Here is a 229307-nt window from a genome sequence, read left to right as displayed (position 1 = left end):
ACCTGGTCAACGGCCGCCCGGCGCACCTCAGCCCGCTGATCAACAGCGTGCTGCGGGAGTGGGCGCCGGACGAGCTGCTGGTGGTCAGCGACGCGTACGCGCCGGGCAACCTCACCTCGCTGCAGGCCTACCACAACACGCTGCCGGAGGCGTACGCACACGCGGTCAAGGCAGGGTTGGACAGCTTCACCCAGGACGACGACCGCAGCCAGGCCACGCTCGGACATCTCCGGCAGGCACTAGAGACTGGCCTGCTGGCCGAGGAGGACGTCGACGCGGCCGTGCGGCACGTGTTGTCGATCCGGGTAAGGCTCGGCGAGTTCGACCCGGCGACTCCGTACGACGACGTCACCGACAGCGTGGTCAACTGCTCCGAGCACCAGGCGTTGGCCAGGGAGGCGGCGCGGCGCTCGTTCGTGTTGCTGAAGAACGACGGCCTGCTGCCCCTGGCGGACGTGACCAGGATCGCGGTGATCGGGCAGCTCGGCGACACGCTCATGGAGGACTGGTACAGCGGCACCCTGCCCTACGCCGTGACCGCCCGCGCCGGGCTGGCCGAGCGGTGCGAGACGATCTTCTGCGAGGCCGTGGACCGGGTGACGCTGACCGCCGAGGCCGGCCCGGTCATCGCCGACCCCGCCGGCGGGCCGCTGCAGATCAAGACGGCGGAGTCCGGCGCGTTCGACCTGTTCGACTGGGGCGGCGGCGCGTACGCGCTGCGCTCCGTGACGACCGGCCGGTTCGTGTCTGTGGACGGCGGCACGCTGGTGAACGACCAGCCGGGGCCGAACGGGTGGGAGGTGCGCGAGACCTTCCGCATGGAGGAGCGGCCCCGCGGCACGCTCGCCCTTCGCCACATCTCGACCGGCTGCTACGTCGGCGCGGGCGAGGACGGAGTGCTGCGCCTGGTCGACGACGCCGACCAGTCCGTGTGGCTGGCCATGGAGGTGCTCAGGAGCGGCACCGACCAGGCCGCCCGCCTGGCCGCGGACGCCGACGTGGCGATCGTGGTGGTCGGCGACCACCCGCTGGTCAACGGCCGTGAGACCGAGGACCGTATGACGCTGGCCCTCGCCTCCGCCCAGGATGCCGTGGTCGCCGCCGTGCGCAAGGCCAACCCCCGTACCGTCATGGTCATCACCAGCGGCTACCCGCTCACGTGGACCGACGACGAGGTGCCTGCCGTGTTGTGGTCGGCCCACGGAGGCCAGGAGTACGGCCACGCCCTGGCCGAGGTGCTGTTCGGCGACGCGGACCCGGAGGGCCGGCTCACCCAGACGTGGTACCGCTCCGAGCAGGAGCTCCCCGACCTGCTCGACTACGACATCATCGCCTCGGACGCCACGTACCTGTACTTCCGCGGCACCCCGCTTCACCCCTTCGGCCACGGCCTCAGCTACACCACGTTCGAGTACGCCGACCTGCGCGTGCGGATCGTGGACGGCGTGCTCATCGCCGAGGTCACGGTGACGAACACGGGGGACCGGCCCGGCGTCGAGGTCGTCCAGTTCTACACCCACCAGCAACGCTCCCGCGTCAAGCAGCCGCTGCGCCGCCTGCGCGGCTTCCAGAAGGCGCGACTCGCGCCCGGCGAGAGCCGTTCCGTCACCCTGACCCTGCCGCTCTCGGAGCTGGCCTTCTGGGACGTGACCAGGGACAGGTTCGTGGTGGAGAGCGCGCCGCACCAGCTCATGGTCGGCCGTAGCGCCACGGACCTGCGCCTGAGCACCCGCTTCGAGGTCGACGGGGAGATCATCCCGCCCCAGTCCGGGCTGCTGCGCGCGGCGGGCCACGACGAGTACGACGCGATCACGTTCGTGGACGAGACCAAAGCGGACGGCGACGCGGTGCGCTCGGACGCGGAAGGCGCCTGGATCCTCTTCAGACAGGTGGACCTGACCGGCGCTACGGCCTGCGTGGCCACGGCCGGCAGCGCCGAAGGCGGCATGATCACGATCCGCCGCGGCGACCCCCTCTACGGCCAGGCCCTGGCGACCTTCCCCGTGCCCAGGACAGACCGGTACGACTATCACGCCATCACGGCACCCCTTGCGGTCGCCGACGGGGTGCACGATCTTTATGTGGTGTTCGAGAACGACGGCGTGACGCTGGTCCAGCTCGACTTCGGAGCCGAGGCTTGAGCCGGCGCACGGTCACGATCTCCGAGGTCGCCAAGCACGCGGGCGTGGCCGTCAGCACGGTCTCGTACGTGCTCAGCGGCAAGCGGACGATCTCGGCCGACACCAGGCGGCGGGTGCTCGACAGCATCAGCGCGCTCGGCTACCACCCCAACGCCGGCGCCCGGGCCCTGGCCAGCAAGCGCTCCAACGTGATCGCTCTGGTGCTGCCGCTGCGGGCAGGCATGCACGTGCCCGTGCTGATGCGCTTCGCCAGCGCCGTGGTCACGGCCGCCCGCCGCTTCGACCACGACGTGCTGCTGCTGACCGCCGACGAGGGCACCGCGGGCATCCGCCGGGTGGCCGCGAGCGCGCTGGTGGACGCGCTGGTCCTCATGGACGTCGAGCTGGACGACCGCCGGGTCCCGCTGCTGCGCGAGCTGGCCGAGCCCAGCGTGCTCATCGGCTTCCCCGCCGAGCCGGCCGGGCTGACCTGCGTCGACCTCGACTTCGCGGCCGCCGGGACCCGCTGCGTGGAGCACCTCGCCGAGCGCGGTCACGAGGAGATCGTGCTGCTCGGCGCCCCTTCCGTGGTGTACGACCGGGGCACCGGATTCGCCACCCGCACCCGCGAGGGCTTCGAGGCCGCCCTGGCCGACCACGGCCTCAAGGGCGTGGCGCTGCCCTGCGAGGAGACGTTCGACGAGGTGTACGAGACCGTACGCGACCTGCTCCTCGACCATCCGAGCCTGTCCGGTTTGGTCGTGCACAATGAGGCCGCGGTCGGGCATGTGCTCGCGGCGCTGCGCCAGCTGGATCGGCGGGTGCCGCACGATGTGGCCGTGGTGGCGATCTGCCCCGACGACGTGGCCGAGCGCGCCAGCCCGCCCCTGACCTCGGTGCTGATCCCGGCCGAAGAGGTCGGCAGGGAAGCGGTCCGCCTGGTCATGGACAAGCTGGAGGGTCGCGCGGTGCCGGACTCCACTCTCCTCACCCCACTTCTGGCCGTCCGCAACAGCACCTGAGGGCCCTACAAGGCCCGCACGGCGATGCCGGGATAGTCCAGGACGAAACCCGCCTTGTCGTAGACCAGGCGGCAGGAGAACCCGTCGGCCGGCGAGACGTAGTCATAGCTCTCGCCGTCGACCCGGGCATAGTGCTGTTCGAGGCGCTCGACGGCGAGGTTCAGGGAACGGACGTAGGCGGCGGGGGCTTCGGACGCGGCGCCCACGGCCAGCCGCATGCGGTGCACGGGGAACGCGTTGGTCATCGCCGACGACTCCAGGTCGACGTCGAAACAGCCGTCCAGGTGCGGGGCGGGCGAGCCGTCGACCAGCCAGTGGCCGTCCCCGTCGCTCTCCAGCGTGGTACGCCGGGACCCGGTGACCCACCGTCCCGTGACCTCGGCGCGTCTCGTGATCCACTGCGAGTCGACGTCGATGGCGTAGCCGACGATCCAGGTCCGGCCCTCTTCGACGCCGGTCGTACAACCCTCGATGCGGTACCAGTCGCCCAGCGGACGGAAGTAGACCACCTCGAAGCCCGTTTGCACGTCGGCGTGCCGCCAGGCGGCGGTCTTCGGCGGAGGTGTGAAGGTCACGAACAGATCCTGCCAGGCTGGTGAGACAACGCAAGAGCGCTCGGCCGCGGCCCACGTGGGCCGCCTCGAGCTCGGGCGGCGGGTGTCTCACGCTCTCCGTCTGGCCCGGTAGGCGCTGGCTTTGGCGCGGTTCTGGCAGGACAGATCGCAGAAGCGGCGGGAAGCATTGCGCGTGGTGTCGAAGAAGACCAGGGAACACTTGCCGGCCTGGCAGGCGCCGAGGCGAATGGACTGGCCGACACCGATGACCATGGCCAGCGCCGTGCCCATGTCCGCGGCCCAGGCGTCCACCAGGCCGGCATCGGCCGGGTGGAAGGCCAGTGTCGGGGGCCGGTCAGGATGGCCGTGCAGGTTGGCGACGGCCTTGTGGCGGATCAGGAGGTCGTTGAGCTGCTCCACGACGGCGAGGATGCGATCGCCCGCACCGAAGACCGGGCGTAGCTGCCCGGCGACCTCCGCAAGCTGGTCGGCGTCGGCGACGGTGAGCGCGCTGGGCGGGCGACCGGCCGCGGCCAGCTGGGCGTTGATCGCGGCGCGCCGTTCCTCCCCGGATTGTGGCGGCGTGACGGGTCTGCCATGTGCCGTGGTGACAGCCAGGCAGTTGACCAGGAGGACCGCCAGCTCGGCCCTTCCCCCAACATAACTGTCTATTTCGGGTTGACCAGTGATGCGCCACGGATCTATCGTCACTGGCATAGTTTATATAGACAGTGAGGTATGTGATGAGTTTCGGATCGCTCGCGCGGCAGATGTGGCATCAGATCGAGCCGGTGCACGCGACGCTCTACTTCAGCCCTGAGGCCTTCGAGGAGGCGGCGGGACTCGGCTACGACGTCATCTCGCGCTGGCCGAGCTACTTCGCCTGGCGCACGGCGCCGCTCGGCGCCGTGCGCTCAAGGCTGGCCGCCGCCACCTACTACAGTTTCAGCCCTGCGATGATCGCCGACCACGTGCCCGGCATCTGGGCCACCGCGACGCCAGGGCAGGTGCTCGATGCCCGCCTGCGAGCGGTGGACCGCACCCTCCAGATGCTGCTCGGCGACTCGACGGGTGATCTGAAGGAGGCGGCCGAGTTGGCCGTCAGGGCCGCGGAGAGCATCCAAATCGCCCACCGGCCGCTGGCCGCGGCCAACCTAGACCTGTCCTGGCCGGACGAGCCGCACCTGGCGCTGTGGCAGGCGTACACGGTGCTGCGTGAGCATCGCGGCGACGGTCACCTGACCGCCTTGCAGGCCGCTGGCCTCGACGCCTGCGAGGCGCTGGTCTCGTTCGCCTCCGTCGGGGCCGCCCCGGTCGCCAACTTCGCCGGACGGGGCTGGAGCTCCGAGGAATGGGCGGCCGCGCGGGAACGGCTGGCGAGCCGCGGCCTCATCGACTCCGAAGGATCGGCCACCGCGGCCGGGCAGGCCCTGCGCGACCAGGTCGAGCGGCACACCGACGACCTGGCCGCCGGGCCGTGGCGAGCCCTCGGTGAGGCGGCGGCCGAACGCCTGGCCCATCTCAACCGGCCACTGCTGGGCGCGGTCTTCGAGTCGGGCATGCTGCCGGCGACGAGCACTCTGGGCATCGGCAAGATACGGGTGCCCGCGTGAACCTCGAACGACTCACCGGTCCGAAGGCACTCGCCCGCACTGCCCAACTCACAGAGGTCTACCGCACCGCGTTCAGCGGTCCGCCCTGGTATGAGGATGGGTACGGTACCGCCGACTTCGCCGAGCGTCTGACCACGGACGTACACCGTCCCGGATTCGCGGGAGTACTGGCCTGGCATGACAGCATACCTGCGGGATTCGGCACGGCATGGCCGACCCAGAGCCCCTTTCCGGCGGGCCGGGCCTACGATCGTGTACGGGCGGAACTCGGCGACCAGGTAGAAACCCGCCTGGTCGGGGCACTGGAGGTCGACGAGTTGGCAGTGAGCCCGCACGCGCGGGGCCAGGGCCTCGCGGGACGCATCCTCGATCTGCTGTGCGACGGTGCCGACGCCTGCTGGCTCCTCACCGCCCCGAAGGCATTCGACGCGATCAGACTCTACGAGAGGCTCGGCTGGCAGCGCCTGACCAGACCGGAGGCCAATATCGTGGTCTTCACCTGCTGACGCCGGGTCGACACCAGTCGGCGCCCCGTCCTACCGCCAGAACTGGATCTTGAAGAGATGGGCCTCATAGATGTCACGGGGAAACATATCGATCACTCCTCGTCCGCTGTGTGTGCCTCAGCGATGCATCGCTGCATGGCCCGCACAGTCTTACGTCGGCACGCCCTCGTTGTCGGCTTACCCGTTCAGACCATTTCCGCGGTGATGGCCCAGCGCTCGTGGTCTCGCCACGCGCCGTCGATGAACTGGAAGTTGGCCGAGTAACCCTCGCGCTGGAACCCTACGCGCTTGATCAGGTTGAGTGAGGCGGTGTTCGACGGCTGGATGTTCGCCTCCAGGCGGTGCAGCGCGAGCTCGCCGAAGGCGTACTGGACGAGCAGTCGCAGGCCCTCGGTCATGTAACCGCGGCCGGTCGTGGCGGCGTAGGCGTTGTAGCCGAGGGTCCCGGCTTGATGGGTGCCCCGGATGATGTTGTTGATGTTGGCCCGCCCAGCGATCGCGCCGGTGTCGAGCCGGCAGATCACGAACCCGTCGTGCGCGGGGCCGATGAAGCGCTCGATGTACGCGTCGAAGGCCTCAGGCGTGGTGATGGGCGCGCCGGGCATCCACGGGGCGAGAAACTCCGCGCTCTCCTTGTTCAGGGCCAGGAGCTCGGAGCGGTCCCGCCGTGAGACGTGGCGGATGCCGACGTGGCTGCCGTGGGCCAGGTAGATCATTCACGTGATCTTACGCCTGCGCGAGTTGCATGGGTGATGGCCGGATTTCGCCTGGATTGCGATACTCGCCTCATGGATGAGGTGCTCCCCGCGACACTGCGACCCGTGCTCAGTGACCTCTACGCGAACTGCCCGGTACGCCCCACCGTCCGATTCGCCGACGTCCAGAGCTGGGAGGAACCGTTCCTGTGGCTGCACACCCCGGACGGAAGCGGCTGGGGAATCCAACTGCACGGTGATGGCGGCGCTGTCCAGCAGATAGCCGATTTCGCCGATCAGGTCCAGGAGTGGGCGGTCGAAGCCCTCTGGCAGGAGGGCTTGCCGGCGGTCTGGCCGCACTGTCCGATGCATCCGGACACTCACCCACTGGGCGCCACGGTCGTCCACGACAGGGCCGTGTGGCGGTGCCCGCACACCAAGAAGGTCGTCGCCTCCATCGGCCGGCTGCTGGAGCAGGACGGCTGAGCAGCAAGAAGCGCTCCCCGCGGGACCGGTCGTCCCGGGAGAGCGCTTCTAGGAAGGCCGGCTTACCAGTCTCCGCCGAAGTCTCCGCCGCCGAAGTCTCCGCCGCCGCCGCCGAAGTCGCCCCAACCGCCGCCGTCGCCACCGCCGAAGTCTCCGGCTCCAGCGTCCGCGGCACCCTCGGCGTAACCGGCGCCGTAGCCGCCGTAGCCAAAGCCGCCGCTCAGCATGCTGCCCATCATGGTGCCGATGAACATGCCGGTCATGATGTCGCCGAAGCCGCCGTAGTAACCGTACGCGTACGGCTGGTAGGCCGGGCCCGCGTCGTAGTAGGGCCGGCGCTGGCCGTCGACCATGACCTCGCGCATCTGCGGGTCGAAGCCGCGCTCCACGGCCTCGGCGTCCGCGCGGCAGGCGGGCACGTCGCGGACCGCGCCGCCGGGCGGGGCCCAGCGCACGTCACGGGCCGACGGGCCGTGCTGCGGGTTGAAGAAGCAGGGGGCGCGCCGCTCGGGGACTGGGTCGTTGTTGACCTTGGCCTTGACCACGGCCAGCGCGTAGCGGCCGTCCTCGAGGGTCTGGGTGACCTCGCGGACCTGGTCGACACGCTCGATGGTGGCCAGCTGGGTCTTGGCCTTCTCATACGAGTCCAGCGCCGTCTGCCACTCGTCGATATGCTTGCCGCCCTCGCCGGAGAGGGTGACGTCGGCGTCGACAGCGGTGATCTCCTCACCGAGCTTGGTGACGTCCTCGTCCACGGTCTGCTTGACCGCGGCCAGGTCCTTGGCCTCCTGGATGGCGCGCTTCTTCTTCCTGTTGCTGGAGTAGAGGAAGTAGCCGCCACCACCGGCCAGGGCCAGCACGCCCAGACCGATCAGCGCGGCGGTGCCGCCGGCGCCCGGGTTGGCCTGGCTACCGGTGTCGAGCGCCGTGCGCCGCTTGCCTGCGACGGCGGCGTCGACACGGTTGGTGAAGTCCTTCATCCCGTCCACGACGTCAGAGTTGGCGCTGACGGCGCGGTTGGCCAGCTCGCCCGCGAGGCCGCTCTGGCTAATGGCGCTCGAGGCCGCGAACAACGTCTGGCCGTCGAGCACCGCGATGGTGGCGCGGGGCCGGCCCGCGTCGGTCAGCGCGGTGTTGAGCGAGGTCATGAACGGCTCAATGCTGGAGTTGTCCACTGTGCCGTCGGGGAGTGCCACAGCGTAGATCTTGCTGTCGGCCCCCTTCAGCGCGTCACTGATCTCACTCTGCTGGTCCGATGTCAATGGCGAGCCGGACACCACGTAGAGCGGATTGCTCTTCCAGTTGGACACCACTGACTGAGCGTCAGGGGGAGCCGCCGCCGCGTGGGCGGCAGGGGACAGCGCAAGAACGACGAATAGACCGGTGATCAGAGCCGCGATCGCGGCCCCTGCTCGGCGCAGCGAATGGGTCATTGGCAGCAAGCCTCCTTCGCCCTTGAGGACGAATGGGCGGTCGGCAAAGTTCCTCACTGCGCACGTTACCCGCCGGAAAGCGTGTAGGCGCACACCCTCGACGAAGATCCTGGGGCTGCGAATTCTCTTACTGGCCCCATTGACATCAAGTAAACGTCACAAGCGATCCGTTACGAGTCCTTGATCTCGCAGATCACGGCGCCTGACGTCACCGTCTGGCCCACGGCGGCCGTGAGGCCCGTGATCGTGCCGGACTTGTGCGCGGCCAGCGGCTGCTCCATTTTCATGGCCTCAAGCACCACGACCGTGTCGCCCTCGCGCACCGTGTCCCCATCGGCGGCCACGACCTTGACGATCGTGCCCTGCATCGGGCTCACCAGCGAGTCCCCACCCGCCGCCGACTTCTTCGCGGCGCCGCCGCCACGCCGGTGCGGCGCCTTGTTCGCGGCAGGCCCAGTGGAGAGCGCGGCGGCGGACGTACCGAGGCCTGCGGGCAGGACCACCTCCAGGCGCTTGCCGCCGACCTCGACCGTCACGGTCTCCCGCGCCGGGGCCTCGGCTGCGGCCACGTCCTCCGCGTACGGCGGGATCGTGTTGTCCCACTCGGTCTCGATCCACCGCGTGTGCACGGAGAACGGCGCCGAGGTGAAAGCCTGGTCGGTGACGACCGCCCGGTGGAACGGCAGCACCGTCGGCATCCCGGAGATCTCGAACTCGGCCAGTGCCCGCCGCGACCGCTCCAGCGCCTCCTGCCGGGTGCGCCCGGTCACGATGAGCTTGGCCACCAGCGAGTCGAAGGCGCCCGGCACCGTCTCGCCCTGCTCATAGCCGGTGTCCAGGCGCACGCCCGGACCGGAGGGGGCTCGCCAGCCGGCAATGGTGCCGGGGGCGGGCAGGAAGCCCCGCCCCGCGTCCTCGGCGTTGATCCGGAACTCGATGGAGTGTCCGCGCAGGGCCGGGTCGTCGTAGCCCAGCGGCTCGCCGTCAGCGATGCGGAGCATCTCCCGTACGAGGTCGATGCCGGAGACCTCCTCGGTCACCGGGTGCTCGACCTGCAGGCGGGTGTTGACCTCCAGGAAGGAGACCGTGCTGTCCTGGCCGACGAGGAACTCGCACGTTCCGGCCCCGACATATCCGGCCTCCCGCAGGATCGCCTTGGAGCTGTCGCGCAGCAGCCGCTCCTGCTCGGCGGACAGGAACGGCGCGGGCGCCTCCTCGACCAGCTTCTGGTGGCGGCGCTGTAGCGAGCAGTCGCGGGTGGAGACCACGACCACGGTGCCGTGCACGTCGGCCAGGCACTGGGTCTCGACGTGCCGGGGCCGGTCCAGGTAACGCTCCACGAAGCACTCGCCCCGCCCGAAGGCCGACACCGCCTCGCGCACCGCGCTGTCGTACAGGTCCGGGATCTCCTCCAGCGTCCTGGCGACCTTCAGTCCGCGCCCGCCACCGCCGTACGCGGCCTTGATGGCGATCGGCAGTCCGTGCTCCTCGGCGAACGCCACCACCTCGTCGACCCCGGACACCGGGTCCTTGGTGCCCGCGACCAGCGGCGCGCCGACCTTCTGCGCGATGTGCCTGGCCCGCACCTTGTCACCGAGCGCGGCGATCGCGGCCGGCGGCGGCCCGATCCAGATCAGGCCCGCGTCGATGACGGCCTGGGCGAAGGCGGCGTTCTCGGCCAGGAAGCCGTACCCGGGATGTACGGCGTCGGCCCCGGAGCGGGTCGCCACGTCCAGCAGTTTGGCAATGTCGAGGTAGGTCTCGGCGGGGGACTGCCCGCCCAGCGCGTACGCCTCGTCGGCCACCCGGACGTGCAGCGCGTCGAGGTCCTGGTCGGCGTAGACAGCCACGCTCGCGATGCCGGCGTCCTTGCACGCGCGGCCCACCCGTACGGCGATCTCGCCGCGATTGGCGATCAGAACCTTCCGCACCGATGTCCGTCCTTCCTTTGAGTGTCTCAGCGGCCCAGGTATGCGCCGCCGTTGACATGGAGCACCTGCCCGGTGACGTGCCCGGCTCCCGCGGAGGCCAGGTACAGAACGGTATCTGCCACGTCAGACGGGGTGCCGGGGCGGCCGTTACGCGTGTTCTCCACACGGGCCCTGATGCCGTCTTCGGTGAGGCGGCCGCGGAAGAACTCGGTGTCCAGCACCAGGCCGGGGGAGACGACGTTCGCGGTGATGCCCCTGGGGCCGAGCTCGGCGGCCAGGTCGGCGGTCCAGGACTCGATGGCGGCCTTGGCGGCGCCGTACGAGCCCGAGCCGGTGCCGCGGGCGGCGATCGAGCCGAGCGACACGATCCTGCCGCCCTCGTTCATGCGCGGCGCCAGCGCGGCCGTGACGAGCACGGCGGACATCAGGTTGGCGTTGAGATTGGCCCACCAGGCCTCGGCCACGTCCATTAGGTCGTCCGACGGCCTGCGGTCCAGGTTGGTGTTGCCGCCGGCATTGTTGACCAGCACGTCCACCCGTGACGGCAGGCTGTCGAGCGCCTCTTTGACGGCGACCGGGCTGGCGGCGTTGAAGGCCGCGTACGCGGCCCCGAGGCGCTCGGCGGCCTCCTTCAGCACGTGCTCGCGGCGGCCGGTGATCGTGACGTGGTCGCCCAGCGAGGCGAATGCCGCGGCGATCGCGTATCCGATCCCGGTGCCTCCGCCGGTCACCACAACCTCGCGCATGCCCGGACAGCTCCCGTCAAATCCGAATCTTCCTCTGGAAGACCATAGCCGCTCGGCATAACCACGACGACGGCCAGTGTGCCCCCTTTAGTGTGAGTGCGCTTTCACACGGTCAGGAGGTATGCATGAGCCAGAGTATGCTCGGCGGCGACCCCGCGGAAATGCAGCAGATGGCCAGCCAGTTCACGCAGCAGTCGGAGGCGGTCCGCACCACGATGACCGCGCTCGACCGTGAGGCCGCCAAGGTCGGCACGGCGTGGACGGGCCCCGGAGCCCAGCGTTTCCAGCAGGCCTGGCAGAACTACCGCACGGCCTTCCAGCGCATGACCGAGGAGCTTCAGGAAGCTTCTCGCGTCATCGGCACCTACCGGCAGAACATCGAGTCCGCCACGAAATGAGCAACGGAACGGGGCCCTGGCGTCGCGCCGCTGGGGCTTCTTTCCGTTGATCCGGGCGCGCTCGGGGCCTTGCCGCAGCTCGGATGCCAATTGACGGTGAACAGTCAAAGTGTGGGACCGAAACCCCTGATGCGTATGGGGCTTATTTGGTTAAATATCCTCCGATCATGACGTAATCCCGAAAGGACGGTCATGGCGGAGATGGACGCCTCCCAGCCCGAGCGGATCGGTGGCCACGAGATCGCAGGCCGCCTTGGCGAGGGGCCACGTGGCGTCGTCTACCTGGGCCGGGAGTCCGAAGAGGCGCCCCAGGTGGCCGTCAAGACGCTGAGCGTCGACCCTGCCGCCGACCCGGACTTCGTGGCCAGGCTCAAGAGCGTCACGCGGGTGTCCAGCTCGTACGTGGCCCGGACGCTCGACGCGGGCGCCGACAACGGGCTGGTGTACGTGATCAGGGAGTACGTCGAGGGCCGGTCGCTGGCCGAGACCGTCGCGGCGGACGGGCCGCTGACCGGGGATGCGCTTGAGCGGCTCGCGGTGGGCACGATGACCGCGCTGACCGCCGTTCACCTGGCCGGGCTCGCGCATCGTGGTCTCACACCGTCAAACGTGATCTTCGCCGACGAGGGGCCATGCGTCACCGACATCGAGCTGGGGGATCCGGCCGGTGAGATCGGCTACCGGGCGCCGGAGCAGCTCAGCGGGCTGCAGTACGGCCCATACGCCGACGTCTTCTCCTGGGCCGCGACCGTGGTGTTCGCCGCTACCGGGTCTGCGCCGTTCGGGCATGACCCGGAGAGCGTGCTGAACGGGGAGCCTGAGATCGGAGAGCTGCCCGAGCCGCTGAGGCAGGTGGTGCTGGCCGCGCTCGCCAAGAAGACGGATGGGCGGCCCACGGCGTACTCGGCGCTGCTGCGGCTGCTGGGCGGCGGCAACGCGCCCATGCTCGCGCCGCCGGCCGAGGACGTTCCAGTGCCGCCGCCTGCGATCCTGCCCATCCAGCTGTCCGTCCAGGGCGCCCAGACGCCGCTGATGCCGCCGTCCCCAGCCCCCATGGATCAACCCCCTGTACAACCCGCACCGGCCCAGCTCGGTCCCATGGATCAGGGGCCGATCGGAGCGGTCCCGATGGGCCCGGTGGCGCACGGCCCAATGGGCCCGGTGGACCCGATGGGGCACGGCCCGGTGGACCCGGTGGCGCAGGGCCCGGTTGGGCAAGGTCCGACGGAGCCGGCGTATGGGTCTCAGATCTGGGGACCTCCGCCCGGCCCTGGTCAGCAGGGTACGCCCCCGCCTCCGGCGCCCCCCGTCGTGCCCAGGCAGGGCGACGGACGGGAGCGCAGGCCATTCCCCGTGGCGCTCGTGGCGGGCTTGACCGCCGTCGTGCTCCTGTCGGGCCTCGGTGTGTGGGGCGCGAGCCAGTACTCCGGCAAGGTCAGGTTCTCCCCGATCGCCGCGGCCACCAGCGAGACCACCGGGGGAGACGCCTTCTCCGCCCTGAGCCAGGGGGCCGTGACGAGCGCGCCCACGCTGCCGCAGCCCGAGGTGACCGCGCCGTGGGGGACCACGGCCAGCCCGGGTGACAGCGGCGTCGGCCCGATGCTGCTTCCCACCGAGGATCCGGCCGGATCGCCGACGGTCCCGAAGCTCACGACGGTGCCGACCCCTGGACCGATCTCGACGCAGCCGGTCCCCACCGCCCAGCCCACCGGGACCCAGCCGCCGCAGCCGACGACGACGCCCACCAAGAATGCCAAACCCAAGGCCACGGTCACCAAGACGGTCCCGCCCCCCAGAACGCCGACGCCGACCGCGACCCGGACCACCGAGGAGCCCGAGCCCACCCCCACTAGGACGACGCGGGAGCCGAAGCCCACCGCCACCAAGACGACGCAGGCGCCGAAGCCGACCCCGACCAGAACGACGGCGAGGCCGACCCCGACGAGGACGACGGCGAGGCCGACTCCGACGAGGACGACGGCGAAGCCGACTCCGACCAGGACGACCCCGCCGCCCGTGAAGAAGAACCCCTACACCGCGACCCAGGTGTGCGGTGGCGGTTTCGTCATCCAGCGGTCGAGCTCGTTCGCCGGCGGCACCACGTACCAGCTGTGGAACAACAGCACGAGCCAGAACTGCGTGGTCACCCTCAAGTCGGGCCCGGACGTCGGCAAGTCCACACCGGTGAGCGCGACGCTGGAGGTGCAGGGCGGTGGCAGCCAGACCGACTCCGGGAACTTCGAGTACTACGCGGGGCCGGTCAAACTGCCCGCCAAGGGCAAGTGCGTCCGCTACTCCGGCAGCGCGGGTTCGGGGAGGACGAGTGCGGCGTGGGCCAACTGCGGCTGAGTTCCGTCTACGCTATCCCGTCATGATTGGTCGCGCCCTTATCGCGAGCCTGATCGCTCTGCACATCCTCGGGGCCCCCGCGGCTGCCGCGCCCGAAGACTGCAACCCGAAGAAGGGCACGCTGAAGTTGCCCGCCAGCGAGCCGTGGGCGCAGAAACGGCTCGACATCAAGAACGCCTGGCGGCTGAGCACGGGCGCGGGCGTGACGGTCGCGGTCGTCGACAGCGGCGCCGATTACCACCCGCAGGTCCAGATCTCCAAGATCATCGACGAGACGCACACCGGCCACCGCGACTGCGTGGGCCACGGGACCGCCGTCTCGGGCATCATCGGCGCCCGCCACCTGGCTGGTGTTCCCTTCCATGGTGTCGCGCCCAACGCCCGAATCGTGATGGTCAAGCAGAGCAACAAGACCGAGGGCGACATCAACAAGCTGATCGGTGCCATCAACGACGCGGTCGCGGCAAAGGCCAAGGTGATCAACGTCTCCGTGCGTGCCTCCGACCACTCCGGTCTGAGAGCCGCCGTCCAGCGGGCGCTCGATCAGGACATCGTCGTGGTCGCAGCAGCCGGCAACGTCACTGGCCCCGACGACCAGGACGTGCCCGCCTATCCCGCGGCGTACGAGGGCGTGCTGGCCGTGGGGGCGGCCACCCCCGACGGCCGCCGCGCCGACTCGTCCAACGCCACGACCCCTGTCGGCGTGCTCGGTCCCGGCACGGACATCACCGCTCCCTGGCCGGGCCGCGCCTACATGCGTGGCCTGCAGGGCACCAGCTTCGCCGCGCCGTACGTGGCGGGCACCGCCGCGCTCGTGCGAGCCCGCTTCCCCAAGCTCACCCAGGAGCAGGTACGCCGCCGCATCATCGCCACCGCCGACGGCACCGCCGGTGCGGGCACCGGAGCGGGAATGGTGAACCCGGTGCTCGCGGTCACGGCCGTGCTGCCCTACGAAGGCGCCAACGCGCCCGTGGTGGCCGAGCCACCGCCCGCCGCGCTGCCGGCCGATGCCATCGCCAAGGTCCCGCCCCGCGACGAGACCGCCATCGGTATCTCCATGGCGGTCGGAGCCGGCGCGATGATGACGATCGCGGTGGCGGGCGCGCTCGCGCTGCTCATTCCCCTGGGCCGGCGCAGAGGCTGGCGGGCAGGCCGGCCGTCCTGAGGGTTGCAGTTCGGTGAATTGTTGACTCGACCGTCAAACTACTGATGCAAATGTGGCGGATTTGGTTGAATGTCCTTTGAGATCATGGATTGACTGAAGGGACAGAGATGCACCCCCTGCGGCCGGGTGATCCCGAGAAGCTGGGCGCGTACGTCATCTCGGGACGACTGACGGATGGGCCACGTGGTACGGCCTATCTCGGCAAGGAGTCCGAGGACGCGCCCCTGAGAGTGATCAAGTTATTGCCCGCCGCCTCGGAACAGGGCGGCGACGACATCGCTCGGCTCACCGGGGTGCAGCGCGTCTCCAGTTCGTACGTCGCCAGGACCCTGGAAGCCGGCAAGCACGGCGACCGGCCCTACGTCGTGCGCGAGCACGTTGAGGGGCGGAGTCTCGCCGAGCTCGTGGCCGAGGACGGCCCGCTCGACGCCGACGCGCTCGAGCGGGTGGCGGTGGGCGTGCTGACCGCGCTGACCGCGGTGCACTTGGCCGGCATCACGCACCGCGGGCTCACCCCGCACAACGTGATCATCGGTGCCGACGGCCCTCGGGTGACGGACGTCGACCTCGGTGACCCCGCCGGCGAGGCGGGGTACCGCGCTCCCGAGCAGCTCAAGGGGCTGGGATACGGGCCGTACGCCGACATCTTCGCCTGGGCTGCGACGGTGGTGTTCGCCGCGACCGGGAAGCCGCCGTTCGGCCAGGACGCCGAGGCGGTGCTGAACGGGCAGCCCGAGGTGGGGAACCTGGGCGAGCCGCTGCGCCAAGTGGTGCTGTCCGCGCTGGCCAAGGACGTCACGCCGCGCCCGACTACGTATATGGCGTTGCTGCGGCTCCTCGGGGACAAGCGGGGCGGCGCCGGCGCCTTGGCGCAGAAGCAGCCGCACCAGCCGGGCGCGCCGATCGAGGGCGTGCCCATGCAGGGTGTGCCCGTCCCTGGAGTGCCCCTTGAGGGCGTCCCCGTGCAGGGCATGCCTGTCCAAGGCGTTCCCATGCAGGGTGCGCCCGTGTCCGGGATGCCGCCGCACGCCGGACCGCCTACGCTGCCGCAGCAGCAGACGTGGGGACCACCGCCCGTACCGCAGGATGTCGTCCATGGCGGTCCCCCGCCGATGGAGGGCGTGCCGGTGCCGCCGCCCGGCCCCATGTGGGAGCCGCCGCAGTCGGAGCGGCAGGCGACGGTTCCCGGGGAGACGGTGCATTCCCGGCCCCCTCGCAGGTTCCCTCTGGGGCTCGTCGCCGCGGTGAGTGCGCTGGTACTGCTGTCCGTCATGGGACTGTGGGGCGCCAACCGGTACGCCTCGACACAGCGCTTCGAGCCCGTGGCCGCGGCCGTGGGCACGCCGGCGGCGGAGGCCGACCCCGAGAAGGTGTCCGCGCAGCAGGGCCAGCCGCAGCAGCCGGGGCAGGACCAGTCCGGACAGGACCAGTCCGGACAGGGCCAGCCCGGGCAGGGCCAGCCCGAGGTGACCGTGCCGTGGGCGGACCCGTCGCACGCCGACCCGGACGACGTGGGCCCGATGGTGCTGCCAACGGATTGGACGTCTCAGACGCCCACGCCGCCCGAGCTGAGCACCGTACCGACCCCGACGCCGCTCAACACCCAGCCGGTCACGCGGCCTACGGCGTCGGCGGCGCCCACGTCGGCCGTGCCTACGGTTACCGTGACGCAGACCCCGACACCCTCGGTGACGGGCACCCCGACCCCGAGCCCGACGCAGGATGACGCCCTCGTCGTCTTCGGTCCGACTCCGACGCCCACGCCCACCTCGACGCCGTCTTCGGTTCCGACTCCCGCGCCGACCGTCACGGTCACCGTGGCGCCTCCGCCGACGGTAACGGTCACTGCGAAGCCGACGGCCTCCGCGAAGCCCACGGCCTCCGCGAAGCCGACGGCCTCGGCAACCAGGCCGACGCCCGCGCCGACGAAGGTCACGATCGGGCCCAAGCCCACCACGAGCAGCCCACCGCCGGTGATGCGCAACCCGTACTCACCGGTCCAGGTCTGCGGGGCGGGCTTCTCCGTACAGCGCAGCAAGGGCTTCCCCGGCGGTGAGATCTTCCAGCTCTACAACGCCGGCACCGGCGAGAACTGCGTGGTCACCATGAAGACCACGGACGTGGGCAAGCGGACCAAGGTGAGCGCCACGCTCGAAGTTCAGGGTGGTCCCAGCGACACGGATGCCGGCGACTACGAGTTCTACGCCGGGCCCGTCAAGCTGCCCGCCAAGGGCAAGTGCGTGCGCTTCTCGGGCGGCGTCGGGTACGCCGGCACCGGCTCGAACTGGGCCGACTGCGGCTGACCCGCACCGCGTAAACCCCCTCCGGGCGCTCCCGGAGGGGGTTTCTTTTCACGGTCTCGCGGTCAAGGACGCAAGTCGTTCATCAACCCGTCTTTGGCTGCCGCCGCGGCCTCCTCCGCCTTGACGACGGCGGCCGTGATCTCGTCGGCGAGCCGGCGGGCGTCGAGCCGCTTCCTGCTCAGCGGGTGGATCTCCAGCTCGACCAGGACGCCGAGCGCGTTCGTCGTGGCCACGATGCGGCCCTCGTCGGCGCGGCCGATGAACTGGCGCGCGCTCCACTCGGCCGCCGCCTCCTCGGCCCGCCTGGCGGACGCCATGATCGCCTCCAGGCGCGCCATCGCCTCTTCCATCTCGCGCATGGCTCATCCCTCCCGCAGCACGCGCGCGATGTGGGGCGCCAGCGGGTCGCCCCCGGCCTGCGCGGATGCGTCCGCGCCTGGCAGGTCGGCCATCAGCTCCGTCAACCGGTCGCCCATGGCGGTGTGGGCCACGCCGATCGCCTCCTTGACGGCCTCGGCGAGCTGGACGTTGTCGAGGCCGCGCAGGCCGCGCGAGTCGATGGTCAACCCGAGCAGGCGGCCGGCGCCGGAGACCCGGGCGCGTACGACGCCGGCGGCGTCCATGCCCTCCATCCGCTCCTGGGCCAGGTCGTTCATCCTGCCGGCCAGCGTGCCGGTCCATTCGTTGATCTCACGCAGTAGGCCGGCAAGATCGCCTTCCCTGCCTTCGGCGAAAGCTTCGATCTCTTTCATCAGTTTTCCCCCATCGGAACCCAGAGATCCTTCGTCAGGTCGGGGTCCGAGATGTTGGGCGAGAGGTTGAAATTACGAACTCCCTCATTCGGGCCGCCGTCCTCGTAGAAGGTGGCTCTCATGTTGTTGAGCTTCCCCTTCACGTCGTAGAGAGCGCTGTCGTTGGCGACGAGAAGGTCGGCGAACTGCGTGATGAGGTTGGCGAGCAGGCCTACGTAGATACCGCCCTGGGTGAGCAGCATGACCAATCCGACGGGATGCGACCTCATCGCCCATAGTTTTTGGAAGACCGGCCCAGAGGCGAGCACGATGGACAGGACCGAAAAGTCGTACTCGAGCACCTCCTTGGCCTGCTTGTTCATGGCGCTGCTCATCTCCCAGCCGACATCGCCGAGTGCTCCGAACAGGCCGTTGGCCTTGAACCTGATGTACGTCTCGAGGATGGAGGCGGCGTCGCCCGACCAGTTCGGTGCGATGTTGTCGGTCCAGCTATTCCAAAGTTCGCTCCTGCTAGTCTCCACCGAGTCCTTCGTAGCCACCCAGGCGTTTCGCTTTTCGTAGAACAGCTCCGGGTCACCCAGGTTGGCAATGGCCGCCACATCCACGGCTACCACGCTGGCCATGAGCACGGTCCCTACGAACGACGATTCGATTTGCACTCGCCCCCCGCTTAGGGCGGCGATCAAACGCTGGAAGAAGCCGGAATTGGCAGGGGTGGCAGGGGTGGCAGGGGTGGCAGGAGGCAGCGGGGTGCCGTTGGGCACGAGGAGGCCATTAGGCCCGGCCACGAAAGCCGGCTGAGTGCTCAGCGGGGCCGGACCCGAACCGGGCAGGATCAGGCTCGGCGGCAGGTTTGATGGGGTCGACATGCGGATCCTTCTCAGTTATTTCCGCTGGCGATTTCCGCGTCCCGGTAGTTCTGCGCAGCTTTGGTGATCTTGCCGCTGTTGGTTTCAAGGGCGTCATGCAGGATGCCCGCGGCTTCGCCCCAACTATCGGAGGCGTCGTTGTAACGGGCAACGAACATTTGGGCGATAAGGGGGACGCCGGTAAGTGGGGCGCTCCAGTTCTCGAGGCGGGGGACTTGGTCTCTGAGGAGACCTATGTTCGTGGCCGAGTTGATCATGGCCTCGGCAAACAAGTCGATGGAGCCAGCGTTGGACTCGTATCCCGGGAGGTCTGACGATCCCCCGGAGTTGTCGCTCTCCCTGGATGTGTCCGCAGGATCGCTAGGGCTGCTGCTCGTCGCGCTTGGGCGCAGCGACTCCGGGAGGCACACGGGCGGCGGACATTGCGGGGAGTGCGGGCACGGGCTGACCACCGACGAGCTGGACGTCGGAGTCCCCGACGGACTCGGCGTGGTGCTGTCGGACGGGCTCGGCGTGGGGGTGTCCGATGGGGACGGCGTGGGGGTGTCCGAGGGGGACGGGGACGGTGACGTCGACGGAGTCGGCTCGGGTGACGGCGTCTCGCTGGACACGCTGGGATCGGGCGTCGGGGAGCTCGGCGGAGATGGGGTCGACACCCGATCTTTGTATCACCGGGAGAAGTCCCCAAAATGGGCATTTAGCCAGCCAAGCGGTAACATGCGAATACAATTCACATTTGCGTAACCTGAAATTTCCCGAAATCAGTAGGGCCGGTAGCCGCCTCCGCTCTCGAGAGAGGAGATGCCGGGGTGACCGGCGAGGTTGCCGTAGCGGCTGTACGTGTACAGGACGCCGGCGATGATGTTGTCCACCGGCTCCCGGATCCCGCCGTAACCGGGCAGGGCGTGCGCGTTGAAGGTGGGCGGGATGGTCTGCATCAGTCCCTGGGACGGCACGCCGTTCTTGGCGTTGATATCCCAGTTGTTGATCGCGTTGGGGTTGCCGCCGGACTCGTGGTAGATGACCGTCCAGATGCGCTGGATGGCCTTGGGGTCGTTCGGGTCCAGGTCGCTCACGTCCAGGCCGCGCTGCCGCATGATCGCGGCCATCTCGGGTGACTTGATGATCGTGAGAGCCTGCTTGATCCAGTCGACGACCTGCCCCTTGGGCGCCGGGGCGTTGCCGTACGACGACGGCGCGCCGACGCCCCCGCCGCCTCCGCCCGCCCCGCCGTCCGCCGAGGCCAGCGTGGTGGTGGGGGTGTAGCCGGCGATCCGCTGCCAGTCGACCGGGTTGTCCCCGGGCTGGAAGTCGGCGCCTCCAGGCTGGCGAATGTCCTTGAAGAAGGTGAACCCGTCCTCGCCGAGCTGCCCGTCGAGCGCGTTCTTGGCGGTGGTCAGGGCGGTCTCGGCTGCGGCGACGGCGTCGTTGGCGTCGCCGACCGGGTCACCGAGCGTCTCCGTCACGTAGCGGTCGATGTCGTCCTGTGTGGCGTCGTCGTGGTTGCGCTGGTAGTCGCTCGCCAGGCTGCTCGCGGAGGCATGCAGCCCGCTGACCGTGCTGTAGGCGGTCTCCAGCTTGGTGGCGGCGGTGTCGAGGGCGGAGGCGCAGGAGGTGAGCGCCCCGTCCAGGTCCTCGCCGGCCTTGGGGTAGGCGGCCATGTATGAGGTGAACGCGTCGGCCGAGTCGCCCCCCCACGCGTTGCCGACCTCGCTGACGCTCTTGGTGAGCTGGTTCGCCGAGGAGGAGACGTGGCCGCCCATCGTGCGCAGGCTGGAGGCGATCCCCCTGATCGCCGCGGGGTCGCCGTCGACCTTGTCCTTCAGCCCTGCCAGTGTCGAGACGATGCTCATGCGCCCGAGCCCGTCTCCGCGTCACGGAAGTTCAAGGCGACCTCGCCGAGCGCGCGCTCGATGTTCTCCATGCGGTTGCGTCCCTCGCCGAGGTCGTCCCTGACCGCGTTCCAGACCTCGTCGATCTTGACAGCCAGTTCCTCAGCGCCGCCGATGGTCCCGAAGATGCCGGATCCGGTCTCGCCCTGCGGCGCCTTGCTGCCGGAGTCGACGAACGCGTCGTCGAAGTCGAGCATGTTCTTCACCTTGAGCGCTTGTCTCCCGCATTCCTCGAGCGCTTGAACGTGCACGTCCACGTACCCCATGAAACTCCCCGACAATCTGCGAAGAACGGACGGCCGACCATAGTGGAGGAGCTACGCCTCCCCCAGGTGGGCGGTCTGGATCAGGCGCGAGCCGAACCTCCGGTCGACGTGGAAGCCGCGGCCGACGGGCAGCGGCTGCGGGCGGATGTTGCCGAAGAGCTGGCCTTCCTCCCGGTTGCCCGACATGATCAACGCCGGACTGGCCATCTCCTTCATACGCTGCACGGCCTGGTCGTACATGGCGCGGCTGGCGCCTCCGCTCTGCCGGGCCAGCACGACGTGCAGCCCGATGTCGCGGGCCTGCGGCAGCAGCTCGGCCAGCGGCGCCAACGGGTTGTTGGACGTGGCCACGAGGTCGTAGTCGTCCACCACGATGTACAGGTCTGAGCCCTGCCACCAGCTCCGGCTGCGTAGCTGCTCCGGCGTGAGGTCGGCCGGGGGCAGCCGCTTGAGCAGGGCCGATCGGGCGTCCTTGATGAGCTCGGTGGCGGCGGTGCTGGAGGCGGCGTACCCGATGCGGTGCTCGGTCACGGCAGTGTCCAGCAGCGAGCGCCGGTAGTCGATCACGATCATCATGGCCTCGCTCGGGGTCTTCCGCGCGACCACGCCCTCCATGATGAGCTTGAGCACGTTGGACTTGCCGCACTCGTTGTCGCCGAACACGATGAAGTGCGGGTCGTTGTCGAAGTCGAGTACGACCGGCGAGAGCGAGTCCTCGTCGATGCCGATCGCGATCCGGTTCGCCCCCGTACGGTCCGGCCCCGGCAGGGAGGCCGCGGGCAGCACCGACGGCAGCAGGCGCACCGGCGGCGCCGCCGGACCCTGCCAGGACTGCCGCACGCTCTCCACCAGCGCCCGCACGCCCTCCGAGGCGTCCTCGGCGTTCTGCTGACCGTCGATCCGCGGCAGGGCGGCGAGGAAGTGCATGCCATCCCTGGTCAGACCGCGCCCCGGCACCCCTTCGGGCACCGCCATCGACGCCTTCCTGCTGATCTCGGACTCGTACGCGTCGCCCAGCTTGAACTCGATCCTGGTGCCGAACAGGTCCCTGATGCCCGCCCGGAACTCCGACCACTTGTTGGTCGCGGCGACTACGTGGATGCCGTACCCGAGCCCGCGCGCCGCCAGGTCCGTGATCACGGCCTCGAGGCTCTCGAACTCCTGCCTGATCGTCAGCCACCCGTCGATGACCAGGAACACGTCGCCCCACCCGTCGCTCTGCGCGGAGCCGTCGGCGATCATCCTCCGGTAGGCGGCGATCGACTCGATGCCGCGCTCGGCGAAGCTCTGCTCCCGCTGCCGCAGCAGCGACGACACCTCGGCGACGGTCCTACGTACCCGCTCGGCGTCGAGCCTGGTGGCCACGCCGCCCACGTGCGGCAGCCCGTCGAGCGCCGCCAGGCCGCCGCCGCCGAAGTCCAGGCAGTAGAACTGCACCGCGCGTGGCGTGTGGGTGAGCGCCATGCCGGTGATCAACGTGCGCAGCACGTTGGTCTTGCCGCTCTGCGGCCCGCCGGCCACGCCGATGTGCCCGGCCGCTCCGGACAGATCCAGCCAGTACGGGTCCCGCCGCTGCTCGAACGGCCTGTCGATGATCCCGATGACGGCGTGCAGCTTGCCCCTGCCCTGCCAGCCGGGCGTGGACAGGCCGAGCTCCGGCGTCACCGAGAGCGGGGGCAGCAGGTGCGAGAGTGTGGGCGGCTCGCCGAGCGGTGGCAGCCAGATGCGGTGGGCCGAGGGGCCGTGCCCGGCCAGACGCTGTACGACGGTGTCGAACAGGCTGTTCTGGGAGGAGGCGCGCTCTTCCACCTCCGCGGCCGGCGTCTCCTTGGGCTCCTGCTTCACGGCCGGGAGCGGCATGTACGCCGGGCCGTACTCCACCACCTGACGCAGCACGGTGTGGCCGTCGGCAGCGTCGGCGCCGCGGGAGGCGGGCTGGTAGGGACCCGACACGTACGCGGCCTTGAACCTGGTCATGCCGCTCGTGTCGAACTTGAGGTAGCCGTTGCCCGGCGCGGAGGGCAGCTCATAGGCGTCGGCCACGCCCAGCACGACCCGGCTCTCCATCGCCGAGAAGGTTCGCAGGCCGATCCGGTACGACAGGTGCGTGTCCAGCCCTCGCAGCCGGCCCTCCTCCAGGCGCTGCGAGGCCAGCAGCAGATGCACGCCCAGCGAGCGGCCGAGACGTCCGATCATCACGAACAGGTCGATGAACTCCGGCTTGGCCGAAAGCAGCTCGCTGAACTCGTCCAGCACCACGAACAACGTGGGCAGCGGCGCCAGCTCCGCCCCCTGCTCCCTGGCCCGCTCGTAGTCGCGCAGCGAGGCGTAGTTGCCCGCCGAGCGCAGCAGTTCCTGCCGTCGCACCATCTCGCCGTGCAGCGCGTCGTGCATGCGGTCCACCAGCGGGAGCTCGTCCACCAGGTTGGTGATGACCGCCGAGACGTGGGAGAGCGAATCCAGTCCCAGGAACGTCGCGCCGCCCTTGAAGTCGACCAGGACGAAGTTGAGTATCTCCGAGGAGTGCGTGACCGCCAGGCCCAGCACCAGCGTGCGCAGCAGCTCGCTCTTTCCGGAGCCGGTGGCTCCGATCACCAGCCCGTGCGGCCCCATGCCGCCCTGTGCGGACTCCTTGATGTCCAGCTCCACGACCCGCCCGTCGGCCCCGAGCCCGATCGGCACCCGCAGCCGGTTACGTCCCGCGCGCGGCCGCCAGGCGATCCTCGGGTCCAGATTGGACGGGTCGCCGACGCCCAGCAGATCGGTGAGCGTGGTGTTGACCGACAGGACGTCCTCGGCCTCGCCGCCGGAGCCCGCCGAGGCCCGCAGCGGCGCGAGCTGCCTGGCCAGGCCCTCCGCCCGCAGGTAGTCGAGCTGGTCGGGATCGCCGAACCGCGTCCGGTGCTCCTTGCCCGCGTGGTCGAGCTTCACCATGTAGAACCCGTCCGGCCGTACGTCCAGCCGTAACGTGTTGTTCTCCTCCACGTCGGGCGTCGCGTCGGACAGGTCGATCACGGTCACGCCCTGGATGGCGTCGCTGCCGAGCTGAGAGTCGTGCGGCACGTGCCCGCCGTCCACGATCACCACGTGGTACGGCAGCGAGTCGGCCGCGGCGCCGGGCCGGAAGCGAGCGCGTTCCCTGAGCTCGTCCCCGACCAGGCGGTCCAGTTCGCCCATGTTGTCCGACATCAGCCGCACCTGTCCCGCTGCATCCGTCTCCTCGGGGTGCAGCGCGTGCGGCAGCCACTTGACCCACTCCCAGTGCGACATCCAGTCCGCTCCGGCACACACCATGATCCGCATGTCGTCCGGCGAGTGGAACACGGTCAGCTGGGCGATCATGGACCGGATCAGGTCACGTACGGCGACGGGGTCGCCCGCCACCCTGATCCGGGCGAACGAGCCGAGCGCCACGGCGACGGGCAGCTCGGCGACCGTGGAATGCGCCCTGACGAACCTGCGCAGCGCGCCCGCCGACAACGCGTCCAGGTCCTCGACGGGCTTGGAGTCCGGCGGGATGAGCTGGACAGCGAGCTTCTGGACGCCGGTGCCGAGCCGTACGGTGGCGAAGTCCTCGTCGCGCGGGCGCCGCTCCCACAGCCGCGGTCCCATGGCGATCCACCACAGGGCGTCGGGCTCGGGCCCGCCCCACTCCAGGGCCTCCCGCTGCTGCCTGGCCGCGCGCCTGGTCCGCTTGCGCACCTGGCTCAGGTAGCGGAAGTAATCCCGGCGGGCGCCGTTGAGCCGGTATTTGCGCTCGCCCGACTGGCGACCCATTTGGCCGAGCGACATGCCCACCATGGACACCGCGAACAGACCGCTGGACACATACATGATCGGGTTGGAGTGGCCGAAGGAGGTGAACATGAGGGCCATCGCCGCCGCTCCCGCCAGCATGGGGAGGAAGGTGAGGACCGCCGAGAAGCCCTGGCTCTGGACCTCGGGGATCTCGGGAGGCGACTCCAGCAGAATCTCGCCGCGCGGTGGCTTGGGCCCGGGGCGGCGTTCGGGGCGACGCACGACGACGATGCTCATCGAGACGTTCTTACCAGAAGAGACCAGATATGTTCTTGTTGTCCGTGGCCATTGGTGGGGACGGAGAGTTGAGTTGGGAAATATTGTTCACGGACCTCCGCCCGGTCCGCCACCCCCGGTCCAGGGACCACCCCCTGGTCCGCCCCCGATGTACGGCCCGCCGCCCGGCTTCCCCGGGCACGCCGGCCGCCCCTCCCCTCAGGGGCCCTTCCAGCAGGGCGCGCTGACGCAGGTGCCGGTGCCGCTGCCGACCCAGTGCCATGTGACGATCGTCGGCCCGCGGCGCAAGGCCGACCTGGCGCTGCCCGCTGACATCCCGCTGCCGAACGTGCTGCCCGGCATCCTCCGCGCGCTGGGCGAGGTGGGCGGCGACCACGCCGCCGCCCCGGGATGGACGTTGCAGCGGCTCGGCGGGGCGCCACTCGATCTGGGGCAGAGCCTGGGCACGGTGGGCGTGCTCGACGGCGAGGTCCTCTACCTCAGGCCGCGCGAGGCCATCCTGCCGCCCGCTCTCTACGACGACGTGGCGGACGTGGTCGCCACCGGAGTGAGCGGGGGCCGGGGCTCCTGGTCGGCCAAGCACACCAGGGTCATGGGCGCGAGCGGCGCCATGGGGCTGCTCATGCTGGGCGCGCTCGGCCTGGCCCTGTCCGGCATGCCGGGGCTGACGATCACGATCGTGGCCGCGCTGCTGGCGGTGTTGCTGGTCGTCACCGGCACGCTGCTGTCACGGGCGGTCGGCGACTCGCTGGCCGGTGCGCTGATCGGGCACGCCGCGCTGCCGTACGGGTTCGTCGCGGGCCTGTTCGCGCCGGGCACCGCGGCGGGGTTCGGCGCGCCGCACCTGCTGGCGGCGCTGGCCTGCACGGCGCTGGTGGCCGGGCTCAGCGGCGCGCTGATCTCCGACGGTGTCTCCGGTTTCCTCGGCACGGTCGTCGCCGCCACGGTCATCGGCATCGGCGCGGCGGCGGTGATGGTGTGGTCGGCGCCGCCGGCCGGGGTGGCGGCGCTGATCATCGCCCTGCTGCTGGCGTTCAGCCCGGTGGTGCCCACGCTGTCGTTCAAGCTCGCGAAGGTGCCGCTCCCGGCCATGCCGACCACCGCCGAAGAGCTCCGCAGTGACAACCAGCGCCTCGACGCGTCGGCCATCCAGGAGCGCACCAAGATCGCGCAGCGCTACGCCACCGGTATGATCGCGGCGATCGGTCTCTCGGCGGTGGTCACGCAGGTGCTGCTCGTGCTCGACGGCGACTGGGTGTCGGCCGTCATGACGGTGTCGCTGTCGCTCACGCTGATCATGCGTGCCCGGGTCTTCCGCGGGCTCGGGCAGCGGATCTGGCTCATCGGCACGGGCCTGGCGGGATTCGCCATGCTCGCGCTGTCCCTGGTCGGCCAGGGAGGGATCGTCGGGTCGCTGGCTGTGGCCATCGGCGTGCTCTGGCTGGCGCTGACGACCGTGGGCATCGGGGTCTGGCTGGCGACGGGGAAACCCTCGCCGTTCTGGGGACGCGCTGCCGACATCTTGGACTGGGCGCTGATCGTCCAGCTTTTCCCGCTCGCGCTGGGTGTGCTCGAGGTCTACACGTGGGTGCGCGGGCTGTCCGGCTGATCTGTGCAGGGAGGTAGTGGGATGCAGGAGTTCGGAGACTTCGCGAACATCGACATCGACAAGTTGCTGAAGGGTGCTGACGAGCAGGTCGCGCTCCTGGAGAAGTTCCAGCGGGACATAGGCACGTACGTCGGCCGCGCCCAGGACGAGAACGGCATGGTCACCGTGGAGTACGACCATCAGGGCGTGCGCGAGCTGGAGCTGCACCCCAAGGCGATGCGCATGGCCTCGGGCGAGCTGGCCGACTTGATCAAGACGGCGATCGCGGACGCCACAGCGGACTTCCAGAAGCAGCTCAGCGCCGCCATGGGCGAGCTGTTCGGCGATGACGCCGATCCGATGGAATTCGTCAACAAGCCCGACGCCGCGCTCAGCAAGATCAAAGAGGCAGGGGCGCTCCACGAGCAGGCGTTCACGGACGTGATGGGTCAGCTCGATCGAATCCGCCGCCGGCTGAACCTTTGACGGGGTCCGCCCACCGTCGAGGGTCCCGCTTGTCAGCGCATCGTAGGTCGTCCACCAGGGCGTTCATCCAAAAGTTGCCAGAGCGCGACTGATCCGTTATGTGTGGTTTCTGGGAATTATGGGGCCAAAGGTGACTACCATGCCATTGATGTTGTTCACGGGGGGTAGCACGTCTCCTTTGCTGGGTGACCGCCCGTCGTGACAGACAAAGCCATGTCGACTTGGAGGTCCAGTGGCACTGTACGGGGCAAGCCCGACTCAGTTGACGAACGCGGCAGGTTACTGCCAGGACACCGCTCAGTACATCGAGGGCATGCGGCAGCGGGTCGAGCAGATCAAGACCGGACTCACCACCGAGGGCTGGAAGGGTGGCGCCTCGGAGAAGTTCGCCGCAGCCCTCACGGTGTGGGACACCGAGTTCAAGGGGGTCATTCAGGTCCTCGAGGACGTCTACGACCGGCTCAACATGGGCGCTGGCGTCTACCGGAACGCCGCCGACCAGAACATGGACATTGCCGGCGGCTTCGCCGGAGCCGGTGAAGTCGGCGGTCGCATCGACTCCCTCATCAACGCCAACCACCGCTGAGCAGGACGGAGAACACCATGTCCATGGCTGACGACTACACATATGTCAAGTTCGGCTCGATGGAGCAGGCCTACGAGGAGCTCAAGAAGATCGTCACCGAGATCGACCGGGCCACCGACGACTGCTGGGCGGACTGCAAGAAGGAGCTCGGACCCAGCTGGGAAGGCGAGGCCGAGACGTTCTTCGAGGAAAAGCGCCGCAAGGTGAACGAGCACGAGAAGGCGATGGGCCAGCAGCTGTTCCAGGCCGCGACGGCGGTCAACGTCGCCAAGGGCAACTATGAGAACGCCGAGCGCCGCAACATCAGCATCTGGACGGACTAGCCCCGGCTCGTCCTCTTCTCGGTCATCGCTGCGGCGCGGTGGCCGAGAGTTCTGTTCGTAGGGGGAAGCATGGCTGAGCAGGAAGACAACGGGAGCGGAAGCGGCGGCTCGCCACCGGCGGATGCAGGTCTGTTCGATGAGCGGTACAACTCGCCGAAGGCCATACGGACCATCGCCGAGGAGATGAGGGCCAACCTCGACGCCCTGCTCGTCGAGAGCGAGCGCGAGCGGCTGGACCTGAGTCTCAACCAGGTCTCGTCGGGCAGCGACCTCACCACCGAACATCTCGGCACGTGGTCTGACGCCCAGACCTTCGCGCGAACCGTGGGCTCGGAGAACGCGGGCGCGAAGTTCGGCGAGGTGTACCGGAAGTTCATCTCCGCGTACCAGAAAGTGGTCGAGGCCGTCGAGATCAGTGCCGACAACCATGACAGAGCGCGTCGGGAGAACGAGGGTAATGCCTGATGGCTGAAGAGGACGTCATCAAGATCCGGCTCGAGCAGCCTAAGGGCGAGTTTCCCGGCTACGACAAGAAGAAGGAGCACATCAAGGGGCTGCTCCTGAGCACCAACCCCCTCTACGTCGGCGGTGCCGGGCAAACGTACAAGATGGCATCGGACAAGATCAAGGAGGCGGTCGACCTCATCTGGGAGCACTCTCCCAAGCTCATCGAGATCTGGAAGGGGCCGGACGCCGAGCTGGCCAGGGTGGCGCTGGAGAAGCTGTATAACACCGGCGTCGAACTGAAGACCAAGCTCTCCACGATGAGCGGGGTGCTGGAGACGTACGCCGGCAAGGTCGAGCAGGCCCTGGTCAAGGTCGACGAGGAGGTGAACGTCCCGGCCGGAGTGTCCGCCGACGGGACGGATCCCGACTGGGTCAAGGCGCAACTCGAGGACGCGCACGCCCGGCAAACGTTGTATGACCTGAACCAGCAGATCGTCACCATCTACGACGATGTCCCGGACGAGATCGCCTACGACCTCCCGACGGTCAACCTCCCCAGCGAGCCTCTTGACACCGAGGATCCGAACTACCCCACGGATACCACGCCGTACGACCCGGCTTCCAACACTGACGATTCCGGCGGTTCCTATTACACCGGCGGATCGGGCGCGGGCTCGACCGATACCGGTGACACCGCCGGCGGGTCCAACCCAGGTGGCTCCAACCCAGGTGGCTCCGACCCTGACGACTCCACCACCCCTGACCCGAACACTCCGGACGATCCGGCTCCCACCCCGGACCCGCCCACGACCCCGGAGCCCGATCAGCCGCAGGACCCCGGCACGACGGATCCGAGCGACAATCCTGTGCCACCGGTCATCGGTAACAATGACGGGACGACTACCGACGGCACGAACGCCACGGATCCGCGCCAGACGGACATGGCGAGCTACCAGCCGCCGACCTCCCTCATCACCCCTTCAGCCACGACCCCCGCCCCCACGATCGCCCCGGCCAGCTACACCGTTCCCGGGATCACGGGCGGTTCGCCGGGCATCCCCTCGGTGATCGGCTCGCCGGGCGTCGGCGGCGGTCAATCCTCACTGGCCGTCGCCGGCGGCCGCATCGCCGGCGGGACGCCGGGCGGCATGCCCTTCATGCCGTTCATGGGAGGAGCCGGCGGCGACGGGCACGGCGACCTGGAGCGGAACACGTACATGCCGGAAGACGCGAGCGCCTGGACGTCCGGCCACGAGACGACAGACCCTGTGATCGGATGAGCTGATGGGCACTCCTTACCCTTATCCCGAGGGACTCCAGCCGTCCTCGGGCATCTCCTTCACCAAAGGCGAGCTCGACAACGCAGGCAACAAGATCTCGAGTCAGACGGAGCTTCTGGCCAACCTGCAGGGGGCGACCGGCAGCCTGGGCGTGCCCTGGCCGCACTTCGGCGTGGTGGGCTGGGGCCTCCAGAGCGTCCATGAACAGGCGATCCAGAGCCAGCATGATGCGCTGAGCCGGGCCAAGAAGGCACTGGAGACCTGGGATCCGGCGCTCAGAGAGGCCGATCGCAACTACCGGGATGCCGACGACGAAAGCGGGGGCGACGACGAAAGCGGGGCCGACGACCTCGGCGGTTTGGGGGATCTCGGCGGCGCAGGCGATCTTGGCGGTCTGAACCCGGACCTGCCCACCGGCGCGGGCGACCTGCCCGGCATGCCGGACACCGGCCTGCCCGAGACCCCCGACGCCACGCTGCCGGATGGCACGCTGCCCGACGGCGAGCTGCCGGGAGGCGGAGACGTGCCTGGAAGCGACCTGCCCCAGCCGAACCTGCCGACCACCGACCCGGCGGACATGAAAGTCCCCGACCTCGACTCGGCGCTCAACAACCCGGCCAAGACCGACCTGTCGTCCTACCAGCCCACGACGCCGCAGATTCCCAGCAACCTGCCCGCCACGGACCCCTCCGGCCTCGGCACCCGTACGGGCCCCGGCTCCTTCGGCGGTCCCGGGTCCGGCTTGGGAGCGGGCGTCGGCCCGAACGGTGGCATCCCGGGCGTCGGGGCCGGGTTGCGCGGCGCGGGCGGGCCGGGCATGCCGATGATGCCGATGATGCCGATGGGCGGCGCGGGCGCAGGCGGCAACCAGGAACGCGACCGGGAGAACACCGTCGGGCTCGCTGAGGACGAAGGCGTCTGGGGCGGCGATGAGGACATCGCACCCCAGGTGATCGGACAGGAAGACGCGTGAGCATCTACAAGGAGATGTACCTGGGCGCCGCGGCGACAGCGATAGGCGCGGCCCTGCTCATCAGAAGCAGCTGGGCGTCCTATGTCGCCGCCGCCATCGGCACCATGGTCTCCGACCCCGAGGGCATGACGGACGCGGCCATGAGCTGGCGCACGACGGACCAGTCCGGATCCACCGCGGAGCTCGACCAGCTGGAGACTCAGCTGGACTCTCTGAAGACGCAGCTCCAAGAGGAAGGCACGTGGGAGGGGGAGGCCTTCAACTCGTTCGCGACCATCCACACCAGCTTCAAGGAATCGGTGCAGCAGCTCAAAGAGACCCGTAACTCCACCGGCGAGGCCGTCGACTCGTCGGCCGATTTCTTCAGGTGGGGCGCCATAGCCTGCACCGCCATCGCCGGGTTCATGTTGATCGTGGCGATCTCGAAATGGGCTTCCAACTTGGGCGGGCCGATCGGGCGCGCGGCCGGTTGGCTCTGGGAGAAAGCCGCGGGCCAGGCCACACTGACCATCACCAAAGCGATGCTCAAGAGGCACGGCATAGCGATCGCCGCCCTCGGCGGCCTGTTGTACATGCTCAAGGCGCAGACCGAGAGCACCGGCAAGATCTTCCCCACGCTCGAGGCAATGCCGACCCAGATGACCGCCTTGGAGTCCGGTGACACGATCCCGTTCACGTACGACGGCATGATCTACGAAGAGGGCGCGGGCCTCGTGCCGACGGGGGACTACTCCACGACCGACCCGACGGGAGGCGGAGGCGGAGGCGGCGGCGGCGGCGCTGCCGACTTCAAGTGACGGGCTTCACCGCACCGGCTGGATCGCCTGCGCCTCCTGCACCGGCGTCCTGGCCGCCGCCGGGTCCAGGGCGGGGCCGTCGGGGATCAGCCGCAGCAGGTGGGCGGGCACCGGTGCGACGTCCGCCGCCTCGTACCCCAGCTTGCCCATCACGTCCGCCGCGGTCAGCCGGAACCTCCTGCCTTGGTCCGTGATGAGCGAGAACTGCTGCACCGCCGACAGTTGCCCGTCGCCCGGCAGGGTGCCGGCCAGCACCGCGCTGCCGGGCGGGAGCAGCACCTGGTCGACCTTTTCCGAGCCGGCGCTCACCGTCGGCGCCGGAATGCGGATCTTGCTGCCGGTGGTCAGCACAGCTCTGGTCGAGCCCTTCGCGGTGTTCGCGTACACGGCGCAGAGCGGGGCCGACACGCCGGGCGCGCGGAAGCGCGGCATGGTGGCGGGCAGGCCGCTGTTCAGCATGCTGCGCGCGGAGGCCTTGGTCGCGTTGGCGCTCGCCGCGTCGATCGGCGTCTCGCGGACCGGGCCGTTGCCGTAGGCGGCCTTGCTGGCCGGGTCCTGGAGCAGGAGCATCGCCTGGGTGTTACTGATGGGCGCGAGGCCGTCGGCCAGCAGGACGTACCAGCGTTCGCTCCCGCCCGCCACGGCCGCCGCCTTGTACACGTGCCCGACCCTCGCCGCCTTTCCGCCGGGACCGACCGCCTTCTTGCCGTGCTGGGCGATCTTGGGAGCCGCGAAGTCGACGCCCGCGGGGATGGCGTTGATCCACGAGGCGGGCACTCGACGCGGCGTCTGGTCGGTGAGCCGGTCCACGTTCGCCGCCCGCAGGCGCTGGTTGGCCCAGAGCACCCAGCTCTGCTGTCCGTCGTTGACGAGCAGCGCCTCGCCGGCCACGGGCGTCCCGCCGATGTCGGTCCCGGCGACGAGGGTCACGAACGGCTTCGGTACGCCGGAGGCATCGGCCCCCTCGACCACGCACGCCGACCATGGGGCCTTGACCAGCCGTTCCCGCTTGGGCAACGAGTCGGGCGCGCCCTGGATGCCCACCTTCTGCCCGCGGGCGAAGCCGGCCAGCGACTCCGCGGACACCGTTCTGACCTTGACGTCCTCGTTGTCGAGCATCAACCGGGCGGAGACGTAATTGGCCACCGGCTGCAGCTTGCCGCTCTGCTGGTTGTAGACGTACGAGGCCCCGGTCTCCTCTTCGATCAGCAGTTGACCGGCCTCGGTCAGCTTGGTGGCGTTCCCCGGGCTGAGCAGCCCCCAGATCCCGAACCCGGCGACGATCAGGACCGCGATCAGCAGGCCCGCGAACGTCGCCACGTTCTGCCTCCGCATGGGGGACTCCGGCACATCCGGCTCCCCTTGCAGCAGAGCCATCCCCAGGCGCTGCGTCATCAGCCGATGCGCCTGATAAAGATCCTTCTGGGTCTGCATGTTGACTAATGTTACGCATGTTGACTATGAGTTTTCTGTACGCCAAAGGAACTCCCGAGTAAGCTGCTTGATCGACTGCCGAGGGGGAAGCTCGTGGGAGAAACGCAACCGCCCAGCGACTGGCCTGGACTCGAACCCGAGCGGGACGGCGTGACGTACGACGCCCAGAAGATCTTGAACATCGCTGGTGAGCTGGGTGAGGTGATGAAGCTCATCAGCGGTGAGAGCTATCGCCAGGGCTCGATCAGCGATCTCGAGGCAAACAACCAGCTCTTCGCTGAAGTGCGCCAGCACTTGCTGAGCATTGACAACTCTGACGGCACCGAGTCCTTCGCGGCCACCTGGAAACAGAGCCACGAGGTGTGCCAGACCGTCTACCGGGACGTCCTGGAGAACTTCGCCACCGCGATTGCCCTGGTGGAAGCCGGAGCGGGCACCTACCAGTTGACGAACGACGCCAACGAGGGCGGAGTCTGATCGGCGTGGGAGAGAACATAGCGACGACCCACTGGATAAAGGATTCGTGCGGATCCTGGGACGTCCAGACGAGCGGTCGGAACGTCGAAATGATCGTCAACTTTATCAAGCAGTTCCCTGATGCCACACGCATCGACACGGCGGCTCTCGCCTACAGCGACGCCGATACGGCGGTCGACGACGTCAGGGCCGCCATAAAAACGCAGGCCCACAAACTCGCCGACGTCTGGGAGGGCCCCGCCTCGGTCGAGGCCCAGCAGGCCCTCGGGATCCTCTGGGTGACGATGGGCGAGCTGGCCGACAAGCTGAAGAAGATGTCCGAGTCCGTCTCGGCCCTCGCCACGGTGGTGCGCAAACATCAGGCGTTCATCGATGACGACGCGAAGGGCATCCTGTCGACTTGGCAGAACCAAGGAGGGCTGGGCGGCAGCTATGACGACAGCATCTGGTTCTCCTACGCCACCTACACCGGCGTCTACGGGGGGGACAACGCCGTTACTGGCTGGGGCTCCGCGAACGAGCTGGCGGGGAGGCACCTGGCGACGTTCAGCTCGGACCTCTCGCACATCCATGTCATGATCCCGGACACGGTGGAAAAGGTGCTCCGGGACATCCACCCTCCGCAGGAGCCGCAGGAAGACCCGGTTCCGATCGACTACACCCCGTTCGGCGATGGGGGGAACGAGGGTGGTCTCACGCCCACCTCGTACGGCGGAGCCGACCTGTCCACAGGGCCGACCGGAGGACTGGACACTACTGCGCCCTCCTTCGGGGGCACAGACCCGTCGACCGACTCCCCGAACACCCCCGGCTATCCCGGGACGGACCCATCCGGTGACTCGTCGACCGACTCTCCGACCACGCCGGACCCGACCAACCCGAACGGTCAGGACCCCAACAGCCAGAACCCGGGCGGTCAGAACCCCGGCGCGGGGACCAACACCCCCACGAGCCTGCAGGACTACCGGCCCACCACGCCCACCACCGCGACCGTCCCCACCACGAACCCCTACGGCGGCCCCGGCTCGTCGTACGGGCCGGGCACCACAGGTGGCCCTGGCGGCGTGTACGGCGGAGGCAGCGGCCTGGTGCCGACCGGAGGCGCGCCGGGCACCGGCGGCCGGTACGGCAACGGCACGGGCATGCCCTTCATGCCGATGGGCGGAATGGGCGGCGGGGCCGGAGGCCAGGAGTCCCAGGACCGGGAAGCGTCCACCTGGCTCCATGAGGACGACGACGTTTGGGGCGGCGACTCGGACTCGGCGGTGAACGACAGGATCGGCTGACCCGTCGGCCCTCTACGGCCAGGAGCCGCTCGCGCTCCTGGCCGTATCCACACTCAGCCGCCGACGATGGGCGCGCCGACCCCCGTCTTCCGCGCTCCCCGCGGTCACCGGCCGGTGCGCTGCCCAACGGCGAACGCCCGTGCGTCGTGGCCCTCAGCCGTTGTCGGGAAGCGCGGTCTGGATCGGGATGACATTGCCGGTCGTCACTAGGAACCCGCGTCCAGGCGGCCCGCCCACCGTGCCCCGTGGGAGGCGGATGGTGAAGAGATCGCCGTCGGACTGGCTCTGCACCGACAGGAGCAGGCCCGTACGCGCCTTGCGGGTCTCCGCCACGAACCCGCGGTAGGCGACGGCCATATCGCCGGTCGTGCCGGCGATGAGCAGGCCGTGATCACCGTCCCTGCCCGAACGGAGCACCTCTTCCAAGGCAGTGCCCAGGGGGAAATCGGGGTTGATCAGCTCGGCGTCGTCCACCAGCACGACGTAGTTGTGCAGGTCCGCGACCAGCTCCGGCAGATTCGTGGCGTTGCCGTCCAGCACCGCCAGCACCCCGTCCAGGTCCCTGAGCGGGCTGCGCCTCGGGGTGACGGCGATGACCGAGGTGCCGCGCTCGATCAGCGAATGCGCGGCCGTCAGCAGGGCCGACGAGCGGCCGGTGCGTGGCGGGCCCGCGAGCACGGCGCCGGGGCCGTGCGCCAGCAGGTCGAGTCCCAGCGGGGCGAGGGCGTCGCCGCCCGCGCCGACAAGCGCCCACAGCGGTGACGGCGGGACGAAGGATGGATCCAGATCAAGGGCCTGGGCTGCGGTGATGCGCATAGGGAGCGCGTCTACGCGCAGCGGCGGCGCACCATCCCAAAGCCAGCCGCCTCGGCCCGCCGTCAGCGGTTGCGTGTGCGCTGCGGCGGCGCGGGCCAGGGCCTGGAGAGCCGCCACCTGGGCCGGGCCCGCCGGGTCCGGAGAGAGCAGCGCGATGTGGTGCTCGACGATGCCGTGGTCGCCGATGGACAGGGCACGGCCCGGGGGCACCGACGAGGGCAGGCCCTTGAGCGGGAAGCCGGCCAGGCCGTAGTCGGACGGATCGGAGAGACGGAGGAGCAACCGGTCGTCGAAGACGGTAGAAACCTGGCCGAGCAGGCCCGACCGATCGCTGGTGATCACGGCTCTGAACCCCACTGCCGCGCCTTCCCGGAGCAACTGGAGCAGCGCCTCGATCAGGCGGCCGTAGTCGTAGCTCTCGAACGCGGCCACGAAGCCCTCCCAACGATCCAGCATGAACACCAGCCAGGGGAGCCGGTGGCCCGCCTGACGGTATTCGGCCAGGGAGGCATGCCCGGCCTCGGCCAGAAGCTGCTGTCGGCGGCCCACCTCGCCCCGGAGGCGCGAGAGCAGGCGTTCGACGCGGTCGAGCTGGTCGCGGGTCACCACGGCGCCGCAGTGCGGCATCGCCACCAACGGCAGCAGCGCGCCCGAGCCGCAGTCGACCGCGTGGACGTGCACGTCTCCCGGGGAGGCGTGGGCCGCGATGGACCCGGCGATCGTCCGCAATGCCGTAGACCTGCCGCTGCGCGCGGCCCCCGCGATGAGCAGGTGACCCCCGTGGGCCAGGTCAAGCGCCAACGGCTGCCGGTCCTGCGCCCATGGACGGTCCGTTATACCGAACGGCAGCGGCGCTACCTCGACGAATGTGCCGGATGGCGACTGCGGTGGATACGTGCTCGGCGACGGCGACGCATGAGGCGCGCCCACCCCCGCACCCCGCCGCGCGCCCGGCCCCGCCGGTGGGTAGGCGTCCGATTCCGTTGAGTGGGATGCGTTCGGCCCTGCCGGTGAGCACGCGTCCGGCCCTGCGGGCGGGGGAGCGCCGAATCCGGGAGGTGGCGTTGCGCTGGATCCCGGAGGTGGAGTGGTGCCGAGTCCGTCGGGCGGGATAGGGTCGGCGCTCGCGTTTCCCCGATGTGCGGAGTTGCTCAATGACGGCTGTCCCGAGCCCTTGACCCGGGCCTGGATGGGGTTGCCGCGGTAGGGGACGCCTGATGCGTTGGGCGGAACGGCTCCCGCTGTGCCTGGAGTGGCGGGCCCCGCGTCGCCGGACGTCCCGGAATCGGAAGCTGGCGCTGGGACGGGGCCTGGCGTGCTCGCACGGGTGTCGAAGTCCCCGGACGCGGGTCCGGACGTGTCCGAAGTGGCGTGGCGGGCGCTGGATTGGGAGGTGACTGTGAGATGGGCAGGTGCGGTGAGGTCGGGAAGGTCCAGGACGAAATGAGTGGGGAGGGAGTCGAGCCACGGGCTGGGCTGGGCGGGGACGCCGGCCAAGTGGGCGGCCTCGATGAGCGCGTCAGCGAGCAACGTGAGGTCCGTAACCGTCGAATCCTCCTCCGGCTCCGGCGGGGGTGGGAGGGGTTTGCCCAGGGAGAGCCAGTTCACATCCAACACCCGTATGTTGCCGGTCGCCGCGTCGTACGGGCCCTGCGGCGTACGGGGCGTACGGGTGGAGTCGAGCGGGCCCTGGGGCGTCCGGGTGGTGTCGAGCGGTCCCTGGGACGCCCGGGTGGGGTCGTGGGGCCCTCGTGACGACTCCGGTCCGCTGAGAGTGCCCCGTGACGACCCAGACCGGACCGGGCTGCGGCCCCCGACTCTGGCCGTCTGCACGGCGGTTGCCGCGCCCACACCCGAACGGACGTAACAGCGGCCCGGTGTGGACTTGGAGATGTGGGCCGCGTCAGGCAGGTCGATGACGTCCGACGACTCGGCCGGCTCCGTCACGCGAAGCGCGATCCGCAGGGACGTGTTGGCCTGGATGTCGGCGGTCACCACGCCCGCCGGGCGCTGGGTGGCCAGGATCAGGTGGATGCCCAGCGAACGGCCTCTGCGGGCGATGTCCACGAGGCCGGTGACGAAATCGGGCAACTCTGCCACCAAAGCGGCGAACTCGTCGATGATCAGCACCAGGCGCGGCAGCGGGACGGCGCCCGCATAGTCGTCGATGTCCTTGGCTCCTGCCTTCAGCAGCAGGCGCTCCCTGCGCCGGATCTCCGCCGCCAGCGAATCGAGCGCCCGTTGCGTCAGATGGCCGTCGAGGTCGCTGACCATGCCGACCGTGTGCGGCAGGCGTACGCACTCCTTGAACGCGGCCCCGCCCTTGTAGTCGATCAGCACGAACGTGAGCTGGTCGGGCCGGTTGGCCACCGCCAGCGCGCAGATCAGCGTCTGCAGCAGCTCCGACTTGCCCGCGCCCGTGGTGCCGGCGATCAGGCCGTGGGGGCCGTCGAGCCTGAGGTCCACCGAGAACGGTCCCTCTGGCCCGACGCCGATCAGCGCGCTGGTGGTGCCGCGGTCGCGCCATCGGGCGGCCAGCTCCTTGCCCGAGGGGTCGGGCATGCCCATCAGGTCGAGCAGCCGGACCGCTCCGGGCAGGTTGCCCGTCGGGTCGTCCCTGCTCACGTCGCGGATCGGAGCCAGGGACCTGGACAGGCGGTCGGACCAGGCGGGCGACACGAAGTCACCCAGCACCGGGCCGATGGCGTCGAGTCCGCCGCCAAGCAGATGGACGATGCCGTCGCCACCGCACGCGGCCACCGTCTGGCACTCCTCCGGAAGCAGGCGCTGATCGTCGTCGATGGCGAGCGTGTACACGCCCGAACGCGGCCCCTGGCGCAGCACCTGCGGCATGTTGGGCAGGCCGCGCAGCACCTGGGCTCCGTCGAGGATCACCAGCACGTCGTACGGCCGTACGTCGTAGGAGGAGAACGTGGGCTTTTCCGGCCCGCCAAGATCGTCCCAGCCGCTGGGGATCTTGCCGACCTCCGGGATCGTGGTGTTCTGGCGCTCGTCGATGAGGGCGGCGAGTTCGGAGACGCGGCGCGCGGCCGACTCGGGGTCGGTGCCGACCAGCGCCACGCACTCCTCGCCGGCACGTGGCGCGCAATGCGGCAGCCAGCGCATCCAGCCCCAGCGGTGCTCAGCGTCGGCATGCGCCGACACCACCACGATGGCCAGGTCGCGTGGGCTGTGGAGGGTCGCGGCCTGGGCGATCAGCCAGCTCGCCAGGCTGCCCGCGACGGCGCGCGGCCCGGTGACGCCTGCCACGCCCAGCCGCCGCATCGGCAGCGCCACGGGCACGGAACGGCAGATCGGCGGATCGATGGGCCCGCCCTGCTCCTCCGACAGCTCCAGGTTGGCGGGCAGGTCGGCGAGCCCGACGCGCAGCCTGAGCGCGTCGGAGTCGTGGATCCTGCGCTCCCACAGCCGCCTGCGCGGCCCCGTGGCCGTGAGCAGCACCTGGGCCGGGTCCGGAGCATCCGCCCTGCGGGCGGCCTCGTCGGCCACCCGTGCCCGCTCGACCGCCTCGTCGTAGGCCTGGAGCCGCTCTTTCCACTCCTTGATCGCCTTCTTGTGCTGCTTCTTGCCATGGCGGCGGTCGCTCCACCACTGGCCGATCATGAGGATCGGCGTCATCAGCGCGACGAGCAGGTAGTAAGGCTGCTTGAGCGCGATCGCCAGCGTCACCCCCAGCACGGCAGGCAGGAGGGCGGCCAGCAGCTGCAGGCGCAGACCCTCGTTCCTGCTCGGCTCCTTCGGCCGGACGAACTTGCGCTCGGGCTCAGGACGCCGGAGCCTGGGCGGGCGGTTGTACGACACGCCGCCCTCGCTCCTGGGCGCCAGGTGCGCGTCCTTGGGCTCGATCGACGTCAGCACGAAGACCGAGGAACCGCAGGTCAGCACCGCCTGATCGGACCATGCGACGCGCTCGGTGAGCGGCCGGCCGTCGAGCTGGGGCACCTCTTCGTAGCCGGCCGCGAACTCGGCCGCCTCCCGCTCGGCGACCCTTGCATTCAACTCGGCGACCTCGTCGGCCCAGCGGCCCTTGAGTTTGAGCTTGGGCGCCGCGCCCGGCTGCTGCCACGTGCGCTCCGCGGTGATCGCGTCCGGCGTCACCCGGACGGTCACCGCCTCCGGCGCGAGCGCCGGGTCGGCCGCGGCGATCGCGCACATCGGATCGGAGCCGATGATGTAGGTGCCCAGCCCCAGCCGGTGCACCGCCCCGGCCGCAGGCCCGCCCACGACCCGCACCTCGGCCACCCCACCCGGCTCCTCGATGACCGTGGCACGGGCCAGGCGGGGATCCAGCGTGACCTTGTCGCCGTCCCGCAGCACGGAGGTGGCCTGGGCGCGGGGGTCGAGCGGGCGGCCGTCACGCCACATGACCGGCTCTTGCCCGGCCAGCATGGCCGGCTCTCGCCTGCCTGGCGTGCCGGCGCGTTCGGGTTTGCGCGGGCGGGGCACGTGGAGGCCGGCGTCGTCGGGTGTAAGCCCGCGGCCGGCGGACATGCCGTAGGGCGCTCGGGCTCTGGGCAGCCGCACGACCGTCGCCAGCGGCCCGGCGTCGGTGAGCGCTTCACTCACCCTGGCCACTGTGGTGCTGTCGTCGCCGTCGATCACGACGTCACGGTCGCCCTGCCCGCCGAGCACGGTGAGCATGATCCGCATGGTCCCGTCTCCTCGCTCGACTTCGGCCGCCAAGGTAGCGCTCGAAGCGAGGCTAGGCCGGTTGGTTGACATCAATGGCATGGCCGGCTGTTTCTGTGGATGGAGGGGACGGGGCTCCAGCCGCCTGTGGACAAGCCGCCCGCCGCGCCCGTCTCCGTGCCCGCCCCGCCGGCTGAGCAGGGGACGGGGGCGCGGGCCGAACCCGGGCATGGCCATTGGTGGGTATAAATCCGCTGAAAGCCGTTAATCATGTGCCACATGTGACTCAGGTGGCGAATGCGCACAAGTAGCCGGAAAAATCCCCACCCGTCAACTCGCTAGAAACAATAAGTATTGATTATTTCCCATTGACATCCCGCCACCTGCGAAACAAGCATTGGTCCTCGCATTCGGGCCCCGCCGCCCCAACAAGCCCCACATAATGGCGTGGATTCCGCAATTCACCTTTGGGAGCCCCCCACCCATGAGGACCAGTGAAAAGCCTGCCGTCAACGCGGCGGCGGGGTTGTCCGGCCCGGCCTCGCGCAAGCTCCCCGTGCCACCCCGGGAACGCAAGCCGGCCCTGGCCGCGCTCGCCGTCCTGCTCATACTCGGCGGCGCGCTGGCCACGACCCTGCTCGTGCTCAACAGCGGCGACCGCGTCTCCGCCATCAGGGTCACCCAGCAGATCGGCGCAGGTCAGAAGTTCCCGCCTGAGGCGCTGGAAGAGGTGAAGATCGCCGATACGGGCGTCGACTTCGTCAGCTGGTCGCAGCGCCAGCAGGTCGTCAACAGCTTCGCGGCCGTCACGATCCTCCCCGGCACCCTGCTGACCAACCAGATGGGCGTCCGCGCCAGCACCGAGCTCGGCGAGGGAAAGGCCACGGTCGGATTGGCGCTCAAGCCCGGGCAAATGCCCGCCGGCATCCAGCAGGGGGACCGCGTACAGGTGATATTCGTGCCGAGCCGCTCGAGCCAGGGACAAACACGCGTCCTGGCGTCCAGCGCGCTCGTCTTCGCCGCCGGCGACAAGTCCAGATCTGGAAATTCCGGCCAGATCACGGTGGTCGTGGATTCGGCGGCCGCGGCGGAAATAGCGGCGTTCGCCTCCACCGGTGAGATCGCAGTGGCCGAGTTGCCGGGGGCACGCTGACGTGGGACTGATCGTGCTGGCCGCCGACAAGGGCGCGCCGGGGGTGACGACGGCCGCGACGGCCCTGGCCGCGGTGTGGCCGCGGCCGGTGCTGCTGGCCGAGTGCGACCCGGCGGGCGGCGACCTCGCCTACCGGCTGCCCGCCGCCGACGGCGGCGTGCTCAACCCGGGCAAGGGCCTGCTCACGCTGGGCGCGACGGCCCGGCGCGGCCTGGAGCCCGCCCAGATACACCAGCACACGCAGAAGATCGTCGGCGGTCTTGACGTGCTGGCCGGGCTCACCCACGGCGAGCAGGCCGCCGGCCTCACCTGGCTGTGGGGCCCGCTCGGCAGGTCGCTCGCCGCGATCCCGAACGCCGACGTGATCGCCGACTGCGGCCGCCTCGGCGCGCACCCGCAGCTCGGTGACCTCCTGGCCGAGGCCGAGCAGGTCGTGCTGCTGACCAGGGCGACCCTCGACCACGTCGCCCACCTGCGCGAACGCCTCCAGGTCAGCAAGGCCCACGGCGTGGTGGTGATCGCCGACCCGCGTGCCTACCGTGCCTCCATCGAGGACGTCCGCAGGATCGTCGGACCCAGCGTGCAGTTCGTCTACGGCCTCGCGTACGACCCCAAGGGCGCCGAGCTCCTGCGCGGCCAGTGGGGCGGCCGGCTGGACCGCTCGCTCCTCATCCGTACGGCCCGCGACCTCGCGGCGAGGCTGGTGAGCCACAGATGATCGATCACTCGCTGGTCAAGCGGTTCCGCCAGGAGGTCGGCGACCGCCTGGCCCACCAGCGCAGGCTCGACCAGGCCAATGGCCTGCCCGCGATGACCGGAGAGGACGAGCGCCAGTTCGCCAGGGCGCTGATCTCCCAGGTACTCGAGGAGCACGCGCGCAACGAGATCGGCCTCGGCCGTACGCCGCCCACGGTGGAAGAGGAGGAGGCGCTCGCGGCCGGCATCCACGCCGCGCTGTTCGGCGTGGGCCGCCTGCAGCCGCTGCTCGACGACCCCCAGGTCGAGAACATCGACATCAACGGCTGCGACAGGGTCTTCGTCAGCTACGCCGACGGCCAGGAGCTCACGCAAGACCCGGTCGCCGAATCCGACGACGAGCTGATCGAGCTGATCCAGATCCTGGCGGCGTACTCGGGCCTGTCGAGCAGGCCGTTCGACACCGCGAACCCGCAGCTCGACCTGCGCCTTCCCGACGGCTCCCGGCTGAGCGCGGTCATGGACGTCACCGTACGGCCGGCGGTCTCGATCCGCCGCGCCCGCCTGGGCAAGGTCTTCATGTCCGATCTAGTCGGCAACGGCACGATAAGTCAGGACGTGGGGAGGTTCTTGAGCGCAGCCGTCGCCGCCCGCAAGAACCTCATGATCGCCGGCTCGACCAACGCCGGCAAGACCACCCTGCTGCGGGCCCTGGCCAACGAGATCCCGCCCAGCGAGCGCCTCATCACCGTCGAACGCGCCCTCGAGCTCGGCCTCGATCAGTTCCCCGAGCTCCATCCCAACGTCGTCGCCTTCGAGCAGCGCCTGCCCAACTCCGAGGGCCAGGGCGAGATCTCCATGGCCGAGCTGGTCAGGAGGTCGCTCCGGATGAACCCCAGCCGCGTCATCGTCGGCGAGGTCCTCGGCGACGAGATCGTCACCATGCTCAACGCGATGACCCAGGGCAACGACGGCTCCCTGTCGACCATCCACGCCAACTCCAGCATGGAGGTCTTCAACCGCATCGCCACCTACGCCCTGCAGGCCAGCGAACGCCTCCCCATCGACGCCACCCACATGCTCATCGCGGGCGCCATCGACTTCGTCGTCTTCATCGAGAAGCGCAACGACTACCACCGCGGCGGCACCCTGCGCCGCTACGTCTCCAGCATTCGCGAGGTCAACGGCTGCGACGGCCGCGTTCTGTCGAGCGAGGTGTTCGTCCCGGGCCCCGACGGCGGCGCCCTCCCGCACGCGCCGGTCTCCTGCCTGGACGAGCTCATGGCGCACGGCTACACGCCGGGGGGATGGTGACGGATGGCGCTCACCTTCGACCCGCTCGCCCTGCTGGCCGGCGCATTGGCCGGCGGCGGCCTGTTCCTGTTCTTCCTTTCCCTGTACGGCCTGCGCCCCCGCCCGCCGCAGCCCAAGCGGCACCTGATCAAGATGCTGACCACTCGCGCCGCGATCGCCGCCGTGGCCGCCGCCATCGTCTTGGTGATCACCCGCTGGCCGGTCATGGCGGCGGGCACGGTGCTGCTCGTGTTCGCCTGGCGCGGCCTGTCGGGCGGCGCGGCCGAGGAACGCACCGCGATGCGCCGCCTCGAAGGGTTGGCCGCCTGGACCGAGTCGCTGCGTGACACGATCGCCGGCGCGGCCGGGCTCGAGCAGGCCATCCCCTCGTCCATCAGGGCCGCCGCGCCCACACTCAGGCCCCACTTGCGCGCCATGATCGACCGGCTGCACACCAGGATGGCGCTGCCGGAGGCGCTCGCCCTCTTCGCCGACGAGCTCGACGACCCCTCGGCCGACCTGGTGGTGGCCGCGCTCATCCTCAACTCCAAGCTCCGCGGCCCCGGCCTGCGCGACGTGCTCGGCGCGCTGGCCGTCTCGGCCCGCGAGGAGCTCGACATGCGCCGCCGCGTCGAGGCCGAACGCCGCGCGACCAGGCGCAGCGTTCAGATCGTCGTGATCACCGCGCTGGGCTTCGCCGGGATCCTCGTGGTGTTCAACCCCACCTACGTCGCCGAATACGAGGGCCTGCTCGGCCAGGCCGTGCTGGTGATCGTGGCCGGGCTGTTCGGGGCCGGGTTCGCCTGGATGAGGCGGCTGGCCAGGTTCGACAAGCCGACGCGGCTGCTGATGGGAGGGGACGGCAATGGTTGAGGGCGCGCTGGCGGGTGCCGTACTCGGACTGGGCTTGTTCGTGTTCTTGCGGGCGCTGTTCCCGGCCCGCCCCGGGCTGGTGGCGCGGCTGCTCGCGCTCGACGCCGTACGCGAGGACACGGGCGCCCCCCGCATCCAGCTCTTGCTGCCGGAGGAGGAGGTCAGCGCGTTCCGCCGCGGGCTCGGCGTGCGGCTGGCCCGCCTGTACGGCGCCCGCGGCTGGGAGGCGAGATCGGTCAAATCAGACCTGGCGCTGGTGGGGCGGTCGTTCGAGGCGTTCCTCGCGACCAAGGCGCTGCTGGCCGCCAGCGGCCTGCTGGCGTTCCCGCTGCTGCTCGGCTGGCTGGTGCTCATGGGATGGGGCACCTCGCTCGCCATCCCGTTCTGGGCCTCCGTGCTCGTGGCGATCGTGTTCTTCTTCCTGCCCGACTTGCAGATCAAGAAGGAGGCGGCGGCCAGGAGACGCGACTTCCGCCACGCCGTGGGAGCGTTCCTCGACCTCGTCTCCATGAACCTGGCCGGCGGTCGCGGCGTGCCCGAGGCGCTCATGATGGCCGTCTCGGTCAGCGGCGAGCGCCCCAACTGGGCGATGGGCCGCATCCGCGACGCGCTGAGCGGCGCCAGGATCGTCGGCATCACCCCATGGCAGGCGCTCGGCCAGCTCGGCGAGGAGATCAACGTCGACGAGCTGCGCGACCTCTCGGCCGCGCTCGGCCTGGTGGCCGACGACGGCGCCAAAGTACGCGCCTCGCTCACGGCCAGGGCCGCCACCCTGCGCCGCCGCGAGCTGGCGGAGATCGAGGGCCGGGCCGGTGAGCGCTCGCAGTCCATGCTCGTGGCCCAGCTCCTGCTCTGCGCCGGATTCGTGATCTTTCTCAGTTTTCCCGCCGCAATGAAGATGTTGGGGGTCTCATGAACCATCCCTGGATCATTTACCTGACCGCGTGGCTGAGCTCGCGGATTCACCGTGCCCGCACGGCGCCCACCCGCGGCGCCTCCGCCGTCGAATGGGTGATCATCACCGCCATCATCGCCGGTGTGGCGCTCGGCCTGGCCACCTTGATCAGGACCCTGGTCGAGCAGCAACAGGAGCAGATCCGGTCGAATTTCGGCGGCGACGGCGGTGGCGGCGATGGTGGCGGCGACGGCGGCTAGGCCCCGCGACGGCGAGCGCGGAGTGACCGCGATCGAGCTGGCCATCCTCATGCCGGTCGTCCTCGCGGTGGTGCTGCTCATCGTGCAGGTGGCCCTCTGGTTCCACGGGCGGCAGGTGGCCGAGGCGGCCGCCAGGGAAGGCGCCCGTGTGGCCAGGGCGGCGCCGATCGACTCAGGCGACTGGCCGGGCGCGGCCACGGCCAAGGCCACCGACATCGTGCGGGCCATCGGGCCGCGGCTGCTCAGCAACGCCACCGCCACGACGTCCGAGAAGGAGCCGGACGAGCGCTTCGTCACGGTGACCGGCAGCGCCGTGCAGGTCGTCCCGCTGCTGCCGCCGCTCACGTTCACGATCACCGCGACCGCGGGCGGGCCCGTCGAGTGCTTCCGCCCTGACGACGGCGGCGAGGACTGCGGATGACCAGCGATCCCGAGCGCGGCTCCATGGCCGTGGAGACGGTCATGCTGGCCCCGCTCTTCCTGCTGTTCCTCATGTTCCTCGCCGGTGCCGGCGTGCTGGTGGAGTCGCAGGGGCGGGTCAACGGGGTGGCGAGGGACGCCGCCAGGGCCGCGTCGGTGCAGCGTACGTTCGACGAGGCCGAGGCGGCCGCCGAGGCGATCGCCCAGAGCGCGCTCACCGGCCCCTGCGGGTCGCCGTCGGTGTCGCTGGACGGTTCGGCGTGGGAGCAGGGCGGCCAGGTTCAGGCCGAGGTGACCTGCGAGCTGGACCTCGGCTTCCTCGGGTTCGGCGGCGCCAAGCAGATGACCGGCACGGCCGTGGTGCCTTTGGAGCAGTTCAGGAGGATCGATGAGTGAACGCGGCTCGATGTCGGTGTTCACCGTGCTGTTCTCCGTGGTCGTGTTCCTGCTGGCCGGGCTGCTGGTGGACGGGGGGGCGGCGATCAACGCCCGGCTGCGTGCTGCGGACGTGGCCGAGCAGGCCGCGCGGGCCGGCGCCGACCAGATCGACGTCGACCACCTCCGCGCCACCGGCCAGACCCGGCTGCTCGGCGACGACCAGGTGTGCGCGCGGGCCGACGAGATCGTCGCGGCCCAGGGCGACGACGACGTGACCAGCGGCGAGTGCTCGGTGGGCCAGGGGCAGGCGCTGGTGACGGTCACCGTGTCGGTGCGGTGGGAGGCGTTCTTCCTCGGCGCGATCGGTTTCCCCGGCGCCGAGGTGACCGGCGAGGCCACGGCCGCGCCCGAAGCGAGATAGACCGAATCTCTTCACTCGATGGATTGCGGAACGCACGTGGCAACACGCTGGACGTGAGATCCGACGGAAGCGGAGCTCCCGAGGTGGAAGAAAACGCCGGGAGCGGAGCTCCCGAGGTAGAGGAAACGGAGAGGCGATGCCGACGCGAGAGCCCGGGCGTCCCCAGGGGCGGCACACGTCCGCGCGCATGCCTGCCAGGCGCAGCGCCGGCGACGTGCTCGCCGGGCTCGCGGCGCTGGTCGTGCTGGTCGCGCTCGTGGGTGGGGTGCCGTACGCGCTGCTCACGTTCGTCGGGCCGCCGCTCAGACCCGAGCTGCTCGACCTGGAGACGCTCACCAGCCGGGTCGGCCCCAGCACGATCGTGGCGGTGCTGGTGCTGCTGGTGTGGCTGGCCTGGTTCCAGCTGTTCGCGTGTGTGCTCGTCGAGGTGTACGCCGGGGTCCGCCGAGTGGGCATGCCCGCCCGCGTACCGTTCTCCGGCGGCACCCAGGCCCTGGCCAACAAGCTCGTCGGCGCCGTGCTGCTGCTGTTCACGACGGGGGCGATGCTCGCGCCGATCGCCAAGCTGACGCCCACGCCCGCCGCTCCGCCCGTGACGGCGGTGGCGTACTCCGCGCCGATCGTCGAGAAGACCCTGGAAACGAACAAGACCAAGAAGGTGTACGTGGTGCAGCCGCCGCACGGCCGTCACCACGAGAGCCTGTGGGAGATTGCGGAGAAGTGCCTGGGCGACGGCCGTCGCTACCCCGAGATCTACCGGCTCAACCAGGCGAAAGTCCAGCCGGACGGCACCCGACTGAAGATGGCCGACCTGATCAGGCCCGGCTGGGTGCTCGACATGCCGGATGACGCCAGAAACGTCCACATCGTCCCCACCGACCAGCCACGCGATCAGACGTTGCGCGAGCACCCGGGCCGTGCGCAGGTGCCCGACGACGGCAGGGCCCACGCGGAGGTCAAGAAGGAGAAGCGGGGCGAGGCCAAGCACCGCCTGCCCGAGCAGCAGGACCAGCGGCGTCAGGAGCCCGAGCAGCAGCCGATCGTCGGCGAGAGTCAGGGCAACGAGCTCGTCGAATACCTGGCCGGCGCCTCGCTGGCCGCGGCCGGGCTACTGCTCGTGCTGGCCAGGCGGCGCCGCGAGCAGCTCTGGGGCCGGATGTTCGGCCGCAGGATCGCCCGCCCCCGCGGCGACGCCGCCGACGCCGAGGTTGCGCTCCGGCTGGGCGGAGACGCGCCGGGCGCCCGCATCCTGGACGTCGGCCTGCGGGTGCTCGGCGCCGAGTTGGCGAGGCAGAACCGGACCCCGCCCATCGTGTACGCGGCCCACCTGTCGCCGCGCACGCTCGACCTGTGGGTACATCCGCCCGACTCCGACCCGCCCGCGCCCTGGACGGCCGAGGACGGCGGCCAGGTCTGGCGGCTGCCCGCGCACGAGGGCCGGCTGCTGCCGGACCGGACCAGCTCATGGGGGCCACGAGCCAACGAGCCACGAAGCGGCCGCGGCCATGAGCCCGTCCAGCCGGGTGGAGCGCCGTATCCCGGGCTGGTCTCGATCGGCACGAACGTGCACGGGCGCGTGCTCATCGACCTCGAAGCCGCACAGGGCCTGATCAACGTGCGCGGCACGCAGACCACAGCCGCGCTGGCCGCCCTCGCCGTCGAGCTGGCCACCAACCGCTGGTCCGACGGCATGCGGGTCACGCTCGTCGGCTTCGGCGAAGAGCTGACCGCGATCGCACCCGACCGCATCAAGGCCGTGGGCGGCCTGGCCGAAGTGCTCCCCGAACTGGAGGCCGCCGCGGCCCCGCGCAGGGAGGTGCTGACCGGCCGCATCAGCGGCAGCCCGCGCGACGCCCACTACCTGCTGTCCGCGGTCGCGCCCACGCACGAGGAGGCGCGCCGGCTGGCGCTGCTGGCCCGCAGGGACACCGCCGGGTACGTGGTCGCGGGCGACGTCCCGCACGCCACCTGGACGCTGGAGATCACCGACGACGGCAAGGCCAAGATCGCCGAGCTGGGGTTCGAGGTGGACGCCCAGCTCCTGCCCCGCCGCCACTATCGGGCGCTCGTCGAGCTGTTCCGCACCGCCGGGCGGCTCGACGGCGAGTCCATCCCCGAGGCCGAGCCGCTGCCGGGGCTGCACCCGCCGGCCGTCGAGATCAGGATGCTCGGGCCGATCGAGGTGCTCGGCCTGGGCCCGCTGGAGGAAGGCCGGCTGGCGCTGGCCACAGAGCTGCTGATCTACCTGGCCACGCACCCGGGCGGCGTGCATCCCGTGGTGCTCGGCGGGGTGTTGTGGCCGCGCGGCGTGCAGGACATGGTCAGGGACGCCACGATCGCCAGGGTCGCCGAATGGCTGGGCCCCCGGCACCTGCTCACCGACGAGGTCGGCCGGCTGCGGCTGGGGCCCGAGGTGCGTACGGACTGGGCGCTGTTCCGCGAGCTCCTCCGCCGCTCGCACGGCGACCCGTCGGCTCGGGCCGTGCTGCTGGAGAAGGCGCTCGGCCTGGTCAGGGGCCCGCTGCTGACCAGCAGGCCGCCCGGCAGATACGCGTGGCTGGCTGCCGAGGACCTGGAGTACGACGTGGCCGCCGAGGTCGCCGACGCGGCACACCAGCTCTGCGAGATCAGGCTCGCGCAGGACCAGCCGGACGCCGCGGTGGCCGCCGTACGCGCCGCATTGCTCCTGGCGGCCGACGACGAAGGCCTGTGGCGGGACCTGCTGCGGGCGACGCACGCGACCGAGGACGTCGTACGCCTGCGTGCCGTCGTCGAGGGCCTGACCAGAAGGGCGGCCTCGCACCCGTACGGCGGCGGGATGGCCCCGGAGACCGAGGCCTTGATCGAGGAACTGCTGCCCACGTGGCGCATCCACGTCGTGAAGGAGTCGTCTGCATGAGACGAACCGCGTTATCGCTGGTCCTGCTCGCCACCGCGGGCTGCGGCCAGGCCGAACGTCCGTACGCGCCGCTGGACGCGGCCAAGCCCGCTGCGCCGCAAGAGGCGGCCACGCCCGCCACGCCACAGGAGACGGCCACGCCCGGACAGAGCAGCCCGGCGGAGGCCGAGCGGCCCGCGGACGAGGAGCTGCCGTCCGGCACCCAGACCATCGACGTCGGCGAGGGCCTGCGTCTGCGGGTGGAGTGGCCGCCAGACCCCGACCCGGCACTGAAGCCCATGGTCGACCAATACGTCGGCACCCGGAAGGCCATCGTCGAGGGGCAGACCATCTACAAGGAGGGCCTCGAGATCGACGCGGCTGTTCAGGCAAGCGAATGGGTGGAGTCGTTCGTCGAGAAAGGGTGGACGATGCGCGGGATCGGGCGGATCTACAACCTGCGGGTCGCCGCACGGATGGGCAAGGGCGTTCAGGTCAACGCGTGCGTCGACGAGTCGGGGATCCGGGTGGTCTCCTCCCGCACCGGCAAGGCCATCAGCCCCCAACTCAAATGGCTGCGCACCCCCTACCCCCAGACCGTGGGCGTTCGCCGCGGCGACGACGGGGTGTGGCGCGTCAGGATGTACGGCACTGCCAGAGAGAGGTGCACCCGATGAAAGTCCTTATCGCGGCGTTGCTCATGGCATCGCTGCTCCCCGGTGATCCCCCTGAAGGGGCCGGCAATGTCAAGGTCGATGCCGGGCAGGGTACTAGGACCGCGTTCGTGAACTTGGCAGGCAGCAACATCAGGATCCGCGGCGACGTCAAAGGCGGGACGGGCGACGGTTTCCGCGTCCCGCGCCCGTGCTGGTACGAACCGGGCCCATCACCCGAGGAGATGCGCGACCGGTTCACCAAGGGCAAAGAAGCGGCCAACCGGGCGCGGATCGACGAACCCTCCCGCCTGGGATTCAACAAGCGGTTCGAGGACAAGGTGGGCAAGCCTGGGCGGTGGTGGACACCGGCGTACAACGAAGCCGATCCCAACCATGTGGCCTGCATGACCGACCTCGATCCCATCGGCGTGTTCGTGCCGCCCGGCCAGACGCCGCAGTCCGGGATCACGATCGAGCAGCTTGCGCAGATCGCCAGGGCCGCGCTGACCGTGCCCGAGCACACCGTCAAGCTGAATCCCGACGCCAAGAGCTTCGTCAACCTGCCCACCTGGGTCTGGCTGGAGGGCGTCGGTCAACCCCGCCGCACGGTCACGGCGGAGCTTCCCGGCATCATGAGCGTGACCCTGGTCGCCAATCTCCAGGATGTCAAGATCGACGCTGGTACGACGGCGGACCGGGCCGAGGTCAACGAGAGCGGCTGCGGCACCGTCGGCAAGCCGTACACCAAGGGAGGCACGTTCTCCTGCGGCGTGCGTTACCTGCGGTCGTCGATCGACCAGCCGCGCGAGAAGTACACGCTCACGGTGTCCACGGTGTGGCCGATCGAGGTGCAGGAGGGCGTGGTGCCGTTCCAGTTCGCGCCCGTGGAGCTGGACGTCACGAGGGACGTGCCGGTCGGCGAGATCCAGAGCAACGTCGAGCCACCTAGCTGAGCACCGCGGCGAGCGGGGCGAGCTCCGGCTCCTCCGCCGCCTCGGCCAGCACCTCCTTGAGTACGGCGTCGTGCGTCGGGCGGGCCTGGGCGAGTAGGTCCCGCCCGGCCTCGGTGACCTCCGAGTAGATGCCGCGCCTGTCGTCCTCGCACAGGTAGCGCCTGAGCAGCCCGCGCTTCTCCAGCCTGGTGACCAGCCGGGTGGTGGCGCTCTGGCTGAGCACGACCGCGCGGGCCAGCTGCTGCATGCGCATGTGCCAGCCGTCCTGACGCCCCAGCACGTCCAGCACTGTGTATTCGCTCACACTCAGGCCGTGCTCCTTCTGGAGGGCTTTCTCCAGCTTGTCCTCGATTTTCGCGTGCAGTGCCGCGAGGGTGCGCCAGCCCTGGGCGCGCGCTTCGACGGCGTCATCGGCTAGGGGCACGTGGCAGCCTCCTCAGCATCGTTGTATGGTCAGTTAGGCGGCGTATGCAAATAATGTCCACGCTCACTAACGTCGTCTGAGGAGTATTCTATGCCTCTCGCCCTGTTCGCCCTCGCGATCAGCGCCTTCGGCATCGGGACCACGGAGTTCATCATCAACGGGCTGCTGCCCGAGCTGGCGTCCGACTTCAGCGTGACCATCCCGGCCGCGGGGCTGCTGGTTTCCGGGTACGCCCTCGGTGTGGCGGTCGGCGGGCCGCCGCTGACCATCCTCGGCGGGCGTTTGCCGCGCAAGACCATGTTGTGGGCGTTGATGGTGCTGTTCATCGCGGGGAACCTGTTGTCGGCGCTGGCGCCCTCGTACGGGGTGCTGATGGTCGGCCGGTTCCTGGCCGCCTTCGCGCACGGCGCGTACTTCGGGGTCGGGTCGGTGGTGGCCGCCGACCTGGTGGTGCCGCAGCGGCGGGCCAGCGCGATCGCGCTGATGTTCACCGGCCTGACGCTCGCCAATGTCCTCGGGGTGCCGCTGGGGACGTGGATCGGGCAGTCGTTCGGCTGGCGGGCGACGTTCTGGGTCGTGGTGGTGATCGGGATCGTCGGCTTGGCCGGCGTGCTCGCGCTCGTCCCCCGCCAGCCGCGGCCCGCGGGTGGTCTGATGCGGGAGCTGGCCACCTTCCGCTCGGGCGGCGTCTGGCTGGCGCTCGCGATGACCGTCTTCGGGTTCGCCCCGGTGTTCGCGGTCATCACGTTTATCGCGCCCATCATGACCGGCGTCGGCGGCTTCTCGCCGGGGGCCGTGCCTGTGGTGATGGCCCTGTTCGGGGTCGGGCTCGTGGTGGGCAACCTGATCGGTGGCCGGTTGGCCGACCGGGCGGTCATGCCCAGCGTCTACGGCTCGGTGGGCCTGCTCACACTGCTGGCGGTGGTGGTCGCCCTGGTGTCGGGCAACCAGTCGGCCTTCATCGTCGCGATCACGTTGTTCGGCGTGGCCGCCTTCGCCACGGTCCCGCCCCTGCAGACTCGCGTCCTGGACGCCGCCGCCGGAGCCCCGACCCTGGCCTCGGCCGCCAACATCGGCGCCTTCAACGTGGGCAACGCCATCGGGTCGTTCGCGGCGGGGCTCACGATCGATGCGGGCCTCGGTTACACGGCTCCCGCCTGGACCGCTGCCGTGTTGGGCGCGGTGGGGCTGATGGTGGCCGGAGTGGCAGGGATCCAATCCCGCCGCCTCGCACCAGCCTGAACACGGACGAGGGCTGGCACGGAGCCGTGCCAGCCCTCGTCGGCTCAGTCCGACTGCTCTCTGGCGGTGTTGGGTGCGAGGGCGTTGGTGCAGGGGTGGAACAGGTCCTCAACGCGGTCGGCTGTAGCGGCCTCATAGATCCAGTGCTGGAGAAGCTCAAGGTCGTCGCAGCGGGTGAGGCGTTCTCGTGTGTGGTTGGGCACGTCAACGTTGCGCGCCGCCAGAATTGTTTTGAGGGCCCTGGCCAGGCCCAAGCCGAACCACTCGCGGAATGGCTCGCTCCTGGGCTGGGTCCATCCATCAACTATGGAGTCTCTCGACAACCAGGGGGCTATCGAGTCTCTACACGAACAGGTCATCGGCGTTCGTGGCGGTGGCGGCCTTGCGGACCCAGGACCTGAGGACGTCCAGGTCGGTGCACTCGGTGATGCGCTTTCGTGTCTCGTCGGGTACGGGAATGCCACGCGCCTCCAGGAACAGGAGGATGGACTCGGCCTCGCCTTCGGCCTTCCCCTTGGCCTTCCCCTTGGCCATCCCCTCGGCCAACCCCTTGGCCTCTCCTTCGGCGACCCACTCGAGAAAGAACTCGATTCTGGACTCGGCTGCCATGGTCATCACGACCTCCCTAACCTTGGTGATCATGGACTGGGGGAGACACGCGAACGCAAGCTCAGCATAGCCTTTCAGCTCCTTGGGCCCGCGTGTGACTGCGTAGAGGAGTGTGAGGACCACCTTCAGGCCGGACTCGGTGCGGCCGTGCAGGATGGCCGAAATGGTGGCGAGCTCGGGTTGTTCGATGGCCTGGCCGATGTCGGTGATCATCGGGATCCCGTCCGGGCCGATGACGATCGGGTACAGCACCCACCCGGGATGCCCCATGTCGATGGCCTTCGCGCAGTCCTGGGCTGTTTTCGCGTCCTCGCAGAAGACCAGGAGTAGAACTGGGCACTTAATGTGAGACCGGAGGGTGGCCATGTATACCGGCCAGCTCCACTGTTTGTCTGGGTCGGTCTGTCGCTGAACCTCCAGCACGATCGCCGACACCGGCTTGTTCTCGTTCCTCAGCACGACGACCGAATCCGCTCGGAATTCAGTGGGTGCCCATTGGTTGAAGTCGCAGGTGCCCAAGTGGGCCTCTTCGAAGGGGGATACGGAGACGCCCGCCTGTGCCAGCAGGGTGGCGGCCAGAGATGGGCGTCTCCGAACGAGCTCCAGAAGGAACTCGTGTCGCAGAGTTGGCATGGCGAACACATTACCGAATGCTGTCGCTCCATTACTATAGGTTAGCGATTCCTCCGGATTCGTGGGCAAGTAGCCACTCTTTGACTGGTACGCCGTAGTAATACCCGCCATATCCCCCACCGGTGGGCAGCACCCGGTGGCATGGGACGAACGGCGCGATCAGGTTCTGCGCGCACGCCGACCCGGCCGCCCGCGCCGCCGTCTTCGACAGGCCGGCCCGTTCGGCCAGTTCCGCGTACGAGACAGTGGTCCCCGCCTTGACCTCCCGCAACGCCTCGTGCAGCCGCTTGCGGGTCGGGCTGCCGGGCTGGGAGACCGGGATGGCGTCCAGGGCGTCCAGGTCGCCCGCCAGGTACGCGCGGACGGCCTCCGACGCCGCCCCCAGGTCATCCACCACCTCCAGGCCCTCAACCTGGAGGACGGGCGTGAGGCGGGCGTACATCTCCTTCGGGTCGGCGGTGAAGCCGGCCGCGACCAGCACTCCCTCGCGGGACAGCACGGACAGAGGGCCCACGGGGGTCGGAATGAGCTGTGCAGCGATCATGATGAGCTCCAGAGGTGCAGCGCGGCGTAGGCCCGCCAGGGCCGCCACCGCTCGATGTGGTCGTCGGGAATGCCCAGGGCGGCCATGCGCTTCTTGAGCACGAGGTCGCCCGTGGGCCAGGCGTCGGGGTCGCGGAGCGCCCGCAACGCGATGTAGCTGGCCGTCCACGGGCCGATGCCGGGCACTTCGAGCAGCGCCGCCACCGCTTCCGCGGGATCCTGGCCGCCGTCCAGGTCAAGCCGGCCGTCGACCAGGTGCGCCGCCAGGTCCTTGAGTGTCGCGATCCGGCGGTTGGTCAGGCCCAGGCCGGTGAGGTCGGTTTCCAGAAGACGGGCAGGCGTGGGGAAGAGGCCCCCGGGCGCGGCGGCCCTGGCGACGATGCGGCCGAGCAAGGTGCGGGCGCCGGCCACCGAGATCTGCTGCCCGACGACTGCCCGTACGGCCAGCTCGAAGCCGTCGAACGTGCCCGGCACCCGCAAACCGGGGCGGGCCGCCACCAAAGGCCCGAGCGAGGTCTCGCCGAGGATCTCGGCGATGGCGTCCGGGTCGGCGTCCAGGTCGAGGAGTCGGCGGCAGCGGGCCACGACGCGGGCGAGCTGCCGCGTGTCTTCCACCGCAACGTCCAGGGCGATGTGGTCCTGCCGAGGGGTGAGCGTGATCATCCCACCCGGCACGGCCCGCGAGTACGACGTCCCGTCCGCCACCTCCAGCCCGGGAATCGCCCGGGAGGCCAGGAACGCGAAGACCCCCGCCACGTCGTACGGTTCCCGCCGGTGCAGCCGCAGCCTGAGCGACGCGTCGGAGACCCGGGGCCCGGCCGTGGCCCGTAGCTCGCTGGGCGTGAAGCCGTACGTCTCCCGCATCGTCGCGTTGAACTGCCGCACACTCCCGAACCCCGCCGCGAACGCCACCTCCGTCACCGGCAGCCCCGTCTCGGTCAGGAGCTGCTTGGCCAGCAGCAGCCGCTTGGTCCGCGCCACCGCCAGTGGCCCGACGCCCAGCTCGGCCACGAACAGCCGGTGCAGGTGCCGCTCGGTGATGTGCAGCCGCCTGGCCAGCCCCGCGACGCCCTGCTCGTCGGCCCCGCCGTCGTCGATCAGCCGCAAGGCCCGGCCGACGAGGTCGCCGCGCACGTCCCAGCCTGGGTCGCCAGGGGAGAGCTCGGGACGGCAGCGCTTGCACGGGCGGAACCCGGCGGCCTCGGCCGACGCCGCGTGCCGGTAGAAGCGCACGTTGCGCGAGGCCGGCGTACGGGCCGGGCAGATCGGACGGCAGTAAATCCGCGTCGACGTCACCGCCGTGTAGAAGCGCCCGTCGAACCGGGCGTCCCTGGCCGAGACGGCCCGGTAGCAGGAGTCGAAGTCGAGCTCAAGTGGTGACATGTCTTCGACGGTATGCGCTTCTCAGGCAGCTGACTGGCGGAAATCGGACGCGACCGTGAAATGCCAGGTCAGCAGGTCAAAGCCCACGACCCGCGGGAATCGGACACCTCTCCGAGCCTGCTCGCCGGCGGGCCGCTGCCTACTTGGACGAGACCCCCACCCCCAGGTCGAACTCGCGGTAGACCCGCGCCCAGAACCCGTCACGCAACCACACCCGCGCTTCAGGGAACGGCCGCAGGGAGTGGCCGAGCTCCTTCTCCGCCTCGATCAGCAGCTCGGTGTCGATCACGGTCGGCAGGATCGGCCCCGGCAGCAGGTCGCGGATGTTGTCGCGGCCACGGGTGAGAATCCACTTCTGCGCCACGTGCTCGCCCACGTCCTCCACGCGCGGCCGGCTTGGCCCGAGCTTGGCCACCTGCCCCGGCTTGGCGTGCGGCTTGGCGGGCGCGCGCCCGGCGAAGACCTGGGCGGGCGAGGGAGCGGCGGGCGGGGCGACAGGGACGGGCTGGGGAGCACGGCTGAAAAACGGCCTCAGGAAATCAGCAGAGATCACTTCCACGGTGTCGGACTCCCACACCAGGCGCTCGGCCTGGTTGGTGCCGTACGGCGGCTCGACACCCCACAGGTGGATGCGCACGCCGTACGCCTGGGCGGCCTCCACCGCCGGGACCATGTCCTCGTCACCGGCCAGCAGGATCGTGTCGGTGACCGCATGATGTCTCGCCAGGGCCTCCAGATCGCTCCTGATCTGCGCGTCCACGCCTTTCTGCTGGCCACGGGCGTTCAGGTTGCCAAGTCGCACCTTGACCCAAGGGAGCTGGGCGATGACCCGCTGATCGACGGTGGGCACGCGGTCACGGGCGGCGTCATACCAATAGATCCGCAGAAGTTCGCCAGAAATACGTGCCTCTGCATGTTTCTGTAGACTCTGGATGAGCTCATCAGCGGCCACCCGATATTCCTTGCGTTCCTTGGCGCCGAGCAGCACTTCACCTGCCGCCGCGTACAGATAACCGACATCCACTAGGACGGCGTACTTGGCTGCCACAGGATGCGGCATGAGGTCTGGGATGGCCATGTCGTCCTCCAGGCCGCGGTGTTAGTTGATCGGCCGACTATATACGCCTACTTTCTCTAGATAGTCCCAACTCCCGGCGAGCTTGACACCCGTTTCCCAGGATCTATCTAAGGTAGAGCGCTCATCCGCCATGCCGACTTCCCGGGAAGGGCAGGCTTACGCATCCCTCTGGCGGGGTTTCGCCATGTTTGACGACGCGGTTGGGGAGGTGTTGACGGTGGGGAGTGTCGTACGGCGAGAGCGGTCACCAAAGCGGCGATCTCCTCGGGCGTGGCGTCGCCCCGGACAATACGCAGATGCGGCGTCATAGCGGGATGTTCCCATGCTTCTTCGGGGGGAGCGTGGCCCGCTTGTTCCGCAGCGCGCGTAGCGCTCTGACGACCTGGGGCCGGGTTTCGGACGGCCGGATCACCGCGTCCACGTAGCCACGCTCCGCCGCGATGTACGGGTTGGCCAGCGTGTCCTCGTACTCGGTGACGAGCCTGGCGCGCTCGGCGTCCGGATCGTCGGCGGCGGCCAGCTCACGCCGGTAAAGAATGTTGACCGCGCCCTGTGCGCCCATGACCGCAATCTGCGCGGTGGGCCAGGCCAGGTTCACGTCCGCGCCGAGGTGCTTGGACCCCATGACGTCGTACGCGCCGCCGTACGCCTTCCTGGTGATCACCGTGATCAGCGGCACGGTGGCCTCGGCGTAGGCGTAGAGGAGCTTGGCGCCGCGGCGGATGATTCCGTTCCATTCCTGATCGGTGCCGGGCAGGAAACCCGGTACATCAACGAAAGTCAGGATAGGAATATTAAAAGCATCACATGTTCGAATAAATCTCGCGGCCTTCTCGGATGCGTTGATATCCAGACATCCGGCGAAATGCATGGGCTGGTTCGCGACCACCCCGACCGGCTGGCCGTCCACCCGGCCGTACCCCACCACGATGTTCGGCGCGAACAACGCGTGCACTTCCAGGAACTCTCCGTCGTCGAGCACGTGCTCGATCACCCGATGCATGTCGTACGGCTGGTTCGGCGAGTCCGGGATCAACTCGTCCAGCTCGGGATCCGGGTCCAGGTCCGCGGCGGTCCCGAAGACCGGCGCCTCGTCGAGGTTGTTCGACGGCAGGTACGACAGCAGCGCCTTGACGTAGTCGAGGGCGTCCTCCTCGTCGGCGGCCTGGTAGTGGGCGACGCCCGACTTCGTGTTGTGCGTGTGGGCCCCGCCGAGCTCCTCGAACGTGACCTCCTCGCCCGTCACCGTCTTGATCACGTCCGGGCCGGTGATGAACATCTGCGACGTCTGGTCCACCATCACGATGAAGTCGGTCAGCGCGGGGGAGTAGACGTGCCCGCCGGCCGCGGCGCCCATGATGAGCGAGATCTGCGGGATCACGCCGGAGGCGTGCACGTTGCGCTTGAAGATCTCCGCGTAGAGGCCGAGCGCGACCACGCCCTCCTGGATCCGCGCGCCGCCGCCCTCGTTGATCCCGATGATCGGGCAGCCGGTCTTGAGCGCCAGGTCCAGCACTTTGACGATCTTCTCGCCGTACACCTCGCCGAGCGAGCCGCCGAACACGGTCACGTCCTGCGAGAACACGCAGACCTGCCGTCCGTCGACGGTGCCGTGCCCGGTGATCACCCCGTCGCCGTACGGCCGCCGCTTCTCCAGCCCGAACATCGTGGACCGGTGCCTGGCGAACTCGTCGAACTCCACGAACGAGCCCTCGTCCAGCAGCGCGAGCACCCGCTCCCTGGCCGTCATCTTGCCCTTGGCGTGCTGCTTCTCCACCGCTGTCGCGGACCCGGCGTGCGCGGCCTCATCGAGGCGCCGGTCCAGATCGGCGATCTTCCCGACAGTCGTATGGATGTCCGGCTCGTCCGGCATACGTTCCGCAGCTGCACTCATGCGCGCAAGGCTAGTCGCTCCCCATAGATTGGTTCTATGACGGATGCCGTTCGCACCCATGGCTTGTTCAAGCGGTACGGACAGCAGGTCGCGGTGGCGGGAGTCGATCTCGTCGTTCCTGCCGGCAGCTTCGCGGGCCTGGTCGGGCCCAACGGCGCAGGCAAGACGACCACGCTCAGCATGATCACCGGGTTGCTCCGGCCGGACGGCGGGTCGGCCGAGGTGGACGGCTTCCACGTGTGGCGCGATCCCGTCGAGGTCAAGGCCCGCATCGGGGTGTTGCCGGAGGGGCTGCGGCTGTTCGAGCGGCTGTCGGGCCGCGAGCTGCTCCTCTACGCGGGGCGATTGCGTGGCATCCCCAAAGGGGAAGTGGAGCAGCGGACCGGCGAGCTGCTGAACGTGATGGACCTGGCCGGCGCCGCCGACAAGCTGGTCGTCGACTACTCCACGGGCATGCGCAAGAAGATCGGGCTTGCGGCGGCGTTATTGCACAACCCGTCCGTGCTGTTCCTGGACGAGCCGTTCGAGGGCGTCGATCCGGTCAGCGCCAACACCCTCACCGAGGTGCTCCAGCGCTTCACCGAGTCCGGCTCGACCGTCATCTTCTCCAGCCACGTGATGGACCTGGTCGAGCGGCTGTGCGACTGGGTGTCGGTGATGAGCGCGGGCCACATCGTGGCGCAGGGGCCGCTGGAGCAGGTACGCGGCGGCCGCAGCCTCAACCAGGCGTTCCTCGACCTGGTCGGCGGCTCGGCCCAGGGCCGCGAGACGGGACTGACCTGGCTGGGCGCCAAGAAGGACACCCCGTGAGCGCCGCCGAACGGAGTGAGGCCATGAGCGCGGTGAGGGAGTGCCGTCGCCTGGAGGAGCGGCGGGAGCGTAGCGACCAGAGCGGGGGAAGGCGGCGGCATATGGCGACCGAGCCGCCGAACGGAGTGAGGCCATGAGCGCAGTAGCCTTGTTTGCGCGGCTGAAGTTGCGGCTGCTGGCCGGCAACCTGCGCGGGGACCTCCAGCGCAAGCTCGGCTTCATCTTCACCCTGATCATGGCCACCGGCCTGGCCGCGCTCGGCTTCTTCCTGATGAGCCTGCTCCGGCTGGCGCCCGCCGACATCAAGACCTCGCTCGTGATCGTGGCGTTCGCGTTCTTCCTGTTCGCCTGGATGATCGTGCCGCTGCTGGCGTTCGGTCTGGACGACACGCTCGACCCGGCCAAGTTGTCGTTGTTCCCGCTGCGTACGCGCACGCTGGCGGTCGGCATGTTCACCGCGTCCGCGACCGGCGTCTGGCCCGCCGCGATGCTCATCGTGACGTTCGGCGCGCTGATCGCGCTGCCTGCCAACGCCGGCGGCGTGCTGCTCGGCGTGCCGGCCGTGCTGCTGCAGTTCGCGCTCTGCTTGGTGACGTCTCGGCTGATCACCACGTCGCTGTCGAGCGCGCTGCGGACGCGGCGCGGCCGTGACGTGCTGGCCGTGGCCGCCGTGCTCGTGGTGGTGCTCGCGCAGCTGCCCAACCTGTTGATGAACCGCAACTTCGGCGGCCCCGAGGCGATGTTGCACCAGATGGCCGCCGTGCTCCGGTGGACCCCGCCCGGCATGGCCGCGCACGCGATCGCCGACGGCGGCCTGGCCGGGCTGGCCGAGCTCGCGTTCCTCGCGCTGCTCGTCGTGGCGCTCGGCTGGCTGTGGATCAAGGCGTTGAGCCGTGCGCTGGTCACGCCGGACGTCTCCACCCAGGCGGCCTCCGTACGCAGGGAGACCGGTCTGGTGGACCGGATCCTGCCGGATGGGCCGCTGGCCGCGATCGTGACCAAGGAGCTGAAGTACATCAGGCGCGAGCCGAGGTTCCGCGTGGGCTGGTTCAGCGCCGTCGTGGTCACGCTCGTGTTGTCGTTCTCGTTGGGCGGCACGTCGGAAGGCCCGCCGGGACAGGGCCAGCCGATCGTGATCGCCACCGCGGGCGCCCTGATGATCGCGCTGCAGTCCGGCAACGCATTCGGCATCGACGGACGCTCCCTGTGGATGAACGCCGTGACGTTCGGCTCCGAGCGCAGCCTGGCCGCCGACCTGGCCGGGCGCCACCTGGCCAACGCGCTGGTCGCGGCGCCGCTGCTCGCCGTGATCGCGGTCGGCGCCGGCCTGTTCGCCGGCCACCCGGCGGCGATCCTGCCGGCGATGCTGGCCGCCTGGGGCGCGCTCGGGATCGGCCTCGGCGTCGGCTCCGTGACCAGCGTCGTGCTGCCCTACTCCGTGCCCGAGCGGATGAACGCCTTCAGCGGCGCCGCTCCCGGGCAGGGCGGGCAGGCGTTCGCCTCCTCCATCGGCGCGATGCTCGGCATCGCGTTGTTGTCGCTGCCTTTCGTGGTGCCCCTCGTGTTCGGGCTCCTCTGGGTCTGCGTGGTCGCGCCGTTCTACGGGCTGCTGGCCGAAGTGCTCGGCAGGCGGCTGGCCGCCAGGATCGGCTTCGCCCGCCTACCCGAGCTGCTAGGGGCAGTATCAAGGGCCTCCTGAGCAGTGTCTATGGCCTCACTCCGTGAGGCGGGCTCGGTCGCCAGACGCCGCCGCCTTCCCCCGCTCTGGTCGCTTCGCTCCCGCCGCTCCTCCAGGCGACGGCACTCCCACCCTGCTCATTTGGCCTCACTCCGTGAGGCCGGCTCGGTCGCCAGACGCCGCCGCCTTCCCCCGCTCTGGTCGCCTCGCTCCCGCCGCTCCTCCAGGCGACGGCACTCCCTCGCAGTGGTCTAGTCCAATTGGTGAGACCGGTCTACGGGCACTTCGGGTGAGTAGATACCCTTCGAGACATGATTGACCAGGGGCTCGAACATCGCAGCGCCGCAGTGACGGAGATGCCGGACGAGCTGCGCCACGATGTGCGGATGCTCGGCAAGCTGCTCGGCCAGGTGCTCGCCGAGCAGGGCGGCGAGGACCTGCTGGCCGACGTCGAACGGCTGCGCAAGGCCGTCATCGCGGCCCGCAGAGGCGAGATCTCGGCCGACGTGATCACCGAGATGGTCGCGGCGTGGGACATCGAGCGGGCGGTCCAGGTAGCCCGCGCGTTCACGTGTTACTTCCACCTGGCCAACCTGGCCGAGGAGCACTATCGCATCCGCACGCTACGCGAGCGGGACGCCGAGGGCAGGGTCCAGCGGGAGTCGCTGGCGCAGGCTGTACACGAGCTGGGCCACGACCGGGTCGCCGAGCTGCTGGAAGGCCTGGAGCTGCACCCGGTGCTGACCGCGCACCCCACCGAGGCGCGCAGGCGCGCGGTCGTCACCGCCATCCAGCGGATCAGCGGCCAGCTCACCGAGTACAACTCCCCAGGTCGCGGGGCCTCCGAACGGGCCGAGAGCAAGCGGCGCCTGCTGGAGGAGATCGACCTGCTGTGGCGCACGGCCCAGCTGCGCTCGACCAAGCTCGACCCGCTCGACGAAGTACGCACCGCCATGGCCGCCTTCGACGAGACGTTGTTCCGCATGGTGCCGCAGGTCTACCGCGCGCTGGACGCGGCACTCGACCCGGGCACCGGCACCCGCCCGCCGCAGGCGAGGCCCTTCGTCAGGTACGGCAGCTGGATCGGCGGCGACCGCGACGGCAACCCCAACGTCACGGCCAGGGTCACCCGCGAGACCATCCAGATCCAGTCCGAGCACGTGCTGGCCGCGCTGGAGACCGCCTGCTCGCGCATCGCCCGCACGCTCACCGCCGCCGCCACGCTCGCCCCCTGCTCGCGCGAGCTGAAGACGGCGCTGGCCGCGACCGTGGCCGCCTACCCCGAGGTCGTCTCCGAGCTGGCCACCCGGTCGCCGCGGGAGCCGCACCGGCAGTGGTTGTTGTTCGTGGCCGCGCGCATCGCCGCCACCCAGCGCCGCGATCTCGACCTGGCCTACCGCTCACCCGCCGAGCTGCTGGCCGACCTGCGGCTGGTACAGGAGTCGCTGGCCGCCACCGCGCCGCGGCAGGCGTACGGGGAGTTGCAGCACCTCATCTGGCAAGTGGAGACGTTCGGCTTCCACCTGGCCGAGCTGGAGGTGCGCCAGCACTCCCAGGTCCACGCGGCGGCGCTGGAAGAGCTGCGGGCCGGCGGCGAGCTGTCGGAGCGCACCGAGGAGGTCCTGGCCACGATCCGGGTGATCGGCTGGATCCAGGAGCGGTTCGGCGTCACCGCCTGCTCCCGGTACGTGGTCTCCTTCACCCGCTCCGCCGAGGACGTCGCGGCCGTCTACGAGCTGGCCCGGCACGCGCTCGGCGACCGCGCGCCCGTGCTGGACGTGGTCCCGCTGTTCGAGTCTGGCCAGGACCTGGCCAACTCCCCGCGCGTGCTGTCGGGCATGCTGGAGATCCCGCAGATCCAGGAGCGCCTGGCGGCCACCGGCCGGCGCCTGGAGATCATGCTCGGCTACTCCGACTCGGCCAAGGAGCTCGGCCCTGCTGCGGCCACGCTGCGCCTGTACGAGGCGCAGGAGGAGCTGACCGCCTGGGCCGCCAAGCACGACGTGAAGCTGCGCATGTTCCACGGCCGCGGCGGCGCGCTCGGCCGCGGCGGCGGCCCGGCCAACCGTGCGGTGCTGGCGCAGGCTCCCGGCTCGGTCGCGGGCCGCTTCAAGGTCACCGAGCAGGGCGAGGTCATCTTCGCCCGGTACGGCCACATCGCGATCGCCCGCCGCCACCTGGAACAGGTCACGAACGCCGTCCTGCTGGCCTCCTCGCCCACGGTCGGCGCCCGCACCGCTGCGGCGGCCGAGCGTTTCCGCGGCCTCGCCGAGCAGGTGGCGGTCGCGTCGGAGCAGGCGTACCGGGGGTTGACCGAGGCGCCGGGCTTCCCCGAGTGGTTCGGCCTGGTCAGCCCGCTGGAGGAGATCGGCACGCTGCGCCTCGGCTCCCGGCCGGCCCGCCGTGGCCTGGGCGCGCCGCGCTCGCTCGACGACCTGCGGGCGATCCCGTGGGTGTTCGCCTGGGCGCAGACCCGGGTCAATCTGCCCGGCTGGTACGGCCTCGGCACCGGCCTGGCGTCGGTGGGCTCGCTGGAGGAGCTGCGGGCGGCGTACGCGGAGTGGCCGCTGTTCAACGCGATGCTGGACAACGCGGAGATGTCGCTGGCCAAGACCGACCGCTCGATCGCCAAGCGCTACCTGGCCCTGGGCGACCGTGAGGACTTCACCCGGCAGGTGCTGGAGGAGTACGACCGGACCCGCGACCTGGTGCTGCGGGTGACAGGACACACGCGGCTGCTGGAGAACCGCAAGGTGCTCTCACGCGCCGTCCAGCTCCGCGACCCGTACGTGGACGCGCTGTCGCACCTCCAGCTGCGGGCCCTGCGCGCCCTGCGCACCGGCCAGCCGTCGGAGCAGGAACGCGATCGGCTGTCCACGCTCCTGCTCCTGTCGGTCAACGGGGTGGCGGCGGGTCTGCAGAACACCGGCTGATGACCGTCAGCCCACGCCCACCCTGCCCGGCACCCCTTCACCACCCTCCGCACTCCGGCGAAGGTCCTTTGGTGGAAGGGCGGGGGCCGGGGGAGCAGGGCGGCTGACGTGCGACGACGGGGCATGGGCGGACAACGGGGCTAGCGGAGGCCCGTGAAGAAGGCGATGACGTCGGAGGTGAGCGCCTCGGTCGCGGTGTGGGCGGTGTAGTGGCCGTGCGCCGGGGCCGAGAGCGTCTTCCAGCTGACGATGTTGGCGTGGTCGCGGTCGGCGAAGCGGCGCATGGACTTGAAGTCGCCCTCGCCCATCGCCAGGGCCGTCGGCACGGTCGTGGGCTCCTTGGCCTGCTCGGCGCGGGCGTTCTCCCAGTACAGGCGGATCGCGGAGCCGGCGGTCCCGGTGAACCAGTAGATTGACGCGTTGGCCAGCACGAAGTCGTCGTCCAGGTCGTCGTCGAGTAGCTGGGCCAGCCAGCCGAGCAGGCCGGCGGGGGAGTCGGCGATGGCGTGGGCGAGAGTCTGCGGCTGCTGCGACTGCAGCACGTTGAAGGCGCCCTTCTCCTTCCAGAACCACTCCAGCACGGCCAGCCCCGCGCGCTCCTCCTCGGTCAGCTCCGCGAACTCGGCGGGGTCGCCTGAGGGGAACGAGAACAGCTGCGTGACATGCACGCCCACGACGTGCTCAGGGTCGACGCGGCCGACCTCGGGCGAGATCATCGAGCCGGCGTCGTTGCCGAGCGCGCCGTAGCGCTCGTAGCCCAGCCTGGCCATCAGCTCGGCCCACGCGCGGGCGATGCGCAGATTGTTCCAGCCCAGCTCCTTGGTGGGGCCGGAGAAGCCGTATCCGGGCAGCGACGGGATGACCAGGTGGAAGTGGCGCTTCAGCGGCTCGATGGCATTGAGGTATTCGACGATCGAGCCGGGCCAGCCGTGGGTGAGGATCAGCGCCAGGGCGTCCGGGTTGTCGCTGCGGATGTGGATGAAGTGGATGTTCTGCCCGTCGATCTCCGTCGTGAACTGCGGGTACGCGTTGATCCTGGCCTCCTGGGACCGCCAGTCGAAGCCGTCACGCCAGTAGCCGACCAGGCGCTTGACCCGCTCGACTGCCACGCCCTGGTCGGAGCCGGGGATCTCGTCGGTGAAGCGGGTCATGGCGAGGCGGGCCTGGAGGTCGTCGAGGTCGGCCTGGGAGATCTCGACGCGGAAGGGGCAGATGGCGGTCATGGCAGATCCTCTCGGAACGGTTGATTCTGTTCCAAGAATAGCAGAACGGAATGCTTTATTCCATAGTGGAAATCCGCTCCTGGCCCGCGTACACATTGCAGCGCTCCCCGCGCAGGAAGCCCACCAGCGTCATGCCGAACTCCCTGGCTAGCTCCACGGCAAGCGACGACGGCGCCGACACCGCGCACACCGCCGGGATCCCGGCGGCGAGGGCCTTCTGCATGATCTCGTAGCTGGCCCGGCCGCTGACCATGAGCACATGCTCGGCCAGCGGCAGCCGCTCCGCCAGCCCGGCCCAGCCGACCAGCTTGTCCACCGCGTTGTGCCGCCCCACGTCCTCACGGAGCGCCACCAGCGTGCCGGTGGCCGAGAACAGGCCCGCCGCGTGCAGCCCGCCGGTCTTGCCGAACACGCCCTGGGCGCGGCGGAGCTCGTCCGGCAGCCCGTACAGGATCTCGGGGGTGAGCCGCAGCGTTCCCTCCGGGATGGGCACGCAGCGGTCGCGGAGCGCGTCGAGGCTGGCCGAGCCGCACACGCCGCACGCGCTGGAGGTGAGGAAGTGCCGGTCCAGCGCGGGCAGGTCGGGGATGGGGCCGTGCAGGCGTACGGTGACCGTGTTGTAGCGGGCCTCAGGCGGGAGGTCCTCATCGGTGCAGTACGCGATCGCCGCGACCCCGCCGGGCCGCACGAGCCCCTCGCCGTGCAGGAATCCGGCAGCCAGCTCGAAGTCGTGGCCCGGCGTGCGCATGGTGATGGCCACGGTCTTGCGGGCGCCGTCCGGCGCGGTGAGCCGGATCTCCAGCGGCTCCTCCGTGGCCAGGTCGTCACGGCGGTCCCTGGCGACGGAGCCGGTGATCTCCCGGATCCTGGCGCGGGTGGTGGGGCCCGGTCGCGCCTTCACCGCGACCGCACGGTGACGAGGGCGTTGTAGTCGGGGATCCGGGCCTGAGGCGAGCGGCGCCTCTCGTCCAGCAGCAGCCCGATGCCGAACGGCCGCCAGGAGGCCCAGTTGCACGGATCCAGACGCTTGCTGCTCATGTCTCCATCTTCCCTCCTGCGAAGATATGAGAATGCGCTACTCCGACCTCGACCGGCCGCCCCTCTCCGCAGCGGCGCTCAACCGGGCCCTGGTCCGCCCGGGCAGCCTGTGGACGGGCGTCACGGTCGTCGAGAGCACCGGCTCCACCAACGCCGACCTGGCCAAGGCCGCCCACGAGGGAGCCGCCGAGGGTGCGGTGCTGGTGGCGGAGGAGCAGGTCGCCGGGCGTGGCAGGCTGGGCCGCACCTGGTCGGCGCCGCCCCGCTCCGGGTTGACGTTCTCGATCCTGCTGCGACCTCAGGTCCCGGTGGCGACGCAGGGCTGGCTGTCACTTCTGTACGGCGTCGCCGCCGCCTCGGCCGTGCGCCGGCTGGCCGAGGTGGACGTCCGCCTGAAGTGGCCCAACGACCTGCTGATCGGCGAGCGCAAGCTGGCCGGGGTGCTGGCCGAGCGGGCCGACGACGCCATCGTCATCGGCATGGGGCTCAACGTGTCGCTCAAGCCCGCGGAGCTGCCTGTCGAGACGGCCACGTCGCTGGCCATCGAGCAGGCGGCGTGCCTGGACCGGGATCCGCTGCTCAGGGCGGTGCTCAGGGAGGTCGAGACCCACTACAGGGAGTGGACGGCGGCCGGCGGCGACCCCGAGGCCTGCGGGCTGCACTCGGCCTACCTGGCGACCAGCGCCACGATCGGCCGCCTGGTGCGGGTGGAGCTACCCGGCGGGCAGGTGCTGATTGGGCAGGCGACGGGCGTCGACACCTTCGGCCACCTGCAGGTGGCGAGCGAGGGCGAACGTCACACGCTGAGCGCGGGCGACGTCGTGCACGTACGGATCGCGGGATGAGCCGGTCGCATCGTACGGATCGCGGGATGAGCCGGTCGCATCGTACGGATCGCGGGATGAGCCGGTTTGCGTCGTCCGCATAGCCGCCGGGGCGGCGATGGTGGCACGATGTGCGCCATGACCCTTCCCGACCATCATCTGACGCAGGGTGAGCGGCGCGTCCGATCCTTCCATCCGCACTGGAAGCGGCTCATCGGCCCGTTCCTCGCGCTCATCCTCATCGCCGTGGCCTCGGGCGCGGCGCTGTGGTTCATACCTGAGTGGGAGTTCGCTCTCTACGCCAGGATCGCCGTCGTCGTCATCGCGCTCGTCCTGCTGACGATCTGGTCGTTCGTGCCCTACCTGCGGTGGAAGAACACCGGCTACGTGCTCACCACCCATCGCTTCACGATCAGCACGGGTGTGCTCAACAAGTCCACCGACGAGATCCCGATCGCCAAGGTCAACACGGTCAGTTCCGACCAGACGTTCGCCGAGCGCCTGCTCGGCTGCGGCACGCTGACCGTCGAGTCCGCCGGCGAGCGGGGCGAGATCGTGCTCCGGGACATCCCGAAGATCCAGGACGTCCGCACTGACATCTTCAGGCTCGTCGAGGACGCCTCGGACGGCGAAGTCGACGGCCGTTGAGCTCGGGTCCGCGGGGGCGGCCGACCGCCGAGGAGATCGAGCGCCGGCTGCTCGGCCTGCCTCCGCGCTACACGCGCGCCCAGGTCGCGGCCCTGGCCGGCGTGTCGCAGGAGCTGGCGGGGCGCATCTGGCGGGCGCTCGGCTTCGCCCAGCGCGCCGATGACGACGCGGCGTTCACCGACGCCGACGTCGATGCCCTGCGCCGGGTACGCAGCATGCTGGACAGCGGCCTGCTCGACGAGGAGACGGTCGTCCGCATGGCCCGCGCGCTCGGCCAGACCACGGCCAGGCTGGCCCAGTGGCAGGCCGAGATCATGACGGGCTCGATGTTGCCGCAGGACCCCGACGAGGGCGACCTGGCCGGCGTGCTCGACACCGCGCAGGAGCTGCTGCCGGACTTCGAGCACGTGCTGATCCACGTCTGGCGGGCCCAGCTCGCCGCGGCCGGCACCCGGCTGCTGGCCCTCGCGGACGGCCACGACGAGCTGATGCCGACTCGGGTGTCGATGGCGGTGGGCTTCGCGGATCTGGTGTCGTTCACCCGGCGCGCCCGCGAGCTGGACGAGCGGAAGCTGGCGGAGCTGGTGGAGGGGTTCGAGTCGCGCGCCTCCGACGTGGTGGCCGTGCACGGTGCCAGGCTGGTCAAGACCCTGGGCGACGAGGTGCTGTTCACGGCGCCGACCCCGACGCAGGCGGCCGCCATCGCGCTCGACCTGGTCGACGCGGACGAGCTACGCATCGGCATGGCCTACGGCCCGGTGCTGCCCGTGATGGGCGACGTCTTCGGCACCACCGTCAACCTGGCCGCCAGGCTCACCGCGATCGCCCGCCCTGGCACGGTGCTGGTGGACCCTGAGCTGGCCGGCGGGCTGGACGGCTACGAGGTACACAAGATCAGACGCCGCCCTGCCAGAGGTCTCGGCGTGGTGCAGCCCTATGTCTTGCGGAGATCATCCTCCTGACACAAGATGGCTGCCATGCCGTACGAAGTGCAGGGCGTCATCGCCCGAGGTAAGGGCCAGGAAGTTTCCCTCGAGACGGTCGTGGTGCCGGACCCCGGGCCGGGTGAGGCCGTCGTGAACGTGCAGGCCTGCGGGGTCTGCCACACCGACCTGCACTATCGGGAGGGCGGCATCAGCGACGACTTCCCGTTCCTGCTCGGTCACGAGGCCGCGGGCGTCGTCGAGGCGGTCGGCCCCGGAGTCACCGAGGTGACGCCGGGCGACTTCGTGATACTCAACTGGCGCGCGGTGTGCGGCCAGTGCCGGGCCTGCCTGCGCGGGCGGCCTTGGTACTGCTTCAGCACGCACAACGCGGCGCAGAAGATGACGCTCAAGGACGGCACCGAGCTGTCGCCGGCGCTGGGGATCGGCGCGTTCCTGGAGAAGACGCTGGTCGCGGCCGGGCAGTGCACCAGGGTCTCGGCCGAGGCTCCGGCGCAGGTCGCGGGCCTGCTGGGGTGCGGGGTGATGGCCGGGATCGGCGCGGCGATCAACACCGGAGGGGTGACGCGGGGCGACAGTGTGGCCGTGATCGGCTGCGGCGGGGTCGGCGACGCGGCGATCCTGGGCTCGTCCCTCGCCGGCGCCGCCACGATCATCGCGGTGGACGTCGACGACCGCAAGCTGGAGTGGGCCCGCGATTTCGGCGCCACGCACACGGTCAACTCGCGTGAGAACGACCCGGTCGAGGCGATCCGTGACCTGACCGGCGGGTTCGGCGCCGACGTGGTCATCGAGGCGGTGGGCCGACCGGAGACCTATCTCCAGGCTTTCTACGCCCGTGACCTGGCCGGCACCGTGGTCCTGGTCGGCGTGCCGACGCCGGAGATGAAGCTGGAGCTGCCGCTGCTGGACGTCTTCGGCCGCGGTGGGTCGCTGAAGTCGTCCTGGTACGGCGACTGCCTGCCGAGCCGTGACTTCCCGATGTTGATCGATCTGTTCCTGCAGAACCGGCTGCCGCTCGACAAGTTCGTGTCGGAGACGATCGGGGTCGGTCAGGTCGAGGAGGCGTTCGCGAAGATGCACCGGGGCGAGGTGCTGCGTTCGGTGGTGACGTTCTAGATGATCGACCGAGTCATCACCTCAGGCACGTTCTCGCTGGACGGCGGCACGTGGGAGGTCGACAACAACGTCTGGCTGGTCGGCGACGCGCGCGAGGTGGTGATCGTCGACGCGGCCCACGACGCCGCCACGATCGCCGAGCGGGTCGGCGGGCGCACGGTCAAGGCCATCATCTGCACGCACGCGCACAACGACCACATCAACGCCGCCCGGCCGCTGGCCGAGCTCACCGGTGCGCCGATTCGGCTGCATCCCGCCGACCAGGTGCTGTGGGAGATGGAGTACGGCGATGCGGTGCCGTACGAGCCGCTGACCGACGGCGAGCGCATCGAGGTCGGCGGCTGCGCGCTGGAGATCGTGCACACTCCCGGCCACGCCCCCGGCGCGGTCTGCGTGCACGCGCGGGAGCCGGGCGCGCTGTTCAGCGGTGACACCCTGTTCAAGGGCGGGCCAGGCGCGACCGGCCGCTCGTACTCCTCCTTCGACACGATCATCGAGTCGATCAGAAAGCGGCTGCTGACCCTGCCACCCGAAACGGTCGTGCACACTGGTCACGGCGACTCCACCACGATCGGCGCCGAGGCCCCGCACCTGGAGGAGTGGATCGCCCGAGGACACTGATCGGGACAGGCCGTGATCTCCCGCTCGCACAGGGATACACGAGTGTGGCCCATCTAACGTAGGCAAGCCTTACCAAAGTGAGCTATCTTAGGTGTGCCTAACCTTGGCATTCCAACTTTGGCGAGAGGCCGTCCCTGGATGTACGTGTGCATTTGTCGTGCTGTGACCGAAAACGAGGTCCACGACTGTATTGCCTCAGGGGCGAAGAGCGCGAAGCAGATTCGCGACACCACCGGGGCTGGTGGGGACTGTGCCCGATGTGTACGGAAGATCTGTGCGATCCTGAAACGGTCGGAAGAACTGACGACCGCATAGCCGGATAGCAGCAAGGGGCCCGTCACATGCAGGGCGACAAGCAGATCATCGAGTTGCTCAACGAACAGTTGACCGCCGAGCTCACCGCGATCAACCAGTACTTCCTGCACGCCAAGATGCAGGAGAACTGGGGTTACACAAAGCTCGCCGAGCACACCCGGGAAGAGTCGATCGACGAGATGCGCCACGCCGAGCGCCTCACCGATCGCATCCTCTTCCTGGAGGGCCTGCCCAACTACCAGAGGCTCGGCACCCTGCACATCGGGCAGACCGTCGAGGAGCAGCTCAGGGCCGACCTGGAGGTGGAGCTGTCGGTGGTGCAGCGGCTGCGCCCGGGGATCGCCCTCATGCGCGAGAAGGGTGACATCACCTCGGCCAACATCTTTGAGGACATCCTGCGGGACGAGGAAGAGCACATCGACTACCTGGAGACCGAGCTCGGCCTCATCAACAGCCTGGGCATCCAGCTCTACCTGGCCCGCTACGCCGAGCCGCCGTCCGTCGACGACTGACCGCGCCGATGGGCGGGCGGGCCCGCTCACCCGCCCATCGTGTACGACTCTCCGGCCTGCGCCTCCCAGCTCCACATGTCCCCAGAGCGGCTCGCGCCGTCCCATACCCGGCCCTCGACGGCCGCCCGCACCGTGATCTCGCCGGCGCGTCCTGCGTGCAGCGTCACCTTCTCGGCGACCCCGTCGCGCCACGAGAGGTCAACCGTCAGGTCGCCCCGGGCCCGCAGGCCGCGTACCGACCCCGTACGCCAGGCCGACGGCAGCGCGGGCAACACATGGATCACTCCGTGGTGGCTCTGCACCAGCATCTCCGCGATCCCCGCGACGGCCCCGAAGTTGCCGTCGATCTGGAACGGCGGATGCGTGTCCCACAGGTTGTCCAGCGTCGAGTGCGTGAGCAGCTCGCCCAGCATCCGATGCGCGTGATCGCCGTCGAGCAGCCGCGCCCAAAAGTTGATCTTCCAGGCTTTGCTCCACCCGGTGCCGCCGTCGCCCCTGGCCGCCAGCGTGACCTTGGCGGCCTCGCCCTCAGGGCTTTCCGCGACGATCTGCCGCCCGGGATGCAGCCCGAACAGGTGCGAAACATGCCGATGGGTGTTGTCCTGCTCGTCCCAGTCGGTCTTCCATTCCTGCAGCTGACCCCATGACCCGATCCGCAGCCCGGGATCCAGCCGCTCGAGCGCGTCCAGCACCCGCGCGCGGAACTCGGCGTCCACGTTCAGGATGTCCGCCGCCTCCGCGACGTTCGTGAACAGGTCCCAGACGATCTGCTGCGACATCGACGCCCCCGCCGAGAAATCCCCGTGCTCGGGCGAGTAGCTGGGGGACACGACGAGCGTCCCGTCGTTCGGGTCGGTGCGAAGCGTGTCCAGCCAGAGCTCGGCCGCCCCCTTCATCGCCGGATAGGCGCTCTCCCGCAGGTAGCCGGTGTCTCCGCTGAACCGGTAGCGGTCGTACAGGTGCTGCGTCACCCAGGCCGCCGCCTCGGGGAACCAGAACGCGGTGGCCCAGTCGTGCACGCCGGTGAACCCGAATGGGTTCGTCTCGTTGTGCACCACCCACCCGTCCGCGTCGAACATCTCCCGCGCGGTCCGCCGGCCAGGCGCCATCAGCGCCTGCACGTAGTCGTCGTACGGACGGGCCGTCTCGGCCAGGTTCACCACGTCCGCGGGCCAGTAGTTCATCTGCAGGTTGATGTTGACGTGATAGTCGCCTGCCCAGGCCGGGCTGGTGGAGTCGTTCCACACGCCCTGCAGGTTCGCCGGCAGCGACCCCGCCCGCGAGGACGCGATCAGCAGGTAGCGCCCGTAGGCGAAGTACAGCGCCTCCAGCGCCCGGTCGGCGGCCGAGTCGCCGCCGGTGTACGCCGCCCGCAGCCGGTCCGTCGGCACCTGCGGCGTCTCCTGCCCGAGGTCCAGCTCCACCCGGTCGAACAGCCGCCCATAGTCGTCCTGGTGCGCCTGCCTGAGCGCGTCGTACCCCTGCGCCACCGCCTTGTCCACGGTCGCGGTGACGGCCTCGTGCGGGTCCTCGCCCCGGTACGCCGGATAGACGGGGGCGTAGTCGGTGCCGGCGGAGAGGATGAACACCGCGCTGTCGGCCCCGGCGACCGTGATGCGGTCGGCCTCCTCCGTACGGGTGCCGCCCTCCACCACCAACTGCACCTGGGCCTCGAACACCATCCCGTTGTCCGCCAGCGCCCCGCGCATCGTCAATCGCCCGTCCGCGACGCTGATCCGCTTGTCGCCGTGCGGCGAGGACGCGCGCAACGTGAACTCCACCGCTCCCGGCCGGTCGGCCGAGATCCGCCCGACGATCACGTTGCCCGGGTGACCGGCGAAGTACTCGCGCGTGTGCCGTACCCCGCCGGCCGTGTACGTCACCCCGGCCACGGCCTCGCGCAGGCTCAGCTCCCTGCGGTAATCGGTGGTGGGGAGGTCCGTGGGCAGGTCCAGCCACAGGTCGCCGAAGGTCTGGTAAGCCCCGAAGCCCGACTTCGGCTGACCCAACCTGGCTGCGACCTCCTCCGGGGCCATCCGCCCTTCGCGGTCCAGCCGCTCGCGGACCTCGGAGAGCGCGCCGGGGCGCGGGGCGGTCCAGTTGCCGAAGTCGTAGCCCTGCCGCGACCCAGGCCCTCCCGTCCACAGGGTCTTCTCGTTGAACTGGATCTGCTCGAGTGTCGTCCCGCCGAAGATCATCGCGCCGAGCGCCCCGTTGCCGATCGGCAGTGCCTCGGTCTCCCAGTCGATGGCGGGCCGGTCATACCAGAGGGTTAAGCCTGTCATGAGGGACAACGGTAACTAAGTGGTCCACGGGAATGCGGGTCAAGTGGACTATTTCCCCGGACCGGCGACGCCCTAGCGTGGGGTGGCATGACCATGCATGTGTTCCTGGCCGGCGGCACCGGGGTGGTGGGCCGCCGGCTCGTCCCGCTGCTGGTCGCTCAGGGCTGCACGGTGGCCGCGACGACACGTGACGAGGCGAGGGCCGCGCTGCTGCGGGGCCTGGGCGCCGTTCCCGTGCGTGTGGACATGTACGACGCCGCCGCGCTGCGGGCCGCGGTGCGCGAGTCGGGCGCCGACGTCGTGATGCATCAGCTGACGGATCTGAGCGGGGGTGACTTCGCCGCCAACAGCCGGCTCCGCGAGATCGGCACCCGCAACCTGGTCGATGCGGCCCTGGCCGCTGGAGTGCGGCGCATCGTGGCGCAGAGCATCTCGTGGGTGTACGAGCCGGGCGACGAGCCTGCCGTTGAGGAGACCCCGCTCGATGTGCACGCGCCGGGGTCGCGCCGGCCCATGGTCGAGGCGGTGGCGGCCCTGGAGTCAGCGGTGCGGGAGCTGCCGGAGTGGGTGGTGTTGCGATATGGGATGTTCTACGGCCCGGATACCTGGTTCGAGCCGCGCGGGTTGCGGGCGGACCAGGCCCGGTCGGGCGCGCTCGTGGCCAATGCGGACGTGACGAGCTTCGTGCATGTCGACGATGCCGCGGCCGCGGCCGTATCGGCCCTCGACTGGCCGACCGGCCCCGTGAACGTGTGTGACGACGAGCCCGCGCCCGCTCGTGACTGGCTGCCCGCGTTCTGCAGGGCCGTCGGGGCGCCGGCGCCGCCGGCGGACGACGCGCCGCGGAACGGGTTCGCGCGGGGCGCGGACAACCATCATGCCCGTAAGCAGCTCGACTGGGCGCCCGCGTACGCGTCCTGGCGGGACGGCTTCGCCGCGTTCGGCAGCGGCACGCCAGCGCGCTGACCGCCACCTGCGGCAAGCCGGGACTCGGTTCACGGGACCAGCCGGTAGAAGCGCCAGAAACCGAAGTCCTCGATCGGCAGGACCTCGATGTCGCCGAAACCGGCCTCCCGCGCGTATCGGCGCAACGTGTCCGGCCGCATCACGGTGCCGGTCCCGGCCGACGGCTGGTCGCTCATCCCGTCCGGCAGGCAGATGAGCAGGCTGAAGCCGTACATGAGCCGCTCGGTGTCGTCGGCCGGGGCGGCGAAGGACTCGCCCACGGCCTCGTCCATGATCACGACAGCCCCACCCGGTACGACCGCGCGTCGCGCCGCCGCCAGCGTGTCCACCGGCCGCGGCATGTCGTGCACGCACTCGAAGGCGAAGACGGCGTCGTACCGGCCTTCGCCGAGCAGCGCGGCGTCGCCACGGCGGAACGAGGCCCGCTCGCCGAGACCGAAGGTGGCCGCGTTGCGCTCCGCCAGCTCGATGGACGGCGCGTCGATGTCGATGCCCTCCACGGTCGCCTCCGGGTACGCCCTGGCCAGCGCGATGGACGACCAGCCACCGCCGCAGCCGACGTCGGCGATGCGGGCGCCGGGGCGGCGCAACACGGCGTCGAGATCCGGCACGCCGGCCAGGGCGCCGGGCAGCGCGTGCTCCAACCAGGGCCGGTTCATGTCGGCCTGCGATTCACGCACATCCGCCCCGAACTCCGCCCAGCCGACGCCACCGCCGTTCCGGTACGCCTCCAGGAGAGCGGGCATCTGCACGGCGGCGCCCGCCAGCATCCGCGCCAGCGGCGCGAGGTAGGCCAGGCCGGCCTCGTTCGTCAGCACCTCGGCCGCGCCCTTCGGCAGCACGAAGCGGCCGTCAGGGGCGACCTCCAGGATCCCGTAGGCGCCCTGTTGCTCCAGCCACTCCTTGGCGTAGCGCTCGTGGCCGCCTGCTCGCGCGACCAGCTCGCCCGGGCCGGCCGGGCCGTGCGCGGCCAGCGCGCGGTACCAGCCCATGCGGTCGCCGATGTGCACGGATAGCACCTCGATGGTGCCGAGCGACGCCTGGAACAGGCGCTCGGCGAACTCGTCGGTAGTCGTAGACATGATCGTTCTTCCTTTCCTCACGGAATGTCCCTGGAGGAGGATCGGTGCAGTTCCCCGCGGCGAGTAGGTCATACGACACAGAGCGCAATATTGCCGTCGATGAGACCTTCGTGGAAGGACGTGACCGCTCCCCGGGCGGCCTCATCGGCCACGGCGAGCGATACCTCGGCTGTGCGGGGCCCGAACGAGGACGCCCGCATGATCGCCCTCGATGGTTCGTACCATTTGCCGGACGCGGCACACCCCCGACCACATCGGCGATTCGATTATCGGTTTCCTCTTGGACGGTTGAGAATTCCGGCTCCGGGAATGATCGGCCAATGATCTCCCTCGGAAAGCCGCGGTAAATTAATCACGACCAACCGTATTTTAGTCGTGTTTGCCCAGGTCAATAGATAGGTCAATGACGAGTCAAACTGCGCGCTGTGCCCGGGAAACGATCGCCTAAGGTCCTACGATCGCTTCATGACCTGCGTACTTCTAGCCGAGGATGACACCTCGATCTCTGAGCCTCTTGCGCGTGCGTTGCGCCGTGAGGGCTATCAGGTCGAGGTTAGCCCGGACGGCCCACAGGCCCTGGAGAGGGCCCTGTCGGGCGGCATCGACCTCATAGTTCTTGACCTTGGCCTTCCTGAGATGGACGGCCTGGAAGTGGCTCGCCGGATCCGGGCCGAGGGCCACGGCACTCCAGTACTCATACTCACCGCCCGCGTCGACGAGGTCGACACCGTCGTCGGGCTCGACGCCGGCGCGGACGACTACGTCACCAAACCGTTCCGGCTGGCCGAGCTGCTGGCCCGAGTACGCGCGCTGCTACGCCGCGGCACCTCCGAGACCCCGGTCGTCCAGGGGGTGCGGATCGACGCCGACTCGCGGCGCGCCTGGATGGGGGAGAAGGAGCTGCACCTGACGACCAAGGAATTCGACCTGCTACGCGTGCTCGTACGAGACGCCGGCAAGGTGGTCACCCGCGAGCAGATCATGCGCGAGGTGTGGGACACCAACTGGTGGGGTTCCACCAAGACACTCGACATGCACATCTCGTGGCTGCGCCGCAAGCTCGGCGACGACGCCGCCAAGCCTCGCTACATCACGACCGTCCGGGGAGTCGGCTTCCGGTTCGAACGCGAGTAGGCGGATGCGCCGTCGACTGCTCACCTCCACCCTGGTCGTCGCGGTGATCGCGGTCCTGTTGCTGGGGGTCCCCCTGGGCGTCGTGGTGAGCCGCCTGATCGTCGACGAGGCGGCTCAAGAGCTCGGGGCTGAGGCCAAGCGCCTCGTGGGAGAGGTCGAGTATGCCCGCGTTCAGGAGACACCGCTCGATCCTCAGCAACTGGAGCAGAAATACCCAGGCAGGTACATACAGGTCTGGGAGCGCGGAACCCCCCTTCGGGTGACCGTCGTCGGCACGCCGCCGCCGTCCGGTCACCTGATGACGGAGGACGCGCAGACCAACACGGGCGTCTACGTCCGGATAAGTCGTGACCGCGATCAGGTCGAGCGGGATGTCCGAGCCCGCCTGCTCCTCATCGTCGCCCTGGCGGTGGCCGCCCTGGCGGTGGCCGTGAGCCTGGCCGTCGTACAGTCCCGGCGGCTGACGCTGCCCCTGCAGGACCTCGCGAAGATCGCCGACCGGCTGGGCTCCGGCGACGCGCGGCCGAGCAAACACCGCTACGGCATACCAGAGCTCGACCGAGTGGCCCAGGTGCTCGACCGCAGCGCTACCCGCATCTCCGACCTGCTTACCAGGGAACGCGAGTTCGCCACCGACGCCTCGCACCAGCTCCGCACCCCGCTGACCGGCCTCACCATGCGCCTGGAGGAGATCGTAGCCGCCTCCGACCATCCCGAGGTGGTCCGAGAAGAGGGCGAGGCGGCGATCGTCCAGGCCGAGCGGCTGACCGCCGTGATCGACGAACTGCTGGCCGCGGCCCGCCGCCAGCGCCACGCCCAAGCCGAGCCGGTCGTCGTCGACGTTGTGCTCGGCCAGCAGATCACCGAGTGGGAGCCGGTGTTCAGGGATGCGGGACGCATGCTGCGGCTGGCGGGCGCGCGCGAGCTGAGGGCGATGGCCACGACCGGCGGGTTCGGCCAGGTGATCGCGTCCCTGCTGGAGAATTCCCTGCGCCACGGCGGCGGTGCTGTCACCATCACCACCAGCTACGGCGACAATTACGTGGTGATCGAGGTCGCGGACGAGGGCCCCGGCATCGCTGACGAGATCGCTCCCAAGATCTTCGACCGCAATGTCAGTGGCGGCGGGGGAACCGGCCTTGGTCTGACGCTTGCCCGCGCGCTGGCCGCTGCCGACGGCGGCCGGCTGGAGCTCGTGCGCCGCCGGCCCGCGACGTTCGCCATCTTCCTGCGCCCGGCGGAGGAAGACAGCAGGAACCGGGTTGTCAGCGGTCCTGCCTGACCCCGGTGGCGGGCAGCTCGACCGGGATCGGCTCGGTGGCCTCCAGGAACACCCACTTCTTGTACGACCAGTAGCGGAACAGCGTGCCGAGCCCGACGCCCAGGATGTTGGCGATGTTGAGGCTGAGGCCGTCGTCAAGGTTGAGTGTGTATGTGGTGAAACCGATCACCAGCAGCCCGAACAGCAGTGCGATGCCGTTGAGCAGGAAGAACAGGAAGTATTCGCGCCCCAGCCCGCTCTGCTCGCGGTGCCGGAACGTCCAGAAGCGGTTGCCCGCGTAGGCGAACGTCGCCGAGATCGTGGTCGCCAGGACCTTGGACGTCAGCGGCCCCCACCCTAGTCCCAGCAGGAAGAGGTTGTAGACCGCGGTGTCCAGGACGAAGGCGACGGCGCCGATGCTGCCGAACTTGGCCAGCTCATGCACCAGGGCCGCGAACCGCTCGTAGAGGCGTTTAACGAAGTCCACGTCTCTGCTCGGTCCCTTCCCTAGTCGTGCCTGACCACCTCAGAGTACCGGCCACGATGTAGGGCCGGCGTCAGACGCATGAACTTACCGCGTCAAGAGCAGGTTTAGAAATATCGTCCTATGGGCGGCGATTCCAAGAGGCGGGCATTACGCTGCGGTGCAGGTCGCTGGGCGGCCGTGCCTGCGAGGCGACCCGGAACGACCGCCCAGCCCTCTCAGCTTCGCGGGCTCGGCACGATGACGTGGACGGTCAAGCCGCCGCCAAGGTTGGGCGTCGCGGTGACGTCGAGGTCGTGGGCGCGGGCGATGGCGGCGACGATGGACAGGCCGAGACCGGCGCCGTCCGCCGATCCGGTTCGGTCGGGGTGGAGGCGGCGGAACGGCTGGAACAGCTCGGCCGCCCGGCCCGGGTCGATGGCCGGCCCGGTGTTGGAGATGAGCAGGCCCGCGTCAGGGGCCAACCGTATCTCCACCCGGCCGCCGGGATGGTTGTGGCGCACCGCGTTCTCCACCAGGTTGTCCACGAGGCGGCCGAGCAGCGCCTCGTCCCCGGGGACCGTGACCGGGCGCAGGTCGAGGTCGAGCTGGATATCCGGGGTCACGTACAGCTCGGCGGAGTGGCGTACCGCGGCGGCGAGGTCGACGGGCGTGCGCGTCTCCGGGCCGCGCTCGCCTTGCGCGAGAGCGAGCAACCCGTCGATGAGCCGCTGGGAGCGTTCGGTGATGCGGAGCAGTTCGGCACGCATCGTCGCGACCCGGTCGGGCGAGGCGTCGGCCAGGCCGATCTCGATCGCCGCCCGTTGCACGGCGAGGGGCGTGCGCAGCTCGTGGGAGGCGTTGGCGACGAAGCGGCGCTGGTCGTCGGCGGCGTGGGCGAGCCGCTCCAGCATGGCGTCGAAGGTGTCGGCGAGCTCCTTGAGCTCGTCGCGGGGGCCCTTCATGTTGATGCGCTGGTCAAGGTTGGACAACGACAGCCGCCGTGCCGTGTCGGTGATCTGGTGGACCGGCCGCAGCGCCCGGCCCGACAACCACCAGCACAACGCGAACGCCACCGCGCCCATGACCACGATCGACGCCAACCTGATCTGCGCCTGCGAGCCGAGCACGTCCTCGCGCACGGCTTTCACCATGGTCTCGGGGTTGGGCGCGTCGTGCTGCTCGGGACCGGACAGGTCGGCCGGGAGCGGCGGTGCGCTCCCGGTGTCCTGCGGGCGAGCGGGCACGTCAGCCTTGACCGACCGCAGCTCGACGCTTCCGTCGAAGGCCCGCTCGACCATGTAGTCCGCGCCGATCAGCACGATGGCGGAGGTGAGCAGGAAGAGCCCGCCGAACACCAGCGTCAGCCGGGTCCGGATCGTCGCGCGCATCACAGCGCGTATCCGCCCGGCGCGGTCCTGATCAGAGGCGGATCGCCGAGCTTGGTCCGCAGTTTGCGCACCGTCACCTTCACTACAGTGCTGAACGGTCGATGTGCTCGTCCCACACCCGTTCCAGCAGTTCCTCGGTGGTGACGACCGCGCCGCGGGCCCGCATGAGCACCTCCAGGACCGCGTACTCCTTGCGGGAGAGCGGCAGGTAGACGCCGTCGCGGAACGCCTGCCGGTGCGGGCCGTCCAGCACGATGCCGTGGCGCTCGAGCACGGGCGGCAGCCGCGGCGCGGGGCGCCGTCCGAGTGCCAGGATCCGCGCGACCAGCTCGGCGCTGGCGAACGGCTTGGTGAGGTAGTCGTCGGCGCCGAGGCCCAGGCCGTCGACCCGGTCGCCGACCGTGACCGCTGCGGTCAGCATGAGGATGCGTACCGGCGCCTCCCGCTTCGCCAGCTCCCTGCAGACGTCGTCCCCATGGACCACCGGCAGGTCGCGGTCGAGGACGAGCACCTCGTAGTCGTTGACCGCCAGCTGTTCCAGGGCGGCGGCGCCGTCATAGACCACGTCGACCGCCATCGACTCGCGCCGAAGGCCCTCGCCGATGAGGTCCGCGAGGAACCGCTCGTCCTCGGCCACCAGTACCCGCATCCCTCCTTCTTAGCGCGGCCGAGGTGAAGGCGCGGTTAACGTTCACGCTCACCGGCCGGAAACCGCGTGGGGCCCATTCTCGCCGTGGGCATGGTCGGCCGCATCCCCGGTGTCATGTCCGTCTCCGCGGTCGGCCGGCTGCCTGGCTTGACCGTACGGCGGACCGACAAGGTCACCCCGGCCGAGACGAACGGCATCGGCGTGGCGGCGGCCCGTACCGACCTGCTGGACACGCTCAGCGCCACGGTCAGGTCCGGCGCGTTCCTCAACCCGGCGACCGGCCGCTATCCGGTGGTGGTGCTGGGCGCGGTCGCCGCCGACCGGCTCGGCGTCGCGCGTGCGGGCGGGGACGAGCAGGTCTACATCGCGGGCCGCTGGTTCACCGTCATCGGCGTACTCGACGTCACCGGCCTGGCGCCGGAGATCGACCGGTCGGCGCTGGTCGGCTGGACGTACGCGACCCAGGCCGGCTTCGACGGGCACCCGACCACGATCTACGAGAGGTCCACCGACGAGTCCGTCACGTCCGTGGCAGGCGTTCTGGCGGCGACGGTCTATCCCGAGCACCCGAGCGAAGTCGACGTGAGCCGGCCCTCCGATGCGCTGACGATCCAACTGGCCGCGGCGTCCGCCTTCAACTTTCTGTTCCTCGGGCTCGGCGCGGTCGCCTTGCTGGTCGGGGCCGTCGGCATCGCCAACATCGTGATCATCTCGGTGTTGGCGGCCCGCCGCGCCGCCCGCCTCGCCCCGACCGAGGCCCTCTCCACCGTGTGAAGGATCATGAGGCTCGCGTCACTTCTCGCCGGTCCATGATGCCGGCACGCTAACCGGCGTCTCGCCCATGCCCGTCTCGCCGATCGCCGCGTGCAGTGTGATCCAGATTTCCGCCGCCCGCTCGTTCCGCGTGCTCAGGAAGGGCCTGGCCGGTCGAAGGAGACGAGTTCGACCTCGAACCCGTCCTCGTCCTCCAGGTACGCGGCGTAGTGCTGCTCGCCGCCGGCGTAGGGATGGCGATCGGGGAACATCAGCGTCCAGCCGTACGCGGGGGCCCGCTCCACCAGGGCATCCAGCCGGGTACGGCTCTCCACGTGGAAGGCCAGGTGGTTCAGGCCGGGCCGGCGGCGGTCGTGGCGGTCGGCGGTGAGGGCGGGCGACTGCTCCATCACCAGGTACGTCGGCCCCAGCCGCCAGCTCCGGCCGCCCTCCCAGTCCTGGAAAACGGTGTAGCCGAGCGCTTCCAGCAGCCATTGCCAGCTGCCGACCGCCCGTCGCAGCTCCGGGACCCAGATCTCAACGTGGTGCAGCGTTCCCGTGGTGGGTGTGTCGTTCACGCCTAGACCCCTATGGAACCGAGAGGTGGGTTAGTCATCGTTGCGTCCCGGTAAGCTCACCTGGCGTGAGTTCATACCGCCCCATCGGCCCGGTCGTCGGCATCGTCGGCGCGGGCCAGCTGGCCAGGATGTCGCAGCCGCCCGCCATCGCGCTAGGCGTCGAGCTGCGGGTGCTGGCCGGCGCCCTTGACGAGAGCGCCGCACGAGTGATCGTCGACACGCGTATCGGAGACTACCGCGATCTGGGCGACCTCCGCGAGTTCGCCCAGGGGTGCGACGCGATCACGTTCGATCACGAGCACGTCCCGACCGAGCACATCAGGGCTCTGGCGGAAAGCGGCCACGCCGTTCACCCAGGGGCCGACGCCCTCGTGCACGCGCAGGACAAGGCGGTCATGCGCGAGCGGCTGACCGCGATCGGCGTGCCGTGCCCGGCTTGGGCGCGGGTGTCGTCGGCGAAGGACGTCTCGGGCTTCGCCGACGAGCACGGCTGGCCCGTGGTGCTCAAGGCGGTGCGCGGCGGTTACGACGGCCGCGGCGTGTGGGTGTGCGCTGATGCCGCCGAGGCGGAGGAGGCGTTCGCGTCCGGGGTCGAGCTGATGGCCGAGGCGTTCGTGCCGTTCGAGCGGGAGCTGGCGGTGCTGGTGGCCCGCTCGCCGCACGGCCAGGGCGTCAGCTATCCGGTCGTGGAGACCGTGCAGCAGGACGGCATCTGTGTCGAGGTGCTCGCGCCCGCCCCCGGCCTCGACCAGGAGGACGCCGCGCAGGCCCAGCGCATCGGCCTGAAGATCGCCCATGAGCTCGGGGTCACCGGGCTGCTGGCGGTCGAGATGTTCCAGACGGCCCGCGGACTGGTGGTCAACGAGCTGGCCATGCGGCCGCACAACAGCGGCCACTGGACGATCGAAGGCGCGCGTACGTCGCAGTTCGAGCAGCATCTGAGAGCCGTGCTGGACCTGCCGCTCGGCTCGCCCACGATGACCGCCCAGGCCGTCGTCATGGTCAACCTGCTGGGCGGCGACGACCCCGACCTGTTCAAGCGGTACGAGCACGTGCTGGCCCACGATCCGAGCATCAAGGTGCACTTCTACGGCAAGCAGGTGCGTCCTGGCCGCAAGATCGGCCACGTGACCGCCCTCGGCTCCAACCTGGACGAAGTACGCGCCCGCGCCCGCCACGCCGCCGTCTACCTGACCACCGGAGAATACGCGTGAGAGAGCGAAGCGAACGAGCCAATGGACGCAGCATCGGCATCGTCATGGGCAGCGACTCCGACTGGCCGGTGATGAAGGCCGCGGCGGAGGCGGTGGCGGAGTTCGGCGTGCCGTTCGAGGCGGACGTCGTGTCCGCGCACCGCATGCCGGCCGAGATGATCGAATACGGTCGCCAGGCCGCCTCGCGCGGCCTTCAGGTGATCATCGCGGGCGCCGGCGGGGCCGCGCACCTGCCCGGCATGCTGGCCTCGGTGACGCCGCTGCCGGTGATCGGGGTGCCAGTGCCGCTGAAATACCTCGACGGCATGGACTCCCTGCTGTCGATCGTGCAGATGCCGGCCGGGGTCCCGGTCGCCACGGTGGCCGTGGGCGGGGCACGTAACGCGGGTCTGCTGGCGGTCCGCATCCTCGCCGCCTCTGACGCCGATCTTCGCCGGCGCATGGAGGAGTTCCAGGAGCGGCTCAAGGAGCAGGCGTACGCCAAGGGTGAGCGTCTGCGTGCCGAGGCCGCCGAGCTCTGACCGGGCAGGAGGCCTCGCAGCCGGACCGGCACATGGGGGGAGCCCTGTTCGACGGCGGTGCGGACCGCTAGTGTGCCGCGATGGATGCCGTGATCAGGGCGCACGCCGCCCGTGTCTGGGCCGCCGATCCGCTGGTCGGCGGCCAGGGCGAGCTGCCCGGACCTGGAGCAGGTGACCTGCCGCTCGAGGCACGCGACGCCGTCGGCCGTACCTCCGTGGAGCGGATCGACCCCGGCAGCATGCGGGCCTCCTGGTCCCCGCTGGTCCTGCACCGGCTCCAGGCTCGCGTCGCCGGCCGCGATCCGGCGGGCGCGCTCGGCGCGCTGCTGGACCGGTGGCTGGCGGGCCTGCACCTCGACGAGCCAGGTCAAGCGCTGACCGTGTCCTGGCCGAGCCGCGACACCGCACCGGTGCGGGCCCTGGCCGCCCGCAACTTCGCCCCGGTCGTCGCCCAGGCCGTCCGCCCTCTCACCGCCGGCTCGGCGGCCGTCCCGGGCGTCCGCCGGGCCACCGCCGGCGACCTCGAAACCATCGCCAGGCTGTACGAACGGCTGGTGGCGTACGACGCCCAATTCGGCTGGGTGGCCTTACGCCCGTCGACGCCGTCGCGCATCCGCGAGTTCCTGGCCACGGAGGTGCTCCCTACGGAGTGGTGCTGGCTGGCCGAGCCGGACGGCGAGGCGGTGGGCTGCGTCATCGTGCAGCCGCCTGCCCATTCCGCATGGATCGCCCGATCCGCGAACGTGGCGCCGCTGGCGTACCTGAGCGTCCTGTACGTGGAGCCGTCCGCCCGAGGCCGCGGCGTGGGCGCGCTGCTCACCCAGGTGGCCCACGGGCATGCGGCAGCTCAGGGCGTGACGGCGATGATGCTCCACCACGCTCTTCCGAACCCGCTCTCGACCCCATTCTGGGTTCGCCGCGGCTACCGCCCGCTGTTCACCCAGTGGGTTCGCCACTTGGGGGTATGAGGCCCTACGGCCGGCCCAGGGCCCGGTAGTGCCAGCCGGCCGAGCGCCACGTCTCAGCGTCCAGCGCGTTGCGCCCGTCCACGATGCGCCGGGTGGCGACCACCGCCCCCAGCTGCTCCGGATCGAGCTCCACGAATTCCTGCCATTCCGTGAGGACCAACACCACATGCGCCCCGCGAGCCGCCTCGACAGCCGATTCGCCATAGTGCAGCTCGGGATGAGCTTTGCGAGCGTTGTCGAGCGCGATCGGGTCGTACACGGTGACCTGTCCGCCCTGGTGGCCGATGGTGACGGCGACGTCGAGAGCCGGCGAGTCGCGAATGTCGTCCGAGTTCGGCTTGAACGCCGCTCCCAGGACGCCCACGGTGCATCCGTGGAAGGAGCCGCCGGCCAGCTCCCTGGCCAGGTCAACCATGCGGGCGCGCCGGCGCATGTTGATGGCGTCCACCTCGCGCAGGAACGTCAGCGCCTGGTCCGCCCCGAGTTCGCCGGCCCGCGCCATGAAAGCCCGGATGTCCTTGGGCAGACAACCGCCGCCGAACCCGAGCCCGGCGTTCAGGTATCGCCCGCCGATCCGGTTGTCGTACGAGAGCGCCTCCGACAGCTGCTGGACATCGGCATGCGCCGCTTCGCAGACCTCGGCCATGGCGTTGATGAAAGAGATCTTCGTGGCCAGGAAGGCGTTGGCGGCCGTCTTGACCAGTTCGGACGTGGCAAAATCCGTCACCACGATCGGAACGTCGCCGAGCGGCTCGTACACCTCACGCAGCACCTTCTCCGCACGTTCCGTACGGACGCCGAGCACGATGCGGTCCGGGTGCAAGGTGTCCTGCACGGCGAACCCCTCCCGGAGGAACTCGGGGTTCCAAGCCAGCTCGGCCTCGACTCCGGCCGGGGCCAGCCGCGCCATCTTGTCGGCGAGCCGCTCTGCGGTGCCCACAGGCACGGTCGACTTGCCGACGACCAGGCACTCCCGGTCGAGCAGTGGGGCAAGGGATTCGACGGCGGCGTCAATGTAGGAGACGTCGGCCGCGTACTCGCCGCGCTTCTGCGGCGTGCCGACGCAGATGAAGTGCACGTCGCCGAATTCGGCGACCTCCTCGTAGGAGGTGGTGAAGCGAAGCCGGCCGGATTCGACCCCGCGGCGGAGCACGGGTTCCAGCCCCGGTTCGTGGATCGGAAGCTCACCTGCGTTCAGCCGGCGGACCTTGTCGGCGTCGATGTCGAGGCCTAGGACGTCAAATCCAAGATCCGCCATGCATGACGCATGCGTGATGCCCAGGTATCCAGTCCCGATCACCGTGAGGCGATATGGCACGAGTGAGCTCCTTTCGATCGCGCAGGCATGCTACCGGCCTTTCGCTACCTGCTACGTGCCACGGGTGCATCTCCGCAAACCGTACCGGCTGGTAACAAGATGCTCGGACGTCCTAGTATCTGACGCATGAGCTTCCCTCTTTACGCGCCCGCCGAAGAACACGACATGCTCAGGGAGACGGTCCGGGCCCTGGCCGACGAGAAGATCGCCCCGCACGCAGCAGAGGCCGACGAGACCGAGGAGTTCTCCTGGGACGTCTACAAGGCGCTGGTGGCGGCGGACATGCACGCCGTCCACGTTCCTGAGCAGTACGGCGGCGCGGGAGCGGACGCGCTGGCAACGGTGATCGTCATCGAGGAGGTGGCCCGCGCCTGCGCGTCGACCTCCCTGATCCCCGCCGTCAACAAGCTCGGCACCGTTCCGCTGCTCCTGTCGGCCTCGGAGGAGGTGAAGTCCCGCTACCTGGCGCCGGTGGCCAGAGGGGAGGCCATGTTCTCGTACGCGCTGTCGGAGCCGGAGGCCGGCTCGGACGCCGCCGCGATGAAGACGAGGGCGGTGGCGGACGGCGACTCGTACATCCTCAACGGCACCAAGATGTGGATCACGAACGCCGGCGTCTCGGAGTACTACACGGTGATGGCGGTCACGGACCCCTCTGCCGGCGCCCGCGGCATCTCCGCCTTCGTCGTCGAGAAGTCGGACGAGGGCGTCTCCTTTGGCCCCAAGGAACGGAAGCTCGGCATCAAGGGCTCCCCGACCCGTCAAGTCATCTTGGACAACGTCAGAATCCCCGCCACCCGCCTGATCGGCGCCCCCGGCACCGGCTTCAAGACGGCTCTGGCGACGTTGGACCACACCCGCATCACCATCGCCGCCCAGGCGCTGGGCATCGCCCAGGGCGCTCTGGACTACGCGATCGGCTACGTGAAGGAACGCAAGCAGTTCGGCCGCCCGATCGGCGACTTCCAGGGCCTGCAGTTCATGGTGGCCGACATGGCCATGAAACTGGAGGCGGCGCGGCAGCTCACGTACCACGCGGCCGCGAAGTCGGAACGCGCGATGCACGGCGAGCCCCAGAAGGACCTGACGTTCCTGTCGAGCGCCGCCAAGTGCGCCGCCTCGGACGCCGCCATGGAAATCACCACGGACGCGGTGCAATTGCTGGGCGGTTACGGGTACACGAAGGACTTCCCGGTGGAGCGCATGATGCGCGACGCCAAGATCACCCAGATCTACGAGGGCACCAACCAGATCCAGCGCATGGTCATGGCCAGGCAACTCCTCAAGTAGGAGCCCTGGGGGTCCTAGGTGGAAACGCATGGTCTTCGCAAGGGCGGCGCTGCGCCGCCTCGTTGGCCGAATACCCACCAAAATGGCGAGACCGCCTAGCAGCCCCACTCGATCGGCCGGCTCCCGCAGCCCCCCTCAGGCCAGCCACACTCCTGAGCACCCCATCCAGGTGGAGGGTCGTCTCCTGTTACCGGAGGCGGCCTTTTGCTGTGTGCCGCTACAAGTGCAAAGCCACTCGTGACGGATATCTTCTGCACCATGAGTGCCCAGTACGCATGGTCTGAACGTTTCCCTGCAAGGCGTCCGGTGACCGAAAGTTCTGATCACCCGGCGTTGAATCCAGACGGCGATCTGTATCCCCCGGCTACTGAGGCAGAGGTTCGCCGGCTTGAAGAGCGGTTGGGCATGGAGCTGCCGCCGAGTTACCGGCAGTTTCTCCTGTTCTCCGACGGGTGGGGCAACGCCGATGACTGCTGCCTGCTAGGTGTCCAGGAAATCGGCTGGCTTCGTGATGTCGACCCCTCGGTCGCCGAGAGCTGGTCAGAACCCAAGCCGGCGCCAGGCGTTACACGTGTTTCTGGGACCTCATAGCGTACGAGCTGAGGACCGGCGTCTACTGGGTGCGCTAAGGGCCTGCAGAGAAACAACTCGTAGCATTTCGGGTTCGCGGTCGATGGTCTGGTATGAGCGTGTCGGCAGAGACCGTGGAGATGCTGCCGGCGAAGCTTGAGGCGATCTTGTCGCATCTGGATGAGCGGCAACGCCGGCTGTTGATCGGCGCCGAGGCTCGCGCGTTGGGACACGGCGGGATCCGGGCGGTGGCCAAGGCCGCGAGCGCGGGGATCCGACCTCGCCGCTGCGCTGGACGACCAAGTCCACCCGCAAGCTCGGGATCGGGAGTTTGGTCGCGATCGGCAGCCCGTCGGCAGTGCGAGCTTCTTCGCGTACCCGCTCAAATCGGTCAACGGCGCACCCGATAGCGCAGGTGCAGCACCCGGTTGCCCTGAATCACCACGTCAGGACCCTCCAACAGGTGCTGTGCGTCGACCGACCCGAAGTAGCGCTTGCCGGACCCGAACACGACGGGTACGACGTCCATGCGCACCTCGTCGATCAGGCCCGCGGCAAGCACCTGGCCACCGACGTCGCCGGCGGCGACCTCGACCATGCGGTCACCCGCAAGCTCCTGCGCCTTGGCCATGGCGGCCTCGACGCCGTCGACGAAGTGAAACGGCGCCTCGGGGTCCCAGCCCTCGGGCATCGGCCGGTGCGACACGACGACCACGTGGTCGATGCCGCCCGGCGGCTTGCCGCCCCAGCCGTCCGTCAGGTCGAAGACGTGGCGGCCGACGATCGTGACTCCGATCTGGTCCCAGTACGGCCGGGTGTAGTCGTAGGACGTCTGCGACACCTTCACCTCTCCCGTCTCGTCCAACGGGACGTCACCGTTGGACAACCAGTCGAACAGCGGTCCGGGCTGGTCATTCTCGTCCGCGACGAAGCCGTCCACCGACACCGAGCTGTACATGACCACCTTGCCCACGGGGCTCTCCTCTGCTATGGGGTGCCCCCAAATTAGCGTGTCGTGAGCTGTCGCTCTTGTAAGAAATCAATCGGCCGGCAGCGGCCAGCCGTCCAGCGCGTGGCCGGGATGTTCGCGCAGGAACCGCCGCCGGACTTCGACGTACCGGGTCGGCGTGAGCCCGGTGAACGCCCGGAACTCGTGGCCGAAGTGGGCCTGGTCGAAGTAGCCTGCGCCACCGGCGAGGTCGCCCCAGTCGATCGGTCCGGCGGGGTTGATCGCGAACACGGTGGCGGCGAAGCGGTAGGTGCGGGCCAGCCGCTTCGGCGTGACGCCGATGAGCTCCTTGAACCGCTGTGCCAGATGAGTGCTGCTGACACCGGCTGCCACGCTCAGGTCGCCGATCGCCACCGCCCCGCTGGTCGCCGCGATGACGCTGCTCGTATGGCGGACCAGCCCCAAGCCGGCGGTCTCGCACAGCCGTCGCATCAGCTCCTCCTCGAGCAGCGTCAGCATCTCGTGCGGCCCGACAGCCGTGGCCAGCCGGTCTCGCAGCTCAGCGGTGGTGGGGCGGCCCCAGACCTGCTCCACCGTCACCGGCCGGTCGCACAGCTCGGCCGCGGGCATCGGCAGGAACGGCGCCAGCCCCCACGGCTTGAAGTGCACGCCCACCGACCGGGTCCCCGGTGGGTAGCCGAACTCGAAGGCGCGGGTCGGTGTGGTGACCACGCAGCCGTCGGCGTACTCGGCCGTCTCGATGTCGGTGCCGGCGCGGATGCGGAACGGCGCCCCGAGGTTGACGATGAGCAGCGCCGCTGGCATCGGCGGCAGCGTCAGCCGGGCGTACGGCGGCGCACCCTCCAGGTAGTAAAGGTCGTCGATCAGCCCGTCCAGCGGCGGTCGCGGCACTCTGGACACGTACTCCACGCGTCACAGCATCGCCGATGCACGGGTGGGCTCGCGACGTTTCCCTGGACTCACGCTCCTACAGGCAGACCTCAGAACGCGGCACGATCCCGATCTCGGACGTGGTGGGCGTCGTGGACGGCGTCGGATCCAGCTGAGCTGCGCGATCCCACCTGGCAGAGGCGGCTCACCCTGCTGGCCGGCGCGGCTTTTCGGAGGCCGACCAGTCGACTTCAAGGTGCTGCCCCGCCGAAGTGACCTGAAGTCCGTCGGCCCGGCGCGCTCATTCGGAGGGCACGTCGGCCAGAGCGCGAGCCGCCTGGACGATGGCCGCGGCGTCGCTGGTCAGGGACTTGTCGGCGATGACCAAGGGGTTGCCGAAGTAGCTCTTGGAGCGCCGCATCTGCTTGGCCAACCGGGGCGGGGCCGTGCGCAGGGTGTGCTTCTCGTCAGCCAGCACGAAGCCCACGATGCGGTGGGAGCCGCTGCGGCCGGTCCCCCGCGGGAGGGGCATCAGGCGGATGGCCGAGATCTGCGGCCAGGGCACGGTGAAGCCGTGGCGGGGCAGCGAGACGCCCGATTCGGCCAGCACGAGCACGGGCTTGTCGAGTCGTACCGACAGCAGGACGATGCCGCCGATCACGGCCAGCGCCAGCAGCGGGATGGAGACGGCCGGCGGACCGACCACCAGCGCGACGACGACCAGAGCCCCTGGGAAGAGGCCGGCCAGCGCCCAGTCGCGGCGCACCTGCTTCATGTCGTAGCGAACCACCAACGGGGCGGCGGGGCCGGAGGCCGGCGGAGTGACGGACACGGCCGGGCTGTTGGCGTACTCCATGCGCATCAGCGCCTTCAGCCGCCGCAAATCACGCTGGACGAACCAGATGACCCCCGCCACCCACAGCACGAGGGCGACCAACTGGAAACGGGAGTCCTCGACGGAGGCCGCGAACGTGGCGATCACAGATGCGGTGAGCGCCACCAGGAGCAGCAATACGAGCAGCAGAGCCGGCAGCACCAGGCGGCGGAAGTAGCCGCTCAAGCCGAGCATCGACCGCGCGTAGGCCGCCGCAACGGCCGCCACCTGGGGATCGGGGTGCCGCTGCGTGGCGCGCAACAGCTCTCGGCGCACTTGCTTGTCGAGTCGCCGCCATGCGGCCCGCGGGGAGTCGATGGTCATAGTCCGACATGATCTCGTGACTGCTGCCACGACCAAACCTCTCCTGGTTCGGTCTCCACGCCGCAGTTGTATGCCTCATCTCGTGAAGTGCCTCCCAGAGGTCCACAAGAGCGAGGTCGACGTGGTGGCGCCAGCCCTCAGGAGCCTGGGCGGCCACGGCGGATCCTGTCGCGCGGAAGGCCAAATGGGCTGTATTGACGGTGACGGTCCTAGAAGAGGGCAGTTCGGCCGTATTTCACTGTCGGTTTACGGATTTGTCAGACATTGTCATGACGGAGGGCTAACGTCTCGTCACGGTAAGATCCACAACCGAAGACGGGTACCGCACCATGCGTAAAGTCCTGACGCTCACCCTCGCCGCCACCGCCACCTTCGGCCTCTTCTCAGCCCCGGCCACAGCCACCCCCATCGACCTGCCGAAAGAGATCTACGGAGGCGCCTGGGCCGCCGGGCACGTGCAGGGCATGGCCATCGACCAGCGCAAGGGGTTCATGTACTTCTCCTTCACCAACCTCCTCGTCAAGACCGACCTCAAGGGCAACCCGGTCGGCTCCGTGACGGGCTTCACCGGACACCTCGGCGACCTGGACTTCAACGCCCAGGACGGGCGCGTGTACGGCTCGCTGGAGTACAAGGCGCAGGAGTCGTTCTATATCGCGATCTTCGACGTCGACCGCATCACCAGCATGAACATGGACGCCCAGACCACCGACGTCGTCAAGACGGTCTACCTCAAGGAGGTCGTGGCCGACTATGTAGCGGACATGAACGGCGACGGCAAGTTCGACGGCAACATCGCCAACACCCCCGACCACCGGTACGGCTGCAGCGGCATCGACGGCGTGTCCTTCGGCCCCGAGTTCGGCAAGAAGCACGGCAAGCAGAAGCTGACGGTGGCGTACGGCATCTACTCGAACGTGGACCGGCAGGACAACGACCACCAGGTCCTGCTCCAGTACGACATCCAGCAGTGGAGGAAGTACGAGCAGCCGCTCACCGAGAGCGCCCCGCACACCAGCGGACCGGAGCGCGTCGACGGCAAGTACTTCGCCTACACCGGCAACACCACGTACGGCGTGCAGAACCTCGAGTACGACGAGCACACCGGCAACTGGATGATGGCCGTGTACAAGGGCAAGAAGCCGCAGTTCCCCAACTACTCGTTCTTCATGGTCGACGGCGGCGAGCGGCCCAGGAAGGGGGACATCGTCGGGCAGCCCCGGCCGGAGCAGGGCGACCTGCTCACCCTGGCGCCGGGCGGCCTGCAGCATGACGCGTCCGGCGTGCGAGGGTGGGAGTTCACCGGCGAGTACGGCCTGATCTCGCTGGGCGGCGGCCGGTACTACGTCTCCAAGGCCGGGACCGTCACGGAGGGCGGCGTCACCAAGCAGACCGGCACCGCCCAGCTGTACCGCTGGACGGGCCGGACGCCGACGCCCTTCGAGCGGGTCGGCTGATCAGACTTTGGCGCCGGGGCACTCGTCGTGCGCCTGCGGTGCCTCATTCGAGAGCGGCCGCCGGGGATGCCGGGCGGCGCCGGGGTCACCTGGCCAGGATGCGGACGTTTCCCGAGGTGCTGCGGGCGACGATCTTGCTAGTGGCCTTGGAGTCGTTCTTGATCTCGGAGCGCTCGCTGCCGTCCGTGCTGTTCGCCGTCACCGCATAGGAGCCCTTCGGCACGGTCGCCGTCACCTTGCCATCGCTGGACTGGAGGTCCAGGTTGGCCGGTGCGCTCGTGAAGGAGAGGTCGATCGCGCCGTCCAGGGTCCGGCATCGGACGGTCGCAGACTTCAGCCCGTCACCCGTGATCGGGCCCTCGCTGCGCAGCCGCAATTTTCCCGAGGTGCCGGACACCTGGATGCGATCCCGGCTGGTCACGTCCACGTCCTGCGGGAGGTCCTTCAGGATGACGCCGTCCGCCGCGTCGATCGACAGCCGTACGCCCGGCGGGACCTTGACGTGGTAGCGGGCGCCGCAGTCGCCGAAGACCATGGTGCAGTTCGCGCTGAGCCGGAGGGTGCCGTCCCGCAGGGACCAGGCGGCGCCGCCGTCGTCGGCGGCCTTGCCGCGTACCCACCGTTCCACCTCGACGGTGCTGCCGGTGCCGGCGAGTACGCGGACGCCGCCCAGAGAGGAGATGATCCTCAGAGAGGTCCCGTTCACGGGGAACGACTGTGCTGAGCGCACCTCTTCGGCATCCAGATCCAGGCCGCCGCAACCGCTCGTGGCCAGTGCCACCGTCGCCGCGCATGCCGTTAATGCTGCGATTCGCCTCATGGGTCGATCGTGGCCGGGCGCCGCTCACGGCTCATCGGCCATACGACCGAGCACCATCGGCCATTTGGTCCTTCCCTCGTTGGAGGCGCGGCCCTGGGGGCGGTCTGGAGCGGCGCGCCGTACGGCCCCGGCGACGGACGGCGCAGGGCCGTACGGCGTCGGCCGCTACAAGGCCGACAGCAGCGCCGTGACGTGGCGCAGCGGGTCGGAGCCGAGCGGCCGCACCGCCACCGTGTCCGCCCCCGCCGCCCACAAACTCTTGACCTGCGCCGCCGCCAGCTCCGGCGACCCGTCAGCCATCACCACATCCTCCGGAGCCACCCCCAGGAACGACGCCTGCCCCTCCACCACGGGTTGGGCGACCTGCGAACCGTCCGCCTCGGTGTGCAGGAACGTGAAGACCACCAGCTCGTGGTCCGCGCCATCCGCGGCCCCGATCTGCTCCAGAATCCCCGGCACCTGGGCGGGACCGATGCCCTCGGGCACGATCGTCCCCTGCGCCACGCGCCCCGACAACGCCAGCGAGCGCGGGCTCTTCACCCCGGTCAGCACGGGTGGCACCACAGCGGGCGGATGCACCAGCGAAACCCCGTCCAGGTGCACGGACTTGCCGTGCAGGGTGACGGTCTCGCCGCGCAGCAACGCGCGGACCGCCGTGACCGTCTCCTCCAGGAGGGCGAGCGGCGAGGGCGGGGCTGCGCCCACCTGGCGCATCCAGTCCTGTACGCCGTGCCCGATCCCCGCCGCCAGCCGGCCGGGATGCACGCGGGCCAGATTGGCCAGCTCCATCGCCAGCAGCATCGGGTTACGCAGAGGAGCGGGGGCGATGCCGATGCCGACGCGCAGTCGGGAGGTGACGGCGAGGGCGGTGGCGGCCGAGGAGATGCCGCCGGTCCAGCCCAGGTCCTCCACCACCCACAGGTCGTCGACAGTCGTCTCGTCCAGCGCCTTGGCGAACGGGATGAGCTGCTCGGGTGGCAGGTCCCGGTCGAACATCACGCCAAGTCTCATGATCGCCTCCAGCAGTAGCGGAACACCCGGCCGATCTCCGAGTATCCAGCACGCAGGAAGGCCCATGGCAGTGGGGACATCGGCGAATGGTCGTCGGGGGCGACCAGGGACCTGGGTGAGGCCCGGCCTGAGCGAGACGTCGGGGGATGATCTTTCTCGGGCCCATCGTGCCTAGGCTGCGGAGCAGTCGTCAGGCGGCGCTGCCGAGTGCCGTGCGGGCGTCGGCGATCGATTCGCTGGTCTCGAAATGCCGGTCGAGGTTCGTGATCATCAGCAGGTGCCGGATCATACCGGGGCCCAGCACAAGGATCATGCGGCCGCGGATGTGATGGATGCGGTTGAGCGTGGCCACCAGCACGCCCAGGCCCACGGAGTCACAGAACGGCACCTCAGTCAGGTCGACGACCAGATTGGGCGGGTCCGCCTCGGCGATCGCCTGCTCCAATTCGGCCCGCAACCGGGGAGCACCTGCCACATCGAGATCACCGACGACGTGCAGAACCATACAGGGGTCCTCCCGCCAACACCTGACCACCATGGGCCTCACCTGCCCAATATGCGAAAAGTTATGATTACTTCTTACATATGTTCTGCATTGCCGTTTCTGTCGTAGTTGTAACGCGCGGCTGAGCAGTTGGGGCAGTAGTGGACTTCTGTTTCCGAATGGACGGCCGATCACTCCCGACGATGACCTCGATGCCCTCGACATCGGCCTTCTTCAACTCCGCCCCCGGAATGGCGGCGGCCACCACGCGAGCGGCGGTCTCCTGGCCGGCGGCGTACCGGATGACGGTCTTCTTGTAGTCCTTCTTCGTGGTGTTGCCCGGCTCCTTCGGGACCTTGAAGCCGTACGCGACCAGCTCCGATTTCGTACGAGCCCCGAGGCCCGTGATGAGCGTGCCGTTCTTGACCTTGAGCGAGATGTTCCCCGGCGCGATGGGCGAGGGCTTGGCGGAAGCCGAAGGAGAGACCGTAGGCGTTGGCTTGGAGGGGTCCTGGTCAGCGTTGATCTTGGCGAACATGTCGCGGGCCGCCTGCTTGTCCCACAACACCGCCGACTCGCCCGTGGGGGCCTTGAAGTCGACGTTGGTCAGCGGCACCTCGGCGAACTTCACGTCCTCCAGCGACACGTCCCTGAGCTGCGTGGCCAGTCCCAGCAGCCCGTCGTCCGGGTCCACCTTCACCGTGCTGAGCGTCGAGTTGACGAACGAGGCCAGCTTGCCCGGATTGGCCAGCGTGCCGGCGCTCAGCGCCCTGTTGAGCAGGGCCGAGATGACCTGCTGCTGCCGGTCGATGCGGTCGAGGTCGGAGCGGGCGGTGGCCCGTGTGCGGGCGTAGCCGAGCGACTGCACGCCGTTCAGCTGGTGAGTGCCCGCAGCCAGGTTGAGCCCGGTCTTCGGATCGTTGATCGGCACCGGCGTGCACACCGTGACGCCGCCGAGCGAGTCCACGACGTCGATGAAGCCGAGGATGTTGACCTCGATGTAGCGGTTGATCTCCAGCCCGGTGGCGGACTCCACGGTCTGCTTGGTGAGCTTGGGCCCGCCGAACTGGTACGCGGAGTTGATCTTGTGCTCGCCCTTGCCGGGGACCGTCGTCCAGGTGTCGCGGGGCAGGCTCACCACGGTGACCCGGCGGTGGTCCTCGGACAAGTGGATCACCATCATGGTGTCGGTGCGCTGGCCGGCCTCGCGGCCCAGCTTGAGCCGGTTCTGTTGCTGGCGGGTGAGGTCGTCGCGCTTGTCCACGCCGACCAGCAGGATGTTCTCGGCGCCGCGGGAGGGGGCGGTCACGCCCGCGTCCACGGTGCCGATCTGGCGCGGAGTCGCCCACACCACGCCCGTGGTGACGAGCACGCACGTGGACAGGAACCCGGCCGCGATCACGTTGCGCCGGCGTGCCTTGGCGCTCCTCTTGAAGGGCCTGCGCGTCCGGCCGGGTGGGAGCCTGACGCCACCGTAGGCGTCGCCGCCCACGAGTACTCCGGCGTCCTCCTCGCCCACGTCGCGCATGCCGTCCCCCTCAGGTCACCCGCGGAGGATCGGGCTTTCGATTGCCCTCCTCCCCTGCCGGTACAGTAGCGTGAGCCCCGCCATGAAGCAGTTCCCCGACTCGCCGCAGGCGCCTGCGGAAACGCGCGCCTGGCCCCCCATATCCGTCGTCATGCCGGTCCTCAACGAGGAGCGGCACCTTCGCGAGGCCGTCGACCAGGTCCTCGCCCAGAGCTACCCCGGCGACATCCAGGTCGTGCTCGCCGTGGGTCCGTCCCAAGACCGCACCCAGGAGGTCGCCGACGCCATCGCGGCGGCCGACCCCAGGGTGACCGTGGTGCCCAACCCGACGGGCCGCACCCCCAACGCGCTCAACGCCGCGATCGCCGCCTCCCGTAACGGCATCATCGCCAGGGTGGACGGGCATGCCATGTTGCCCCCCGACTACCTGCGCATCGCGGTCGAGACGCTGGCGGAGACCGGCGCCGACAACGTGGGCGGCATCATGGCCGCCGAGGGCATCACACCCTTCGAGCAGGCCGTGGCCTGCGCCATGACGTCCAAGATCGGCGTGGGCGCGGCCGCGTTCCACGTGGGCGGCACGGCCGGCCCAGCCGACACCGTCTACCTCGGCGTCTTCCGCCGCTCGGCGCTCGACCGGGTGGGCGGCTACGACGAGCACTTCCAGCGGGCCCAGGACTGGGAGATGAACCACCGCATCCGCCAGAGCGGCGGGCTGGTCTGGTTCCAGCCGGCCATGCGGGTCTCCTACCGGCCGCGGCCCAACGTCAAGGCGCTGGCCAAGCAGTATTTCCACTACGGCCGCTGGCGGCGCGTGGTCGCGCGCACCCATGAGGGCACGATCAACCTACGTTATCTGGCGCCGCCCGTCGCGGTGCTGGCCATGCTGCTGGGGCTGGTCGTCGCGCCGTTCTTCCCGCTCGCGCTGGTCATCCCCGGCGGCTACGCGCTCGCCATCGTGGCGGGCTCGGCGGCGACCGGCGGCGGGCTGTCCCCTGCGGCGCGGCTGCGGTTGCCGATCGTGTACGCCACCATGCACTGCTCCTGGGGGTGGGGCTTCCTCACGAGCCCGAAGAAGCTGGCCCGCCCGCCGAAGTCATGACCCGCTCGACCGCCGCGTTGAAGCGGGTCAGCGCGTCGGGATACTCCGGCCCGAACAGATAACTCCTGAGCTTGATCCTGGCCCGGGCAAGCGTGTCCTCCTCGTCGAGGAACTCCGCGAGCCCGGCCAGGTCCTCACCCAGCAGCACGCCTGCCTCGGTGCTCGGATAACGCTCGTGGAAGGCGCGCTCGGGCAGGCCCGCGACGTTCGTCACGGCGTACGGCTTCTCGCTGGCCAGGAAGTCGGCCACGACGCTGGAGATGTCGCTGATCAGCAGGTCGCACTCGTTGAAGCAGTCGTACAGGTGCGGCTCGGGGCCGGTGACGACCATGTGCGTGATCCGCGGCGTCGACCCGGCCGCCCGGGACGGGTGCCTGGCCTGCGACTTGGCCAGTTCGACCGCCTCGATCATGGTGACGATCTTCCGGTGCGCGCGCAGGGCGCTCTTGTCGCGGTATCCGGTGAGCGGGTGCGGCTTGTAGATCACGCGGAGTGGCGGGTCGTGTTCGAGCAGCGCCCGGACGATGCGCGGCCCCATGGTGATCAGTGACGTGTGGAACAGGTCGTCGTTCCAACCTTCCCAGGTGGGGGCGTACAGGACGGTCCGGTACGGCAGCCCGGGCCCCTCCGTCGAAATGCCCTCCAGTTGCGGCCGGCCGATCTCGTGAATGGTCTCGTCCCGGACGCCCACCTTGGCCCGCCGGTAGCGGTCGCGTCCCGCGGGCCCGGCCACCCATACCTCGTCGTAGACCCGGGAGAACGGGTTGAACGACGCCTCCTTGTCGCTGTCCCCGTGGTTGAGGAACGCGCTGCGCAGGGTGGGGATTCGCAACATGTGGACGTTCCTGCCGACGTTGGAGACGTACAGGCACAACTTGGCGCTGAAGAGCTCGTGGAAGCTCATCAGGTCGGCCGAGGACGGGATGCACACCATCGGCAGCGTCGTGGGCTCCAGGTGGGCGGCCATGCCGCGCTCGCGCAGCACGACGATGGCCCGCCGGTCCATGCGCTCCAGTGTCGGCAGCCACATCCTGGCCTGGTAGGCGGCCGCGGTGGCGCCGGAGAAGTACAGGATGACCTCCGGGCGGTAGGCCCTGACCTGCTCGCTCACGACCTGGATGGCCCGGGCCTTGTCGGTGAGCGGCATGGCCCGGCGCACGTACGGGATCAGCGTCAGCGCGCCGGCGGTGCCGGCCACGAGGGCCAGGGCCGCACCGCAGGCCGCCACGAGGGCGCCGGCCGCGGCCCCGAGCACCGGCAGGACGTCCAGGTAGAGGAAACGCACGCTGCGGGCGTCACCCAGCCAGCCCGGCGGCATCTTCGGGATGTGCAGCGCCGACACGTCCAGGTTGCGGGTGGTGACCGGCATCCTGCTGAGGATCAGCCTGAGCCGCAGAGCCAGCCCGGTGTGCACAGCACGCACCCCGTGAATCCCGAACATCCCCGCCGCCAGCGCCACGAACCACGGCGAATCCGGACCCGCCGTCCGCGCCACCAGAAGCAGTGCCGCCGTCTGCCTGGCCACGAACCGCAGCGTCATCCCCAGGTGCACCTTGCCGAGCACGTCGATCAGCCGTCTGGCGACGCGCGGCGTGGCGTACTCGGCGGCGTAGGAGAGCGCGGCCACCACCCCGAACAGCAGCGGCGCCGGCCAGAGCGCCGACACCAGCAGCACGGGGTAGCAGACGATCAGAGCCGCGATCACGATGAGTTTCCTCATGTGATCGCACGGTAACAAGCTTCAGGTCAAGTGGCATCTACCCACACGCCTGCAACGCGGCGTTATTCACACACTTGACCCTTATGCCATTGGCCGCTCGGCGGCCAGCCGGAAGAGCAGCTCGGCGATCCGCAGGTCGGCGGGGTGTGTGACCTTGATGTTGTGCTCGCTGCCCGGCACCAGGTGGATCGGCACCTCCGGCAGGTAACGCAGCACCACGCCGCAGTCGTCGGTGGCCGGGCGGCTGCCGAAATCAGGATCGGCGAACGCCCGCTCGTACGCCTGCCTGATCACCGACAGCTTGAAGCACTGCGGCGTCTGGCTGCGCCGTAGCCGCGACCTGTCCAGCACCTCGCCGATGACCTCGCCGTCCGGCCCGGGCACGGCCACCAGGACGGTGTCGGAGCTCGGGATGGCCACGTTGACGGCCCGATGCGTACGCAAGGCCTTGACGCACTCGGTGATGATCCGAGGCTCCACGAGCGGCCGCACGGCGTCGTGCAGCAGCACGTTGCACTCCTGTGTGCCCAGCGCCTGCAGGGCCCGCCACGTGCTCTCGGTACGGCTCGCGCCGCCCTCCACGATCTTGGTGACCTTGCCGTAGCCGCCTTTTTCCACGATCTCGCGGACCCGGTCGGTGTAGCCCGGCGTCATCAGCACCACGATCTCGTCGATCTCCGGCGCGTTCTCGAACACGGCGATCGAGTGCTCGATGATCGTCTTTCCGGCGATCTCGGCGAGTTGCTTGGGAGTGGCCAACCCCACCCGCTGCCCTACACCGCCCGCCAAAAGCACGCCAACCGACCTTGAATCCATAGTTGCAGGGTAACGGCGCTGTTCCGTGATATTGCCTTGACCTGTCGCTACGCTGGGGCTACGCACCCGAAGCCCACGTGCTCCATCCCCCGGCCGGGAGGAGACCCGCGCTTTGCCTGACTCGTTCACGACTCGCGAGAGCACGACCACGTCGGTCGTGCTGCTCGCCACGACCCCGGCAGCCCGGCTCTCCTGCGGGGACGGCACGCTGCTCGACCGGATCACCGGCCAGCTCGCCATGCTGCCCGTGAACGAGGTCCAGGTGGTCACCCCGGACGGCGGGCTCGGAGCCGACCTCAGGGGCGTCGCCAAGATCGCCCGGATCTCGGCGGGCGCCGTCGCCGTGCTCCCCGCCGATCTCGTGGCCCACGCCGAGGCACTGGCGCTGCTGCTGGAGCATCCGGCGCACGACACCGGTGCGCTGATCTTCCCCAACGCGATCACGGGGCCCATGCGGCCGCCCGTACGCGTCGAGGGCGGCAAGATCGTCGCCGCGGGCAGCTCCTTCCACGTCGTCCCAGAGGCGAACGCCACCTTCCGCGGCTTGCTGCAGGCCGGCGAGTCCGACCTCGGCACGCTGGCCGACATCGCCGAGGAACTGGCCGAGCTCGCCGACGCCGGCAAGCTCGGCCCCGTCACCCCGGTCGAGGCAGTGGACCTGCTGCTGGTCGGGCTGGTCAGGTCGGGCGTGCCGGTACGCGCCGCCTCGATCGGGCTGCTGCACGCCGACCGGGTGGCCGGCCAGCACGCCGCCGACACCGCCGTCGCCGCGCTGGCCGACGTGGACGAGGCCAGGGTCAGGCTCGACACCGCGGTCAAGCAGAACGACGGCTTCTTCGCCACCTTCTGCGTGTCCACCTGGTCGCGCTACTTGATCAAGCCGGCCGTCAAGCTCAAGCTCACCCCCAACACCGTCACCGGCGTCTCGGTCGCCCTGGCCCTGCTGGCGGCCGTGTGGTTCTCCGCGGGCACCCAGGGTGGGCGGCTGCTCGGGGCGCTGCTGTTCTACCTGTCGTTCGTGCTCGACTGCCTCGACGGCCAGCTGGCCCGCTACACTCGCACGTTCTCGCCGCTCGGTGCATGGGCGGACGGCATGGCGGACCGGTTCAAGGAGTACGCCGTCTACATCGGCCTGGCCGTCGGCTCCACCGACCCCGGGATCTGGCGCCTGGCCGTGGCCGCGACGATCCTGCAGATCGTCCGGCACTACATCGACTTCTCCTACGCCGGGGCCGTCGCCGACGCGGCCCGGGTCGGGGCGAGCTGGTGCCGGCCGGCGCGCTCCCTGCTGGAGTCGACCGATGCCCGGCGGGAGATCACCCTTCTCAGCCTGGGCCAGGCCCTGGGCCGCCGGGTGGTCGGCCACTGGATCAAAAAGATCATCGTGCTGCCCATCGGCGAGCGGACCGCGCTGATCGCCGTCACCGCCGCCTTCTGGAACGCCAGAGTTACGTTCCTCTCCCTGCTCTGCTGGGGCGGCGTGGCGGCCCTCTACCAGCTTGCCGGACGGATGATGAGGTCGGCGCGATGAGTCCGGTGCACATGGCCCCCGTACCCAACAGCACGGTCGTGGCCTACCGCGACGACGGGCCGCTCTCGCGGGCCATGGGACTGCTCGTGGCCGGCCAGCTGCCGCCGCTGCCGCCGGTGCTCGCGGGCACGTTCGTCACCGGCGTGCTGCTGCTGCTCGGCGTGGCGGGCACGGACGGGCTCGCGGTGTTCGCGCCGGCCGTGACGTTGCTGCTGGCCGGTCCGGGCAGCACGCATCCGCACGACGGCAGGCTCGACTGGCTCGTCCCGCCGATTCTGCGGGTCATCGAGTACACGTTCGTGGTGGCGGTCGGGTTCGCCCACGAGCTGAACCCAGTGCTGATCTTCCTGCTGCTCGGCGCGCTGGCGTTTCACCACTACGATCTGGTCTATCGGCTGCGGCAGCGCGTTTACGCGCCGTCGTGGCTGGCCACGCTGGGGCTCGGCTGGGACGGCCGGATGATGGCGGTCTCGTTGGTCGCCCTCATGGGGTCGTTGACCTTCGGTTATGTCGTGCTAGCGCTCTACCTGTGGGCGTTGTTCGGCTGGGAGAGCCTGACCTGCTGGCTGGCCGCACCCCGATCTGGGGTAGAAGCGACCGATATGGGAACGCAAGACTAACGCCGGATTACCCTCGGAGGGCCCAAAGGGAACTAACCTTTGGGCCTACGTACGTCATGCTCGACATGCTCGACTGAGGAGTGCACGTTGCTGGGAATGGTGCTGGCCGCTGGGGCCGGACGACGCCTGCGGCCGTACACCGACACGCTGCCCAAGGCGCTCGTGCCGGTCGACGGTGAAACGACGATCATGGACATCTCGCTGCGCAACCTGGCCGAGGTGGACCTGCGCGAGATCGTGATCATCGTCGGGTACGCCGCTCAGGCCGTGCACGAGCGCAAGGACGCCTTCGAGAAGAAGTACGGCGTCAAGCTCACCCTGGTGCACAACGACAAGGCCGAGGAGTGGAACAACGCCTACTCCCTGTGGTGCGCCCGCGACTACTTCTCCCAGGGCGCGCTGCTGGTCAACGGCGACACCGTGCACCCGGTCTCGGTCGAGAAGACACTCCTGTCCGCCCCCGAGACCAGCGACATCCTGCTCGCCGTCGACGACGTCAAGAAGCTCGCCGACGAGGAGATGAAGGTCACGCTCTCGCCCGACGGCTCGCTGCGGCGCATCACCAAGCTGATGGACCCGGCCGAGGCCTACGGCGAGTACATCGGCGCCACCCTGATCAGGCCGAGTGCCGGAGAGCGGCTGGCCGACGCGCTGAAGGCCACGTTCGAGCGCGACCCGCAGCTCTACTACGAGGACGGCTACCAGGAGATGGTCGAGCGCGGTGAGACGATTCACGCCGCGCCCATCGGCGAGGTCGACTGGGTCGAGGTGGACAACCACGACGACCTGGCCAAGGCCCGCACCATAGCCGTTCGCTACTGAGGGGGCGGGCATGCCGCTTCTCGCGAGGATGTTGCCGGCGCCGTTGACCATGCAGGTCAGGCGCGGCGCCGTGGCAGAGCTCGGCGCTCTGCTGGCCGACAGCCGGGTGGCGACCTCCGGCAGGGTCGCCGTGGCCGTCGGCCCAGGCCAAGGCGACCACATCGAGAGCCTGATCGCGCCGCAACTGCACGAGGCCGAGGTGTTCAGGGTGGCCGACGGGTCGGTCGACGCGGCCGTCTCGCTCGGCGCGGACCTGCGCAAAGCCGCCTACGAGGTCGTGGTGGGCGTCGGCGGCGGCAAGACGATCGACGCCACCAAATACGCCGCCTCGCTGGCCGGCATCCCCATGGTGGCGGTGGCCACCAACCTCTCCCACGACGGCATCTGCTCCCCGACGGCGTCCTTGGTGTACGAAGGCGGCAAGGGCTCGTTCGGGGTGCCGATGCCGCTGGCGATCCTGGTGGACCTGGACTTCGTGCACAGCGCCCCGAAGTCGCTGGTCAGAGCCGGAGCGGGCGATGTGGTGAGCAACCTGTCGGCCATCGAGGACTGGCAGCTCGGCAACATCGAGCGGGGCGAGCCGATCGACGGCCTGGCCTGCTCGATGGCCCGCACGTCCGCCGAGGCGCTCATCGGCCGCACCGACTCCATCGAGTCCGACGCGTTCCTGACCGTGCTGGCCGAATCCCTGATCCTGTCCGGCATGTCGATGGTGATCGCGGGCTCCTCACGGCCCGCGAGTGGTGGAGACCATGAGATCCTTCATGCCGTGGATCAGCTCTTCCCCGGCACCTCCAACCACGGCGAGCTCGCCGGCATCGGTGCCGCCTTCTGCTTCTTCCTGAGGGAGGACAAGGCACGGGTCACGCAGGTCGTCGACTGCCTGCGGCGGCACGAGCTGCCGGTCGTCCCCGCCGACATCGGGCTGAGCGAGGCGCAGTTCGCCGAGGCCGTCGCGCTGGCGCCGGCCACTCGCCCCGGCCGTTACACGATCCTGGAGCACCTGCGCATGCAGGACAACGAGATCCGCGATCGAGTGGGGGACTATGTCCGGGCCTTCGGTCGCTGAGCTGCGGCGGGTCGCCCAGCCCGCCGGTCACCTGGACCGCAGGAACGGCGAGCACTGGGCAGGCGTGCTCTACATGCGCAGGTTGTCCATCTACGTCACCTGGCTGATGGCCAAGACTCCCGTCACGCCCAACCAGCTCACCTGGCTTATGACGCTGGCCGGGATCGTGGCCGGTGTCGTGCTGGCCTTGCCTGGGCTGTGGGCCGTCGTGGTCGCCGCCCTGCTGGTGCAGGTCTACCTGCTGCTGGACTGCTCCGACGGTGAGCTGGCCCGCTGGACGGGGAAGACCTCGCTGGTCGGCGTCTACCTGGACCGCGTCGGGGCCTACTTCACCGAGGCCGCGCTGCTGGTCGGACTGGGCTGGCGGGCGTCGGCCGTCATGCCCGATTGGTATACCGTCCTCGGCGTCGCCGCCGCGCTCGGTGCCATCCTCATCAAGGCCGAGACCGACCTCGTGGAGGTGGCGCGGGCCAAGGGCGGTCTGGCGGCCGCCACCGAGGCGTCTGCGGTGCAGTTCCGCTCCGGGCTGCTGGCGCTGGGCAGGCGGGTGCTTGCGGCGACACAGTTCCATCGGATCATGCAGCCGATCGAGTTGTCGCTGCTCGCTCTGGCGGCCGCGGTCGTCGATCAGTTCACCGGCGGCCTGCCGGCCACACGGGTCCTGCTCGTCGCGTGTTTCGTAGCGGCTTGCCTACAGGTTGTTCTGCATTTGGTAAGCATCGTCGCCTCGAGGCGCCTGGCGTGATGCCATGTCGGAACCGAAAAGGGTGTGATGACCGTCGTATTGATCGGACGTCCGCCGTTCGGTGGGGGTTCATCCCCAGTTCCGATACGCTTAGCTTCACCCGTACCCAGAACAGACTCGGTGATCATGAAAGCATGCCACGACCGCCTGGTGATCTCTTGAAGATCTCGTGTGTCATTCTCACCATGGGCAACCGGGTCGCGGAGCTGAACCGGGCGGTCGAGTCTGCGCTCAACCAGATCGACGGCGACGTCGAAGTGGTGATCGTGGGCAACGGCGCCGACGTGCCCGAGGTGTCGGCCACGCCACCCGAGGGGTCCGCCGCGGTCGTGAAGTCGATCCGGCTCGACCACAACGCGGGCATCCCCGCCGGCCGTAACCGCGGCGTGGAGGAGTGCTCGGGAGACGTCGTGTTGTTCCTGGACGACGACGGCTGGTACGCCGGACAGAAGGTCGTCGCGCACGTTCGGGATCGCTTCGCCACCGAGCCGGACCTGGCGGTGATCTCCTTCCGGGTGATGGACCCCGACGGCGGCATCGGCCAGCGGCGGCACGTGCCCCGGCTGCGCGCGGGCGATCCGCAGCGCTCCTCGCCGGTCACGACCTTCCTCGGCGGCGCCTCGGCCGTCAGACGCTCGGCGTTCCTGCAGGTGGGCGGCCTGCCCGAGCGGTTCTTCTACGCTCACGAGGAGACCGACCTGGCCTGGCGGCTGCTCGGCGAGGGCTACCGGATCGAATACGACGCCGAGACGGTGATGTACCACCCGCAGGTCCCCCCGACCCGGCACGCCAACTTCTACCGGCTCAACGCCCGCAACCGCGTCTGGCTGGCCCGCCGCAACCTGCCGTGGCCGCTTGCGGTGCTCTACCTCACCAACTGGGTGGTGCTCACCCTCGTCCGCGAGCGCGGGTCGACGACGGCGCTCAAGGCGTGGTTCGCCGGGTTCGTCGAGGGGCTGCGCAGCCCGGCGGGCGAGCGGCGGCCGATGGCCTGGCGGACGGCCTGGCGCATGGTGAAGCTCGGCCGCCCCCCGATCGTCTAGCTCAGATCTCCACCGCCGCGCCGAACGTCATCGCCGCGCGCGAGACGGTCGTGGTGAACATGGCCCGCTTGGGCAGCCCCAGCTCGCTCAGCTCCTTGGCGATGGGATGGTTGCCGAGACGGATCAGCGCCCCGCCGGGCCGCATCCTCGCGCCACGGGCGCGCACGGACCAGGGGACGCGCCGCGTGACCCCGTCCTGGTGCGTGTAGGCGTCCATCGGCGCCATCGCCGCGGCGCCCGGCACAGGCATTCCCGGCTTGATCAGCATGTCGAGCACGAGCCTGTCGTCCTTACGCAGGATGCACCGTTTGTACGGCGAGCCGAGCCGCAACTCGATGTCCGCGAGCTCTTTCGGGAACCCCCAGATCGTGCGCCCCGCGTCCAGCGTGAACCGCTGGTCCACGGGCAACCAGTGCACGAAGATCCCCGCCTGACGCAGGTCGGCGAGCCCCTTGGCTCCCGTGCCGCCCGGAGGGCGGATCAGGAAGGCCATCCCGAACTCGTGATAGGTGTCGAGGTCCCCGTCGCGATAGTCGACGAACAGCAGTATGCAGACGGCCTTGCCGGGCAGCGCCTCGGCCACGTCGAGCCCTGAGTACGCGATGACCGCCCGGGCGGCGTCGGCACGCACGGGGTAGAAGGCGCTGCAGATCTCCGCGTCTCTCACCCGGACAGGCATGTCCACCGTCCGGTCCTGGATCAGATGCGATGCCATGGTCCCAGTACATCAACCCCGGGCGCGGCTTGCCATGGCTACACGGCCAGAGCGTGCGTGGCGGGCTTGCCCGCCCACGACTCGGCCTGGCGCACGAAGGCGGCCGCGTGGTCCGGCCAGTGGTGGCGAAGGCGTGCCTCGGCGTGGCCCTGGATGCCCAGCCTGACCCGCCGCGCCGAGTCCTCCTTCAGGTCCAGTACGGCGTTCAGCACGGCATCCACGTCCAGCGGCACGACCAGCCCGCAGCCGGCGCCCTCCACCAGCGTGGCCCCCTGCGGCGTGGTGATCACCGGCAGCCCGCGGCCCATGTAGTCCATGATCTTCGTCGGCACCTCGCGTACCGTGTCGTCGGCCAGTGACAGGCCGGCCAGCGCGCCCTCGGCCATGCGTAGCGCGTGCCGGTTGGGCACGTACCCGAACCAGTCGAGCAGGCCGACCCGCTGCGCGTCCCGCAGCAGCGGGCGCACGTCGCGCTCGGCCGCCCCCATGAGGTCCAGCCGGATGCCGTGGGGCACCAGGCGCTCGGCGAGGCCGATCAGCTCGTTGACGCCGCGCTCGACCGACAGCCGGCCGATGTGCACGACCCTGGTGTCGCCTGGAGGGGGAGGGCTCGGCGACACCAGGGTCGCTTCTGGCACCACCGCGGAGGTGATCACTCGGTGGCGCCGTTCGGCGCGGGCCAGTTGCCTGGGGGTGACTTCTTCGCGCATGTCCCACACGACCGGAGGACGCCGGTAGGGCATTGCGCTCAGCAGCCGGTGGTCATGGACGATCAGCAGGTCGGCGCCCTTGACGCCGCGCCTGAGCGCCGCGCGTGCTTTGCCGTACGAGGCCGAGCGCGCCACGTCCACCGCGGTGAGCCCCATGACCGGGGTCACGTTGTAATAGGTGAACGGCGCCACGTAGGTCACCTCGTGGCCCGCATCGAGCAATGCCCTGATCTGCCTGTGCATGATCCGGGCATCCTCGGGGTGATGGACTGTTGTGGCGACACATGCGCGCATGTGTCGATGCTCCGCGCCTACCAGGTCAAAGGCGTTAATGCGGGTGGAACGGTCGCTTAACTTCGAGAGGGACGGCGATAGAGCCAGACGAGGCGGGGCTCGAGCACCCACTTGAAGACCGTCCTGGTCTCCGGCAGGCACAACACGATCGCCAGGGCGAAGCAGCTGGAAGTGATCGCCAGCACGCCGAGCGGCCCGTGCAGCCACGGGAACTCCAGCCAGCCCATCTCCTTGGCGATCAGCACCGGGATGCCGTGCAGCAGATAGCAGTAGAGCGTGCGGGTGCCGAGGTCGGAGAACCACGTCTCGCCCCTGGGCACCAGCGCCAGCACGGCGAAGCACATGGCCAGCGAGCACACCAGCAGCCCGGTGCGCAGGCCGAGTCCCATGTACCAGGACAGGTCCATGTCCTGGAAGCTGTGCTTGAAGTAGAACGGGTCGAGCGGCGCCCTCGGCGCGATGTAGATCGCCACCGCGGCCGCGCCGATGATCGTGACCACCGACACGATCTTGATCCACCGCCGGTTGAGCAACTCGAAGTGCTCGGGCTGCATCACCAGGCCGATCACGAAGAACGGCAGGAGGCCGAAGAAGCGGTCCATGCTGAAGTCGCCGGAGATCTGCGAGAACCCGGCGAACAGGTAGATCGCGATCGCCACCGGGACGGGGTATTTCATCCGCTTCCACACCGGTGTGGACAACCGCCAGAACAGCAGCGCCAGCAGGTACCAGTTGAGCCACGCCGGGTCGATGATCGTCAGACTCCACTTCTGGCCCAGCGAGAAGCGCAGCGCGGCGTAGCCGACCTCGACGATGACGTAGGGGACCAGGAACGTGTCGACCAGCTTGTTGGTCTTGGCGTTGGAGTTCCAGAAGTTCCTGGACAGGTAGCCGCTGATCAGCACGAACAACGGCATGTGGAAGGTGTAGACGAAGATGTAGAGGGCCCTGGAGGAGTCTGCCGACAGCGTCGGCACCAGCGAGTGGCCGACGACCACGAGCGCGATCAGGACGAACTTGACGTTGTCGAGGAACGGGTCGCGCTTGCGCTTGGCCGGCTCCGCCTCCGCCTTGGGCTCGGGCTGCGTCAGCGGCCGCTCGTCCGTCGCGACCCGGCGCACTCGGGCACCCTCGTCCGTCCCGGCCTCCCGCGCTCCGGCCCGCTCACCACCCCCGGTGCGCTCTCCGCCCGGGTCGGTCTGGTCGTCCGGCAGGACTCCATGCGGGTCGGTCCGCTCGCTCCAGAAGGCCTCCTCGGGCAGCGGCCACCGCGCGCCCGTGTTGGCGGGCCCACCTCCCTCTTCCGGACCCGCCGAATTCGGCGTGGGCGTGGCCGGTGGAGAGAATCTGGTGTCAGACACGAGGAAGTCGCTCAGCTTCCGCTAGGGGCCGGGGAACACGACGACAACACGACGTGAATGCCACCTTGCGGTTCGGTGTCGCACTGCGTCGCCGACCCGCAACAGACTATCCCGCTCCACGGCTCCTGTCTCTCAAGGACATCCAGAATGCCCGCTTACACAGGGAACTTGGAGCGTCTGTGCCTCCCGCCACACGACCACTCGAACCTCGACGCCAAGGACGCCACACGGGGGATCCGCGACACACCCTCACCCAGGTCACATAGCAAATCAGCACAACGGTCTATAGCCTGAGCCAATGCTCCGTCGGCTGCTGCGCATCGTCCTCGCCCTGATCGCGGTCGGGTTCCTCGGGTACGGCCTGGCACGGAACTGGGAGGAGACCACCGGCGCCGTGGCCGCGATGTCGCCGTGGGCGGTGCTCGGGGCGTTCGCCGCGGTGCTACTCGGCCAGTTCTTCATGCTGGTGGCCTGGCGGGAGATCCTGGCGGGGCTCGGCACGCGGGTGCCGTTGCGGATCGCCGGGCGGATCATGTTCGTGGGCCAGCTGGGCAAGTACATCCCGGGCGCCGTGTGGGCGTACGCGGCGATGATGGACCTGGGCCGGGACCACGGCAGCCCGCCGCGGCGCACGTTCGCGACGATCTCGCTCGGCCTGGTGATCAACATCGGGGTGGCGGTCTCGATCGCGGCGGCCACGCTCTGGACGCTGGACGCGGTACGGCAGGCCTGGTATCTGGCGCTGCTCGTGCCGGTGATCGCCGTGTGCCTGCACCCCAAGGTCCTCACCTGGGGGCTCAACCTGGCGCTCCGCATCGCTCGTAAGGAGCCGCTGGAGAGCGTGCTGCCCGGCCGGACGGTGATCGTCGCGGTGGCGTGGACCACGCTCGGCTGGTTCGTCTACGGCGTGCACATCTGGCTGCTGGGCGGCCGCGCGGACCTCTACGTCATCGCGACTGGGGCCTACGCGTTCGCCTGGGCGACCGGCATCCTCACCGTCGTGGTGCCGGCCGGCGTCGGGATCAGGGAAGGTGCGCTGGTGCTCGTGCTCGGACCGGTCATCGGCACCGCGCCCGCGCTGGCGGTGGCGATCGTGTCGCGGCTGGCGTTCACGCTGGCGGATGCGACGGCCGCAGGCATCTCCTTCCTGGTCGGCCGTCAGGTCCCCAGCAGCGTCCCCGCGTACGCGGACCAGAACGGCTCGGGATCGACCGCCTTGACCCCCGACCGCAACCTCTCGGGCTCCCCAGAGGCGTAGAACCGCTCGATCGCCTCCCGCAGCGCGCCGGCGTCACCCGGCTCGAGGAGCAGCCCGTCCACGCCGTCGGTGACGTGGTCGGCCAGCGCGCCCACGCGGGTGGCGATCACCGGGACGCCGTGCTCGTGGGCGAGCCAGACGTTCTGGCTGGCGGTCGCGTTCCGGTAGGGCAGCACGAGCGCGTCGGCCGCGGCGAACAGCCTGGGCACGTCGTCGGCGGCCACGTAGCCGGGCCGCAGCTCCACCCGCTCGCCGATGCCCAGCTGGTCGATCAGCGCCTTCGTCTCGTCGAGCCCGCCCCAGAACTCGCCCGCCACGGTCAGCGAGATCCCCTCCGGCAACGCCCTGAGCAACAGGTCCAGCCCCTTGTACGGGCGGACCATGCCGAAGAACAGCAGCCGGCGGTGCACCTGCGAGGAGCGTTCGGCGGTGGTGGACGGCAGGTGCGGGGGCAGCGCCGCCACGCTGACCGGCTTGTCCGTCAACCCACCGGCCAGCCCGGCCTGCTGCTCGGAATGGGTCAGCACACCGTCGACCCGCTTGAGCAGGGCCTTCATGAGCGGCTCGTCGTAGGCCTTCCGCTCGTGCGGAAGGACGTTATGACAGAGGGCAATTGTCCTGACTTTTCGGGAAATCCCGTACAAGATCCCCATGTAGGCCGGGACCTGCACCGGGCTCAGCACGGCCAGCACCACCAGGTCGGCCGACCGCAGCCGCCGTCCGGCGGCCACCCACCCGTCCGGCCGCCGCCAGTCCAGCCTGCGTACGGTCTTCGGATAGGGCGTGCCCTCAGGCGCGGAGATCGTCTGCTGCCCCGGATAGAGGAACGACGGATACTGCGCCCGCCACGACTCGATCACCACGTCGTGCCCGAGCGCCGACAGCCGGTGCGCCAGCTCGGTGGTGTGCTGCGCCCCGCCGCCTTTGTACGGATAGGTCGGCCCGACGATCGCGATCCGCACGCGCCTACTCTCCCCGCGAGCGTACGATCAGGTCGGCCAGCAGCGCCACGGACCCGATCAGCATCCCGGACAGGAAGATCATGACGGTGTTGGCCGGGAAGTAGAACGGGTGCTGGACCATGTCCCAGACACCCTTCACGAACCCGATGCCGACCAGCCACAACGCGGGCGGCATGAGCACCTTGAGCGGGTTGAAGTACATGATCATCCGCAGCACCTGCAGGATGTAGCGGTAGGCGTCGGACACGAAGCTGAACTTCGACTTGCCGGCCCGCTTGGCGTAGTCGATCGGCAGGTAATAGATGTCGTGCTGGTTGGACAGGAACGACAGCGTGATCGTCGTCACACACGAGAACCCGGGAGGCAGCAGCCGCAGATAGGGCTTGGCCACCGACTTGCGGAAGGCTCGCAGCCCCGAGTTGAGGTCGGGGATCTTCTGACCGGCCAGCATCTCCGCGACCTTGCGGATCACGAACTTGGCGGGCACCCGCAGCAGCTTGTGCGAGCCCTCCTCGGTGGTGCGCGCGCCGACCACCTGGTCGATCGTCGGGTCCTTCTCCAGGATCTGCACCAGCTCGGGGATGCGCTCGTTGGGGTAGGTCATGTCGGCGTCGGTCCAGACCACGATCTGGCCCTTGGCCTCCTGCGACCCGATGCGCCGCACGGTGCCAGAGCCGCCGTTGCGGTGGAAGGCGCGCACGCGCAGGTGCGGATAGCTCGGCGCGGCCTCCTGCAACCTGGCCAGCGTCAGGTCGGTGGAGCAGTCGTCGACGGCCAGGAGCTCATACGTGTAGCCGCTCGAGTCCATGGCCTTCGTGATGCGCTCGACTTCGTCGATGACGTGATCCTGCTCGTTGTAGCAGGGCAGGACGATGGTGACGTAGGGCGCTTCTTCCACGGCAGGTCCACTCTTGGGGGTCTCAGGCGTGCTCACGGGGCTCGAGGTTACTCTGCCCACCTTAAGGCCAGGTCCACATCAGCCCGATCTCTTCACCGAGCCACGGCCATCCATACGTTGATCTCCATTGACCACGTCCCGTTCGGGGCGTCGATGAGCGAACGCTCGTCCTGGAGCGTGACCAGCGCCATCACGTGGTCGGCCGACCCGTACGGCGCGACCTGCCCGTCCGTGGCGGCCAGCACGACCGGGACACGACCGGCCGCGCGAACCCGCTCGATCAGGCGGCGCACCTCGGCCTCGGGCGCCGTCTCGGCCCCGGCCCTCTTCACCTCCGCCGCCGGGCGATCGCACATCCCGCGGACGAGCTGGAGGAACCGGTCGCCGGTGACCCGCTCCACGATCAGCACGGACGCGTCGGGCGGGAGCTTGGCGCACATCGCCGCCACGGCCGCCGCCTCCCCCCGCTCGACCGGTGTGAACGCGGTGCCGATCGAGGTCACTGCGGGCGGCACGAGCACGACCAGGACGGCCGCCGCCGTCACCCACCAGCGCCTGGTGCGCAGGCGGCTCAGCGCGTACGTGGCGAGCAGGATCAGCCCCGGGATCACGATGGGCACCAGGCGGCGCGCGGCCCACGGATGATCGGGGGTGATCTCGGGCCGGAGCAGCGTGGTGACCGTGGTCCAGCCGATGACCGCGAGCGGCAGCAGCCAGTCAAAGGGGGCGCCGTCGCGCAGCAGCCTGCGGACGAGCACGGCCGCCGCGATCGTGGCCAGCACCACCACGGGGAGGCCGACGTACCAGACCACCCAGTGCAGGGAGTCTTCGAAGTAGAGCCGCCGGCCGTCCACGGGCACGCCGTTGGCCCGCTGGATCGACTGGATCATCGCGTAGGTACGCCTGTCCTCGGGCGTGACCGGGGCGCGGGTCACGGTCTGGAACCACGGGCGCGCGTACAGCGCGGCCATGACCAGCACCACCAGCCCTGCCCCTGCCGCGGGCGCCCACCCGGGCAGCCGGATCCTGGCCAGCACCGGCGCGGCGGCGGTGCCGGCCAAGGTGAGCAGGAGGACCCCACCGCAGATGAACAGCAGTGGCCTGAGCGAGCCGGACAGATACGACAAGTACGGCCGGGCAAGCAGGTACGCCGCCAGCATCGCGAGCCCGGCCCCCGCTACCAGCCCGGCCGCAAGCGGCAGCCCCAGCGCCCCCTGCGGCCTGGCGGAGCTCGCGAAGCGCGAGCTCCGCCGCATCGCGATCAGCAGCCCCGCGAACGCGAGCACCGGCAGCACGTCACGCAGCCCGTCGACCCTGACCAGCACGGCCAGCCCGAACACCAGCCCCGCCAGCGACCCGCGGCCCCACCCGGGCCGGTCGAGCGCATCGTGCGCCAGCGCCAGCCCGCCGAACAGCAGGATCAGCGACGGGATCTCGCTGAACGTGGTCCGCGAGGTGTAGAGGATCGGCATGCTCATCGCGAACGTCAATGCCGCGAGCACCGCCCACCGGGCCCCGGCCAGCCGCGCCGCCACCCCGGCCACCGTGAGCACGGCCAGCCCGCCCAGCACGGCCGGCACCGCGAACGGCACGCCGAGCCAGTGGCCGGGCGCGAACATCATCGGCGCACCCGGCATGAACTGCGGCGCCAGCCCACCGTCCACGTCGTAGAACCCGACACTCTTGAAGACCAGCGAAGGATCGGCCCCGCCGAACGCCTCCGGCTGGACGGATATGGGCAGCGCGCCGTGGCCGGCGATCCAGGCGGCGTACTGCGCGTAGGTGGCCGGGTCCCGCCTGACGATCAACTGCTCGCTGTGCATGACCAGGTTGAACACGGCCGACGCCGCCGCGACCGCCACCACCCCGGCGACCTGCCACACCGTGGCCTCGACCACCTTGCCTGCCTGCCGGGTCCCCGCCCAGCACAACAGGGCGGCGGCGGGCACGCCGAGCAGCAGCGTGGGCAGCGGCGTGAACCGGCCGAGCAGCAGCAGCGGCAGCCCGGCCAGCAGCCAGCCCGCCACGGCGAGCGCGGGCGCCACCGAGAGCGCGGCGAGCACCCGGCCGGGTCGATCGAGTTCCATCGGAGAGCGAGCGTACCCAGTCCCCGTGTGCAACATCACACGGCGGCCGCTCATGGCGCGGGCGTCGTGTGACGGCCGGTAGCGTACGCGACGTGCCGAGAAGCGGGAGGATGGGCGGGTGACGTCGGTGGTTCGCGCGGCCGAGCCGGCGCTGAGCGGCCGTTGGGCCTGTGTGGCGCGGCGGCACCGGTGGTTCCTCGTGGTGCTCGCCCTCGGCACGCTGCTGCGCGCCCTGGCCATGCTGGGCTACCGCCCGGCCCTGTGGTTCCCCGACTCCTACACCTACATCGTCACGGTCTTCAAACCGCGCCCCGACCTGGTGCGACCGGCCGGCTACTCGATGTTCATCAAGCTGCTGGAGCCGTTCCACTCCTTCGCCGCGGTGGCGGTGGCGCAGCATCTGCTCGGCCTGGCCACCGGCGTGCTGATCTACCGGGTTGCCAGAAGAGCCCCCAGGTGGGCGGCGACGCTGGCCACGGTGCCCGTGCTGCTCGACGCGTACCAGGTCGAGCTGGAGCACCTGCTGGTGTCCGACACGTTGTTCATGTTCCTGGTCGTGTCCGCCGTGGCGCTGTGCACGACGCAAAAGACGAGCACGGTCGCCGCCATCGGGCTGCTCCTCGCCGCCGCCACGCTGACCAGGACCGTCGGCCAGCCGCTCATCGTGGTGTTCGCGGCCTGGTTCGTGCTGCGCAGGCGGATCGGGCACGCCGGTGTGCTGCTCGCGGCGGCCATGGTGCCGATCGTGGCCTACGGCGCCTGGTTCTACGCCACTTACCAGCGGGTCGGCCTCATCGGCGCGAACGGCGCCTTCCTGTACGCCCGGACGATGTCGTTCGCCGACTGCGCCAGGATGGACCCGCCGCCGGACCTGAAGGTCCTGTGCGACCCGCGCCCGCCCGGGCAGCGCCCGCCGTCCCAGGAGTACATCTGGGCCAAGGACGCGCCTTTGGTGCAGCTGCCGGGCATCACGTTCACGAAGGAGACCGACGACCTGGCGGCCAGGTTCGCGACGCTGGCGATCGTCAAGCAGCCGCTCGACTACGCCGCCTCCGTGCTGACCGAGCTCGGCCGCTCGTTCCGGTGGGACCGCCCGGTCTATCCGGACCCGGAGATCTACGCCTACTACCAGTTTCCCGTGACGCCACCGGGACCACCTGGCCGCTATCCCGCGCAGGTCGGTGCGGAGTATGCCAAGCTCTATGAGCAAGGTGCGATCGGCACGGAGATCGTCGAGCCCTACGCCGGATGGCTGAGGGCCTACCAGAGCATGGCGCGGCTGCCCGGCCCGCTGCTCCTGGGGGTCCTCCTGGTGCCTCCGGTAGTGGCGATCGCCCGTAGGCGCTCAGGGCGCCTCGCGGGAGCTCCGTCCTGGCCGGTGCCTTGGTCAGTGGCCATTGTGCTGCTGATCACACCGGCCGCCGCGGCGGAGTTCGACTATCGGTACGTGTTGCCGGCCGTACCTCTGGCCTGTCTTGCCGCGGCCCTGAGCATCAGGCCTGACCTGCGAAATCAGTCAGGAAGCCAGAAAGAGTTCAGCGAATGATATTCCACCTCATGTCCGGCTCTGAGTATGCTTGCCCGCGGAAACATCACGCCCGGGTCACGGTCGTTTCCGGCAGTCGTCGCACCGGACACGCGGAACGTGACCTACTCTCGTGGCGCGGAACGACCAAAGCCTGCGCAGGAGCGCGAGGGACGAGGCTAGGGGGCGTATGAGTGACTACAGGAGCGTGCCGGTAGCCGACCCGGCACAGGATCGCAGGACCGCCCCCACCCAGCCGGGCAGCAGGATGGCGCGCAGGGCGGCGGCGGCCGCGCCACCGCCACCGCCCGATGACCGGCCGCCGCGCGGCCACCGCGGTGGCGGGGGCGGCCAGGGCAAGATGCGGGCGCTGGCCTGGATCAGCATCGGCGTCACGTCGGTCATGGTGGCGGGCTCGCTGACCGCCTACACCGTGTACCGGGACGCCTTCGGCAACATCACACAGAAGCCTGTCAAGGAAGACATCATCAACCCGCGTCCCCCAGACACGGGCGCGCTCAACGTGCTGCTCGTCGGCTCCGACACCCGCGCGGGCGACGGCAACGCGAAGTACGGACAGCAGTTGGCCAGGACGGCCGACGCGGGCGGCAAGCGTACCGACACGATCATCTTGATGCACATCTCGCCCAACCGGGACAAGGCACAGCTGATCAGCTTCCCGCGCGACTCGATGGTGCAGATCCCTCGGTGCAAGAACGAGACCACCAAGCAGGAGATGCCCCCGCGCCGCGACATGATCAACTCGGCGTATAACGCCGGCGGCATCGCGTGCACGATGTCCACGATCGAAACCCTCACCGGCATCCGCATCAACCACTTCGTCGAGGTGGACTTCAGCGGCTTCAAGAAGATCGTGGATGCGCTCGGCGGCATCGAGATCTGCCTGAAGTCCGGCGTGAACGACAAAGCCTCCAAGCTGGTCCTGCCGCCGGGCAAGAGCCTGCTCAACGGCGAGAAGGCGCTCGGCTACGTGCGCCTGCGCAAATACGGTGACGGCAGCGACATCCAGCGCATCAAGCGCCAGCAGATCTTCATCAGCAAGGTCATCGCCAAGGCCACCAGCAATGATCTGCTCACGGACCCGGGCCAGCTGCGCGAATTCGTCGCGGCCGCGGGCAGCTCCGTCACCATGGACCCCGAGCTGGCCAATGACACCGAGCGGCTCATCGAGATCGCGCTGAGCGCCAAGCAGCTGACGGCGGGCGGCGTGAAGCTCACGACGGTGCCGTGGGGGCCGGACCCCGCGGACGAGAACCGCGTGGTCTGGACGGCCGACGCCGCCAAGCTGTTCACCGCGGTCAGGACCGACACCGAGGTCGCCCTCCCGGCGCCCTCGGCCAGCGCCAAGCCCAAGGTCACCGTCAAGCCGCAGCAGGTGAAGGTCCAGGTGCTCAACGGCACGAAGACCGTGGGCAAGGCCCGCGAGGTCGCCGACCAGCTCACCGAGCAGGGCTTCAACGTGGTGAGCGTGGGCAACTACGAGGCCGCGGACGGTCAGAGCCTGGCCAAGAGCGAGATCCACTACGCCAGGTCGATCGACACGGCGCCCGACTACGCCGACACGCTCGCCGGTGCGGTCCTGCCCAAGCCGGCTCCGGCGGCGGGCAAGGTGCCGACGACCAACGCGCAGGCGTATGTCCCGGCGACCGCCGCCGCGGGAGCCGCGCCGAAGAGCGGTCCGGTGATCCAGTTCGTCGTCGGCGAGGACTTCGAGTCGGTCAAGGTGACGGAGCTGCCCGACAGCGTGAAGCAGGGGACCATCACGGCCTCGCAGCAGACGAACGTGTGCACCTAACGGTATAGAGCGTTGTCCTGATCAGTCGCAGACGCTACGCGCGGTTCACCTGGTAAAGCCAGACGACCAGCGCGACGAGCGCCAACGCGGCGAGCACCGCCAGCGCGATCTTGATGGCGCTGTACGGCCGGTCGCCCTGGACCTCTCCGTTCACGCCGTTGATCAGTACTTGGTACGTCTTGCCGCCGTACAAGTAGTTTCCGATCCACACCGGCAGCAGCACCAGCTTGAACGTGACGTGCGAGTAATCCGTGTCGACCGAGAAGACGCGCTGCTCGTCGCCGCCGATGTCGCGACGGCAGTCGCCGTGGATGACCCCGGCCATGACGGTCTTGGCCTGCTCCATGCCGGTCTGCGGCTCGGTGTCGTAGCGCAGGGTGTGGTGCCCGGCCACGTAGCCCGGGTCGAACGGGACGGCCTGCTTCAGCGGCCACGGCTGGAGCTTGTCCAGCCGTTCCCTGGGCGCCTGCGTCGTGGCGGCGACCAGCACGTCGTCGAAGGCGCGCGTCACCCGGCCACTGGCCGGGTACCAGCGGGTGCGTCTCTCACGACGGCTCCTGCCGTTATGGCGCTTGGTGACCCAGTAGTGCTTGCCGCGCTGGCCGACGTAGTCCGAGACCGTGTGCGCGTCGAACGTCCAGTGCGGCAGGTAGGTGCTTTTCATGGTCTCCGCCTCGGTCACCTTCTTGAGGCGGTTCGGGGCGAACCAGCGGGTCCTCGCCCAGACGCCCAGGGCGTGCCTTGCGCCGCCCCGATCCAGGCCGAACGGGAGCACGGCCTCAGGGGCGATCTGGGTGTCGTTCGCCGTGTCGGCGACCAGGGCGGTGCCGCAGAACTGGCACGCCTTGGAGATCGCGTCGCTCTCCGTGCGGGCGGCGCAGCCCGGGCAGGTGAACTGGTGGGGCGCGAGGGTGTGGACACGGGGCTTGGCCGGCAAGGCGTCGTAGGAGTGCTCGCGTACCTGGCGGGTGGGCGGGGCGATGTTCTGCCGCAGGCCGCAGTACGGGCACTGGAGGGCTGTCGTGCCCGGGGCGAAGGCCACGCTCGCGCCGCAGCCGGTGCACGGCTGCGCCGGGGCGCCCGACGTCTGCGGGTGGGTAGTCACGGGGGGTTCCTCTCGGGCGTGTTCAGGCGGGCGGCAACGGCGGCGGCGTGTCACGCAGCAAGGCGGCCAGCTCGGGAACGTCACGGGCGGGCGCCCATTGCGGCATCCCGGCCTTCCAGACCAGCACGTCCGGGGTGAGCCCGGCGGCGGGCAGGGCGGCCTCGTCGAACGGCCCGCGCCGCTCCCCGCCGATGCCGAGGTACCACTGGGGGAGTGGCGGAGGTCCCTGGGGATGCTGGGCGGTGGGTGGTTGGCCGGGCTGGGGGTACTGGGCGGCGGGCGGCTGGCCCGGCTGAGTGGGCTGGGGTTGCGGGGTGAGGGAGGCGGCCATGTGCTGGCCGGCGGCGATGCCCATGCCCAGGCCCATGCCTTCGGCGGCGCCGCCGGCGTTTTCCAGCGCGTTCGCGGCCTGGAACCGAGCGTAGTCCCCGAGGTCGCCGACGATCCCCATCTGCGAGCGCTTGTCGAGCGCCCGCTCCACCTCTTCAGGCAGCGAGATGTTCTCGATCGTGAACGCCGGGATCGCGATCCCGACCCCGGCCAGGTCGGCCGTCAGCACCTCCGCCAGCCGCCGCCCCATCTCGTGCTGGTTGGCGGCGAGATCGAGCACCGGCACGCCGGCCGTGCCGAGTGCGTGGGCGAGCCGGCCCAGCACCATCTGGCGCAGGTAGCCCTCCACCTCCTCGGCACGGAACTGGGGATCGGTCCCGGCCAGCTCCCGCAGCAGCGCACGCGCGTCCGTGACCCTGGCCGAGTACGCCCCGAACGCCCGCAGCCGCACCGGCCCGAACTCGGCGTCCCGCACCATGACCGGGTTCTGTGTGCCCCACTTGAAGTCGGCGAACTGGCGGGTGCTGACAAAGTACACCTCGGCCTTGAACGGCGAGTGGAAGCCGTACTTCCAGCCCTTCAGCGTGGACAGGATCGGCAGGTTCTGGGTCTCCAGTGTGTACGTGCCCGGCGCGAACGCGTCGGCGATCTCGCCCTCGTTGACGAAGACCGCGATCTGCGACTCGCGGACCACGAGCCGGGCGCCCATCTTGATCTCGTTCTCGTAGCGGGGGAAACGCCAGACCAGAGTGTCCCGGCTGTCGTCCAGCCATTCAACGATGTCGATGAATTCGCCGCGAATCTTGTCGAACAGCGCCACTTTGCCCCCGTACGTCCTTCTCCTGCCAGGTCGGCCACCGTACCAAAGCGAGTTGGCGGTGAGATGGGTACTGTGGGGCTCCGTGGGGAAGCAACGGCTCGCGCAGCTCGAATACTCGGAGTTCCAGTCCGCCATGCTCGACGAGGAGAAACGGCGGCGGAAGGCAGCGAAGATCATCGCTGTGCTGGAGCACTTCCGTGGGCCGCTGGGCGGGCTGACCGTGGCCGATGTGGGATGCTCGGCCGGCTTCATCGCCGATGAGCTGGCGCAGGCCGGGGCCGGGCACACGCTGGGCATCGACATCGACGTGCCGGGGCTGCGCAAGGCGGCCGACCGGTTCGGCGAGCGGGTGGCGTTCGTCTGCGGCGACGGCACGGCGCTGCCGTTCCCCGACAAGTCGATCGACGTGCTGGTGTTCAACCACATTTACGAGCACGTGGTCGACCCGGACGGGGTGGTGGCCGAGATGCACCGGGTGCTCTCCGACGACGGGGTGCTCTACCTGGGGCTCGGCAACCGGCTCGGGGTGATGGAGCCGCACTACAAGCTGCCCTTCCTGTCCTACCTGCCCTCTGCGCTCGCCGATCGGTACGTGCGGGCGTTCGGGCGGGCCGATCACTACTACGAGCGGTTCAGGACGCGGCGCGGGCTGCGGAGGATGCTCAGGGCCTTCCACGTGTGGGACTACACGTTCCCCGTGCTCGCCACGCCGACCCGGTTCGCCGGTGGTGAGCTGTTCCCCGGCCTGCCGGGGAAGGTGGTGCGGGCCGCGCTGGCCAGGATGCCGCGCGCGGTGCTCACGGTGCTGCTGCCGGTCGTGCCGACGTACCTGTGGGTGGCCACCAAGACCCCGAAGCGTCCCGTGGGCGCGGCGCTGCCGCAGCCTCCCGAGCGGGTTCGCCCACTGTGAGTCAGGAAATCGAGCGGCGGCCCCGCACCGGGCGCAGGGTGCTCCGGCTGGGGTTCCTTGTCGTCGCGCTCGGCTTCGGCGGATGGGCCGTGGCGTCGCAGTGGGACGCCGTGATCGCCGGGTTCGCCAGGCTGTCCTGGGCCGCGCTGGCCGGGTCGCTCGTCGCCGTGGTCGGCGCGCTGCTCGGGGCCATGCTCACGTGGCGCACCCTGCTGGCCGACCTGGGCTCGCCGCTGCCACTCAGGCCCGCGGCCAAGGTGTTCTTCGTGGGCCAGCTCGGCAAATACATCCCCGGTGCCGTCTGGCCCGTGCTCGCCCAGATGGAGATGGGCCGCGACCTCGGCGTGCCGCGCTCACGCAGCGCGGCGGCGTTCTTTCTGATGATGCCCATCCAGCTCGCCACCGGACTGCTGGTCACGCTGGGCACGCTCGGCTGGGACAGGTACGGCTGGTTGCTGCTGCTCATCCCGCTGCTGCTGGTCCTGCTCGAGCCCAAGGTCATCAACGCCGTGATCGCCTTCGGGCTGCGGCGGCTCAAGCGGGAGCCGCTCGAACGCCCGCTCACCCGGCGCGGCATGCTGACCGCGCTCGGCTGGGCGCTGGCCGGCTGGACCGCCTATGGTGTGCACCTTTACCTCATCGCCCCGCAGGGCGGCCTGCTGTTCGCCGTCGGTGCCTTCGCGCTGTCGTGGTGCCTGGGCATCATGACCTTCGTGGTCCCGGCGGGCGCGGGCGTGCGGGAGGTCGCCATGGTCGCGGTGCTGGCCCCCCAACTTGACAGCGGCTCCGCCATTGCGGTCGCCCTTTCCTCCCGCATTGTCATCGTCGTAGGAGATCTGATCTGCGCTGGCCTGGCGGGAATTGCGGCGCGTCGGGACTCGGTGTGATTTGACGCACCTTTTAGGGGAGGCTGGTCATAAGCTGAACTTTAGAGGGGGACGTCCAGTCCCACGTTGATCTTGAGGGGAGAAGATCTACGTATGCCTCGTGTGCTCGTCGATGCGGCGGCCGTCCCCGCGGACCGCGGCGCGTTGATCAGATATGTGGACGGGCTCGTGGCGGCCCTCCACCGGGCCGGCGCCGACCTCGCCGTCGTATGCCAGCGGGCCGAAGCGGATCGATATCGGCGGCTGGCGCCCTCCGCCGATGTGCTTTCCGGACCCGTCGCGATCACCAACAGGGCCGCCAGGCTCGCCTGGGAGCAGACCGGACTGCCTTTGCTCGCCCGCCAGGCCGGGGCCGACGTCATCCATGCCCCCTACTACTCCATCCCGCTCAGCTCGGGCCTGCCGACCGTGGTGACGGTGCACGATGCCACCTGGTTCACCGAGCCCGACCAGCACAGCCCGCGGGCGTCGTTCTTCCGCTCGGCCACCCGCACCGCCGTTCGCCATGCGCAACGCGTGATCGTGCCGTCCAAGGCGACACGGGACGAGCTCGTACGCGTGCTGGCCGCCGACCCCACCCGCATCGACGTCGCCTACCACGGCGTCGATCTGGCGCAGTTCCACCCGCCGAGCGAGGAGGAGATCCGCCGGGCCGCGATGCGGTGTGGGCTGCACGGCCAGCCGTATGTGGCGTTCCTGGGCAATCTGGATCCGCGTAAGAACGTTCCGAACCTCATTCGCGGGTTCGCGGCCGCCGTGAAGCGGCTGGAGAAGCCGCCCGCGCTGGTGCTCGGCGGCGGCGTGCACGAGAACGACGTCGACGCCGCCTGCCGGGAGGTCGAGGCCACGGTCAAGGTCGTGCGGCCCGGCTATCTGGGGGCGCCCGACCTGTCCGGGTTCCTCGGCGGGGCGCTCGTCGTGGCCTTCCCGTCGCGGGGCGAGGGGTTCGGGCTGCCCGTGCTCGAGGCCATGGCCTGTGGCGCGCCCGTGCTGACGACACACCGCACCTCACTGCCGGAGGTGGGCGGGGACGCGGTGGCCTACACTGAGCCGGACGCGGACAGCATCGCCGCGGCACTCGGGGAGTTGCTCGCCTCCGCAGAACGGAGAAAGCAGTTGCAGGAGGCGGGGCTGGCAAGAGCACGTGAATTCACGTGGGACGCCTCGGCCGAGGCGCATCTCAGCTCTTATCAACGCGCCATCGAATAGTTCGGTAACCTCACGGAGTGATGGAGAGCTCTTTGCCAGACCTCGAGGCGATCCTCCTGGTCGGGGGGCAGGGCACGCGCCTGCGTCCGCTGACACTGGGCACGCCGAAGCCGCTGCTGCCCACTGCCGGAGTGCCTTTCCTGGCCCACCAGCTGGCTCGGGCACGATCGTTCGGCGTGCGCCGGATCGTGTTCGCGACTTCGTACAAGGCGTCCATGTTCGAGCCCGCCTTCGGTGACGGGGCGGCATTCGGGCTCTCGCTTGAATACATCACGGAGGAGACTCCGCTCGGCACCGGCGGGGCCATCCGCAACGCCGCCGAGGCGCTCACCTCCCGCCCTGACGACCCCGTCCTCATTTTGAACGGGGACATTCTGTCCGGACACGACATCGAGCACCAAGTGCGTATGCACGTCGCACAGCGGGCGGCTGTCACGCTCCATTTGACAGAAGTGGACGATCCCACGCGGTTCGGGTGCGTACCGACCGACGAGAGCGGGCGGGTCACGGCGTTCCTGGAGAAGACCCCCAATCCGGTGACCAACCGGATCAACGCCGGTTGCTACGTCTTCACCCGGTCCGTGATCGACTCGATCCCGAAGGATCACGTCGTGTCGGTGGAGCGGGAGACGTTCCCAGGGTTGATCGAGTCGGGGCAGCTCGTGCTCGGCTATGCCGACCGCACCTACTGGCTGGACGTCGGCACCCCCGCCGCATTCGTGCAGGGCTCGCGTGACCTGGTGCTGGGGCGGCTGCAGTCGCCCGCGCTGCCGGGGCCGACGGGCGAATACCTGGCGCTCGCCGGCGCCAGGATCTCGTCGGAGGCCAAGGTCCGGGGCGGCACGGTGGTCGGCGCGCGGGCGGTCGTCGAGGCCGGGGCGTCGGTGGTCGGCTCGGTGCTGATCGACGACTGCGTCGTCGAAGCAGGCGCATCCGTGACGGACTCCGTTGTCGGCAGGGGCGCGCGGGTCTGCGCGGGCACGGTGGTGCGGGACTCGGTGATCGGCGACGGGGCCATCGTGGGGGCCGGCAACGAGCTCCAGAACGGCGTGCGCATCTGGCCGGGGATCGAGCTGCCGGAACGCGCGATGCGTTATTCCAGCGACGTCTGAGGATCGCGCACCTGGTCCGAACGTCTGAGCGGGTGGGGCAGACTGGACCGGTGATGGAGCGCAGGTGGGCGCCCGAGGGGCCGCTGGACGTGGGGCTGGCGTTGTCGCCGCACAGGCACGGCAACGGCGATCCCACCTGGCGGCGGACTCCCGACGGCGCCGTGTGGCGCACCTCCAGGACGCCCGACGGGCCGTGCACGCTCAAGGTGAGCGTCAAGGGCGGATGCGTGCACGGGCAGGCGTGGGGCCCGGGGGCGGAGTGGGCGCTGGAGACGCTGCCGGCGTTGGTGGGGGCCGACGACGACGTTTCCGGATTTATCGTCAAGCACGAGCTTCTGGCGGATGTCGTGCGGAAACATCCGGGGCTGCGGATCGGACGGACCGGCCGGGTCATGGAGGCCCTCGTACCCGCCGTGCTGGAGCAGAAGGTCGTCGGGCAGGAGGCCTGGCGGGCGTGGCGGTGGCTGCTCGCCCGGTACGGCGAGCAGGCGCCCGGCCCGGCGCCCGAGGGCATGCGGGTGATCCCCGAGGCGGCCGTGTGGCGGCAGATCCCGATCTGGCACTGGCACCGCTCGGGCGCCGAGGCCGTCCGCGCCAGGACCATCGCGAACGCCGCCTGGCACGCCGACAAGCTGGAGGCCGCCACGACCACCCAGGAGCTCGACCGGCTGCTGTGCGCCCTGCCGGGCATCGGGGTGTGGACGTCCGCCGAGGTGCGCCAGCGCGCCCTGGGCGACCCCGACGCCTTGAGCGTGGGCGACTTCCACCTGGCCAAGATCGTGGGATACGCCCTGACGGGGGAGAAGACCGACGATCCCGGGATGTTGCGGCTGCTGGAGCCGTACCAGGGGCATCGGCACCGTGCGACGGTGCTCATCACGCTCTCGGGACTGCGCCCGCCCGCGCGCGGGCCGCGGATGTCCGTCCGGGACTACAGGCGCTTCTGACCGGGCCCTGGGTGCGAGCCGCGAACCCAGCCCGTCGTACTGTGCCTTTATGGATCTGGTCAGTGATTCCGCGCTCCGCCGTGCGCTCGCCCGCGCCCGCGACGGCAAGAGCCTCGACGTCGCCGAGGCAACCGTACTGCTGCATGCTCGTGGCCCCCACCTCGACTCACTCCTGGAACACGCCGCCCGCGTGCGCGACGCCGGTTTGGAGGCGGCCGGCCGGGCCGGGATCATCACCTACAGCAGGAAGGTGTTCATCCCGCTGACCAGGTTGTGCCGGGACCGGTGCGGATATTGCACGTTCGCGACCGCGCCGCACAAGCTGGAGTCACCGTTCCTGAGCCCCGACGAGGTGCTGGAGATCGCCCGGCAGGGGGCGGCGATGGGGTGCAAGGAGGCGTTGTTCACGTTGGGGGACCGGCCCGAGGACCGCTGGCATCAGGCCCGCGAGTGGCTGGACGCGCACGGCTACGACGACACGCTGTCGTACGTGCGGGCGATGGCGATCAGGGTGCTGGAGGAGATCGGGCTGCTGCCGCACCTCAACCCCGGCGTACTGAGCTGGCGTGACCTGCAGCGCCTCAAGCCCGTCGCGCCGTCCATGGGGATGATGCTGGAGACGACGTCGCGACGGCTGTTCGAGGAGAAGGGGCAGCCGCACTACGGCTCGCCAGACAAGGACCCGGCGGTACGGATGCGCGTCCTGGAGGACGCCGGGCGGACCAACGTGCCGTTCACGACGGGGATCCTGATCGGGATCGGGGAGACCGTCCAGGACCGGGCCGAGTCGATCTTCGCGATCCGGCGGGTGGCCCGCGAGTACGGCGGGATCCAGGAGGTCATCGTCCAGAACTTCCGCGCCAAGCCGGACACCGCCATGCGCGGGCTGCCCGACGCCGACCTGCAGGAGCTGGCCGCCACCATCGCCGTGGCCCGCCTCGTGCTCGGCCCCCGCGTCCGGCTCCAGGCGCCGCCGAACCTGGTGGACTCGGAGTACGAGCTCATGATCCGGGCCGGGATAGACGACTGGGGCGGGGTGTCGCCGCTGACTCCCGACCACGTGAACCCCGAACGGCCGTGGCCGCAGATCGACGAGCTGGCCGCCCGTACGGGGGAGGCGGGGTTCCGGCTGCGGGAGCGGCTGACCATCTATCCGGAGTACGTGCTGGCCGGGGAGCCGTGGCTGGATCCGCGCCTGAGCACCCACGTCGCCGCCCTTGCGGACCCGGCTACAGGGCTGGCCCGGGAGGACGCGGTGCTGGAAGGCCGCCCGTGGCAGGAGCCCGACGGCGGGTTCGACGCGTCGGGGCGGGTGGATCTGCACGTCGAGGTGGACACGTCGGGGCGCGCCCAGGACCGGCGGGACGACTTCGACCACGTGTACGGCGACTGGGACGCCCTGAGGGACCGCCTCGGCGCGGTGGACCCCGTCTCCCCGGACTCGGCCGCCGGGCTCCTGGCCGCACCGGCGCCGGCAGGCAGTGTGTCTGCGGGGGGACCTGGTGCGGGGACGGCGGCCGCGGGCGGCGGGCGTGGGGTGTCCGGGGGTGTCCGGCAGGCGCTCAGGAGGGCCGAGGCGGATCCGGCGGGTCTGACAGACGACGAGGCCGTCGCGCTGCTCAGCGCGGAAGGGGAGGCGCTCGACGAGCTGGCCGCCATTGCCGACGCCCTCAGAACGCAGGCCGCGGGCGATGACGTGACCTACGTCGTCAACAGGAACATCAACTTCACCAACGTCTGCTACACCGGCTGCCGCTTCTGCGCCTTCGCACAGCGCCGCACCGACGCCGACGCGTACACGCTGAGCCTCGACCAGGTGGCCGACCGAGCGCAGGAGGCGTGGGAGGCCGGGGCGACCGAGGTGTGCATGCAGGGCGGCATCCACCCCGATCTGCCCGGCACTGCTTACTTCGACATCGCCAAGGCCGTGAAGGCGCGGACGCCGGACATGCACGTGCACGCGTTCTCACCGATGGAGGTGATCAACGGGGCGAGCCGGACGAACATGTCCATCCGGGACTGGCTGGAGGCGGCCAAGGAAGCGGGCGTCGACTCGCTTCCCGGGACGGCGGCGGAGATCCTCGACGACGACGTGCGCTGGGTGCTGACCAAGGGCAAGCTCCCGACGAAGGAGTGGATCGAGGTCATCACGACCGCGCACAAGGTCGGCATCCCGACGACGTCCACCATGATGTACGGCCACGTCGACACCCACCTGCACTGGGTCAGGCACATCAAGCTGATCAGGCGCCTGCAGGAGGAGACCGGCGGGTTCTCGGAGTTCGTGCTGCTGCCGTTCGTGCACACCAGCGCCCCTATCTACCTGGCCGGCATAGCCCGCCCCGGTCCCACGGCCCAGGAGAACCGGGCCGTGCACGCGCTGGCCAGGATCCTGCTCCACGGCGCGATCGACAACATCCAGTGCTCCTGGGTGAAGCTCCGTGACGACCTGTGCCGGCAGGTGCTCCAAGGCGGCGTGAACGACCTTGGCGGCACGCTGATGGAGGAGACGATCAGCAGGATGGCCGGCTCGGAGAACGGCTCGTACAAGACCATCAGCGAGTTGCGCGCGATGGTCGAGGTCAGCGGCAGGCCGGTCAGGCAGCGCACCACCGAGTACGGCGTCCCGAGCCCCGAGCGTCTCCAGGCGTCCCAGACGAGCGATGGCGTCTGCCAGAGCGTCAGGAGGGTGTTGCCGATCGCCCAGTTGTAACATGTTCTACCAATAGCTTGCGGCCGCTATGGGAGTCGCTGGGAGAATCATCACTCCCCTGGAGAGAGGTTCACCGTGCGGTTGGGTCGACACCGCGTCGCGCTGACCCCTGAGCAGCGACGCAGCAAGGCGCTGCAGCGCGGCATGCTGGCAGGGCTCACGGCCGTTGCCGTCGCCGCCGTTGCCGTCGTCGTGGTGTTCGGCGGCGTCGGCACGCTGTGTTCCACACGAGATCCTGTTCTGGTCAGTGTGGCCGCCGCGGTCGACGTGGCCCCCGCGGTCATGGAGGCCGCCGGGCGGTTCAACGACACGAAGACGTCGGTGGGTCGCCGGTGCGTGCTGGTCCAGGTGACCGAGCAGCCGCCGGCCACTGTTCTGCGCACGCTGATCGGCGACCGGGCGGGGGTGCTGAGCGAGCGGCCCGATGGCTGGATCGCCGACTCCTCGGCCTGGATCAGGCTGGCCCGCCAGCAGGGCGCGAGCGCGCTCCCGGCAGGGGAGAGTGTGGTGGCGACCTCGCCGCTGGTGTTCGCCACCCGCTCGTCGCTGGCGCAACGTTTCTCCGTGGGCAAGACCGAGATGAACTGGCGGATGGTCTTCCCCTCGACCGTGCGCGGGCGGCTGACGCCTACAGCGAACGAGCCCGACGTCGTACGCGTGCCGGACCCGTCGCTCGCCGGGGCGGGCATCGCGACCGTGGCCGCAGCCAGGGACGTCGTCGGCACCGGGCCGGAGGCGGACAAGGCGCTCACGGCGTTCGTCCGGTGGGCGCAGGCCGGCTCTGCGCCCGACTACCGCAGCATGCTGGATGCGGTCGATGACCGCGCGTTCTGGCAGCGTCCCGTGGTCATCGTCCCGGAGCAGTCGGTGTGGAACCACAACCTGAGCCCCTCCGCCGACCCGGTCGTCGCGCTGCACCCGCGTGAGGGCACGATCAACCTCGACTATCCGTACGTCGTCACCGCCACCGACCCCACGGTGGCCGAGGCGTCCACCGCGTTCGCCGAGTGGCTGACGGGGGCGCAGGCGCAGGAAATCGTGCGGCGGGCGGGGTTCAGGTCGGGCGATGGCCGCCAGGGGCCGATCTCGCCGGGGCCGCAGATCCCGCCGGCGGCCCCGAAGACCAGGTCGTCGGTGTCGCCGCAGGACATCGACGAGGCGCTGCGGGCCTGGAGCAGGCTGGCACCGCCGACCAACATCCTCGTACTGGCCGACACCTCCAAGCACATGGCCGAGCCGCTGAAGGGCAGCACCCGGGTCAGGGTGGCGCTGGACGCGGCCAAGATCGGGCTGCAGCTCTTCCCTGATTCCACGCACATGGGGTTGTGGGAGTTCGCGGACGGGCTGGGGCAGACCAAGGGCTACCAGGAACGCGTCGGGCTCGGGCCGATCAACGAGCCGGAGAGCGGTCAGGTGATCCGCAGGAGCCGCCTGGGCGAGATGACCACCACGATCACCGCCCATCCGGGGCGGGACAGCTCTTTGTACGACTCGATCCTCAGCGGGTTCCAGGAGGTCGCCGGGGAGTACCGGGAGGACATGAACAACACGCTCCTGGTGATCACGGCGGGCAAGGACGATGGCAAGGGCACCCGCTTGGCGGAGCTTCTCGAGGTGCTGCGGCGCGATTGGAAGCCGGATCGGCCCGTGCAGATCGTCATCATCGCCTTCGGGGCGGATGTGGATCGGGGGGGTCTGGGGCAGATCGCGGCGGCTACCAATGGGTCGCTGCATGTGGCGCAGGAGCCGGGGGAGATCATCGACGTCTTCCTCGCCGCCCTGGCCCGCCGCCTCTGCCACCCCACGTGCAAACCGACCGCCTGAGGGTTCGGCGGCACGGACGCGAAAGGGGGCGCCCATGTCATGTGAAAGGGGCGCCCCCTTGGCGTCAGCGGGTCAGAGTCGTTGCCAGAGGGCTGGGACGTTCGGCGGTTCCCAGCCGGCGAGTGACGTGTGCGCCTGGATGCAGCGGTAGCTCACGCCGTTGTACGTCACCGTGCTGCCGACCGCGTACGCGACTCCGGCCCTCCACGTGCCCGAGGGGGTGGTGGTCGTCGGCGTCGGCGTCGGGGTGGGCGTGGGGGTGACCGTCGGAGTGGGCGTCGGGTTCGGGTTGCCGCCGCCGATCTGGAGGTCGATGCAGGAGTAGAAGGCGTTGGCGGTGTCGGAGATGTTCCAGATCGCCAGGACCTTCTGGCGGCCGGAGTAGCCGGACAGGTTGACCGTGTGCGAGACCGTCGCCGGCGGTTGCTGGTTGTTGCCGCTGAACACGGCCACCCTGGTGTTGCCGATGTAGTACTCGTAGTTGCTCGTGGCGTGCCGGGCGGTGAACGTCCAGGTGAAGGTCACCGTGCTGCCCACCGAGGCGACGGGCCACGGCTTGCTCTCGTCGCTCAGCTGGGCGAACTGCGACAGGTTGGCGTGGCAGCTGCGCAGACCCTTCGGCCCTTCCACGCTCTGCGGCTCGTAGATGATGTTGCCGCAGTTGGGCACCTTGCCTTGTGCGCAGTTGGCCTGCCGGCTCGGTGGCGAGTTGACGTACCCGTGCGCGAGCGCCGGAGTGGTGTTGAAGAGCGTGGTGGCGAGAGCGATCATCACCACGGCGACTAACGTGAGCGTCCTTCGCATGAAAGCGGCTCCTTTACATGGGGGGATACTCCGAATGTAAAGGAAACTTTCCTAACGGTAAATGGTGTGCTTACTTCAGTTGCGGACGCCGGTCAGCGTGTCACGATGAAGTCCGCCGGATCGCGGGGCGCCCGATCGCGGGGTGGGGCCGCTGCGTGGCCCACGGCCACGCAGCCCATCGGATCCCAGGAGTCCGGCAGGTCGAGCACCGCGCGGACGACCGGGCGGCAGAACATCGTGGACGACACCCACGCCGAGCCGAGCCCTTCGACGGCGAGCTGAATCAGGAAGTTCTCCACCCCGGCGCCGGTCGCCACCACGAACATCTCCCGTTCGGAGGCGTTGCGCCGCGCGTCACGGTATGTGTGCGACCCCTCCATCACCAGGCACGGCACCACCAGGTAGGGCGCATGACGCAGCACGTCGCCCCGCCTGATCCGCTTGGCGATCGACTGCTCGCTGAACCCGTCTCCGCGCAGGTCCTCGATCCACGCCTCGCGCATCGCGTCGAGCAGCTTCCTCCGCGTCTCCGGCGACTCGACCAGCACGAACCGCCACGGGGTCGTGTGGTGCGGCGCCGGCGCGGCGATGCCCGCCGCCACCGCCCTGCGCACCGCCTCGGGATCGACGGGCCGGTCGGAGAACTCCCTGATCGTACGGCGCGCGAACACGACGTCCCGCGACCCGTACCGGAACAGGTCGTCGTCAGCCGCCCGAACCAGCGGCCGCACCCCGGGCCCGTCGTCGTCGGTGACCAGGTGGGACAACCCGCGGACGATCGCCACGGGCACGCCCTCGAGCTTGCCCTTGACCAGCTCGGCCGCGCCCGCGATCTCGTCGGCCAGCGCCGTGACGGTGGCGCTGAGCTGGTTGCCGTATCCGTCGGACGTGCCGCGGAAGTCGTCAAGCGGCCGCATCCCCGCCACCCCGATCGCCACGTCGGTGAGCCCGTTGCGCCACGGCCGGCCGAACGTGTCCGAGACGATCACGCCGACCCGGGCGGCGGCCAGCCCTGCCCTGATCCGCCTGGCCGAGGCGTCGGGGTCCTCGGGGAGGAGTAGCACGGTGCCCGGCTCGGTGTTGGAGGCGTCCACCCCGGCGGCGGCCATGACGAAGCCGTGGCGGGTCTGGGAGATCACGGTGTCGCCGCGCCTGGCGACCACGCGCTCGGTCTCGTCCTCGATCGCCTGGACGCGGTCCGGCGCCCAGCGGATCCGGCCCTCGGCCTTGCTCACGATCTTGGAGGTGATGACCAGGATGTCGCCGTCCCGGAGGCCCGCGTCCGCGAGCAGGACCGCGATGTCGTCTCCGGGCCGCACCTCGTCGATGCCGGCCACGGCGATCACTTCGATGCGCTGGGGCGCGCTGTGGAGCGGGGCGCCCGCGGCGTGGTCCGGGCGTTCGGCGATGGTCATCGGGCGAGCTCCAGGGCCAGGTCGAGCGCCCCGCGGGCGATGGCGGCCGCGGCTTCGGCGTCGTGCATGAGGAGTGGGCGGGCGACGACCCGCACCCCGTCGAGCGCGACGCTCTCGTCCTCCTCGGCCACCAGCCAGCCGTCGATCAGATCTGAGCCGTAGAGCTCCAGCACGGCCTGAGCGCTCGTCTCGACCCCGATGGCCGTCAGACAGGCGTCGGCCATGCCCCGCACCGGCGCGCCGCCGATGATCGGCGACACACCGACCACGGTCTTGGCGGTCAAGGCGTCGCGGATGCCCGGGACCTGGAGGATCGTGCCGATGCTGACGACGGGGTTGGATGGCGGCAGGATGACCACGTCGGCCTGCTCGATGGCCTCCAGCACGCCCGGCGCCGGCTTGGCGGTGTCCACCCCCACCAGCGCGAACGACTGGGCGGGGACGGAGGCACGCAGGCGTACCCACCACTCCTGGAAGTGCACCGCGCGTTTGCCGTGCTCATCCTCGATCACCACGTGTGTCTCGCAGCGGTCGTCGCTCATCGGCAGCAGCCGCACGCCCGGCTGCCAGCGCGTGCAGAGTGCCTGTGTGATCTGTGAGAGCGGGTAGCCGGCCGCCAGCATCTGCGAGCGGACGATGTGGGTGGCGAAGTCGCGGTCGCCGAGCCCGAACCACTGCGGCTCCATGCCGTACGCGGCCAGCTCCTCCTTGACCACGTGGGACTCCTTGGCCCGGCCCCAGCCCTGCTCCTCGTCGATGCCGTTGCCCAGGGTGTACATCACGGTGTCGAGGTCGGGGCAGACCCGCAGGCCGAACAGGGTGATGTCGTCACCCGTGTTGCCGATGACGGTGATCGTGGCGTCTGGCTGGGTCGCGCGCAGACCGCGCAGGAAACGGGCGCCGCCGATGCCGCCGGCGAGTGACACGATGTGCATGCGGCCCAGTCTTTCACCGGCCTCCGACAAGCCTGCCGGGGGAGTGGTCTTCCCCGCTCTTAGGGGACCTACTTGCTGGTATAGGCCGAATTGAGATGAAAGGGGTTCGTGGGACTCCCGTCGCGCGACTTGACGATGTGGCAAACTCCCTTCGGGCTAAAGGGTCCGTTGGGGGTATTTGTGAGCAAACTTGACGTCGCCCGGCTGAAGGAGCCGGCCGCCTGGATCATGCTCGTCACTGGGCTGATGAACGTGCTGCTGGCGATCGGTCACATCCTGATCGGCTCGTCGTCCGCCTCGACCTTCACGGGCCGCGCGGCCGCGAACTTCTTCAGCGTGACGAGTCCGGTCGCCATAGCGTTGTTGCTGGGTGCGGTGCTGCTGGTCACCAAGGTTGGCCAGCCGTCGGCCAAAGCCAAGCCGATCATGTACGGAGCGGCGGTCGGGCTGGTACTGGCATCGGTGTTCGGCATGCTGGCACTGCTGCTCGGGTTGTTCGCAGGTGACGGGGCCCGCGACATCGTGGAGTACGTGCTCTTGGGCGCGCCCCAGCTGGCGTTGACCGCCATCGCGCTCGTGTACCTGATCCCGCAGGTCGTGCCCGAGCGTCCGGCCGCGCAGGTCTACCACCACCCCCAATTCGCCCAGCAGCCGCCGTTCGCCGGCGGCCAGCAGGACCCTGCCGCCGCCTACGGGCAGCCCCAGCCCGGGTACGGCCAGCAGCCCGGTTACGGCCAGCAGCCCAGTTACGGGCAGCAGCCGCCGCCCGGGCAGCAGCCGGATTACAGCCAGCAGCCCGACTTCGGTCAGCAGCCGCAGATGGGCCAGCCCCCCTCCGGGCAGCCCGGTTTCGGTCAGCAGGAGCAGCCCGCCGCCGGCTACGGCCAGCAGCCGCTGTCCGGGCAGCAGCCCGTCCCCGGCCAGCCGGAGCAGGGGCCGCCCGCCTACGGGCAGCAGCCCCCCTACGGTCAGCAGCCTGAGTACGGGCACCAGCCGCCGTCGGGCCAGCAGCCCGGGTACGGGCACCAGCCCCCGTCGGGCCAGCAGCCCGGGTACGGCCAGCAGCCGCCGAGTTTCGGTGGCGGTCAGCCCGAGCAGTCCGCCTACGCGCCGCCCGCCGATGCCCAGCCCCATCAGACGGCCGAGCCCGCTTATAGGCAGCCGCAGCCGGAGGCGTACCAGCCGGTCAGGGCCGCGCTCCCGCCTGCGCCGTCCGACCAGCAGCAGCCCCAGGGCTTCGGCCAGGGCTCCGGGTTCGGGCAGGGCTCCGGGTTCGGGCAGGATTCCGGGTTCGGGCAGGTCGGCTATACCTCCTCCGACACGACGCCGAACGTCGACCGCGCGGTCCCGGAGTACACCACCCCGCCGGCCCAGGAGTACAACACTCCGGCCGCCGAGTACCAGCCCGCCCCGTACGTCCCGGCGGACAGCCAGCCGAACCTCTACGGCCAGCCGAGCCCCAACCCCTACGCGTCCCCCGGGAACGACCCCTACGCGCCGTCCGGGAACGACCAGAGCCCGTACGCGCCGCAGGACGCCTTCGCCACCCCCGCCGAGCAGCCCCCCTACCCCACGGGCGAGACCTCGCCGAACGCCCCGTTCCAGCCGCCGTACCAGGGGCAGAGCGCGTTCGACCAGGCACAGCAGGGCGGCACCCCGTTCACCGGCTATTCGGGCGCCGAGTACGCCACCCCGAACGCCTACCAAGAGCCCGACCCGCCCGTGGACCCGCGCTCCCAGCAGCTCATGGACGCCTACCAGCAGGCGGAGACGTACCAGCACACGGCCGCCGCCGGCACCGCGCCCGACCTGCGCGTGCCGGACTACGCCGCCCAGCCCGGTCCGTACGACGACCCGTTCGGCCATCCGCAGCAGCCCCAGCAGCAGAGCGCGTACGAGCCCCAGCAGGGCGCGTACGAGCCGCGCCCCTACCAGCCGACCCACCAGGCGCCGGCCGGCACGCAGGACCAGGGGGAGTCGACGATGCGGCTCGACCCGTCGGCCTACCGGGGAGATCCCCTCGGCGGCGGCCGCCCGGGGGACGACCCCATCGACCCGACCGCCATATACACCCCCAACGAGCCACGCAGGTAACGGACCGGCAATGAACGGCTAGAGAGAAGGTGCGTCGCGGGCGGGCGTCTATCCCGCCCTGATACGGTTCGGACCGCTGACAGGTTGAACGAGTCTGACCGAAACCATTGAGCGGATGGGGTGGGCCGGGCGAGAACATCACATGGCAAGCACACCGGGGCGAGGTCTGGTCTTTCCCCGGATACCTGCATGCCGCTTGACGTCAGCTACGGCACGCGCGTGTAATTACAACCATGTTGTTACGCCTTCCGGTGGGTGGGTACTAAGGAAGGCGTCCATGGGGGGCTCCATTGCGGGCGGGCGGCAGGGAGGTGTGCAGTGACCGATCCGGTCATCGCACAGGATCAGCTTGACGCTGAAGAACTCGGCTGGCAGGAGCGCGCGTTGTGCGCGCAGACCGATCCGGAGGCGTTCTTCCCGGAGAAGGGCGGCTCTACCAGAGAGGCCAAGAAGGTCTGCCGATCGTGCGAGGTCCGTGCCGAGTGCCTTGAATACGCACTCGAGCACGATGAGCGCTTCGGCATCTGGGGTGGGTTGTCCGAGCGGGAGCGCAGACGGATCAAACGCCAGGCCGTTTAGTCATAGAGGGGGTCACGCGGCACAGCCGCGTGACCCTTTTCGCACCTCTTTGACCCGCTTTCGCCTGTAGGGTGGGCGCGCCTGATCATCCCCCCAGGAGTCGCCCGCCCATGTCCCGTCCGTACGTCACCGTGATCGTCGTCGCCCACGACGGCGCGCGCTGGCTCGGGGAGACGCTGCGCGCGCTGGCCGGCCAGAGCCGCAGACCCGACCGCGTCGCCGGCGTCGACAACGGCAGCAGGGACGGCTCGGCTGACCTGCTCGCTCAGACGCTTGGCAGCGGCAATGTCATCTCCCTGCCGCGGTCGACCGCTTTCGCCGAATCCGTCGCCGAGGCGCTCGAGAGGCTGCCCTCGCGCGGGCCCGACGAGTGGATCTGGCTGCTCCACGACGACTGCGCCCCCGACAGGCGCGCGCTGGAAGCCCTGCTCACCGCGGCCGGCCACGATCCCAAGGCGGCCGTGCTCGGCCCGAAGCTGCGTGACTGGCTCGACCAGAGGCGCCTGCTCGAAGTCGGCGTGACGGTGGGACGTACCGGGCGGAGGGACACGGGGCTGGAGCCGCGCGAGTTCGACCAGGGGCAGCATGACGGCACGCGCGACGTGCTGTCGGTGTCCACGGCCGGGATGCTGATCCGCCGCGACGTGTGGGAGGAGGCCGGCGGGCTGGACCCGTTCTTCCCGCTGTTCCGTGACGACCTCGACCTGTGCTGGCGGGTACGCAACGCCGGGCACAAGGTCCTGGTCGTGACCTCGGCCGTGGCCTGGCACGCCGAGGCGGCGGCGCGCCGGCGACGGCGCATCACGGTCAGCGGCGACCATCCGCGCCGGCTCGACAGGCGAAACGCGATCTTCGTGGTCATGGCGAACCTGCCGTTTCGCCCCATGTTGTGGGCACTGCTGCGGAGCGTGCTCGGCTCGGCCTTCCGCACGCTGTTGTTCCTCGTCAGCAAGCAGCCCGCGAACGCGCTGGACGAGATGGTGGCCATGGGGTCGGTCCTGGTGCACCCGTTCCGGCTGCTCAGGGCGCGGCGCGCCCGCCGCCACGGCCGCAAGAAGGGATATGTCCGCATCAAGCGGCTGATGACCCCTCCGGGTGCGGGCTACCGGCGGCTGATCGACATGGTGCAGAGTTTCCTCGACGGCCAGGCACCCGTCGACTCGGCCGGCCGCCACCACCATCACGTGTCGGCGGAGGAGGACGAAGTACTGCCTCCGCCGGACACCGGCGCGGTCAAACGTTTCCTGTCCCGCCCAGGCGTAGTCCTCATGCTCGCGCTGACCGCGATCTCGCTGGTCGCCGAGCGGTCATTGCTCGGCGGCGAACGGCTCGGCGGGGGCGCGCTGGTTCCCGTGATCGGCGGTGCCGGCGACCTCTGGGCGTTCTACACCGAGGGATTCCACGACATCGGGCTCGGCGCGGACGCCTGGGCGCCGCCGTACGTCGCGGTCGTGGCCGCTCTGTCCACGCTCGCGTTCGGCAAGACGTGGCTGGCCGTGTCGGTGCTGCTGCTCGGCTCGGTGCCGCTGGCAGGCGCCACCACGTACCTGGCCACCCGGCACTTCATCCCTTCGGTGCCCGCGCGGGCGTGGGCGGCGGGGACGTACGCGCTGCTGCCTGTCGCGACCGGCGCGATCGCGGCGGGACGGCTGGGCACGGCGGTGGTGTTCGTGCTGCTGCCGGTCTACGCCTCGCTCGGCACGACCCTCCTGTCCGCAGAACGCCGCCCCGCCCGCCGCGCCGCCTGGGCGCTCGGGCTGCTGCTGGGGGTGGGGACGGCGTTCGTGCCGCTGGTGTACCCGATGGTGGCGGTGCTGGGCGCACTGTCCTTGGCGGCAGGACGGCGGCGGAGCGCGACGCGGCGGAGCCGCACGGGCCGGCGGGCCGGCGCGGACAAGCGGGATGGCGTGGGCCGGCGGGATGGCCGCGTGCCCAGCCTGGGCCGGCGGGATGGCGTCTTGGTGTCCATGGCCATCGCGTTGCTCGTCCCGGTGGCGCTGCTGTTCCCATGGCTCGCGACGCTGGTGAGCGATCCCGGGCGGCTCCTGCTGGAGGCCGGGCTGCACGATCCCGCGCTGGTGGACGCCGCACCGGCTGCCGAGTCGTTGCTGGCGTTGGCCCCTGGAGGGCCGGGGCTGCCGCCGTTCTGGGTGACGGCGGGGCTGCTGGCGACGGCGTTGGCCGCGCTCCTCATGCGCCGCCAGCGCATGATCGTCGCCGTCGGCTGGGGCGTCGCCCTGTACGGGATGCTCGCCGCGATCCTGGTCAGCCGGATCTCCGTCGACGGCACGCGGGCCTGGCCGGGCGTGCCGCTGGCGTTCGCGGGGATGGGGCTGGTGGTCCTCGTGGGCCTGACCGCACACCGCCTGGCCGAGTTGCGCGCCGGCGGCGGGCTGCGGCGGCTGGGGGTGACGGCGCTGGTGGGGGTGGCGTTCAGCACGCCGCTGCTGGCCGCGGGCTATTGGGTGGTCACCGGGGTCCGGGGGCCGCTCGTCGGGGACGCGCCCGATGTGCTGCCTGCCCTGGCGGCCTCGCGTACCGCCCAAGGGGAACGAACATTGGTGATCAAGGGGTCGGAGTTCACCGTGCTGCACGGGCGTACCCCGCTGATCGGCGAATCGGAGCTGCCCATCGCGTCCGAGGCCCGCACCCGCGTCGCCACCGCCGCGCAAGGGCTGGCCGGCGGGCGCGGCGGCGATGCGGCCACGCTGGCGCGGCACGGCATCGCGATGGTCGCCGTGGCGCCGCCGGTCGCGCCGCAGCTGACCAGGACGCTCGACTCCCAGCCGGGGCTGCAGCGCATGAGCCTGTCGGAGGCCGGCGGCCTGTGGCGCGTCGTCGAACCGGTCACCCGCGTGCCGGCCCAGCCCGAAAGCGCCCTGCACAAGCCGTGGTTGTGGGCGCAGGGCGCGATGGTGCTGGTGTGCGCCGTGCTGGCCGCGCCGGGGCGGCGCGAGAGCCCGCAGGAGGCCGTGGAGCCGTCGCCCAGTGCGGTTCTGGCGGGGGCGTCATGAAGTCCTTCGTCGAGAACCGATTCGGCCTGCTGGTGCTGGTGGTCGTGGCGTTGGCAGCCCTGTACGGCACCGCGTACGTCACCAGACCGGCCGCCCCCGCCGCCCCGCAGCAGGCCGCACCCCGGAAAGTGGCGGTCACGTCGGTCACCGCCGTATGCCCTGGGGCGAAGGGGGAGAAGGTCGGCGTGTACCTGCCCGGCGGCCTGTCCCACGAGACGATGGCGGACGGCAAGCCGTACGTGACGAAGGGCCCTGCCGCGCTGGAGGCCGGCTACACCACCCGCGCCACCCGGGGTGCCGAACGCGGCCTGGCCGGCGTGCGCTGCACCGAGCCCGCCCCCGTGACCTGGCTGCTCGGCCCCGGACCGGCGAACGCCGGCGTGATCCTGCACCTCACGAATGCGGACAAGGCGCCGGCGCTGGCCGACGTACAGGTCCACGCCGCCGAGGGCCCGGTCTCCGGCGACAAGGGGATCGGTCTGGAGATCGCGCCCGGCGAGCACCGCGAGATCGACATGAAGACGCTCGCCCCGTCGGCCGACATCATGGCCGTGAGCGTTACCACCATCTTCGGCCGCGTCGCCGTCGCCGCCCGCACCACGCTCGAGACCGGAGGCATCGACTGGCTCCCTGCCGCGGCGCCACCCGCGACGCGCGTCGTCGTCCCAGGGATCCCGGGCGGCGGCGGCCGCCGCGAGCTGCTCGTCGCCGCCCCAGGCGAGACCGACGCGCTGGTGAAGGTGAGGGCGGTGAGCGAGGACGCCGAGTACGCCATGCGGGGCCGTGAGACGGTGGACGTACTGGCAGGAAGCGTCGTCTCGGTGGACGTGACCACCGGCGTGGGCGGCTCGTCGGCGGCCCTCGTCCTCACCTCGGAGACCCCGATCGTGGCCGGCCTGGTGATGACCGGCACCGGAGGCCGCTCGGACATCGCCTTCACCGCCGGCACGCCCTCCCTTGACCTGGGCAGTGCGCTGGCCCGCAACGGCACCGGCTCCCGTCTGATCCTCACCGCACTGGGCGGACAGCCAGGCAAGGTGCGCGTACAGATCGTCCCAGCAAAGAGTGCGGCCGAGCAGCCGTTCGACGTGGAGGTGCCGGCGGGACGGACGCGGAACGTCCGGCTGAAGGCGAAGGGCGACTTCGCGGTCGTGGTCACACCCGTTTCTGGGGAGGTGTACGGCGGGCGAGTGGTGGAGGAACGCCTCAAAACCGGTCTGCTGATCACAGCCCAGCCCCTGGCACCGGCCCGCATGTGGACCCTGCTCCCTCCCCTCACCGACACGCCTCACGTGGTCCAGCCGTAGAAAGCCCAGACCTCATGATCGCCGACATCGCCTTCGGTCGAGGGTTGCCGCTCTACACCCGCAACACCGACGACTTCGTCGGACTCGAAAGCCTGGTCACCGTCGTTCCCGTGTGAACGTGAGTCCTGCGTGATGCTCCACCAGCAGTGTTCCCTTTACGGAAACAGCAGGCCCCAGTAAAGAGCCCACGGGATGAGCGCTGCTCCTCCAGCGAGCAGCAGGCCGAGCCGTACCTTCTCGCCGCGGGCCGTGGCGAAGCGGGCGCGGTGCCAGGAGAGTGCCGTGAGGGCCGTGGCGACCACGCAGGCCACCGCCAGGCACTGCAGCGCGAGCCAGATCACCGGACGCCCCGCCACGACCGGCCCGGGAAACGCTGACTCGCCCCCGGTCATCAGCAGATACATCACATACACCAACGAGCTGGGCACCACCACGAGACCCCCGGCGCTGAGCAGCCGCGCGGCTTTCGTCACCGGAGCGTGGGAGCGACCGCGAACGCGCCGCACCAGCGCGACCAAGGGGTAGGCGCCGAACGCGACCGCGAACAGCGCCAGCGCCGCAAGCTGGACCGCCGCCGACTCCCACCAGGCCGAACGATGGACCGGTATGGTCAGCGAATCCTGTACGGGTGCCGGCCCCGACGTCTGCGCGACGGGCGCACTCCCCGCCGTCACGTCGCCCACCCAGGAGCCGACCAGGTCAGCGTAGCCGGGAGCGAGCTCGTCCAGCTGGGTGACGCCGCCATCACGGGTTTGGAAGGCGGCGTGCTCGGCATTGCCGAAGAAGCGGATCGTGTAGTGCCTGTTGCCGCCCTTCTCCAAGGCGGAGACGAACCCTGGCGGGCTCTCCACGGGTGGGGTCAGCAGGTCCTGGGTGCCCCAGATGGCGAGCACCGGCTGGCGCACGGCGGCTATGGTCGGGCGAGGGTCGTAATGGGCCTCCGGGAATATCCCGAGGCTGTCGATCATCCGATACATGTTGAGCTCAGCGCGGTCGACGAGCGAGCCTCTGACCCCGGCCCTGAGCAGCCCCGCCTTCACCGCCCACGTCGCCTGCCGCAGCGGCGGCAGGCTGTTCGCGCCGACGAGCACGACGAAGGCGACGTCCTTCGAGCGGGACGCCGCGATGGGAACCACCCAGCCTCCCTCACTCAGCCCCCATAAACCGACCTTCGCCGGGTCGATCCCGGGCTGTGAACGCAACGCGGCCACGGCGCCGAGCGCGTCGTCGGCGAGCTGCGAGTAGGACCTGTGGAAGAGCGAATACCCCACGGATCGTTTGTCGTAGATCAGCACAGACATGCCCCTGCGGGCGAACTCGACGGCCTCCGTCAGGTGCCGCGTGCGGGGTGAGCCCGTGCCCGCCCCGGTCACCAGCACGAGCCCAGGGCGGCGGCTCGGCTCGGCCGTGGCGGGTGAGATGACCGTGCCGTGCATCGTGAGGCCTCCGCTGCCGGGGAAGCTCACCTGCGCCGCTTCGAGATCGGGTGGTACCGCGATCGGCGGCGAAGGCTCGGGAGCGGGGGACACGTTCGCGGGGATGGCGGCTACGGGGACGTCGATTACAGGGGCTGCGCTTGCGGGGGCGGCGGTGGGCAGGCCGATGACGAGGCCGCAGAGGGCGATGCCGACTGCCCGAAGAATTCGTGTCATATGGCCGAGCTTAATCTGCAGAGAGCTCTCGGCAGACAGTTCTCTGCAGATATCGTTCTGCAGGAGTAGGATGATCCTCATGACGGATGAGGAGCGGTTCGTCCTCGATGACCCCGCCAAGCTCAAGGCGCTGGCCCACCCGATGCGACAGCTGATGCTGCGCCACCTCAGCATCCATGGCCCCGCCACGTCGACCACGCTGGGCGAGCTGCTCGGCGCGAAGACCGGCACGACCAGCTATCACCTACGCCAGCTCGAGAAGTACGGCTTCATCGAGGAGATCCCCGAGCGATCCACCGGCCGGGAGCGTTGGTGGCGTCACGCCAGAGAACCCCGCGACATGCGCCTGCCGACCCCGGACCAGCTCGCCTCTGAGGACCGTCCCGTGCTGGCCGAGTTCCACCGGATCAGCATGGAGGAAGACCGGCAGCTGTTCGAGAGCTTCCCCGAGGCCTACTGGCGCGAGCCGGAGTGGGCCAAGGCGTCACGCGGACTCGCCCGCATGACGAAGGCGGAGTTCGAGGAGTTCTTCGATGCCTACATCGCCCTGCTGATGAGATACAACCGCACAGCGGAGGAGGCCCCGCCAGACGCACGGCCCATGCACGTCCGGCTCTTCGCCCTTCCCGCCGACGATGACTGAGCCGAGTTCAGTGACCGACGCTCTGGTAGTGGTCGAGCTGACGCCGCCAGATGAGGTAGGCCAGCGCGATCAGGACCACGCCGATCAGCGGGGCGGCCAAGGCCCAGGGATTGTCGAGCTTGTTCAGTATGACGCTCGAGGGCACGTAGGCCACGAAGGCGACCGGCAGCACGAAGGTGAGCAGCCACTCGATCGCGCCACCGAAGATCTTCATCGGATACGAGCCGAACTTGCTGAAGACGTCGTCGACGAAGACGCGCAGGGCGAAAGTGTCGACCATGCGCAGCGACAGGGAGCAGAGCGCGAGGAAGAAGGCGGCCTCGATGAGGGCGCCGCCGACGATCGCCACGAGGCAGAAGACGATCAGCCACGCGGTCCACTGAACATGTGCGCTCTGGCCGGCGACGACGAGCAGCGTTACACCCACGAGCAGATCGCCGAATTGAGCGATGCCCATTCTGTTGCCCATGAGCTGCACGAGGGGGTTGAGCGGACGGAGCAGGAAGCGGTCGAACTCCCCGTTGCGCACCACCCATTGGATGTCGTTCACGCTCATCAGGGGGATCATCGCCAGGGCATGGGCGGTCAGACGCAGGCCGTACAGGAAGGCGATCTCCGCAAGTCCCCAGCCCGCCAGCGACGGGAAGCTGTGCATCACCACCCAGATGAAGGCGAACCCGGTGCCCTGCCAGATCGCGCCACTGAGGATGCCGATCACGGTGTTGAGGCGGTACTGCATGGCGCCGCGGGCGGAGGCGCGCTGGAGCAGTACGTACAGGCGTAGGGTGCGGAGGACCTCAGCCACCCTGGATCACCACCCTTCGATGGGCGCGGGACCAGGTCAGGGCGAGCGCGCCCCACAGCGCCATGATCCAGGCGAGCTCAACCACAACGGGACCAGAAATATCGGAAATGTGGCCGACGTAGACCGCCGCGGGCACGTACCCCATGTACTTGAAGGGCAGGACCTCGGCCACCACGCCCAGGACGCCAGGGAAGAAGGCGAGTGGCACCATCGTCCCGGCGAAGAACTGGCTGACGAGCCGGTAGAGCAGCGAGATCGCCCCGGTCTCCATCGTCCAGAAGCCGATCAGGCTGATCAGCAGTGCCAGCTGCACGGCGATCACGTATCCGAGCACCAGTGTGATCACATAGCCCGGACCGTTGACCGGCATGGTGATCGAGCCGACCAGCAGGACCACCGGGATGATCGGGGCCAGCAGCAGCAGCCCGCCCAGGGTGTTTCCGAACTGGAAGGCGGCCATCTGCCGCAGGTAGCCGATCGGCCGGGCCAGGTCGAAGAAGACCATGCCGGTACGAATGCGGTGGTGGATGGTGCTGGGGACGATGGTATGGGTGGCGAAGGCTTGTAAGTTGGCCAGGGTCAGGTAAGCCAGCAGCGCCTCCAGTGTGAGCCCGGCGGCCGCGGGGCGCGAGCCGTACACCGAAGTCCAGATCATGCGCAACAGGAACACCTGGGCGACCAATGCCACGCAGGTCATGATGATGTTGCTGCGGTAGGCCAGGGCGAGGCGGAAGCCGATGCGCGTCATCGCGTGTAGATGCCCTTGATCACGCTCTCCAGGTCAGGTTCTTCGATCGACATGTCGCGGATGGTCTGCTCGGCGGCGATCGAGGCGATCAGGCCTGGCAGGTCGTCGTGGATCTCGAAGACGTAGCGGCCGTCGGCGTCCCGGGACACGCCGCGTACCTCCTCCGGCTCGGACTCCAGCAGGACCACCAGCCGCCTGGGCTGGTTCACCAGCGCGTCGATGGTGCCGTCGAAGAGCACCCGGCCGTGGTCGATGAGGATGATCCGCTTGCACAGCGCCTCGACGTCGGCCAGATCATGCGTGGTCAAGATGACGGTGGTCCGCCCGACGCGGTTGGTCTCGACGATGAAGTCGCGGACCGCCTCCTTGGCCACCACGTCCAGCCCGACCGTCGGCTCGTCGAGATAGAGGAGCGGAGGTTCGTACAGCACGGCCGCCGCCAGGTCGCCGCGCATCCGCTGGCCGAGGCTGAGCTGACGCACCGGAGTGTCGAGGAAGTCGTCCAGCCCCAGCACGTCGCGCAGCTTCCTCAGCGACGTCTCGAAGCGCGGAGCGGGAACGTCATAGAGCGAGCCCACCAGCCGTAACGACTCGATCAGCGGCAGGTCCCACCACAGTTGGCTCCGCTGGCCGAAGACGACGCCGACGTTGCGCGCATTGGCCGAGCGGTGACGCCACGGCACCAGGCCGTTGACCTCCACGGTGCCGCTCGTCGGGGTGAGGATCCCGGTGAGGATCTTGATGGTGGTGGACTTGCCGGCGCCGTTCGGCCCGAGGTAGCCGATGACCTCGCCCTCTTCGATCTCGAAGCTGACATCGTCGACAGCTGTGGTCTCGTCGTACTGGCGGGTGACGAGCGTGCGAAAGACTCCGAAGGGTCCGGAGAAGGTGCGTGGCCGGCGGAAGATCTTGGTTAACCCCTCGACCCTGATCATGCAGAGATCTTTTCTCTGCCGTGCGCGCGCTGCAAGTTGTTTTCATGGGGGCCTGCACGCGGTGCGGATCCTCAGCGACCTGGCCATCCGGCAGCGCGAGCACGGTGGGCATGGCCAGTACCGCCGCAACGTGTGAGGCTCAGCAGGTCCGGGCGCCGTCGAAGGAGAACGAGCACCGGGGAACGACCTCGTGCGGAGATCGCTATTTGATCCGTTCCTCCAGATGAACGGTTACGGTATCGCCGACTTCCTTCCCGAGGAGCTTGCGGAGATCGTTCTTCACGGGCAGCTTGTGCGTGCCGTCCCCAAGAGCCATGAATGAGCTGCGGAACGGGTGCCCGTCGATCGTCCCTCGGACCTTGACCAGCCCACGCGTCCCGAAGAACTCGGCCGAGCCAGGCATCACGACGTACGTCCAGCCCCCCTTGCTCGGGCTCTTCAGCAGTGTCGCGGTGAATTCCTTGTCGAGATTGCTCGCCATTGCAGAAGCCCCTTTCGCTATTCGACGATCACGAGACCGTTGCCGTCCGGGTCGCGGAAGGTGAACATCGGCGGGATGCCTTCCCAGAGCAGCAGCTCGTCCACGTCGACCCCGCGCTCCACAAGGTCCTTGTGCAGGGACGCAGCGTCCGCGGTCGTGAGGCGGATGCCGGTCTCGACGCTGGTCGGGGCGTCCGAGGACGCGGGTACGAGCGCTATCGAGGTTGTCGATCCCGGAGGTTCCACCTCGATCCACCGTCCGCCGAGCTGCTCGATCGGGGCGTCCAGGCGCTTTTCCAGGCCCAGGGTGCTCACGTAGAACTCGACGGCGCGGTCCTGCTCGGTGACGGGGATGGCTACAGTCCTGATGCCGATGATCGCGGTGCTGACTCGCTCGCCCATGTTGGGCCTCCTGTCGTTCGGCTCGCAGGGTTGGACTTGTCGAGCCGGCAGAACTCATCGCCGTGCGCGCACTCCTGTCCGTAAACGCTTGCCTCGCTACGACGGGGTGCGCGGTTCACACGCTCCCCGGCCCTCGGTGATCGCTATGAAGGCCCTCGGCCAGATGGTCTTGTGAAGCGATCTACGCTACGTCTGTTGCGTTTATTGCGCCGGCTCCGCCTTCTCATGAACGCCGCTGTTCGCGACTGCCTCGTCGAGGGGTACGAGCCGCTGATCGAGGGACTGAAGCCGCCTGACCCGGATGACCGGCATGTGCTCGACGGACGGGTCGTTTGGGCATGCATACAGCAGATCGCGGACTCACGTGTTAGCCCGCCTGAGACGGTTGACGATGTGCTTGATGCTCTGAGACCGCAGGCCTCGTCGATCGGTCGCTGCTCTTCGGGCTGACGCCGGCTCTGGCGATCCCCGGTCAGGGGCGGTCGTCGTACCCCGGGTCGACGGTTTCGGGGGAGAGGCCGAGCAGGATGGCCACCTGTTCCACCACCGTGTCGTGGACCATGGCGCCCAGCGTGTCGCGGTCCCTCGCCCGGGCCTCCAAAGGCCGCCTGTAGACCACCACCGATGCCGGGTTCTGGCCGGTGGCCGCGTCGGCGCGGCCGAACGGGATCGGGTCCGAGCTCAGGCGCGGCCCGTCGTCCAGCTCGCTCAGCGGCGGCACCTCCTCCACCGCGAACTCCACGGCCGACAGTTGCCGCTCCCAGCGCGGGCGGAGGCGGTCGACCGCGTCGAGGACGAGGTCGTCGAAGCGTTCGCTGCGGGACTTGGCCATGGGGACGTGGGAGGGGGCGAGCGGGCCGCGGAGGCCGCGACCGTGGCGATCGCGCCGTCTGGGACCGCGCTTCGGAGTCACAGGGGCAAGTCTAAGGGGATGTCTCCTGAGTTCCGAGAGTGGCGGCGCCAGTTCGGTGAGTGATCGTCATCTGATCGTTGCGCTGGTTCCGCGGGCGGTCGCCAGCCGGGTCCGAGGGTTGTTGTCGCCTGATCGTCGCGTCCGGCAGCCGGGCGGGTCGGTCTGTTGGTGTCAGGGTGACCGATAAGTGATCCTTTCGTGGGGGACAGGTTTGGGTGCTTTGGGGATATGGCCAGGTTGTGGGCGGTGGTTCCATCGGGGCATGTAGGTGGAAAGGCTGCGACAGGTGTCCGAATTGTGGCGACACGCTCGTTAAGAGCGCTCAGGTAGTGGCGCCTCGCACTCTTACCAGATACGGTCCCTCCGTGAGCCCCGTCCGCCGCTGTTCCCGCACCGCCTGCAGCCAGCCTGCCGTCTTCACGCTCACGTACGTATACGCCGACTCGACCGCTGTTCTCGGCCCCCTGGCGACGTACGCGGAGCCACACTGTTACGACCTGTGCGCCGAACACGCTGAGCGACTGACCGCCCCCCGTGGCTGGGAGGTGGTGCGGCTGCCGACGGACGGTGCCTCCCCCAGCTCCGACGATCTCGAGGCGCTGGCCAACGCGGTGAGGGAGGCCGCCCGGCCCACGTCGTCCGGCGGCGGTGAGCCGGTCGGGCAGGGCGTCGAGGTCGGCCGCCGTGGGCATCTGCGCGTTCTGAGGTCGGCCCAGCAGCACCGCGACCGGTAGGCTCCCCTTACAAGGAGGAAACGACCTAAGGGCGGAGCTGAAGAGTGGGCGACCTCGCCAAGATCTTCAAAGCGTACGACGTTCGCGGGGTGGTGCCCGACGAGCTCGACGAGCCGACCGCCGAGGCCGTGGGTGCGGCCTTCGTCGAGATGACAGGGGCCGAGTCGGTCGTGGTCGCGCATGATATGCGGGAGTCGTCCCGGCCGCTTGCCGATGCCTTTATCCGGGGAGCCCGTTCGCGTCGCGCGGATGTCGTGGACGCGGGGCTGGGTTCGACCGATCTGCTTTACTACGCCAGCGGCAGCCTCGGGCTGCCCGGCGTGATGTTCACCGCCAGCCACAACCCCGCCCGCTACAACGGCATGAAGATGTGCAGGTCCGGCGCGGTGCCGATCGGGGGCGACACGGGCCTCACCGAGATCCGCGACCGGGCGGCCGAGCTGGTCGGGGTGACCGCCACGCCCACCGGATCGCTGATCGAGAAGGACCTGCTGAGCGGTTACGCGCACCACCTGCGCACGCTCGTCGACCTCGCCGTCATCCGGCCGTTGAAGGTCGTGGTGGACGCGGGCAACGGCATGGGGGGACACACCGTGCCGCCCGTGTTCGAGGGCCTGCCGATCGACTTGGTGCCTCTCTACTTCGAGCTGGACGGCAACTTCCCCAACCACGAGGCCAATCCGCTGGAGCCGCAGAACCTGGTGGATCTGCAGCGGGCCGTGGTGGAGAGCGGGGCGGACATCGGTCTGGCATTCGACGGGGACGCCGATCGGTGCTGGGTGATCGACGAGCGAGGGGAGTCGGTCTCGCCGTCCGCCGTCACGGCGCTGGTCGCCGCGCGCGAGCTGGCCAAATACCCGGGGGCGACGATCATCCACAATCTGATCACGTCGCTCGGGGTGCCTGAAGTCGTTCGCGAGCACGGGGGCGTCCCGGTGCGGACCCGGGTCGGGCACTCGTTCATCAAGGCCGAGATGGCCCACACGGGCGCGGTCTTCGGCGGTGAGCACTCGGCTCACTACTACTTCCGCGACTTCTGGTTCGCCGACTCCGGCATGCTGGCGGCCATGCACGTGCTCGCCGCGCTGGGCGGGCAGGACCGGCCGCTGTCGGAGGTCGTGGAGGTCTACTCGCGTTACCACGCCTCCGGGGAGATCAACAGCGCCGTCTCCGACCAGGGCGAGGCGCTGCGGCTGGTACGGGAGGCGTTCGCGGGACGGGGCGAGTTCGACGAGCTCGACGGGCTGACCGTGTCCGGGCCGGGATGGTGGTTCAACCTGCGGGCGTCCAACACCGAGCCGCTGCTCAGGCTAAACGCCGAGGCGGCCGACGAGAGCAAGATGACGGCGATCAAGGATGAGGTCCTCGCCATCGTGGGAAGGGTATCAGTGTGAAGATCGACGACTGGCTGCTGGAGATCCTGGCATGTCCGGCGTGCAAGGCGCCTCTGCGTGCCGACAGCGAGGCCGAGGAGCTGGCCTGCACGGGCTGCGGCCTGATCTATCCGGTCCGGGATGACATCCCCGTCCTGCTCGTCGACGAGGCCAGGAAGCCGTGACCTGGGAGCCGGGGCGGCTCGACGACCAGGCTCACCTCAGCGAAGGCGACCCTGGCGGGATGTTGCCCGCGGTCGCCGCGTCCGCGGCTCACGTACGCACCGGCTACCGCACGGCCGTCGAGGCCCAAGTCGATCGCCTGGGCGCCCACGGGCGGCCGCGTGCCATCGTGGTCGCGGGCATGGGCGGTTCCGGCATCGCCGGCGACATCCTGGCGGCGGTGGTCGGCAGCGGCGCGCCGCTCCCGATCGTGACCCTGCGCTCCTACCAGCTCCCCGGCTGGGTCGGCGCCACGGACCTGGTCATCGCCGTCTCCGGCTCGGGCGATACCGAGGAGACGCTGGCCGTCGCCACCCAGGCCGTGCGGCGCGGCTGCACGCTGCTCGGCGTCGGACCGACGGGCTCCCAGTTGCAGGCCATCGCCACCCAGGCGTCGGCAATCTACGTGGCGGTCCCGGTCAGCGGGCAGTCGAGGGCGAACCTCTGGCTCCTGGCCATCCCCCTGATCGTGGCCGCCGCCGCCATGCGCCTCGTGCCGGCCGACGCTGACCTGTTCGAGCGGGTGGCCAAGGCGCTGGAGGACATGGCGCACCGGTGCCGGCCGTCCAGCGACTCGTTCATCAATCCCGGCAAGTCGCTCGCCATGGACCTGGCCGAGAGCGTGCCGATGATCTGGGGGTCGTCGCCGGTGGCGGCCGTGGCGGCGTACCGGCTGGCCTGCCAGCTCAACACAAACGCGAAATATCCCGCTGTTTACGGAGAGCTGCCCGAGGTCGGACACAACCAGGTGGCCTCTCTCGACGGGCCGCTGGCCGAGTACGACATCTTCGCCGACACGACCGGCCGTACGGTCCGGCTCGTCGTCATGCGTGACGTCGAGGAGCACCCCCAGGTGATGCGGCGGCGCGAGGCGGCGCTGCGGGCGGCGCGTGAACGCGACGTCAGAGTCACCGAGGTCACGGCCGAGGGCGTGCATCCGCTGGAGCGGATCGCCTCGCTGATCGCCCTCGGCGACTACGCCAGCACGTACCTGGCGCTGGGATATGACGTGGATCCGACCCCTGTGTCAGCGATCACTGAGCTGAAGGCCAGAATTTCGCAATAGGATCCCTTTCCAGGCCTTAATACGTGATCTTTATGAGTGGAGAAGACCCGTGAGCGCGAGCGGCGGAACTAAAGCGATCGTGGCGGCATTGGCCGCCAACTTGGCCATCGCCGTGGGGAAATTCGTGGCTGCGGCCTTCACCGGTTCCTCGTCGATGCTGGCGGAGGGCATTCACTCTGTGGCCGACTCGGGCAACCAGGTGCTGCTGCTGATCGGCGGCAAGCGGGCGCAGCGGGCCAGCACCAGGGAGCACCCGTTCGGCTACGGGCGCGAGCGCTACTTCTACGCCTTCGTGGTGGCCGTCGTGCTGTTCACGATCGGCGCGGCGTTCTCGCTCTACGAGGGCTATGAGAAGCTCACTCATCCGCATCCCCTGACGTCGCCGGCCTGGGCGTTCGGCGTGCTGATCTTCGCGATCGGCGCGGAAACGCTCTCGTTCCGCACGGCGATCAAGGAGTCGAACGCCGTGCGCGGCAACCAGTCGTGGTGGGCGTTCATCCGCCGGTCCAAGTCGCCCGAGCTGCCGGTCATCCTGCTGGAGGACCTTGGCGCGCTGTTCGGCCTGGTCTTCGCGTTGTTCGGCGTGACGATGGCCGTCGTCACGGGTAACCCCGTCTGGGACGCCATCGGCACCCTGATGATCGGCGTGCTGCTCGCGATCATCGCGATCGTGCTGGCCATCGAGACCAAGTCGCTGCTGGTCGGCGAGGGCGCCTCGCCGGAGGTGGAGGACCAGATCCGCCACGCGCTGGAGAGCACGCCCGACGTGGACAGGATCATCCACATGCGGACGCTGCACCTCGGGCCGGAGGAACTCCTCGTGGGCGCCAAGATCGCTGTGTCCCACGACGAGACGGCCTCGGACGTAGCGCGCGGCATCGACGAGGCCGAGCGCCGCATCCGCGAGGCGGTGCCGATCGCCCGGGTCATCTATCTGGAGCCGGACCTGGACCGCCAGCGCACCACGGCCGCCGAGCCCTCATAAGCGGCCGCCGCGACCTCGTAAGCGTTCACCGCCTGAGGAGCCGCAGGGCCTTCTCCTTTTCGAAGTCGAGGGCCCTGCGGGGCACCTGGATGCGCCCGATCCGGACCCCCAGGTCGCGTACGGCGGCCGCCACCGCCGGCTCGCTCAGCACTCGCAGCGCGAACGCCAGCTCGGCCGGCGACACGTCAAACCGCTTCTCCAGCTCCACCCCCTGAGCCACGGCGGCCAGCTCCTCGGGGCCGAACCGCCGATGCGCCCCTTGCTCCCGCACGGGTGGCAGCAGCCCGAGAGCTTCCCGGTATCGAAGCATTCGTGGGGACATGCCGAGCCGCTTTGCCGCTTCCGTGATGCGCATCCTTACATTCTTACGTCAGTTTCACCGTGCTGAGCATGCGATCGCCGCCATGCGGGGCCTAGACTCGTCCCCGAGAATCACGAAAATCAGCTTTCAGCGCGAGGGGACACCCGATGGACTTCAAGGTCGCCGACCTTTCACTTGCCGAGTTCGGCCGCAAGGAGATCCGGCTCGCCGAGCACGAGATGCCCGGCCTCATGTCGGTCCGCAAGGAATACGCGGCCTCCCAGCCTCTTCGCGGTGCGAAGATCATGGGCTCCCTGCACATGACGATCCAGACGGCCGTCCTCATCGAGACGCTGGTGGCGCTGGGCGCCGAGGTCCGCTGGGTCAGCTGCAACATCTTCTCCACGCAGGACCACGCCGCCGCCGCGGTGGTCGTCGGACCCAACGGCACCGTGGATGACCCGCAGGGTGTGCCGGTGTTCGCCTGGAAGGGCGAGACGCTGGAGGAATACTGGTGGTGCACCGAGCAGGCGCTCGCCTGGCCGAACGGCGACGCCCCCAACATGATCCTGGACGACGGCGGCGACGCCACGCTCCTCGTGCACAAGGGCGCCGAATACGAGAAGGCCGGCGCCGTGCCGCCCGCCACCGCCGACGACCCGGAGGAGTGGCACGTCATCATCGACCTGCTCACGCGCACGGTCGGCACGGACAAGACGTGGACCCGGATCGCCGAGAGCATCAAGGGCGTCACCGAGGAGACCACGACCGGCGTGCACCGGCTCTACGAGATGCACAAGAACGGCCAGCTGCTGTTCCCGGCGATCAACGTCAACGACTCGGTCACCAAGTCGAAGTTCGACAACAAGTACGGCTGCCGCCACTCGGTCATCGATGGGCTGAACCGGGCGACCGACGTGCTCATCGGCGGCAAGGTGGCCGTGGTCTGCGGCTACGGCGACGTCGGCAAGGGCTGCGCCGACGCGCTGCGCGGCCAGGGCGCCCGCGTCATCGTCACCGAGATCGACCCGATCTGCGCGCTCCAGGCGGCCATGGACGGCTTCCAGGTGACGACGCTGGACGAGGTCGTCGGCATCGCCGACATCTTCGTCACCGCCACCGGCAACTTCAACATCATCACCGCCGAGCACATGGCGAAGATGAAGCACCAGGCGATCGTGTCCAACATCGGCCACTTCGACAACGAGATCGACATGGCGGGTCTCGCCAAGCTGCCCGGCATCGTCAAGAACAACATCAAGCCCCAGGTCGACGAGTGGGTCTTCGCTGACGGGCACTCGATCATCGTGCTCGCCGAGGGGCGGCTCATGAACCTGGGCTGCGCGACCGGGCACCCGAGCTTCGTCATGTCCAACTCGTTCACCAACCAGGTGATCGCGCAGATCGAGCTGTTCACGAAGACCTCCGAATACCCGATCGGGGTCTACACGCTGCCCAAGCACCTGGATGAGAAGGTCGCCCGTCTGCACCTCGATGCTCTCGGCGTCAAGCTGACCGAGCTCACGAAGGAGCAGGCCTCGTACATCGGCGTCCACGTCGAGGGCCCCTACAAGTCCGACCACTACCGGTACTGAATCTTCTCTCGGAGAAGCTTCAGTAGCTCCGGGAGGGGTTCTCTCCTCCCGGAGCTCCTTTGGAGCTCCACAACCACCATCTTTTACGGCAAGCCAAGTTGCGCGCACGCGCCGACGTTGCTCTCCGTCTGTCATGGCCGGTCGTGAAGGCGATAAGATCTCTATCTTTTACGGCAAGCCATGTTGCGCGCACGCGCCGTAACCCCTTGCCGTCTGTCATGGCCGGTCGTGAAGGCGATAGGATCTCCATCTTTTACGGCAAGCCAAGTTGCCCGCACGCGCCGACGTTGCTCTCCGTCTGTCATGGCCGGTCGTGAAGGCTCACGGGGTGCTCGCCGTGACGAGCGTATTCTTGGCCGTCTTCTTCGGTTAGCAGGCACCCATGGACGTCAGTGAAAGCGGTGAGCGGCAGATCTTGTGGGCCGCTCGTTCGATGCCGGTGTTGACCGCGATCGGTGAGCGGTTCGCGCTTTCACGGCCGCTCGACGGGCTGAGGATCGCCGCGTGCCTGCACGTCACCGCTGAGACGGCCGTGCTCATGGGGGCCTTGAAGGCAGGCGGTGCGGAGATTGCGTTGGCCGCCTCCAATCCTCTCTCCACGCAGGACGACGTCGCCGAGGCCTTGCGGACATACGGCATCGGTGTGCATGCGCGGGCCGGGGTGGATCGGGCCACCTATTACCGGCATATTCATCAGGCGCTTGATCTTGGGCCGGATCTTGTGCTGGATGATGGGTGTGATCTTGTCAATATTCTGCATACCGAGCGGACTGATCTGCTCGAGCGGGTGAGTGGCGGGTGTGAGGAGACCACGACCGGGATCATCCGGTTGCGGCAGATGGCGGCTGAGGGGGCGTTGCGGTTTCCCGTCGTGGCGGTGAACGACACGCGGACCAAGCGCATGTTCGACAACCGGTATGGCACCGGGCAGTCGACGTTGGACGGCATCATGCGGGCGACCAACACCCTGCTCGCAGGGCGGACCGTGGTCGTGGCCGGGTTCGGGTACTGCGGGCGCGGGGTGGCAGAGCGGGCCAAGGGGTTCGGGGCGCGGGTGATCGTGACCGAGATCGATGCGGTCAAGGCGCTCGACGCCACCCTGCAGGGTTACGAGGTGCGGCCGATGGCGCAGGCCGCCATGGTCGGCGATCTGTTCGTCACCGTGACCGGCAACCGGGACGTGATCAGGGGCGAGCACCTGTCGGTCATGAAAGACGGGGCGATCCTGGCCAACGCGGGGCACTTCGATGTGGAGATCGACGTGCGGGCGCTGGACGAACTCGCCCATGAGGTGCACCGGGGTGTGCGGCCCAACACCGACGAGTACGTGATGCCCGACGGGCGGCGGCTGCTGCTGCTGGCCGAGGGGCGGCTGGTCAACCTCGCCGCCGCCGAGGGGCATCCGGCGGCCGTCATGGACATGTCGTTCTCCGCGCAGGCCCTCGCCGTGGCGTGGCTGGTGGGCGCGCGGGCGGAGCTGGAGCCAGGAGTGTACGACGTGCCAGGCGAGATCGACCACGAGGTCGCCAGACTCAAGCTGGCCGCCACCGGCATCGGCATCGACACGCTCACCCCAGAGCAGGAGGATTATCTGCATTCGTGGCGGGTGGGGTCCTGAAGGGCCGCCGGCAGCAGTGGCGGGGCGGGATCTGAAGGGCCGCCGGCATCCGTCGCGGGGCGGGGTCTAGCGGGCCGTCTGCATTTCCTGCATGCGGCGGATCTCGGCCGCCTGGGTGACGCTGACGTCGCTGGCCAGTTCCTCGATCCTGATGTGGGAGCCGCTGGTCAGCACCTGCTCGGACATCTTGATCGCGCCGAGGTGGTGGTTGATCATGAGCTCTAGGAACATCCGGTCGAAGTCCTTGCCCGTGGCCGCCTTCAGTGCCTCTAGTTGCTCGGGCGTGGCCATTCCCGGCATGCCGTCGTGCGCGGCGTGATGATCGGGCACCTTCTGGTCCAGGTCGCGTAGCCAGCTCGTCATGAACTGGATCTCCGGCCCCTGAGCCGCCTTGATCCGGTCGGCCAGGCTCTTGAGCTTGGCCGAGTCCGCCCGGTTGGGCGCGAGCAACGCCATGTCGAGGGCCTGCCGGTGATGGACGATCATGTCCTGCACGTATGTGACGTCGGCGGCGTTCGCGGTGGGCGCGGGCACGGCGGTGGCGGCCTCGCCAGGGGAGAGCGTCTTGGCCTGCTCGCCGGGGCGGCCGGGGGCGATCACCGGCGCGGTCGAGTCGGCCCGCGGGGCTTGCGGCGGCGTACTGGAGGTGCAGCCGGAGAGAGCGATGACCGTGCCTGCGATGACCGTGCTTGCAATGAACCCGAGCGCGGCGCGCACTCAGCCCTCCCTGACTGACTTGGTGGAGAATGCGCACTCTAGGTGAAAAACGACTGGATTGAAAGAGGGCGAACCGGAACAAAAATTGACAGGTTGGACACTGGCCCGCTGGAGCCGGAGACGCGAAGATTACGTAGATTTATGCCCCCTTTATTGGAGGTTGACCAGTGTTAACCCCGCGCAGGGCCCTCATCCTCGTGGCGGCGGCCGTGGCGCTGGCGGGCAGCACTCTGCCCGTCCAGGCCGCTGACATCCCTGCTCCCGGCCAAATCGTCATGAGCCCCAACATCCAGCACGTCACCAACGTGCCCAAGCCCGAAGCGCTGGCCGACATCCACACGGACATGGCTTTCCAGGGCGACTATGCCTACGTCGGCAACTACTACGGCTTCTCCATCTACGACATCAAGCACCCGAAGCAGACCTCGCTCGTCAGCTCCGTGGTCTGCCCGGGCGGCCAGATGGACATGTCCGTCTACGGCAACCTGGTGTTCGGCTCCGTCGACTCCTCGCGCAACAACGACTCGTGCAACAGCGCGTCCCAGAGTGCGACGATCAAGGAGTCGTGGGAGGGCGTACGGATCTTCGACGTCTCCGACAAGGCCAACCCGAAGTACATCAAGTCGGTCGAGACGAACTGCGGCTCGCACACGCACACGCTGGTGCCCGACCGCTCGCGCCAGAACGTCTACATCTACGTCTCGTCCTACAACCCGAACGACACGTACCCGGACTGCAAGACGCCGCACGACCTGATCTCGATCATCAAGGTGCCGCTGAACAACCCGACGGCCGCGACCGTGATCGCCACGCCGAACCTGTTCCCGCAGGGCGGCTACGGCGGCGTCCCGCTGCCCTACCCCAACGGGAAGTCGGCCACGACCGGCTGCCACGACATCACGGCTTACCCGGAGAAGGGCATCGCCGCAGGCGCCTGCATGGGTGACGGCATCCTGCTCGACATCCGCAACCCCGAGCAGCCCCGGGTCACCGCGACCGTGCGCGACGAGGCGAACTTCGCGTTCTGGCACTCGGCGACCTTCAACAACACCGGCACGAAGGTGATCTTCACCGATGAGCTCGGCGGCGGCACCAGGGCCACCTGTAACGAGGCCATCGGGCCGAACAAGGGCGCCAACGCGTACTACGACATCGTGAACGGGCAGCTCCAGTTCAGGAGCTACTTCAAGATCGCACGGCACCAGGCCGACACGGAGAACTGCGTGGCCCATAACGGCTCGCTGATCCCGGTCAAGGGCCGCGACGTCATGGTGCAGGCGTGGTACCAGGGCGGCATCTCGGTGGTCGACTTCACCGACTCCGCGCATCCGCAGGAGATCGCCTACTTCGAGCGCGGACCGGACAACACCGCGCCGGCTCTCAGCGGCGGCTTCTGGTCGGCGTACTACTACAACGGCTACATCTACGGCTCCGACTTCAACCTGGGCCTGGACGTGCTGAAGATCGACGATCCGCGGACCAACCAGGCGAATTCGGTCAAGATGCGTTCGCTGAACGCGCAGACACAGGCTTCGTATCCCGAACACGGCCACTGACCGTTCTCATCGGCTGACGAGGGCCCCGACCGGGGTCCTCGTCAGCGTTGCTCCATCGGGACATAAGTGATCAAGGAGGCTCCCGAGTGTCCACTCCGCGACGTACCCTCGTAGCGGCCGCGGCGGCTTTCGCGTTAGCGCTGACCGGAATGCCCGCGCTGGCCGCCGACATCCCACCCCCCGACACGGTGGTCACCAGTCCCAACGTGACCCACGTGCTCAACATCCCCAAGCCCGCCGCCATCGCCAACACGATCAACACCGACGTCGCCTTCCAGGACGGCTACGCCTACGTCGGCAACTACGGCGGCTTCTCGATCTACGACATCAGGAACCCCAAGAAGGCCACGGTCGTCAGCTCGATGGTCTGCCCGGGCGCCCAGATGGACGTCAGCGTGTACGGCAACCTGCTGTTCGGCGCCGTCGACAGCTCGCGTAGCAACGACTCGTGCCAGAGCACCGGTCTGACGGCCGACCACAAGGAGGCCTGGGAAGGCGTTCGGATCTTCGACATCTCCGACAAGGCCAGCCCGAAGTACATCAAGTCGGTCGAGACCAACTGCGGCTCCCACACCCTGACGCTGGTGCCGGGCAAGGGGCGCGACAGACACAGGAACGTCTACGTCTACGTGTCGTCGTACCTGCCGGCCGCGAACTTCCCCGACTGCATGCCGCCGCATGACAAGATCTCGATCATCAAGGTGCCGCTGAACGACCCGACCGCGGCGGCCGTCGCGGCCACCCCGGTCGTCTTCCCTGACGGCGGCAACGAGACCCAGCCCGGCCTGCTGCTGCCGACCAGCGGCTGCCACGACATCACCGTCTACGCCGAGAAGGACATCGCGGCAGGCGCGTGCATGGGCGACGGCGTGCTGTTCGACATCTCCGACCGGCTCAACCCGAAGATCACCGCCAGGACCACGGACCCGAACTTCGCCTTCTGGCACTCGGCCACCTTCAGCAACGACGCCAGGAAGGTCGTCTTCACCGACGAGCTCGGCGGCGGCGGCGGGGCCACCTGCAACGAGGCGACGGGCCCGAACAGGGGCGCGGACGCGATCTACGAGATCGTGAACGGGCAGCTCGTCTTCAAGAGCTACTTCAAGATCCCGCGCTACCAGGCGGACTCGGAGAACTGCGTGGCCCACAACGGCTCGCTGATCCCGGTCAAGGGCCGCGACATCATGGTCCAAGCCTGGTACATGGGCGGGGTGTCGATCTGGGACTTCACCGACGCCGCCAACCCGAAGGAGATCGGCTACTTCGAGCGCGGTCCCCGTGCGGCCGGCGGTGGAGGCGGCATCTGGTCGGCCTACTACTACAACGGCTACATCTACGGGGCCGACTTCCACAACGGCTTCGACATCGTCAAGATCAACGATCCGCTGACGGACAGCGCCAAGTACGTTCGTACCGACCGGTTGAACGTGCAGACCCAGGAGTCGTACCGGGGCGGATGGCACTGATCGTCGCTGGTCACGTCGCTGGTCGCGATTCGTGGGGACTTCGTCGCCATGGTTGCTGTTGGTGACCGACGTTTGCTGTTGGTGACCAACGTTTATTGCGGTGGTGTGAACCCGCCCGGAGTCGTCTTCGGCGGCTCCGGTGCGGGCGCCGGCGGCCTGGGCCGCGCATAAGGCCCAGGCTGTTCGTACGGGCCGGGCTGTCCATAGGGCCCAGGCTGTTCGTACGGGCCGGGCTGTCCATAGGGGCTGGGCTGCGGGTACGCGGCCGGTTGGGTTCCCTGGTACGGGCCCGGTCGAGGCGTCTGGTACGGGCCCGGCTGTGGCAAGCCGTTGGCGGTGGCGCCGGCGCGTCGCGCGAGGCGCGTCTCCTCTCGCCGGCGACGCTCGGCCAGGACAGCACTCAGGTAGGCGTGCGGCGGCACTCCCGGCGGCGCCGCGGGCGAGACGAACGCCGCCATCTGGGTCGCGATCCGTACCCCCATCTCATGCTGCACCTGCGGCGACAGGTCGTGCCATCGTGACAGGTACTGCCGGGCGGCCTGGACCACCTCGTCAGGCAGCTGGGACAACTCCAGCCTTGCCGCCCAGCCCGCCAGCTGCGGCGGCATCACGATCATCTGCGCCCTGTCGCGCGGTGCCCGCTCAGAGATCACGATCGTGCCCGCGAAGATGTCGCCGAGCCGCTTGCCCCGCTGCGACACCAGCGAGGAGATCAGCGCAGGCGCGCCGTACAGCAGCCAGAACTCCACCACCCCGGCCAGCCCGCGGAACAACGCCTGCCTGAACCGCTCAGGGCTGCCGTCGTCACTGACCACGCGCAGTCCGAGCGCCAGCTTGCCGAGGCTGCGCCCCCTGCTGAGCGACTCGAACAGCACGGGATAACCCACCATCACCAGCACCATCAGCGTGATCATGACGGCGGTGAGCATGGCCGAGTCGGAGATGACGGCGAACGCTCCTAAGAGCGCGTACGCGCCCACCAGCACGGTCACCTGTACGGCCAGGTCGATGATGATCGCCACCGCGCGGGAGGGCATCTGCGCGACCCGCACCTCCACGACGACGGCGTCGCCGGTCACAACCTCTGACATATGTGGAGCCTAACGGCTATGTATGGGTGATCGAGCGGCCAGAATGTTCAGGTGGACATCGACGCGTTCATCGCAGCACACCGCCAGGCCTGGGACAGGCTCGACCACCTGGTCAAGAACCGTTCGTCGCTGAGCGGCGCCGAGGTGGACGAGTTGGTCGACCTCTACCAGCGGGTGGCGACGCACCTGTCCATCGTCCGCTCGTCCGCCGGCGACCCGATGCTGACCGGCCGGCTGTCGGCGCTGGTGGCCCGGGCGAGGTCGGCGGTGACGGGCGCGCACACGCCCGCGTGGCGGGAGCTGGTGAGGTTCTTCACGGTGTCGTTCCCCGTGGTGGCCTACCGGGCGCGGTGGTGGTGGCTGGCGAGCGCGCTGGCGTTCGTGGCGGTCTCCTGGGTGTTGGGCGCGTGGGTGGCGGGCAATCCCGACGTCCAGGCGTCGATCTACACCGAGGACGAGATCACTCAGCTCGTCGAGCACGACTTCGCCGACTACTACTCGGAGAACCCGGCCGCGTCCTTCGCCAGCGCCGTGTGGGTCAACAACGCGTGGGTCTCCGCATTGATGATCATCTACTCCGTGCTGCTGGGGTTGCCGATCCCGTACGCGCTCTATGCGAACGCCGAGAACGTCGGCGTCGCCGGCGGCCTCATGGCTTCCAGGGACAAGCTGGACATCTTCTTCGGGCTGATCATGCCGCATGGGCTGCTGGAGCTGACCGCCGTCTTCCTGGCGGCGGCCGTGGGCATGCGCCTGGGCTGGACGGTGATCGACCCGGGGCCGCGCCGGCGGGTCGACGCGCTGGCCGAACAGGGCCGGGCGGTGATGAGCGTGGCGCTCGGGCTGGTCGTGGTGCTGTTCGTGTCGGGGCTGATCGAGGCGTTCGTGACCCCGTCGGGGCTGCCTACGTGGGCGCGGGTCGGCATCGGGGTGCTCGCCGAGGCGGTCTTCCTGGCGTACGTGATCGTCTTCGGCCGCCGAGCCCTGCAGGGGAACGAGACCGGCGACCTCGAACGCGCCCCCGACGTCGCCCCCACCGCCTGACGCCTCCCACCGTGACCGTCCCCGCCTGCCCGTGCGGTCCGGCCCTCAGGCCCGTCGCGATGAGTTCCCAAAGGGGCGGTCGCCGAGTGCGGTGGGAGTTCCCGTGATTCACGGGGCCGGAGTAGGGCCTACAGCCGTCCCGCGGCCTTCAGCGCCAGGTACGCGTCCGCGAGGGCGGGCGCGATGTCCTCCGGCGGCGCGTCCACGACCTCCACCCCGTGCCGCCGCAGCCGGGCCGTGATGCGCCGGCGTTCGAGCTGGGCGTGCTCGGCCGCCGCCGCGTCGTACACGTCCTCGGCCGATCCCCGGCGCGCCGCCATCGCCGCCACACGCGGATCGGACACGCCGGCCACCAGCACCAGATGGCGCGACGACAACTGCGGCAGCACCGGCATCAGCCCCTCGTCCAGGGCCGCCGAGTTCAGGTCCGTCAGCAGCACCACCAGGCAGCGCCGCTTGGCCCGCGACAGAATGGCCGCCACCATGCCCTGGGAGTCGGCCTCGATCAGCTCGGCCTCGATCGGCGCCATCACGTTGACCAGCGACGACAGCAGCTCGGTCCGGGACGCCCCGGCCACCCAGGCGCGTACGGCCCGGTCGTAGGCCAGGAAGTCCACCTGGTCGCCGGCCCGGGCGGCGAGCGCGGCCAGCAGCAGCGCGGCATCCATCGACCAGTCCAGCCGCGGCCAGCCTGGCCGAGCGCCGGCGGGCCGCGGATCCGGCCTGACCAGCAGCCCGCCGCCGCCCGCCGCCGCACCGGCCATGGGGATCGGCGCGTCGCCCACCCGGCCCGCAGAGGTACGGCCGGTGTCGAGCACGATCAGCACGCGGCGGTCGCGTTCCGGGCGCCAGGTGCGTACGACGACGTCGTGGCGGCGCGCGGTGGCCCGCCAGTCGATGGAGCGTACGTCGTCACCGACCACGTACTCGCGCAGCGAGTCGAACTCGGTGCCCTGCCCGCGCACCAAGGCCGGGTGCTGGCCTTCCAGCTCGCGCAGCCTGGCCAGCCGCGACGGCAGATGCTTGCGCGACAGGAACGGCGGCAGCACCCGCACCGTCCACGGCGACCGATGACTGCCCTGGCGGGCGGCCAGGCCGAGTGGGCCGAGCGAGCGTACCGTGACCGCCACCGACGACCGGTCGCCGCGCCTGGTCGGGTCGAGTGTCACGACGATTTTGCGGCGCTCGCCCTTGGGCACGTCCAATGTGGCGACCCGCGGGGTGGCGTTCGCGGAAGGCGGCCAGGCGTCCCTCAGCACGCCGCGTACCCGCCTGCTGCCCGGGTTCTCCACGATCAGCTCGACCGTGGCCCGCTGGCCCAGGCGTACGAGCGTGTCGCCGGAGCGGTGGAACCGCAACGGCCGCACGGCCCCCGCGAACACCAGGTCCACGACGATCGCGGCGGCCAGCAGCAGGCACACGCCCGCGAGCGCGGGACCGGGCTGGGGCGCGAGCAACACCACGACGATCCCGAGCGCCGCGACCAGTCCGGCACGTCCCGTCAGAGCCATCGGCTCACCACCATGCCGGTTTCCGTCGAGGCCGACATCAGCGCGGGACCGGGACCGAGGCCAGGATGCCGTCGAGCAGGCCGTCCGCGGTCGCGCCCTCCAGCTCGGCCTCCGGCCTGAGCTGCACGCGGTGCCGCAGCGCGGGCCTGGCCAGCGCCTTCACGTCGTCGGGCGTGACGTACGGGCGGCCGGACAACCACGCCCAAGCCCGCGCGGCGGCCAGCAGCGCCGTCGCCCCACGGGGGGAGACGCCCAGCTGCAGCGACGGGGAGTTCCTGGTGGCGCGGGCCACGTCCACGATGTAACCGAGCACCGCGGGCGCCACGTGCACCTTCGCGGCAGCCTCACGCCCCGCCGCCAGGTCCTCGGCCGACGCGACCGCCTTGACGCCCGACAGGTCACGGGGATCGAAACCGCCGGCGTGCCGCTCCAGCACCATGATCTCCTGCTCGCGCGGCGGCAGCGGCACGGTCAGCTTGAGCAGGAACCGGTCGAGCTGGGCCTCGGGAAGCTGGTACGTGCCCTCGTACTCGACCGGGTTTTGGGTCGCGCACACCACGAACGGGTCGGGCAGGAGCCTGGCCGAGCCCTCCACGCTGACCTGCCGCTCCTCCATCGCCTCCAGCAGCGCCGCCTGCGTCTTCGGCGGGGTGCGGTTGATCTCGTCGGCCAGCAGCAGATTCGTGAACACCGGTCCCTCGCGGAACTCGAACTCCGCGGTCTTCGCGTCGTAGATCAACGACCCGGTCACGTCGCCCGGCATCAGGTCGGGCGTGAACTGCACCCGCTTGAAGTCCAAGGACAACGCCGCCGACAGCGTACGCACCATCAACGTCTTGGCCACGCCGGGCACGCCTTCGAGCAGCACGTGCCCCTTGCACAGCAACGCGATGACCAGCCCTGTCACCACCGCGTCCTGCCCCACCACGGCCTTGGACACCTCGGCCCGCAGCGCGGCGAGCGCGTCCCTGGCGGCGTCGGCCGACGTCGTCACGCGGAAAGTCTCCTCAGAGTTCACTGACCTGCCTTTCGATGAAGTCCAAGTATCCGGCCAGGGCGACGAGGGCGGCGTCGTCAGCCGGGGGTGGTCCGTACAGTGCCGCGCCGACCTGGTGGGAGTCCTGCCGGGCACGGGTGGCGAGCGCCGCGACGACCTCCTGCGGGCCCGCGCCGGAGGTGAGGCCCAGCCTGGGGGTCAGGCGGTCGATCGTGCCCGCGCGCAGCGAGTCGGCGGCGCGTTGCCTGGCGCGTCTGGCCCGGTAGAGGCGGCCACGGCCCTCGACCGTCTCGGCCGCCCGTACGATGACCGGCAGCCGCTCGGCCACCACCGGGCCCAGGCGCCTGCCCCGCCAGAGCGCGGTGACGGCCACGGCGATGATCACCATGTAGATGGTCCAGCGGATGTTGTCGGGCATCAGGTCGTACATCGACTGGCCGAGCTCGCCGGGCAGCTCCATCGACGGTGGGCGCTCCGGGCGGATCAGCCAGGTGACGGGGCGGCCGGTGCCGATCAGGTTGAGGGCGAGCGCCGCGTTGCCGTCCTCGGCCAGCCGCAGGTTCGTCATGAACGAGCCGTCGCCGACGACCGTCGTGACGCCGCCCGCGTTCGGGTAGCTGACCAGCGTGTGTCCGCCGCCGGACGCCGGGTAGCAGCCGGTGCCGCCGGGCGGGGCGTTGAACAACACGCCGCCCATGTACGCGCTGCCCGCCAGCTTGGCCGCGGGCAGCTGGCACTGGGGCTCGCGGGAGCGGGTGCGGGCCGCTTCCGGGCGGGTGCGGACACCGGGGGCGAGGGACTGGAGCCCGAAGACGTCGCCGACGATCAGGCGGTCGCCCGGGATCCTGGACAGGGCGGATTCGTCGAAGTACGTCGTGTCCGTGATCAGGAGCAGGCGGTTGCCGCCCCTTGCCGTCATGTCGGCCGCCGCCTGCACGGAGTCCACCCTGTCCACCTGGACGCCGCGGGAGCGCAGGAGCTCGGCCAGCGCCTTGGAACCGGCCACGGAGGTGTCCGCGGGGTCGAGGCGGCGGGACGGGCCCTGGGACGGGGTGATCAGGACCCCTATCACCGCTGCCAGGACGAGAAGGGCGCCGAGCAGCACGATCATGCGGCCGGCGGTCCAGATGGAGCGGGCGGTGGGGGAGGTGGGCTCTGACCCGCCGGGCGCGGCGCCGGTCTGCGGGCCACCGGGCGCCGACGTCGGATGCATGATCACGCTCACGACCGCCCTCCACCGGACTCGGGCGCCCGCCCTTCCCCGGCCTCGCCGGAGGGCCACTCGCCGGTCCGGCCGGATGCGTCCTTCAGCCGCCCACCCGGTGGCTCTTCTGGCGACTCCACGGGCGGACCGCCATCCGGGCCTTCAACCGGCCCTGCGGCCGGGCTCGCCGGTGGCGCGCTGTCCTGACCACCGGTGGGGCGTCCCGGCTGGCCCCCGATCGGCGCTGCGGGGCCGGGGCCCGGGGCCAGGCCGGGGGGAACGCCGACGCCGGGCGGAGTGCCCGTGCCGGCGGCAGCACCGACGCCGGCCGGAACGCGTGCCTCGGCCGTGGCGGTCAGCGGGGCGGGGCGGGCCTGGCGGAGGTGGTCGTCGAGGAGAGCCATGGACGCGTAGGCCCCGCGGGTCCCGGGCACGCCGCCGTACGTGACGTCGTCGAACGAGCGGGCCGCCGCCGCCAGCTGCGTCGCGAACCCCGGCAGCGCCGCCGCCGCCTCCGCGGCCAGCTCGTCGGCCGTGCGTCCCGGCATGCCGTCCACCAGCGCCCGTTCCTCCAGGTCGCGGGCGATGGCCCGGAGGCGTTCCTGGATGGCCTCGCCCCAGCGCCCTTCGCCGGCGAGCCGTTCGGCGGCCTGCCGGTGCTCGGCCGCGGTCATCGCCCGATCCCCGAAGAGCCCGCCACCGGTGAGCGCGTTCTTGCGCGCGGTCTTGCGGAGCCGCCAGGAGATCAACACGATCAGGCCCACGATGATGAGGACGATCATCATGGCCGCGATGATCCCGCCCACCGGCCCGCCGCCCGTGGCCGCGTCGACCAGGTCGCCCAGGAACTGGGTGAAGCGCCGGTAGAGCAGGTCGACCAAGGATTCTTTTTCGTAGTCAGGCTTGAGGAGCTCCGCCGCGGCCCGGCGCGCGGCCTCCTCCCTGTCGATCGGGCTCACGGCCTGGCGGAGTTGGACGGATGCCAGAGCTCGTCGGCCGAACCATGCACCCAACCCTGCCGCTGCTGCTCGATGGCCGCCGTCTGCAGCACCAGGTCGAACGCCTCGCTGCGCATGCGCCGGTCGGCGTAGAGCAGGCCCGCCACCCCTGCCTCGAAGGGATAGGTGAACATCGCGCTGAGCGTGGCGCCGACCGCGATCAGCACGGCGGACACGACGGCGTTGGCCGCCGAGCCGGTGCCGAGCATGCCGAACAACGTGCCCGCGAGCGTGAAGGGCACCGACACGACCAACGCCACGAGGCCGACGAGCAGGGAGGTGAGCAGCAGGATGCCCAACACCCGCCAGAAGTCGCCGGTGACCAGGCGCCACGAGCGGCGCATGGCCTCGATCGGGCCCTTGCCCTCCAGGACCACGATCGGCGAGGCGAACGCGAAGCGGGTCCTGATGAAGATGTAGCAGGCGAAGTACGCGATGACGAACAGGACGGTCAGCCCGAGCGCCAAGCCGATGACCTGGCCGCTGGAGGCGTTCCCCTCGATCGCCATCATGAGCAGCACGAAGAGCAGCACGAAGAGCACCAGCGGCACCAACATGATGAGGGCCATCAGCCCCACGACGCCGAACAACGCCGGGATCCGGCCCTTGACGAGCTGCCATGCCTGGCCGGCCGTGAGGTTGCCGCCGAAGACGGCCCGGCCGAGTATGCGGGTCAGCACACCGGTCAGCAGGGTGACCACGACGAATTGGACGGCGTACGAGATCAGCGAGCCGCCATATTGGGCGGCGACGCCGTAAACGCTGGTGAGCTCGTCGGGTGAAGTCGTGGGGTCGGCCAGCGCGCTGCCCATGGTGTTGAGCACGAACGCCTGGCCGATGGCCAGGGGCACGGCGACGAGCAGGGCGGCGATGGCCGAGAGGCCGAGCACCGACTTCGGGTTGGACCGGATGAACTTGATCGTGCCGTCGAGGATGTCGCCGAGGCCGAGCGGGCGCAGGGGGATGATGCCCGGCCGCAGCGCCGGCGGGGGCGGCATGTAGCCGTGCCCGGGTTGCGGCTGGGGCGGATATGGTGTTTGGGGCCCAGGTCCGTAAGTGGGTTGCTCTCCGTACGGCTGCCCGTATTGAACCTGCTGCGGTGCCCCCGGGGCGGTCCACGGGGAGGCCGGCGGGGCGCTGTACGGCGGGGGCTGTTCGGCCGACCAGCCTGATGGCGTCTCGGGCGTGGGACCGTGACCGTCTGACATATCCCAATCCTGGCACGCTGAACGGGGCATTGGTGTCACGGAAGCGATTCGCCGCCTCATCTTGCCCGCATTCTCGGGCGAATCGGGGCAAGGTTCACGTCCAGGGATGGCCGAAAGTTGCTCGGTTACCGCAGACTGAGATTGCGGTCGCGGGGCGGGCCTAAAATTCGCCTTTTGTGGGTCTCAGGTCACACTCATAGGCCGACCAAGGGTAACCTTCAGCGATCGTGCGGGTATGTCCCACAATGCGTAGAACGAATGAGGGGCCATGAAAGGTCGCGTGCTGGTCGTCGACGACGACGCCGCTCTCGCCGAGATGCTGGGGATCGTGCTGCGGGGAGAGGGCTTCGAACCATCCTTTGTCTCAGACGGCGACAAGGCCCTCGACGCGTTCCGGGATACACGCCCGGACCTGGTCCTGCTTGACCTGATGCTGCCCGGAGCGGACGGCATCGACGTCGCGCGCAGGATCAGGGCTGAGTCGGGGGTTCCGATCGTCATGCTCACGGCGAAGAGCGACACGATCGACGTCGTGCTGGGCCTGGAGTCCGGCGCCGACGACTACATCGTCAAGCCGTTCAAGCCGAAGGAACTGGTCGCGCGGGTGCGGGCGAGGCTTCGCCGCACCGACGAGCCGACCCCCGAGATCCTGCAGATCGGCGACATCACCATCGACGTGGCCGGTCACTCGGTCAAGCGGAGCGAGGAGACCATCAACCTCACGCCGCTCGAGTTCGACCTGCTCGTCGCGCTGGCCCGCAAGCCGCGCCAGGTGTTCACCCGCGAGGTCCTGCTCGAGCAGGTCTGGGGCTACCGGCACGCGGCCGACACGCGGCTGGTCAACGTGCACGTCCAGCGGCTTCGGGCCAAGATCGAGAAGGACCCCGAGCACCCCGAAATCGTGGTCACGGTCCGCGGCGTGGGCTACAAAGCCGGCCCCGCCTGACCTTCGCCGCCCCCTGCCATGCCCCCGACGAAGCAGAAGAGGTCCCGCCGACGGACACTCCGCCAGATTCTCGGCGGAGTGCGCCGGCGGGTGCGCCGTGCGGCCGGCAGGGCGCGCCGCGTCTGGCGGCGCTCGCTCCAGCTTCAGGTGGTCACCAGCACGCTGGTGATCTCCGTGGTCGTGGTGGTCGTGCTGGGTGTGTTCCTGTCCACTCAGATCAACAAGTCGGTCATCGACAGCAGGACCCAGTCCTCCGTCAGCGAGGCGATCGCCGACCGCCTGCAGATCGCCGACGCGCTTGCCCCTGAGCTGGACGACCAGGCGGCCAAGGCGGCCGACGGCGGCAAGACGTCGGCCAACCCGCTCGACGACGTCATGGACACCGTGACCGGTTCCGGCGACGACAGCTCCAAGAAGCGCTACGACGTGCTGATACTCAACGAGGCCAGCCCGGGCAAGTCCCGCGCCTCGGGCACCGTCGTGCCCGCCAACGTGCCGCGCAGCCTCAGCGCCGGCTTGCGGCGCAACGTGGAGAAGCTGGAGTACGGCAAGACCGTCGGCTCCATCGAGCGGATCCTCTTCAACGGCCAGACCCAGCCCAGGCTGACGTACGTGGTCGGCGGCGTCGTGCACTCCTACACCGGCGACAACTACGAGGTCTACCACTTCTTCCCGCTCGACGAGGAAGAGGAACTGCTGTCCAACGTCCGGCTGGCCATCGTCGTGGTGGGCCTCGGGCTCGTGCTGCTGCTGGCCGCCATCGCCTACCTGGTCGCCCGTCAGGTCGTCACCCCGGTACGGCTCGCCCGGCAGGCCGCAGAACGCCTGGCCTCCGGCAAACTCGACGAGCGGCTCAAGGTGCGCGGCGAGGACGACCTCGCCCGGCTGGCGAACTCGTTCAACGAGATGGCCGCCAACCTGGCGCTCAAGATCCACCAGTTGGAGGAGCTGTCGCAGGTCCAGCGGCAGTTCGTCTCGGACGTCTCGCACGAGCTGCGCACCCCGCTGACGACCGTCCGCATGGCCGCCGACCTGCTGTACGACGCCCGCGAGGACTTCGACCCGATGGCCGCCCGCTCGGCCGAGCTCATGCAGGCGCAGCTGGAGCGGTTCGAGTCGATGCTGGCCGACCTGCTGGAGATCAGCCGCTACGACGCCGGCGCCGCCACGCTCGACCTCGACTCCGTGGACGTGCGCCAGGTGGTGCTGCGCGCGATCGAGGACTCCGAGGCGCTGGCCGAGCGCCACGGCACCCGCTTCGACCTACGGCTGCCCGCCGAGCCCTGCATGGCGGAGATCGACAACCGCAGGGTCGAGCGGATCCTGCGCAACCTGCTGTTCAACGCCATCGAGCACGGCGAGGGCAGGGAGATCGTGGTCACCGTGGGCGCCGACCGGGACGCCGTGGCCGTCGCCGTACGCGACCACGGGATCGGGCTGAAGCCGGGCGAGGACACCATGGTCTTCGACCGGTTCTGGCGGGCCGATCCGTCGCGGGCGCGGACCATCGGCGGCACCGGCCTCGGGCTGGCAATCTCCCGCGAGGACGCCACCCTGCACGGCGGCTGGCTGCAGGCTTGGGGGCAGCCGGGCGAGGGCTCGCAGTTCAGGCTGACGCTGCCCAGGATGGCCGGGGCCGGGCTGAAGGGCTCGCCGCTGTCGCTGGTTCCGCCGGAGATCGAGATGCGGCGCACCTGGCGCGGGGCCATGACGCCCGTGCTGCTGCCTGCTTCGGGAGACGCCCATGACGAGGATTAGGCGGCTCTCGGTGGTCGTGATGCTCGCGGCCGCCGTGGCCTGCGCGGGCTCCGGCTGCACCGTGATCCCGGTGAGCGGCCCGTACACCATGAACGAGGCGGCCGGCGCCGACCCGCTGACCAAGCCGTTCCAGCGCATGATCGCCACCTCGCCGCAGCCCGGCTGGGGTCTCGAGCAGACCGTCAGGGGCCTGCAGGCCGCCATGGCCGCCTACGCCGACGACCCGACGGTCCTGCCCCAATACCTGACCGCCGGAGCACTGAAAGGCTGGACCCCCTCGGGGGCGGTGACGGTGCTCGACGACCAGTTGCTGTTCGACCTGCCCGAGCAGGACGACGCCGCGTCCGTGCAGCGGGTCACGCTCAAGGCCAAGCAGGTGGCTCTTATCGAAGAGGACGACACCTACGTGCCGCAGGCCGGGAACTGGGAGAGGCCCTTGGATCTGGTCGAGGTCGAGGGAGGCGGCTACCGGGTCAGTAGCCTGCCCGACGGGCTCATCCTCACCAGGTCGGACGTGGAACGCGCGTACCGGCCGACCAAGCTCTACTACCTCAACGGCAGCACGCAGGACAGGCTCGTCGTGGACAACGTGCGCCTGCGGCTCAAGCCGGCGGAGACGTACGCGAAGGTCATACTCGAGCGCCTGCTGAAGCAGCCGAGCGGACCCCTGGCAGGCGCGGCGACCACGGCCTTCCCGCTCGGCGCCAAGGTCCAGTCGGTGAGGTCGGCCGAGGACGAGAGCGTGGTTATCAACCTGTCAGGCCCGCTGGACCTCCTGGACCTGAGTGGCGAGGACGCCCTCATGGCGCAGATCAGGTACAGCCTCAACAACAACGACATCGCCAAGGGCCGCAGCATTTCGGTGCTGGTGGACGGGGAGCCGTACACGAGCTACCACCCCAACACCGACGACCAGCGCTGGCTGGACAACACCGGCGACAGCGCCTACTACGTCAGCAAGGGTGCCGTCCACTACATGACGAAGGACGGGCCGGGCGGCGCCGTGGCGGGTCCGGGCGGCCAGCAGCGCCAGGGCTACTCCGACTTCGCCATATCCAAGAAGGGCGCGTACGTCGCCGCCACGACCTCCACCGGCATCTCCGTGGCCCCTCTCGCGCAGGAGGGGCAGTGGCAGGAGGTCATCCAGGGCACCGACCTGACCCCGCCGTCGTGGCACCGGGACGGGTCGTTGTGGACATTCGACCGCAAGAACAGGGCCGCGCTGCGGTACGACCCTGCCGGCAAGAGTGGGCCCGAGACGGTGTCCGCGCCCGGGGTGGAGAAACTGGACGTCACCCGCCTGCGCATCGCCAGGGACGGGGTGCGGGTGGTGGTGACGACCGGCAAGAACACCGTCTGGATCGGCGCGTTGACGGTCATGGGCGGGCTCAAGCTGGACAACTTCCGGTCTCTGACGACGACCGAGGCGGGAGACGAGATCCGGGATATCGCGTGGCGGGACGACGAGCACCTGCTCGTGCTGTTCAAGACCAAGGCCGGGCAGATACTGAACGAGATCGACATCGGCGAAGGGGACATCGTCGAGATTCCGCTGAAGGATCCGCTCCAGGCGTTGGCGGCGCGGAACGAGCGGGTTCTGGCGGAGTCCGAGCCGGAGAAGGGGCAGGGGTCCAAGCTCCTGGAGCTCAACGAGGACCAGAGCTGGACCTCGAAGATCGACTCCGACGTCGAGACCCCGCTGTTCCCCTTGGGCTGAGGCCAGAGCCCTTGGCGGGCGTCCCTGGCCGGTGGCCACGCGGTGGTTGATGGTGACGGGGACGGTGGGCGGGAATCGTCGGTGGTGGACGGCATGCTGGGCCGCGTGCTGAGCGTCGTACTCGATCTGATCCTTCCGCAGACCTGCGCCGGCTGCGGTGCCAAGGGAGCGCGTTGTTGCGGCCGCTGCCTGGCCGAGCTGACCGCCCGACCGGCACGGCGCCTGCCCAGGCCGCGGCTGCCCGGCACGCCGGACTGCTGGTCGGCGAGCCCATACGAGGGGGCGGTGCGCAAGGCGATCGTGGCGTACAAGGAGCGGGGCGCGGTGGCGCTGGCGGGTGTGCTGGCGGAGGCCCTGGCCTTCACCGCCCTCACGGCCATCGGCCGCACCGGTGGGCCGTGGGCGGAAGGGGGGTTCGCCGTCGTGCCGGTGCCCAGCGGACGGGCGAGCCTCAGCGCCAGAGGGCACGACCCGGTTGGCCGGCTGGCAGAGCTGGCGGTGCGCAGGCTGCGGGCGTTCGGCCTCCCGGCGGTGCCGTGGGCGGCGCTGAGCCAGGCGCGGCGGGTGGTGGACCAGGCGCGCCTGAGCTCGCCGGAGAGGGCCGCCAACCTCGCCGGGTCGCTTCGGGTCACTCCCACCGCGAAAGGGCCTCCAGCGGCCTGTGTGCTGCTCGTGGACGACATTGTCACGACCGGCGCCACGCTCGTGGAGGCCGCAAGAGCCCTGCGGTCGGCTGGTGTGAGTGTGCCCCTGGCCGTGACTGTCGCCGCGACACGCCGAAGATCTTGAAAAGCATTACCGTTACGGTCAGTAAAGAAAGATCCAAATCAAGACTCTTACCGGGAAGTCACATGTCACTTCCTCCGGGGATGTGGCGGGGCAGCTCGGCGGGAGGGAGGCCCGTCCTCATAAGGGTTGCCGATCGGTTCAATGGGGTATCAAACAGGACTCGCGGAGCCCGCGAAAATCACGGAAAGTGATCCTTTGGCAGATCCTCCGGCTGACATTCGCCCTGGATGCGGATAGCGTTCTGACATGGCACCCGTTCGGGTCCGTGGTTGCGCAGGGTCGGGGCTCCCGGCTCTGCTAGCCGATGCCAGCCGCAGGCAAAACGGTCCACGTAAGGCGACTCTTTGTCGACCGATCACGGTGCGGCTTAGGGGTAAGTCCTGCCTTCCCGAGGGGTCAGATACCCCTCGCCAGAAGAGAAGGGCAGTAGTGGCAATAGAGCTGCGAAATCCTCAGCAGGCGGATGTGGGGTCGAAGACCAGGTCGGCCGGACGGGTGCCGCCCGAGTTCCCGGTGACCGTGCGTCGGAAGAGGGTAACGGTGACAGAAAGGCAGACAGCAGACCCCGCCCGGCAGGCACCTAGTCGGGCGCTCTTGCTCAGTCGTTAGACCGAAAGGGGGGCTGTTGCATGGACATCATCGTCAAGGGCCGGCACACCGGAGTGAGTGATCGGTTCCGCGACCACGTGACGACCAAGCTGGCCAGGATCGAACGTCTGGACAACAAACTCATCCGAGTCGATGTGGAGGTGTCGAAAGAACGCAATCCGCGCCTTGCCGATCAGCGCGAGCGCGTCGAGCTCACCATTCACTCCCGAGGACCGGCCATTCGCGCCGAGGCCTCGGCCGACGACCGATTCGTAGCCCTCGACATCGCCCTCGACAAGCTGGAAGGCCGCCTCAGGCGGCTGGCCGACCGGCGCAAGGTCCATCACGGCAGCCACTGCCCGCCTTCTGTGGCGGAGATCACCGCGACGCTCCCCGAGGCCGCAGGCCTGGCACCGCGGAAGGAGGCCATCGTCCCCGGGCAGGCCGAGCCCAGCGAGGACGAGCTGCAGGAGCGCAGCGACAAGCTCTACGACGACATCGTCCCGATCGAGATGGACGGCGAGGGGCCTCTCGTCGTGCGGGAGAAGTTCCACAAAGCGGAGCCCATGACCATCGATCAGGCTCTGCTCGAGATGGAGCTCGTCGGGCACGACTTCTACCTGTTCCGCGACAAGGAGAGCGGCCAGCCGAGCGTCGTCTACAACAGACGCGGGTACAACTACGGCGTGTTGCGGCTCATAGAGCCCTGATCGCGCGCTAAAAGATCTTCTCGACCACCCGAGAACCGCTGGTTACATGCCATCATGGCGGTTCAACGGCTCTGGCCCCCCGACGAGGAGGAGACGTGAGCGAGCCCAGTCAGGTTCGGACGAGCGAGCGAAGTGCAGGTGCGAGGCGGATCAAGGAGGCCTCGTGACTGAGTCAGGCGAGGCTCGCACGTCAGCGAGCGAGCCGATCCGCGTGCTGATCGTTGACGATCACGAGCTGATCAGGCGAAGCCTGGCGCTGGCGCTAGCCGCTGAACCCGACATCGAGGTGGTCGGTGAGGCGAGCGACGGGCAGGAGGCGGTCGAACTCGCCGATCGCCTCATGCCTGATGTCGCGCTCATGGACGTGCGCATGCCACGGCAGGACGGGATCGAGGCGGCGAAGGGCATCAAAGCCTCCGTCCCGAGCACCCGCATCATCATGCTGACGGTGAGCGACGAGGAAGAAGACCTCTTCGAGGCCATCAAGGCAGGAGCGACCGGCTACCTGCTCAAGGACGTCCAGATCAACGACGTCCCCGCCGCGGTGCGCGGCGTGCACGAGGGCCAGTCGTTAATCAACCCGGCGATGGCGGCCAAGCTCATCAGCGAGTTCCAGAACATGAGCCGCAAGGAGTCCGAGCGCCCGCCCCAGCTGCCCGTTCCCCGGCTGACGGACCGAGAGATGGAGGTCCTGCGGCTGGTGGCCAAGGGCATGAACAACCGTGAGATCGCCAAGCAGCTGTTCATCTCCGAGAACACCGTGAAGAACCACGTGCGCAACATTCTCGACAAGCTGCAGCTGCACTCGCGCATGGAGGCCGTGGTGTACGCCGTGCGGGAGCGCATGCTGGAGATCACTTAGCGAGGTCGTAACCCGCTGGATCGTCCAGCGGGTTATGGGCGCAGCGCTTTCGATCTCGGGACAGTGCCCACTTCACCGTGCTGGTCGTTCCAGCATCGGCACGAGCTCTGGCGGGTCGGCGCGTTCGACGCGGATCGCGTCGCAGCCCACCCACTCGGCCGCTGACCATAGGGCGTCGGCTAACGCGTCGGCCCACTTGGCGGGGGACAGACCGGGCTCAAGGCTGATATTCCTGGCCACCAGGGTGGTGCCTTCGCGGGCTGGGTCGACGCGGCCGATCAGGCGGCCGCCCGCCAGCACCGGCATCGTGAAGTAGCCGTGGACCCTCTTGTGCTTGGGGACATAGAGCTCCAGCGTGTACGCGAAGCCGAAGACCCGCTCGGTGCGTCCCCGGTGCCAGATGAGCGAGTCGAAGGGCGACACCAGCGTCGTGCGGTGGCGGCCACGCGGCTCGGACTCCAGGGCCGCGGCATCCGCCCACGCATTGGCCTGGCCCTTCTTGCCTGGCCAGCCCGCGACGGTCACCGGCGTCAGGCCCGCCGCGCCGCTGAGCAGCACGTCGTCGAGTATCGCCGCGTAGCGGCCCTTGAGCCGCAGGAAGTCGATCAGGTCGGTCCTGTTGGCCACGCCCAGCGAGCGGCCGGCGACGGCGGCAAGGCGCACGATGCACTCCTCGTCCGTCAGGTCCTCGGCGAGGAGGTCGGCGGGGACCACGCGCTCGGCCAGGTCGTAGACGCGGCGCCAGCCGACGCGGCGGCTGCAGACCAGCTCGCCGATGTCCAGCAGCCACTCCAGGCCGATCTTGGAGTCCGACCAGTCCCACCAGGGGCCGCCGTTCTTGGCGCCGCCCACGTCGGAGGTCATCAGCGGGCCCGACTCGCGCACCTGCTCCAGGAGCTTGTCCACGGTGTCGGGGACCTCGTGCCAGCGGAATTTCCTGTCGCGGTAGGCGCGGCGCCGGAACGCGTAGAGCGGCCAGTGCTCGATGGGCAGGATGCAGGCTGCGTGGCACCAGTATTCGAAGCTCTGGGCGGGGTTGTGCCAGTAGGCGCGCTCGACCTTGGTCCTGCCCACCGCACCCAGGCGGGCGTACGCGACCAGCTCGTGGGAGCGGGCCAGCACCGAGATCGTGTCGAGCTGGACGGCGCCCAGCCTGCGCAGCATGGCGTGCACCCCGCCCTTGCGCGGGTCGGCGCCGATCAGGCCTTGCGAGCGCAGGATGATCCGGCGTGCCTCGTCGGCCGTCAGGTCGGTCGGACCGGTCATGGCTGCTTTGGGGTAGGGCGATGCATGCGATGCAATCTAGCGCCGGGCACCGACAAAACGCCGAGTGTGGGTGCGGCCCCTCCCGGCCCGGGCGGGAAACGCAAAAGGCGGGCGCCCGAGGGGTCGAGTGCCCGCCTGTGAAGTGCGGTTCAGCGGTGATCTTCGGCGTGCATGCCCACACGAGGCGCGTCGATCACGACATCGGTGAAGATGTCGAAGACGAGAGCGAGGATGCCGCCCACGACGAAGACTCCGGCGCCGACCCAGATGAGCGTCCAACTGGTGGCGACCAGCCCGAAGCCGGCAACGGTGAATCCGACCAGCATGACCGTCACCGCCAGCCACGATGACGCGCGCCCGCCGTGGCTGCCGAGATTCTCCGTATGCTCCGACTTCTTCCCCTCAACCATGACAAATCCTTCCTTTGCCGGTTATGCCGCTATTGATGCGGGCCGGCGCTCAACCGGCATACCCTCTGCCTTGGCCCCATTCTCCCAGACGCGTAACGCGCCCTCGTCGGCACGGTGGCTGTGTCTGGTTGCGGAACCGCCTACGATGGCAACGGGGAAGTTTGTCTCGGCCTCTCCACCTGGCGACGCCGCCGGGGTAGACCTGCGAGGAGCTTTACATAAAGTGGCTGCCATTCTCGACAAGATCCTACGTGCCGGCGAAGGCAAGATCCTGCGCAAGCTCAAGCGGATCGCAGACCAGGTCAACTCCATCGAGGACGACTTCACGAGCCTGTCCGACGCGGAGTTGCGCGCGATGACGGACGAATTCAAGCAACGCTATGCGGATGGCGAAACGCTCGACGATCTGCTTCCCGAGGCGTTCGCGACCGTGCGCGAGGCGGCTCGCCGCGTGCTCGGCCAGCGGCCCTACGACGTGCAGATCATGGGCGGCGCCAACCTCCACATGGGCAACATCTCCGAGATGAAGACCGGTGAGGGCAAGACCCTGACCTGTACGTTGCCCTCCTATCTCAACGCGATCACCGGCAAGGGCGTCCACGTCGTCACGGTCAACGACTACCTGGCCAAGCGTGACGCCGAGACCATGGGCCGCATCCACCGCTTCCTGGGTCTCGAGGTCGGCTGCATCGTCTCCGGCCAGCAGCCCGACGATCGCCGCAAGCAATACCAGGCCGACATCACGTACGGCACGAACAACGAGTTCGGCTTCGACTACCTTCGCGACAACATGGCCTGGTCGCTCGACGAGTGCGCGCAGCGCGGCCACTTCTTCGCGATCGTCGACGAGGTGGACTCGATCCTGATCGACGAGGCCAGGACCCCGCTGATCATCTCGGGTCCCGGCGAGCAGTCCGGCAAGTGGTACCAGGAGTTCGCCAAGATCGTCCCCCGGCTCGTAAAGGGCAAGGAGGCGAAGAATCCGGGCGAGGAGAGCACCGGCGACTACATCGTCGACGAGAAGAAGCGCACGGTCGGCATCCTGGAGTCCGGCGTCGAGAAGGTCGAGGACTGGCTCGGCATCGACAACCTCTACAAGCCCGAGCACACCCACCTCGTCGGCTTCCTGAACAACGCGCTCAAGGCCAAGGAGCTGTTCAAGAAGGACAAGGACTACATCGTCGCCGACGGCGAGGTCCTGATCGTCGACGAGTTCACCGGCCGCATTCTGCACGGCCGCCGCTACAACGAGGGCATGCACCAGGCCATCGAGGCCAAAGAGGCCGTGAAGATCAAGGACGAGAACCAGACGCTCGCCACGGTCACCCTGCAAAACTACTTCCGCCTCTACGAGAAGCTGGCCGGCATGACCGGTACGGCCGCCACCGAGGCCAACGAGTTCCACCAGACCTACAAGCTGGGCGTCGTCCCCATCCCGACCAACCGGCCGATGATCCGCAAGGACCAGTCGGACGTGGTCTACAAGTCCGAGGACGCCAAGTTCAACGCGGTGGTCGAAGACATCAAGCTGCGTTACGAGGCCGGTCAGCCGGTGCTCGTGGGCACGACCTCGGTGGCGAAGTCCGAGCGGCTGTCCAAGGCGCTCAAGCGCCGCGGCGTGCCGCACGAGGTGCTCAACGCGAAGAACCACGCGCGTGAGGCGACGATCATCGCCGAGGCGGGCCGCAAGGGCGCCATCACGGTCGCCACCAACATGGCCGGTCGAGGCACCGACATCATGCTCGGCGGCAACTCCGAGTTCCGCGCCGACCTCGAGCTGCGCCAGCGCGGGCTCGACCCGGTCGAGACGCCGGAGGAGTACGAGAAGGCCTACCCGGAGGCGCTGGAGAAGGCCAGGGCCGCGGTCAAGGCCGAGCACGACGAGGTCGTCGAGCTGGGCGGCCTCTACGTCCTCGGCACCGAGCGCCACGAGTCGCGCCGCATCGACAACCAGCTGCGCGGCCGCTCCGGCCGTCAGGGCGACCCCGGCGAGTCGCGCTTCTACCTGTCGCTCGGCGACGACCTCATGCGCCTGTTCAACTCGGCCAAGGTCGAGATCATCATGACCCGGCTGCAGATCCCCGACGACCAGCCGATCGAGTCCGGCATCGTCTCCAAGGCCATCGCCTCCGCCCAGCACCAGGTCGAGCAGCAGAACTTCGAGATCCGCAAGGAAGTTCTGAAGTACGACGAGGTGATGAACCGCCAGCGCAAGGTCATCTACGCCGAGCGCCACCGCGTGCTTGAGGGCGCCGACCTGCACGAGCAGGTGCGGGGCTTCGTCGGCAACGTGATCGACGGCTACGTCCAGGGCGCCACGTCCGAGGGCTTCGCCGAGGAGTGGGACCTCGACAAGCTGTGGAAGGCCTTCGGGGAGCTCTACCCGGTCACGGTGCGGATCGACGACCTCGTCGAGGAGGCCGGCGGCCGCGAGGAGCTGACCGCCGAGCTCATCAGCGAGAAGATCAAGAAGGACGCGCTGGAGGCGTACGACCGGCGCGAGGCGGAGTTCGGCCCGGAGACCATGCGCGACATCGAGCGCCGGGTCATCCTGTCCGTCCTCGACCGCAAGTGGCGCGAGCACCTCTACGAGATGGACTACCTGCGCGAGGGCATCGGCATGCGGGCCTACGCGCAGAAGGATCCGCAGATCGAATACCAGCGCGAGGGCTACGAGATGTTCACCGCGATGCTCGAGGGCATCAAGGAGGACTCCGTGGGCTTCCTGTTCAACCTCGAGGTCGAGGTGCAGGAAAACCCGATCGTGGAGGAAGAGGACGCGGTCATCGCCGAGACCCGTTCGATCATCGCGCGCGGGCTGCGCGGGCCTGAGCGGCCGGCCGAGCTCGAATACACCGCGCCCGGCGAGCAGGGAGGGGTCGAGCACACCAAGGTGCGCACCACTCAGGCGGAGCGGGCCGCGTACGGCAACGTGGAGCGCAACGCGCCGTGCCCGTGCGGGTCCGGCAAGAAGTACAAGCGCTGCCACGGCGACCCGAAGCACGCGGCCTGATCATCCGGGCCAGTCGTCAGGACCCCCGCCTTCACCAGCCATGAAGGCGGGGGTCTTCGTTGTGCTACGCGGTCTCGAAATCGGTGCACAGCCAGTGGACGCCGCGGCGTTCCAGCCGTACGGCGAGGACGTGGTTGCGCTCGCCGCCGTGGACGAGCACGCACATCTCGACCGCGCCGTCCCTGGGTTCCTTCACGTGCATGCGCCCGGCGAACGGTGAGCGGCTCGTCTGGATCATCTGTCCTGCCTGGAGCAGCTCGCGGTAGGCCCGGGAGGTGAGCCGGTCGGCCAGAGTCTCGGGGGCACGCCGGCCCGCGAGCACCTCGGCCAGGGCCTGTCCGAAGTGGCGCAGCTTGCGCTCGTCCGGCGTGGCGCCCGGCGGTCCCCATATCAGGGGCTGGCTGTCCAGGGCCAGGGCTCCGTCGACCTGCGGGTTCTGTGGTGCTGCCGACACGCGTCCTCCAAATTCCTGGGCGGAAAGAATCGCCTATAGGAGTTTTCGGCTCGGCCGGGATATACGGGGGCCGCCAGCTTCCGTGGTTTTCGTGCCTTCCTGGTGCCCTTTTGTGCGTTCCGGCGAGGAACGTGATAGGCGAGTTGGGTCCCTTCACCGTGGTTATGGGCCGGGGTCGCCGGACGCTATGAGTCGCCCGTAACCTCGCGGCCGGGCGTGGGCAGGTTCAGCGCTCGGATGAGCACGGAAAAGATCACGTAGTAGATGATGAAGTAGGCGATCCCGAAGGCGATGATCAAGCCCAGACCGTGGGTGTTCGACTTGCTGGCGTTCAGCAGCAGGTCGATGGCGCCGCCCGAGAACGTGAAACCCAGGCGGGCGCCCAGCTCGGCCATCAGCGCCATCGACAGGCCCGTCAGTACGGCGTGCACGGCGAAGAGCACCGGCGCCACGAGGATGAAGGCGAATTCCAGCGGCTCGGTGATCCCGGTGATGAAGGCCGTCAGACCGGCCGACAACATGATGCCCCCGACCGGACGGCGGCGGTCGGGCAGGGCCGCCCGCCAGATGGCGATGGCCGCGCCCAGCAGGCCGAACATCATGACGGGGAAGAAACCGGTCATGAAGATGCCCGCGCCTTGTTCACCGGCGAAATAGCAGTTCAGGTCCCCGGCCGCGTCGCGGATCGCGCCGTTCACGCCCGCGTGGCACTCCGGGAGCGTGAACCAGACGATGGTGTTGAGGAAGTGGTGCAGACCCACGGGGATGAGCAGGCGGTTGGCGACGCCGTAGATACCGGTGCCGGCGGTGCCGTGGGCCGAGAGCCAGTCGCCTGCCGCGGTCAGCCAGTCGCCGACCGGGCGCCACAGCAGGCCGAAGAGCACGCCCAGGAGCAGGGCGGCGACGGCGGTGACGATGGGAACCGAGCGGCGGCCCCCGAAGAAGGCCAGCCACGACGGCAGTTTGACCCGGTAGAAGCGCCGCCACAGCAGGGCGGCCGTGATGCCGATGACGATGCCGCCCAGGACGCCGGTCGGGTTCTGGGCGCCCACGTTGAGCGTACGGGTGCCGTCCCGCAGGACGAGCAGCACCTTGTCGTACACGGCCCCTTCGCCCGCGTCGAGGAACAACGTCTTCGTGACGCGGTCGAAAACCAGGTAGCCGACGACGGCGGCGAGCGCGGTCGTGCCGTCGGACTTGCGAACAGCGCTTTTGGTCGAGCTTCGCCCGGTGTGCTTGGGCGGATGTCCTCGCTGCGTTGCGGATCCACCCAAGCCGATCGCCACGCCCACGGCGAACAGCAGCGGCAGATTCTCGAAGAGGGCGCCGCCGGCGGCCGCCATCACCTTCGCCACGGGAAGCAGCCAGGGGAGCACGCGGCCGAGGCCGTTCGCGCCGAGGAGGTCGTCCTGGCCGAAGCGGAAGAGCAGGCCGGCGGCGGGCAGTACGGCGATGGGCAACATGAGCGAGCGGCCGATGCGCTGCAGCACCGCAAAGGTCGCTGACCATGCTGATGACTGGGCCGAGCCCTCGCCCATCGCCGCACCCGCCCCCGCTCGATGATCCGTTCGCGGGGGACTGGTGGGTTCCTACCACCGGCGTCCGAGGGGAAAACCGTGCTATGGGGCGGCCCGGCTGGTCTCGCCCGAGTCGACGTCCGGCTCGGGCTCCCGGCCGGGGGTCATGATGTCGAGGCGGCGGATCAGGAACGTGAACACCACGTAGTAGACCGCGCCGTAGATCACGCCGAGCAGCAGGATGCCGGGCAGGTTCTCGGTGTTGGACTTGCTGGCGTTCAGCAACATGTCGAGCAGCCCGGCCGAGAACCCGAAGCCCAGTTGCCCGCCGATCAGCGTGGTCAGCGCCATGGCCAGCCCGGTCAGGACCGCGTGCACGGCGAACAGCAGCGGCGCCACGAAGATGAAGGCGAACTCGATCGGCTCGGTGATGCCCGTGACGAACGACGCCAGCGCCGCCGACAACATGATGCCGCCCACGGTGGCGCGCCGGTGCTTGGGCGCCGCTCGCCACATGGCAAGGGCGGCGGCAGGCAGGGCGAACATCATGATCGGGAAGAAACCGGCCATGAACTGGCCGGAGTGCGGCGCGCCGCCGAAGTAGCAGTTCCAGTCGCCGCCGAGTACGCGGCCGCCCACGTCGCACTGCGGGACGACGTACCAGACGACCGAGTTGACGAAGTGGTGCAGGCCGAGCGGGATGAGCAGGCGGTTGATCAGGCCGTAGATGCCGGTGCCGACGGGGCCGATCGCGGCCAGGGCCTCGCCCCCGTGCCGGATCCACTCGCCGATCACCGGCCAGAGCCAGCCGAAGAGCACGCCGATGACCAGGGCGACGATGGAGGTGATGATCGGCACGAACCGGCGCCCGCCGAAGAACGCCAGCCAGGACGGCAGCTTGATCCGGTGGAACCGCTGCCACAGAAGCGCGGCCACCAGGCCCATCACGATGCCGCCGAGCACCTTGGTGGGGTTCTGCATGCCGTAGTTGATGATCTCCACGACGCCCTGGTCCTGGACCTCCTTGATCGAGACGGTGTCCCGGATGCCGGAGCCGAAGAACATGACCTTGGTGACGCGGTCGAAGACCAGGTAGCCGACCACGGCGGCGAGCGCGGTGCTGCCGTCGGACTTGCGGGCGAAGCCGATCGCGACGCCCACGGCGAACAACAGGGGCAGGTTCTCGAACAACGCCGCGCCGGCCGCGGCCAGCACCTCGGCGACCTGGTTCATCCAGGCGAAGCCCGCGACGTCGGCCAGCCCACCCGGCTCGGCGCCGTTGGAGCCGAGCATGTCGGGCTGCCCGAAGCGCAGCAGCAGGGCGGCCGCGGGCAGGGCCGCGATGGGCAGCATCAGGGAGCGGCCCAGCCGCTGGAGCACGGTCATGACGCGCGAGAGCGGCGAGGGCCGGGCGGCGGCGGTCTCGTTCACCGGCGTTCCTCCGGGGGGTGGGAACCGGGGCGACCCCGGCAGGGTAAGGCCCTCAGCCCCGTCTTACGGGCATTTCCAGAATGGTGCGCAACTGATAGCGGTCGGCGCGATAGGTGGACACGCCCAGCTCCGCGCAGACGCCGCCGGCGAACGACCTGCGCTGCAGCAACAGCACGGCGCCGCCACGCGGCAGTTTCAGCAGGTCGGCGTCGCTCGGGTCGGCGATGCCGCCGTCGATGGTGAGCTCGCCGGCGTCCATGACCAGGCCGTAGCGGCTCTCCAGCAGCTCGTACAGCGACTTGTCCGACAGGTTGTGCTCGGCCAGGTCGGGGGCGAGTTTGACGGGGATGTGCGCCCGTTCGATGGACAGTGGCTCCCCGTCGGCCATACGGAGTCGCTCGATGAAGTGCACCTCCTCGCCCGGCTGGATCCCCAGCTCCTTGGCGAGGTGGGCGCTGGCGCGCACGATCCGCCTGTCGAGATCGCGCGATCCTGGAACCATCCCGCGGGCCCTCATGTCGTCGGTGAACGACGTCAGCTGCAGCGCCAGCTCGATCTTCGGCCGGGCCACGAACGTGCCCTTGCCCGGCACGCGGTGCAGACGGCCCTCGGACACGAGGTGGTCAACGGCCTGCCGCACGGTCATGCGCGACAGGCCGAAGCGCTGGCACAGCTCGCGCTCGGACGGGATGGCGGCGCCGATGCTCAGCTCGTCGCTGTCGATGAGGTCCAGCAGGATCTCGCGAAGCTGGAAATATTTGGGCACCGGGCTGTCCGGATCGATGTGCGCCACGGATCCTCCCCTCGTAACTTGGCCATAGGCTATGGTACGTACTGGTCTAGTCCGGACTAGACCACCATATGACATGAAAGACGGTCAAGTCCGAAGGGGAAAGAGCCCACGATGACCACGAAGATGCGCAGCGAGATCGCGGAGCAGCCGGCCGCGCTGCGGGCCACACTGGACTCGCTGCTCCCCAGGGTCGGCGAGGTGAGGGCGGTGGCCGAGCAGACTCGCCAGCTGCTGTTCATCGCGCGGGGCACCTCCGACAACGCAGCAGTGTACGGCCGCTACCTGGTCGAATCACACGCGGGCCGGTTGGCTGCGCTGGCCGCGCCGTCGATCGCGACCACGTACAAGCGCAAGCTGGACCTGGACGGCGTGCTGGCCGTGGCGATCTCGCAGTCCGGGCGGACCGAGGAGATCGTAGAGACGCTGGTCTGGGCCAAGGACTGCGGGGCCACGACGGTCGGCATCACCAACGGGGGCCCGGAGAGCCCGCTCGCGCAGGCCGCCGACGTGGCGCTGTGCACGGAGGCGGGGGAGGAGAAGGCGGTCCCCGCGACGAAGACGTACACGACGCAGCTGGCCGCGCTGGCCGTGCTCGCGCTGGGGCTAGGCGCCGATGTGGACGTGGCCGAGCTGCGGCGGGTGCCCGAGGCGGTGGAGAAGCTGATCGCCGAGCCGGGTGACGTGGCGGCCGTGGTCGAAGGGCTGCTGGACAAGCCGGGCGTGGTCGTCTCCGGGCGCGGGCTGGCGTTCTCCACGGCGCTGGAGACCGCGCTCAAGCTCAAGGAGGCCTGCTACCTGCACGCCATGGGCCTGTCGTACGCCGACCTGCTGCACGGCCCCATCGCCGTGGTCGACGCCGAGACCCCGGCGCTGCTGGTCGCCGCCGAGAACAGCCCGACGCTGTCCGGTACGGTCGCGCTGGCCGAGCGGGTGGTGGCCGCGGGGGCGGCGGCGTACACGATCGGGGGCGGGGAGGCGCTCGCCCGGGCGGGCACGGCCGCGCTCAACGGCCCCGACCTGCCCGAATGGGTGGCGCCGATGGGCCTGATCGTCCCTGGGCAGTTGCTCACCGAAGCCCTGGCCCGCCGGCTCGGCATCGACCCCGACGCGCCGCGCGGGTTGAACAAGGTCACCCAGACCGACTGATTTAGCCTGGTCACAAGAGCTAGGGAGGCCGGATGGCGGCGGATGTGAATGCGATCATCGCCGGGCTCGGTGGCGCCGACAACATCATCGACATCGAGCCCTGCATCACCCGCTTGCGTACGGAGGTCCACGACGCGTCCAAGGTCGACCAGGCCGCGCTCAAGGCGGCCGGCGCGCATGGCGTGATGGCCGCGGGGAATGTGGTCCAGGTCGTCGTCGGGCCGGAGGCGGACACGATCGCCAGCGACATCGAGGACATCATCGGCTGAGGCGAGACCATGACGACTGTTCTCGCCCCGGTTGAGGGGGCAGCTGTGGGGTTGGCCGCCGTGCCCGATCCGGTGTTCTCCGCGGGCATGGTGGGGCCGGGAACGGCGATCGATCCGCTGCGAGGGCCGGGCAAGGCCGTGGCCCCCATAGCGGGAAAAATCATGAAATTGCATCCGCATGCGTACGTCATCGTGGGGGACGACGGCAAAGGCGTGCTGGTACACCTGGGCATCGACACTGTCCAGCTCAAGGGCAAGGGGTTCCAGCTGCTGGCGGCGGAGGGTGACAGAGTGAGCGCTGGTCAGCCGGTCGTGGCGTGGGACCCGGCGGCGATCGAGGCGGGCGGTCGCTCGCCGGTGTGCCCGGTGGTCGCGCTCGACGCCCTGTCCGAGGCCGTGACCGGGGTCGCCGAGGGGGCCGTGCATGTGGGGGACGAGCTCTTCCGATGGGAATAAGTCCCGCGTTTTTCGACACAATATGCACGGCAGCATGCGCGTCCAGCTGGTCTGGACCGGCACAGAAGGAGGAGTAGATGGGTGAGCGCAAGGTCACCGTGGCGGCGGAGGTGGGGCTGCACGCCCGTCCCGCGGCGACGTTCGTGCAGCGGGCGATGAAGGCCCCGATGGACATCACGGTGGAGAAGATCAACAGCGCGAAGGCCCCCGTCAGCGGCAAGAGCATTCTGGCGATCATGGCGCTGGACGTCAGGCAGGGCGAGACCGTGGTGATCAGCGCGGAGGGCGAGGGCTCCGACGAGGTCCTCGACGAGCTGGCCGAGATCGCCGGTACGCCATGAATCTCCGGGGGGTGGGGGTCAGCCCGGGCATCGGGCACGGCCCCGCGTACGTGTTGACCGTCTCTGTGCCCGAACCCCCCGAGGGCGCCACGTACACGGGCGAGGCGGATCAGGAGAAGGAGCGTGCGATGGCCGCGCTCCGGCAGGTCGCGGGCGAGCTGGAGGCTCGCGGCAACCGGGCGGGCGGCGAGGCCGAGGAGATACTCAAGGCCCAGGCGCTGATGGCCGAGGACCCGGGTCTGGTCGTGAAGGTGCGTACCCTCATCGACCGGGGCCTGGCCGCCCCTAGGGCGGTTTTTGAGGCCTTTACCAAATATCGGGATGTGCTGGCCGGGTCCGGGGGCTACCTGGGCGAGCGGGCCGCCGATCTGAACGACATCAGGGACCGCGTGATCGCGCTGCTGTACGGGCAGGCGATGCCGGGGCTGCGGGGGGCGCCCGCCGAGCCGTACGTGCTGGTCGCCAGGGATCTTGCGCCGGCCGACACCGCGTTGCTGGCCAAGGGGCAGATCGCGGCGTTCGTCACCGAGGAAGGCGGCCCCACCAGCCACACCGCGATCCTGGCCAGGGCCATGGGCGTGCCCGCCGTCGTGGCCTGCCGGGGCGCGACGGCCATCGCGAACGGCGTCCGGGTGATGGCCGACGGCACCTCTGGCGACGTACGGGTGGAGCCGGAAGAGTCGGACGTCGCCGACGCGCTCAGCGCGGCCACGGCCAGGCGGGCGGCGTTGTCGTCGGCGCAGGGTCCTGGCAGGACCGCCGACGGGCACGCGGTTCCGCTGCTCGCGAACGTCGGCGGACCCTCCGAGCTGGAGGCGGCCGTGGCCGCGGGAGCCGAGGGGATCGGGCTCTACCGGACCGAGTTCCTCTTCCTCGACCGAGCCGAGCCGCCTTCACTGGAGGAACAGACGCGGGCCTACCGGGCGGCTGTCGAGGCGTTCCCCGGGGGAAAGGTGGTCGTGCGGACGCTGGACGGGGGTGCGGACAAGCCGCTGGCGTTCTTGCCTGCCGCGGCGTCGTCCTCGGCCTCGCTTGAGCCGAATCCGGTGCTCGGGGAGCGTGGGCTGCGTAGGCTCAGGAGATTTCCCGAGGTGATGGACGCGCAACTGGCCGCGCTGGCGGCCGTGGCGTCCGAGGATCTCCTGGTGATGGCGCCCATGGTGGCCACGGGGGAGGAGGCCGGGTGGTTCGCGCGGGCGTGCCGGGCCAGGGGGCTGGCGGGCGTCGGCGTGATGATCGAGATCCCGTCGGCCGCGCTGCGGGCCGGGGACTTGCTGGCGTCGGTGGACTTCGTCTCGATCGGCACCAACGACCTCGCCCAGTACGCCTTCGCCGCCGACCGCCAGCTCGGCGCCGTGAGCGCGCTGCACGATCCGTGGCAGCCCGCGCTGCTCGACCTGGTGGCCATGGCCGCGCATGCCGCGTCCGAGGTGGGCAAGCCGTGCGGGATCTGCGGGGAGTCGGCCGCCGATCCGGCCATGGCCTGCGTGCTGGTCGGGCTCGGTGCCTCGACGTTGTCGATGGGGGCCGGCGCGCTTGCCGCCGTACGCGCCGCGCTGGCCGCGCACACGCTCACGCAGTGCCGGCAGGCGGCCGACGCGGCGCGGACGCGTAGGACGGCGGCCGACGCCCGCGCTGCGGCCCGCGCCCACCTCCCCGCCCTCGGGCGGCTGGGGCTGTAAATCTGGATACCTTTGGAGGCATGCTTCGACGGATCGGGACGACGGGCCTGCTCGTGATCGCTCTCACCGCGTGCGCCGGCGGCGGCGGCTCGGCGGGCGCGACCCCGACGGGGGGCAAGGCCGCCCCGCCGGCCCCGACTTCGTCGGCTTCGTCGCGCCCGCAGCCCGATCCCGTCGCGCGCACGCTGGCCGGGCTCAGCGTGGAGGAGAAGGTCGGCCAGTTGTTCATGCCGGTCCTGTACGGAACCTCCGCCGACTCCTCCTCCGGCGAGAACCAGGCCAGGTACGCCGCACAGACCCCCGCCAAGGTGATCGCCAAATACCACTTGGGCGGCGTGATCCTGTTCCCGCACAACGTCAAGAGCACCGGCCAGGTGGTAGCCCTGACCAATGGCCTGCAGCGAGCCTCGAAGGAGGTCCCGCTGCTGATCGGCACCGACCAGGAGAACGGCCTGGTGTCCCGGATGTCCGCGCTCGTGACCGACTTCCCCGGTGCGTCAGTGATCGGCGCCACCAAGGACCCCGAGCTGTCGCAGGCCGTGGCGAAGGCGACCGGCGAGGAGCTGCGCGCCCTCGGCGTGAACCTCGACTTCGCGCCGGTGGCCGACGTCAACGTCAACCCGAAGAACCCGGTCATCGGCACGCGGGCCTTCGGCAACGACCCGCAGCGGGTGGCGAAGATGGTGGGGGCGGCGGTGAAAGGGTTCGCCGACGCGAGGGTGGCGGCCACCGCCAAGCACTTCCCCGGACACGGCGACACCGCCGTCGACAGCCACACCGGGCTGCCGGTGATCAAGCACACGAAGGCCGAGTGGGAGCGCATCGACGCGCCGCCGTTCAAGGCCGCGATCGACGCTGGGGTGGACGCCGTGATGAGTGCCCACATCGTCTTTCCCAAGCTTGACTCGTCGGGCGACCCGGCGACACTGTCCAAGCCCATCCTGACCGGGCTGCTCCGGGAGAAGCTCGGGTTTGACGGCGTGATCTCCACCGACGCGCTCAACATGGCCGGCGTGCGGCAGAAGTACAACGACGGCGAGATCGTCGTGCGCGCCGTGCTGGCCGGCGCCGACCTGCTGCTGATGCCCAACGACCTGCCCAAGGCCTACCAGGCGGTGCTGGCGGCGGTGAAGTCGGGCCGCATCAGCAAGGAGCGCCTCGACCAGTCGGTCACCCGGCTGCTCAAGCTCAAGCAGGCCAGGGGATTCCTGGAGAAGGCGCCCGTCGCGAGCGCGGAGGAAGCGGCCGGCGTGCTGCGCTCGCCGGAGCACCGCAAGCTGGCCGCGCGGGTGGAGAGCGCTGCCAGCTGAGCCGCGTCGGAGGCGGGGTCAGCCGACGGCGCCTGCCAACTGCTTCCTGAGGAGGGGATGGACGAAGTGGTAGGCCTGCGGAGTGGCCTCGCGGAGCAGCCCGGCCTCGACCGCGGCTCTCAGGAAGGCCGGCACATCCACGGCGCGAATGCCGGCATGCCGTAGCCTCGTCCTGATGTCGGCGTCGTCGCCGGAGAAGGTGGGATTGCGTGAGTTGCCCGTGGCGCGGGCGATCCCGTGCAGACCCCGCGTGACCGCGTCCGGTGCGAAGCCGGCGGCGGCCATCGCCTGCTCGCCGCGGGTGGCGTACCAGGGAAGGAAGTCGACCGGATCCTTGGGGAGGGCATCGACCCAGGCCAGGTCGTCGGTGAGCACCCGCAGCAGCAGGGCGGAGCTCATCAACTCGGAGGTCAGCCCCAGCAGCCGGTCCGGCTCGACCTTGTGGGCGGCGAGCACAGCTTCGAGCCGGCGGCGGGCCTCCACCGCCGACACGCCGAGCACCTCAGCCACGTCGAAGCCGGAGGGCGCCGGGTCCCGGCCGGTGATGACGACGCCACACCTGCTGTTTCGCGCCCACTTCAGGAACCCGGCGCGCTTGTCCTGCTCCAGCGTGTCCAGCCCGTCGAGGATCAGCACGAGCGAGCCCCGCACCACCACGGCATTGGCGTTGGCGGCCGAGAGCCGGTACTCGGCGACGAGGGCGTGCGTCACCCATCGCTCGTATTCGCGGAACTCCGTCTTCAGCGCGCCGAACGGCAGGAACACCGGCGTCTGCGGCGCGCGCCGCTCGGCCAGCCACCGCGCGAGCCGCGCCGCCACCACGCTCTTGCCCACCCCGGGGGCACCCGAGAGGAACACCTTCGTCGTTTCCCGGGACAGGAGGCCGTGCAGGCTCTCCATGCCCGTCCGTTCCTCGCCCTGGACACGCACCACCGGCTCCAGCAGCCTGCTGTCGTCCTCCACCAGGCGGTCCACCCGTGCGCGCACGTCCACGGCGAGGTCTTCCAGCACCGCACGCAGCTCGAGCTGGCGGCTGAGCTCGGACACGGGCTCCTGCTGATTCGGCGGCGCGCCCGCGACCAGGTCGCTCGAGGGCGGCGCCGGCGACACCCTGACCAGGTCGATGTAGGCGAGGATGTCGTTCGGGACGCCGCCCGGCGTCCCGCGCAGCTCGCGGACGATGTTCACCGCGAGTTCGCTCCACCCGTCCGGCTCGCCGTCCGCCTCCTGCGCGAGGCGCCCGAGCAGGGTCGGGTCCTCCACGAGCCGGGCATAGTCGTCCGGAGCGCCGTCCCTGAGCAGCAGGACGGCGGCCAGGACCGAGACGTCGTACGGATCGAGCTGCCGGGCCTTGGCCACGCGGTCCTGCACGATGAGCACGTTGACGAAGCGCTTGATGGCCCGCGCGTTGCGCCGCAGGCCGCATTTGAGCATGCCGCCCGCGGCGCGGATCTCGTCGGTGAGCAGACCTTTCAGGTAGCGGGCGAAGTCCTCCTCGGACAGCCGGGGCATCTCGAAGGGGAATTGAATGATCTTGTCGAGGTAGTCGCCGACCGGGTCCTTGTACTTCTCCCGCACGGCCTCGATCAGCGGGCCCTTCGCCACGCCGAGCACGAAGACGCAGTTGTCGCGATTGAAGTGCAGTTTCAGGGCCTCCAGGAGCGAGGTGATGCGGTCGGCGTCGCAACGGTCCAGGTCGTCCACGAACACGACCAGGCGTTCCTTCCGGCACGCGGCCAGCGCTTCGTTGATGAGCTCGCCTAGGTACTCGTGCAGGCGGGTGCGCTCGGAGCGGATGCGGAAGTGCTCGCTGTCGTAGTCCTGGATGGACTGCCGCACGTCCGACAAGTTGACCTTGAGCGAGGTGGACAACACCAGCGAGCCGAGCACGTCGGAGATGGTCCGCAGCGTCCGCTGGACGTTGTGCCTGCGCTCCAGCCTGAGGTCCTTGACGATGACGTGCAGCAGCGGCAGCACCGGGTTGTCGTCATACTGGTGCCGCCAGGGGGCGAACCAGACGTGCGCGCACTCGGGGGCCTTGCTCAGCCGGTCGCGTACCTGCATGAGCATGGAGGTCTTGCCGGTGCCCCACTCGCCGAAGACGCCGATGACCATGGGCGGTGACGCGTACCGGGCCAGCTCGGCCAGATGCCGGGCGTACTCCTCGCGCCGCAGACCGTCCACCTGCGCGGGCTCGTCGCTGTGGGTGAACCCTTTGGAGTCCTGCTGGACGGGACCGCGTGGCGGAGGTCCGGCGCTCACCGGTTCCTGGCGCCGCCGTGGGCGCCGGCGCCAGAACACGGTGCCGGCGATCGCCGCGAGCACCAGGACGCCGGCGACGATCGGCACGAAGGGATAGCGCTGCAGGAAGGGGGCGGGCGGCGTCACCGCGACCCGTAGCCGGTCGACGCCCGCCGAGGAGATCAGGACGAGCTGGCCCGTCCCGGCATGCGGGCGCTTGCCCGCGACCAGGGTGACGGTGCCCGTCCCTCCGGGGCCGACGCGCACGTGGCCGCCGTCCTTGAGCGCGAGCGCGTCCGAGACGGAGCCGGCGACGCGTATCTCCACGTCCGCGGCAGGTCCGGGATTGATGACCGTGATCTGCCACGTCCCCGTCGCCAGGCGTTCCAGGGGGATCGAGAGTTGGTCCTGCTCCAGGAACTCCGGTCCGGCGGCGGCATGGGCCCGCAGGGACGGCCAGAGGAGCGCGAGAAGCGCGGCCACGACGAGGCAAAAGGGCAACAGCGTGCGCCGTCCACTCGGCATGCCTAAATTGCAACTCATAGTGGTATGGAATGCACTACTCGTAATAGATCGGTTATGAGGCTGCCTAAGGCGCGAGGGCGGCTCTCTGGTTGGCCGAGGTCAGGCTGTTCCTGAGGGCGGGCACGGTGGTCATGAGCGCGGCGAGTGCGACCACGGGGGCGCACAGGATGAGCAGCGCGAAGAAGGAGTCGACCCATTCGACGAACAGGCTCGCCAGAAGCGGCCCGATGGCGACGGCGCTGTAGCTGCCCAGCCGGGAGACGCCCACGACCCGGGCCACGCGATCGGGCGGTACGCGGCTGAGCGCGGTGCGCATGGTGACGTTGCTCAGCCCGCCCGTCACCCCGATGGCGAGCAACGAGACCGCGAACGTCAGCGACAGCTGGGCGAACAGCAGCGGGAGTAGGAGCGCGGCGACACACGTCCACAGGTGAACCAGCATCATGGACCGGCCCTGCTGCGACGAGCCCAGCCTGCTGACCAGGCGGGTGATCCAGCGCCGCCGGGAGGCCTTCTCCTCGATCTTCTGCCAGATGTGCTGCCGTCTGGGGGAGATGAGCGCGCCTATGACGCCCCCGACTCCTGATGTCGCCAGGATCACGCCCGCCAGCGCAGTCGGCAGTCCCTCGTTGGTCGCCTCCGAGAGGAAAACCACGATCAGGCCCTGCACCATGAGGTTGATGAAAGCGGTGATCAGGGTCGCGGATCTGAGGAATTTGTGCCTCCACAGCTCCTCCAGACCAGCGCGCATTTCACGGAGGAGCTTTCCTCGCGGCTTTTTGGCAGTTATGTCGGGATTCAGCCGATGCAGCACGGCGGCGGAGGAAAAGAACATGACCGCGTTCGCCGCGAAGGAGAAGATCGGCCCAATGCCGAAGAGCAGCCCGCTGAGCGGCCGGCCGGCAAGCACCATTCCGTGCACCGAGCCTTCGTGGATGGCCAGTGCCGTCTCGACGTTGTCCGGTTTCACGGTGGCTGGGATCAGGGCGGTCTCCGCGACGGACGAGCTCACCGACAGTGCACCCTCGATCAAGGCGATGGCCACGAGATGGTGGATCTCCAGCCCGTCGAAGGCCAAAAGGACGCAGAGCACGGCGACGAGCGCGCCGCGGACGAGCTCGCTGTACTTCATGACCAGCCGGGGGCCGAACCGATCGGTGATCGCTCCAGCCGGGATGTACGCGAGCAGGGCCGGTACGGTGGAGGCGACCATCACCCACCCGATCCAAGCGGCCGACTCCGTGAGCATGTAGGCAACCAGCGGATACGTGACGCCGATCGTTCGGCTGCCGAGCATGGAAACGGTCGATCCCACCCAGGACCACCGAAACTGCGGGTAATCGGTGAGAAGTTCTTTGAAGCACCGAATCTGCCGCACGCTCGTCACCACGGCTCGCGAATTTCGGACGTTGTGCACCATAGCGACTATTCGGTGCACCGACCGGAGCCGAGGCACGCTCAGAGAATAGAGCACCGCCGGCTCTCACAATGCCATTCGCACCTCGGGCCGATCATATTGACAAATTCATTGCTAGGGCGCCATCAGACGATCGGCCTCGGCGGTCAGCTGCGGAGGCAGAGGGCGGCGGCCCCGGCTCTGGCGGGCGTGCAACGCCAGCCGCGCCGCCTCCGAGTCGCGACCCGCGGCCTTCATCACGCGGGCGGCACGCAGCAGGGTGGCGGGGTCGCTGTCCATGTCCAGCGGCGGCACGGCTTCCACGGCGCCGCGCACGTCGCCCTGACGTGCCAGCGCCAGCGCGTAGGCCGCCTGCGTGGAGGCCAGCTCGTGCGGGCGTACCCGGTCGAGGTCGTTGAGCGCTCGCGGGTCCTCCAGGTCCGAGAGGATCTCGCCGCGGGCGCGCAGGGCTTCGGGGGTGTTACCGTCGGAGCGGAGCGCGCCGTCGAGCATGTCCACGGCTCCGCTCTCCCGCCCCAGATACCACAGGGCCCAGGCGAGCTCGGTCTGGATGACGGGCTCGGGGCTGCGCCGGACCGCCGAGCGCAGCTCCGTGACCGCGGCCTGGTAGGCGTTCTGGTCCATGAGGATCCGCCCGACGGCGGTCAGCAGGGTGGCCACGATCTGGTCCGTGCCGCGCAGCGCGTCGAACAGCCGGGTCGCCTGCCGGTAGTGGCCCAGGGCGGCGTCGAGGTCATCACGCAGGTATGCCGCGTCGCCCAGCAGCGACTCGGCGCGGGCCCGGGATCTCGGCCCGGAGGGGTCCCCGATCTCCTCGTGCGCGAGCTTCTCGGTGAGGTCGAACCAGCCCCTGTGCAAGGCGGCCCCGGCGGCCGCGAGCCGGTCGCCCACGGCGGATTCGGTGTCGGCGGACGGGGCGGCCGCGGCGCGGAGGAACGGGCCGATGAGGCGGATCGGCATCTCGTAGCGCCGCTTCTCGCCGAACCGGAGCAGGTGGCGCGCCGCCAGCGCCACAGCGATCTGCTGCGGCGGTTCCTCGCCGTCCCCGGCCTCCGTGTCCACCAGCGGCCGTACGAGCGTCAGCAGGCGCTCCAGGTCGCCTTGAAGGTGGTCGTGGGCCACGTCCCCCAGGACGCGGTGGCAGAAGCGGGTGAGGACCTCGTCGACGTCGACCAGGTCGCCGGAGCTGATCGGCCCCTGGCCCATGCGCACCGCCTCCCAGAGGGCGGAGCAGGCGAGCTGGAGATGGACAGGCTCCACGGCCGGAGCGGACGAGGAGGCGGAGGTCCGCCGCGTGCTGCCCAGATCCTCGACGAACCGCTCCGCCGCGCCGGGCTCGAACGCCCATCCGATGCCGTCGAGCGGCCGCCGGCACGCCTCCAGCGCCTCCTGCCGGCTCAGCGGCTCCAGTTTGTACGACGCCCCCTGGGTTATGTGCGCCCGTAACCCCTCATGCCGCCGCAGGGACTCGACGTACTCGTCGCTGACCACCACGAGTAGATGGAGCGGCAGATCGCCGCCGACCGCGACGCCGAGCTGGTCGAGGATGTGTGTGTGGTCGTCGGGGTGGCGGCGGAAGGCGGTGAAGACGTCTTCGGCGTGGTCCAGCACGGCCATGATCTTCCGGCCGTACGGGCTCCAGTGGTGCCGTCGCAGGTAGGAGCGGACGGTGAGCCCGGCGAACCTGATCGGGTTCTCGTAGGGGGACCAGGAGGCGAGCAGGGCGAAGACGAGCGGATCGCTGTCCTCGGGGATGACGGCGGCGGGCACGAAGGAGGGGCGTGCGACCTCGCCCACCGGCAGCGCATCGACGCGGGACAGATCGAGGCGCGGCAGCACGCCGGCCGTCACCAGCGACGTCTTCCCCGCGCCGGACGGCCCGTGCAGAATGGTCAGGCGATTTGCCAGCCAGTGTTTTGTCAGCTCGTCGATGTCCTTCTCGCGCCCGAAGAGTCTCGCCGCGTCCTCCCGGCGGAACGGTTGCGGGCCGACGAATGGTTGTTGGCCTGCGCCGCTGGAAGTCATGCCACACTCCGCCGGTCGAGTCGGATCTCTATTCCGTCTGCGCGATGCTGGACAAAGGCTGTTCATGCAAAACAGGTGGAAGGAAAATGGAAGTACTCCCACCTTACTCGGTGCCGCCGCCCGCGCTTGTGTTGATTGGCACAGAAGACGGTGTTTCCTCGGCGGGCCGCGCCCGCCGAGGCCGACCTGCCTGTTCAGCTCAAATGACCGACTGGAAGCCGGCCACCGTGCCGCTGGTCTCCGTGACCTGCTGCAATGCCCGGAAGATGGCGGGATTCTGCAGCTGCCGCAGATCGTTCAGATCCATATCGCTGACGTCGATGAGCCCGGTGGTGTTGTCGTCGCCCACAAACCCTCCTCGTGCCCCAATTTTGGGTCGTCCGAAAACTTCCTCGCCGTGCAAGCTCCGATTCGGCTTCAATTAGATTCTCAGGCCACCTTTCATCAGAATCAATCGTAGGATCGGTAACAAGGTGGACGGGAGGGCGAGGGAGACGTGAGCGAGCGGGCAGGCACCCAGGCGGTGCCTCGTATGCCCCCTATCTGGGGCAAGAGGATTCCAGGGCGAAACAAGCATTTCACCGGGCGGGAAAACCTGCTCGATGAGTTGCGGGCGAGCCTGGAGAGCACCACGACGGCCGCCGTCGTGCCGTTGCCGCAGGCGTTGCAAGGCCTCGGCGGGGTGGGGAAGACCCAGCTCGCCATCGAGTACGCCTGGCGGTACCGCGGGTTCTACGACCTCGTCTGGTGGGTCCCCGCCGACCAGCCGATGCTGGTGCCGAGCACCCTGGCCGCGCTCACGAACGACCTGAAGCTGCCCTCGGCCAGCAGCGCCGGCATCGAGGAGGCGGCCGCCGCGGTCCGCGACGCGCTGCAGCGCGGCGACCCCATCGACCGGTGGCTGCTCATCTTCGACAACGCGGACGAGCCCGAGGAGATCAAGGACTTCATCCCGCAGGGTGGTCCTGGCCACGTGCTCATCACCTCACGCAACAGCCGGTGGAGCGGTGTGGCCGACACCGTGCCGGTCGACGTCTTCTCCACCTCGGAGAGTGTCGACTTCCTGCGCAAGCGCCTGAAGCGCGACGTCGCGCAGAAGGAGGCCGAGCGCCTGGCGGGCGAGCTGGGAGACCTTCCGCTGGCGCTGGAGCAGGCCGCGGCCCTCCAGGCCATGACCGGCATGACGACCGACGAGTACATCGAGCTGCTGACCCAGCAGACCCGGGCGCTGCTCGGCGCGAGCAAGTCCACGGAATACCCGCACACGATGACGGCGGCCTGGCAGCTGTCGGTGCTGGAGATCGAGAATAGGATGCGCGAGGCCGCCGAGGTGCTCCGCTGCCTGGCCTTCTTCGGCCCCGACCCGATCCCGCGGGACGTCTTCCGCCGCGGCAACAAGAGCGGCGCCGAGCGCATGGGGCCGATCCTGGCCAATCCGCTCACGCTCAACAAGGCCATCGCCGAGCTCAACAGGTTCGCGTTGGTCAAGGTCGAGCAGGAAGCGGGCACGGTGCAGGTGCACCGGCTCGTCCAGGCGCTCCTGCGCGACTCACTCAAGAAGCAGGAGCGCGACCAGATCCGGCACGAGGTGCACCTGCTGCTGGCCAGCGGCGCCCCGACCGACCCGGAGAACACCGCCGATTGGGAAGGCTTCGCCAACCTCCTCCCGCACGTGCGCCCGTCCGGCGTCGTCCAGTGCCCCGACGAGAACGTGCAGCGCTTCGGCATCGACATCGTCCGCTACCTGTACCGGGTGGCCAACTACAGCTCGGCCAAGTCGTTCGGCGAGGAGTTCCTCCAGCACTGGACCGAGGCCGGCGGGCCGAGCAGTCCCAACGTGCTGCGCCTGCGACGGCACCTGGGAAACGTCCTGTGGCAGACCGGGGCGTACTCGGAGTCGTACACGCTGAACGAGAAGACGCTCGACCTCATGCGCGAGGAGTTCGGCCCCGAGGACGAGGAGACGCTGTGGATGGCCCGCACCTACGCGGCCAACCTGCGTGCCCAGGGCAACTTCCACGAGGCGTTCGAGCAGGACAAGGCGTCGCTGGAGGCGCATGAGAGGGCGTTCGGCCCGTTCGCCCCGCCCACGCTGCGCGCGATCAACAACCTCGCGCTGGACCACGCCCTGCTTGCGCAGTACGACACCGCGCTCGAGCTCCAGCGGCTGGCGTTCGTGGAGCAGAGCAGCGCGCGCCAGGGAGTGAGTAAGTGGGACGTGCAGCTGGCGTGGAACGGCCTCGCGCGCGTGGTTCGCCTGTCCGGCGACCACGCCAGCGCCTGCGACGTGGGCGAGGAGGCCTATGCGCACGGCATCCGCGAACTGCAGATCGAGCACGCGCTCACGTTGATGACCGCCCGCGACCTGTCCATCGCCAAGCGGCGCCACGGCGATCTGGAGGAGGCGCTCGAGCTCATCCAGGAGACGCACGCCAGGCTCACCAAGCTCTACGGGGTTGACAACCCCGAGACGATGGCCGCCACGGTCGCGCTCAGCAACACGTTGCGCCAGGCGGGCATGCCGGAGGAGGCCATGGTGCTGGCCCGGGAGGCACTGCCGCGCTACGAGCACACGTTCGGGAAGGATCACCCGTTCACCTACGGCTGCATGATCAACGTCGGGCTGCTCTACCGGCTGCGTGGCGACGCGCAACGAGCCAGGGAGGTGGACGAGGAGGCCCGCGCCGGCCTGCTGCACAAGATCGGCCGCGACCACTCCTATACCTTCAGCAGCACCATCAACCTCGCCAGCGACCTCGCCGCGCTGGGCGACGTCCGTGGGGGAAGCGAGCTGGGCGCGGAGGTCCTGGACCAGATCCGCAACTTCTACGGCCCGCAGAATCTGCTGTCCCTCGCCGCCTCCGTGAACCTCTCGATCGACATGCGGGCCGCGGGCGAGGTCGAGAAGGGCAACGCCCTGTACGAGAGCACGATGGCCCAGTACGAGCAGCTGCTCCCGGCAAGCCACCCCGAGAGGGTGGTCGCGGCCAGCGGCGAGCGGTTCAACTGGGACTTCGACCCCTTCAGCCTGTGACGGGCCCGTTGCGCGCCACCCAGGCGGCGCGGTGCGCCTCGGCCTCCTGACGCGCGGCGCGCAGCGCCTCGTCCGGCACCGGCTCGGTCAGCCAGGCCGAGAGCGTGCGCCGCATGCCGGTGACGAAACGCTCGCCCGTGGCGGTGAGCCGGCCGCTGTCCAGCAGCGTGCCGGTCGCCGCGTGCGCGGACTCCCGCCAGTGGGCGAACTCGATGTGGGCCCGCAGGTCCGGCTCGAACGCCCGCTGCCTCCGCCAGAAGCCGCTGACGCCCAGGTACGCGTACGCGCCCTGGATCAGGCCGGACAGCGGCCGCGGATCCGGCCGCCACGGCGCGTAGTAACGGCCCTCGTCGGGCTCCAACAGTCGCACGACGTCCAGGATCGCGCAGAGCTTGGCGTGCTGGACCTCGTGGGCGAAGGTGGAGGCCAGCCACCGGCCGTCGGGCGGGGTGGACATGGCGACCGCACCGAACCTGTCGCCCGCCGACGCGCTGTTCATGCCGTGGTCCGGGCCCTGGATGGGTGTCAGGACGGAGACGATCTCGCGGGTCTCCTCCGCGATCGTCCAGTGGTGCTGGCGGAGCATGGCCCAGGCCGCCTCCAGACCTGCGCGCCAGGCGTTCAGCTCGTCGTCCGGCAGGCGCCCTTCGATGACGTTCTCGCCGGGCCACCGGAAGGGATCCAGATCGTCCACCAGCAGGGTGAAGTCACCCTGCGCCGCGGCCACCCGGCGGAGCGGGCGCCATCCGGGTCGCTCCGGCTCGTCCGGTCGCAGGTGCACGCCGTCGGCTGTCACCTGCCCGCCGGCATGCACCCGCAGGTCCACCAGATCGGCCCTCTCAGCGTCGGTGCGGAGCACGATCTGGCCAAGCGAGGGAAGCATGATCGTCCCGTCCGGAGCGGGCATCTCGGTGCGGCAGGGTAGGCCGGCCCTGACCGCGGCCACGGCCGCGACCGCAGCGAGCTGGGCGGGACCGGGCCGGGCGGGTTCCCCTCGCCGCAGGGCCTGTACGGTGTCCTTGAGCCAGGCGCCGACCGCCGGATGGCCGATCACGCCGCGCACCGCTCCGGGCTGTTTCTTCCCGGCCTCGGCGAGGATCCCGTACGCGTGCTCGACGGCCGCGGCGTGCCGGTGACCGGCGTCGGCGCTCAGCCGCATCATGAGCATCATCAGCAGCCGGTGTTTGCTCTGCTCGGCCGCGACGAGATGGCGCACGGCCGCGGCACCGCCACCGCCCGCGGCGAGCCGCTGCAGAGCGTCGTCGGGTATCCGGTGGTCCCGTGGGCGCATGGGGATCCTTTCAGCGAGCGGCCCGGCGAAGATCGCCGACGAGGCGGGAGCGGATGTGCCCGATCAGGTGGTAGAGGTCGGGACAGTAGACCGAGGGGTTGAGGAAGCCTGTGCCCGGCCGGTAGCGGTGTGGGTAGAGGCCGGCGCCGCAGACCCGGGCGAATCGGCAAGCCTTGCAGGTGTCGCTCAACGCGTCCCAGCCGAGCTGCCTGGCCACCATGCCGGGGTGCCGCAGCGCGGTGTCAAAGGGATGGTCGACGACGTTCAGGCCGGTCGCCGGAGCGCCTTGCCGGACGACCTTGAGTGAGTCGGTCTGCTCGATGGTGCCGTCGGTCTCCACAACCACCAGGGAGGACGGCGTGAGGCCGACCGCCTCGCTGGCCGAGGCCCCGCCCATCAGCAGATTGACGATCTCCTGGAAGAGCCGCACGACCGTGCGCCCGCTGTCGGCGTACCAGCGATCGAACACGGTGACGAGCCAGTCGCCGTAGGGCGTTCCGCTGTCGGGGAAGCGGCCGGGCGGCGGGGACTCCCAGGTTCCGTGCGGGATCAGGAAGTCGATTGCCGGAGGGTCGAAGCGCAGAAGCGACTCGTAGGTCTCCAGGGGGTCGTTGGCCAGGTCCACCGTGCACAGGAGCCCGCTGTAGAGGTGTTGGAACGGCGGGCTCCGCAGCAGGTCGAGTCCGGTGGCGACGGAGTCGTAGCTGCTGCGCCCGTCCGCGAAGCGGCGATTGCGGTCGTTGGCCCGCCTGCTGCCGTCGAGGCTCACGCCCACGCTGACGTCGAGGTCCCGGAAGGACCGCAACGTATCCTCGTTCAGGAGTACGGCGTTGGTCTGGACGGCGGCGTCCACCCGGATGCGCGGGCCTGCGGCCGCCCGGACGGTGTCCACGATCTTGCGAAGGTACGGGTGCCCGGCGAGCAAGGGTTCGCCGCCGTGCAGGATCAGCATGATTGAGCGCAGCCCGTGCGCGGCGGCGTGCTCGGCGATGCGTTCTGCGGCGGCGGTGACGAGTTCGGGCGCCATGATTTTGGGCCGGGACCGCCAGCTCTGATCGGCGAGATTGTAGACGTAGCAGTAGTCGCATGCGAGATTGCAACGACTGTGAACTTTTAGCAGGAATTGTCGGAAGGGGTATGGGTGCCAACCGTTGTCCAGCAATTTGGTCACGTCGAGAGTGGCGGGCCACTCTCGCGCTGGGTCATCCCCCTGGTAGGTCAACCTGGAAACACCCCGCACCGCCGGAATTATCCGAGTGGTTCACGATGTTAGCCGAGTCGCGGCCAATTGTGGAGGACTAATGTGGCGTGGCAGGTCACTTGATGGCATATGGGCAGTGACCGCCCCGATAGACATTTATCGCCTTTTCGGATGACCGGTCGGCCGCCTGATGTGTCAAGGCGGCCGACCGCCTTACGTGAATACGTTTCTCCGAGCGTGGTTAGTGTGCGCCGCGTAGTCCGCTGGCCACGAACATGCCGGCGAGCATAGCGAACAGGAACGCCTGCAGGAACTGGATCAGCAGCTCGAATGCGGTCATCAGCACGCCGAGTACCCCGAGCCCCGCGCCCAGCGGTGTGAGCCGTTCGAACAGGAACCAGAAGCCGACAGAGCTGGGGGAAAGGCGATGTGCGCGGCACGTCCGAATTGTCCAGTCCTTATGGGCGGTTTTCGGTCAGGCGTCACGCCGCCGCAGCAGCGCCCAGCCGGTCAGCAACGCCGCCGCCGCCCACGCGGCGAGCACTCCAAGCCCCGCCCACGGGCCGAGGGGCAGGACGGCGGCGTCTGTGGTGGCCTGGACGGCCAGTCCGGCATTTGTGGGCGAGATGCTCCAGAGGAAACGCTGCGTCTCCTCGTCGGCGATCATGCGGATGGCGATCGGGAACAGGTAGAGCAGGCTGAGCACGACGCCGGTGGCCGCCGCGGAGTCGCGTACGGCGATGGCGACGCCCACGCTGAGCAGGGCGATCAGCCCGAGATAGAGCACTGAGCCGACCGCGGCGCGCAGTGTCGGCCCGTCGGCCAGGGACAGCGGCGCGTAGCCGTGTGCGGCGGTGAAGCCGCTCCCCGGCAGGAGCAGGCGACCGGCCAGCACGGACCCGAGCACCGCGACCGTCCCGGCGACCAGCGTCAGACCGGCGAGCACGCTCGCCTTGGCGGCCAGCACGGTGGTCCTGCGCGGCATCGCGGTGAGGCTGGTGCGGATCAGACCGGTGCTGTATTCGCCGCAGACCGCAAGAACGGCCAGCAGGGCGACCATGGCCTGACCCAGCTGCACGCCCATGAGGCCGAGCCTGGTGGCGTCGTGTCCGCAGTCCGCGGACCCACAGGTCACGGTCCCTGTGGCCACGGCGCTCAGTGCCACGGTCAGCATCACCATCCCGGTCAGCAGCCGGCCGGGTCCCGCCACGGTACGCAGCTTCGTCCACTCGGCGTGGATCTCCCGCCTCACACGTCGCTCCGGCGCAGCCGGTGCACGGCCAAGGCGAGCGCCAGCGCCGCATATCCGCACGTCACGGCGAAACCGGCCCACGGCGCCAGCGGGTAGTAGCCGGCCACCGGCGCGTAGTGGGAGATCACCTGCGGGTACTCGGGGACACTCTGCTGGATCGCGAATCCGGCGGCAGGCGTGATCCGCAGCAGCCAGTTCGACACGCTCTCAGGCAGGAGGGATGCGGTCGCCAGAAGGTACGGGACCAGGATCGCCGCGATGGCCACGATGACCGCCATGGCGCTGCGCCGGAACAACGCGCCCAGGGCGAGGGAGAAAACGGCGATCACGGCGAGCAGCGCCGCGACGCCGGCGACCACGCGCAACTCGGTGAGGGTGGACACCGGGAGCGTGAAGATGTTGTTGTCCCGCAGTATTCGCCGGCCGATCGGGAGCGCGACGGCGGCGGCGGCCAGCCCTACGACGAAGGTCACCGCGCCGATCACCACGGCCTTGGCGACCAGCACCCGGCTGCGCCGCGGGCTGGCGAGCAGTGTCGTCCGGATCAGCTGCCGCCGGTACTCGTTGGTCACGAACAGCACCGCCACCACGATCACCGCGATCAGTCCGGCCATGGCGCCGGTCAGCGTGCGTTCGATGGTGGCATCGCCCGTGAGCGGCCCGATGTCCCCGACTCCGGTGACGGTGAACGTGCCGCCGGACTGCTCCAGCCTGCCCGGGTGATGCGGCGTCACACCGTCGAGCCCCGTCGTGACACCGATGTCGTCGATCTTCCAGGTGGCGCCGGTTCCCTTCCCCCGCATGCTGACCTGGTCCATGACGGCGGTGGCTTCCGCGAACCGGGACGCGGCGATGGACCCGCCGATGGTGTTCTGCGTCACGGTCAGGTCGCCCGGAGAGGCGGCGAACAACCCGATGCGGACCTGAGCGGGCAGCCCGGTCAGGCGGGCCGTGCCGACTCGGGTCCACTGATTGCCGTCGGGCGACTCCTCGCCGACGATCGTGTTGCCCGTGCGGGTCAGCCGCAGCCAGCGCGGGGACTCCGCCGAGACACCGCCAGGGCGGCCCGCCACGTCCTCGGTGAAGTTGTGCTGCATCCGCACGCCGTGGCTGCCGGTGACCATCATGGCCGCGTAGGGAGCGCCCTGCTTGGTGCTCTCCTTGATCATGACGCCGGCTTTCGCCCAGGGCACGATGCCGGTGACGGTGTGCCTGACCCCGGGCGTGACATCGGGCTTACGGATCTCGCCGGTCATGGAGTTCACGCGTACGGTGATGGTGCCGTCCCCGTCCAGCGGCTGGTGCACGAAGTAGAACCTGTCCGTCACGGCCTCGCCGCCAGGACCCAGAATGGGAGCGGGACACGGCTCCTCGACCGGACCTTTCATGCATGAGGAGTGGCTGCCCGTGGCGAACAGCAGCCCGAGCCCTACGATGAGCAGCGCCGCCACGATCATGCCGGCCAGCCAGCCGCGGACGGTGCGGAATTTGGTCCACTCCGCGCGTAGCAGCTGCGCGAAGCCGTCGCGCCCGGCCTGCGTGCTCGAGCGGTAGGGGGTGACGGTGGTCATCGGGCCGCTCCACGGAACTCGACTGCGTCCCTAGTGAGGTCCAGGTACGCCTCCTCCAGCGTCGCGCGGTGCGCGCTCACCTCGGAGAACGGAATCGACTGGGCGCCCAGCAGGCGCACGATGTGCTCGGCCGCCAGCCCGGACACGGTGAGGGTGTCGCGGTCGGTGACCGTCACCGTGCCGCCGGCCTGGGCGAGAATCTGCATCGCCGCAGGACGTTCCGGTGTACGCAGCATCACCCGGCCGTCGGACGCGGCCGCGATCAGGTCGGCCACGCTGGTGTCCGCGACCACCTGGCCCCGGCCCACCACCACGAGATGGCCGGCGGTGTCCTGGAGCTCGCTCATCAGGTGACTGGACACCAGCACGGCACGTCCCTCGCCGGCCAGCGACCGCAGGAAGCCGCGCATCCACACGATGCCCTCGGGGTCGAGGCCGTTGAACGGCTCGTCCAGCATGAGCACCGGCGGGTCGCCGAGCAGCGCCGCGGCGATCCCGAGCCGCTGGCGCATGCCGAGCGAGAACCCGCCTGCCTTGCGCTTGGCCGCCGACCCCAGCCCGACCTGTGTCACCACCTCGTCCACCCGGCCCGTGCCCAGTCCTTGGGAGTGGGCCAGCCAGAGCAGGTGGTTGCGCGCGGTGCGGCTCGGCTGCAGCGCGCCGGCGTCCAGCAACGCGCCGACGTGGCGCAGGGGGGTGCGCAGGCTCGTGTACGGTCGCCCGCCGATCAGGGCGTGGCCCTCGTCGGGCGCGTCCAGGCCGAGGACGACCCGCATGGTCGTGGACTTGCCCGCACCGTTCGGCCCGACGAAACCGGTGACCTGGCCGGGCCGTACGGTGAAGGTCATCCCGTCCAGCGCCAGGGTCTGGCCGAACCGCTTGCGCAGCCCGTTGACTTCGATGGTTGCTTCCACGCCAGGCAGACTAGGCAGCGGGTGCCCCCGTGGTCGTCACGCGGCGGAGTGATCTGCGTCGTCGCTGGCGGAAGCTACGGCGGGTCCCTCGTATGAGGGATGCCAGGATGCGGACGGGGCCGTGACAATGGCTCTTGTGGAGCGAGCGCGAGACCGGGGCTGGGCCTGGCTTGGAGAAGCGGCTGCACCGCGCATGACCGTGGCCGTCGGCATGCTGCTTGGGCTGCTCGTGCTGTTCGCGCTGGCCGAGTCGATCACCGTGGGCAGCGATACGCAGCCGGTCATGGGACACACCGTGAGCGTGCCGGTGGGCGACCCGGCCGGCCGCACCGGCAGCCTGCCCTCGACCGACGCCCCCGACGCGCCGCCCACAGGTGCCGCCGTCGCGCCGCTCAACATCATGATCTTCCCGTTGCTCGCCCTCGCCACCACGCTCCCGCTGCTCCTGCTCTGGACCCAGCCACTCGCGGCCGCCGTCCTGATCTGCGCGGCGAGTGTGTTGTCGATCGCGGGGTTCCACACGCTGACCGTGGCCGGCATGATCGCGCAGCTGATGGCCGCCTACCGGTGCGGACGCCATGGGCCGCCGACCCCGGCCGTGCTCGTCACCGTGCCGTTCCCGGTGCTGGCCGTGGCGCTGGAGCTGGCCGGCGCGACAGGCGGCGATCAGGTCCGGGTCCTGACGCTGCTGGCGGCCTGCCTGGCCCCTGCGGCCGCGCTGGCCGGGATCGCCCGCCGGGCCCGCGGCAAGGCCATGGCCGACACCGCCGCGCGGCAGGTGGTCGCGGACAGCCTGCTGGAGCACACCGCCCGGGGCGAGCGTGCCCGCATTGCCCGAGAGCTGCACGACGTCGTCGCCCACCACATCTCCATGGTCGCCGTTCAGGCGGAGACCGCCCGGTTGGCCGTCCCCGGGATGCCCGCTGCCGGCGCTGAGCGGCTGCTGGCGATCGGCGACACTGCCAGGGCGGCGCTGACCGAGATGCGGCGACTGCTCGGTGTGCTGCGTGAGGACGCGCAGGCGGAGGCGACCTGGCGGCCGCAGCCAGGCCTGCGCCTGCACGAGCTCAACGAGCTGCTCGACGAGTCACGCGAGGCGTCCGGCGCCTGGACCCGCCTGATACTCCGCGGCACGCCGGTCGAGCTCGATCCGGGGGTGGAGCTGGCCGCGTACCGGATCATCCAAGAGGCGCTCACCAACGTGCGCCGCCACGCGCCCGGCGCCGCCGTGGACGTGGAGCTGCACTACACTGACGACGCCCTGCGGCTGGCGGTCCGTGACAACGGGCCCGGCCCGTCCGGTGAGGGGGTGGCCGGTCACGGCCTGGCGGGCATGCGTGAGCGCGCCGCGGCCGTTGGTGGCGATCTGCGGACCGGCCCCGCGCACGGCGGCGGCCTCCTCGTCGAGGCGCGCCTACCTGGAAAGGACGCTGACGCCCCGGCGACAGGCAACGCCGGCGGCCCTTTGACAGGTGACGCCGGTGCCTCGATGACAGGAAAGGATGCCAGCGCCTCATGATCCGCGTGGTCATCGCCGACGATCACCTGGTGGTTCGCACCGGGTTCGCCGAGCTGCTCGACACCCAGCCGGACTTCGAGGTCGCCGGCACCGCCGCCGACGGGGCCGAGGCGGTGCGGATCTGCCGGGAGCTGGTCCCCGACGTCGTGCTCATGGACGTGCGCATGCCCGGCATGGGCGGCATCGAGGCCACCAGGCAGCTCGCCGGCGCCGGTGCCGGCGGGCCGCGGGTGCTCATCCTGACGACGTTCGACCTGGACGAGTACGTTTACGACGCGCTGCGCGCCGGGGCCAGCGGCTTCCTGCTCAAGGACGTCACCGCCGAGCGGCTCTTCGACGCGGTACGCGTGATCGCCGCCGGCGAGGCGCTGCTGGCTCCAGCGGTCACCAGGCGGCTGATCAGCGAATTCGCCCGCCTAGGCCCGAGATCGGAGGCGCCCGCGCTGCCGACGCTGACGCCGCGCGAGACGCAGGTGCTCCGGCTCGTCGCCGAAGGCCTGTCCAATCCGGAGATAGCGGCCCGGCTGGTGGTCACGGAGGAGACGGTCAAGACCCACGTCAGCCGGGTCCTGAACAAGCTAGGGCTGCGCGACAGGACGCAGGCCGTCGTCGCCGCGTACGAGTCGGGCCTGGTCGTGCCGCGCAGCTGGTCATGACCTAGAAGTCGAAGTCGTCAATGTTGTCCTTGTTGAACACGGTCGGCTTGCCGAGCAGCACCTCGCCCTTGGCCCCGATCGTGTACTCGCCGAGCTTGCCGGCCTTGAACTTCTCGCCCTCGGCGCCGGTGATCTGCCCGGAGGCCAGGGCGGCGCCCGCGTACGAGGCCAGGTAGCCCAGGTCGCCCGGGTTCCACAGCTCGAACCCGTCGATCGTGCCGTCCTTGACGAACTTGCGCAGCTGGTTAGGCGTGCCGAGCCCGGTCAGCTTGACCTTACCCTTGTACGGCGAGTCCGACAGGTAGCGGGCGGCCGCCGCGATGCCCACGGTCGTGGGGGAGATGATGCCCGCCAGGTCCGGGTACGAGCGCAGGAGGCCCTGGGTCTCGGTGAAGGACTTCTGGTCGTCGTCGTTGCCGTAGGCGACCTTGACCAGCTCCATGTCCTTGTACTCGGGCTTCTTGAGCTCGTCCTTCATGAACTCGATCCAGGTGTTCTGGTTGGTCGCGTTCGGCGTGGCGGACAGGATGGCGATCTTGCCCTTGTGTCCGATCTGCTCGGCCAGGAGCTGCACCTCCGTACGGCCGAGGTCCTCGGGGCTGGCCTGGTTGACGAACACGTCCCGGCCCTCGGGGGCGGTGTCGGAGTCGTAGCTGACGACCTTGATGCCGGCGGCCCTGGCCTGCTTGAGCGCGGGCACGACGGCGTTGGGGTCGTTGGCGGAGATGACGATGGCGTCCTGCTTCTGCTGGATCAGCGTGTTGATGTAGGACACCTGCGAGGAGGCGCTGGCCTCGGACGGGCCGACCTCCTTGCCCTCGCCGCCGAACTCCTTGGCGGCCTCGATGCCGCCGTTGTCGGCGATCGTGAAGTACGGGTTGTTCACCTGCTTCGGCAGGAAGGCGATCTTCAATCCCTGCTTGAGCGGGGCGTTCGGGTTGGCCGCGGCCGACGACGCAGCGGTTGCCGGGGCGGAGGACTGCTGCTGTTGCACGTCGCTCCTCGTGGTGCCGCCGCATGCGGCCGTCACCAGGACGAGCCCGGCCAGGAGTGCTGTATGACGCATTCCCATTTTCATCATGGGGACTTCCCTTCCATTTGTGGTGATGTGCGCCGTCGCCAGACCGCCCCCAAGTTAGGCGCCAGCACGGACGCGACGAGCAGCAGGCCCGTCACGAAGTTGAGCACCTCGTTGGCCACGTCCGCCAGGATCAGGGCGTTGCGGACGACGCCGAGGAGCAGGACCGCCATGAGGACGCCGGGCAGTGAGCCGCGGCCGCCGAAGATCGACACTCCGCCCAGCAGCACGGCGGCCACGACGGCCAGCTCCAGGCCGACGCCGTTGTCGGCGCGCGCGCTGGCGTACCGGAATGTGTAGACCAGCGAGGCGAGCGAGGCCATGACCCCGGAGGCCACGAACAACCAGAACTTGATGCGCTTGACCCGAATGCCGGAGAAGTACGCCGCCTCCTCGTTGGAGCCCAGCGCGAAGATCGACCGGCCGAGGCCTGTCGCGTGCAGCACCACGGCCGCCACCGCCGCCAGCAGCGCCACCAGCACCGTCATCAGAGGCACCGGGCCGATCGAGGCCGTCGCCAGGCTCGTGTAGGCCGGCGGCAGGTCAGCCACCGCCTGGTCGCCCAGCATCACGTACGCCAGGCCGCGGAAGAGGGCGAACGTCCCGATCGTCACCGCCAGGGAGGGGAGGCCGAGGCGGGTGACCAGCAGGCCGTTGAACGCGCCGCACAGGGCGCCGACCAGCAGGCAGATCGGCATGATCGCCTCGATCGGCAGCCCGGCGTTCCAGAGCCAGCCGAGCACGGCGCAGGACAGGCCGAGCGTGGAGGCCACGGACAGGTCGATCTCGGCGGCCACGATGACCAGGGTCATGGTCAGGGCCATGAGGGCGATCTCGGTGGTGTCCAGCAGCAGGAACGAGACGTTGGAGCCGTTGGCGAACCCGTCCACGCCCAGCGACGCCCAGACGACGACGCCGACGAGCAGCGCGAGAATGAGCGTCTCCCACCGGCGGAGCAGGTCAGTGGTCCACGACTGGCGAAGCTGGTCAGTGGTCACCGACTGGCGGAGCTGGTCAGTGGTCATCGTGGAACCTCCGGCGGCGGAGTGCGGCGGCCACCCGCAGGGCGAGCAGCCTGTCGAGGACGATGGCGGCGATCAGCAGGGCGCCGTTGATGGCGGTCTGGGCGAGCGCGTCCACGCGGAGCACGGCCAGCGCGCTCGTGATGCTCGCCAGCAGCAACGCCCCTAGGGCGGCCCCGTAGACCGTGCCGCTGCCGCCGAAGATCGCCACGCCGCCCACCACGACGGCCGCGATCACGTCGAGCTCCTTGCCGGTGGCCACGGTGGCGTCCACGGTGCCGAACCGGGCCGCCCACATGACGCCGGCGAGTCCCGCCAGCGCCCCGTTGGCGACGAACGCCGCCATGATCCGCCGCTGTACCCGGATCCCGGCCAGCACCGCGGCCTCGGGGTTGGAGCCGATGGCGTACAGCTCGCGGCCGGCGCGCAGGTTGCGCAGCATCCAGCCGACGACCAGCAGGACGACCAGGGCGACCAGCGCGAGCAGCGGCATCCCGAGCACCGAGCGCGAGCCCAGGGACAGGAAGCCGTCAGGCATGTCGGCCGCGTTGACCTGCCGTCCGCCCGCCCAGGCGTAGTCGATGCCGCGGAAGGCGTACAGGGTGCCGAGCGTGGCCACCAGGGCGGGCACCTTGGCCACCCCGACGAGCAGCCCGTTGATCGCACCGCAGGCCGCGCCGAGCACCACGCAGCCGGTGATCACGACGGGGATCGGCACGCCGGGGTTGTCGGCGAGGACCAGCGCGCCCCCGAACGCTGACAGCCCGACCACCGAGCTGACCGACAGGTCCACGTTCCGGGTGATCACGACGAGTGTCTGGCCGACGGCGAGCATGGCCACGATGGCGGAATTGAGCAGGATGTCGCGCAGGCTGCCGTAGGTCAGGAAGCTCGGGTTCACCGCCCCCGTGACGCCGAACAGAACGGCGAGCGCGACCAGGATGCCCAGCTCCCGCACTCGCGCGACCATGTCGACGAGCCGCCGGCCGCCGTTGCGCGTGGCGTTCTCGGGCCGGGTCGCGGTGGCGGTCATGCGACATCCCTCCTTTCAGTGGCGGTCATGCCGCGCTCCTTCCGGTCGCAGCGGCCATCACGTTCTCCTCGGTGGCCTGCGCGCGGTCGATCTCGGCGACCAGCCGTCCTTCGTGCATGACCAGCACCCGGTCCGCCATGCCCAGCACCTCGGGCAGCTCCGACGAGATCATCAGCACCGCCACCCCGGTCCCGGCCAGCTCCGACAGCAGGCGGTGCACCTCGGCCTTGGTGCCCACGTCGATGCCCCGGGTGGGCTCGTCCACGATGATCACCGACGGTTTGCGTGCCAGCCACTTGGCCAGCACGACCTTCTGCTGGTTGCCGCCGGACAGCACGTTCACCGGGTCCGTCAGCCGGGCGAACTTCAGTTGCAGGCGTACCGCCCAGTCCTTGGCCCGCTGCCGCTCGGCGAGCCGAGAGATCAGCGGCCCCCGGTGCAGGGCGGCCAGCCCGGCCAGGCCGATGTTGCGTTCGATCGACAGGTCCATGACCAGCCCCTGCTGGCGCCGGTCCTCGGGGACCAGAGCCAGGCCGGCGGCCATCGCCGCCGTGGGGCTGGCCGGTCGCAGCCGCTTGCCGTCCACCTCGACGCCGCCGGCGTCCCACCGGTCGATGCCGAACACGGCCCTGGCGACCTCGCTGCGCCCGGCTCCCACGAGCCCGGCCAGCGCCACGATCTCGCCCCGCCGCACCTCGAACGACACGTCGGTGAAGACGCCCTCGCGGGTGAGCCTGCGCACGCTCAGCGCCACCTCGCCGACGGTCGTCTCCTGCTTGGGGAACAGGGCGTCCAGTTCCCTGCCCACCATGCGGCGCACCAGGTCGTCGGGCGTGATGTCGGCGATCAGGTCACTAGCGACGAAGCCGCCGTCCCGCAGGGTCGTGACCCGCTGGCACAGCTCGAACATCTCCTCCAACCGGTGCGAGATGAACAGTAGCGCGCACCCCTGCTCGCGCAGCGCCTTGGCCACGCCGAACAGCCGGGCGACCTCCTTGCCGGACAGCGCGGCGGTCGGCTCGTCCATGATGAGCACCCGGGCCTGCCGCGACAGCGCCTTGGCGATCTCCACGAGCTGCTGGTCGGCGATCGACAGGCCGCGGGCCGGCTGGTCGGGGTCGAGCTGCACGCCCAGCCTGGCGAACAACTCGGCGGCGCTGGCGCGCATGGCCCGCCGGTCGATGCCGAGGCGGCCACGGGGCTGACGCCCCATGAAGATGTTCTCGGTGACCGACAGGTCGGGGAACAGGGTCGGCTCCTGGTAGATCACCGCGACCCCGGCCTGCTGCGCGTCGGCGGGGCCGGCGAACTCGACCGGCTCGCCGTCCAGCAGGATCTGCCCGGAGTCGGGCCGGTGCACGCCCGAGAGGATCTTCACGAGCGTGGACTTGCCCGCGCCGTTCTCGCCGGCGAGGGCATGGACCTCGCCTGCATACAGTTCTAGAGAGACCTCGCGTACGGCCCGCACCGCGCCGAACGCCTTGCTGACCCGTGAGAGGGACAGCACGGGAGTATTTGGCATGCCACACCCTGGCAAAATCGTTTTAATCGGTGGATGGAAAGTAAGGCAGTAACCAGCGGCGCGTCAATGCCCTGTTAAGGCGAGCTTTCCGGAAAGTTGCGATGTCTCCGGGGTTTAAGCTGATTGTTACGTTTTAACAACGTCTCTGGTGGGTGGGGCGGCAGCCGATGGCGCCGAGCAGGGGTTGCGGCGATACCTGCCGGGTGCCAGGCCGTATTCACGCTTGAACGCGTTGGCGAAGGCGAACTCCGAGCCGTAGCCGACCCGGGCGGAGATCTCGCCCAGCGGGGCGTCGGACTCCTGCAGCAGCCGGGCGGCGGTGGCCAGGCGCCACCACGTGAGATACGCCAGCGGCGGCTGTCCGACCAGCGTGGTGAAGCGGCGGGCGAACGCCGCCCGCGACAGCCCCGCCCGCCCCGCCAGCTCCGCCACCGTCCACGGGTGCGCGGGATCGCGGTGCATGGCGCCGAGCGCGGCGCTGATGCTCGGGTCGGACAGAGCCAGCGCCCAGCCGGTGAGCTCGCACTGGCCGTTGTCGGCGTCGAACCTGGCCCGCAGGATGTACAGCAGGAGCATGTCCAGGAGTGACGAGACGATCGTGTCGGCGCCGAGGCGCGGCTGCCTGATCTCCGCGCCCAGGAGATCCACCGCGGCCCGCAGTTCGGAGTGGAGCCCGAGCTGGGCCGGCAGGTGGATCAGCTCGGGCAGCTCGCGCAGGACCGGGTGCGCGCGGGCGGCATCGAGCTGGTAGCCGCCGCACAGCAGGACCGTGGCCGGGCCCGAGCCGGCCACCGAAGCGGACTCGAACAGGCCTCCCTCGGCCAGCGGGTCGCACTGCGGCTCGGCCACCGACGTGGCCGGGCTGTCGGCCAGGGCGTAGCCGTGCCCATGCGGGAAGAACAGCACGTCGCCCACGGACAACGCGACCGGCGCCCCGTCGGGCGGCAGCAGCCAGCATGACCCCTGCAGGACCACCTGGAACCCGGCCGATCCGGGAGCGGAGGGGAAGCGCTGGCCCCAGGGAGCATGCCATTCGATGCGGACCGAACGGGGCCGGCCGGTGCGCATGATGGCGAGCATGTCACTGAGCACATCCATATCGGGACTCTAGCCCCTGAGACGACGGCGTATGAATCGCAGATGCCAACGCATTGGCCATCTCGCGGCTCGCTTCTACGGTTGCTTGCGACAAGAGGAGCGCCTGATGAGTCGAGTTCTGGTCACCGGGGCGACCGGCACGGTCGGTCGTCACGTGGTGACGTTGTTGGGGGAGGCCGGGGCCGAGGCCGTGGCACTGAGCAGGAGCACCGGGGATCTGACCGATCCCGGGTCATTGCCGCTGGACGGTGTGGAGGCGGTGTTCCTGGTGTGGCCGTTCGCCACCGCCGAGGGGGCGCGGGCGGTGGTCGAGGCCGTCGCCGGTCGGGCGCGGCGCGCCGGGAGGTCGGTCGAGGCCGGTTGGTTGGGGAAGATCGTCTATCTCTCCTCCGCCGCCCAGCGTGACGGCGAGCGGGAGGTGGAGCGGTTGATCGAGGGGTCGGGCCTGGAGTGGACGTTCCTGCGCCCGCACGCCTTCGCGGCCAACGCCTTGCGATGGGCTCGGCAGGTGCGGGCGGGAGCGGTACGCGGTGCGTACGGGCAGGCCGCCGGTCCGGTGGTGCACGAGCGGGACATCGCGGCCGTGGCCGTGCGGGCGTTGCTGGACGAGGGGCACCATGGCGCGGCCTACGAGCTGACGGGCCCTGAAGTGCTCACGCAGGCTGAGCAGGTGCGGATCATTTCCGAGGTCACCGGGATACCGGCTCGCTGGGAGGAGATCCCGCTGGACCGCGCCCGCGCGGACCTCCTGGCCAGGGGCTGGCCGCCGGAGGCGGTGAACGGCGTCCTCCAGGCCCAGGGGAGCCAGGCGCAGGCATCGGTCACCTCGACGGTCGAGGAGGTCACGAAGAGGCGCGCGAGCACGTTCCGGCAGTGGGTGGTGGAGCACGCCGGCGAGTTCCGCACCCCTTCCAAGGCGGCGCCCACGATGCGGGCGGCACGCATCCACCGGTTCGGTGACGCCTCGATGATCCGCCAGGACGAGGTTCCCACGCCCCGTCCGGGACCCGGGGAGGTGCTCGTCGAGGTGGCGGCCACCTCGTTCAACCCGTCGGAGGTCGGCCTGCGCTCCGGGCTGCTTCCCGAGGTGTTCCAGGCGACGCTGCCGCACACGCTCGGCTGGGATGTCTCCGGCACGGTCGTCGAGACCGGTGCGGGCGTCACCACCCTGGCACCGGGGGACCGGGTCTTCGGCATGGTGAGCGGCGCGGCGGCCGAGTACGCGGTCGCACCCGCAGAGGTCCTGGTCATGGCCCCGGAGAGCATCCCGCTCGCGGACGCGGCCGCCATCCCCGTGGCCGGGCTCACCGCTTGGCAGGCGATCTTCGAGCACGCCCGCATCACGCCGGAGCAGCGCGTGCTGATCAACGGCGCGGGCGGCGGCGTCGGCCGGTTCGCCGTGCCGTTGGCCAAGCTGGCAGGCGCACACGTGACCGCCACGGCCGGCCCGCGCAGCGCCGACGCGGTGAGACGGACCGGTGCCGACGAAGTCGTCGACTACACCGAGGCTCCGCTGCCCGGCGGCATGGACGTGCTGCTGAACCTGATCCCGATCCCCGAGGACGCGGCCAAAGCCCTGGCCGGACTGGGCCGGGTGATCGTCACCATCGCCACCCCTATCGAGGGCGGCACACATTTCGTGATGCGTTACGACCCCGGGCAACTGGCCGCGATGGCGGCCCTGATCGACGAGGGACGGCTCGCGGTCGAGGCCGCGGAGTCACACCCCCTGTCCGAGCTGCCCGAGATCCACCGCAGGGCGGAATCGGGCGACACACACGGAAAAATCACGCTCTATCCCTAAGTGGTCCGAGGGGCCAGGCGAGCGCTGGTCATCGGGCTAGCGGGAGGGATTGGGTGGCGCCGGTTACGCGGCGGCGTACAGTGGCGCTCTGGTCGAGATCGGGGCGGAGCCGGACTCCGTGGCCGGGGGCCGTTCCCGGGCTCAGCCGACCGGCGGAGATGTCCGGCAGGCCGGTGACAAGCTGCGGATACCAGCTGGAGTAGTAGGCCCTGGTGGTCTCCTGGATGAACACGTGCGGCAGATGGACGGCCAGGTGCGCCGAGGCGGCCAGCACCACGGGACCGCTGCAGTCGTGCAGCGCGAGAGGTATTTCGGCCGCGAGCGTGCGCTCGGCCAGAGCCAGGACTTCGCTGATCCCGCCACACCAGCCGAGGTCGGCGATGAGGACGTCCACCCCGCGCCGATCGAGCAGAGGGGCCACGGCCGTGCGGCCACCCAGCGTCTCACCGGCGGCGATCGTAACCGGGCTGGTCGCGCGCAGCTCGCCGAGCTCGACGTAGCGATCCGGCCGTATCGGGTCCTCGACCCACAGGGGATCGAACTCCGCGAGCGCCGCCAGAATGACCCGCGCCGCGGCAGGCTCCCACAAGCCGTGCAGTTCCACGAGGAGGCGCATGCGATCACCGACGGCGTCGCGCACCTTGCGCAAGGGGCCGAGTCCGGCATCGAGGTCGGCCCGGCTGATCTCGCGTCCCGCCGAACGTTCGGCGTAGACGTCGAAGGGCCAGATCTTCATGGCCGACACACCCTCGGACAGGAGATCCTCGGCCAGTCGGTCGGCGTGGTGGAGGAAGCCGTAGAGGTCCTCGTGGCGTCCTTCGCCGGCCACCCCCCAGTTGGCCGACTTCTGGCCGCTGGGGTTGCGCATGTAGTGCGGGCCCGCGCAGGTGTTGTAGATCTGCACGTCGCTCCTGATCCGGCCGCCGAGCAGTTCGGTCAGCGGCAGGCCGGCCTCCTGGCCCATCGCGTCCCACAGTGCCAGGTCAATGGCCGACAGCGCGCGGACCTCGGCGCCGCTGCCCAGGTAGCCGACATAGCCCTCCAGCTCCGTCAGCAGCGCCCGCAGCTCGTCCGCGTCCCGCGGCATGGCGCGCCCGACCAGGGCGGGCGCCAGAGCCTCGTGGAGGTGCGCCTCGGCCGCGGAGGCCCCGTAGTAGGTCTCGCCCAGCCCGACGATGCCCGAATCGAGGTGCACCTGAACCAGCAGCAGGTTGGGCAGTTCCTCGACGACGAGTGTCTCGATGCCTTCGATGCTCATGCATGTCTTCTTATCGGCCAGACTGGTCTGACCGCAACTCCTAGATGATGGCCAGCATGGTTGACGAAACCTCCCGTTTACCTAGATGGTGGTCTGACCGGTAAGCCCGCAAAGGAGTCTGCGATGACGTTGACGACACGTACGATCGCCGGCCTGGCCCTCATAGCCGCCACCGTGACGGCCTGCGCCCCTGGTGCCGCACCCACCGAAGCCCCCGACGCGGGCAAGGCCGTGTCCAGTGCGCTACCGACCGAGCCGGTCACGTTGACACTGAGCCACTTCGAGGAAGGCGGCCAAGGGAAGGCGATCGAGCAGCTGGCCGCCAAGTATCAGCAGCTTCACCCCAACATCACGATCAAACCGACTTACACGGCCTTCGCCGACTACGGCAAGAACATCAAGCTGCAGATGTCCTCGGAATCGGCGCCCGACATCGCCCAGGCCGGCCAGGCGCAGACGATGCAGGGCCCGCTGGTCCAGGCGGGCCTGCTCCGGCCGCTGGATGAGTACGCAAAGCTGTACGGCTGGAGCGAGCGGTTCAAGCCTGGCCTGCTCGACCAGGCCCGGTTCTCCAAGGACGGTAAGACCTTCGGCACCGGCGAGCTGTACGGCATAGCCTTGGGCGGCAACCTGGTCGGCATCTACTACAACCGGGACAAGCTCGCCAAGCTCGGCATCACCACCCCCTTCAAGGATCTGGCCGCCTTCCAGGACGCGCTGGCCAAGGCCAAGGCGGCGGGCGAGACGCCGATCCAGCTCGGCAACCTGGAGGCCTGGCCGGGCAATCACGTGCTGTCCGACCTGATCGCTCAGTACGAGCCGCTCGAGAACGGGCTCAACTGGGTCTATGGCCGCAAGGGCGCCACCTTCGACAGTCCCGGTGTGCAGCAGGCCACCAAGACCCTCGCGGAATGGGCCCAGGCCGGCTACATCGACTCCTCCGCCAACGGCACCTCCGACAGTGACGGCGTCGGCAAGTTCATCAAGGGTGAGGGCGTCTTCATGGTCTCCGGCAGCTGGAACCGGTCGCGTATCGACGAGAACATGGACGGCAAGGCAGGATTCACCGCGATGCCGCCGGTCAAGGCCGGTGACCCGGTCCGCGCGACGGGCGCGACCACCTCGCCGTTCAGCATCTCCGCCAAGACCAAGTACCCCGACGTCGCCGCCAACTTCATCGACTTCATGACCCGGCCGGAGAACGCGGCCACGCTCTTCCAGGGCGGTTACCTGCCCGTCGCCGAGCGTGACGCGGCCAAGCCCAAGGCGGGCAGTGCCCAGGAGGGTTTGGTCGAGACCTGGCAGCAGGTTCTCGCCGACGATGGGCTGGCGCTCTACCTCGACTGGGCGACCCCGTCGATGGGCGACACCCTCTTCCCCGCGGTCCAGCAGCTGATCGCCGGTAAGACGACGCCGGACAAGCTCATCTCCACGGTCCAGGAGAACTGGGCCGACGAACGCGGCAACGGCTAGGGCGATATGAGGGCCAACTCCAGAGTCGCCTACCTGTACATCCTGCCCGGTTTCCTGGTCTTCGCGCTGTTCGTTCTGGTGCCGCTGGGGCACACCGCCTGGCTGTCGCTGTACGACTGGGACGGCATCACCCTCGGCACCTGGACCGGGCTGGACAACTACACCGAGCAGCTGGCCGATCCCGACGTCCGCACCGCTTTCAGCCACTCGATGGTGTTTCTGTTCTTCTTCGCCGCGCTGCCCGTCGGCCTGGGACTGGTGCTGGCCTCGGTACTGTCGCGGTTCCGCCTGCGCGGCCTGGGCTTCTTCCGCACCGTGATCTTCCTGCCCCAGGTGGTGACCGCGGTCGTGGTCGGCATCGCGTGGCGGTGGATGTACGCCGACGAGGGGACCATCAACCAGCTGCTGTCCGCGGTCGGCCTGGACGGGCTGGCCCGCGCCTGGCTGGGTGACTTCACCTGGGCGCTGCCCGCGCTCGGTCTGGTCGGCACCTGGGTGATGTCCGGGCTGTGCATGGTGTTGTTCCTGGCCGGCATCAGCAAGATTGACGCCAGTCTGTACGAAGCGGCCCGCGTCGACGGAGCCGGACCGGTCAGGGAGTTCTTCGCGGTGACCTTGCCAGGACTCAAGCAGGAGATGGCCGTGGGGCTCACGCTCACCACGATCGCCGCGCTGCGCTCCTTCGACCTGGTCTACGTCACCACCGGTGGCGGCCCGGGCAACGCCACCAACGTCCCCGGTTTCGAGATCTACAAGCTGGCCTTCCGCCAGGGGGCCGTGGGCGAAGCCTGTGCGGTCGCCGTGATGCTCACCGTGCTCATCTTCACCGTGGTCCTGTTGATCACCCGGTTGCTGCGGGAGAAGCTGTGAACGCCCGTTTCGAACGGCTCGGCGCCTACACCTTCCTGTGCCTGTTCGCCCTTGCCGTACTGCTCCCCCTGTTCAGCATCCTCTCGGTCGCCCTGCAGCCCCAGGGGGCGCCGGTCACCGGCCTGAGCTGGCCAGACGACCCGCAGTGGGGCAACTTCGCGCGGGCGTGGACTACCGGCTCCTTCGGCGACCTCATCACCTCGAGCGTGATCGTCGCGGTGGTGGTGGTCCCGGTCGCGACGGTGCTGTCGATCATGACCGGGTACGCCTTCGGCACCATGCGGTTCCGCGGCAGCACCCCGCTGTTCTACGTGATGCTGATCGGCATCGTCATGCCGTACGAGGCCACCGTCGTGCCGCTCTACTACGACCTGCGCCAGTTCGGTCTCACCGACAACTACCTGGGCCTGATGCTGCCCGAGATCGGGTTGTCGGTGTCGTTCGGCACGTTCTGGATGCGGGCCTTCTTCCTTTCCACGCCCCGCGCGCTGATCGAGGCGGCCCGCATGGACGGCGCCAACTCCTTCACCGTCCTGTTCCGTATCTTGCTGCCTGTCGCCCGGCCCGCCGTCACCACGCTCATGGTCCTGTTCTTCGTCTGGAGCTGGAACGAGTTCCTGCTGTCGCTGGTGCTGCTGCAGGATCCGGCCGTCCGCACCGCGCCCGCCGGCCTGGGCCTGTTCGTCGGCCAGCGCACCACCGACGTCGCCGGCCTGTCGGCCGGGGCCCTCATCGTCACCGTCCCCGTCGTCCTCGTCTACCTTTTCCTGCAACGCCATGTGATCCGCGGCATGCTGCAGGGCGCCGTCAAGGGCTGACCCTTAGAAGGAAGGCTCCGTACGTGTCCCACGCCATCGACTTCCGGTTCGCGCCCCCGTCGCGCTGGACAGCGATCTGCCTGCCCGACGACCCGCACAAGACCCTGGTCCGCGAGGACGGCGCCCTGCTCTACGGCTTCACACAGACGCACCTCGCGGCCTGGCACTTCGCCACCGTCGTGGAGTTCTCCGCCCAGACCGCCGACCGGCCCGTGTCGGTGACCCAGTGCACCGAGTCCGCCGCACGCCCCATCGTGGTCACCACCATGCGCTACCCCCGGCTGGAGCTCACGCTGACCGCCTTCGCCCACGAGCACGACGGCTTCCGCGCCGATGTCGTGATGTGGGAGCTGACGCACATCGGCGACGACGGCGAGGTGCTCACCGGACTGCACATCGACCACCACGACCGCGACGCGGTGCTGACGGGTGGCACGACACCGTTCCACGTCGCCTACTCGGTGGCGCCCGAGCAGGCTCCTGCCCAGCCGATCTGGATGGACGACACCGCCGAGCAGGACGGCACGCCGCTCGGCCCTGTCGCCCTGGTCCACCGGCCGCAACGGCTCCATCTCGCCCACCCGACCGGATTCCACCCGGCCACCGGTCTTGACGTCACCCCCGAGATCCTGCGACCAGGCGGGCGTACCGGCGGGGCGCTGGTCCTGCCGCAGCCGGCCGTGGCCGAGACGCCCGCCATCGCGGACCTGGCCTGGGCCGAGGCCGCCCTGACCCGTGCCCGCGCCTTCTGGGACGAGCTTCCTGCGCTACGGCTGCCGATCACCGTGCCCGACCCGGCCGTGCAGGACCTGCTGGTGGCCTGCGTGCGCAACCTGCTGCAGGCGCGGGAGATCCGCGACGGGCTGCCGGTGCCGCAGGTGGGCGCCACGGTCTACCGCGGCTTGTGGATCGTCGACGGCCATTTCATCCTGGAGACGGCCCGCTACCTCGGCTTCGCCGCCGCCGCCGACGCCGGTGTGCGAGTGCTCCTGCGCCGGGTCAGACCCGACGGCTCCATCACCGGGTTGGAGCTGGCACCGCACATCAAGGAGACCGCGATCGCGATCGCGACGCTGGTGCGGCAGTCGGAGCTCAGCACCGACCCGCGCGGCGCGCTCAGCTCGCACTGGCCGGTGGTGCTGCGCGCCATCGACCACATCGCCGACCTGCGCCGCCAGGCCGACGCGTTGCCCATCGGCCACCCGCTGCACGGCCTGATGCCGCCGGCGTTCGCCGACGGAGGAGTGGCAGGCGTACGGGCGGAGTACACCACCACGCTGTGGACGCTCGCGGGGCTGCGCGCCGCGGTCAGGGGAGCGACGATGCTCGGCCGCGCATCCGATCGCGACGCGATTCACGCGCAGTACCTCCAGTTGCGCGCCAACTTCGACAAGGCGGCCCGCCGACACCGCGAGGAAGGACTCGCGTACCTGCCCATGATCCACCCGGAGAGCGGCTCACATCACTACCACGCGGGTCCCGTCGAGGCCGACGTGGCCGCATGGCATCGGATCCGACCCGGCAGCGCCACGTGGGCGCTGTGCCAGGCCATCTGGCCGGGCGAGGTGTTCGAGCCCGGCGACCATGTGGTCACCGACCTGCTGGCGCTGTTCGACGCGCTCGATGACGAGCAGGGGATTCCTGCCGAGACCGGCTGGTTGCCCTACCGCGCCGTCTGGCCCTACGCCGCCTCGTTCGCCGCGCACGCGTGGCTCTACGCCGGCCGTGCCGACAAGGCGGTCGACTACCTCTATGCCTTCGCCAACCATGCCGCGCCCACCCGCGTATGGCGGGAGGAGCAGTCGCTGACCGCCACCGGCAACGGGCAGCTGTGGGGAGATATGCCGCACAACTGGGCCTCGGCCGAATTCGTGCGGCTGGTCAGGCATCTGCTGCTGTTCGAGCGGGACGACACACTCGAACTGCTGCCTGCCGTACCGGCTGGGTGGTTCGGGGCCGGTCAGACCATCGAGCTGGAGCGCAGCGCCACCCGCTTCGGGCCGGTCAGCCTGCACGTCACGACCGAGCACACGGACGTGGTCACGGTCACCGTCCGCTACACCCGCCAGGGCGACAGCCACCCGGCACCGGACCGGCTCTCCCTGAGCCTGCCCCTTCCCGAGGGGGCCGCGGAGCGGCCCACCGAGATCACCGTCGACGGCCGCGCGGTGCCGCCCGCCGACGGGCGGATCCCGCTGGCCGCGGTCGACGACGTCACCGTCCGCATTACATACCGTCGGCTATCGTGATCAGGGACGTTTGCCCCCGGCGGGGGCGGGAAATAGCATCCGGTCTGACCGCGCGGGGTGCTGTCGGGAGGATCACCGGTGACGATTGACGCCGTTCCGCGTGACATGCTGTCCGCCTATCTCGAGGAAGCCCTGCTCACCGGGAAAATCAGCCCGGGCAGCCGGCTTCCCTCCGAGCGGCTGCTTGCCCAGCGTTTCGGGCTCAGCCGCCCCTCCGTGCGTGAAGTCATCAAGGAACTACAGGAGCGTGGGCTGGTCCGGGTCATTCCCGGGCGCGGCACGTTCGTCCGCGAGCCGAGCAGCGTCGACAGCATCCGCCCGCTGGAGGCCTATTACCGCCGGCGCAACGCCACCCCGCGCGAGGTGACCGACGCGCGGATCATGCTGGAGACCCACGCCGCCGTGCTGGCCGCGCGAAACGCGACCGAGGACGATCTGACCGCGCTGCGCAAGATGCTGAGCGCTTTCGAGAAGGCCGGCAACGTCGTCGAGAAGGCCCGCGCCGACATCGCCTTCCACATCCTCATCGCGCGGGCCGCCCGCAACTCCGTGCTGGAGGTGATGTTCCTGTCGATCGCTGGGCTCACCTTCGAATACATGCTGCGCAGCCTCGCCGACCCCACGATCGTCCGAGAGGGCGCCCCGTACCACGACGACATCCTCGCGGCGATCGCCGACCGCGACACCGAACGGGCTCGCCGCGCCATGGAGGGCCACCTGTCAGTGGCGCACTACCACTACGGCGAAGACCTTGACCAGGGGCTCGACACGCTCGCCCGCCGCGAGCTCACCCGGCTGATGGGGCCGGGTGTGTCACTCGACGGCATCATCGAATCGGTGCTGACCGCGCTCGACGGCCCTGACGACGACCTGCTGCGACTGGAGCCCAACTCCCGTCAGCGCTAGGGTCGGTTTTCAACTTTGATCTTCAACTCCTGGTCAGTCCTGGTTGAACAGTGAGCAGCCGCCGTCGGCCAGCAGGGTCGTGCCGGTGATGTAGTCGGCGTCGGGTGAGCACAGGAACGCGGCCACCCTGGCCACCTGCTCGGCGGATTGCGGAACTCCCAGCGGAATGGCCTGGGCGGCCCGCGCGGCGTAGGCGGGCTCGTTGTCGAACTGCCACTTGGCCAGGCCCGCGGCCACGATTCCCGGCGCGAGGGCGTTGACGAGGATGCCGTGCGGTGCCAGCTCCTTGGCCATCGACCGGGCGAGCATCGCCACGCCGGCCTTCGACGCGCTGTAGGCCGCGATCTCCGGCCACGGCACCGCGCCGACCCAGGATCCAGTCAGCACGATGCGCCCGCCAGATCCTTGGGCCACCATGCGCCGTGCGGACGCCTGGGCCGTGTGGAAGCAGCCGGTGAGGTTGATCGCCAGCTGTTGTTCCCAATCCTCGACAGAGATCTCCAGGAACGGGGCGGATTTGACGACGCCGGCGTTGGCGATTGCGATATCGAGATGTCCGACCTCGTCGACGGCGGCGTCCAGGGACGGCCGATCGCGCACGTCGGCCTGCACATAGCCCACCTTGCCGTGCGCGGATGCGGTGGCGATCCACGGGCGGGCCTCGGCCGGCGACTTCACGTCCAGGAGCGTAACGCGAGCTCCCCTGCGAGTCAGCTCGGCGGCCATCGCGGCACCGATGTCTCCTGCGCCACCGGTGATCAACGCGGAGCGTCCCTCTAGTACGGGCATGATCCATTCTCCTCTGGTTTGACCGGTCAAACCAGGATCCTACGCCGGAGAGGAGTGTTCTCCCTCGAGGCCAGCCGGTGAGAGGCGCCGACTCTGCGGGGTTTGGCCGAGGAGCCGGCCAGGCGGCCGTGCATGTCCACGACGCGGGTGACGCCTCCGCCACCGGGTCACCGCGGCGGACGTGGCGTCCGCTCCGGCGGGCAGGTGAGCGGCCGCGGAAGCAAGCCGTCCCACCCGCCTGCCCGACGTGGTCAGCGTTGCGGTTGCTCGGCGAGATGGTCCAGCTCGCCGGCCACGTCCGGAATGGTCCGAACGCCGATCGGCGGGTTGTCCGCCGTCTGGTGCAGGCCGGGGCTGCCCGCCTCCACCGCGAACGACGCACGAGTCGAGATGGGCGCCCCCGGCCGCGTCACGTAGGGCACGATCCGGTAGTCGACGGTCAACGTCTCCGGAGTCGCCGTGGCGCGCACGTAGCCACGCTGAACGTTGTGGAACTTCAGGTGCGGATTGGCGGCGAGGAACGTCTGCCCGAGCCCGTCCTGGTCGGCGCCGTCCTTACCGGAGGCGATCGAGGTCCCGGCGAACTCCACGCCCATGACCGGAGAGTTGGGGTCGTCGAAGTCGGGCCTGAGCTCAGCCGCCAGGCTGCGGTGGATGTCACCGGACAGCACCACCGGATTGCGCACGTTGTGCTCCACCATCCCCGACAGCAGCCGGGCGCGGGCGGAGGCGTAGCCGTCCCACAGATCCATGCCGAAGGCCTGCACGTCGGGACTGGCGTCGTGATCGAGCGGCGCCATGAGCAGTTGCTGCGCCAGCACGTTCCACGTCGTACGCGAGCGCGCGAGGCCGCCGAGCAGCCACTCCTCCTGCCTGGCGCCCAGCATCGTCCGGTTCGGGTCCAGCCGGTCCGCGCATCCGACGTCCAATCCGTCGCCGCACGGCTGGTCGTCGCGATACTGGCGGGTGTCGAGCACGTTGAAGGTCGCCAGCCTGCCGAAGGACGCGCGCCGATAGAGCCGCATGTCAGGCCCTCCGGGCATGGAGGCGCGGCGCAGCGGCAGGTGCTCGTAGTACGCCTGAAAGGCGGCGGCCCGCCGTTGCAGGAAGACCTGCGGGTCCTGGTCGGGCTCGGTGTCGATCTGGGAGATGTCCTTGGCCCAGTTGTTCTCCACGTCGTGGTCGTCGACCGTCACCATCCAGGGGAACGCCGCGTGCGCGGCCTGCAGGTCAGGGTCGGTCCGGTAGAGGGCGTGCCGGTTGCGGTACTCCGTCAGGGTGAAGGTCTCCTTCAGGTACTGCTCGGGCAGGCTGACCCCGCGCACCCCGCCGGTGGCGCCCACGCCGTACTCGTAGATGTAGTCGCCGAGGTGGAGGACCACGTCCAGGTCCTCCTGGGCCAGGTGCCGGTAGGCGGTGTAGAAGCCCTCGTACCAGCACTGACAGGAGACGAAGGCGAAGGCCAGGGCGCTCAGGTCCGCCCCCGGCGCAGGCGCGGTCTTGGTCCGGCCGACCGGGCTGATCTCGCCGCCCGCGCGGAACCGATAGAAGTATTCCCTGCCGGGACGCAGGCCGTGCAGCTCAACGTGCACGCTGTGCCCACGCTCCGGTCTGGCCAGGCTGATCCCCTCGCGAACGACACGCCGGAACCGGTCATCGGTGGCGACCTGCCACTGCACCTGTACGGCCTGCTCTGGCATACCGCCGCGGCCGTCCACGGCAAGCGGCTCAGGAGCCAGCCTGGTCCATAACACGACCCCGTCGGGCGCCGGATCGCCCGACGCCACCCCAAGGGTGAACGGGGTGCTCGCGGCAGCCGCCGTTCCCGTCCCCGCCCAGCCCGGTATTGCGGCGGCCGAGCCCGCCACCAGCGTCGCTGTGAGGAATCCTCGACGGCTGTACCTGTTCATGCGCGAGCTCCTGTCGATCATGGGCCTACCCCACCATGACTGCAGAAGCCGAAAGTGATCAAGAGGTTGAAATATCGTTACTTTGTGCTAAATGATCCCCCGAGCTGGTCGACGGAGATTGGCATCATCATCGGCAGTGTCCGCCCAGGACGTAACGGTGTGAACGTCGCCCGCTGGGTGCACGACCTGGCCGTCACGCGCGTCGGCTACGGCGTGCGGGCGACCGAGCACCTGCCGCTCAGGTCCGCGGCCTGAAGTGCTGGAGCACCTCGGGGTTGGCCATGGCGTCGGGATTGGCGGCCTCCTCCACCGGCGTGCCGAGCAGGATCTTGCGTACCGGCACCTCCAGCTTCTTCCCCGACAGGGTGCGGGGGATGCCGGGGACCACGCGGATCTCGTTCGGCACGTGCCGGGGTGACAGCTCCTCGCGCAGGGCCGCGCAGAGCTCGCGTTCCAGCGACTCGGTGAGCTCGGCGCCCTCGGCGAGCGTCACGTACAGGAGCAGCCGCCCTTCCTGCCCGAGCTGGCCCGTGTCGATCACGAGGCTGTCGGCGATCGCCTCGAACCGCTCGACGACGCGGTAGAACTCGCTGGTGCCCATCCGGACCCCGCCCCGGTTGAGGGTCGAGTCGGAGCGGCCGTAGATCACGCAGCTGCCGTCCTCATTGATCTTGATCCAGTCGCCGTGCCGCCACACGCCCGGATAGACGTCGAAGTAGCTCTCGGCGTACCGCTCGCCGCCGGGGTCGTTCCAGAACATCACCGGCATCGACGGCATCGGCTGCGTCAGCACCAGCTCGCCCACCTCGCCGACCACCGGCTTGCCCGTGGGATCGTACGACTCCACCTTCGCGCCCAGCGACCGGCACGGGATGATCCCCGCCCTGATCGGATGCAACATGGTCGCCCCTACGAACCCGGTGCACACGTCCGTGCCGCCGGAGAACGACCCGATCGGGACCCCGGGCAGCTCGGCCGCCACCCACGCGAACCCCTCGGGCGGCAGCGGGGACCCGGTCGAGCCGACGCCACGCAGCCGCTCCAGCCCGGACGGCCGCACGGCGGCCTTCAACGAGGCCATGATGTACGGCGCTCCAACCCCGAAGTACGTCACGCCCTCCGAGCCGGCGATCCGCCACAGCGCGGCCGGCGACGGATGGGTGGCCGAGCCGTCGTACATCACGGGCGTCGCCCCCACCAGCAGGGCGCCGATGAGGTAGTTCCACATCATCCAGCCCGTGGTGGTGTACCAGAAGAACACATCGCCCTCGCCCAGGTCCTGGTGGAAGGCGAGCGACTTGAGGTGCTCCAGCACGACCCCGCCGTGGCCGTGCACGATCGGCTTGGGCAACCCGGTCGTACCGCTGGAGTAGAGGATCCACAGGGGATGGTCGAACGGCACCCGCTCGAACTCCAGCGGCCCCTCCTCGGCCCGCAGCCCCTCCCAGCCGATCACCTCGCCGTGCGGCATCTCCTGGGTGTGCGCCGGGGTGGGCTCGGCCTGCTGTGGCGCGCGGCCCTCGTCGGCCGCCGCCAGGTAAGGGATCCACACGGTGGCACGCAGCGAGGGCAACTCGGCGGCGATCTCGTTGACCGCGGCCGAGCGGTCGTAGCTCTTGCCGTTGTAGTGGTAGCCGTCGACCGCGATCAGCACCTTCGGCTCGATCTGCTTGAACCGGTCGACGATGCTCGGCACCCCGAAGTCGGGCGAGCCGGCCGACCAGATCGCGCCCAGCGACGCGGTGGCGAGGAAGGCGATCAGGGCCTGAGGGATGTTCGGCAGGTAACCGGCCACCCGGTCGCCCCGCATCACGCCGAGCCGGACCAGCCCGGCACGCACGCGGGCGACCTCAACGCGCAGCTCGGCGCAGCTCAGCTCCTGGCGGGCGCCGTCCTCGGAGACGAAGACCAGAGCCGTGCCCTCGGTACGGCGCAGCGCGTTCTCCGCGTAATTGAGCGAGCTCCCGGCGAACCACTGAGCCCCGGGCATCGTCCCGGACAACACCGGCCCGTGGCCGCGCTCCCCGATCACGTCGAAGTAGTCCCAGATCGACGTCCAGAACTCCTCGGGGTGATCGACCGACCACCGCCACGCGTCCTCGTAGGACTCCTCCCGCCGCCCCAGCCACTCCAGATAGCGGGTCAGCCGGGCCCTTCCGACCACCTCTTCGCTCGGCTCCCAGAGAAGCTCGCCCTCAGCAACCATGTGCCCCATCCTGTCGCCCGATAAGTGGAGTGACCTACCTGTACCCTCCACATAACTGACTATCTCCGTAGGTGGTCCACCGCCATACGCGCGGCCGTGCCGATGACGGCGTCGGCACGCGGCTGGTTGAGCGCGGTGCTGAAGGAGCGGGTGAAGACCGCCACCGCGTAGCGCCTGCCGTCCGGATATTCGACGACGCCCGACTCGGTGCGCAGCGTCGGCAAGGTGCCGGTCTTGCCGCTGACCGCGACGTCGTCGTACGGGAAGCCGGAGGCCAGCCGGTGCGGCCACACCTGCATGTTGAGGACGGTACGCATCCAGGCGCAGGACTCGACGGAGGCCGCCTCGTCGCGCCAGATCAGTCCGAACAGCCGGGCCATCTCGCGCGGAGTGCTGCGGTTCGCCCGCGCCGGGTCGAGCGCGCTCAGCCCGGCCACCTCGTCAGGATCCACATACGGCCATCCGTGGCCGGTGTCCCTGCGCATGCTCTCGTTGAGCTCCCAGCTGCTCTGTGACACCCGGGTCGAGCCCAGCCCGTGGCGCGCCAGCATCGCGTTGACCGCGTCCATCCCGACCCGCTTGAGCAACATGTCGGCCGAGCTGTTGTCGCTCACCGCGATCATCAGGTACGCCAGGTCGCGCAGCGAGATCGTCACGTCGTCGAGCATCGCCGAGATCCCCGTCGGCCCCGTCACCCGGTCGCCGGCCGTCACGGTCACCCTGCTCGTGGGGTCGAGCAGCCCGGCGTCGGCCTGCCGGCAGAACTCGACCAGCAGCGGCACCTTGAACATCGACGCCGTGGGCAACTGCTCGTCGGCCCCGTGCCCGACGTCACGCCCGGAGTCGATGTCGGCCGCGTACAGCCAGCCGGTGACGCCCGCCATGCGGAACAGCGTCTCGAAGTCAGGTCCGCTCATGCCAGCATCCCCGGCCTGCGGCTGATCCGCCGCGCCGGCACGGCGCCTTCGTCCGTCATCCCGGCGCTCTCCTTCAACGTCCGTACGGCCACGGCCGAGAAATCGTCCACCGCAGCCGTCGCCACCCGCCAGGCCGTGGAGACCCGGCACGCGATCGGCGAGCCTAGCAGCGGCCGCCACAGCAGCCCCGGAACCTCGACCTTCGGCCCGAACGCCACCGCCGCGCCCGCCAGCACCAGCCCGAGCCCCGCGCCCTCGTGCACCTGCGGGGGGACGTAGCCGTGGCGGCGGCACTCCGACAACGTCTCGGCGTGCATGCCGGGCTCGCCGTCCTTGGGCGGCATCAGCAGCTCACGTCCGGCCAGATCGGCCAGGTGCACCTCGCCGATACCGGTCAGCGGGTCCCCGTCGGCCAGCAGCACGCCCTGGACCTGGACGAGCGGCTCGCCGAACCGCAGTCCCGGCGCCGTCACCGGATGCCGGACGAGCCCGACGTCGATCGCACCCTCGGCCAGCGCGGTCACCTGGTCGGCGGTCCAGATCTCGGCGGGCACGAGGCGTACCTCGGGATGGCTCTCGCGGAAGTCCGCCACCAGGGCGGCGATCACGGCGGCGGCCAGGTCGGGCGGGACGCCGACCTTGAGCACTGTGTTCTCGCCGTGTCTGGCCAGCTCGTGCAGGCGGTCCACCCTGGCCACGATCTCGCGGGCCTCGCCGAGCAGCAGCCTGCCGGCTTCGGTGAGGCGTACCTGGCGGGCCGAGCGGTCGAACAGGCGGGTGCCGAGCTCCTCTTCCAGGCGTTTGATGCGCTGGCTGAGCGGCGGCTGGGCCATGCCGAGCCGGATCGCGGCGTTGCCGAAGTGCAGTTCCTCCGCCACCGCGATGAAGTAGCGAAGATGGCGGACAAGGTCCATGACCAGCAACTATATCTGGATTTATATCGACGAGGCGGCTATATCAATATTGGACACTCTTGCTGCACCTCTGGTGTTCTCTGGGGCATGGCACCACAAACGGGGACAATACGACGGCGGCGGTCGCGCAGGTGGCCGTGGATCACGGCGGGGCTCCTGGTCCCGGCCGTCGCGGCGGGAGGCGTGATCTGGGCGCTGCGCACGCAGGGCTCGCCGGAGGAGACCGCCGACAGCTACCTGGCGGCCTGGACCGCGCAGGACTACGCGGTGATGCGGGCGCTCGTCGCCGACCCGCCCGCCGACTTCGAGGCCCGGCACAGGCGCTTCCGTACCGACCTCAAGGTCACGCAGGCCGACTTCCGCCGCCCTCGCTCCGCCTCCACCGAGAACGTGGTGACCTTCCAAGCCAAGCTCATCGGCGGACACGACTGGGCCTACACAGGGCGCATCGAGCTCGTCGAACGCGACCGCACCTGGAAGGTCGCCTGGACCCCCGCCACTATGCACCCCCTCCTCGAGCAGGGCCGCTCGCTGCGCGTCGTGGCCGAGAAGGGCGAGCCGCTGCAGGTCCTGGCGGCCGACGGCACCCCGGTCAACACCCCGGACGCGCCCGGCTCGGTGCAGCAACTCGTCGAAGGCGTCAAGCAGACCTACCCCGACCGCTTCAAGGCTTCCGGTCGCTCCAGAATCGACCTTTACCAGGGGAACGAGCCCGTCAGGACCGTCGTCGAGGCGGACCGGAACCGGCCGCTCAAGACCACGCTCGACCTGGGGATCCACCGCGCCGGAGCCGAGGCGTTGGACGGCGTGCGCGAGCCGGCCTCGCTGGTGGCGCTGCGTGCGTCGACGGGGGAGATCCTGGCCGTGGTCAACAAGCCGGGCGGGTTCAACCGGGCGTTGCTCGGCAAGTATCCGCCGGGGTCGACGTTCAAGGTCGTCACTGCCGCCGCGCTGGTCGCGGGCGGGGTCTCGCCGGGGGAGCAGGTCACGTGCCCGGCCGAGCAGAACATCGGCGGCTTCCCCTTCCACAACGCCGGCTTCAAGGACTACGGGACGTTGACGTTCCAGGAGGCGTTCGCGCATTCGTGCAACACGACGTTCGGTGAGATGACCGTGACCTCGCTGAACGACGGGCGGCTGGCAGAGGTGGCCAAGAGCTTCGGCTTCGGGACGGCGATCATGCCAGGGGTGCCCGCCGTACGCGCCGAGTTCCCCGACCCCAAGGACGACACCGACCTGGCCTCCGCCTCCATCGGGCAGGGCCGGGTGCTGGCGAGCCCGCTGAACATGGCCTCGGTGGCCGCCGCCATCGCCTCCGGCGCCTGGATCCCGCCCCGCCTCGTCACCGAGGAACCGACCGGCCAGGACTCCCGGCCCCGGCCCTTGGAGCCCGGCGTGGTGTCCGCCCTGCGTAAGCTCATGCCCGCCGTCGTCACGGACGGCACCGCGCACGCCGTACGCTTCCCGTCGGGCGCGGCCGGCAAGACCGGCACCGCGGAGTACGGCTCCGGCAAGGAACCACCGGCCCATTCGTGGTTCATCGGCTACCAGGGCGACCTGGCGTTCGCGATGATCGTCGAAGGCGCCGGCGCCGGCTCCGCCGTCGCAGCCCCGGTCGCGGCCCGCTTCCTCAACGCCCTACCCTGACCCCGGTTTGCTGGTCACGTCCCTCCCGGCCTGCTGATCACGTCCCTCCGACCCCGTTCGGCCCGCCCGTGTGACCGCGCGGAGGCCACCTGGTAGGCCCGCGGGACGGTAAGCCGGCGGTCGCTGATCCCTGTCCGGGCTGGGCCAAGGGTGTGGGGCAGGCAGGTCACCCGGCGTTGCGCCGGTGGTCAGCCGGCTTTGCGGCCGGCTGGGGAAGTGAGGCCGGCGACCGCGGCCACCACCTCCGAGGCGTTGGACAGGTCGGGCAGGACCAGGTCGGCACCGGCCTCGCGGAGCTCGGTGGACATCGAGCGCCCCGAGGCGACGCCGATCACCGCGGCCCCGCCGATCTTGGCGGCCTGCACGTCCCGCGTGGAGTCCCCGATCATCACGGTGTTGGCCGCCGTGAAAGGGGTCCCCAGCCGCTGCTTGGCCCGCCCTTGGGCGACCTGCAGCAGCGTCGCCTTCGGATAGGGCTCCTCGCCGTACCCTCCGAGCTCGAAGTCGATGTACTTGTCGAGCCCGAACGCCGTCAGCTTGTGCACGGCATTGCTCTTGATCGTCCCCGTCAGCACGGTCTGCACCACGCCGTCCAGCCGGGACACCGACTTCAACGCGTCCCTCGCCCCCGGCATCATCCGCCCCTCCTTGGCCAGCCGCCCGCGCCGGTCGGCGAAGGCCGCGGCGAGCGCCGACAGGAACCGGGGCAGATGATCGTCTTCGGCCAGGATCCCGTTGACGGCGAGGGTCTCGAACACGATCTCGGAGTCCGGGCGGCCCATCGGAGGTACGAGCTTGACCAGCGGCCGGCCGGTCACGGCGCGGAACGCCTCAGCGTAGGCGTCTCTGGACACGATGGCGACGTCGACCAGGGTCAGGTCGACGTTCCACAGCACAAGGCGATTGATGGCGGCCTCCTG

General features: G+C 69.6%; 202 protein-coding genes and 1 pseudogene (1 of these 203 only partly in view). 109 read left to right on the top strand and 94 right to left on the bottom strand.

The features are described 5' to 3' along the window. Both ACTWPT_RS06300 and ACTWPT_RS06295 read left to right on the top strand, forming a co-directional pair. A protein-coding gene (locus tag ACTWPT_RS06300; RefSeq protein ID WP_443176281.1) for a glycoside hydrolase family 3 C-terminal domain-containing protein crosses the window boundary here: on the top strand, positions 1-2141 show its 3' portion. Its footprint begins 631 nt before the window's first position; only the last 2141 of its 2772 coding nucleotides appear in the window; the start codon falls outside the window, past its left edge; it ends in the stop codon at positions 2139-2141. Beyond that, positions 2138-3142, top strand: a complete 1005-nt coding sequence (locus ACTWPT_RS06295; protein ID WP_443176280.1) for a LacI family DNA-binding transcriptional regulator — start codon at positions 2138-2140, stop codon at positions 3140-3142. The genes ACTWPT_RS06300 and ACTWPT_RS06295 overlap by 4 nt, the downstream gene beginning before the upstream one ends. Positions 3143-3147: 5 nt before the next feature. Here the strand turns inward: ACTWPT_RS06295 and ACTWPT_RS06290 are convergent, their stop codons facing one another. Both ACTWPT_RS06290 and ACTWPT_RS06285 read right to left on the bottom strand, forming a co-directional pair. Beyond that, complete coding sequence (locus tag ACTWPT_RS06290; RefSeq protein ID WP_443176279.1) at positions 3148-3717, bottom strand: putative glycolipid-binding domain-containing protein; 570 nt, start codon at positions 3715-3717, stop codon at positions 3148-3150. Positions 3718-3804: 87 nt separating this feature from the next. Further along, entirely contained in the window at positions 3805-4407 is a 603-nt protein-coding gene (locus tag ACTWPT_RS06285; RefSeq protein WP_443176278.1) for a CGNR zinc finger domain-containing protein, read from the bottom strand. Positions 4408-4439: 32 nt separating this feature from the next. Between ACTWPT_RS06285 and ACTWPT_RS06280 the strand changes: the two genes are divergently transcribed. Together ACTWPT_RS06280 and ACTWPT_RS06275 are read left to right on the top strand one after the other, a co-directional pair. Continuing rightward, entirely contained in the window at positions 4440-5309 is an 870-nt protein-coding gene (locus ACTWPT_RS06280) for an SCO6745 family protein (protein WP_443176277.1), read from the top strand. After that, positions 5306-5815, top strand: coding sequence for a GNAT family N-acetyltransferase (locus tag ACTWPT_RS06275; RefSeq protein WP_443176276.1), 510 nt, complete (start codon positions 5306-5308; stop codon positions 5813-5815). The genes ACTWPT_RS06280 and ACTWPT_RS06275 overlap by 4 nt, the downstream gene beginning before the upstream one ends. A 185-nt stretch (positions 5816-6000) precedes the next feature. Here ACTWPT_RS06275 and ACTWPT_RS06270 read toward each other — a convergent pair whose 3' ends face one another. Continuing rightward, on the bottom strand, positions 6001-6531 hold the full coding sequence (locus tag ACTWPT_RS06270) for a GNAT family N-acetyltransferase (RefSeq protein WP_443176275.1): 531 nt from the start codon (positions 6529-6531) through the stop codon (positions 6001-6003). A 72-nt stretch (positions 6532-6603) separates the two neighbouring features. On the opposite strand from ACTWPT_RS06270, the gene ACTWPT_RS06265 reads away from it, so the two are divergent. After that, a complete protein-coding gene (locus tag ACTWPT_RS06265) occupies positions 6604-6996 on the top strand; it encodes a hypothetical protein (RefSeq protein WP_443176274.1) in 393 nt (130 codons plus the stop codon). Positions 6997-7058: 62 nt separating this feature from the next. Here ACTWPT_RS06265 and ACTWPT_RS06260 read toward each other — a convergent pair whose 3' ends face one another. From ACTWPT_RS06260 to ACTWPT_RS06250, 3 genes are all read right to left on the bottom strand, one after another. Beyond that, positions 7059-8429 carry a hypothetical protein gene (locus ACTWPT_RS06260; protein WP_443176273.1) on the bottom strand — a complete coding sequence of 457 codons (1371 nt, stop codon included), beginning with the start codon at positions 8427-8429 and terminating at the stop codon, positions 7059-7061. Positions 8430-8599: 170 nt separating this feature from the next. Beyond that, positions 8600-10360: an acetyl/propionyl/methylcrotonyl-CoA carboxylase subunit alpha gene (locus tag ACTWPT_RS06255; RefSeq protein ID WP_443176272.1), complete on the bottom strand. Its 1761-nt coding sequence runs from the start codon at positions 10358-10360 to the stop codon at positions 8600-8602. 26 nt (positions 10361-10386) lie between these two features. After that, positions 10387-11106 (bottom strand): SDR family NAD(P)-dependent oxidoreductase, encoded by a 720-nt coding sequence (locus ACTWPT_RS06250; protein ID WP_443176271.1) that lies wholly within the window; start codon positions 11104-11106, stop codon positions 10387-10389. A gap of 125 nt (positions 11107-11231) precedes the next feature. On the opposite strand from ACTWPT_RS06250, the gene ACTWPT_RS06245 reads away from it, so the two are divergent. The 4 genes from ACTWPT_RS06245 (at position 11232) to ACTWPT_RS06230 (ending at position 17321) form a co-directional block, all read left to right on the top strand. Then, positions 11232-11504: a WXG100 family type VII secretion target gene (locus tag ACTWPT_RS06245; RefSeq protein ID WP_026214895.1), complete on the top strand. Its 273-nt coding sequence runs from the start codon at positions 11232-11234 to the stop codon at positions 11502-11504. A 192-nt stretch (positions 11505-11696) separates the two neighbouring features. Then, complete coding sequence (locus tag ACTWPT_RS06240) at positions 11697-13853, top strand: serine/threonine protein kinase (protein ID WP_443176270.1); 2157 nt, start codon at positions 11697-11699, stop codon at positions 13851-13853. 22 nt (positions 13854-13875) lie between these two features. Next, positions 13876-15018 (top strand): S8 family serine peptidase, encoded by a 1143-nt coding sequence (locus ACTWPT_RS06235; protein ID WP_443176269.1) that lies wholly within the window; start codon positions 13876-13878, stop codon positions 15016-15018. Between the two features lie 107 nt (positions 15019-15125). Continuing rightward, complete coding sequence (locus ACTWPT_RS06230; protein WP_443176268.1) at positions 15126-17321, top strand: protein kinase domain-containing protein; 2196 nt, start codon at positions 15126-15128, stop codon at positions 17319-17321. A 62-nt stretch (positions 17322-17383) separates the two neighbouring features. Here ACTWPT_RS06230 and ACTWPT_RS06225 read toward each other — a convergent pair whose 3' ends face one another. The 4 genes from ACTWPT_RS06225 to ACTWPT_RS06210 are packed head-to-tail and all read right to left on the bottom strand — an operon-like array spanning position 17384 to position 19100. Beyond that, complete coding sequence (locus tag ACTWPT_RS06225; RefSeq protein WP_443176267.1) at positions 17384-17680, bottom strand: YbaB/EbfC family nucleoid-associated protein; 297 nt, start codon at positions 17678-17680, stop codon at positions 17384-17386. A 3-nt stretch (positions 17681-17683) separates the two neighbouring features. Next, positions 17684-18073: a YbaB/EbfC family nucleoid-associated protein gene (locus ACTWPT_RS06220; RefSeq protein ID WP_443176266.1), complete on the bottom strand. Its 390-nt coding sequence runs from the start codon at positions 18071-18073 to the stop codon at positions 17684-17686. Continuing rightward, positions 18073-18942: a hypothetical protein gene (locus ACTWPT_RS06215; protein WP_443176265.1), complete on the bottom strand. Its 870-nt coding sequence runs from the start codon at positions 18940-18942 to the stop codon at positions 18073-18075. Before ACTWPT_RS06215 ends, ACTWPT_RS06220 begins: the two co-directional genes overlap by 1 nt. 11 nt (positions 18943-18953) lie before the next feature. Further along, complete coding sequence (locus ACTWPT_RS06210; RefSeq protein ID WP_443176264.1) at positions 18954-19100, bottom strand: hypothetical protein; 147 nt, start codon at positions 19098-19100, stop codon at positions 18954-18956. A gap of 130 nt (positions 19101-19230) precedes the next feature. Between ACTWPT_RS06210 and ACTWPT_RS06205 the strand changes: the two genes are divergently transcribed. Next, a complete protein-coding gene (locus ACTWPT_RS06205) occupies positions 19231-19686 on the top strand; it encodes a hypothetical protein (RefSeq protein WP_443176263.1) in 456 nt (151 codons plus the stop codon). Between the two features lie 17 nt (positions 19687-19703). On the opposite strand, the gene ACTWPT_RS06200 is transcribed toward ACTWPT_RS06205, so the two are convergent. Genes ACTWPT_RS06200 through eccCa form a run of 3 tightly spaced genes read right to left on the bottom strand, consistent with a single transcriptional unit; the run spans position 19704 to position 25135 of the window. Then, positions 19704-20795 carry a transglycosylase SLT domain-containing protein gene (locus ACTWPT_RS06200; RefSeq protein WP_443176262.1) on the bottom strand — a complete coding sequence of 364 codons (1092 nt, stop codon included), beginning with the start codon at positions 20793-20795 and terminating at the stop codon, positions 19704-19706. Then, positions 20792-21100, bottom strand: coding sequence for a hypothetical protein (locus ACTWPT_RS06195; protein WP_443176261.1), 309 nt, complete (start codon positions 21098-21100; stop codon positions 20792-20794). The genes ACTWPT_RS06200 and ACTWPT_RS06195 overlap by 4 nt, the downstream gene beginning before the upstream one ends. 51 nt (positions 21101-21151) lie before the next feature. Next, on the bottom strand, positions 21152-25135 hold the full coding sequence (gene eccCa, locus ACTWPT_RS06190; protein ID WP_443176260.1) for a type VII secretion protein EccCa: 3984 nt from the start codon (positions 25133-25135) through the stop codon (positions 21152-21154). Positions 25136-25283: 148 nt separating this feature from the next. Here eccCa and eccD point away from each other — a divergent pair, with 148 nt between their 5' ends. The 8 genes from eccD to ACTWPT_RS06150 all read left to right on the top strand — a co-directional run bounded on the left by eccD (position 25284) and on the right by ACTWPT_RS06150 (position 31615). After that, on the top strand, positions 25284-26744 hold the full coding sequence (eccD, locus tag ACTWPT_RS06185) for a type VII secretion integral membrane protein EccD (protein WP_443176259.1): 1461 nt from the start codon (positions 25284-25286) through the stop codon (positions 26742-26744). Positions 26745-26765: 21 nt separating this feature from the next. Beyond that, on the top strand, positions 26766-27209 hold the full coding sequence (locus tag ACTWPT_RS06180) for a YbaB/EbfC family nucleoid-associated protein (protein WP_443176258.1): 444 nt from the start codon (positions 26766-26768) through the stop codon (positions 27207-27209). A 262-nt stretch (positions 27210-27471) separates the two neighbouring features. Next, positions 27472-27795, top strand: a complete 324-nt coding sequence (locus ACTWPT_RS06175; RefSeq protein ID WP_443176257.1) for a WXG100 family type VII secretion target — start codon at positions 27472-27474, stop codon at positions 27793-27795. A gap of 17 nt (positions 27796-27812) precedes the next feature. Beyond that, positions 27813-28118: a WXG100 family type VII secretion target gene (locus ACTWPT_RS06170; protein ID WP_443176256.1), complete on the top strand. Its 306-nt coding sequence runs from the start codon at positions 27813-27815 to the stop codon at positions 28116-28118. Between the two features lie 69 nt (positions 28119-28187). Continuing rightward, positions 28188-28583, top strand: a complete 396-nt coding sequence (locus tag ACTWPT_RS06165; RefSeq protein WP_443176255.1) for a hypothetical protein — start codon at positions 28188-28190, stop codon at positions 28581-28583. Further along, entirely contained in the window at positions 28583-29845 is a 1263-nt protein-coding gene (locus tag ACTWPT_RS06160; RefSeq protein WP_443176254.1) for a hypothetical protein, read from the top strand. The genes ACTWPT_RS06165 and ACTWPT_RS06160 overlap by 1 nt, the downstream gene beginning before the upstream one ends. Before the next feature lie 4 nt (positions 29846-29849). Next, positions 29850-30818 carry a hypothetical protein gene (locus tag ACTWPT_RS06155; protein ID WP_443176253.1) on the top strand — a complete coding sequence of 323 codons (969 nt, stop codon included), beginning with the start codon at positions 29850-29852 and terminating at the stop codon, positions 30816-30818. After that, the gene (locus tag ACTWPT_RS06150; RefSeq protein ID WP_443176252.1) at positions 30815-31615 is read left to right on the top strand and encodes a WXG100 family type VII secretion target; all 801 of its coding nucleotides are present in this window, start codon (positions 30815-30817) and stop codon (positions 31613-31615) included. Before ACTWPT_RS06155 ends, ACTWPT_RS06150 begins: the two co-directional genes overlap by 4 nt. A 6-nt stretch (positions 31616-31621) precedes the next feature. On the opposite strand, the gene eccB is transcribed toward ACTWPT_RS06150, so the two are convergent. Beyond that, positions 31622-33049, bottom strand: a complete 1428-nt coding sequence (gene eccB, locus ACTWPT_RS06145; protein WP_443176251.1) for a type VII secretion protein EccB — start codon at positions 33047-33049, stop codon at positions 31622-31624. 150 nt (positions 33050-33199) lie between these two features. Here eccB and ACTWPT_RS06140 point away from each other — a divergent pair, with 150 nt between their 5' ends. Continuing rightward, positions 33200-33526, top strand: a complete 327-nt coding sequence (locus ACTWPT_RS06140) for a hypothetical protein (protein WP_443176250.1) — start codon at positions 33200-33202, stop codon at positions 33524-33526. A gap of 89 nt (positions 33527-33615) precedes the next feature. Then, entirely contained in the window at positions 33616-34812 is a 1197-nt protein-coding gene (locus ACTWPT_RS06135; RefSeq protein ID WP_443176249.1) for a hypothetical protein, read from the top strand. A gap of 153 nt (positions 34813-34965) precedes the next feature. On the opposite strand, the gene ACTWPT_RS06130 is transcribed toward ACTWPT_RS06135, so the two are convergent. Beyond that, positions 34966-40299 (bottom strand): FtsK/SpoIIIE domain-containing protein, encoded by a 5334-nt coding sequence (locus tag ACTWPT_RS06130; protein WP_443176248.1) that lies wholly within the window; start codon positions 40297-40299, stop codon positions 34966-34968. A gap of 463 nt (positions 40300-40762) precedes the next feature. On the opposite strand from ACTWPT_RS06130, the gene ACTWPT_RS06125 reads away from it, so the two are divergent. From ACTWPT_RS06125 to ACTWPT_RS06070, 12 genes are all read left to right on the top strand, one after another. Further along, positions 40763-41431, top strand: coding sequence for a hypothetical protein (locus tag ACTWPT_RS06125; protein WP_443176247.1), 669 nt, complete (start codon positions 40763-40765; stop codon positions 41429-41431). A 1-nt stretch (position 41432) separates the two neighbouring features. Beyond that, complete coding sequence (locus ACTWPT_RS06120; RefSeq protein WP_443176246.1) at positions 41433-42149, top strand: hypothetical protein; 717 nt, start codon at positions 41433-41435, stop codon at positions 42147-42149. Beyond that, positions 42146-43441, top strand: a complete 1296-nt coding sequence (locus tag ACTWPT_RS06115; RefSeq protein ID WP_443176245.1) for a CpaF family protein — start codon at positions 42146-42148, stop codon at positions 43439-43441. Before ACTWPT_RS06120 ends, ACTWPT_RS06115 begins: the two co-directional genes overlap by 4 nt. Before the next feature lie 3 nt (positions 43442-43444). Next, complete coding sequence (locus ACTWPT_RS06110; protein WP_443176244.1) at positions 43445-44293, top strand: type II secretion system F family protein; 849 nt, start codon at positions 43445-43447, stop codon at positions 44291-44293. Beyond that, the gene (locus ACTWPT_RS06105) at positions 44286-45209 is read left to right on the top strand and encodes a type II secretion system F family protein (protein WP_443176243.1); all 924 of its coding nucleotides are present in this window, start codon (positions 44286-44288) and stop codon (positions 45207-45209) included. Before ACTWPT_RS06110 ends, ACTWPT_RS06105 begins: the two co-directional genes overlap by 8 nt. Then, positions 45206-45448, top strand: coding sequence for a hypothetical protein (locus ACTWPT_RS06100; RefSeq protein ID WP_443176242.1), 243 nt, complete (start codon positions 45206-45208; stop codon positions 45446-45448). Before ACTWPT_RS06105 ends, ACTWPT_RS06100 begins: the two co-directional genes overlap by 4 nt. Continuing rightward, complete coding sequence (locus ACTWPT_RS06095; RefSeq protein WP_443176241.1) at positions 45426-45869, top strand: TadE/TadG family type IV pilus assembly protein; 444 nt, start codon at positions 45426-45428, stop codon at positions 45867-45869. The genes ACTWPT_RS06100 and ACTWPT_RS06095 overlap by 23 nt, the downstream gene beginning before the upstream one ends. Further along, positions 45866-46264: a TadE/TadG family type IV pilus assembly protein gene (locus tag ACTWPT_RS06090; RefSeq protein ID WP_443176240.1), complete on the top strand. Its 399-nt coding sequence runs from the start codon at positions 45866-45868 to the stop codon at positions 46262-46264. The genes ACTWPT_RS06095 and ACTWPT_RS06090 overlap by 4 nt, the downstream gene beginning before the upstream one ends. Continuing rightward, positions 46257-46667, top strand: a complete 411-nt coding sequence (locus ACTWPT_RS06085) for a TadE/TadG family type IV pilus assembly protein (protein WP_443176239.1) — start codon at positions 46257-46259, stop codon at positions 46665-46667. The genes ACTWPT_RS06090 and ACTWPT_RS06085 overlap by 8 nt, the downstream gene beginning before the upstream one ends. A gap of 136 nt (positions 46668-46803) precedes the next feature. Next, complete coding sequence (locus ACTWPT_RS06080) at positions 46804-49566, top strand: BTAD domain-containing putative transcriptional regulator (RefSeq protein WP_443176238.1); 2763 nt, start codon at positions 46804-46806, stop codon at positions 49564-49566. Continuing rightward, positions 49563-50222: a hypothetical protein gene (locus ACTWPT_RS06075; RefSeq protein ID WP_443176237.1), complete on the top strand. Its 660-nt coding sequence runs from the start codon at positions 49563-49565 to the stop codon at positions 50220-50222. The genes ACTWPT_RS06080 and ACTWPT_RS06075 overlap by 4 nt, the downstream gene beginning before the upstream one ends. Then, positions 50219-51154 carry a hypothetical protein gene (locus tag ACTWPT_RS06070; protein WP_443176236.1) on the top strand — a complete coding sequence of 312 codons (936 nt, stop codon included), beginning with the start codon at positions 50219-50221 and terminating at the stop codon, positions 51152-51154. Before ACTWPT_RS06075 ends, ACTWPT_RS06070 begins: the two co-directional genes overlap by 4 nt. On the opposite strand, the gene ACTWPT_RS06065 is transcribed toward ACTWPT_RS06070, so the two are convergent. Next, positions 51147-51578, bottom strand: a complete 432-nt coding sequence (locus ACTWPT_RS06065; protein WP_443176235.1) for a MarR family winged helix-turn-helix transcriptional regulator — start codon at positions 51576-51578, stop codon at positions 51147-51149. The genes ACTWPT_RS06070 and ACTWPT_RS06065 overlap by 8 nt on opposite strands. A gap of 90 nt (positions 51579-51668) precedes the next feature. Here ACTWPT_RS06065 and ACTWPT_RS06060 point away from each other — a divergent pair, with 90 nt between their 5' ends. Next, the gene (locus tag ACTWPT_RS06060) at positions 51669-52820 is read left to right on the top strand and encodes an MFS transporter (RefSeq protein ID WP_443176234.1); all 1152 of its coding nucleotides are present in this window, start codon (positions 51669-51671) and stop codon (positions 52818-52820) included. A gap of 342 nt (positions 52821-53162) precedes the next feature. Here the strand turns inward: ACTWPT_RS06060 and ACTWPT_RS06055 are convergent, their stop codons facing one another. The 6 genes from ACTWPT_RS06055 to ACTWPT_RS06030 all read right to left on the bottom strand — a co-directional run bounded on the left by ACTWPT_RS06055 (position 53163) and on the right by ACTWPT_RS06030 (position 58960). Next, positions 53163-54062, bottom strand: coding sequence for a hypothetical protein (locus tag ACTWPT_RS06055; protein ID WP_443176233.1), 900 nt, complete (start codon positions 54060-54062; stop codon positions 53163-53165). A gap of 34 nt (positions 54063-54096) precedes the next feature. Next, on the bottom strand, positions 54097-54606 hold the full coding sequence (locus ACTWPT_RS06050; protein ID WP_443176232.1) for a methylated-DNA--[protein]-cysteine S-methyltransferase: 510 nt from the start codon (positions 54604-54606) through the stop codon (positions 54097-54099). After that, positions 54603-55988, bottom strand: a complete 1386-nt coding sequence (locus tag ACTWPT_RS06045; RefSeq protein ID WP_443176231.1) for an AlkA N-terminal domain-containing protein — start codon at positions 55986-55988, stop codon at positions 54603-54605. The genes ACTWPT_RS06050 and ACTWPT_RS06045 overlap by 4 nt, the downstream gene beginning before the upstream one ends. Before the next feature lie 139 nt (positions 55989-56127). Further along, entirely contained in the window at positions 56128-57066 is a 939-nt protein-coding gene (locus tag ACTWPT_RS06040; protein ID WP_443176230.1) for an NYN domain-containing protein, read from the bottom strand. A 107-nt stretch (positions 57067-57173) separates the two neighbouring features. Further along, positions 57174-57374: an acyl-CoA carboxylase subunit epsilon gene (locus ACTWPT_RS06035; RefSeq protein ID WP_443176229.1), complete on the bottom strand. Its 201-nt coding sequence runs from the start codon at positions 57372-57374 to the stop codon at positions 57174-57176. After that, complete coding sequence (locus tag ACTWPT_RS06030) at positions 57371-58960, bottom strand: acyl-CoA carboxylase subunit beta (protein ID WP_443176228.1); 1590 nt, start codon at positions 58958-58960, stop codon at positions 57371-57373. The genes ACTWPT_RS06035 and ACTWPT_RS06030 overlap by 4 nt, the downstream gene beginning before the upstream one ends. Positions 58961-58996: 36 nt before the next feature. On the opposite strand from ACTWPT_RS06030, the gene ACTWPT_RS06025 reads away from it, so the two are divergent. From ACTWPT_RS06025 to ACTWPT_RS06015, 3 genes are all read left to right on the top strand, one after another. Continuing rightward, positions 58997-59770, top strand: a complete 774-nt coding sequence (locus ACTWPT_RS06025) for an ABC transporter ATP-binding protein (RefSeq protein WP_443176227.1) — start codon at positions 58997-58999, stop codon at positions 59768-59770. 133 nt (positions 59771-59903) lie between these two features. Continuing rightward, positions 59904-61469, top strand: coding sequence for a hypothetical protein (locus tag ACTWPT_RS06020; protein WP_443176226.1), 1566 nt, complete (start codon positions 59904-59906; stop codon positions 61467-61469). Positions 61470-61759: 290 nt separating this feature from the next. Beyond that, positions 61760-64381, top strand: coding sequence for a phosphoenolpyruvate carboxylase (locus tag ACTWPT_RS06015; RefSeq protein WP_443176225.1), 2622 nt, complete (start codon positions 61760-61762; stop codon positions 64379-64381). Between the two features lie 140 nt (positions 64382-64521). Here the strand turns inward: ACTWPT_RS06015 and ACTWPT_RS06010 are convergent, their stop codons facing one another. From ACTWPT_RS06010 to ACTWPT_RS06000, 3 genes are read right to left on the bottom strand one after another with little or no spacing between them, the layout of a single operon-like run. Next, positions 64522-65604, bottom strand: coding sequence for an epoxide hydrolase family protein (locus ACTWPT_RS06010; RefSeq protein ID WP_443176224.1), 1083 nt, complete (start codon positions 65602-65604; stop codon positions 64522-64524). A gap of 55 nt (positions 65605-65659) precedes the next feature. Beyond that, positions 65660-66505 (bottom strand): formate dehydrogenase accessory sulfurtransferase FdhD, encoded by an 846-nt coding sequence (gene fdhD / locus ACTWPT_RS06005; protein WP_443176223.1) that lies wholly within the window; start codon positions 66503-66505, stop codon positions 65660-65662. Next, the gene (locus tag ACTWPT_RS06000) at positions 66502-66642 is read right to left on the bottom strand and encodes a hypothetical protein (RefSeq protein WP_443176222.1); all 141 of its coding nucleotides are present in this window, start codon (positions 66640-66642) and stop codon (positions 66502-66504) included. The genes fdhD and ACTWPT_RS06000 overlap by 4 nt, the downstream gene beginning before the upstream one ends. A gap of 32 nt (positions 66643-66674) precedes the next feature. Between ACTWPT_RS06000 and ACTWPT_RS05995 the strand changes: the two genes are divergently transcribed. The 7 genes from ACTWPT_RS05995 (at position 66675) to bfr (ending at position 71625) form a co-directional block, all read left to right on the top strand. Beyond that, positions 66675-67487, top strand: a complete 813-nt coding sequence (locus tag ACTWPT_RS05995; RefSeq protein WP_443176221.1) for a biotin--[acetyl-CoA-carboxylase] ligase — start codon at positions 66675-66677, stop codon at positions 67485-67487. A 117-nt stretch (positions 67488-67604) separates the two neighbouring features. Beyond that, the gene (locus ACTWPT_RS05990) at positions 67605-68114 is read left to right on the top strand and encodes a PH domain-containing protein (protein ID WP_443176220.1); all 510 of its coding nucleotides are present in this window, start codon (positions 67605-67607) and stop codon (positions 68112-68114) included. Next, positions 68111-69076 carry an adenylate/guanylate cyclase domain-containing protein gene (locus tag ACTWPT_RS05985; RefSeq protein ID WP_443176219.1) on the top strand — a complete coding sequence of 322 codons (966 nt, stop codon included), beginning with the start codon at positions 68111-68113 and terminating at the stop codon, positions 69074-69076. Before ACTWPT_RS05990 ends, ACTWPT_RS05985 begins: the two co-directional genes overlap by 4 nt. Before the next feature lie 15 nt (positions 69077-69091). Further along, positions 69092-70177: an S-(hydroxymethyl)mycothiol dehydrogenase gene (locus tag ACTWPT_RS05980; protein ID WP_443176218.1), complete on the top strand. Its 1086-nt coding sequence runs from the start codon at positions 69092-69094 to the stop codon at positions 70175-70177. Next, positions 70178-70798 (top strand): MBL fold metallo-hydrolase, encoded by a 621-nt coding sequence (locus tag ACTWPT_RS05975; RefSeq protein ID WP_443176217.1) that lies wholly within the window; start codon positions 70178-70180, stop codon positions 70796-70798. Positions 70799-70936: 138 nt separating this feature from the next. Continuing rightward, positions 70937-71113 (top strand): (2Fe-2S)-binding protein, encoded by a 177-nt coding sequence (locus ACTWPT_RS05970; protein WP_138669932.1) that lies wholly within the window; start codon positions 70937-70939, stop codon positions 71111-71113. Positions 71114-71139: 26 nt separating this feature from the next. Next, positions 71140-71625, top strand: a complete 486-nt coding sequence (gene bfr, locus ACTWPT_RS05965) for a bacterioferritin (protein WP_443176216.1) — start codon at positions 71140-71142, stop codon at positions 71623-71625. A 26-nt stretch (positions 71626-71651) separates the two neighbouring features. Here the strand turns inward: bfr and ACTWPT_RS05960 are convergent, their stop codons facing one another. Further along, positions 71652-73910, bottom strand: coding sequence for a glycoside hydrolase family 95 protein (locus ACTWPT_RS05960; RefSeq protein ID WP_443176215.1), 2259 nt, complete (start codon positions 73908-73910; stop codon positions 71652-71654). Positions 73911-73997: 87 nt separating this feature from the next. Here ACTWPT_RS05960 and ACTWPT_RS05955 point away from each other — a divergent pair, with 87 nt between their 5' ends. Next, on the top strand, positions 73998-74876 hold the full coding sequence (locus ACTWPT_RS05955) for an NAD-dependent epimerase/dehydratase family protein (RefSeq protein ID WP_443176214.1): 879 nt from the start codon (positions 73998-74000) through the stop codon (positions 74874-74876). A gap of 29 nt (positions 74877-74905) precedes the next feature. Here the strand turns inward: ACTWPT_RS05955 and ACTWPT_RS05950 are convergent, their stop codons facing one another. Next, a complete protein-coding gene (locus ACTWPT_RS05950; protein ID WP_443176213.1) occupies positions 74906-75958 on the bottom strand; it encodes a class I SAM-dependent methyltransferase in 1053 nt (350 codons plus the stop codon). 465 nt (positions 75959-76423) lie between these two features. On the opposite strand from ACTWPT_RS05950, the gene ACTWPT_RS05945 reads away from it, so the two are divergent. Together ACTWPT_RS05945 and ACTWPT_RS05940 are read left to right on the top strand one after the other, a co-directional pair. Continuing rightward, a complete protein-coding gene (locus tag ACTWPT_RS05945) occupies positions 76424-77092 on the top strand; it encodes a response regulator transcription factor (RefSeq protein ID WP_043620820.1) in 669 nt (222 codons plus the stop codon). Positions 77093-77096: 4 nt separating this feature from the next. Then, positions 77097-78374 carry an ATP-binding protein gene (locus ACTWPT_RS05940; RefSeq protein WP_443176212.1) on the top strand — a complete coding sequence of 426 codons (1278 nt, stop codon included), beginning with the start codon at positions 77097-77099 and terminating at the stop codon, positions 78372-78374. On the opposite strand, the gene ACTWPT_RS05935 is transcribed toward ACTWPT_RS05940, so the two are convergent. From ACTWPT_RS05935 to ACTWPT_RS05925, 3 genes and pseudogenes are all read right to left on the bottom strand, one after another. Further along, positions 78358-78840, bottom strand: a complete 483-nt coding sequence (locus ACTWPT_RS05935; protein WP_443176211.1) for a GtrA family protein — start codon at positions 78838-78840, stop codon at positions 78358-78360. The genes ACTWPT_RS05940 and ACTWPT_RS05935 overlap by 17 nt on opposite strands. 215 nt (positions 78841-79055) lie before the next feature. Then, a complete protein-coding gene (locus ACTWPT_RS05930; protein ID WP_443176210.1) occupies positions 79056-80207 on the bottom strand; it encodes a sensor histidine kinase in 1152 nt (383 codons plus the stop codon). After that, positions 80207-80856, bottom strand: a pseudogene (locus ACTWPT_RS05925) (response regulator transcription factor). Before ACTWPT_RS05925 ends, ACTWPT_RS05930 begins: the two are co-directional and overlap by 1 nt. A gap of 66 nt (positions 80857-80922) precedes the next feature. Here ACTWPT_RS05925 and ACTWPT_RS05920 point away from each other — a divergent pair. Beyond that, positions 80923-81630 carry an ABC transporter permease gene (locus tag ACTWPT_RS05920; RefSeq protein ID WP_443176209.1) on the top strand — a complete coding sequence of 236 codons (708 nt, stop codon included), beginning with the start codon at positions 80923-80925 and terminating at the stop codon, positions 81628-81630. A 134-nt stretch (positions 81631-81764) separates the two neighbouring features. Here the strand turns inward: ACTWPT_RS05920 and ACTWPT_RS05915 are convergent, their stop codons facing one another. Further along, a complete protein-coding gene (locus tag ACTWPT_RS05915; protein ID WP_443176208.1) occupies positions 81765-82187 on the bottom strand; it encodes a VOC family protein in 423 nt (140 codons plus the stop codon). 65 nt (positions 82188-82252) lie between these two features. On the opposite strand from ACTWPT_RS05915, the gene ACTWPT_RS05910 reads away from it, so the two are divergent. The 3 genes from ACTWPT_RS05910 (at position 82253) to ACTWPT_RS05900 (ending at position 84890) form a co-directional block, all read left to right on the top strand. Beyond that, positions 82253-83401 carry a 5-(carboxyamino)imidazole ribonucleotide synthase gene (locus tag ACTWPT_RS05910; protein ID WP_443176207.1) on the top strand — a complete coding sequence of 383 codons (1149 nt, stop codon included), beginning with the start codon at positions 82253-82255 and terminating at the stop codon, positions 83399-83401. Between the two features lie 44 nt (positions 83402-83445). Next, positions 83446-83922 (top strand): 5-(carboxyamino)imidazole ribonucleotide mutase, encoded by a 477-nt coding sequence (purE, locus tag ACTWPT_RS05905; RefSeq protein ID WP_443176293.1) that lies wholly within the window; start codon positions 83446-83448, stop codon positions 83920-83922. A gap of 80 nt (positions 83923-84002) precedes the next feature. Beyond that, the gene (locus tag ACTWPT_RS05900) at positions 84003-84890 is read left to right on the top strand and encodes a GNAT family N-acetyltransferase (protein WP_443176206.1); all 888 of its coding nucleotides are present in this window, start codon (positions 84003-84005) and stop codon (positions 84888-84890) included. A gap of 4 nt (positions 84891-84894) precedes the next feature. Here the strand turns inward: ACTWPT_RS05900 and ACTWPT_RS05895 are convergent, their stop codons facing one another. Then, complete coding sequence (locus ACTWPT_RS05895; RefSeq protein ID WP_443176205.1) at positions 84895-86208, bottom strand: UDP-glucose dehydrogenase family protein; 1314 nt, start codon at positions 86206-86208, stop codon at positions 84895-84897. 126 nt (positions 86209-86334) lie between these two features. Between ACTWPT_RS05895 and ACTWPT_RS05890 the strand changes: the two genes are divergently transcribed. Beyond that, a complete protein-coding gene (locus ACTWPT_RS05890) occupies positions 86335-87498 on the top strand; it encodes an acyl-CoA dehydrogenase family protein (RefSeq protein ID WP_443176204.1) in 1164 nt (387 codons plus the stop codon). Between the two features lie 258 nt (positions 87499-87756). Continuing rightward, on the top strand, positions 87757-88089 hold the full coding sequence (locus ACTWPT_RS05885) for an SMI1/KNR4 family protein (protein ID WP_443176203.1): 333 nt from the start codon (positions 87757-87759) through the stop codon (positions 88087-88089). Between the two features lie 370 nt (positions 88090-88459). Here the strand turns inward: ACTWPT_RS05885 and ACTWPT_RS05880 are convergent, their stop codons facing one another. From ACTWPT_RS05880 to ACTWPT_RS05870, 3 genes are all read right to left on the bottom strand, one after another. Then, the gene (locus tag ACTWPT_RS05880; protein ID WP_443176202.1) at positions 88460-89041 is read right to left on the bottom strand and encodes a dihydrofolate reductase family protein; all 582 of its coding nucleotides are present in this window, start codon (positions 89039-89041) and stop codon (positions 88460-88462) included. 66 nt (positions 89042-89107) lie between these two features. Next, on the bottom strand, positions 89108-89947 hold the full coding sequence (locus ACTWPT_RS05875; RefSeq protein ID WP_443176201.1) for a helix-turn-helix domain-containing protein: 840 nt from the start codon (positions 89945-89947) through the stop codon (positions 89108-89110). Positions 89948-90209: 262 nt separating this feature from the next. Further along, entirely contained in the window at positions 90210-91106 is an 897-nt protein-coding gene (locus ACTWPT_RS05870) for a hypothetical protein (protein WP_443176200.1), read from the bottom strand. 329 nt (positions 91107-91435) lie between these two features. Between ACTWPT_RS05870 and ACTWPT_RS05865 the strand changes: the two genes are divergently transcribed. Further along, positions 91436-92563 carry a hypothetical protein gene (locus ACTWPT_RS05865; RefSeq protein ID WP_443176199.1) on the top strand — a complete coding sequence of 376 codons (1128 nt, stop codon included), beginning with the start codon at positions 91436-91438 and terminating at the stop codon, positions 92561-92563. An 85-nt stretch (positions 92564-92648) separates the two neighbouring features. Here the strand turns inward: ACTWPT_RS05865 and ACTWPT_RS05860 are convergent, their stop codons facing one another. The 4 genes from ACTWPT_RS05860 to ACTWPT_RS05845 all read right to left on the bottom strand — a co-directional run bounded on the left by ACTWPT_RS05860 (position 92649) and on the right by ACTWPT_RS05845 (position 96406). Next, positions 92649-93383 carry a DUF4097 family beta strand repeat-containing protein gene (locus ACTWPT_RS05860; RefSeq protein WP_443176198.1) on the bottom strand — a complete coding sequence of 245 codons (735 nt, stop codon included), beginning with the start codon at positions 93381-93383 and terminating at the stop codon, positions 92649-92651. A gap of 165 nt (positions 93384-93548) precedes the next feature. Then, positions 93549-94394, bottom strand: a complete 846-nt coding sequence (locus ACTWPT_RS05855) for an LLM class flavin-dependent oxidoreductase (protein ID WP_443176197.1) — start codon at positions 94392-94394, stop codon at positions 93549-93551. Positions 94395-94584: 190 nt separating this feature from the next. Further along, a complete protein-coding gene (locus tag ACTWPT_RS05850) occupies positions 94585-94899 on the bottom strand; it encodes an STAS domain-containing protein (protein WP_443176196.1) in 315 nt (104 codons plus the stop codon). A 67-nt stretch (positions 94900-94966) separates the two neighbouring features. Beyond that, positions 94967-96406, bottom strand: coding sequence for an LCP family protein (locus ACTWPT_RS05845; RefSeq protein WP_443176195.1), 1440 nt, complete (start codon positions 96404-96406; stop codon positions 94967-94969). A gap of 82 nt (positions 96407-96488) precedes the next feature. Between ACTWPT_RS05845 and ACTWPT_RS05840 the strand changes: the two genes are divergently transcribed. After that, positions 96489-97508 (top strand): glycosyltransferase family 2 protein, encoded by a 1020-nt coding sequence (locus ACTWPT_RS05840; protein WP_443176194.1) that lies wholly within the window; start codon positions 96489-96491, stop codon positions 97506-97508. Here ACTWPT_RS05840 and ACTWPT_RS05835 read toward each other — a convergent pair. Together ACTWPT_RS05835 and ACTWPT_RS05830 are read right to left on the bottom strand one after the other, a co-directional pair. Then, on the bottom strand, positions 97468-99228 hold the full coding sequence (locus tag ACTWPT_RS05835) for a CDP-glycerol glycerophosphotransferase family protein (protein ID WP_443176193.1): 1761 nt from the start codon (positions 99226-99228) through the stop codon (positions 97468-97470). The genes ACTWPT_RS05840 and ACTWPT_RS05835 overlap by 41 nt on opposite strands. Before the next feature lie 81 nt (positions 99229-99309). Continuing rightward, positions 99310-100023 carry an IspD/TarI family cytidylyltransferase gene (locus ACTWPT_RS05830; protein WP_443176192.1) on the bottom strand — a complete coding sequence of 238 codons (714 nt, stop codon included), beginning with the start codon at positions 100021-100023 and terminating at the stop codon, positions 99310-99312. 133 nt (positions 100024-100156) lie between these two features. Here ACTWPT_RS05830 and ACTWPT_RS05825 point away from each other — a divergent pair, with 133 nt between their 5' ends. The 6 genes from ACTWPT_RS05825 to ACTWPT_RS05800 all read left to right on the top strand — a co-directional run bounded on the left by ACTWPT_RS05825 (position 100157) and on the right by ACTWPT_RS05800 (position 105874). Then, complete coding sequence (locus ACTWPT_RS05825) at positions 100157-101575, top strand: CDP-alcohol phosphatidyltransferase family protein (protein WP_443176191.1); 1419 nt, start codon at positions 100157-100159, stop codon at positions 101573-101575. Further along, positions 101572-102195: a DUF5941 domain-containing protein gene (locus ACTWPT_RS05820; RefSeq protein ID WP_443176190.1), complete on the top strand. Its 624-nt coding sequence runs from the start codon at positions 101572-101574 to the stop codon at positions 102193-102195. The genes ACTWPT_RS05825 and ACTWPT_RS05820 overlap by 4 nt, the downstream gene beginning before the upstream one ends. Before the next feature lie 87 nt (positions 102196-102282). Continuing rightward, entirely contained in the window at positions 102283-103017 is a 735-nt protein-coding gene (locus tag ACTWPT_RS05815; RefSeq protein WP_443176189.1) for a phosphocholine cytidylyltransferase family protein, read from the top strand. A gap of 28 nt (positions 103018-103045) precedes the next feature. Beyond that, positions 103046-104086: an iron-containing alcohol dehydrogenase family protein gene (locus ACTWPT_RS05810; RefSeq protein WP_443176292.1), complete on the top strand. Its 1041-nt coding sequence runs from the start codon at positions 103046-103048 to the stop codon at positions 104084-104086. Continuing rightward, on the top strand, positions 104064-104831 hold the full coding sequence (locus ACTWPT_RS05805) for a CDP-alcohol phosphatidyltransferase family protein (RefSeq protein ID WP_443176188.1): 768 nt from the start codon (positions 104064-104066) through the stop codon (positions 104829-104831). The genes ACTWPT_RS05810 and ACTWPT_RS05805 overlap by 23 nt, the downstream gene beginning before the upstream one ends. Before the next feature lie 158 nt (positions 104832-104989). Beyond that, complete coding sequence (locus ACTWPT_RS05800) at positions 104990-105874, top strand: glycosyltransferase family 2 protein (RefSeq protein WP_443176291.1); 885 nt, start codon at positions 104990-104992, stop codon at positions 105872-105874. 1 nt (position 105875) lies between these two features. On the opposite strand, the gene ACTWPT_RS05795 is transcribed toward ACTWPT_RS05800, so the two are convergent. From ACTWPT_RS05795 to ACTWPT_RS05785, 3 genes are all read right to left on the bottom strand, one after another. Continuing rightward, positions 105876-106589 carry an acetoacetate decarboxylase family protein gene (locus ACTWPT_RS05795; RefSeq protein ID WP_443176187.1) on the bottom strand — a complete coding sequence of 238 codons (714 nt, stop codon included), beginning with the start codon at positions 106587-106589 and terminating at the stop codon, positions 105876-105878. Positions 106590-106627: 38 nt separating this feature from the next. Further along, complete coding sequence (locus tag ACTWPT_RS05790; protein ID WP_443176186.1) at positions 106628-107542, bottom strand: glycosyltransferase; 915 nt, start codon at positions 107540-107542, stop codon at positions 106628-106630. A 107-nt stretch (positions 107543-107649) separates the two neighbouring features. Then, a complete protein-coding gene (locus ACTWPT_RS05785; protein ID WP_443176185.1) occupies positions 107650-108954 on the bottom strand; it encodes an acyltransferase family protein in 1305 nt (434 codons plus the stop codon). Positions 108955-109252: 298 nt separating this feature from the next. Between ACTWPT_RS05785 and ACTWPT_RS05780 the strand changes: the two genes are divergently transcribed. Then, positions 109253-110212, top strand: a complete 960-nt coding sequence (locus ACTWPT_RS05780) for a lysylphosphatidylglycerol synthase transmembrane domain-containing protein (protein WP_443176184.1) — start codon at positions 109253-109255, stop codon at positions 110210-110212. Here ACTWPT_RS05780 and ACTWPT_RS05775 read toward each other — a convergent pair. The 3 genes from ACTWPT_RS05775 to ACTWPT_RS05765 are packed head-to-tail and all read right to left on the bottom strand — an operon-like array spanning position 110113 to position 114159. After that, a complete protein-coding gene (locus ACTWPT_RS05775) occupies positions 110113-111174 on the bottom strand; it encodes a glycosyltransferase family 4 protein (RefSeq protein WP_443176183.1) in 1062 nt (353 codons plus the stop codon). The genes ACTWPT_RS05780 and ACTWPT_RS05775 overlap by 100 nt on opposite strands. Before the next feature lie 4 nt (positions 111175-111178). Next, positions 111179-112108 carry a glycosyltransferase family 2 protein gene (locus ACTWPT_RS05770; protein ID WP_443176182.1) on the bottom strand — a complete coding sequence of 310 codons (930 nt, stop codon included), beginning with the start codon at positions 112106-112108 and terminating at the stop codon, positions 111179-111181. Between the two features lie 56 nt (positions 112109-112164). Continuing rightward, the gene (locus ACTWPT_RS05765) at positions 112165-114159 is read right to left on the bottom strand and encodes an ArnT family glycosyltransferase (RefSeq protein ID WP_443176181.1); all 1995 of its coding nucleotides are present in this window, start codon (positions 114157-114159) and stop codon (positions 112165-112167) included. Positions 114160-114277: 118 nt separating this feature from the next. On the opposite strand from ACTWPT_RS05765, the gene ACTWPT_RS05760 reads away from it, so the two are divergent. Both ACTWPT_RS05760 and ACTWPT_RS05755 read left to right on the top strand, forming a co-directional pair. Beyond that, positions 114278-115705 (top strand): hypothetical protein, encoded by a 1428-nt coding sequence (locus ACTWPT_RS05760; RefSeq protein WP_443176180.1) that lies wholly within the window; start codon positions 114278-114280, stop codon positions 115703-115705. Between the two features lie 169 nt (positions 115706-115874). Then, positions 115875-117500 carry an LCP family protein gene (locus tag ACTWPT_RS05755; RefSeq protein ID WP_443176179.1) on the top strand — a complete coding sequence of 542 codons (1626 nt, stop codon included), beginning with the start codon at positions 115875-115877 and terminating at the stop codon, positions 117498-117500. 34 nt (positions 117501-117534) lie between these two features. Here the strand turns inward: ACTWPT_RS05755 and ACTWPT_RS05750 are convergent, their stop codons facing one another. Both ACTWPT_RS05750 and ACTWPT_RS05745 read right to left on the bottom strand, forming a co-directional pair. Next, positions 117535-118605: a hypothetical protein gene (locus tag ACTWPT_RS05750; protein ID WP_443176178.1), complete on the bottom strand. Its 1071-nt coding sequence runs from the start codon at positions 118603-118605 to the stop codon at positions 117535-117537. Positions 118606-118627: 22 nt separating this feature from the next. Beyond that, positions 118628-119755 (bottom strand): SPFH domain-containing protein, encoded by a 1128-nt coding sequence (locus ACTWPT_RS05745; protein WP_443176177.1) that lies wholly within the window; start codon positions 119753-119755, stop codon positions 118628-118630. A gap of 82 nt (positions 119756-119837) precedes the next feature. Here ACTWPT_RS05745 and ACTWPT_RS05740 point away from each other — a divergent pair, with 82 nt between their 5' ends. The 7 genes from ACTWPT_RS05740 (at position 119838) to ACTWPT_RS05710 (ending at position 129357) form a co-directional block, all read left to right on the top strand. Next, positions 119838-120665 (top strand): methyltransferase domain-containing protein, encoded by an 828-nt coding sequence (locus tag ACTWPT_RS05740; protein WP_443176176.1) that lies wholly within the window; start codon positions 119838-119840, stop codon positions 120663-120665. Beyond that, positions 120662-121552 (top strand): lysylphosphatidylglycerol synthase domain-containing protein, encoded by an 891-nt coding sequence (locus ACTWPT_RS05735; RefSeq protein ID WP_443176175.1) that lies wholly within the window; start codon positions 120662-120664, stop codon positions 121550-121552. Before ACTWPT_RS05740 ends, ACTWPT_RS05735 begins: the two co-directional genes overlap by 4 nt. Before the next feature lie 93 nt (positions 121553-121645). Then, positions 121646-122761: a glycosyltransferase family 4 protein gene (locus ACTWPT_RS05730; protein ID WP_443176174.1), complete on the top strand. Its 1116-nt coding sequence runs from the start codon at positions 121646-121648 to the stop codon at positions 122759-122761. 32 nt (positions 122762-122793) lie between these two features. Next, positions 122794-123873 carry a sugar phosphate nucleotidyltransferase gene (locus ACTWPT_RS05725; protein ID WP_443176173.1) on the top strand — a complete coding sequence of 360 codons (1080 nt, stop codon included), beginning with the start codon at positions 122794-122796 and terminating at the stop codon, positions 123871-123873. A gap of 53 nt (positions 123874-123926) precedes the next feature. After that, positions 123927-124820 (top strand): DNA-3-methyladenine glycosylase family protein, encoded by an 894-nt coding sequence (locus ACTWPT_RS05720; RefSeq protein ID WP_443176290.1) that lies wholly within the window; start codon positions 123927-123929, stop codon positions 124818-124820. A gap of 49 nt (positions 124821-124869) precedes the next feature. Continuing rightward, positions 124870-127533, top strand: coding sequence for a bifunctional FO biosynthesis protein CofGH (locus tag ACTWPT_RS05715; protein WP_443176172.1), 2664 nt, complete (start codon positions 124870-124872; stop codon positions 127531-127533). Positions 127534-127608: 75 nt separating this feature from the next. After that, positions 127609-129357 carry a substrate-binding and VWA domain-containing protein gene (locus ACTWPT_RS05710; RefSeq protein WP_443176171.1) on the top strand — a complete coding sequence of 583 codons (1749 nt, stop codon included), beginning with the start codon at positions 127609-127611 and terminating at the stop codon, positions 129355-129357. A gap of 72 nt (positions 129358-129429) precedes the next feature. On the opposite strand, the gene ACTWPT_RS05705 is transcribed toward ACTWPT_RS05710, so the two are convergent. From ACTWPT_RS05705 to cofD, 3 genes are all read right to left on the bottom strand, one after another. Continuing rightward, positions 129430-130161, bottom strand: coding sequence for a lytic polysaccharide monooxygenase (locus ACTWPT_RS05705; RefSeq protein WP_443176170.1), 732 nt, complete (start codon positions 130159-130161; stop codon positions 129430-129432). Between the two features lie 92 nt (positions 130162-130253). Then, complete coding sequence (locus tag ACTWPT_RS05700) at positions 130254-131576, bottom strand: coenzyme F420-0:L-glutamate ligase (protein WP_443176169.1); 1323 nt, start codon at positions 131574-131576, stop codon at positions 130254-130256. Then, positions 131573-132511 carry a 2-phospho-L-lactate transferase gene (cofD, locus tag ACTWPT_RS05695; protein ID WP_443176168.1) on the bottom strand — a complete coding sequence of 313 codons (939 nt, stop codon included), beginning with the start codon at positions 132509-132511 and terminating at the stop codon, positions 131573-131575. Before cofD ends, ACTWPT_RS05700 begins: the two co-directional genes overlap by 4 nt. Positions 132512-132691: 180 nt before the next feature. Here cofD and ACTWPT_RS05690 point away from each other — a divergent pair, with 180 nt between their 5' ends. From ACTWPT_RS05690 to ACTWPT_RS05675, 4 genes are all read left to right on the top strand, one after another. Further along, positions 132692-134605, top strand: a complete 1914-nt coding sequence (locus ACTWPT_RS05690; RefSeq protein ID WP_443176167.1) for a hypothetical protein — start codon at positions 132692-132694, stop codon at positions 134603-134605. 318 nt (positions 134606-134923) lie between these two features. Next, positions 134924-135184: a WhiB family transcriptional regulator gene (locus ACTWPT_RS05685; protein ID WP_020546325.1), complete on the top strand. Its 261-nt coding sequence runs from the start codon at positions 134924-134926 to the stop codon at positions 135182-135184. A 110-nt stretch (positions 135185-135294) separates the two neighbouring features. Beyond that, the gene (locus tag ACTWPT_RS05680) at positions 135295-138198 is read left to right on the top strand and encodes a glycosyltransferase (protein ID WP_443176166.1); all 2904 of its coding nucleotides are present in this window, start codon (positions 135295-135297) and stop codon (positions 138196-138198) included. After that, positions 138195-139505: a DUF5719 family protein gene (locus tag ACTWPT_RS05675; RefSeq protein ID WP_443176165.1), complete on the top strand. Its 1311-nt coding sequence runs from the start codon at positions 138195-138197 to the stop codon at positions 139503-139505. The genes ACTWPT_RS05680 and ACTWPT_RS05675 overlap by 4 nt, the downstream gene beginning before the upstream one ends. Positions 139506-139660: 155 nt before the next feature. Here ACTWPT_RS05675 and ACTWPT_RS05670 read toward each other — a convergent pair whose 3' ends face one another. Further along, the gene (locus ACTWPT_RS05670) at positions 139661-141157 is read right to left on the bottom strand and encodes an alpha/beta hydrolase family protein (RefSeq protein ID WP_443176164.1); all 1497 of its coding nucleotides are present in this window, start codon (positions 141155-141157) and stop codon (positions 139661-139663) included. Positions 141158-141236: 79 nt separating this feature from the next. On the opposite strand from ACTWPT_RS05670, the gene ACTWPT_RS05665 reads away from it, so the two are divergent. Next, a complete protein-coding gene (locus ACTWPT_RS05665) occupies positions 141237-141800 on the top strand; it encodes an ArsR/SmtB family transcription factor (RefSeq protein WP_443176163.1) in 564 nt (187 codons plus the stop codon). 7 nt (positions 141801-141807) lie between these two features. Here the strand turns inward: ACTWPT_RS05665 and ACTWPT_RS05660 are convergent, their stop codons facing one another. From ACTWPT_RS05660 to ACTWPT_RS05635, 6 genes are all read right to left on the bottom strand, one after another. Further along, complete coding sequence (locus ACTWPT_RS05660) at positions 141808-142605, bottom strand: ABC transporter permease (protein WP_443176162.1); 798 nt, start codon at positions 142603-142605, stop codon at positions 141808-141810. After that, the gene (locus ACTWPT_RS05655; protein WP_443176161.1) at positions 142598-143353 is read right to left on the bottom strand and encodes an ABC transporter permease; all 756 of its coding nucleotides are present in this window, start codon (positions 143351-143353) and stop codon (positions 142598-142600) included. The genes ACTWPT_RS05660 and ACTWPT_RS05655 overlap by 8 nt, the downstream gene beginning before the upstream one ends. Further along, positions 143350-144288, bottom strand: coding sequence for an ABC transporter ATP-binding protein (locus ACTWPT_RS05650; protein ID WP_443176160.1), 939 nt, complete (start codon positions 144286-144288; stop codon positions 143350-143352). The genes ACTWPT_RS05655 and ACTWPT_RS05650 overlap by 4 nt, the downstream gene beginning before the upstream one ends. Before the next feature lie 202 nt (positions 144289-144490). After that, positions 144491-144769, bottom strand: coding sequence for a DUF1905 domain-containing protein (locus ACTWPT_RS05645; protein WP_443176159.1), 279 nt, complete (start codon positions 144767-144769; stop codon positions 144491-144493). 17 nt (positions 144770-144786) lie between these two features. Then, the gene (locus ACTWPT_RS05640) at positions 144787-145170 is read right to left on the bottom strand and encodes a VOC family protein (protein ID WP_443176158.1); all 384 of its coding nucleotides are present in this window, start codon (positions 145168-145170) and stop codon (positions 144787-144789) included. 472 nt (positions 145171-145642) lie between these two features. Then, positions 145643-146083 (bottom strand): metallopeptidase family protein, encoded by a 441-nt coding sequence (locus ACTWPT_RS05635; protein ID WP_443176157.1) that lies wholly within the window; start codon positions 146081-146083, stop codon positions 145643-145645. A gap of 365 nt (positions 146084-146448) precedes the next feature. On the opposite strand from ACTWPT_RS05635, the gene ACTWPT_RS05630 reads away from it, so the two are divergent. The 5 genes from ACTWPT_RS05630 to ACTWPT_RS05610 are packed head-to-tail and all read left to right on the top strand — an operon-like array spanning position 146449 to position 150463. Continuing rightward, on the top strand, positions 146449-146817 hold the full coding sequence (locus ACTWPT_RS05630; RefSeq protein ID WP_127939882.1) for a DUF3499 domain-containing protein: 369 nt from the start codon (positions 146449-146451) through the stop codon (positions 146815-146817). Positions 146818-146861: 44 nt separating this feature from the next. Then, a complete protein-coding gene (locus ACTWPT_RS05625; RefSeq protein ID WP_443176156.1) occupies positions 146862-148211 on the top strand; it encodes a phosphomannomutase/phosphoglucomutase in 1350 nt (449 codons plus the stop codon). Next, positions 148202-148375: a Trm112 family protein gene (locus ACTWPT_RS05620; RefSeq protein WP_443176289.1), complete on the top strand. Its 174-nt coding sequence runs from the start codon at positions 148202-148204 to the stop codon at positions 148373-148375. The genes ACTWPT_RS05625 and ACTWPT_RS05620 overlap by 10 nt, the downstream gene beginning before the upstream one ends. Continuing rightward, positions 148372-149478 carry an SIS domain-containing protein gene (locus tag ACTWPT_RS05615; RefSeq protein ID WP_443176155.1) on the top strand — a complete coding sequence of 369 codons (1107 nt, stop codon included), beginning with the start codon at positions 148372-148374 and terminating at the stop codon, positions 149476-149478. The genes ACTWPT_RS05620 and ACTWPT_RS05615 overlap by 4 nt, the downstream gene beginning before the upstream one ends. Before the next feature lie 49 nt (positions 149479-149527). Next, positions 149528-150463, top strand: coding sequence for a cation diffusion facilitator family transporter (locus ACTWPT_RS05610; RefSeq protein WP_443176154.1), 936 nt, complete (start codon positions 149528-149530; stop codon positions 150461-150463). 25 nt (positions 150464-150488) lie between these two features. Here ACTWPT_RS05610 and ACTWPT_RS05605 read toward each other — a convergent pair whose 3' ends face one another. Then, positions 150489-150818, bottom strand: a complete 330-nt coding sequence (locus ACTWPT_RS05605) for a MerR family DNA-binding transcriptional regulator (protein WP_397112684.1) — start codon at positions 150816-150818, stop codon at positions 150489-150491. A 113-nt stretch (positions 150819-150931) separates the two neighbouring features. On the opposite strand from ACTWPT_RS05605, the gene ahcY reads away from it, so the two are divergent. Together ahcY and ACTWPT_RS05595 are read left to right on the top strand one after the other, a co-directional pair. Beyond that, entirely contained in the window at positions 150932-152359 is a 1428-nt protein-coding gene (ahcY, locus tag ACTWPT_RS05600; RefSeq protein ID WP_443176153.1) for an adenosylhomocysteinase, read from the top strand. Positions 152360-152741: 382 nt separating this feature from the next. After that, positions 152742-153977: an adenosylhomocysteinase gene (locus tag ACTWPT_RS05595; RefSeq protein ID WP_443176152.1), complete on the top strand. Its 1236-nt coding sequence runs from the start codon at positions 152742-152744 to the stop codon at positions 153975-153977. Positions 153978-154043: 66 nt separating this feature from the next. Here the strand turns inward: ACTWPT_RS05595 and ACTWPT_RS05590 are convergent, their stop codons facing one another. Next, on the bottom strand, positions 154044-154694 hold the full coding sequence (locus tag ACTWPT_RS05590) for a DUF305 domain-containing protein (protein ID WP_443176151.1): 651 nt from the start codon (positions 154692-154694) through the stop codon (positions 154044-154046). Positions 154695-154861: 167 nt separating this feature from the next. On the opposite strand from ACTWPT_RS05590, the gene ACTWPT_RS05585 reads away from it, so the two are divergent. Together ACTWPT_RS05585 and ACTWPT_RS05580 are read left to right on the top strand one after the other, a co-directional pair. After that, positions 154862-156250 carry an LVIVD repeat-containing protein gene (locus ACTWPT_RS05585; RefSeq protein WP_443176150.1) on the top strand — a complete coding sequence of 463 codons (1389 nt, stop codon included), beginning with the start codon at positions 154862-154864 and terminating at the stop codon, positions 156248-156250. Between the two features lie 86 nt (positions 156251-156336). Then, on the top strand, positions 156337-157716 hold the full coding sequence (locus ACTWPT_RS05580; protein WP_443176149.1) for an LVIVD repeat-containing protein: 1380 nt from the start codon (positions 156337-156339) through the stop codon (positions 157714-157716). A 92-nt stretch (positions 157717-157808) separates the two neighbouring features. On the opposite strand, the gene ACTWPT_RS05575 is transcribed toward ACTWPT_RS05580, so the two are convergent. Next, complete coding sequence (locus ACTWPT_RS05575) at positions 157809-158807, bottom strand: RDD family protein (protein WP_443176148.1); 999 nt, start codon at positions 158805-158807, stop codon at positions 157809-157811. A gap of 51 nt (positions 158808-158858) precedes the next feature. Here ACTWPT_RS05575 and ACTWPT_RS05570 point away from each other — a divergent pair, with 51 nt between their 5' ends. Further along, entirely contained in the window at positions 158859-159851 is a 993-nt protein-coding gene (locus tag ACTWPT_RS05570) for a stage II sporulation protein M (protein ID WP_443176147.1), read from the top strand. 128 nt (positions 159852-159979) lie between these two features. Here the strand turns inward: ACTWPT_RS05570 and ACTWPT_RS05565 are convergent, their stop codons facing one another. Genes ACTWPT_RS05565 through ACTWPT_RS05545 form a run of 5 tightly spaced genes read right to left on the bottom strand, consistent with a single transcriptional unit; the run spans position 159980 to position 165559 of the window. Further along, positions 159980-161362 carry a DUF58 domain-containing protein gene (locus ACTWPT_RS05565; RefSeq protein ID WP_443176146.1) on the bottom strand — a complete coding sequence of 461 codons (1383 nt, stop codon included), beginning with the start codon at positions 161360-161362 and terminating at the stop codon, positions 159980-159982. A 37-nt stretch (positions 161363-161399) separates the two neighbouring features. Then, entirely contained in the window at positions 161400-162356 is a 957-nt protein-coding gene (locus ACTWPT_RS05560; RefSeq protein WP_443176145.1) for an AAA family ATPase, read from the bottom strand. Positions 162357-162369: 13 nt separating this feature from the next. Next, entirely contained in the window at positions 162370-163584 is a 1215-nt protein-coding gene (locus tag ACTWPT_RS05555) for a DUF4350 domain-containing protein (RefSeq protein ID WP_443176144.1), read from the bottom strand. Next, a complete protein-coding gene (locus tag ACTWPT_RS05550; protein WP_443176143.1) occupies positions 163581-164522 on the bottom strand; it encodes a DUF4129 domain-containing protein in 942 nt (313 codons plus the stop codon). The genes ACTWPT_RS05555 and ACTWPT_RS05550 overlap by 4 nt, the downstream gene beginning before the upstream one ends. Beyond that, entirely contained in the window at positions 164519-165559 is a 1041-nt protein-coding gene (locus ACTWPT_RS05545) for a glycerophosphoryl diester phosphodiesterase membrane domain-containing protein (protein ID WP_443176142.1), read from the bottom strand. The genes ACTWPT_RS05550 and ACTWPT_RS05545 overlap by 4 nt, the downstream gene beginning before the upstream one ends. Positions 165560-166037: 478 nt before the next feature. Here ACTWPT_RS05545 and mtrA point away from each other — a divergent pair, with 478 nt between their 5' ends. The 6 genes from mtrA to ACTWPT_RS05515 all read left to right on the top strand — a co-directional run bounded on the left by mtrA (position 166038) and on the right by ACTWPT_RS05515 (position 173139). Further along, positions 166038-166715 (top strand): MtrAB system response regulator MtrA, encoded by a 678-nt coding sequence (mtrA, locus tag ACTWPT_RS05540; protein WP_026213951.1) that lies wholly within the window; start codon positions 166038-166040, stop codon positions 166713-166715. An 18-nt stretch (positions 166716-166733) separates the two neighbouring features. Continuing rightward, positions 166734-168473, top strand: coding sequence for an MtrAB system histidine kinase MtrB (gene mtrB / locus ACTWPT_RS05535; protein WP_443176141.1), 1740 nt, complete (start codon positions 166734-166736; stop codon positions 168471-168473). Next, positions 168460-170190 carry an LpqB family beta-propeller domain-containing protein gene (locus ACTWPT_RS05530; RefSeq protein ID WP_443176140.1) on the top strand — a complete coding sequence of 577 codons (1731 nt, stop codon included), beginning with the start codon at positions 168460-168462 and terminating at the stop codon, positions 170188-170190. The genes mtrB and ACTWPT_RS05530 overlap by 14 nt, the downstream gene beginning before the upstream one ends. 42 nt (positions 170191-170232) lie before the next feature. After that, positions 170233-170979 (top strand): ComF family protein, encoded by a 747-nt coding sequence (locus ACTWPT_RS05525; RefSeq protein ID WP_443176139.1) that lies wholly within the window; start codon positions 170233-170235, stop codon positions 170977-170979. A 629-nt stretch (positions 170980-171608) separates the two neighbouring features. Then, complete coding sequence (gene hpf / locus ACTWPT_RS05520; protein ID WP_443176138.1) at positions 171609-172277, top strand: ribosome hibernation-promoting factor, HPF/YfiA family; 669 nt, start codon at positions 171609-171611, stop codon at positions 172275-172277. 163 nt (positions 172278-172440) lie between these two features. Continuing rightward, positions 172441-173139, top strand: coding sequence for a response regulator (locus ACTWPT_RS05515; RefSeq protein ID WP_127939903.1), 699 nt, complete (start codon positions 172441-172443; stop codon positions 173137-173139). A gap of 72 nt (positions 173140-173211) precedes the next feature. Here the strand turns inward: ACTWPT_RS05515 and ACTWPT_RS05510 are convergent, their stop codons facing one another. Both ACTWPT_RS05510 and ACTWPT_RS05505 read right to left on the bottom strand, forming a co-directional pair. After that, positions 173212-174405: a winged helix-turn-helix domain-containing protein gene (locus ACTWPT_RS05510; protein WP_443176137.1), complete on the bottom strand. Its 1194-nt coding sequence runs from the start codon at positions 174403-174405 to the stop codon at positions 173212-173214. A gap of 149 nt (positions 174406-174554) precedes the next feature. After that, on the bottom strand, positions 174555-174815 hold the full coding sequence (locus ACTWPT_RS05505) for an HGxxPAAW family protein (RefSeq protein ID WP_443176136.1): 261 nt from the start codon (positions 174813-174815) through the stop codon (positions 174555-174557). 223 nt (positions 174816-175038) lie between these two features. Here ACTWPT_RS05505 and secA point away from each other — a divergent pair, with 223 nt between their 5' ends. After that, positions 175039-177828 (top strand): preprotein translocase subunit SecA, encoded by a 2790-nt coding sequence (gene secA, locus ACTWPT_RS05500; protein ID WP_443176135.1) that lies wholly within the window; start codon positions 175039-175041, stop codon positions 177826-177828. A gap of 64 nt (positions 177829-177892) precedes the next feature. Here secA and ACTWPT_RS05495 read toward each other — a convergent pair whose 3' ends face one another. The 4 genes from ACTWPT_RS05495 to ACTWPT_RS05480 form a co-directional block, all read right to left on the bottom strand. Continuing rightward, complete coding sequence (locus ACTWPT_RS05495; protein ID WP_443176134.1) at positions 177893-178282, bottom strand: Rv3235 family protein; 390 nt, start codon at positions 178280-178282, stop codon at positions 177893-177895. Positions 178283-178467: 185 nt separating this feature from the next. Then, on the bottom strand, positions 178468-179820 hold the full coding sequence (locus ACTWPT_RS05490; protein ID WP_443176133.1) for a PTS transporter subunit EIIC: 1353 nt from the start codon (positions 179818-179820) through the stop codon (positions 178468-178470). A gap of 81 nt (positions 179821-179901) precedes the next feature. Further along, the gene (locus tag ACTWPT_RS05485) at positions 179902-181230 is read right to left on the bottom strand and encodes a PTS transporter subunit EIIC (protein ID WP_443176132.1); all 1329 of its coding nucleotides are present in this window, start codon (positions 181228-181230) and stop codon (positions 179902-179904) included. A 52-nt stretch (positions 181231-181282) separates the two neighbouring features. After that, positions 181283-182023, bottom strand: coding sequence for a GntR family transcriptional regulator (locus ACTWPT_RS05480; protein WP_443176131.1), 741 nt, complete (start codon positions 182021-182023; stop codon positions 181283-181285). 111 nt (positions 182024-182134) lie between these two features. On the opposite strand from ACTWPT_RS05480, the gene ACTWPT_RS05475 reads away from it, so the two are divergent. The 6 genes from ACTWPT_RS05475 (at position 182135) to nagZ (ending at position 187227) form a co-directional block, all read left to right on the top strand. Continuing rightward, positions 182135-183169, top strand: a complete 1035-nt coding sequence (locus ACTWPT_RS05475) for an SIS domain-containing protein (RefSeq protein WP_443176130.1) — start codon at positions 182135-182137, stop codon at positions 183167-183169. A 32-nt stretch (positions 183170-183201) separates the two neighbouring features. Next, complete coding sequence (locus tag ACTWPT_RS05470; RefSeq protein WP_138671752.1) at positions 183202-183438, top strand: glucose PTS transporter subunit EIIB; 237 nt, start codon at positions 183202-183204, stop codon at positions 183436-183438. A 9-nt stretch (positions 183439-183447) separates the two neighbouring features. After that, positions 183448-183894: a PTS sugar transporter subunit IIA gene (locus tag ACTWPT_RS05465; RefSeq protein WP_443176129.1), complete on the top strand. Its 447-nt coding sequence runs from the start codon at positions 183448-183450 to the stop codon at positions 183892-183894. Between the two features lie 77 nt (positions 183895-183971). Beyond that, on the top strand, positions 183972-184235 hold the full coding sequence (locus ACTWPT_RS05460; RefSeq protein WP_443176128.1) for an HPr family phosphocarrier protein: 264 nt from the start codon (positions 183972-183974) through the stop codon (positions 184233-184235). Continuing rightward, positions 184232-185917, top strand: a complete 1686-nt coding sequence (gene ptsP / locus ACTWPT_RS05455) for a phosphoenolpyruvate--protein phosphotransferase (protein ID WP_443176127.1) — start codon at positions 184232-184234, stop codon at positions 185915-185917. The genes ACTWPT_RS05460 and ptsP overlap by 4 nt, the downstream gene beginning before the upstream one ends. 20 nt (positions 185918-185937) lie before the next feature. Next, complete coding sequence (nagZ, locus tag ACTWPT_RS05450) at positions 185938-187227, top strand: beta-N-acetylhexosaminidase (RefSeq protein WP_443176126.1); 1290 nt, start codon at positions 185938-185940, stop codon at positions 187225-187227. 18 nt (positions 187228-187245) lie between these two features. On the opposite strand, the gene ACTWPT_RS05445 is transcribed toward nagZ, so the two are convergent. From ACTWPT_RS05445 to ACTWPT_RS05430, 4 genes are all read right to left on the bottom strand, one after another. After that, entirely contained in the window at positions 187246-189993 is a 2748-nt protein-coding gene (locus ACTWPT_RS05445; protein ID WP_443176125.1) for a P-loop NTPase fold protein, read from the bottom strand. A gap of 64 nt (positions 189994-190057) precedes the next feature. After that, entirely contained in the window at positions 190058-191413 is a 1356-nt protein-coding gene (locus ACTWPT_RS05440; RefSeq protein ID WP_443176124.1) for an MFS transporter, read from the bottom strand. A gap of 111 nt (positions 191414-191524) precedes the next feature. Beyond that, a complete protein-coding gene (locus ACTWPT_RS05435) occupies positions 191525-193435 on the bottom strand; it encodes an nSTAND1 domain-containing NTPase (RefSeq protein WP_443176123.1) in 1911 nt (636 codons plus the stop codon). A 199-nt stretch (positions 193436-193634) separates the two neighbouring features. Then, complete coding sequence (locus ACTWPT_RS05430; protein WP_443176122.1) at positions 193635-193784, bottom strand: hypothetical protein; 150 nt, start codon at positions 193782-193784, stop codon at positions 193635-193637. A gap of 147 nt (positions 193785-193931) precedes the next feature. Here ACTWPT_RS05430 and fxsT point away from each other — a divergent pair, with 147 nt between their 5' ends. Next, entirely contained in the window at positions 193932-196469 is a 2538-nt protein-coding gene (gene fxsT, locus ACTWPT_RS05425) for an FxSxx-COOH system tetratricopeptide repeat protein (RefSeq protein ID WP_443176121.1), read from the top strand. Here the strand turns inward: fxsT and ACTWPT_RS05420 are convergent. The 5 genes from ACTWPT_RS05420 to ACTWPT_RS05400 form a co-directional block, all read right to left on the bottom strand. Beyond that, a complete protein-coding gene (locus ACTWPT_RS05420; protein ID WP_443176120.1) occupies positions 196459-197760 on the bottom strand; it encodes an HEXXH motif domain-containing protein in 1302 nt (433 codons plus the stop codon). The genes fxsT and ACTWPT_RS05420 overlap by 11 nt on opposite strands. 10 nt (positions 197761-197770) lie before the next feature. Then, on the bottom strand, positions 197771-198931 hold the full coding sequence (locus ACTWPT_RS05415; protein ID WP_443176119.1) for an FxsB family cyclophane-forming radical SAM/SPASM peptide maturase: 1161 nt from the start codon (positions 198929-198931) through the stop codon (positions 197771-197773). 505 nt (positions 198932-199436) lie between these two features. After that, the gene (locus ACTWPT_RS05410; RefSeq protein ID WP_443176118.1) at positions 199437-200213 is read right to left on the bottom strand and encodes an ABC transporter permease subunit; all 777 of its coding nucleotides are present in this window, start codon (positions 200211-200213) and stop codon (positions 199437-199439) included. After that, a complete protein-coding gene (locus ACTWPT_RS05405) occupies positions 200210-201784 on the bottom strand; it encodes an ABC transporter permease subunit (RefSeq protein WP_443176117.1) in 1575 nt (524 codons plus the stop codon). Before ACTWPT_RS05405 ends, ACTWPT_RS05410 begins: the two co-directional genes overlap by 4 nt. After that, positions 201781-202698: an ATP-binding cassette domain-containing protein gene (locus ACTWPT_RS05400; RefSeq protein ID WP_443176116.1), complete on the bottom strand. Its 918-nt coding sequence runs from the start codon at positions 202696-202698 to the stop codon at positions 201781-201783. Before ACTWPT_RS05400 ends, ACTWPT_RS05405 begins: the two co-directional genes overlap by 4 nt. A 193-nt stretch (positions 202699-202891) precedes the next feature. Here ACTWPT_RS05400 and ACTWPT_RS05395 point away from each other — a divergent pair, with 193 nt between their 5' ends. Together ACTWPT_RS05395 and ACTWPT_RS05390 are read left to right on the top strand one after the other, a co-directional pair. Continuing rightward, on the top strand, positions 202892-204217 hold the full coding sequence (locus ACTWPT_RS05395; RefSeq protein ID WP_443176115.1) for a sensor histidine kinase: 1326 nt from the start codon (positions 202892-202894) through the stop codon (positions 204215-204217). Continuing rightward, positions 204214-204873, top strand: a complete 660-nt coding sequence (locus tag ACTWPT_RS05390; RefSeq protein WP_443176114.1) for a response regulator — start codon at positions 204214-204216, stop codon at positions 204871-204873. The genes ACTWPT_RS05395 and ACTWPT_RS05390 overlap by 4 nt, the downstream gene beginning before the upstream one ends. 1 nt (position 204874) lies before the next feature. On the opposite strand, the gene rhaS is transcribed toward ACTWPT_RS05390, so the two are convergent. The 5 genes from rhaS to ACTWPT_RS05365 all read right to left on the bottom strand — a co-directional run bounded on the left by rhaS (position 204875) and on the right by ACTWPT_RS05365 (position 210626). Further along, positions 204875-205939, bottom strand: coding sequence for a rhamnose ABC transporter substrate-binding protein (gene rhaS, locus ACTWPT_RS05385; RefSeq protein WP_443176113.1), 1065 nt, complete (start codon positions 205937-205939; stop codon positions 204875-204877). Between the two features lie 11 nt (positions 205940-205950). After that, positions 205951-206976, bottom strand: coding sequence for an ABC transporter permease (locus ACTWPT_RS05380; protein WP_443176112.1), 1026 nt, complete (start codon positions 206974-206976; stop codon positions 205951-205953). After that, positions 206966-208006 carry an ABC transporter permease gene (locus ACTWPT_RS05375; RefSeq protein WP_443176111.1) on the bottom strand — a complete coding sequence of 347 codons (1041 nt, stop codon included), beginning with the start codon at positions 208004-208006 and terminating at the stop codon, positions 206966-206968. The genes ACTWPT_RS05380 and ACTWPT_RS05375 overlap by 11 nt, the downstream gene beginning before the upstream one ends. A 25-nt stretch (positions 208007-208031) precedes the next feature. Further along, positions 208032-209528, bottom strand: a complete 1497-nt coding sequence (locus tag ACTWPT_RS05370) for a sugar ABC transporter ATP-binding protein (RefSeq protein ID WP_443176110.1) — start codon at positions 209526-209528, stop codon at positions 208032-208034. Between the two features lie 126 nt (positions 209529-209654). Next, positions 209655-210626, bottom strand: a complete 972-nt coding sequence (locus ACTWPT_RS05365) for an AraC family transcriptional regulator (RefSeq protein WP_443176109.1) — start codon at positions 210624-210626, stop codon at positions 209655-209657. Between the two features lie 106 nt (positions 210627-210732). Here ACTWPT_RS05365 and ACTWPT_RS05360 point away from each other — a divergent pair, with 106 nt between their 5' ends. Further along, entirely contained in the window at positions 210733-212430 is a 1698-nt protein-coding gene (locus ACTWPT_RS05360; RefSeq protein WP_443176108.1) for an alcohol dehydrogenase catalytic domain-containing protein, read from the top strand. 28 nt (positions 212431-212458) lie between these two features. Here ACTWPT_RS05360 and ACTWPT_RS05355 read toward each other — a convergent pair whose 3' ends face one another. Beyond that, positions 212459-213688 (bottom strand): mandelate racemase/muconate lactonizing enzyme family protein, encoded by a 1230-nt coding sequence (locus ACTWPT_RS05355; RefSeq protein ID WP_443176107.1) that lies wholly within the window; start codon positions 213686-213688, stop codon positions 212459-212461. A 123-nt stretch (positions 213689-213811) separates the two neighbouring features. On the opposite strand from ACTWPT_RS05355, the gene ACTWPT_RS05350 reads away from it, so the two are divergent. From ACTWPT_RS05350 to ACTWPT_RS05330, 5 genes are all read left to right on the top strand, one after another. After that, positions 213812-215161 (top strand): ABC transporter substrate-binding protein, encoded by a 1350-nt coding sequence (locus tag ACTWPT_RS05350; protein ID WP_443176106.1) that lies wholly within the window; start codon positions 213812-213814, stop codon positions 215159-215161. A gap of 6 nt (positions 215162-215167) precedes the next feature. Beyond that, positions 215168-216031, top strand: a complete 864-nt coding sequence (locus ACTWPT_RS05345) for a carbohydrate ABC transporter permease (RefSeq protein WP_127933608.1) — start codon at positions 215168-215170, stop codon at positions 216029-216031. Then, positions 216028-216849: a carbohydrate ABC transporter permease gene (locus tag ACTWPT_RS05340; RefSeq protein WP_305919263.1), complete on the top strand. Its 822-nt coding sequence runs from the start codon at positions 216028-216030 to the stop codon at positions 216847-216849. The genes ACTWPT_RS05345 and ACTWPT_RS05340 overlap by 4 nt, the downstream gene beginning before the upstream one ends. 23 nt (positions 216850-216872) lie before the next feature. Continuing rightward, positions 216873-219098 carry a hypothetical protein gene (locus tag ACTWPT_RS05335; RefSeq protein ID WP_443176105.1) on the top strand — a complete coding sequence of 742 codons (2226 nt, stop codon included), beginning with the start codon at positions 216873-216875 and terminating at the stop codon, positions 219096-219098. 78 nt (positions 219099-219176) lie between these two features. Beyond that, complete coding sequence (locus ACTWPT_RS05330) at positions 219177-220004, top strand: FadR/GntR family transcriptional regulator (protein WP_443176104.1); 828 nt, start codon at positions 219177-219179, stop codon at positions 220002-220004. A 33-nt stretch (positions 220005-220037) separates the two neighbouring features. Here ACTWPT_RS05330 and ACTWPT_RS05325 read toward each other — a convergent pair whose 3' ends face one another. Together ACTWPT_RS05325 and ACTWPT_RS05320 are read right to left on the bottom strand one after the other, a co-directional pair. Further along, a complete protein-coding gene (locus ACTWPT_RS05325) occupies positions 220038-220793 on the bottom strand; it encodes an SDR family NAD(P)-dependent oxidoreductase (RefSeq protein ID WP_443176103.1) in 756 nt (251 codons plus the stop codon). Positions 220794-221044: 251 nt separating this feature from the next. Further along, positions 221045-222703: an alkaline phosphatase D family protein gene (locus tag ACTWPT_RS05320; RefSeq protein ID WP_443176102.1), complete on the bottom strand. Its 1659-nt coding sequence runs from the start codon at positions 222701-222703 to the stop codon at positions 221045-221047. Positions 222704-222787: 84 nt separating this feature from the next. On the opposite strand from ACTWPT_RS05320, the gene ACTWPT_RS05315 reads away from it, so the two are divergent. Continuing rightward, on the top strand, positions 222788-222958 hold the full coding sequence (locus ACTWPT_RS05315; RefSeq protein ID WP_443176101.1) for a hypothetical protein: 171 nt from the start codon (positions 222788-222790) through the stop codon (positions 222956-222958). On the opposite strand, the gene ACTWPT_RS05310 is transcribed toward ACTWPT_RS05315, so the two are convergent. The 3 genes from ACTWPT_RS05310 to ACTWPT_RS05300 are packed head-to-tail and all read right to left on the bottom strand — an operon-like array spanning position 222942 to position 226740. Next, entirely contained in the window at positions 222942-224909 is a 1968-nt protein-coding gene (locus ACTWPT_RS05310; protein ID WP_443176100.1) for an acetoacetate--CoA ligase, read from the bottom strand. The genes ACTWPT_RS05315 and ACTWPT_RS05310 overlap by 17 nt on opposite strands. A 59-nt stretch (positions 224910-224968) precedes the next feature. Further along, positions 224969-225826, bottom strand: a complete 858-nt coding sequence (locus tag ACTWPT_RS05305) for a serine hydrolase (RefSeq protein ID WP_443176099.1) — start codon at positions 225824-225826, stop codon at positions 224969-224971. Beyond that, positions 225823-226740: a LysR family transcriptional regulator gene (locus ACTWPT_RS05300; protein WP_443176098.1), complete on the bottom strand. Its 918-nt coding sequence runs from the start codon at positions 226738-226740 to the stop codon at positions 225823-225825. The genes ACTWPT_RS05305 and ACTWPT_RS05300 overlap by 4 nt, the downstream gene beginning before the upstream one ends. A gap of 87 nt (positions 226741-226827) precedes the next feature. Between ACTWPT_RS05300 and ACTWPT_RS05295 the strand changes: the two genes are divergently transcribed. Next, entirely contained in the window at positions 226828-228387 is a 1560-nt protein-coding gene (locus ACTWPT_RS05295; protein WP_443176097.1) for a penicillin-binding transpeptidase domain-containing protein, read from the top strand. Between the two features lie 188 nt (positions 228388-228575). On the opposite strand, the gene ACTWPT_RS05290 is transcribed toward ACTWPT_RS05295, so the two are convergent. Beyond that, positions 228576-229283, bottom strand: a complete 708-nt coding sequence (locus tag ACTWPT_RS05290; protein WP_443176096.1) for an HAD family hydrolase — start codon at positions 229281-229283, stop codon at positions 228576-228578. Positions 229284-229307: the final 24 nt, after the last annotated feature.

Origin of the sequence: Nonomuraea sp. 3N208 (genome assembly GCF_052245935.1) — a bacterium.
Taxonomy (GTDB): domain Bacteria; phylum Actinomycetota; class Actinomycetes; order Streptosporangiales; family Streptosporangiaceae; genus Nonomuraea.
The sequence above is the reverse complement of the archived record's forward strand: the minus strand, read 5'-3'. Positions and strand labels throughout refer to the sequence as shown.

Excerpts from the sequence above, each read along its gene's own strand:
- ACTWPT_RS05475 (WP_443176130.1), top strand. The coding sequence starts at position 182,135 with ATGACCACGAAGATGCGCAGCGAGATCGCGGAGCAGCCGGCCGCGCTG.
- ahcY (WP_443176153.1), top strand. The coding sequence starts at position 150,932 with ATGGACTTCAAGGTCGCCGACCTTTCACTTGCCGAGTTCGGCCGCAAG.
- ACTWPT_RS05755 (WP_443176179.1), top strand. The coding sequence starts at position 115,875 with ATGAGTGACTACAGGAGCGTGCCGGTAGCCGACCCGGCACAGGATCGC.
- nagZ (WP_443176126.1), top strand. The coding sequence starts at position 185,938 with ATGCTTCGACGGATCGGGACGACGGGCCTGCTCGTGATCGCTCTCACC.
- hpf (WP_443176138.1), top strand. The coding sequence starts at position 171,609 with ATGGACATCATCGTCAAGGGCCGGCACACCGGAGTGAGTGATCGGTTC.
- ACTWPT_RS06170 (WP_443176256.1), top strand. The coding sequence starts at position 27,813 with ATGTCCATGGCTGACGACTACACATATGTCAAGTTCGGCTCGATGGAG.
- ACTWPT_RS06045 (WP_443176231.1), bottom strand. The coding sequence starts at position 55,988 with ATGTCACCACTTGAGCTCGACTTCGACTCCTGCTACCGGGCCGTCTCG.
- ACTWPT_RS06265 (WP_443176274.1), top strand. The coding sequence starts at position 6,604 with ATGGATGAGGTGCTCCCCGCGACACTGCGACCCGTGCTCAGTGACCTC.
- ACTWPT_RS06020 (WP_443176226.1), top strand. The coding sequence starts at position 59,904 with ATGAGCGCAGTAGCCTTGTTTGCGCGGCTGAAGTTGCGGCTGCTGGCC.
- ACTWPT_RS05295 (WP_443176097.1), top strand. The coding sequence starts at position 226,828 with ATGGCACCACAAACGGGGACAATACGACGGCGGCGGTCGCGCAGGTGG.
- ACTWPT_RS05530 (WP_443176140.1), top strand. The coding sequence starts at position 168,460 with ATGACGAGGATTAGGCGGCTCTCGGTGGTCGTGATGCTCGCGGCCGCC.
- ACTWPT_RS05805 (WP_443176188.1), top strand. The coding sequence starts at position 104,064 with ATGTCCGGGCCTTCGGTCGCTGAGCTGCGGCGGGTCGCCCAGCCCGCC.
- ACTWPT_RS05730 (WP_443176174.1), top strand. The coding sequence starts at position 121,646 with ATGCCTCGTGTGCTCGTCGATGCGGCGGCCGTCCCCGCGGACCGCGGC.
- ACTWPT_RS05325 (WP_443176103.1), bottom strand. The coding sequence starts at position 220,793 with ATGCCCGTACTAGAGGGACGCTCCGCGTTGATCACCGGTGGCGCAGGA.
- ACTWPT_RS06210 (WP_443176264.1), bottom strand. The coding sequence starts at position 19,100 with ATGTTCGTTGCCCGTTACAACGACGCCTCCGATAGTTGGGGCGAAGCC.
- ACTWPT_RS06055 (WP_443176233.1), bottom strand. The coding sequence starts at position 54,062 with ATGCCAACTCTGCGACACGAGTTCCTTCTGGAGCTCGTTCGGAGACGC.
- ACTWPT_RS05810 (WP_443176292.1), top strand. The coding sequence starts at position 103,046 with ATGTTGCCGGCGCCGTTGACCATGCAGGTCAGGCGCGGCGCCGTGGCA.
- ACTWPT_RS06010 (WP_443176224.1), bottom strand. The coding sequence starts at position 65,604 with ATGACCGCCATCTGCCCCTTCCGCGTCGAGATCTCCCAGGCCGACCTC.
- ACTWPT_RS06080 (WP_443176238.1), top strand. The coding sequence starts at position 46,804 with ATGCCGACGCGAGAGCCCGGGCGTCCCCAGGGGCGGCACACGTCCGCG.
- ACTWPT_RS05395 (WP_443176115.1), top strand. The coding sequence starts at position 202,892 with ATGACCGTGGCCGTCGGCATGCTGCTTGGGCTGCTCGTGCTGTTCGCG.
- ACTWPT_RS06235 (WP_443176269.1), top strand. The coding sequence starts at position 13,876 with ATGATTGGTCGCGCCCTTATCGCGAGCCTGATCGCTCTGCACATCCTC.
- ACTWPT_RS05865 (WP_443176199.1), top strand. The coding sequence starts at position 91,436 with ATGCGTAAAGTCCTGACGCTCACCCTCGCCGCCACCGCCACCTTCGGC.
- ACTWPT_RS05440 (WP_443176124.1), bottom strand. The coding sequence starts at position 191,413 with ATGGTGCACAACGTCCGAAATTCGCGAGCCGTGGTGACGAGCGTGCGG.
- ACTWPT_RS06160 (WP_443176254.1), top strand. The coding sequence starts at position 28,583 with ATGGCTGAAGAGGACGTCATCAAGATCCGGCTCGAGCAGCCTAAGGGC.
- ACTWPT_RS06200 (WP_443176262.1), bottom strand. The coding sequence starts at position 20,795 with ATGAGCATCGTCTCGACACTGGCAGGGCTGAAGGACAAGGTCGACGGC.
- ACTWPT_RS06075 (WP_443176237.1), top strand. The coding sequence starts at position 49,563 with ATGAGACGAACCGCGTTATCGCTGGTCCTGCTCGCCACCGCGGGCTGC.
- ACTWPT_RS06155 (WP_443176253.1), top strand. The coding sequence starts at position 29,850 with ATGGGCACTCCTTACCCTTATCCCGAGGGACTCCAGCCGTCCTCGGGC.
- ACTWPT_RS05950 (WP_443176213.1), bottom strand. The coding sequence starts at position 75,958 with ATGTCTACGACTACCGACGAGTTCGCCGAGCGCCTGTTCCAGGCGTCG.
- ACTWPT_RS05715 (WP_443176172.1), top strand. The coding sequence starts at position 124,870 with ATGGATCTGGTCAGTGATTCCGCGCTCCGCCGTGCGCTCGCCCGCGCC.
- ACTWPT_RS05845 (WP_443176195.1), bottom strand. The coding sequence starts at position 96,406 with ATGCGCGACGTGGGCGAGGAGGACGCCGGAGTACTCGTGGGCGGCGAC.
- ACTWPT_RS06195 (WP_443176261.1), bottom strand. The coding sequence starts at position 21,100 with ATGGGGTACGTGGACGTGCACGTTCAAGCGCTCGAGGAATGCGGGAGA.
- ACTWPT_RS05305 (WP_443176099.1), bottom strand. The coding sequence starts at position 225,826 with ATGAGCGGACCTGACTTCGAGACGCTGTTCCGCATGGCGGGCGTCACC.
- ACTWPT_RS05850 (WP_443176196.1), bottom strand. The coding sequence starts at position 94,899 with ATGGTTCTGCACGTCGTCGGTGATCTCGATGTGGCAGGTGCTCCCCGG.
- ACTWPT_RS05970 (WP_138669932.1), top strand. The coding sequence starts at position 70,937 with ATGTACGTGTGCATTTGTCGTGCTGTGACCGAAAACGAGGTCCACGAC.
- ACTWPT_RS05870 (WP_443176200.1), bottom strand. The coding sequence starts at position 91,106 with ATGACCATCGACTCCCCGCGGGCCGCATGGCGGCGACTCGACAAGCAA.
- ptsP (WP_443176127.1), top strand. The coding sequence starts at position 184,232 with ATGAATCTCCGGGGGGTGGGGGTCAGCCCGGGCATCGGGCACGGCCCC.
- ACTWPT_RS05350 (WP_443176106.1), top strand. The coding sequence starts at position 213,812 with ATGACGTTGACGACACGTACGATCGCCGGCCTGGCCCTCATAGCCGCC.
- ACTWPT_RS06180 (WP_443176258.1), top strand. The coding sequence starts at position 26,766 with ATGCAGGAGTTCGGAGACTTCGCGAACATCGACATCGACAAGTTGCTG.
- ACTWPT_RS06095 (WP_443176241.1), top strand. The coding sequence starts at position 45,426 with ATGGTGGCGGCGACGGCGGCTAGGCCCCGCGACGGCGAGCGCGGAGTG.
- ACTWPT_RS06115 (WP_443176245.1), top strand. The coding sequence starts at position 42,146 with ATGATCGATCACTCGCTGGTCAAGCGGTTCCGCCAGGAGGTCGGCGAC.
- ACTWPT_RS05980 (WP_443176218.1), top strand. The coding sequence starts at position 69,092 with ATGCCGTACGAAGTGCAGGGCGTCATCGCCCGAGGTAAGGGCCAGGAA.
- ACTWPT_RS06165 (WP_443176255.1), top strand. The coding sequence starts at position 28,188 with ATGGCTGAGCAGGAAGACAACGGGAGCGGAAGCGGCGGCTCGCCACCG.
- ACTWPT_RS05310 (WP_443176100.1), bottom strand. The coding sequence starts at position 224,909 with ATGGTTGCTGAGGGCGAGCTTCTCTGGGAGCCGAGCGAAGAGGTGGTC.
- ACTWPT_RS05545 (WP_443176142.1), bottom strand. The coding sequence starts at position 165,559 with ATGCCGCCCCCGCCGGCGCTGCGGCCGGGCATCATCCCCCTGCGCCCG.
- ACTWPT_RS06015 (WP_443176225.1), top strand. The coding sequence starts at position 61,760 with ATGATTGACCAGGGGCTCGAACATCGCAGCGCCGCAGTGACGGAGATG.
- ACTWPT_RS05930 (WP_443176210.1), bottom strand. The coding sequence starts at position 80,207 with ATGCGCGCGACGATCCGGACCCGGCTGACGCTGGTGTTCGGCGGGCTC.
- ACTWPT_RS05990 (WP_443176220.1), top strand. The coding sequence starts at position 67,605 with ATGACCCTTCCCGACCATCATCTGACGCAGGGTGAGCGGCGCGTCCGA.
- ACTWPT_RS05840 (WP_443176194.1), top strand. The coding sequence starts at position 96,489 with ATGAAGCAGTTCCCCGACTCGCCGCAGGCGCCTGCGGAAACGCGCGCC.
- ACTWPT_RS06105 (WP_443176243.1), top strand. The coding sequence starts at position 44,286 with ATGGTTGAGGGCGCGCTGGCGGGTGCCGTACTCGGACTGGGCTTGTTC.
- ACTWPT_RS05365 (WP_443176109.1), bottom strand. The coding sequence starts at position 210,626 with ATGGATGTGCTCAGTGACATGCTCGCCATCATGCGCACCGGCCGGCCC.
- ACTWPT_RS05670 (WP_443176164.1), bottom strand. The coding sequence starts at position 141,157 with ATGACACGAATTCTTCGGGCAGTCGGCATCGCCCTCTGCGGCCTCGTC.
- ACTWPT_RS05835 (WP_443176193.1), bottom strand. The coding sequence starts at position 99,228 with ATGAGGAAACTCATCGTGATCGCGGCTCTGATCGTCTGCTACCCCGTG.
- ACTWPT_RS05680 (WP_443176166.1), top strand. The coding sequence starts at position 135,295 with ATGTCCCGTCCGTACGTCACCGTGATCGTCGTCGCCCACGACGGCGCG.
- ACTWPT_RS05780 (WP_443176184.1), top strand. The coding sequence starts at position 109,253 with ATGCTCCGTCGGCTGCTGCGCATCGTCCTCGCCCTGATCGCGGTCGGG.
- rhaS (WP_443176113.1), bottom strand. The coding sequence starts at position 205,939 with ATGCGTCATACAGCACTCCTGGCCGGGCTCGTCCTGGTGACGGCCGCA.
- ACTWPT_RS05665 (WP_443176163.1), top strand. The coding sequence starts at position 141,237 with ATGACGGATGAGGAGCGGTTCGTCCTCGATGACCCCGCCAAGCTCAAG.
- ACTWPT_RS05795 (WP_443176187.1), bottom strand. The coding sequence starts at position 106,589 with ATGGCATCGCATCTGATCCAGGACCGGACGGTGGACATGCCTGTCCGG.
- ACTWPT_RS05765 (WP_443176181.1), bottom strand. The coding sequence starts at position 114,159 with ATGGAACTCGATCGACCCGGCCGGGTGCTCGCCGCGCTCTCGGTGGCG.
- ACTWPT_RS06280 (WP_443176277.1), top strand. The coding sequence starts at position 4,440 with ATGAGTTTCGGATCGCTCGCGCGGCAGATGTGGCATCAGATCGAGCCG.
- ACTWPT_RS06130 (WP_443176248.1), bottom strand. The coding sequence starts at position 40,299 with ATGCGGATCATGCTCACCGTGCTCGGCGGGCAGGGCGACCGTGACGTC.
- ACTWPT_RS05345 (WP_127933608.1), top strand. The coding sequence starts at position 215,168 with ATGAGGGCCAACTCCAGAGTCGCCTACCTGTACATCCTGCCCGGTTTC.
- ACTWPT_RS05380 (WP_443176112.1), bottom strand. The coding sequence starts at position 206,976 with ATGACCACTGACCAGCTCCGCCAGTCGGTGACCACTGACCAGCTTCGC.
- ACTWPT_RS05700 (WP_443176169.1), bottom strand. The coding sequence starts at position 131,576 with ATGACCATCGCCGAACGCCCGGACCACGCCGCGGGCGCCCCGCTCCAC.
- ACTWPT_RS05955 (WP_443176214.1), top strand. The coding sequence starts at position 73,998 with ATGACCATGCATGTGTTCCTGGCCGGCGGCACCGGGGTGGTGGGCCGC.
- ACTWPT_RS05650 (WP_443176160.1), bottom strand. The coding sequence starts at position 144,288 with ATGATCAGGGTCGAGGGGTTAACCAAGATCTTCCGCCGGCCACGCACC.
- ACTWPT_RS05565 (WP_443176146.1), bottom strand. The coding sequence starts at position 161,362 with ATGGCTCTGACGGGACGTGCCGGACTGGTCGCGGCGCTCGGGATCGTC.
- ACTWPT_RS05645 (WP_443176159.1), bottom strand. The coding sequence starts at position 144,769 with ATGGCGAGCAATCTCGACAAGGAATTCACCGCGACACTGCTGAAGAGC.
- ACTWPT_RS05900 (WP_443176206.1), top strand. The coding sequence starts at position 84,003 with ATGGATGCCGTGATCAGGGCGCACGCCGCCCGTGTCTGGGCCGCCGAT.
- ACTWPT_RS05975 (WP_443176217.1), top strand. The coding sequence starts at position 70,178 with ATGATCGACCGAGTCATCACCTCAGGCACGTTCTCGCTGGACGGCGGC.
- ACTWPT_RS06215 (WP_443176265.1), bottom strand. The coding sequence starts at position 18,942 with ATGTCGACCCCATCAAACCTGCCGCCGAGCCTGATCCTGCCCGGTTCG.
- ACTWPT_RS05675 (WP_443176165.1), top strand. The coding sequence starts at position 138,195 with ATGAAGTCCTTCGTCGAGAACCGATTCGGCCTGCTGGTGCTGGTGGTC.
- ACTWPT_RS06260 (WP_443176273.1), bottom strand. The coding sequence starts at position 8,429 with ATGACCCATTCGCTGCGCCGAGCAGGGGCCGCGATCGCGGCTCTGATC.
- ACTWPT_RS05505 (WP_443176136.1), bottom strand. The coding sequence starts at position 174,815 with ATGGTTGAGGGGAAGAAGTCGGAGCATACGGAGAATCTCGGCAGCCAC.
- ACTWPT_RS06250 (WP_443176271.1), bottom strand. The coding sequence starts at position 11,106 with ATGCGCGAGGTTGTGGTGACCGGCGGAGGCACCGGGATCGGATACGCG.
- ACTWPT_RS05995 (WP_443176221.1), top strand. The coding sequence starts at position 66,675 with ATGCGCTACTCCGACCTCGACCGGCCGCCCCTCTCCGCAGCGGCGCTC.
- ACTWPT_RS05945 (WP_043620820.1), top strand. The coding sequence starts at position 76,424 with ATGACCTGCGTACTTCTAGCCGAGGATGACACCTCGATCTCTGAGCCT.
- ACTWPT_RS06060 (WP_443176234.1), top strand. The coding sequence starts at position 51,669 with ATGCCTCTCGCCCTGTTCGCCCTCGCGATCAGCGCCTTCGGCATCGGG.
- bfr (WP_443176216.1), top strand. The coding sequence starts at position 71,140 with ATGCAGGGCGACAAGCAGATCATCGAGTTGCTCAACGAACAGTTGACC.
- mtrB (WP_443176141.1), top strand. The coding sequence starts at position 166,734 with ATGCCCCCGACGAAGCAGAAGAGGTCCCGCCGACGGACACTCCGCCAG.
- ACTWPT_RS05360 (WP_443176108.1), top strand. The coding sequence starts at position 210,733 with ATGAGTCGAGTTCTGGTCACCGGGGCGACCGGCACGGTCGGTCGTCAC.
- ACTWPT_RS05885 (WP_443176203.1), top strand. The coding sequence starts at position 87,757 with ATGAGTGCCCAGTACGCATGGTCTGAACGTTTCCCTGCAAGGCGTCCG.
- ACTWPT_RS05445 (WP_443176125.1), bottom strand. The coding sequence starts at position 189,993 with ATGCCGAGTGGACGGCGCACGCTGTTGCCCTTTTGCCTCGTCGTGGCC.
- ACTWPT_RS05370 (WP_443176110.1), bottom strand. The coding sequence starts at position 209,528 with ATGCCAAATACTCCCGTGCTGTCCCTCTCACGGGTCAGCAAGGCGTTC.
- eccCa (WP_443176260.1), bottom strand. The coding sequence starts at position 25,135 with ATGAGCATCGTCGTCGTGCGTCGCCCCGAACGCCGCCCCGGGCCCAAG.
- ACTWPT_RS05575 (WP_443176148.1), bottom strand. The coding sequence starts at position 158,807 with ATGTCAGAGGTTGTGACCGGCGACGCCGTCGTCGTGGAGGTGCGGGTC.
- ACTWPT_RS05820 (WP_443176190.1), top strand. The coding sequence starts at position 101,572 with ATGAGTCCGGTGCACATGGCCCCCGTACCCAACAGCACGGTCGTGGCC.
- ACTWPT_RS05720 (WP_443176290.1), top strand. The coding sequence starts at position 123,927 with ATGGAGCGCAGGTGGGCGCCCGAGGGGCCGCTGGACGTGGGGCTGGCG.
- ACTWPT_RS05640 (WP_443176158.1), bottom strand. The coding sequence starts at position 145,170 with ATGGGCGAGCGAGTCAGCACCGCGATCATCGGCATCAGGACTGTAGCC.
- cofD (WP_443176168.1), bottom strand. The coding sequence starts at position 132,511 with ATGCACATCGTGTCACTCGCCGGCGGCATCGGCGGCGCCCGTTTCCTG.
- ACTWPT_RS06000 (WP_443176222.1), bottom strand. The coding sequence starts at position 66,642 with ATGAGCAGCAAGCGTCTGGATCCGTGCAACTGGGCCTCCTGGCGGCCG.
- ACTWPT_RS05390 (WP_443176114.1), top strand. The coding sequence starts at position 204,214 with ATGATCCGCGTGGTCATCGCCGACGATCACCTGGTGGTTCGCACCGGG.
- ACTWPT_RS06225 (WP_443176267.1), bottom strand. The coding sequence starts at position 17,680 with ATGCGCGAGATGGAAGAGGCGATGGCGCGCCTGGAGGCGATCATGGCG.
- ACTWPT_RS05510 (WP_443176137.1), bottom strand. The coding sequence starts at position 174,405 with ATGACCGGTCCGACCGACCTGACGGCCGACGAGGCACGCCGGATCATC.
- ACTWPT_RS06270 (WP_443176275.1), bottom strand. The coding sequence starts at position 6,531 with ATGATCTACCTGGCCCACGGCAGCCACGTCGGCATCCGCCACGTCTCA.
- ACTWPT_RS06110 (WP_443176244.1), top strand. The coding sequence starts at position 43,445 with ATGGCGCTCACCTTCGACCCGCTCGCCCTGCTGGCCGGCGCATTGGCC.
- ACTWPT_RS06230 (WP_443176268.1), top strand. The coding sequence starts at position 15,126 with ATGCACCCCCTGCGGCCGGGTGATCCCGAGAAGCTGGGCGCGTACGTC.
- ACTWPT_RS05320 (WP_443176102.1), bottom strand. The coding sequence starts at position 222,703 with ATGAACAGGTACAGCCGTCGAGGATTCCTCACAGCGACGCTGGTGGCG.
- ACTWPT_RS05420 (WP_443176120.1), bottom strand. The coding sequence starts at position 197,760 with ATGCGCCCACGGGACCACCGGATACCCGACGACGCTCTGCAGCGGCTC.
- purE (WP_443176293.1), top strand. The coding sequence starts at position 83,446 with ATGGGCAGCGACTCCGACTGGCCGGTGATGAAGGCCGCGGCGGAGGCG.
- ACTWPT_RS06040 (WP_443176230.1), bottom strand. The coding sequence starts at position 57,066 with ATGGCCATCCCAGACCTCATGCCGCATCCTGTGGCAGCCAAGTACGCC.
- ACTWPT_RS06220 (WP_443176266.1), bottom strand. The coding sequence starts at position 18,073 with ATGAAAGAGATCGAAGCTTTCGCCGAAGGCAGGGAAGGCGATCTTGCC.
- ACTWPT_RS06085 (WP_443176239.1), top strand. The coding sequence starts at position 46,257 with ATGAGTGAACGCGGCTCGATGTCGGTGTTCACCGTGCTGTTCTCCGTG.
- eccD (WP_443176259.1), top strand. The coding sequence starts at position 25,284 with ATGTACGGCCCGCCGCCCGGCTTCCCCGGGCACGCCGGCCGCCCCTCC.
- ACTWPT_RS05705 (WP_443176170.1), bottom strand. The coding sequence starts at position 130,161 with ATGCGAAGGACGCTCACGTTAGTCGCCGTGGTGATGATCGCTCTCGCC.
- ACTWPT_RS05595 (WP_443176152.1), top strand. The coding sequence starts at position 152,742 with ATGGACGTCAGTGAAAGCGGTGAGCGGCAGATCTTGTGGGCCGCTCGT.
- ACTWPT_RS05460 (WP_443176128.1), top strand. The coding sequence starts at position 183,972 with ATGGGTGAGCGCAAGGTCACCGTGGCGGCGGAGGTGGGGCTGCACGCC.
- ACTWPT_RS05855 (WP_443176197.1), bottom strand. The coding sequence starts at position 94,394 with ATGAGACTTGGCGTGATGTTCGACCGGGACCTGCCACCCGAGCAGCTC.
- ACTWPT_RS05790 (WP_443176186.1), bottom strand. The coding sequence starts at position 107,542 with ATGCACAGGCAGATCAGGGCATTGCTCGATGCGGGCCACGAGGTGACC.
- ACTWPT_RS06050 (WP_443176232.1), bottom strand. The coding sequence starts at position 54,606 with ATGATCGCTGCACAGCTCATTCCGACCCCCGTGGGCCCTCTGTCCGTG.
- mtrA (WP_026213951.1), top strand. The coding sequence starts at position 166,038 with ATGAAAGGTCGCGTGCTGGTCGTCGACGACGACGCCGCTCTCGCCGAG.
- ACTWPT_RS05960 (WP_443176215.1), bottom strand. The coding sequence starts at position 73,910 with ATGACAGGCTTAACCCTCTGGTATGACCGGCCCGCCATCGACTGGGAG.
- ACTWPT_RS05860 (WP_443176198.1), bottom strand. The coding sequence starts at position 93,383 with ATGAGGCGAATCGCAGCATTAACGGCATGCGCGGCGACGGTGGCACTG.
- ACTWPT_RS06025 (WP_443176227.1), top strand. The coding sequence starts at position 58,997 with ATGACGGATGCCGTTCGCACCCATGGCTTGTTCAAGCGGTACGGACAG.
- ACTWPT_RS05470 (WP_138671752.1), top strand. The coding sequence starts at position 183,202 with ATGGCGGCGGATGTGAATGCGATCATCGCCGGGCTCGGTGGCGCCGAC.
- ACTWPT_RS05375 (WP_443176111.1), bottom strand. The coding sequence starts at position 208,006 with ATGACCGCCACCGCGACCCGGCCCGAGAACGCCACGCGCAACGGCGGC.
- ACTWPT_RS06090 (WP_443176240.1), top strand. The coding sequence starts at position 45,866 with ATGACCAGCGATCCCGAGCGCGGCTCCATGGCCGTGGAGACGGTCATG.
- ACTWPT_RS05490 (WP_443176133.1), bottom strand. The coding sequence starts at position 179,820 with ATGGGCGAGGGCTCGGCCCAGTCATCAGCATGGTCAGCGACCTTTGCG.
- ACTWPT_RS06125 (WP_443176247.1), top strand. The coding sequence starts at position 40,763 with ATGAGGACCAGTGAAAAGCCTGCCGTCAACGCGGCGGCGGGGTTGTCC.
- ACTWPT_RS06135 (WP_443176249.1), top strand. The coding sequence starts at position 33,616 with ATGATCGTCAACTTTATCAAGCAGTTCCCTGATGCCACACGCATCGAC.
- ACTWPT_RS05940 (WP_443176212.1), top strand. The coding sequence starts at position 77,097 with ATGCGCCGTCGACTGCTCACCTCCACCCTGGTCGTCGCGGTGATCGCG.
- ACTWPT_RS05405 (WP_443176117.1), bottom strand. The coding sequence starts at position 201,784 with ATGACCACCGTCACCCCCTACCGCTCGAGCACGCAGGCCGGGCGCGAC.
- ACTWPT_RS06070 (WP_443176236.1), top strand. The coding sequence starts at position 50,219 with ATGAAAGTCCTTATCGCGGCGTTGCTCATGGCATCGCTGCTCCCCGGT.
- ACTWPT_RS06030 (WP_443176228.1), bottom strand. The coding sequence starts at position 58,960 with ATGAGTGCAGCTGCGGAACGTATGCCGGACGAGCCGGACATCCATACG.
- ACTWPT_RS06100 (WP_443176242.1), top strand. The coding sequence starts at position 45,206 with ATGAACCATCCCTGGATCATTTACCTGACCGCGTGGCTGAGCTCGCGG.
- ACTWPT_RS05655 (WP_443176161.1), bottom strand. The coding sequence starts at position 143,353 with ATGACGCGCATCGGCTTCCGCCTCGCCCTGGCCTACCGCAGCAACATC.
- ACTWPT_RS05890 (WP_443176204.1), top strand. The coding sequence starts at position 86,335 with ATGAGCTTCCCTCTTTACGCGCCCGCCGAAGAACACGACATGCTCAGG.
- ACTWPT_RS05605 (WP_397112684.1), bottom strand. The coding sequence starts at position 150,818 with ATGCGCATCACGGAAGCGGCAAAGCGGCTCGGCATGTCCCCACGAATG.
- ACTWPT_RS05300 (WP_443176098.1), bottom strand. The coding sequence starts at position 226,740 with ATGGACCTTGTCCGCCATCTTCGCTACTTCATCGCGGTGGCGGAGGAA.
- ACTWPT_RS05435 (WP_443176123.1), bottom strand. The coding sequence starts at position 193,435 with ATGACTTCCAGCGGCGCAGGCCAACAACCATTCGTCGGCCCGCAACCG.
- ACTWPT_RS05465 (WP_443176129.1), top strand. The coding sequence starts at position 183,448 with ATGACGACTGTTCTCGCCCCGGTTGAGGGGGCAGCTGTGGGGTTGGCC.
- ACTWPT_RS06245 (WP_026214895.1), top strand. The coding sequence starts at position 11,232 with ATGAGCCAGAGTATGCTCGGCGGCGACCCCGCGGAAATGCAGCAGATG.
- ACTWPT_RS06035 (WP_443176229.1), bottom strand. The coding sequence starts at position 57,374 with ATGACGCCGCATCTGCGTATTGTCCGGGGCGACGCCACGCCCGAGGAG.
- ACTWPT_RS05355 (WP_443176107.1), bottom strand. The coding sequence starts at position 213,688 with ATGAGCATCGAAGGCATCGAGACACTCGTCGTCGAGGAACTGCCCAAC.
- eccB (WP_443176251.1), bottom strand. The coding sequence starts at position 33,049 with ATGCAGACCCAGAAGGATCTTTATCAGGCGCATCGGCTGATGACGCAG.
- ACTWPT_RS06240 (WP_443176270.1), top strand. The coding sequence starts at position 11,697 with ATGGCGGAGATGGACGCCTCCCAGCCCGAGCGGATCGGTGGCCACGAG.